The sequence below is a fragment of the Prochlorococcus marinus CUG1416 genome (assembly GCF_017695965.1).
Taxonomy (GTDB): domain Bacteria; phylum Cyanobacteriota; class Cyanobacteriia; order PCC-6307; family Cyanobiaceae; genus Prochlorococcus_A.
This window is the reverse complement of sequence record NZ_JAAORM010000002.1, coordinates 113,731-344,416: the sequence shown is the minus strand read 5'-3', so window position 1 is coordinate 344,416 and position 230,686 is coordinate 113,731. Positions and strand designations below refer to the sequence as shown.

The following is a 230,686-nucleotide window of genomic DNA, read 5'->3' as shown; positions in this document are numbered from 1 at the left end:
CCAATCGCTTTTAATGCATTAGCAGCTTTGCAAACCTCTTTTAATAGTTCTTCATAAGTATATTGTTTGCTATCTCCGGGCTCACCTTCCCAGATCAATGCAGTTTTCCCTCCAAGTCCCCTTTTAATGTGTCTATCTAAACAATTATAAGTAATATTTAGTTTACCTTCTTTAAACCACTTAAAAAAAGGAGCATTATCACTATCTAATACAGTTTGAAATAGCTCAAACCAATCTAGTTCAGATTTTGCGAAAGACTCCCAAAATTGTATTGGATTATCCAATGCTTGTTTTTTTAGACTAAGTAATTCTTCTTGAGATCTAATATTTGAGTTTTCTGCAAATTCTTTTGAAGGGGGGAAAATTCTTGTTTCTTCAAGTATGTTATTGATTGAATTTTTTTTATCTAGTGACATTAAATAAATATATGCTTAATAAAGCTAGTCGAAAAAATAATGGTTTTCAAAAATATTAATATAAATTTAGCTGGAAAATTTATTTTTAATAAATCTAGAAGATACGGCTGAGAACAAATTCAGGAAGAGCCACTAACGCCCTTTTATACTCTGAATCAGGAAGCCAAACTATGGCTTCTTTAGAAAGCATTGCAAAATCCTCAGCTAGTTTTCTGGAACTGTCTATGGCTTTAGAATTCATAATAATACTAAGAGCATTATCCAAATCATCTTTTTCAACAAGTTCTCTGTTTATAAGAACAGACAATTTCTTATTTTCCTCTAAGGCATATAAAACTGGTGCAGTAAGGTAACCACTCGCGAGATCACTTACAGCAGGTTTTCCAAGTTGTTTATCGTTTCCAGTAAAGTCAAGTATGTCATCTACAACTTGGAAAGCCAAACCAATATTTTTACCAAAATCATATAACGAGGTTAATTCTTCATTTTTAAGATCACTCAAAACCCCAGCCGCTTTACAACTATTTGCTATTAATGATGCCGTTTTACAGTAGCTTTTATTAATGTATTTTGTAAAAGATTGAGCAGAATCAAATCTATTTAAATTTTGTTTAATTTCACCTTCAGCTAAATCCATTATTACTCTACTTAGTAATTTAACTACATTTACATTATCCAGATTCGCCAAGTGCCAACTTGATTGAGCGAATAAAAAGTCACCTGCCAAAACAGCAACTCTAGTATTAAATCTACTGTGTACTGTATCTACACCCCTTCTTGTGGATGCCTCATCAACAACATCATCGTGAACTAATGATGCTGTATGAATCATTTCAGTAATTTCAGCAAGCCTTTTATGTTTGTCGGTAAGACTGAATCCAGGGGATATTGCTTTTGAAATTAATAAAACAATACCTGGTCTAAGCCTTTTCCCCCCAGCACTAAAAAGATGTTCTGCTGCAGCTTGAAGAATTGGATGACCTGCTCCTATTAGATTTTTCAGTTCAAGAATAAGATCATCAAGATCATTTTCAACTGGTTGTAGTAGTTCTGTTACTGTGTTCATGATAGGCCTCTTATATATATTAAAGAATCAAACATTGCTTCGGAGGTTAACCAACGTAATTTCTTTATTAATTTCAAGCCAAAATTTTACTTTTTTGGCAAATTTATCTTTTTCTGAAGTAACAAAGAATCTTACATTTTTGTTAGAAAGACTATCATAGTGGTCAGTTTTTGGAATTTCAAAAGATTCATTAAATTTTTTTATCAATGCTTCAGATGGATCAATAATTTTTATATTTGAGTTTACTTTTTTTCTTAAAAAATTATAAATCAAAGGATAATGACTACATCCAAGTATTAATTCTTCAATATTCCTATTTAATAGTGGTCTTATATACAAATCCGAAAGATAATTTAACTTATTAAAATTCAGCTTTTCTTTTTCAATTTCTGATACAAATTCTGGACATTCTTGTTGAAATATTTTCAAATTCTCTTTTTTAGAACTAATAGCTTTTTTATAATATGATGATTTAACCGTTGTTTGTGTTGCCAAGACACCAATTATTTGTTTATTAACTATTTCTGATACTGAGTTTATAAGGTCAAAACAAGGGATCCTTAAGCTATTTTCTAAAATATCAAGTGCACAGGCATTTGTAGTGTTACAAGCTATTAAAAGTGCATCTAAATTCTTATCTTTAAAAAAAGTGCAAATATCTTTTGCAATAATTCTTATTTCTTTAAAATTTTTATTTCCAAAAGGGATTCTTTTTGTATCAGCCAAATAAAAAACCTCGACATCATTACGTGTTTTTAGTAAAGAATTAAGGATAGTGAAACCGCCTATACCACTATCAAATATACCTATTTTAAGTTTCACCCTAATTTAGAAAAATATTCAAGGATACCTTTTGCAATTGCATAAGCTATTCTTTTACGATGCACAGTTTTTTGTAATCTTCTTGCATCTAATCTTCCTGTTAAAAATCCAATCTCCACAAGAACTGCAGGCATCCTAGTATTTTTAATTACGTAAAATCTACCTTGTTTAACTCCTCGATCAGGACTCCCAGGGGAAACTCTTAGAATTTGTTTTTGAATTTTTTTAGCGAGTAATCTACCTCTCCACCCTCTAAAGTAAAAAGTTTCTAACCCATTAATATCCCTTCTTTTCCCTCTTGAGGCATTTGCATGAATACTTACAAAAATATCCGCATCCGTATTATTGGCAAAGGAAACTCTAGGAGGTAAATCCAAATCCACTTCATTTCTTCTAGTTAACCTTACATTGACACCTTTATCGGACAGTAACTCTTTAACTATTTTAGAAACCTCCAGTACAACATCTGTTTCCCTTATCCCACCAATCCCTATTGCACCTGGATCAGGTCCTCCATGCCCTGGATCGATAACAACCAAAAATTTATTTTGTTTTACGTTTGGCAATTGCAAGTATTCATGAACCCTTTTCTTTACATAACTTGAGTTTTTGTTTGATTTGATATTTCCTATTCTCTTCACAACTAAACCTTCACCAATCTTCTTAAATGGATATTTTGGGGTAAATAGTTTAATTCTCCACCTGTTTTGATCTAAGCCAACCATTCGCCAAGTCAAAGGTTTCAGATAAGTTTCTTCATTAAATTCAATTACTAATCTTGTTTTACCATTATTTGGTTTACCTAATCTAATTTCTTTTATTGGGCCATTACCTTTTATTATTCTGGGATTTTTTAATTCTCCTGGGAAATCCACCCAGAATCTATCGCCAGATATTTGGTTAGCCTTCTGAAAGTATGCTTTTAAATTTGTATTTGATTTAGTTCTTAATTCTAAAACCCCATTAGTTTTTATCGCCCATGCCGCAAGAGCACTTGAAGATTTAACTGGGAGGATTGCAGAATTTAAAAATAAAAAAACGGATAAACAACGAAAAAGTTTATTATCCAAAAACTTTATCATTAATTTGAAAATAATTTGTTTTTTCTATGTTTAAGGCTTGGCATCTGCTCCCTAATTTTCTTAACTCTTTCTTTATCAGCAGGAGCTATTGCAGCTCCCTGAGTTTTTCCAGCATCAGACAAAACTGTGCCCCATGGGTCAATTACCATTGCATGGCCATGACTTTGCCTTCTCCCATAATGAATCCCCGTTTGAGCGGGAGCAACTACATATGCTGTATTCTCAATTGCTCTAGCTTGTAATAGGATTTGCCAATGATCTTTTCCAGTAAATGCTGTAAAAGCTGCGGGGATCATAATTAGCTCTGCACCATTCGAAGACAAATATCTATAAAGTTCAGGAAATCTAACGTCATAACAAATCGATAACCCTATTTTGCATAAACCTGGAACATCTACAACAGGTGGATACTCCTCACCAGATAAAATAGTAGCTGATTCCTTATATAAATTTCCATCTGGCAAATCAACATCAAATAAATGAATCTTGTCGTATTTTGCCAAAATTTGTCCATCCTTCCCAAACAGTGCTGACCTATTAAAAGTATGACTGTCATCACCAGCAGGAACGGGATACCCTCCCCCCAAAAGAAATACTTGATATCTTTGTGACATAGTTTTGAGAAAATTTGCACACTTCACTGACAATTCAGAAGCTAATCTAAGTTTTTCATCATCTCCTCCTAAAAAAGCAAAATTCTCAGGCAATCCTATTAACTCAGCTCCCCTTCTAGCAGCTAATTCAATCTGTTCTTCTGCTTCAACAAAATTTGCTTCAACATTTGAAGTACTCGTAATTTGCAATGCAGCTACCAAAAAATCAGTCAAGACTTTACTCCTATTGAACCAATTCGTAAATTATTAGGCACGAATCACACCTCTTTCAACTTGAGCCGGAACAATATCTAAGCAATCAAGTTCAGAGCAACATTTAAAATCATCCTCATAATCTCCAAGACTTGTCAATCTTTTGCCATGGGTTGCTGTTTTTAAACATTTCAAAATGTCATTTTTCCAAAAATTCCAGAGTGACAAAGCAGCCTGTAATTCGTCATTCAAAATATTAATTTCAAAATCACAGTTCTTTTCCAAGTATGAGGCCAAAGCACCAGCAGCTAAAGAATCCTCAAGTGAATATGAGCCTTCCCACCCACTACCAAGGATTAAAACATTTTCACTTTTTAATGAAATGATTTTTTCGGCAACGGCTTTCCTATTTGGCAGTGCCATAGCAAATAAATGCTTTGCATGTTGAACTTTTTGCAATGATTTAGTCCCATTTGTTGTACTCATAAATAGTCTTTTACCATTAACAACTTTTTTTGTAACAGATAAAGGAGAATTCCCTAAATCAAAGCCCTCAAGCTTCTTCCCGCCTCTCTCTCCAAGCATTAGTCTCTCATCAGCTTGCCAATTCATTGCAGATTCTTTCAATAAATCTAAATCTGCAAAAACTTGAATTGAGTCAGCTCCATTTTTTAAAGCCCAAGAAATTGTGGTTGTAGCTCTCAAAACATCAATAACCACTGCAATATCGGGATTTATTTCTGGGACATCCTTTGCAACGTGATAATAAGTAAGATTAATGATCAAATCCTTTTCTAATTTTTATTATAGAAAACAGTTACTTAATTTGATTATTTTTTTTTAAAAACAAATTTATTGATAATATATATCTAATTTGTATTTATAAAAATTTTATCAAGTATTAATTTGAAAATGAATAATTTCCGCACAATAAAAGGTGGAGGTGATTTAAAAGGAGAAATAAAAGTACCTGGAGATAAATCTATATCTCATAGAGCTTTAATAATAGGAAGTATTGCTAAGGGTGAAACAACTATTGAAGGGTTTTTACATTCTGAAGATCCACTTTCAACTGCTGATTGTCTAAGAAAATTAGGTGTAAATATACCAGAGATAAAAGAAGATGAGCCTTTTACGATTTCGGGCTTGGGTCTTGATGGAATAAAAGAGCCTAAAGAAATTCTTAATTGTGGTAATTCGGGAACCACTATGAGATTATTAATGGGGTTACTAGCCGGTCAAGAAGGTAGGAACTTTATCTTAACAGGTGACACTTCTCTTAATGAGAGGCCAATGGGTAGAGTGGGCAAACCATTATCTTTAATGGGTGGCAAAATTTTTGGGAGAGAAAGAGGGAACAAAGCCCCAATCTCAATTCATGGGAATAAACTTAAAGGATGTGTTGTTGGAACGCCTGTAGCGAGTGCTCAAGTGAAATCAGCAATACTATTGGCAGGCCTCAAAGCTTCTGGGACCACTTCTGTTATTGAGCCAGCATCTTCAAGAGATCATACCGAAAGAATGTTAAAAGCATTTGGAGCAGACATAAGTATAAGAGGAGAATTAGGAAGGAATATAGTTATAAAGTCAGGGAGCAACTTAATTGGTCAGAGAATCTTAATCCCTGGAGACATAAGCTCTGCTTCCTTTTGGATGATTGCTGCATCTATTGTTCCAAATTCGGAGGTTTTAATTAAAAATGTTGGATTAAATCCTACTAGAACAGGGATATTAAATGTAATGGATTCAATGGGGTGCACTTATGAGATTTTAGATAAATCGATTATTGCAGGAGAACCTATTGGATCTATTAAAGTAAAGACTGCAAATAATTTAAGATCATTCACTATTGAAGGAGATATTCTCCCAAAACTTATAGATGAAATTCCCATCCTTACTGTAGCAGCCTGTTTTTGTAATGGGGTTTCTGAAATTAAGGATGCAAAAGAATTAAGAGTTAAGGAAACAGATCGATTAAAAGTCATGGCAAGACAATTGCACAAATTCGGTGCTGAAATAACAGAAAAAGAGGATGGGTTAATAATTAATGGTCAATCAAAATTTCATTCTGCAGAGGTAGACAGTGAGACGGATCATCGAGTAGCAATGAGTCTTGCTATTGCTTCACTTCTCGCCAAAGGTACCTCAAAAATAATGAGAGCAGATGCAGCTAGCGTCTCTTATCCCAGTTTTTGGGAAGACCTTGCCAAACTAACTAACTAACTAACTTAAAAAGTTTTTGTCTGAATTCATTGAAGTTTTAACAAAAGATGGGAGTTATTCCTTAAGAAGTGTCTTTTATCAAGAGAATTTCCATAGCTTATTGGGAGCATTGGAGGAAACAAAATTAAAGTTTACAGCGCCTTCTAATTTGCAAAGATTTAAGGGCAAATCTCTTAATGTTTTGGATATATGTTTTGGTTTAGGATACAATTCCGCTTCTTTATTAAATGAATTAATTAAACAAAAAACATATTTAAATTTATATGCTTTGGAGATTAATAAAAAGCCTCTTGAATATTCGCTTAGAAATAAATCTTTCTTGGAATTATGGGCTCCAAAAGTCAAGAAAATATTTGAATCATTGTATCGCAAAGATTACTTTGAGAATCAATTTTTTAAATGTAGTCTTTTGTGGGGTGATGCTAGAGAAAAAATCAACATTATTCCTTCAGCTATTAAATTCGATCTGATTTATTTAGATGGTTTTTCTCCTCAAAAATGCCCACAAGTATGGACAATTGAATTTTTATCTAAAGTCACAGAAAAGCTTAATTCTGAGGGTTATTTAATAACTTATTCTTCTTCAGCGGCAGTAAGAAAGACATTAAGAAATCTTGGATTAGAGATTTTTACTATTAAACCAAGTTTTAATAAAGGAACTTTATGGAGTCAGGGAACTGTCGCAATATCAAAATTTGATAAGAATAAATTGAAACCCAATTTCAATTTTGAAAAGTTATCTGTAATGGAAGAGGAACATCTCTTAACTAAAGCTAGCATTCCATATAGAGATCAAGATTTAAACTCAAGTAAAGACGATATAATTAAAAAAAGATTAGATGAGCAATTATTCTCAGATCTAGTATCTACAAATAAATGGAGAAAGAAGTGGGGAATGACGAAGTCATCCTTTAAGAGTTAGATTTAAATAAATATTTCAGAAAAACATGTTAAGTGTTGCGATATTGGCGGCAGGCAAGGGTACCAGGATGAAAAGCTCATTGCCAAAGGTTTTACATAAAATCTCTGACAAAAGTCTGTTGCAGAGAGTAATTGATTCATGTGCTGAATTAAAACCTGATCAAATTTTCGTAATTACTGGACACAAATCAAAAGAGGTGCAAAAGTCAATCCCAAACGATAAAAAAATCCATTTTGTTATTCAAGATCCTCAATTAGGAACCGGTCATGCTATCCAGGTACTTTGTAGAGAAGTAAAAAAACATCAAGGAAAGCTTTTGGTACTGAACGGCGATGTACCTCTCATCAAGCCTAGGACTCTAAAAAAACTTTTATATTTACACGATTCAAAAAATGCTGATGTTTCTTTAATTACTACAAAGAAAAAAAATCCTCATGGGTATGGCAGAGTTTTTTTGAAGGGGGATTTAATAGAGAGAATTGTTGAAGAAAAAGATTGCAATGATCAAGAAAGAGAAAATCTATTAATAAATGCAGGTGTTTACTGTTTTAACTGGGATAATTTGTCAAAAATAATTAATACCTTGCAAAGCAATAATAATCAAAAAGAAATTTACTTAACAGATACAGTATCTTTGATAAAGAATTCCTTAAGCTTAGAGGTAGAGGATAATGGAGAGCTTGAAGGAATTAATAACAGAATTCAACTATCAAAGTGCGAGGAAAATATTCAGAATTCAATTAAAGAAAAGCATATGCTTAATGGTGTAACTTTTATAAATAAAGCAAGTTGTTCAATTAGTGAAGAAGCCGAAATTGGTAAGGATGTGATTATAGAGGCTAATACACATATAAGAGGAAGTACCAAAATAAATAGTAATTCCATCATAGGACCAAATACTTTTATTGAGAATTCTATTGTGGGATTAAATTGTGAGATCTCAAACTCCACTGTTTATGCTTCTCAGATAATGGATCATATAAAAATTGGCCCCTACAGTCATATAAGACCTAACTCCAAAATATCTTCCCATAGCAAAATAGGTAATTTTGTTGAAATCAAAAATAGTCAACTAGAAGAAGATTCTAAAGTAAACCATCTAAGTTATATTGGCGATTCTATTATTGGAAGATCTACAAATATTGGCGCAGGTACTATTACTGCAAATTTTGATGGTCAGAAAAAACATCAAACAAAAATTGGTAAAAATTCCAGTATTGGTGCAAATACAGTTTTTGTTGCGCCAATAACTCTCGGGGAATCAGTAACAACAGGAGCTGGTTCAGTGATCACAAAAGACTCCAAAGATAATTCATTAGCGATCTCAAGAACCAAGCAACTAAATATAGAGAATTGGAAAAGAAAGAAATCTTGATCTAATTAATTAATTCAATAATTTTTTCAAGATGCCAACATCTACTCCCTTTTATAAGGATAGAATCACCTTTTTTTGTAGATTTGTTTATCTCTTGAGGTACATCTTTAATATTATTTAAGACTAAAAATTTTTTCTTATCTTTTAGATAATTAGAGTAAATTTTTTCTTTTTTTTTATCGCAAATAAATAAACATTTTTCTATATCTGAATTATTTATTAAGTTGAATATTTCTTTATGATATTTTTCAGATTCTTCTCCCAATTCTTGCATACTTCCAAATATGAAAAATTGATTTCTGGGTTTTTCAAGCAGGTTTTTAATACATGCTTTTACTGACTCTGGCGAGGCATTATATGATTCATCATATATTGTTGTTTTAACTGATTTAAGGATTTTATTCCTTCCGCCTAAACTTGCAAAATTAAACTTATTAAAACTTGAAAACTGAATTCCTAGCTCTTTAGCAACTGCATAAGCATATAGGAAATTTGAAGCATTGTGAAATCCCTCAAATAAAATCTCAAATGTATTTTCTTCAATTAAAATTGTTTTATTCGCAGGATTATAAAATCCTCGCAAATTATCATCTTTCTTAAAACTCTCCTTTTGATTTTCTATATTTAATAGTTCTACTTTTATTACTCTACCTTTCCAGAATTCTTTTAAAGTTTCCTCTAGGAATGAATCATTTGATGGAATTATTACAACTCCTTTGGGATTTAAGAACTTACTAATTTCACACTTTGCATAAGTAATATTCTTTTTCGAGCCTAACAATCCAATATGAGCTGTCCCAATGTTAGTAATAACAGCAATATCGGGTTCACTATATTTAGATAAATTCTCGATCTGTCCAAGACCTCTCATTCCCATCTCAATAACTAAAACTTTATCTTCAATATCTGTAGCAAGAATAGTAAGACCAACTCCAATCTCATTATTGAAATTTGCATGGGATAGTTTAATTCTTCCAAGTTTCTTTAAAACTTCACCAATCATTTCTTTTGTTGTTGTTTTACCCACTGAACCAGTTATTGCAACCATAGGGATATTTAATTTTTTTCTTTTTAGTAATGCTAATTTCTGAAATGCATTTAATGTGTCATTCACAACCCAACAAGGGAAATTTCTAGGAAGTAATTTCTGCATCCCTTTTTTTATTACTACTGATTTAACTCCTTTATTTAAAACCTCTGGAAGAAAACTATGTCCGTCAAAATTTTTACCCTTTATAGCTATAAAAAGATCATTTTTTAATAAAGTCCTACTATCAATACTTATATTTTTAAAATTTAAAAGATCCTTTTTACCCTCGCTCAGATTTTTAATATCCCCCAAAACATTATTTAATTCTGATAAAGAGAATTCCATTAAAATATTAAGTCATACTTTTTTTAAAGATGGATCAGCGGATTGTCCGTAAGAGAACTTTTCAACTTCAGCAAAGTCTGGTGATGGTTCCTTTATTCCGCAAACATCTTTATACATAATTTCGTATTCGAGTGCTGATCTTTCCCAACTGAACTCTTGGCTCATAGCTCTTTTTTGTAATAATTCCCAACTATTTTTATGCCTGAAGGCCTCCCAAGACCTAACCAAAGATGTATAGAAATCTATAGGCTCAAAGCGATCAAAGCAAAAACCTGTCCCACTATTATTTTCTGGATCATGAGGTAAAACAGTATCAACCAAACCTCCAACTCGCCTTACTATTGGCACAGAGCCATACCTCATAGCAAGAAGTTGACTAATCCCACAAGGTTCGAATCTACTTGGCATTAAGAATGCATCAGACCCCCCATATATAAGTCTTGATAAAGAATCATCATAGGTAAGGAATACTGAAAATCTTCCTGGGTAATCTAATGCCAGTTGCCATAATCCTGACTCTAAAGACCTATCTCCAGTCCCTAAAACAGCAATTTGCGAATCTGTATATGATAAAAGTCTTCTTGAGACTTGTAAAAGCAAGTCAACTCCTTTTTGATCAACTAACCTACTAACCATACCTAAAAGATATTTTTTTGGATTAACTTCAAGACCCATTTCTCTCTGAAGAATATTCTTATTTTCTTTCCTATTTTCTAGATTCTTGATACTAAAGTTTGAAGGCAAAACTGGATCTTTGGCTGGATTCCATTCATCAAGATCTATGCCATTAAGAATACCCCTTAATTTACCTGATATGTAATTAAGTAATCCTTCAAGGCTTTCCCCGTATTCATGGGTTTTAATTTCATCAGCATAAGTGGGTGAAACAGCATTTACTCTATCTGCATACAACATAGCCGCAGCCATTGTGTGGTCTCCATGCATATACCAAGGACACCAAGTCATTTTTTCTAGTTTCCATCTCCAAGGGCCTTGGTATTTTAAATTATGAATCGTGAAAACAGTGCTAATTTCAGGGTCCTGATGCATCCATACTGGAATCATTCCAGTGTGCCAATCATGGCAATGAAGGACTTGAGGTTTCCAACAATTCCAAGCAAATTCGGCTGTAGCACTAGCAAAAAATGTAAAACGCCAATCCTCATTCTCACCTCCATATATTTGGTCAGAGTCAAATGTTGGATGACCAACTAGGTAAATCACATAATTATGTATTGGATGTTTTGATTCATAGACAGAAAAATCAGTCCCCATAGTATTGGCGCTGAAAACAGGTTCATGCGATACCTCTAAATGACTCCACAACTTACCATAGCCTGGAATTATTACCCTTACATCGTGACCAAGTTTTATCAAAGATGGAGGTAAAGAACCCACTACATCTCCCATACCTCCAACTTTGATCATTGGAGCACATTCAGCAGCGGCAAGAAGAATTTTCATTAATAGTTATAAAAAAGTTCTTTTGAGAAAATCAACTAGGGAGTCCACTTATAGTCTGAAAAATCAGGTGGACGTTTTTCAAGGAAGGAATCTTTACCTTCTTGAGCTTCTTTAGTCGAGTAAAATAATTGAGTTGTGTATCCAGATAATTCCTGAATACCAGCAATTCCGTCATTTTCTGCATTAAATGAAGCTTTAAGAATACGAATAGCAGTTGGACTATTTCGTAAAATCTCTCTTGCCCAGATTACACCCTCAGCTTCTAATTCTTCAATCTTTGTAATCGCATTTATCAAGCCCATCTTTAGTGCCTCCTTGGAATTATATTTTCTACATAAAAACCAAATTTCCTTTGCTTTTCTTTGACCAACAACTCTAGCCAAATAACTAGAACCAAATCCGGCATCAAAGCTACCAACTCTTGGACCTGTTTGACCAAAAATTGCATTTTCTGAGGCAATGCTAAGATCACAAATTAAATGAAGAACCTGGCCTCCTCCAATTGCATAACCTGGAACTAATGCGATAACCACTTTGGGCAAACTTCTAATTAATCTTTGTAATTCCAGAACATTTAATCTTTGCTTACCTTCATCATTTTTATATCCATTTTCACCTCTAACACTCTGATCACCTCCAGAGCAAAAAGAATAAATACCTTTCTTATCAGGGCCCGCCCCAGTAAAAAGAACTACACCAATACTTTCATCATTTCTCACAATATTAAATGCCTCAATAAGCTCATCTACAGTTTGAGGTCTGAATGCATTTCTTTTTTCAGGCCGATTAATTGCGATTCGCGCAATTCCCTGATCTGATTTATGAAACAATATATCCTCATAAGACTTATATTGTGACCATTTTAAGGTAGTTTTTCCAGGTAAGACTTTCATGAATCCTAATTATTTTAAAATAGAAAATAATAAAATTTAACTGCCAATTATTTTTTCTAGAAGAGCATTTTTTTCATTAATTTCATTTTCCGGATCAATATCAACTTTAATTATGACAGATTTCTGAATACAAATGCTCCATTCGAGTGACTCTCGTAATTTTTTAAAATTTGTCACACTTTTAAAGTTTACTTGATATGCTCCTGCAAGTTTTTCCCAGTTTATTTTTTTAGGCATAAGAAATAGTTTTTTTAATTCATCTTCTTTTAGATTTTTCTTATAAAGACGGTTAAATATATTTCCTCCATTATTATTTATCAATAGAATTGTTAAATTTAAGTCGATTGAATTTTCAATAAGCCAGCCATTTATATCATGAACAAAAGCCAAGTCGCCAGTAACAAGAAGTAGAGGATTTTTAATTCTAGATATTCCTAATGCAAGGGATAAAGTACCGTCTATTCCAGAAGCGCCTCTAAAGCTGAAACAATTTCTTGTTAAAGTACAATTCTCAGAAAATGTAAGCCAATCTCTAATTGGGCTACTCGCTGAAAGCATAATAGGATTTTCAGCTGGCCAAATTTTTGGTACAAGATTGGCAAGCTTATACTCAGTTATTTGATTATTCTTTGTAATTTTCTCTTTTAGAATTTTCTTAATTTTTTCACCTTCCTCTATTAGATCTAGGGCTAAAGAATTTAGAGACTTTTTGTTTTTTTGATTAATTGATAAATCTGCTAATAATTGATTAACGAACTTTGTCAATCCAAACTCATATTCAAAGGATTTTTTTATGGGATCTAATTTTCTTAAGTTTTTTTCTTTAATAAGAATTTGATTACCTTCGAATCTTGTTAAAAACTTCTCCAAATCAATTGAGGATGACATTGGACCAAGCCTCAAAATTTGTTGACAATTGATGAAATTCTTATTTTTTCTTAAGACTAATTCCCAATTCACAACTAACCCTCTCAAGTCAGAATAAACTCCTGAAACAGGATCAGCGAATACTGGCCAACCAGTAATTTCTTGTAATTGTTCTAAAGATTTATTAAAAGAAGATAACTCATTTATGGAACCTTGATATGGACCCACCAAAATAATCCCTGATTCATCTAAATTTAAACTTTTTGAAATTTCAAAGAGTTTGTTTTTATTAGACATTATTTCATTTTTTTGAAAGACATATTTTTTCTTTAAATAAATTCTCTCAAATACCGCTAAAACACTTTTTTTATTAACAAAAGTGATGTCTAGAGGCTTATCGATAGGAATATTTAAATGAATAGGACCAGGGAAGGTTGATATTTCTTCCTCAATGATTTGCACTAAATTTAAAATTTCATTATCTTCTGTTTCATGAAGTCCATTGAGATTTGTATTTAAAACTCTTCTGCAAACAGAACTCAAGAAATCTTCTTGATTTACTGTTTGATTAGCCCCACAATCTTTTAACCTTAAAGGCCTATCAGCTGTAAGAAAAATAATACCTTTACAAGATCGGTCTGCCTCAACTGCTGCTGGCAATAAATTACTTACGGCAGTTCCAGAAGTGGTAATAACTAAAGAAAGATTACCTGATGCAGCAGAAATCCCAAGAGAGTGAAATCCGGCAGATCTCTCATCAATTGAATTAAAAATATTTACCAGTCCTAATTTATTTAATTCTCCTGCAGCTATTGCTAAAGGTGCTGATCTACTACCAGGACATAGTATTAAATTTTGAACTCCTATTTTTATAAGTAGATTTAAAAGTTGTAAACTTCTAAGAAAATTTTTGCTTTCAATAGATGATGTCATAATTTATATAAATGCTTTGGGATTTTTCCTTATAACTGAATTAAATAAAACATGTCTGCAACTGAAGAAAAAAAAAATTCAATAATTAAGGATTTTAAAAATCTTTTAATTTGGATATCTATTGCTTTAATTATACGATGGCAGGTTATAGAGCCAAGATGGATACCATCAGGTTCAATGCTTCCAACTCTGCAAATACAAGATAAAATTCTTGTTGAGAAAGTAACCCCTAAAATCACATCCAAATCAAATCTTTCAAAATTAAAAAATAAAATAGTTGTTTTTAATGTCCCCGAGCAATTAATTAATGCTGGTTATGGGAAAGATACTGCATTAATAAAAAGAGTAATTGGAATACCTGGAGACAAGGTAGAAGTAAGAGACGGTAACCTTTACTTAAATGATATTGCTCAAGAAAATTACGTTTTTGACAAAAATATAAATTATTCTATAGGGCCTTTAATTATTCCAGAAGAATCATTATGGGTTATGGGAGATAATAGAAACAATAGTATGGACTCACATATTTGGGGATTTTTACCCTATGAAAAGATTATTGGTAAAGCTATTTTCAGATATTGGCCGTTCAATAAAATTGGACCTATTCGGTTCCCTGCCCTTAATAATTTAGATTAATGGGTACGTGATGTTGTAGGGTTTTTATATCTTGAAGTTGTAGAAATGTTTAATCCAGAATTTCTTGCTACTGAAAATAATGATCCAAATGATGAGAATGATTTAATCCAATATTTACAAAAACAATCTCCGGAAGTTTTGCAAAGAATAGCAAAATCAGCTAGTGAAGATATTCAAGAAATTATTAGACATAATGTTCAAGGTCTTCTTGGAATGCTTCCTTCAGACCAATTTGATGTAAAAATAACATCTTCAAAAGACAACATTGCCAATTTATTATCTTCGGCAATGATGACAGGATATTTCTTAAGACAAATGGAGCAGAGAAAAGAGCTGGAACAAACTCTTAAAAATGATGAAAACATGTCTATAGAAGAATAATAGTTTTTAAAGATTAACTTCTTCAGGAATTATTCCTAATTCAAACAACTTTTTATATAAACCCATCAAGAATTTATTATCCTCTGGTAATTTATCCCATTTTTGGGAACTAATTTCATTAATTAACTTTTGACAGTCCTCTTTTGTAAATTTTATAGGTGCCGTAAAATGAGCTGGAATTAAATATTCCATATCTTTAAAACTCTTGATATTTTCTAACCATTTAATTAAGACCTCTTTTGAACGCGGAAAAATTAATTTTTTTAAAACTGGTGCTATCTGAATCTTTGGAATATCGTTTCCCATAATTTCAACTAGAGATGATTCCCAATCTGTATCCCATACAAAGGGATAAATACCGAAATGTGATCTCCAATTTCGGAGATCTTTTTTGAATGAATACTGAAAGATTTCTTTTAAAGTAGGAATATTTAATTTCCCTGGTTTCAAAAAAGATGAAAATAAGACTAACCTTTTCCAACCTTTTTTTCTTTGTTCAATGTTGTCAATTAAAGGTTCATCTCCTCTCTCTCTGGAATGAAAAAGAAGTGGAGTTGGATCAAAATCAAATATCTCAGGAGGATTGGAGTCAATTCCAACTATTGCATCCGTTACGTGAAGAGTTTTCGTTGAATAATGAAAACAGCTTATCTCCTGATATCTTCCAAGTCCTAAGTTAAGAGGACCCAATGAAGTCCATTGAAAGGAATCTGTATGTGGAGTACCTTCCTCAAAAAGTATTCTTGTTCTTTTTGATGGAATGCCTAAAAAATCTATAGGTAGATTTATAGGGAAACTCCACTGTCCTGGACAAAGCCAAATTTCTGCATCTTTAAAAATTCTTGAAAGAGCTGGAAGTCCGATTTTATGTTCTAGTCCAGAAGCACTTGGGAGAATTATTGTTTTTACTTTGCCGTGAATCTTAATTAATGTTTCTAACTCATTTATTAATTCTTTTGTAGGAGGCAATGGATTTATTAGCATCAACCCATTATCAACCTTTATTACCGTCATTCTTATTGGAACCGCGACATAATAAAGTCCCTGTATTTGTTCCAGAGACCATATTTGATCAGGAATTAATTCTCTTAAAATAGTTTTCTTTTTTCCATAAGGATATAAAGGAAATAATGGCCACCAATACCACTTATTATTTGAAATTTCTTCTACCATTATCATTTATACCCAGCAAATAATTTTTTAAACTTGAAAATTCCATATCTTGGAGCGAATAAAAAAGCGAATAAAAATATAAATGTTTGTGCCAAGACAATTGATCCACCTGTTTCAAGGTCAAACCAAAAGCTAACGTAGATTCCTATTACGCTTGAGATAATTGCACTTAATACTGAAATAATGGTCATATTATCAAACTGATCAGTAAGTAAATATGCTGTGGCTCCTGGTGTAATCAACATTGCGACCACTAAAATAATGCCAACAGACTGCAAGCCCACAACTGCTGCTAATGATAAGCATGTAAGGAGTAAATAATGAAGAAAAAATACGTTAATTCCAACTGTTTTTGCATGCCTAGGATCAAAACAATAAAGCATTAAATCTTTTCTAAAAATTGATAAGAGTATTACTACCAATAAAGAAATGAATAGGGTTTGCTTTACATCTGAAAGTGATATTCCTAATGGACTACCAAAAAGAATAGAGTGCAGGTCAATATTACTTTTAATCTTAGAAACCAATACGATTCCAAGCGCAAAAAATCCAGTAAATACGAGCCCAATAACAGTATCTTCCTTAACTCTGGATTTCTGCTTTATAAACCCTATCAATGCTACAGAACCAACTCCGAAAATAAATGCACCCAATGAAAAAGGGAGACCTAAAGCATAGGCGACAACAACACCAGGCATTACTGAATGTGAAACTGCATCTCCCATTAAAGCCCATCCTTTAAGAGTCAAATAACTAGATAAGAAGCCACAAACAGCTGCTACTAGTGAACTCATAAAAAGTGCTTTTCTCATAAAGTCATGAGTTAAAGGACCTGTTATGAATTTATCTACAGTTAAAAAAGAACAGAGCTCCATAATATAAATTTAGGACTCAGGTCCAAACAAGAAATCAGGTGAAATACCTCCAAAAGTGGTTGTTATGTTCTCAGGGGTAAACACTTCAGAAGTTTCTCCATAAGCTACAACAGTCTTATTTATTAAAAGAACTAAATCACAAAATTCACGGACATGAATCATATCATGAGTCGATAGCAAGATAGTTTTTCCCTCATTTTTAAATTGAATAAATAATTCTGAGATAAGTTTCTCAGTTCTTATATCAACACCTGAAAAAGGCTCATCAAGAAGCAGAATTGATGCTCTTTGCGCAATTGCTCTAGCTAAAAAAGTTCTTTTTCTCTGGCCTCCAGATAAATTTCCAATAGGTGTAGATAAATGCTCATTAAGATCAACTCTCTCAATAGCATCTTTAACCGCCTGAACATCAGACTCTCTAGGACACCTAAGAATATTCATCGAGCCATATCTTCCCATCATTACTACATCCCAAACATTTACTGGAAATTGACTATCAATTCCCTCATTTTGAGGAACATAAGCAATTGTCTGATCTTTTTGAGCAGCTCTTACAGACTCTCCATTTATTCTAATTTTTCCCTTCGAAATATTTACAAAACCGGTCAAAGCATTAAAAAAAGTTGTTTTACCTGCTCCGTTCATTCCTACTAATCCACAAATCTGGCCAGGTTTTAATCTTAAATTTGCATCATATAAGGCAACTTTGCCATTGTAATCTACGCAAATATTCTCTGCATCAATCCTAAAGTTTTGAAAATTGGTTGTTTCCATCATTTATAAAAGCCCTTTTTTAATAAGATTCAAATTATGCTTAAGCATTTTTATATAAGAACTAGCAGGGCCACTATCTTCAGATAATGAATCAACAAAAAGATCACCTCCAAAACTAGCGCCAGTTTCATTTACGACAACCATTTGAGATTCGTTACTTACAGTACTTTCGCAAAATACAGCTTGAACATTTTTGTCTTTAACTATTGAGATTGTTCTTGCCATTCTTTTTGGAGTAATTTGACTCTCAGCATTAACTGGCCACAAATAAACTTCTTCTAATCCATAATCATTTGTTAGATATGAAAAAGCTCCTTCACAACTTACTAGATACCTCTTCTCTTTATTTAAGTTATTAATAAAAAGTGAGAATTCTTTATCTATTGTAGAGAGTTTATCCTTATAGATTCTTCCATTTTCTTCAAATAATTCTCTTTTAGATGGCCTCAATTCTGATAAAGATTCCACAATAATATCTACGTAAAGCATCCCTCTTTTTGGAGAAATCCAGGCATGTGGGTTTGGTTTACCTTCATAAGAATCTTCACTAATAAAAATAGGATCTAGCCCTTCCGAAACAGTAATTCTTTTTACTTTTAAATTTGAAATAAATTTTTCTGCCCATAATTCAAATCCAAATCCATTATCAACAAAAACAAAAGCACTAGATGCTTTTACCAAATCGCTTGGAGTAGGTTGGTAACCATGAACTTCAACTCCAGGTTTTACTATTGATCTAACAATGAAATCATCTTTAGAAACATTTTTTATTATGTCTGCCAAGACAGTAAAACTTGCCAGTATTACTTCTTCATTTTGATTTTTATTTGATATTCTCTTACAGGAGCCTGCAGCCAAAGAAAGTAAAAGTATCGCAGTAAAAAAAATTATATTTTTTCTCATATTTTTTAATCATCCTCTGATTATGAATCAAAGGAAAGTTTCATAAGTGGTTTTCTAAGATCAGAAATAAATCCTTTCCAATTTATTTTTTCTTTTTCAAAAGCTTTTTCAACAATTTTCTCAGAATTTTTCTTTATAAAATCCAAATCAGGTTCTTCTACTCCTTTTGTTATTGCCATAAAATCGGCCAAAGAACTTGATACTACTCTTGTTAAATACGCAGCGCTAACAGCCTGAAATGTTCCAGAAACAAGCCAATTTGGGCCATGAAGTTTTGTTATTCCAATAAGAGTCTGTCCACTCCATTCAATAACTCCCTGAGCAATTGCTGTTTTTAAAACCTCTTTAGATACTTTATCTAAAATTTCGGGAGACCAATTACAGCCCCATATAGACTTGATTTCTTTAATCATTAAAGAATTTAATACTGTCATTGCCATAACATCAATTGACGGGATAGGCGATAAGAAAACAGTAGTGGCTACAAGAATTTGATTTTTTCTTTGTATGCCTTTTAAATGCATTCTTCTTATTCCCTCAATTTCAGATTGCCAAGTAGTATGTAGTTCTTTCAAGAGTCTTTTTTTTGTATTTTCAACATTTTTAGTAGAACTTATAAAAAACTTCCTTAAAGAAAAAGGTATATTTGCTATTTCATTTTTATTTAAATCAAAAGTAATTATTTTATTTATAAATTCACTTGAAATTTGAGATTTCAGGTCTTCTATCTGATTTTTGCCCTCTATTTCATTGGAAGTTAAAGCTACTAACCAAATTGGCATATTCTTAGGAAACTTTTCAAGCCACAAAAAATCATTTGCCGACAAAGGTAAATTTATAAAAAATAAGATTGCATCGCTATTCAAAGCCTCTTTTGGAATAAATTCAGAAGAATTATATTTAGGAAGTTTTTCGTACAAATCAAAGTCAAACTTTTCTGCTTTAAAATGACTTTTCAAAACAGATTGACAACTTTGATAATCTTTTTGTCCAATGCAACTTATTGTTTCTTTATCACATCTATTAAGAATCGATTTAAGTATTTTTTGTCTTTCTGAATTTTGTTTATCTAATTCATTTGTTGCTTCAAGTTCCTCAAAAAAATTTAAATCTTCATTACATAGATCTATCCAACCATCTAAATTATTTGGCTCATTAAATTTAGGCTTATCATTCTTCAAGTAAAAATATCCCCCTAAACACAAGGCAAAGAATCCTATTGAGCCCCCTGCAAAATTAATTAAATCACTGACAAACCATTCCCCAAAACCTAACAATAATAAAATAATAAGAAAATTTTTTTTAGGAAACTTTATGAAATCCTTTAAAAGGTTGTCTTTACTAATATCAAACACAATACTTTATTTCTCTAATTTTATTTTAATGCAAGTTGTGAATCAGAAAAGCAAAATTACATAAGTCGTTAATCAAAAGATAAATTTTTAAGGCTTTTAAAAAGACTTATTGCATAACTAGATGCTAAGTTAATAAACTATTTAAATAACTTAAGTAAAATCAAGATGTCTAATTCAAATTTCAGCAATAATCCTGGACAAGAAAATTACAGAGGTCGTTCTAATAATGAAAGATCTAATTTCAGAGATAGATCTGGAGGCAGAAGAGATGGAGGAGGATTCCGCATAAGATTGAGTGATAACGAAATGAAAGCCGTTAAATCAATACAAGAGACCTTTCAACTAAGATCTCCAGTAGCAGTTCTGGGTTTCTCTGTTAGAACTCTTAGCGAAATGATCAAAGACGAAAAATTGATTGAATCAATCAAAGAATATGCAAAAAATAACAAAAACTCTTCTCCGAATAGACAATCACAAAATCCTTATGAAGAAAAGACAAAAACAGCTCCTGATCCCTTTGCAAGACCTGTAAAAAATACATCAACTGAAGAAATCCAATCTAGCGAAGTAGAAGAGGATGGCAAATAAAAAAAGAATTCTTTCGGGAGTTCAACCAACTGGTGATTTACATATTGGGAATTGGCTTGGGGCTATAAATAATTGGGTTACGCTTCAAGAGCAATATGAAACATTTCTATGTGTAGTTGATTTGCACGCAATCACAGCTGCATATAATCCTAAAGAATTATCCAAGAATACTCTTTCTACTGCGGCTTTATATGTTGCTTGTGGAATAGATCCAAAGATATGTTCGATTTTTGTACAAAGTCAAATTTCTGCCCATTCAGAACTTTGTTGGATATTAAATTGCATGACCCCAATAAATTGGATGGAAAGAATGATTCAATTCAAAGAAAAATCCATACAACAGGGGAATAATGTATCTATTGGATTATTTGACTATCCAATCCTGATGGCTGCAGATATCCTTCTTTACGACGCTGACTTCGTACCAGTAGGCGAAGATCAAAAACAACATCTCGAACTTGCCAGAGATATTGCACAACAAAGAATTAATGCCAAATTTAGTAAAGATAAAAATATTCTGAAAATACCTCAGCCAATAATTATGAAGAATGGATCAAAAATAATGAGCTTAATTGATGGTTCAAAAAAGATGAGTAAAAGTGATCCTAACGAAGGAAGTAGGATCAATTTGTTAGATACTCCTGAAATAATCACAAAGAAAATAAAAAGAGCAAAAAGTGATAGCTCTATTGGAATAGAATTCAATAATCCTGAGAGAGCCGAATCTAAAAATCTTCTAATGATTTATTCAATATTATCTGGCAAAGAAATTTCTCAATGTGAAAATGAATTTTCCGAGACTGGATGGGGGACATTTAAAAAATTAATTACGGAACAACTTATAGAATCTCTAGAACCTATTCAAGAAAAATATAAGGTCTTAATTAATGATCCATATCAATTAAATAATATTCTCAAAGAAGGGAAAGAAAAGGCTGAAGATTTAGCAAATAAAACTCTAAAAAGAGTTAAATCTAAACTTGGATTCTTTGAGATGGATAAATAAATTATGCCAATAATTACCTTACCTGATGGTTCAAAAAAGGTTTTCGAAAAATCTGTAACTATTCTAGAAATTGCCAAAAGTATAGGCTCTGGATTAGCTAAAGCAACAATTGCTGGGAAAGTAGATGATGTTCTTCTTGATGCAACTCTTCCTATAAAAAAAGATTCCAAAGTTGTAATCATCACATCTAAAGATAAAGAAGGAATTGAAATAATAAGGCATTCTTTTGCTCATTTAATTGGTCATGCAGTTAAACAAATTTACCCTAATATTAAAATGGCAATTGGGCCTGTAATTGAAGATGGTTTTTATTACGATATTTTTTCCGAATACAGATTTACTCCAGAAGATTTAATAAAAATTGAAGAGCGAATTAACAAATTAATTGAGACAAATTATGACGTCAAAATTTTACAAGTTTCCAAAGAAGAAGCAATTAAAACTTTTAAAGAAAGAGATGAGACTTTTAAATTACGAATAATTGAAGAAATTCCTGAAGAAGATCTCATCAATTTATACAAGCATGAGGAATATATCGACATGTGTAGAGGGCCTCACGTACCCAACACAAGACATTTGAGACATTTTAAGTTACTTAAATTATCAGGTTCATACTGGAGAGGTAATAGTGAGAATGAATCATTACAGAGAATATATGGAACTGCATGGGCTAAAGAAAAAGAACTCAATGACTACTTAACAAGAATTGAAGAGGCAGAAAAACGGGATCATAGAAAACTTGGAAAAAAACATTCACTATTTCACATACAAGAAGAATCTCCAGGTATGATTTTTTGGCATCCAAATGGATGGACGATCTATCAGGTACTGGAAAAATACATAAGAGAAATACTTAAAAAAAATAATTATTTAGAAATTAAAACCCCACAAGCTGTTGATAAATCTCTTTGGGAAAAATCAGGACATTGGGAAAAATTTAGAGAAGATATGTTCACTACCGCATCAGAAAATAGAACTTATGCTATTAAACCAATGAATTGTCCATGCCATATTCAAGTATTTAATCAAGGTTTAAAAAGTTATAAGGATTTACCTATTCGTCTTGCTGAATTTGGTTCTTGTCACAGAAATGAGCCCTCTGGCGCACTACATGGATTAATGAGAGTAAGAAACTTTACTCAAGATGATGCACACATTTTCTGCACAGAAGAGCAAATTCAAGCAGAGGTATCTACTTTTATTGATCTTGTTTTCGAAGTTTATAAAACTTTTGGTTTTGATGAAATCATTATCAAATTATCAACTCGTCCTGAAAAAAGGGTAGGTAGTGAAGAGATTTGGGATAAATCAGAAGAGGCTCTCACCAAAGCTCTCGATAATAAGAATCTAATATGGGAACTCCAACCTGGGGAAGGTGCTTTTTACGGTCCAAAAATAGAATTCTCTTTAAAAGATTGTCTCAATAGGGTCTGGCAATGCGGAACTATTCAGGTTGATTTCTCAATGCCTATTAGATTGGATGCAACTTATGTAGATATTGATAATGAAAAAAGAAATCCAGTTATGCTTCATAGAGCTATTTTAGGATCCTTTGAAAGATTTATCGGAATCTTAATTGAACAATATGAGGCAAAATTCCCAATTTGGCTTGCTCCTTATCAAATAATTTTATTGAGCATTACCGATAGAAATAATAAAAAGTGTTTAAAGTTCAATGAATTAATAAATAATAAGGGTTACCGATCAAAAGTTGATATAAGGAATGAAAAAATAGGATATAAGATAAGGGAAGCAACTCTTGGGAGAGTTCCTTTAATTGCAGTTATTGGAGACAAAGAAGAGGAAATTGATTCAGTCGCCTTAAGAGCTTTGGATGGAAGAAATTTAGGAATTTTCAATTTACCTAATCTTTACAAATTAATGGACCAATTAATACAAAAGAAAGGGAGAACAGAATAATTTCAAATATATGAATTTTCTCGCTTGTGATCTAGGAGGTACAAAAGTTTTATTAGGAATCTTCTCTGAGGGTAATTATGATACTACTAAATTACTTGTTAAAAAAAAGTATATTTCTTCGCAATGGACTTCATTTGATTTGATTTTGGAGGATTTCCTCAAAAATGAATGCCGAAATTTTGCTCATCCATCTTCTCTTTGTTTAGCCGTAGCGGGTCCTATATCTAAAAACAACGCAAAGATTATTAATTTATCATGGAATATTTCTGTAAAAGCATTAAAAAACAAATTTAATTTTAAAAGTTGCGAGCTTATAAATGATTTCGCAGTGCAAATTTATGGAATACCTTTCTTAAAAAAGCATCAATATTCTACTATCCAAAATGGAGTAAATTCTGAAGGTGCCAATAAAGATTTGCATGCCATTGTTGGAGCCGGGACTGGTTTGGGTATGGCAAGAGGCATAATATCTGGAAGTAAAGTAAAAGTTTTAGCTAGCGAAGGGGGTCATATTGAATACTCGCCAAAGTCAGAATTAGAATGGGAATTAAAGATTTGGCTTAAGAATTATCTAGAAGTTGAGAGGATATCTTGTGAAAGAATTGTTAGTGGTACTGGTTTATCAAGAATAGCCGAATGGAGACTTAGCAAATCTGATGCCGAAAACCACCCTCTACAAAAATATTTTAAAGAAATTAAAATTTCTGATGCTTCGAGAAAAGAACTACCTGAAAAAATTTGCAAACTTTCAAAAGAAGGGGATCAGCTAATGATTGAAGTTGAGAAAATATGGTTAGGTGCTTATGCCTCCTTATTGGGAGATGTTGCTCTTCAAGAATTATGCTTTGGCGGGTTATGGATTTCTGGAGGGACCGCACCAAAACATTTCAAAAACTTTAAATCAGATTTATTTATAAAACAATATTTTGATAAGGGAAGATTAAAAGATATTGTTAAAGCAATACCTCTGAGAGTAATTTTAGATGAAGAGTTTGGATTTTTTAGTGCGGCCTGTAGAGCAAAAATGCTTTTAAAAACTACTTAACAAAATAATGTCTATTCCTGAAGTAGGTAAAAAAATAAGAGTTACAGTGCCTTCCACAACTGCTAATTTGGGACCTGGATTCGACTGCCTTGGCGCAGCATTAGATTTATATAATGAATTCATTTTCACAAGAATAGAAGGTGGTGGAGATAGATTTGATCTAATAATGGAAAGTACAGATGGTAATCACTTAAGAGGGGGGCCTGAAAACTTGGTTTTTAGAGCAGCTCAGAAAGTATGGGAAAGTGCGAACATGACTCCTTTTGCTCTTGAAGCAAGAGTTAAGCTTGCCGTACCTCCTGCACGAGGGCTTGGAAGTAGTGCCACAGCAATAGTTGCTGGACTAATTGGAGCAAATGCAATAATGGACTCCCCCCTTTCCAAAGAAAAACTCCTAGAACTTGCTATTGATATTGAAGGTCATCCTGATAATGTAGTGCCCTCTCTTTTGGGTGGGCTTTGTTTAACAGCCCGGTCATCTTCTCAAAGATGGAGAATTATAAGATGTGATTGGCACGAATCCATTAAAACTGTTGTAGCAATACCTGCTATTCGATTAAGCACAAGTGAAGCAAGGAAAGTAATGCCTAAGAATGTCCCCATAGCTGATGCAGTGACAAATATGGGGGCACTTACTTTATTACTAAATGGCTTAAAAACAGGGAATGATGAATTAATAAAAGAGGGAATGTTTGACAGGCTACATGAACCATACCGCTGGAAGCTTATTAAAGGCGGGCTAGAAGTCAAAGATGCAGCACTACAAGCAGGTGCTTTAGGATGTGCAATTAGTGGGGCTGGGCCAAGTATCTTAGCTTTGTGTAAAAAGGAAAATGGTAAAAGTGTAAGTCAAGCAATGGTAAAAGCTTGGGAGAAGTTAGGAGTAGCAAGTAGAGCTCCATTCTTAAACGTTCAAACATCAGGCAGTCAATTTAGCACTATCCCTGGTAAGTAGTTTTACTTAGGCATTTTTAATGTTATAGTCTCAAGCTAGTACAACTTCAACTAGAATAAAAAAATTATTCATTCAATAAATGAATTTAGAATCTTTTCCTTGGCTATCCTGTATTGTTTTACTGCCTTTAATTGGGGCATTAATAATGCCTTTCTTGAGTTCGAAGGAAGGAGAAGATAATACACTCCCTAGAAATATTTCATTAACTTTTTTATTTATAGATTTTTTATTAATAATTGTAGTCCTTTTACAAAAATTTAATACTGCAGATAGCTCCTTGCAACTTGTAGAAAGAGCTGCTTGGTTGCCTTCAATAGGTTTAGAGTGGTCTCTTGGTGTAGATGGATTATCTGCTCCTTTAGTCGCTTTGAGTGGATTAATTACATTTTTATCAGCCGCCGCAAGTTGGAAAATAAAGAAAAAATCTAATTTATATTTTGCTCTTTTATTAATTCAAGCATCAGCTCAAGCACTAGTTTTCCTCTCTCAAGATTTCCTATTATTTTTCTTAGCTTGGGAACTTGAGTTAGTTCCGGTATATCTTCTTATTGCTATTTGGGGAGGTAAAAAGAAATTATATGCAGCGACTAAATTTATTCTTTATACAGCTTTAGCATCTTTATTAATACTCATAAGTGGTTTAGCAATTGCCTTGAGTGGTGATACTTTTACTTTAAATATTACTGACTTAACCAATAAACATGTAACAGGAAGCCTAGCATTATTATCTTATCTGGGATTTCTAATTGGTTTTGGAGTAAAACTACCTATCTTTCCGCTACATACTTGGTTGCCTGATGCACATGGAGAGGCTAATGCACCAGTATCAATGTTGCTCGCGGGAATACTTTTAAAAATGGGAGGCTACGCTCTCTTAAGATTCAATGTTCAAATATTACCTGAAGTACATCTGCAATTAGCGCCTGCATTAATTATTCTAGGGATCATTAATATTATTTACGGAGCACTAAATGCATTCGCACAGGATAATGTAAAAAGAAGAATTGCTTGTAGCTCAGTAAGTCATATGGGTTTCGTTCTATTGGGGATTGGAGCAGTGGATGCATTAGGAATAAGCGGAGCAATGCTTCAAATGATTAGTCACGGACTTATTGCAGCAGCTATGTTTTTTGTTACAGGTTCATTCTATGAAAGAACAAATACTCTTTCGATTCCAAATATGGGAGGTCTAGCAAAGGTTTTACCAATAACTTTTGCTTTTTTCTTAGCAAGCTCTCTAGCTTCTCTAGCATTACCTGGCATGAGCGGTTTTATTAGCGAAATAACTGTATTTTTAGGCATTACTAGTCAAGAGGGGTTCAGCTCTCTCTTTAGATCAATCACAATTCTAATTGCAGCTATCGGTCTAGTTCTTACACCAATATATCTACTCTCGATGTGTAGGAGAGTATTTTTTGGGCCTAGAATTCCTGCACTAGCAACAGTTAAAGAAATGAATGGTAGAGAATTGACAATTGGTTTCAGTTTATTGTTGCCTACTTTAGTAATAGGTTTTTGGCCGAAAATCGCCATAAATTTATATGAATCTTCAACCAATGCTCTCAGTCAGCAGCTAACTTTAGCTAAGTTAATAGGCGTAATTTCAACATTAGTTAATTAAATTATTTTTAACAAATGGATACTTCAATCTTTAAATATGGAGAGTTACCAGAATTTAAAAAATTCACTCCCGAAACCATCAGTAAACAATTTCCAGTAGTACTAGAAAAGATAGCAGAAGATTTTAAAAACATAGAAAAAAATTTATCTAATTATTTGATTCAAAATGATTTGAACTGGGATAAAGTAATAAATCCTTTAAATGAAGTCAATGAAATTCTTAGGTGGAGTTGGGGAGTAATAAGCCACCTAAATGCTGTAAATAATTCTGAAAGTCTTAGAGATATTTATTCAAAATTTCTTCCAGAGATTATTAGCTTGAGTAACAAATTTGGACAAAGTAAAATAATTTACAATTCTTTAGTCAAGCTTAAAGAGACAAATAGCTTTGATCAAATCAAAAGCAGAATTTTAGATAAAGAAATTCTTGAGATGCAACATAGAGGAATTTCACTCCAAAAAAATGATCAAGAAAAATTCAACAACATTTCAGAAAAACTTGGAAAGCTGTCAACAGACTTCAGCAACAATATTCTTGATGCCACTAACAAATGGTTTTTAATTTTAAATAAAAAATCTGAAGTCGATGGTCTTCCCGAACGAGTACTCGAATTGATGGCAATTTCTGCACACAATCACTTAAAAAAAGATGGCGAATTTGATATTCAAAATGGGCCCTGGAAATTAAGTCTAGATATTCCAACCTATACATCGTTTCTGACATATGCCACCGACCGTAACCTCAGAGAAAAAATGTATAAGGCATTTGTAGGTAGGGCGTCTCAAGGAGAAAAAAATAATTCTCCAATCATTGAAGAGATATTATCTCTCAGAACTAAACAGGCTAATCTTCTCGGTTATAAAAGTTGGGCAGAACTAAGTTTGTCAACGAAAATGGCGAAAGAAATTAAAAATGTTGAAAACCTTTTAGAAGAATTGAGAGAACCAGCATATAAGACTGCAAAAATTGAATTAGAAAAGCTCAATAATTTTTCTAAAGCCAATGGGTTCCCAGAATCACAGAATATTGAGCCATGGGATATTAGTTATTGGTCTGAACTTCTTAGAAAGGAGAAACTCAATTTAGATCAAGAGTCTTTGAGACCTTGGTTCCCACTAAATGATGTCTTAAAAGGTTTATTTAAATTAAGCGAAAAGCTTTTTGAAATTAAAGTTGTCGAAGCAACTGATGAAGCACCTCTATGGAATGATGATGTTTTGTTTTTTAATATTTTTAATAAAGAAGATAACAAAATAGCATCTTTTTACCTCGATCCATATTCTCGTCCAGAATCTAAGAGAGGAGGTGCTTGGATGGATGAATGCTTGAATAAAAATAATGTTGGCAAAAAGACCCTACCGGTAGCTTATCTTGTTTGTAATCAGACACCACCATCAAAAGACAAACCTAGTTTGATGAGTTTTGAAGAAGTTCAGACACTATTCCATGAATTTGGCCATGGTCTTCAACACATGCTTACCACTGTAAATTTTCCTCAAGCAGCTGGCATCAATAATGTTGAATGGGATGCAGTCGAACTTCCAAGTCAATTTATGGAAAACTGGTGTTTTCATAAAAATACACTCTTGAATATTGCTAAGCACTATAAAACAGGAGAAAAACTGTCCAATGAGAATTTTGAAAAGCTTCTAAGAAATAGAACTTTTAATTGTGGTATGGCTACCCTTAGACAACTCCATTTTGCGATTACAGACCTCAGATTACACAGTAGTATTGACAAAAACGAAGGTAAAACAGCTGATGAAGTAAGAAGAGAAATTGCAAAACAAACTACTGTTATTGCTCCAATTCCAGAAGATCAATTTCTTTGTTGTTTTAGCCATATATTTGCGGGCGGATATTCTGCAGGATATTACTCATATAAATGGGCTGAGGTTCTAAGTGCTGATGCTTTTTCTATGTTCGAAGAAGCTGATCTAGAAAACACTGAAAATTTAAAGTTAATAGGAAAGAAATTTAAAGATACAATACTTAGCTTAGGTGGAAGCTTACCTCCATTAGATATATTCAAACTATTCAGGGGAAGAGAGCCACAAACAGCTTCCTTAGTAAGACATTTGGGTCTATCTGGAGCTAAATAATAATTTCACCGATTATTTTCTCAATCACAGATTTATTCCTTACTAGATTTCTATGTTTATAGACTTTTACTGATATTTTTTTCCCTAAATTTAAATTAGTCCACCAACCAGGGAAAACCATTAGATCCCAATGAGTAAAGAAATTTATACACTCGATATCATCAAGAAAAAAATCACTCTTTGCCAGTTCTATCAAAAACTTACTATTTATTTTCATTTCTGATATTCCTCTAAAAGGGTATTTAGGTACTAATTGAGCCATTAATGTTCCTTTGTGAGGAGAACCTATAGATATAAATCTTCTTGTTCTTTTATAACCATTAAATTTTTGAATCCAATACCTACCAATTATCCCTCCCATGGAGAATCCCAAAATATCTAATTCTTTTGCTAAACCATATTTCTCTAAAATTAATTCATTTAATGTATTAGTCAAATCAAAAATTGAAGTCATTCCATATGAATGCTTAAGAGTTGGGGCAAAATATTCAATTCCAATATCATCAAGTTTTGAGGTAATAGAAGAAAAAATACTTGAAGTATTCCAAAGACCATGAATCAATATAATAGGATTTCTTTTTTCCAAAACTTTTACTTATTTTCAAGAATTCTTACTATTGACACCTTCCCATCAAATCCAGTTATTGGTGGATTGCATTTTGTCAGAATGATTTTAATTTTAGAAAGATTAAACTCCGCATCAATAATTTCTAAAATTGAGCTTGAGTATTTTTCGATTGTAAAACAATATATTTTCTTTGATTGATCTTTTAAAATTTCAACTAATTTTGAATAATCAACTGTTTTTTTAATGTCATCATTTAAAGTACATTTTTCAAAATCAGTCCACAAAAATATATCTAAACTAAAAAGTTGTCCTAAATTCCTTTCTTCATCAAGAACGCCAACTCTCGCCCAAAGTTCAATTTTCTCAATTTTTATAAATGTTTCCATCTTCAAAAATCTTAAAGATCCTTATGAGTATAGATAGCTTTGCCAGATGAAAAATCATCAACTATATTCCCATTTCCTTTTAGGAAATATTTATATGTAACTAGACCCTCTAGGCCTACAGGTCCTCTTGGGGGCAAAGTTTGAGTAGATATCCCAACTTCAGCTCCGAATCCATATCTAAACCCATCTGCAAACCTAGTAGAACAATTATGAAAAACACCTGCACTATCAACTACATTCATAAATTTATTAGCAGTACTTAAATTTTCAGTGATTATTCCATCTGTATGTTTTGAACTAAATTTTTGAATATGAGAGATTGCCTCATCAAGATTCTCAACAATTTTTATTGATAAAATTAAATCTAAATATTCAGTTTGCCAATCTTCTAGACTAGCCTCATAACTTAGCCCTAATTCAACAGATCTTTTATCTCCAATTAATTTAACATCATTAGCATTAAACAAAGGTATGGCCTTTTCTAGAAAAACTGGTGCAATATCTTTATGCACTAATAAAGTTTCAATAGCATTACATGCTGCAGGATATTGAATTTTACTGTCCAAAGAGACTGATAGAGCCATCTCCAGATTTGCCTCATTATCTATAAACAAATGACAAATTCCATCCGCATGACCTAGCACAGGAATTCTTGTATTCTCTTGAATAAATTTAACTAATTCATTACTTCCTCTTGGAATTATTAAATTAATATATTTCTCAAGACTTAACATCGACATACTATCTTTTCTGTTTGTAAGTAAGCATATTGCATTTTTATCAAGACCTGATTTATCTAACCCCTGCTGTAATGCCTTGACTATTGCAGTATTTGTTAAATTAGCTTCACTACCGCCCTTTAGCATTACTCCATTCCCTGATCTTATTGCTAAAGAACTAATCTGCATAACAGCGTCCGGTCTAGATTCAAAAATAACCCCTAAAACGCCAATAGGCACTGTTTTTCTTTCTAGGATCAATCCATTGGAAAGCTCTCTTTTGATTTGAACTTGATTTACAGGATCCGCCAAGTCTCCAACTTTTCTTACTCCTTCAATACCTGTATTTAATTTTTCTTTTGATAACTTTAATCTAGAAAGTAAAGCCTTAGAAATTCCTTTCTTTTCTGCTATTTTATAATCATCAATATTAGCCTCCAAAATTTCTTTAGTATTTTTTTCTAGATAATCAGCCATAAAATTTAAGGCTTTAATTCTAATTTGATTTTCAGCCTGACTTATTTTTAATGATGCCAAACGAACTTGATCAGCTTTTTCTAAAAGATCATTACCTGGTTTAGGAACTTCAAAGATATTGGTCATAATTTTTTCTAGTTAATTTAATAATAATTCAAATTAACGATTCTTTAAACTAACTTTCTTTCTGAATTAATATCTAAAAAATAATTGAACTTGACTTTTCCAATCCCCATTAGCATCATAAGAACCTAATAATTCTAAGTTTGGATTAGCCTGAAAGGTCAAAATTCCTGTAGGTGAAAGGTCATCTCTACCTGGAACGGTTTGAAAGGCAAAATTTATCGCATCCGTAATATCAAGTCCTAGTTCAGCTACCCAAGCTTGAGAAGAAAATTCCTCATTAGAAGATGATTGTCCATCATCTTCTATATCTAAACTTTCATTAGAAAAAATGTTATTAAGAGAATCATTATTTTCTATTAAAGCTGGATATAAAGATAACTGAAATCTTTCACTAAAAGCATCCGCATTATTAAGTTGAGAAATAAATGCTCTATTTATTAAATTTGCGGAGTTACCTCCAATTAAGCCTATTATTTGTGACCTGTTATAACTTGGAGTGCTCCTTAGTTGGATTCTTTTATTTTCATCTTCAAAAGATAATTGATCTAGAAATCCTTCGTAGGAAGCTTCAATTTTGATAAGCCTTGTATTGCCAATTCCAAACGCTCCAAAACCACTTGAAGTCTCATCTGCATCAAGATCAGCTGATATAATATTCGAATCCTGATTATTTTCACGTATAGGTATTATGGAATCTGGAACTTTACTAACTAAAGAAAAGTTAATAAATGGAACTACACCACTTCTTGATGCAAATAATATATAATTATCTTTATTTTTATCAAGTTTAAACGGGGTAGTATATAGATTCGCTCTACCTTTTTTAAGATAAATAAGCCCCCTAGCATTTAAATCTTTTCCTACAGTTCCATTTATATTAAGGTCTAATTTGGTATCTAAATAAGCTTGAACTATATCTGAATATTGAAGTTTAAATTCTGGTCCAAGCTTTAATTTAAGATTATTAAAACTCAAATCATTCAAATAATTAGGCAAATTTTCTCCTAAAAGAACGGAATTTAAAATTGTTTCATTTGAAATTATTTCAATATTTTTATTGTTATTCCAATAAAGTTCTGGCCAATCTTTTTTTTCCTCTTTTCGTTTAATATTGACTTCTTTTTTATTATTTTGATTGGTGCTATTAAAATTAATAAATCCATTATTAAAAGATAGATATCCACCCAAAACAGGACTTTCAAATGATCCACTTAAATCGATATTTGAATCTATTAAAAAATTAAAATTATCTTTCTTTAAAGTGAATTTGTTCGTTTTCAAATTAATCTCAGCCTTCTCTAAATCATTTTGACTATAAAAAGGCAAAGACCCTCTTATAAAAATATTTCCAGAATCTTCAACCTGTGCTGTTAGATTCTTGATCTCTAAAGTATCAAAATCAAAAATTATCAGGCTATTAATGTCTTTTATTATATTGTTATAAAAATCAATTTCAGAATCTTTAATTGCGACAAATCCATTTAAGATAGGCTTATCTAGGGTTCCTTTTATTATCATTCTAAGATTCACATCACCTTCTTTAAAGGTAAAGTATTCATCAGCGAAAATATCTATTAACTCAATAAATTTCCCATTCCCAATCAATCTTAGATCTAAGTTATCTGATTTATTTATAGGTATTGAGCCTTTAATATCAATTGGTACATCAGAGTCATTTATTAGCAAGGAAAAATCAATATCAAAAAAAGAATTATTAAATTCAATTAGTCCTCTATTAAATAATATTTTGTTATTTTTTATTGATGAATTATTGGAAGAAATTTCACTAGAGAAAGATTTTTTATCAAGATCATAAAGTAAATTCATATCCAAACCACCAAGAAAATCTCTTGGTTTTTTCAAAAAGATATTTGCAGCACTTAGTGGTAGTTTTTCGATGTTTAAGGAACCTTTACCTGTTAACAATCCTCCTTTCAAATCAATAGAAAATTCCTCTTTATTATTTTTGTAATCATCTCCAGAGACATCAAGATAGCCATTTAATTTTGCATTTAATTTGTAATTGAGTGGACTATCGCCCTGAATAGTTATTTTTCCATTGTATCTACTTCTGAATTTACTTAAATATTTCTGCAAATTAAATTTTTCCTCTAGCGCATTACTATTTTCAAGAAAGTTTTTTATAAAATCGATCTTCTCTTTAAAGGAATTATTGACTTTATTTATTTCCAAATCATCCAAAATATTCGATTTACTTATTGGAATACCTTTTTTATTATCAAAGTTAAAAATATCAACCGCTGTGAGGATAGTCCAACTGGTACTTATATTGGTGAATTCTGAATTGATTAAATTATTTTTATTTGAATCATATTCGACTTCAATTATGCCTCCATCGATTGGATACAATGAAGAACTTACATAATAAGAATTATTTTTGAAGCTGAAATCAAATAATGAATTCGCTAACTTAATATTTCTATATTTACCTAAACTCCATGCGAGTCGCCCATCAAGATAAGTCCCATAAGAAGATATTGATCCAGCACCATTAATAATTCCATTAATTCTACCAAATTGATTTTTGCTTATAGACAATTCAAGTTCATCAAGAGGAAAATTATCAGCTCTCCAATTGTAACTATCATCCTCTTTGACTATCGCTATAGTCCCTTTATTAGAGTTAAAAACTCTTACAAAATTTGCGTTATCTAATTTAAGCTCAGAATCAAACTTAACTGAAAGAAACGAAGGGATTGGAGAATATCTATTTTTCATATTTAGCAGAAATTCATTATTATCATTTTTTATATCTCCCTCCCATATTTCTCTAATGCGGATACCTTTATAGTGAGGATAATCAAGATTAAAGTTTATCGAAATATCAGGATCACTAATTTTTCCTTTTAATTTTCCTTTAGCAGTAATGAAACCCCTGATATCATTATTTCGGAAAATATTTAGATTAGATAACTGAGTTCTATTTATTCTAAAACTAGAATCTATATCACCAAAATTAATACCTCTTCTATCAAACCAATAAGGAATATTACCAGATAATTTTATATCTGGATTCAAACTATCAATGTATCCAATACTTCCTTTAAGATCAATATTATTAGAACTTTTATTTAATGGAACATTAAGACTAAAATTTGAAGTTAAAGTTCCATAATTAAGTTTTTTTGAATATCCAATTAAATTATTATCTTTACAAAAAAAAGTAGTTGTATCTGAATTTATATTCTCTGAGAAAGCTTCGGGTGTAATTTTTAAATTAGTAAAAGAAAATCTTCCTTTGCAAAATGTTTCAGTTGATAATTTATTAAATTTAAAGTTAGATTTAAAATTTCCTTTTTTAAAACTAATTTTTCTATTCCCAATAACATATTCAGAATTCTCAAGATTTAAGCCCCTAGAAAATAAATCCAGCCTTAAAAAGTCTTGATTTAACTTTGTATTCAATTTAAATTTTAAAGACCCATTATCATCAAAATTTGATTTTACATTTGCAATGATTTGCCTATTACTTGACTTATAAATAACATTACCACTGACTTTTGTTTTTAATCCTGCATTTTTAAGCTTCAGAGTTGAATATTTATTAAATTTAAAATTCAATTCATACTTTGATTTTGATATTTTTTTAATTCGAGCATTTTCATAAGATTTTTCCCTTTTAAAAAAATCTCTATCTATATTAATTTCAGCTTGCTCAGGCCTTATTTTTACTACCCATTTTTGTTTAAAAAAAGATCTTAAAGGCATAATACCTACATATAAATTTTTAGTTTTAATGCCAGAATCTATATTTTTTTTATCAATAATTTTTGAATTCCCCAAAGAAAAGCCTAGAAATCTAATACCGGAATAATTACCTAAAGTAACCTTTTTATTTATAAAATTCTCAATACTATCTTCAAGTTCTGATTTCCTAGAATTATAATTATCTCTTATAAAATTATTTAATAAAAAGGTGCCTAAAAATCCTAAGGACAAAATAATTCCTCCTAATAGAATTTTTGTATTTAAATTTAGAGATCTAATTTTTTTCAAGTTAGAACCCAAAAATAGAGTAGGCTTACAAAATATAAGAAATTAATTAGGTCAAGGCCACTAAATGTCTTTTTTTGAACTATTGGAGAATACACCCAAAATCTTTGGATTCTTTGGAATATTCCTTTTTATTTGCACAGTAGCAGCTTTTATATTTAATTTTGGTTTTAAATTTCGAATAATAGGAGCAACCATTTTCTCATTATTACTTTCTTTAAGTAGTTGGGCATTTATACAAAGTTATACCGATAAAGTAGTGATAGAAGATGCAAAATATGTCCCAATTGTTTATGATAACGGGTTTGATTTGATTATTGCTAAAGCAGAAGATGACTTCCCAGAAGAGTCTATTGAACCCACTTTAGAACAATTATCGAAAAACCTCAGGAAAGGTAGCAGGTCTGGTGCGAACGTAAAAATAAAGATAAGGAAACTTGAAAAAATTTCAGATGGTGTAAGTAAGCCAGTGGTAATTGGAGAGGTTCAAAAAAATGTCAAAATGAATTAGTTTCGAAAACAATGAACAGCAGCACTTTTTTAGATTTTTTGCCAACTAATTTTAGACATGAGAAAGCTTTTTTTATTCAAAATAATCTAACTAACTTTGATAAACTAAGTAATCTTTCAGACTTAGATATAAATGAGGTTCAACGAAAATCCGCACTATGTACATTAAATAATTTAAAGAAAATTAGAGCTATAGCTATTTTTAAAAAAGAAATTGACATTTCTCCACCTGAAGCATATCTACTTTTACATTGCGGTATTGCTTCTATTAAATCATTATCACTAACTACACCTTACGAATTAGAACGCAAAATCGGGAGATTAGAGAGAAGTCTTAGAGTGAAAACTGAGACACAAATAACTTTTGCTGTCCTAAAAAAATGGGTTAAAAGAGCCAATCAAATCTACAAATCTATTTGAAATCTTGGTTAAAAAAATTATTTAATGTAGAATTTAGAAAAAGTCAGTGAAAATGAAATCTTTTTTATTTTTTTTATTTTTGTTTTCAAACTCTTTATACCCTGTCTTTAGTCAATCGAACTTATTAGAAAGTGTAAAAAAAAATCCAGACGAAGCTATAAATATATGTAATAAGTTTAGAGAGTTTAATTCAAAAGGTATTTCCGCTAATTCAGATAAAGCTATACAGTATGTATCCAAAAAAAATAAGTTAACTCCTGTTAATGCAGAGATTTATTCTATTTACGTCATCGGACTGCACTGTCCAGATATTATCTAAAGCTTAAATGTATGATTCAAGATGGTTTGACAAGTCTCTAGTACTTAGAGATGGAGTCAGACTTACATCAAGGATTTGGTTACCTAATGGTAATGGGCCATGGCCTGCATTATTAATGAGACAACCTTATGGGAGGGAAATAGCGTCGACGATTACCTATTCTCACCCTACATGGTGGGCTTCCAAAGGATATATGGTAATAATTCAGGATGTTAGGGGGATGGGCTCTTCTGAGGGAGTTTTTAATGGTTTCAAGCAAGAAGCTAGCGATACTTCAGAAACACACGATTGGGTAAGGGCTCTCAAAGAATGCAATGGGAAACTTGGCTTATATGGTTTTTCATATCAAGGATTTACTCAACTAATCGGCGAATCAAATTCAATGCCACCCGATTGTTTATCTCCAGCAATGACTGGGATGAATATTAAAGATCATTGGTGCTCAGATGGGGGGGCATATTGGTGGCATAACAATATTGCATGGGGACTTCAAATCGCTGCATTAAAAATGAAAAGAGAAAATAATTTATCTGAGTGGGGGAAGATAAGATTAGCGTTAGAAAATAAAAGTTATCTAATCGAGGGAATTGATATTTTAAAAAAATATGATCCTAATAGCTTTGTTTTGCTATGGCTTAATAATTTAAGTAATGCTAGCTCGTTTGAAGAATTTAAGCCAATTTCATCATGGATTAAACAACCAATGTTAATTATTGGAGGACTTTGGGATCCACATTTAAAAGGTGCCTTTGATCTTTATAAAAAATCTAAAGAAGCTGGCGGTAATCCAGAGATAATTATTGGGAATGCGACGCATCTAAATTGGTGGGAGGGATCACAAGAATCTTTATTAAAATTTTTTGATAAACATCTAAAATCAGATGAAATTTTTAATTTTATGGATATTAAAACTGAGAAGAAAATATGGAATATTTCATTAAATAAATGGGAAGAATTAAATAATAAATCTCAACCTGAATTTATTTTTGGGCTCAAAAGCGATGGTAAAGCAAATATAGATATTGAAGATGAAAGTCTGACCATAAAATCAAAAGGATCAGGATGGTTCACAATTGTTAATGACCCATGGAGACCTACTCCATCTGACGGTGGTCATTTAGGTCCAAATCCTGGAAAGTTTAATAGAAATATTATTGATAAACGCCTTGATGTAGGTGTTTTTCAAACCAATTCTTTTGAAGAAGATCAATATTTCAAAGGAGTTCCAACATTAGAAATCCCTGTAAAAAGTGATCAGCCCAATTTTGATATCTGCCTTGCTTTATCTCTAGTTGAAGAAAGTGATGAGAAGGCGAATCAATTCTCAACTGGATTCTTAAGGGTTAAAAACTCCAAAATAAGTGAAGAATGCATTTATCAAATATCAATGCAGCCAACAAATATTTGTTTAATTAAAGGCAGCAAGCTTCGCTTATCAATATCTGCTGCTGCTTATCCCGCTATTGGAGTTAATCCTGGATTTGGGGATGGAAATATTGGAGCACCTTCAGCAAATCATAGAATTATTACTCTAAGTTTTAACCTTAATAAAACATTTATGAAAATGAACCCTTTTTTTTAAGAAAAAATTATTTTTTAGGTTAATCATTTGATATTATTAATCCTTAACATGTACCAGTCATGATAGAGACAAATCAAGCAGACTGGATTAATTCAGAAGCTATCAACCTAGAAAATTGTTGCAATGAAAATCCATTAAACATATTAGGTCCTCATTTTTATGAAGAACAATGGGTCATAAGGGTATGGATGCCTGAAGCGGACGAAGTTAAAATAAATTTTAAAAATAAAACTTACAAGGCCGAAAGCATAAACCATAAATGGCTTTTTGAAGCAATCCTGCCTGAAAATCCAAATTCTAATTATAGAATAAGTATTTCACGAGGAGGGATCACACATACACAACATGACCCTTGGTCATATAGAGAAGAGTGGATGGGAGAAGTTGATAGGCATCTTTTTGCAGAAGGTAATCATCATCATATTTGGAAAAAAATGGGAGCACATCTCATTGAAAATAAGAATCAAAAAGGAGTCATGTTCTGCATTTGGGCTCCAAATGCAAAATCAATATCGATAATTGGAGATATAAATTCTTGGGATGGAAGACATCATCCAATGCAAAAAAGATTAGGGGGAATTTGGGAACTATTCATGCCAACAATGAAAGAAGGAGACGTATATAAATATGAAATAAGAACACAACAAGGTCATATTTATGAGAAAGCTGATCCATATGGTTTCCTTCATGAAATCAGACCTCAAAATGGTTCAATAGTTTCAAAATTGAAAAACTTTAATTGGAATGATAGTTCTTGGATTACAAATAGAGATTCCTCTAGTCAAATTAACAAGCCAATTTCAGTTTATGAGATGCATTTAGGAAGTTGGCTCCATGAATCAACAGATAATAAATATCTTGAAGACAATGGGAATCCTAGAGACCCAGTTCCTGCTGCAGATTTAAAACCCGGGACAAGATTATTAACTTATCCAGAATTAAGCGAAAAACTCATCCCTTATGTAAAGGAGAGAGGATTTACTCATATTGAACTAATGCCAATATCTGAACATCCTTTCGATGGTTCTTGGGGATACCAAGTTACAGGCTGGTATGCACCAACAAGTAGATTTGGCACTCCTAATGAATTTAGAGCATTTGTAAATAAATGTCATGAAGAGGGCATAGGTGTAATTCTTGATTGGGTACCTGGGCATTTCCCTAAAGACAAGCATGGTTTGGCATTTTTTGATGGTTGTCATCTTTATGAACATGGGGATTCACGCATTGGTGAACACAAAGAATGGGGAACTTTAATCTTTAATTACAGCAGAAACGAAGTAAGAAATTTCCTAGTAGCCAATCTCGTTTATTGGTTTGAAGAATTTCATATTGATGGCATACGAGTAGATGCTGTTGCTTCAATGCTTTACAGAGACTATCTAAGACCAGATGGAGAATGGATACCTAATGAGAATGGTGGGAATGAAAATACAGAAGCCGTTAAATTTCTTCAACAGGCCAATCATGTACTCTTCCAACATTTCCCAGGGGCACTTTCTATTGCTGAAGAATCAACAACTTGGCCAATGGTAACCCAACCAACGGACATGGGAGGATTAGGGTTTAATTTAAAATGGAATATGGGCTGGATGCACGATATGCTCGATTATTTTGAGATAGATCCTTGGTTCAGACAATTCCATCAAAATAGTGTGACTTTCTCAATAACATATAACTATACAGAGAACTTTATGCTTGCTCTCAGTCATGATGAGGTTGTCCATGGGAAAAGTCATCTTTTACATAAAATGCCTGGTGATGACTGGAAGAAATATGCAAATACTCGAGCTTTACTAACTTATATGTGGACCCATCCGGGTAAAAAAACAATATTTATGGGAATGGAATTTGGACAAAGACAAGAATGGAATGTTTGGGATGATCTTCAATGGGATTTACTAGAATTTGAACCTCATAAAGGTATTAGAAACTTGATTGATGACCTAAACTCACTTTATAAAAATGAAGCTGCGTTATGGAAAAATGACTTTGATCCTTATGGATTCCAATGGATTGATTGTAATGACACATCTAATTCGGTTATAAGTTTCATGAGAAGAGAAAACGATACCAATGAGTGGCTTGTTGTTGTTGCTAACTTTACACCTAATACTCATGGTTCATACAAAGTAGGTGTTCCTGTAGAAGGATTCTATAAAGAAATATTTAATTCAGATGGCTCTAGATATGGGGGCAGTAACAAAGGAAATATGGGGGGTAAAGAAACTATAAATTACAATATCCATGATTATCAAAATGCTCTAGAACTTGCTTTGCCCCCATTAAGCGTGAGTATCTTCAAGCATCAATCAAAAAAATAAGAAGGCTCATTTAACTTAGTGCTTCATATAAATGTTCATATACCACTTTTGCTCTGCTTTGCATTGTAAGATTTTTAAGTTGGAATTTTAATTTTTCTTTAAAACATATCGAATTGAAAAATGGGTCATGATTTACCACTACTACTTTCTGCCGCATTAGGTCAAAAAGTAAATAGGCCTCCAGTATGGATGATGAGGCAAGCAGGACGATATATGAAAATCTATAGAGATTTAAGGGAGCGTTACCCAAGCTTTAGAGAGAGGTCTGAGAATCCAGAACTATCATATGAGATTTCAATGCAGCCTTTTCATGCTTTCAAACCGGATGGTGTTATCCTTTTTTCAGATATTCTCACACCTCTGCCAGGGATGGGCATAAATTTTGAAATAATAGAAAGTAAAGGTCCAATAATTGAGGACCCAATAAGAAATCTTAACCAGATAGAAAATTTAAAAGAATTAAATCCAAGTGAGAGTTTAAGTTTTGTTGGGCAAGTTCTTTCTTCACTAAAAAAAGATGTGAATAATGAGGCAACAGTTTTAGGTTTTGTTGGCGCACCTTGGACTCTTGCTGCATATGTAGTTGAAGGTAAAAGCAGTAAAAATTATTCTTTAATAAAATCAATGGCTTTTAAAGAACCAGATTTACTTCATAAACTTCTTGATCATTTTGCAAAATCTATTGGTGAATATCTTAAATATCAAATAAAATCTGGAGCGCAAGTAGTACAAATTTTTGATTCATGGGCAGGCCAACTAAGCCCACAAGATTACGATATTTTTGCTGGGCCTTATCAAAAAAAAGTTGTTGACATTGTAAAAGCGGAATACCCTGAAACACCAGTAATTCTTTACATTTCAGGAAGTGCTGGAGTAATAGAAAGAATGGCAAAAACTGGCGTAGATATAATTTCATTAGACTGGACAGTAGATATTGAAGAGGCTTCTAAAAGAATCCCTAGTGGGATAGGAATTCAAGGTAATGTTGACCCTGGCATTTTATTCGGAAACAAAGAATCAATAAAAGAAAGGATAGATAATACTTTCAATAAAATTAAAGACAGGAAATATATTCTTAATTTGGGTCATGGGATTTTACCTGGGACTCCAGAAGAAAATGCTCAAACATTTTTTGAATATGGAAAAAAACTCACTTACTAGTCAAAGTCTTGGCATATAAAAACTTATTAATCACAGGTGCGAATGGATGTGTTGGCCAATATTTAGTTAATTGGTTTTTAAAAAACACAAAATTCAGGCTTTATCTCATGGTAAGAGACAAAAGTAAGTTGCCAATTTCTGTTCAAGAAAATAAAAAAGTCAAGTTAATGGTCTGTGATATCAGGGAATCAAATAAGTATAAAAAGGAAATTAGTCAAATTAATTACCTAATACATACTGCTACAGCTTGGGGAGATCCAAGAAGAGCCTATGAAGTAAACATTAAAGCTTTTGAAGAATTACTTGAAATGCTTGATATTGACAAGTTAGAAAAGATTATTTATTTTTCAACAGCTAGCATTCTTGATACTCAAACAGAATTAATGAGGGAATCATTGATTTATGGAACAGAGTACATTCAAACAAAATATGAATGTTTCCAGAGACTTAGAGAAAGCTCATTTGCAGAAAAAACTTTCGCTGTTTTCCCTACCTTGGTTTTTGGAGGAAATCTTGGGGGGAAAAGTAAATATCCTGTGAGTTATTTAACTAGTGGATTGAAAGAAATTGGAAAATGGCTTTGGTTAGCAAGATTTTTAAAACTCGATTCTAAATTTCACTTTATACACGCAAATGATATCGCTCAAATTTGTGGGTTTCTAATTAAAAATCATAAAGAAGAGCAATACAAAGGCTTTAGAAAATTTGTCCTAGGTCAGAAATTCATCTCAATTGATCATGCCATAATTACACTTTTAAAAAGAAATAATATGAGGAGATATTTTGCGATACCCCTTACAAAAAAAATTCTAAAAATATTATTAAGAATTCTTCCCATCCAAACCACCCCTTGGGATATCTTCAGTATCAAGAAATATGACTTTAATCATGTCCCCATCACTAATCCTGAGACTTTCAACCTTAAAAGTTATGCGAAGTCACTGAATGATATTTTAAGGTTATCAAAGTTACCAAGCTGTAATAACAATTAAAATTCTCACAGTTAGGCTGCCAAAGCCTTGTAAGATATATAAATAAGTAAATTTTAATTATGTTACGTTCAATCTTTACAGGGTTATTCGCAATAGTTTTAACTCTAGGTCTAGGAATTTCATCAGTTTCAGCTAAGACTGTTGAAGTAAAACTCGGAACGGATGCTGGAATGCTTGCATTCGAACCAAGTACAGTAACCATTAGTGCCGGTGATTCAGTTAAATTCGTCAATAATAAATTAGCTCCTCACAATGCTGTTTTTGATGGCCATGAGGAATTAAGTCATGCAGACCTAGCTTTCGCTCCAGGAGAGTCTTGGGAAGAAACATTTGATACTGCAGGAACATATGATTACTATTGCGAGCCACACAGAGGAGCTGGAATGGTAGGTAAAGTTATTGTTCAATAAATTTTTAATACTTAAGTATTTTTATACTTAATACTTACTACAGTCATAATTATATTTTGATTGATGAAAATAGTTCCAAGCGAATTTTCAAATTCTGCTTGGAACTGTTTTATTTTGGCCAAAGAAACTGCATATAAAAATCATCAACAAAACGTTGACTCTGACAATTTATTTTTAGCTCTTATAAAACAAGACAACCTTACAAAAAAAATCTTAAAAAAAAATAATGTAAATATCAAAGAGATTGAGAAAGAAATAATGTCTTCGTTAAATTTGAAGGCAAAAATGAAAAATAAACAAGATAATTTATATATTGGTGATACTCTTCACAAAATATTTTTGAAAGCGAATGAGATTAAAAATACTTTAAATGATGTAGTGATATCAACAGAACACTTAATTTACGGTTTCACTTATGATATTAAATATGGATTTCAAATTTTAAATCAAAAAGGTATTCCAGAATTTCTTGAAACTATAAAGAAAATGAAGTCAGATCCAGCATTAAAAAACGAATTTGATACTTCTAATGAGTCTTTGGAAAAATATGGTATTGATCTAACTCAATCAGCACGTGATGGAATTTTAGACCCAGTTGTTGGTAGGGATGAAGAAATTAGAAGAACAATTCAAATATTGAGTAGAAGAACAAAAAATAATCCGGTTCTTATTGGAGAACCTGGGGTTGGTAAAACGGCCATTGTTGAAGGGTTAGCTCAAAGAATTATTAATGGCGATGTACCTTCTGCGCTACAAGATAGGCAACTAATTGCATTAGATATGGGTTCACTTATAGCTGGGGCAAAATATCGTGGAGAATTTGAAGAAAGAATTAAAAATGTCCTTAAGAAAGTTAAGGAGTCAGACGGTAAGATCATTCTTTTTATTGATGAAATTCATACAGTTGTTGGAGCTGGTGCTAGCGGAGGTTCTTTAGATGCAAGCAACCTATTAAAACCAATGCTAGCAAGAGGAGAACTTAGATGTATTGGTGCTACAACCATTAATGAACATAAACAAAATATAGAAAAAGATCCTGCGCTAGAACGAAGATTTCAGAAAATAAAAATTGATGCTCCTTCAATAGATGATACTGTATCAATATTAAGAGGATTGAGAGAAAGATACGAAGTTCATCATAGTGTGAGAATTTCTGATAATGCTTTAGTTGCCGCTGCAACCCTTAGCGAAAGATATATTAACGATAGATTTCTTCCTGACAAAGCAATAGATTTAATCGATGAAGCAGCCTCAAGATTAAATATAGTCATAACTTCCAAACCTGAAGAAATTGATGAAATTGATCGAAAAGTTCTGCAGTTTGAGATGGAAAAATTATCTTTAAAAAGAGAAACGGATGTTTTTTCTGTAGAAAGATTAAAAAAAATCAATATTGAACTTATATCCCTTAAAGATAAACAGGCAGAATTAGGCGCTAAATGGAAAAAAGAAAAAGATGAAATTGATGAGATTAGCACCATAAAAGAAGAAATTGAATCTGTTCAATTGCAAATAGATCAAGCCAAAAGGAGTTTTGACCTCAATAAAGCAGCAGAATTAGAATTTGGCACTTTAAATTCTTTACAAAAAAAATTGAAAGAAAAAAATGAGTGTCTAGTTAATTCTCACAAAAACGGAGAGGCTAGTCTTTTAAGGCAAGAGGTTACTTTTGATGATATTGCAGAAGTTGTCTCAAAGTGGACCTCTATTCCAGTACAGAACTTAAATCAGTCAGAAAAGGATAAGCTTTTAAGCCTCGAGTCGGTCCTTAAAGAAAAAATTATTGGCCAAAATAGTGCAATTAGGGCAGTTGCAGATTCCATTAAAAGATCGAGAACTGGTCTAAATGATCCAAGCAAACCATTAGCAAGTTTCCTTTTTTTAGGTCCAACTGGTGTTGGGAAAACAGAGCTTAGTAAAGTAACAGCAAAAATTATATTCGATTCAAATTCTTCAATCACAAGACTTGATATGTCTGAATATATGGAAAAACATTCAGTTAGCAAAATCATAGGTGCACCTCCTGGATATTTAGGTTTCGAATCAGGCGGTCAACTAACTGAAGCTGTACGCAAAAATCCTTATTCATTGATACTTCTTGATGAAATAGAGAAAGCTCATAAAGATATATTAGATATTCTCTTACAGGTTCTTGATGATGGAATCATTACTGATGGTCAAGGTCGTACAATCAATTTCAAAAATTCAATTATTGTTCTCACAAGTAATTTAGGAAGTCAATCAATAACTGATTTATCAGTTAGAAAAGAAGATACACATGAAATTAAAAAAGTTTTAGATAATGAACTTAAGAAATTTTTCAAGCCTGAGTTTTTAAATCGACTTGATGAAATAGTTATTTTTAATAATTTAGAATTAAATGACATAAAAGAAATTGCAAAAATCCAGATTCAAAATTTAGAAAGAAGACTTAACAAAAAAAACTTAAAATTCAAAATTACGGATGAGGTAATTAACCAACTTGTCGAAAATAGTTTCGATCATGTTTATGGTGCAAGGCCTTTAAAAAGAATTATTCAAAAACAAATCGAGACAAAAATTTCAAATAATATATTGAATAATCATTACCTTAATAAAGACGAGATTAATATTTATCTGGTTAATGGAGAGATAATTGTTGATTAAAGATCTAAATTAAAGAATTCTATATGACTTGAAATTTAACAACTTTAATCTAAGATTTGAACCAATCAGGAATTTTCTCATAACTTGCTTTATTAGATTTATTTTCTTTTGATTCTGTTTTCCAACAACATGTTCTGCCCTTGTCCTTGTCCTGCAAATATTCATTAGCCCATCTCCAAGTCAATTCAGAAGTGAACTCCATTCCTACATTATCCATAATTCTCAGATCTAAAGCATCTAAGTCATGTAATTTTTCCCAGTAATTCAACAAAGGGTCATCTTTATTTACTAAAAATGTATGGTCAAATTGCTCCTTTAGTCTATTTTCTAGGGGCTTTAGACTTGAAAAATCCACAACAAAACCATTTAGGTCTAATTTTTTTGCAGTGAACCAAAAGGTGAATGATCTTGAATATCCATGCACAAATCTGCAGTGGCCTTCATGGCGCCATTGCCTATGTGAACAGGGAAAATCCTCGTAACTTTTGCTGCATGAAAATTTCACAGAATGAATATACATCAATTAACTGTTAGGATAATTTTTAATAAAACACCTTGAGTAGGATTTAACATAACGAACATAATGACTTATTCAACTAATTTTTCGATAGAAGATCTACGCTTTGATAATTATGGATTAATCCCTGCAATAGCACAAGATTGGCTTGACGGATCAATTCTTATGCTTGCTTGGATGAACAAAGAATCATTGACAATGACACTTGAAACCAAAAACGTGCATTACTGGAGTAGATCAAGATCAGAAATCTGGAGAAAAGGAGCTACAAGTGGAAGTACCCAAATACTTAAGGAGATAAGATTCGACTGCGATAATGATGCACTAATCCTTTTGATTGAACAAAATGGATCAGGAGCATGTCACACTGGGGAAAAAAGTTGTTTTTTCAACGAAATCCAAATTAATCAAAATGATAAAAAAGAGAAAAAGACAACTCCATTCTCAAATATTTGCTCTGAATTATTCAATACAATTAACGAAAGATCAATAAATCCTTCAGAAAAAAGTTACACAAATTATTTATTAACAAAAGGTAGTAATACTATCTTAAAAAAAATAGGGGAGGAATCCGCTGAATTTATAATGGCATGCAAAGATGATGACAAAAATTCAATCTCAAACGAGGCTGCTGATTTAATTTATCATCTGCAAGTAGCCCTTATGCACAAAGGGGTTGAGTGGAGAGATATTCTTGCTGTTCTTGAATCAAGAAGAAAAAATTAAATAATAAAAATCAATAATTTACAAATAAAAAATTTAAAAATGGAATAAATAATATAAATAAAACTAATTAATAATTATTAATTAAATATTAATTAATTATTACATGTATGGCTTATTAATGAATTAACTATAAGTTGAATATATTAATCAAAGAGGTAAATCGTGAGTTCATTAAGCGATTTTCTGGGTGAAATAGGGCGTCATCAACTTTTGACTCCCGAGAGGGAACTCACTATGGGAAGAAAAGTCCAAGAGATGGTCGTGCTTGTTAATAGATGTCAAGAGGCAGGTGGCAAAGGTTCCGCTTGTGAATATTCCGAAGCTGAAAGAAAAAAAATAAAAATTGGTGAAAAAGCCAAAAATGAGATGATAACAGCGAACCTAAGATTAGTTGTGAATCTTGCTAAAAGATATCAAGGGAAAGGACTAGACTTGCTCGACTTAATTCAGGAGGGAACATTAGGCCTTACAAGGGCTGTAGAAAAATATGATCCCTCTAGAGGGCATAGATTCTCGACCTATGCTTATTGGTGGATTAGACAAGGATTAAATAGAGCATTATCAACTCAAAGTAGAACTATTAGGATACCAGTAAATATAAATGAAAAACTTACAAAATTAAGATCAGCCAAATCAAAGCTTATGCAACTTAAGGGTATTCCCCCTACTAGCAATGAGCTGGCCGAAGAACTGAAAATAACCAAGGAGGAAATTGACGAATTACTCTCTTGTGAATTGAGAAGTATTACTGTTAGTCTTCAGGGCACTGTTAAATCAAAATCAGATCCCTCTGAGTTAGTTGACATTCTTCCAAGTGATCAAACTCCTCCAATGGAGTTAGCTGAATTAGCCGAAAGAACAGCCTCTGCTTGGAAGTTGTTAGATAAGGCAAATTTAACTGAAAAAGAAAGAAAGATAGTAAGCCTTAGATTTGGCTTAGACGGTTCAAATGAATGGAGAACTTTAGCTGAAGTTGCAAGACACATGAGTTGTAGTAGGGAATATTGCAGACAAGTCGTTCAACGTGCCTTAAGAAAACTAAGAAAGGCGGGAATACAAAATGGATTAGTTGATAGTATTAGCTAAAAGCTCTATTAAAAAATCTAAAATTTGAATTATAAAAATGAAGGATAATTATTACAATAACCAAGAAAAAATTTATGAAGCTGAAGTTTTAGAAAGTTCAACGATTAATGAGAATATAATCATCAAAATTCTTATTAAATCTGGAAGAACAATAGCAAAGCCTGCCTTAGAAGTTTTGGAGATGGCTATAGATCCCTATACTCCAGCACAAGTAAGAGTTTCCTTAATGGCTGCTTTAGCCTATTTAATTATGCCCTTTGACCTTTTCCCTGACTTTATGCCTTTAGTTGGTTTTAGTGATGATTTTGTAGCCCTCACGGCAGTACTAAGTATATGGAGTAAGTATATGACTCCTTCAATAAGAGCAAGAGCAGAAAGAAAGCTTAATAAATTATTTCCTTTTTATTGAATGAGTAGGCTATCTCAACAGGAAGAAAAAGAACTAATCTCCTTCATTAAGGATTGGTTGAAATCCCATGGATTTAATCAAAAAGATTTGGCCCATGAATTAAATATTAAATCAAGTAGAACTTCTGAAATCATTTTAAAATTTAAAGAATTATATAAAAAAGGCGGTATGTTCAACATTGCAAAAAATCTTATAAAAATTGAACACAATTGGTTGAATAATATAAAAAATGATTATCGAGAGACAAACCAAACACCTCCATACAATCAATTAGATATCGACTCTTTAGTAAACCAGATACATCAAGATACTAGTAAATAAATATTATTTATATATATTATTTTTACCTAGAAATGATATCCTCTCTTAACGAAGAGATTCTAAAAGAATATATTCATATTCCTCTTAAAAAACTAACCTTTTATTATATTAATAGCTGATCAATTCGTAAATATAATCAATAATTAAATCATTAATGAAAAATATTTTTATTTATTTTATTCTTAATTAATTTTATTTTTAATTAATAGTAAATAATTCCTGAAATATATTTGTAAATCATAGTTAAAAGGCTTGTACCCAATTATAAATATCATAATTAATCCATATACCTTTTTTCCAATATATATCTTCCTCAATAAGATCTCTCATTTGACTTTCGTCATTAGCATTAAAAATTCCAAACAAATATTTAGTACATTTCGTTGGTCCTAAAGTAACTAAAATATTCCGATCTTTTAATTTTTTTAGTCTATTAAGATGTTGATCACGAAATGGTTCCCTTTTAATGATTGCATCTTCACAGTATTTCCCAAAGACTACAAACTTTTCCATTTATAAAAATAACTATTAAAATATATATATAATTAATAATTGCATATATTACACACAAATTGCTATCTTATTTAAGAATAACTTTCTTTTAATTTATTATGCTCAGTGGTAGCGATCTTCTTGCAAAAGTTAAAGAACTTGGGGATGTTAGCAAGTCGGACCTGGTGCGGGCCTGTGGATATGTTTCCACGAAGAAAAATGGTAGTGAACGCTTAAATTTCACTGCATTTTACGAAGCACTTTTAGAAGCGAAAGGGGTAAATCTTGGAGATAGTGGGGTTGCAGGGATTGGTAAAGGCGGAAGAAAACTAAGTTATATTGCCACAGTTCAAGGGAACGGAAATCTTTTGATTGGTAAAGCATATACAGCACTTCTAGATTTAAAAGCGGGTGATGAATTCGAAATTAAGCTTGGAAGAAAACAAATCAGATTATTACCCACTGAAGAATCTCAAAGATAACAAAACTAAATTTGATACTTAATTTATAAAATCCCTAATAATTAATTTTCTTATCAATATGTTTTCTGTTTATTTTTTTTGATCCGCAGCTAAACGCATATCTTTACAAAAATTACCAACATGATCAACAAGATCTTGTTTACTGGAACTAGAAATTCGTTTGACAAATGCACTTCCAATAATTACTCCATCTGCGCCCCATTCGCGAACTTTATTAACATGTTCAGGAGTGGAGATTCCAAACCCAACAGCAATAGGATTAGTTGTTATTTCTTTTAATTTAGCAATAAGATTTTCTACTCTATTTTCCATTGTATTTCTCTCACCCGTGACGCCTGTAACACTTACTAAATAAGTAAACCCTTTTGTATTATTGGATATTTTTTTCATTCTTTCAAAAGGAGTCGTTGGAGCAACCAATAAAATCAAGTCCATAGAATGTTTGCTAACTATTTTAGAAAATTTATAAGCCTCCTCCAAAGGGAGATCAGGAATTATTAGTCCAGAAACCCCAGCATTGGATGCCATCTCACAAAATTGTTCAAAGCCAAAACACAGCAGAGGATTTAAGTAAGTAAAAAGTATAATGGGAATATTTAATTTACCTTTTAAAGACTCTAAAAGTGTAAGTACTTTTCTTGGGGTAGTGCCTGACTTTAAGGCGCGTGAGGCCGAGAGTTGAATTATAGGTCCGTCTGCAAGTGGATCACTGTATGGGATGCCTAATTCAATAAGATCAGCCCCATTTTCTTGTAACTTTAATAAGATCTCAGAGGTTATTTCAATATTTGGGTCACCAGCCATTATGAAAGGCATCAAAGCTAACTTTTTATTATTTTTTAACTCATAAAACTTCTCATCTACCTTTGATAAAGATTCATTTTTAGTAATTTGCATTTTGTTTTTTTTCATGAATTTTAGATTTTTTTCTATGAAAATTTATGGATTTTTTTCTAAATCTTCTATTAGTCTCTCCTGTTCTTCTTGTGACAATGAATTGAACTTAGTTTCTAGTTTATCATTAACAACTTTTTCATACTCCTTTCTATAACGCTTCCTTTGTTCAATAAACGTCATTTTCCCATTTACAACTCTATAAACATAAGATGTTACCCAAGTAATAACAATCAGAATTAAGATACAACTTGAGATAGTACTGGCTGTAAAATCATCTATACCAATTTGCGGTGCAAATTTATAACTAATTAATCCTATTAATGAGACAAATATACCTATTTGTACAACTTTACCTTTAGTCAATTATTCACCCTTTACCACTTCCTTTTAATCTGAGGTTTAAAAATGGAGAAAATAAAATTAAACCTGGAAAGAAAAGAAATACTAGTCCATAAATTCCTAACCTTTCAAATTTGCCCATTACATTCCATCTATTATTCATCCAATAAAATAGGAATAATGGAATAACCAATAAATAGAGAGAAATAACTCCAACATAAGCAATTAAGGAAACAAATGAATTATTGAAAATATTCTCCATTTTGAGTTATGGTTTCTTAGTTAAAACATAACAATAATTGGAAGTTATTGTAAGAACTAAAAATAAAAAATTAAATAATGGGAGTGGGGGGACTTGAACCCCCACGAGCTAAATCGCTCGACGGATTTTAAGTCCGGCGCGTCTACCAATTCCGCCACACTCCCGGAGGGATTTGCGCTATTCAATCGTAGCCGAAAGCAACCCATTTAACCAAGAAAAATTGGAATATTTACACTTTTAATGAATGATCAGATTAAATCTAATTTTTTAATTTACTATCCCTTCCACTAGCCATTGTAAAGTTTCACCTGCATGAAATGGTTTTATTTGTCCGACAATATTTTTTTCTTCAACAACATCAATAAATTCTCTAATTTTATTAGGTCTAGACACTACTTTTAATTTTTCTTTATTAGGGGGCATATTATAAAAGTTAGATCCATTCAAACTTGCAAACTTCTCAAAATTATGTAGAGCATTTTCCTCTTCAAATACTGTTAAATAACTTTCTATTGCTACTGGCGAATTAAAAATACCTGCACAACCACAAAAAGCCTTCCACTTTCTAAGGTGTGGAGCAGAATCAGTTCCCAAGAAAAAACATTCTTTCCCACTTGTTGCAGCTTTCCTTAAAGCCAGTCTATTATTTTCCCTCTTAGCCACTGGTAAGCAGTAAAAATCACTATTTAAGCCTCCAAAAAACATTGCATTTCTATTTATATGCAAATGATGCGGAGTGATAGTAGCTCCAATATTATTTTCTTGAACAAAATCAACGGCATAAGATGTGGTTATATGTTCTAAAACGATTTTTAATTTTGGAAATCTTTTAGTTATTTGGGAAAGTTCTCTATCTATAAAAACTTCTTCTCTATCAAATAAATCTACTTCAGAATCAGTAACTTCCCCATGAATTAAAAGAGGCATCCCAGAATCTTGCATTGATTCAAAGATCTTATATAGATTTTCTATTTTCTTAACTCCATGACTGGAATTTGTTGTAGCATTAGCAGGATATAATTTTGCTGCGAAAAAGACATTATTTTTAAAACCATTTATTAGTTCTCCTTTATCTGTCTCATCTGTAAGATACATCGTCATTAATGGTTCAAACTTAGAACTTTCTGGTAACGCCTCGAAAATAGATTTTTTATAAGAAATAGCCCTATCAATGGATGTTATGGGAGTTTTAGTATTTGGCATTACGATAGCTCTTCCAAAAAATCCTGAAGTAAAATGAATGATATTTTTTAATACAAGACCTTCTCTTAAATGTAAATGCCAATCATCAGGTTTTATTATGGTTAATGTCTTCAAAATTTTTACTATTTAATCAATTTTAACAGCAAATTAAAATTGACAATAAATTATAGATATTCGAGGATAGTGATTAATCAATTATTAAATTTTTAATTATCTAAATAAAAGCTTAAATATGAGTGATTTTTTGTTTCCAATAATAGAAATAATTTTAGGAGTAGTTTTACTTTTTGCAGGAGGAGAGTTCTTTATTCAAGGAGCCATATATTTATCTTTAATTTTAGGCATCCCTCAGATAGTAATTGGATTAACAGTTATTTCTCTGGGTACAAGCTCTCCTGAGTTGTTAGTAAGTTTAAGTTCAATTGTAAAAGGCAGCGATTCGCTTGCGGCTAGCAATGTAATAGGAAGCAATATTTTCAATGTTCTTGTAGTTTTAGGTATAAGCTCATTGATAACACCTCTAAAGGTAAAAAGCAGAATAGTCAGAAGGGATGTTCCTCTATTAATGGCTATTTCTTGTGCGGTTTGGGCAATGTCATCAACAGGCTTATTAACATTGCAAGCAGGGATATTTCTAATATTTTGTTTAGTCTTAAATACAATATGGGAAATTAATACCATCAATGAGAAAGAAGAGGATACAAAAGATGCCGAACCAGAGGTAGAAGAATTCAAAGATAACTATAAAGGTAAGCTAAATATTTTACTAAAGTTGATATTTGGAATATTTCTTTTAAGCTTTGGTTCAAATATTTTAGTAAACGGTGCGCAAACTCTTGCTACTCTTTTAGGTGTAAATGAAATTGTTATTGGTTTAACTATTGTAGCCACCGGAACATCTTTGCCAGAGTTAGTAACCTCAATAATTGCAGCATTTAAAGGCAAAACTGATCTTGCGATTGGTAATGTAATAGGAAGCAATTTACTCAATCAACTTCTAATTCTTGGAAGTTGTAGTATTTTTTCAGGATTTAAAGGTTTAGTTATTGAACAAAGCCTAATAAAAGTTGACTTGCCTTTTATGGTTTTAACTACCTTTGCATGCTTACCAATTTTTTGGAGCAAAGGAAAAATTACCAGAATTGAAGGATTTATTTTGCTTAATCTTTATATTTTTTATCTTCTAGATAAGATACTCTTTTTGAATGGATTTAATTATCTTTCTGAATTAAGGATAGGTTTAATTATTTACTTTTCATTGCTTATAGTAATTCTATTTGCTCAAGAAAAATTAAATTTTTCTGAATCATAATATTATCCATACATTGTCACAAATTCTTCCGAGATAGTTGGGTGCAAAGCCATAGTAATATCAAAGTCTTTCTTTGTTATGCCTGCGTTTAATGCAATTGATACCATTTGAATAATCTCTGATGATGTTTCTCCAAACATATGGCATCCCAGTACTTTGTCAGTTAGTGTATTAACTACAATCTTTAACATACATTTTGATTTTTTCTCTTTAAAAGTATTAGACATTGGCGTAAATTTACATTTAAAAATTTTTATATTTTCCTCGGAGTAAATCTCTTTAGCTTTTTTCTCACTTAAACCAACTGTTGAAATTTCAGGAATAGTAAAAACGGCCTTAGGGATATTTTCATAATTTACTTTTCTTTTTTGGTCATTAAAAAAATTATCCGAAAAGACTCTGCCTTGTTCAATCGCTACTGGAGTTAAGTTTGGTCTGTTTATGATATCGCCAACCGCAAAAATATTAGCTTTACTTGTTTGATTAAGTTCATCAACATCTAAATATTGGCCATCCATCTTTAGATTTAAAAAATCTAAATTTAAAGGCAAAAGATTTGGTTCTCTACCTGTAGCAATAAGGATATTATTTGTTAAGAGTTTATCGCACGAGTCCAAAGTAGATTCCAGATCTCCATTTACTCTCTTGATAGACAGTAATTGAGTATTGGAGATTATATTTATTCCAGTGTAAGTAGGTGATTCCTCTAAGCATGAAGACAGATCCTCATCAAAACCATTAAGTAAATGTTGACCTCTAATTAATTGAGTTACTTCAGTACCTAAATTCCTGAAAATAGAAGCAAATTCACAAGCAATATATCCTCCTCCAACTATTAATATTGATTTAGGAAACTTTTCCAATTTAAAAATATCATCACTAGTCCATGCCAAATCTATTCCAGGAATATTCAATTTATTGGGTATACCTCCAACTGAAATAAGAATCTTCTTTGAGCTTATTTTATTTTTAATTTTCTTTGTTTTTGGACAAATTATTTCTAATTCATTTTGAGTTATGAATCTTCCTAAACCCTCAAAAACAGTTACATTCAATTTATCTAAAGAATTTCTATGTAAATTACTTAATCTGGAAACCTCCTCTCTAACATTCTTCAATAAAATACTTGATTCAAAATTAATACCTTCACTTTTCAATCCATATCCTTTAGAAGAATCCATATTTTTTTTACTTTTAGCGGCATAAACCATCAATTTTTTAGGGACACATCCCCTTATGACACAAGTTCCTCCTATTTTATTTACTTCTATGATTGCAACTTTTGCTCCATAGCTGGCCGCACGTTTAGCCGCCGCAAGTCCCCCAGATCCAGCGCCAACAACAATTAAATCAAATTCAAATTCCAAGACTTTTTTTAATCAATTATTATAACGTTAGTTTATAACTTTAATTCAAATAATGAATGGGATTTTGACATGGGATGATTTAAATAAGTTTGAAATTGAAGATCTTGATAGAGTCAATGGTATCAATAATTCCTACGCAAATTTAAGATTATTTGGGCATACTGAGAATGATGTAACAGTTACCCTCTATAGGGATAGGCATTCTTGGTGTCCTTACTGTCAAAAAATATGGTTATGGCTTGAATATAAGAGAATTCCATACAGAGTCAAAAAAATAAATATGTTTTGCTATGGTCAAAAAGAAAGTTGGTTCCTTGATAAAGTTAGATCGGGTAAATTACCTGCAATTGAATTTAAAGGGCAAGTCATAACTGAAAGCGATTATATAATAGCTTTTTTAGAAAATGAATTTGGAGCACTTGGGTCTTTAATAACATCCAGTCAGCTTATTAAAATTAGAGAATTAGAAAGAGAAATTTTCAGATCTTGGTGTAATTGGCTTTGCCGAGAAAGCTTCAATTTAATAGATAACTCTTTTAGAAAAAAAAGATTTCAAGAATCCATTTCTAAACTTGATAAAATCTTAAGTAGATCAAAATCAGGATTTATTGATCCATTAGTATCTAATACGGGTGAGATAGAGCCTGGTGTTGGAGATATAATTTTTATTCCTTATATGGAAAGAATGAATGCTTCATTGAATTACTATAAAGGGTTTAATTTAAGATCTAATTACCGTTATGTAGATAAGTGGCTTACCCTTTTTGAAGGGACAAGTGCTTATAGAGGAACTCAAGGAGATTTTCATACTCACTCTCATGATTTACCACCACAAATGGGTGGATGTTATAAAGAAAGAAATGAACAACAGATTACCTTCTCTGAGTTAATAGATAATGGAAAGGGTCTTGGTAATTATGAATTAAATAAAAATTATGATTCAAAAAATTTCGCTAAAATTGCTCTTAAGAGAGTAATAAATCATAAAGAAAATTTACTAAAAGTAAACCCATACAATAAAGAATCCTTTGATGAATCATTGAGATCAGCATTGACGCATATGATCACAGGTGAAGTGCGAATCCCTGAGAAACTTTCAGGAATCTCTCTAAAATACTTAAAAAATAGAATCTCTGTTCCTAGAGACATGCCAATTATTTCAGCAAGGTTATTAAGACAATCATTAAATAAAATTGAATCGCTAAGTGATCACAATGAGATAGATAAGATACCTTTCAAGCATAGATATGATCAAGATCCTATAAATTTCATTTCTATTTAACTGTAAAACTATAAATTTTTTCTTGAATCTATTTGAAGTAAATCTCTTATTTTTTGTACTTGACTTGCAATATTAGGATCAATAGACAATTTTTTTTCAACTTGTTCGATAGCATACATAACTGTTGTATGGTCTTTTCCCCCAAATTCATCTCCAATTCTTGGTAGGCTTAGATCAGTTCCATGTCGCATAAGATACATGCCTATTTGCCTAGCTTGACTTACTGGTTTTCTCCTACTTGAACTAATCAATTCATCAGTAGAAACTTTAAAGAAATCTGAAACTTTTTTAATAACTTGTTTTGGAGTCACAACTACTCCAACACTATTTGGATCAAGCATTGGAGCAATTGATTGTACTGTCATTGGTAATCCTGTTATTGAAGCAAATGCAACAGCTCTAGTAAATGCTCCTTCTAGTTCTCGAATATTCGAAGTGAATCTTCCTGCTATAAATTGAATTAAATCTCTTGGAAGACTCATCCTCTCTTGTTCTGCCTTTTTTTGAAGAATGGCTGTCCTAGTCTCAAGGTCAGGGGGTTGAATATCTGCAGTCATACCCATTGAGAACCTAGAAATTAATCTCTCTTGAATTCCGGACAATTGATTTGGAGGTCTATCACTTGCAATAACTATTTGACTACCTGATTCGTGAAGAGCGTTAAAAGTATGAAAGAATTCTTCCTGCGTATACTCTTTACCTTCTAAGAACTGTATATCGTCTATTAAAATCAAATCTACATTTCTATATTTATCTCGAATAGCTGTCATTCCATCTCTTCTGATGCCACTAATTACATCGTTAGTAAAAGTCTCTGTAGATACATATTTAACTTTAGCTTCTGGATCTATTTCTACTCTATAATGACCTATTGCTTGCATTAAATGAGTTTTACCAAGACCTACTCCACCACAAATAAATAATGGATTAAATTCTCTCCCAGGAGATTCAGCAACTGCTAAGGATGCTGCATGAGCCAATCTACTATTTGGACCTACAACAAATCTTTTAAAGACGTAGCGTAAATTTAAACCGTTAGGATTTTTGAATTGATTTTTTGAAGAAGTATCTTGGCTATGATTAGAAAAAGATTTTGTTTTATGATTAATGTTCTGTTCTTTGAGGTTATCTTTATTTGTTAAATCGCTGCTGTTATTTGTTTCGGATTTAAAAACAACTTTCACATCATGACCGCAAATTTCTTTTGCAGCTTTTTCGATAGTTTCAAGATAATTCTTTCTTAACCAATCACTAGAAAATGTATTTGGAGCGATTAAGGTCAACAAGCCATTCTCAAAGCAATTAAATCTAGCAGGCCTTATCCATGTCTCAAATGAAGGCTTACTTAAAGTTTTTTGGAGTAATTGTTGAACTTCCGTCCAAATAGGATTAGTTGCTTGCAAAATTTTATTCTCTAGATTATTAATCTAGTTGGAATTTAATAATTGGCCATTATCAAATCACAAGATCACAACAAATTTAAAATTTTTTAACAAAGCATGATCTAAATTTATAAGAATAAATTTTATATTTTTATCGACTTATAATTATTAGTAAGTCTCACTGAAGTATTGGATAAGGCATTACTTATTATCATGGCAAAATGGCATGGTTTTGGAAGATGCAAAACAAGATTATCGAGAGATATAGGTAAAAGTAATTCTGCAAAAGTACAAAGTGTGATGACCAAACACACTATTTCCGTCGCCAAATCTCTCCAAAAAATTAACCCAATTGATATTTCTATAGCTATATCTGGTTTAGGGGAAAAAAGTTGTAGAAGATTCTCTAAAGAATTAGGCGTTAAAATGTTTAATTTACAGGGGAAAGGCTGCTTGGGAGAAAAAATGAAAAGGCAAATAATTATCAACAAAAAATTTTGTACTCAAAATAAAATAAAAAATATTATTGTTATTGGTACTGACCTACCAGATTTATGCCATCTAGATTTATTGAATACTATCAGAGAGTTAAAACAAAATGATCTTATTTTAGGACCATCAAATGATGGAGGTTATTGGCTTATTGGTTTATCAGAAAAAATAATATCTAAACATCTACATTTACCTTTTATAAATATTAAGTGGAGTAAAGAGAATGTTCTTCAAAAAACAATTGATAATTTTGCCTCCATAAAATTGCAATATAAGTTATTAGATAAAAAAATAGATATAGATACAATAATTGATATTGAAAATAGAAAGTAATCAACTTGTCTAAAATCTCAATTATCATTCCAACTATCAATGAAGCAAGTAATTTGCCATTATTGCTTTCAGACTTATCGATTATTCAGAAACAGGGCGAAATTATTATTGTTGACGGCGGTAGTAAAGATAAAACTATTGATGTAGCTAATATTTATGGGGCAAAAGTATATAAATCCAAAGAAAGAAATCGAGGTTTACAATTAGATATGGGTGCTAAAGAAGCAAAAGGAGACTGGTTCATATTTTTGCATGCAGATATAAGATTAACTCATGATTGGTTTAGAAAAATAAATTCAGTTTTAAAGGGAGATAAAAATTATATTTACTATTTTAAATTTAAAATTAATAATAAAAAGATAATTTTTAGAGTCCTTGAGTTTCTTGTAAATCTTAGAAGTCAATTTTTGAGACAACCATATGGTGATCAAGGTTTAATGATCCATAGGACTACCTATTTTAAGAATAATGGTTTTAGAAAGATACCTTTAATGGAAGATGTAGATTTTTTAAGGAGATTAAAAAACAAAAAATATTTAAAACAATTAAATTTACCAATTTTTATAAGTTCAAGAAAATGGGAAAGAACTAATATTTTTCTCCAAGCACTTAAAAACTGGAACTTTAGAAGAAGATGGTTAAAAGGCGAATCGACAGAATCTATATATTCTGACTACTACAAAAAATAATTAATTTGCATACCAAAAAGCACATTTAGAACCTCTTGGTTCTAATATCCAACCTTGTCTTTTGTAAAACGTTACGACTTCCGCATCAGCAAAAAGGGTAACTTTGGAAATACCAATATTTTTTAATTCTTTCAGAATATATTTCATTAATTCTTTCCCCAATCCTAGGCCTTGATAAACAGGGTTAATAGCTACATCCCATACTGTTGCTTCGAGAATTCCATCGCCAGTGCATCTCGCAAATCCTACTAGCCTAGGAAATTTATCATCATGACGCCATAACCCAACTACCAAAATACTAAAATCCAAAGCTCTTTTAACTCTCCTTATAGGCCTTCTACTCCAGCCAACAGTTTGCAAAAGTTGATCTAGTTCTATGAGATCTAAATCTTTACTTTTACTACATATAAATATTTCTTCTTTATTTTTTTGAGTGAATTCATAAGAATTTAACCCATATAAATCTATCAGCTGTTCTCTCGATAAACTGTTCGATTTCTTTATTGATGAGCCTTGGTTTCTAAAAATCATTAAAAATTCGCAAATCCTTTTTGTTGAAGTTCAGAGAGCTGAAAATATAAACCTTTTTTCAGTCTTAATTCACTATGTGTTCCCTCCTCAACTAATGATCCCCCTTTTAAAACTAAAATCTTATCAGAACTTTCAATAGTTGCGAGTCTGTGAGCTATTACTAATGCTGTTCTTTTTGACAGAATTCTCTCAAGATCCTTCTGCAAAGTAGCCTCTGTAGAGGGATCCATAAATGCTGTGGCTTCGTCCATTATTAAAATAATCGGATTTCTAATCGCTACTCTTGCTACTGAAAGAAGTTGTCTTTCGCCGGAAGAGAGATTTCCACCTCTTTCTCTTAGAAAAGTGTTCAAACCATCTGGTAATTTTTTTAACAAATTTTCCAAACCTAGTTCTTTACAAAGATTTTCTAATTCAAGGTTGTCTATATTGGCATTTAGTTTCAAATTATCAGCAACATTTCCACTAAAGATAAAAGTATCTTGTAGAACTACTCCCAACATATTTCTAAGGGTTGCTAAAGGAATATCTTTTATATTTATGTCATCAATTAAAATTTGACCTGATTGAGGTTCATACAATCTACATAACAATCTAATTATTGTTGTTTTACCAGAACCAGTTGGTCCTACAAAAGCTACATGCTCTCCAGGATTGATCAAAAAAGATAGATTCTTTAGAATATGTTCTCCCTCTTTGTAGAAGAAATTAACATTCTTGAATTCAATCTTACCCTTAAATTGCTTATTTGTAGTTTGAACATCTTTTGAAAAATTCTTTGCAGAAATTGAGTCTTTAATTTGAATTTCTTCATCTAATAATTCATTTATTCTCTCAACAGCTGTAAGACCTCCTTGAATCTGAGTAAATCTCTCTGCAAGCTGCCTTAAGGGTTCAAAAAGTCTTTGAGAATATAAAATGAAAGTTGTTAATGTCCCTAAACCAATATTTCCAGAGGTAACAAGATAACCTCCAACTGCTAAAACCAAGGAAACTGCGGCAAGCGAAATCCACTCTATAAATGCTGAAATGCTGCTGTCATAAAATATAGTTCCATTTACTGCTTTTTTGTAAGCAACTCCAGTATTAGAAAATTTCTTACTATTAAAAGCTTCTCTTCTAAACATCTGAACAACTTCTAGACCTTGAAGATTTTCTTGAAAATCAGAGTTGAGTTGAGACAACTCTTCTCTCACTTGATAATTGGCCTTTCTATAGCGTTTTTGAAGCCAAATAATGAAATATGAAACTGGAATCTGAGTCAATAACAATAAGATGGCAAGCCCCCGATCAATTGAAAGCATTGTCAAAGAAATTACTATGAGACTTACAAAGTCAGCAATCACTCCAACTGCTCCACTACCAAAAACCTCGGCTAAAGCATCAACATCATTTGTTAATCTCGTTAATAATTTACCTACAGGCATTTTATCGTGATACTTAAGAGATAAAGATATTGAATGATCAAAAAGTTCTCTTCTTATCCTTGCTGTCAAACGTTGACCCACAGCTTGGATATTGTAAGTTTGGTATCCTTGCAAAACCAACCTAAATAGAACAGTTATAAATAAAGTTAGGATTATGGCATTTATTGACTGCCCAAAAAAAGTTTTACTTAGCCAAACATCTGTAGTTTCGTTCTTGAGAATGGTAATTGCTTGACCAACTAATAATGGTTGAATAGCTCCAGAGAAAGAAACAGGTAACAAAACTATCAAGATTAGATAGATTGTTTTTTTATCTTTAGTTAAATATTTACCTAACTTTTTAATCCTTCTAAAATCTTTAAAAAACATTTAGCTAATCTTCTATAAAGCATTAGTTGATTCTATTGATAAAATAGTATCTCTGAGATGATTATCATCTAACCTCATAGATAAAGGATTTCCAATTAGTCTTGCAGTCGAATAGTAAAGATCATCTATTTTAATTAAACCATTCTCTTTAAGAGTCTTTCCAGTTGCCACCAAATCAACTATTGCCTCTGCCATACCTGTAATAGGACCAAGCTCGACTGACCCTGTCAAATGAACTATTTCTACAGGAATATTTAATTCTTCAAAATAAGATCTTGCTGTTTTCATAAATTTACTTGCTACTTTACAATTCGCTGGAAGATCAGTTGGTTTTGAATAATTGCTATTTTTCTTAACCGCCAACGACATATGACAACCACCAAACCCTAAATCTAATAACTTTGCGACTTTTAATTCAGATTCTCGTAAAACGTCATACCCAACAATACCCAAATCAGCCTGACCATAACTTACATAAACAGGCACATCTCCATTTCTTACTAATAAAGCTTTTGCCCGTTTGCAATTAGATTCAAAGGTTAATGATCTATTATTTTCGTCCAACGCATCAGAGAAATCTAACCCAGCTCTTTTAAAAGTTGAAATTGAATCTTTTAACAAAGCTCCTTTTGGTAAAGCTATAGTAAACATAGATCAATTTCTTCCAAGGATTCTTCATTCTAAGTTAATAATGGAATTTAATAAAGCTCGAAATATAATCGGACTTAGAGTTTTAAGTGATAACGTCATTTGGTTGTTGGTAAAAGATAAATCCGTTGTGGTTGTAGATCCATCTGTTCACGAGCCAGTTATTAGATATATAAATGAAAACAATTTTCACTTAGAAGCTATTTTGCAAACTCATCATCATTCAGACCATATTGGAGGGACCAAGTCTCTTATTGAAAAATGGCCAAATGTAAAGGTGATTGCTTCCTCCAAAGAAAAAAAGCGAATACCTTTTCAAAATATATCTGTAGAAGATGGAGAAACTTTGAATATTTTAGGTCAAGAAGTAAAAATAATTGAAGTATTAGGACATACAAGCTCACACATTGCCTTCTTTTTGAATGGGGAAAATCCTGTTCTTTTTATTGGTGACACATTATTTTCTGGAGGCTGTGGAAGAATTTTTGAGGGAACTTATCAACAAATGTATTCTTCACTAGAAAGAATCAAATCTTTACCAAAAAATACTCTCATATATTGTGCACATGAATATACAAAGGCAAATATATTGTGGGCCTTGAATCTCAAGCCAAAAGATCAAGATATAAAAAATAAACTTTCGGAAGTTGAAAAAAAGCTTTCTCTTAATGAATTGACAATTCCATTTTTACTTGATGAAGAGATGAAAATAAACCTTTTCTTAAGAGCGAAAAATCTAGAAGAATTTACTTTTTTAAGAGCAAATAAAGATTTATGGGTTTAAATAGATAGGTATCTTCTTAAACAAATGTCCCCCAAACAAGTAATTAAAACATCAAATGCTCCAAATCCAGTAGGACCTTATAATCAAGCAATAAAAGCTGGGGATTTTATCTATTGTTCTGGTCAAATTGCTATAGACCCAGCTTTAAATGAAATAACATGTTTAGGTGATATAGAGAAGGAAACTATTCAAGTTTTGAAAAATCTCGCAGCAGTTCTTAAAGCTGGTGGAGCAAAAATAGAGGATGTAATAAAAACAAATATTTACTTAACCGACCTAAGTAATTTTCAAATTGTCAATAAAATATATAGTGATTTTTTCAATGTAGAGCATCCTCCAGCAAGGGCCTGTGTGGAAGTTTCATCTCTACCTAAAGGAGTTTTAGTTGAGATAGATTGCGTTGCATTTCTAGATTAATTTCTAATTATTGAGAAATTTGAAATATGATCCAAATCTGCACCATATTTGTATAGATTATTAATTGGTTATTCCTCTTTAGTCTATGTCAGCAGCAAAGCTTAATATAGATGAATTAGAAGCAGGCTATCCCTTATTTTGTAAAGCTCTAAGACTATTAATATTAAAAGGTAACTCAGTTAAAGATATAGAAAAGACAGTATGCTGGGGGCATCTCGAAACTTTAAATAGATGTCTGCCAGGAAGATATAAAGCCCCTACATATTTAATGGCTTTAATCAAAAGAGATATTGCTAAGCCCAATAATTATTAAAGGATTAATCTTCTAAATAAAATTTATCTATATCCTTTGAAAAGTCTTTTTCCTTAGTAGATATTTCTTTACTATCTAAAAATATTGAAAGACTAACAAAGTTTTTACCAAAACTGATATTTGGATAGATATCCTTTTCTTTACATAATTTCTCAATTTTCCCGATGAATTTACTTATTTTTGAGTATTCCTCAAATTCAAATCTTTTTTCAATTCTCAAAGGTGATTCTCTTTCATTCCACATTAAATTCTTTATTCAGTATTAATTACACTATACATTTAATAAAGTTCATCAATAACATTTTTTAGTTGAAGTATTTAATCATTCTCCCAATAATCAATAATACCGCCAATAGTTAAATCGGTTTGAACTTCTGGATTAGGGCAAGCAAATCTCGCAGCAGAGCCACTAGCAGTAAAAACCCAGTTACCTTCTCTAGCGCCAACAGGATCAACAGCAACTAATTTCTTTCCCTTATTATTTTCCAAAATTCGTAAATTCATATGACCTAAGCCAGGGACTCTTTGAGTACATACCATTCTTCCTAATACCTTCATTATTTCCATAATTTCTATCCTCCTAGTTTTTTGAATTATCAGGATCCCAATGATCTATTATTCCAACAATCGTTAAATCACTTGGATAAGATTTGCTTCCTGCAGCTTCTCTAGCAGCAGAACTTCCAACACAAATTACCCAGTCTCCTGGCTTACAGCCAACAGCATCTACTGCAACTTTATTAGAAGAACCATCTAATACAACCTGCAGATGCTTATGTTCAAAACCAGGAATCCTATTGGTAGAAACAAGTGGTTTTACAACCTTACAAATCAACATAACTAGTGAGCCTCCTCTGTTTTTTTATCTAAAGACATTCCAATAATTTGGGCGGAATGAATTTTGTCCCTATCTCTAATAGTAGAGCAAGTATGCAACAAACCTTGATCAACTAAATTTTTATATCTAATTGATATCGCATTGTTCACTCTTTCACAATCTTTTATTGCCCTCTCTTTTGCTCCGGGTACTTTGCCAGAGTAATCAAATCTTATTACTACTGGAATAGGTAGATCTTTTGAAACATTTAATCCAGTAAAAATCTTCACTCCTACATCTAAATCTGGCGCCCCTTCTTCGACAGTATCTAAATGAGAAAAATAAGTTAAATTTCTGAGATGTACTTCTTTGAAACCTATACCAACTCCAATAAACCTCTCTGCATGACCAATATCTTCATATGAACCATTATAAAAATTCTTCACATAGTCAATTTGAGAAATATTATTGACTACTAATCTATAGATAAATTTTTCTATTCCTTGGAGTTTATCTTTGGAAGATTGCTTAGAAATTGTCTGACAGATTTCTCTCTCTGCATCCTCATTTGAAAAGTTTATTGTTGAATTATAAATTTCTAAAGTAGAAATAGTTTTTTTTAAATCTATACCTCCATCGCTAGTTGACAAATGTATTTTCAATGAATCAGTGTCTGTATCAAGTCCAATCAACATTAGATCCACAGAAGCTCCGCAGCAAAAGCTGTTCTCTACAGACTCTTTGAAAGCATATAGTTTATTTCTACCTTCTTCTGCAGCTAATTCGTCATTACTCCCATGAGCGGCGCATCCCTGATGAAAAGGATCCACAGAGCTAAAATGATAAGTCACAACTTTTAAGTATCTAGTATCTTTATGAGCTTCATTAGGTATATTCTCTCTATATCTTTTATGTTCAGTTTTTACCCATCGATTAACAGTATTTTCAATATCAAACAGTGCCCCAGCATGAGATCTTCTTCTTACTGAACTAAATGGTATTCTCATAACATAGGCTACTGAATGTGCTAATCGCCCATCAGAACAAGGAGTTATATCAAGTAAATGTATCCCACAATCTAAAAGAAATTTTTCAAACTCTTCCGCACTTCTACTCCCAGCAGCACCTTCAAGAGGATCATTTTTAAAAAAATTGTCACTTAGTTTCTCATGTTGTTTGAAAGCACACCATGCATATAGAGCTCTCATATCAATAGGTTTAACCCAAGATTTATCTAATACATGAAGGGGTAAATCTATTCCCAAATTTTTTCTTGATATTTTCTGAGCCGTATTTATAAAATCTTCATGATGTTGTATTCGGGCAATTTCCTTTAGAGTTGGAACAATTTCGTCAAAGTCACTTTTTATTTTGCTTTCATACCTATATAAATTTTCATTTTGAATATTATTAGTTAATGTATGAGACTTTTCAGGATTTCTTATGTCATTTGATTCTTTAGTTTGTATATGAATATTTTCAGTAAAAGTTTTCATTGGAGCTGTTGGCCCCAATGTGAAGTTCTTGGCTTTAGCCAGTCCTCTTAAAGGCATTATTTACTTAACCTCTGGCACCACCTGAAAAGGTAACAAGTTGTCCATCACGAGTATTACCACTAGATCCTGTTATCAAGAAATCTGGTTTTTCTGTTTCCTCATTTCTTTTAACTTCTAAAGGGGGCATTGCACTCATGTTTCCTGCTCTTGATGGATTTCTCTTTCTAGAAGAAACACCCTCTGTTCCTGTCACCTTATCACCACGATCCCAATCATCGCCAGTTACGTTTCCCACTGATTGACCTTCACCAGTAACCCTAGATGCAACTCTTTTTTCTGGTGTCTTTGCAGCACGATCTGCCTCTTCAATTTGCATTTTTTGTTTATAAGTAATATTTTTATTCGGTTCGAATCTGAATTTTTCAGTTCCAGTGACTTTATCTACAGCCATATCAAAAGGTCCTGTTATCTTTGAACCATTTTCATATTCATTACCTGTAACGCCTTGAGTATGTTTTTCTGAATATTTTTCTCTTGATGGTGACTTAACAGAAAATTCGTTCCAAGAATTACCTGGTGACTTTTCCGGATTCGCATACTCAGTATCATGTGGAGGATTATCACAAGCTGTTGAGAACTGATCTCCACCAATATAGGGAGTTCCTGTTAGATTCTTACAAGCGCCTTTCTTAGCACCTGTCATTACTCCGCCAATTCCTGGTTGCTGTCCTGTAAGTCTGGCATTTGAATTATTTCCAGAATTAACTATTGCCCGGGATTTAACATCTTCAGAAGTTTCAGTACTACAATTTTCATTTATCTGATCTAAGCCTGCGTATGGTGTTCCTGTTAACACTTTGCAAGAACCTGGTTCATCTCCAGTTACTGTTTTTGATCTTCCTGTCATAGTCCCACTTATCAAATTAGACTTTGAAGAAAGACTTAAACCTACTTTCCTAGCTTCTGGTTTTGGTTTTGAACCGCAAAACTTCTCATATTGCTGAGATCCTATGTATTCATCACCAGTTACATTCTTGCAACTCCCATGTTCATTACCTGTCATAAGGTCTGATCTTCCTATCCCTGTACCAGTTACGTTATTCCCATTAAGAGTGTTGTAAGTGCCTACTTTTTCAAATGCTTTACCTTTTGGATTTGGTTCAGAGCCAAGATATTGATCTCCAGTTAATTGATGTCCAGAACCTGATTCATCTCCAGTAACTAGGGTTGATCTACCAGGAAGCGATCCAGAGACTTTTAATCCATCAGTTGTAGTACTATGTTTAACCTTTGAAGGATTTTTTGGAACATCACCACAATACTTCTGCGATTGATTAGCAGATACATATTCAGTACCTGTTAGGTTTTTACAAGTTCCTGGCTCATCACCTGTGACCCTCTCAGATCTACCAACTTCATTTCCCGTTACTTTATTACCTGATGTTGTTGAGGTAACAGTAGATCTTAGTGGTTGTTTATAACTTGGTCTATCTTGACAAAATTGATCAATCACATCTGCTCCCATATATTGGGTACCAGTAACTGTTCTACATGTACTTGCTTCATTACCTGTAGTTTTTAGAGATCTATTGGCTTGTGTTCCAGTAACTATTTGACCTGAATCAGTTTCACTTTTGCCAACTTTCCAGCTTGCATCAGCAATATTTTGTTTGGCTCCATTTTTATTTGGACCACATGGTCTACATTTCCCATTACCTTTATTACTACCAGTAGCACCGGTTTTACTTCGTAGCTCTCTTACTCTCTGAGAAATTTCTCTACTGCTTAAATCTGGATCTCCCCTTCTAGCTAAAGAAGCTGCACTTGTATTTTGTTTAGATGCTGATTTACCATGCTTAGATTGAGCTTCTCTTCTTGCTAAAACAATATCTCTACTTGTATTAGCAATAGGTTTTCTCTTCTGATTAATTCTTCTTTTGACGTTTGGTTTTAGTGTTTTAGTTTCTGTATTATTTGAGTCGTGAATTTCTTGATTTTTAAAAGCAGTTGATTTAACTTCTTTTACAGGAATTTCTTTTTTAACATCAGTACGAGTTCTATCAGATGAAGCTACAGCTGATTTCCCATGAGTAGACATTGCTTTTCTTCTCTCTATAACTAACTCTTTACTAGATAAAGTTGTTGAAGCTGACTTTCTATTTATCTGAGTTTTTGGAATATGTTTTTTAGCGGATTTAATAATACTTTGATTTTTAGAAGAAGACTGAGTACCAAAAATCTGTATATCTTGAGAAGATCGAACTCTATCTTGAGTAGTGGAAGAATAAGCAGCAGCTTTTTTTCCGCTATCACTCATGGCCTTTCTTCTTTCTAGTGCAATCTCTCTACTGGTTTTTTTTGACATAATCTTCAAATTTAAAACTCTTTAAAAAACTCTTAAAAAAAACTTTCTCCAATTTTTTTTTGGAGAAAGATATTTACTACATAAAGTAGATTTAGCGTCCTTGGAAAACTACAAAAGCTGTTCCTTGGCTTTGAGTGTAAGCATCGTAGCCGATGATTCTCACATGATGATCAGGGTATGCTCTATGACATGCCTCTAATTCACTTACAACCAAGTTAAGATCTTTTTCCCCAAAGAATGGGAGTTTCCAATAAGACCAATAAGTTTGCATACTTCCACTAGGGTGAACATGCTCAATTACAGGACTCCAACCTTGAGCAATTATGTATGCAATTTGATCATATATTTCTTCCTGGGTCATCGGTGGTAAGAAACCGAATGTTTCCAGGGTTGCAACTGTTTGATAGTCGCCTACTGTGCTCTGGAAAGGCATAATTAATCTAAATGTGAATGAAAATTACTCGTAATAGTACGAGATTTGTAGAAGTTTGAGGAGAAAAAGAATCTCCTCAATTTTGAAATTTGGTTTAACCTTGAACGTCAAGCTTGTCGACGGTATCAAACTCAAACTTGATTTCCTTCCAAGTCTCAAGAGCAATAGCTAATTCAGGACTATGCTTAGCAGCTTCCATAAGAATGTCTCTACTCTCTTTTTCGATTTCGCGACCTGCATTACGTGCTTTAACACAAGCTTCTAAAGCGACTCTGTTCGCTGCAGCTCCAGCAGCTGAACCCCATGGATGACCATGTGTTCCTCCACCAAACTGAAGACAAGAATCATCTCCAAAAATCGCTAAAAGTGCAGGCATATGCCAAACGTGGATACCACCTGATGCGACGGCAAATACTCCAGGCATTGAACCCCAATCTTGATCAAAGAAGTTACCTCTTGATCTATCTTCAGGAACAAATGACTCTCTTAAGTTATCGATGTAACCAAGAGTTGTTTGACGATCACCTTCTAGTTTTCCAACAACAGTTCCAGTATGTAATTGATCTCCTCCGGAGAGTCTTAAACATTTTGCTAGAACTCTGAAATGGATACCATGCTTTGGATGTCTATCTATAACAGCATGCATAGCTCTGTGAATATGCAGAAGCATGCCATTTTTACGACACCAGTTTGCTAATCCAGTATTTGCAGTAAAACCACCAGTTATATAATCATGCATGATGATTGGCATATCTAGTTCTTTTGCAAATTCGGCTCTTTCATAGAGTTCTTCAGGAGTGTTAGCAGTACAGTTTAAATAGTGACCTTTAACTTCTCCAGTTTCTTGCTGGGCAAGTTTTACCGCCTCTGCAACAAACTCAAATCTTTCTCTCCAACGCTGGAATGGTTGAGAATTAATATTCTCATCATCCTTCGTTAAATCAAGACCGCCTCTAAGACACTCATATACAACTCGACCATAGTTTTTACCAGATAATCCTAATTTAGGTTTAATGGTACAACCAAGAAGAGGTCTTCCGTATTTGTTTAAACGATCTCTTTCAACTACGATTCCATTTGGTGGACCACCGCAAGTTTTAATGAAAGCGATTGGGAATCTAATATCTTCTAGACGTAAATGTCTTAAAGCTTTAAATCCAAAAACGTTTCCTACTAGAGATGTTAATACGTTTGTGATAGAACCTTCTTCAAAAAGATCTAAAGGATATGCAATAAAAGCATAAAAAGCTTCAGGATCTCCAGGAACGTCTTCTATTCGATAACAACGTCCTTTATAAAATTCTAAGTCTGTAAGTAACTCGGACCAAACTGTTGACCAAGTACCTGTTGAAGATTCAGCTGCAACAGCTGCTGCAACTTCTTCTCTTGGAACACCTTCTTGACCTGTACATTTGAAACAGGCTAATAAATCGGTGTCTAGGGGTACATATTCAGGAGTCCAGTAGGTATCTCTGTACTCCTTTACCCCTGCATCATACTTCTTACTCATAAGGATAAATTTAGGTCTGTGTAGGGAAAATAATTATTGTGCAAAATTTATAAATCTTGCTTTACTTAATTAGTCCTTTTGACCAAGAAATTCACCATTGCCAAGAGCAGGTTCAACTTCTCTATGAGGACGAGCGATAATGTGAGCTGCAACTAATCCGTCACCAACTCTTTCACAAGCATCAGCACCAGCTCTAACAGCTGCGTTAACTGCGCCTGTTTCGCCTCTTACTAATACTGTGACATAACCGCCACCAACGAATTCACGACCAATAAGACGAACTTCTGCTGCCTTGGTCATTGCGTCTGCTGCTTCAATTGCAGGTACAAGTCCGCGAGTCTCGATCATGCCGAGAGCGATACCCATTGTTTCTGTAGCCATTGCCTACTAAATTACTAAATGTGGAATGTTCGTTTGCAAGAATGGTCCATTGAGTACTTATAAGTCAAGTGTTTTTACCTAAAAACTCTATTAATCTTTTTTCTATCATTCATAAGATAAACTTATCACCCTTGGTATTATTGATATATTAATCCTTATGATAATTAGTTAGAGCATCAAAACATACTGTTGTGTTAATTAAAAATTTACATTAAGTTATCTCAATACGAGGCAGGCCCTGTCTACACAGGTGTGGAATGTTCAACCTTTCCTGTCTCCGTATAACATCAATCTTTGAAGTAAGATAATATTCTCAAATTAAATAAATTAACTGTTTTGACTATTCCAGTACTTACTATTGCTAGTGGTAATCCGAGAAAGGTATCTGAAATTTCAGAAATGTTAGATGTTTTGTCTTTAAAAGTAGAGAAACAACCGGAATATTTAAATGTAGAAGAGACTGGCTCTAATTACTTTGAGAACGCCTTATTAAAAGCTAAAGCAGCTTCTTTAGAGACAAAAACATGGGCATTAGCTGATGATTCGGGTCTTGAGGTGGATTATTTAGATGGTCGGCCAGGTATATATTCTGCGAGATATGCCAAAACAAATAATGAAAAAGTTAAAAAATTAATTAATGAACTTAGTGACAGCCCATATAGAAGTGCAAGATTTATAAGTTGTATGGTTTTATGTGATCCTTTGGGAAACTTAGTTAAAGAGACCACAGGAATATGTTGGGGAGAAATTCTTAAGAACCCAAAATACCCAAATGGAGAATTCGAATCTATTTTTTGGGTTAAAGAAGCAAACTGTGTTTACGGAGAGCTATCTCAATCTCAACTTAGTAAATTAGGAAGCAGGGGTAAAGCAGCAAAAATTATGTCTCCTTTTTTAAAAAATGAAATTGGCTTGAAATAAAAAATTTTCAATAATTTGAAATTTCTTCAATTGCTCTTATGGCCGCAGCTGCCGCTTCTTCTACATCCCCTTCTTTCCCGGCAAGAGTTAATCTACCAAAAGCTCCAACTGCCTTAACATCAACAACGGTTATATTAGATGCTTTTTCAGCTTCATTTGCTGCTTTCAAAACATAACCAGCTGGTTCGGTTTCTAATATGAACATGCTCATTCCAGATTGAATCATTGATCCACTTCTGTTTTGTCTATTTATCAAAACGGCATGATCTGGAGTAATAGCTCGAATAACTTCAGTCCAACTTGTTGAAGGTTTTGTTCTTTTTCTAACTTCACTTCCAATAGCATCTAGAACGACATCACCAGAATGTAAAACTGTGCTTTGATCTTTATGGTAAAGAGCTAGAGATCCAAATGCTCTTTCAACAATCATTTGACCAAGTCTTACATTACTTGCTTTTAATGCAATATCAGTAACTCTATGAACGGCCATCCCAGGAGAAACTTCCATCCAAAGACATGAATCCCCAGGAATAGGTAAAAAACCTCTACTCACCGTTCCCATATATGCCGCTAATTGAGGTTGCAGAGAATCTAAAAAAACATATGTTCTCAACTCAATTTGCTCAACTTGACTTGCTTGTCTGGATACCAAAGATTTTTCTGAATCAGTCGTAATAAAACAGCTAGCTCCACTGGCCTGAGATTGCACCTCAGATCCTGTGACAAGAGAACTTCCTTTTTTTCGTTCCCCTCTGTTAAAGCTAGAAGTTGGTTCCATTCACGAGACTATAACGGATAATGGTTCCTTTTTTCTATTAAATTTACTTGCATGCTGCCCACAAAACGATAACTTCAAATAAAAGATATGGATTTTCATGGGATCATCTCAAAAAAAAGAACCAAATGTTTCTTTTACTGAAAAAGAATTAACTCCTGATCAAACTCTTGGATTAGTAAGCTTAAGCTTGATGCAAAAACTATCTCAGAAAGATCCATCTTTTAGTTGGTTAGAAGAAGATAATATAGAGAAAGTAAATCTTAAGAAACTTAGAGATAGACTGGAGTTAACGCAATTAGCTATTAATACCGGAGCACCTTTAAGTACATCAGAAGTGACAGCCTTAATTGGAGCAAAGCCAGGGAAATCTAAGTTAGAAAGAGCAGGATTATTAGCTACGAAAATAGCTAGAAATGTATGGAGGATTTCAAAAACGAGTCAAGGAAATTCCTTCTACAGAAATTAAAAACACCCATAAAAAGTTTATTGAATAATTCTCATTTAAGTATTTAAACATTCATATAAGTTTTTTAAATGTGTGCATTTTGTAAGAGAACTTATTAATTACTTTCTTAAATTTAAAAGTTTATGCAAGCTTAAAGGATAAGCTCTAAATATTTTTAATGAGTAAAGTAGAACTTAATAAAGAAACAGGGCCAAGAGAAGTCTTTTGTGGACTAACTTCAATAGTTTGGTTACACAGAAGAATGCCAGATGCATTTTTTCTGGTTGTTGGATCAAGAACATGCGCACATTTAATCCAAAGTGCTGCAGGGGTAATGATTTTTGCTGAACCAAGATTTGGTACAGCTATTCTTGAAGAGAAAGATCTTGCTGGTCTTGCCGATGCTCACGAAGAACTCGATAGAGTAGTAAATGATCTTATTTCTAGGAGACCTGAAATAAAGACTCTTTTCCTAGTTGGTTCTTGCCCTAGCGAAGTTATTAAACTTGATCTTGCAACTGTTGCTGACAAATTAAATAAACGATTTTTAGGTCAAGTAAGGTTTGTGAACTACTCAGGTAGTGGGATCGAAACTACATTTACACAAGGAGAAGATGGCGCATTAAAAGCTCTAGTACCCTTAATGGAATCGACAGATGATGAGAAATTATTATTAGTTGGGACATTAGCTAATAATGTCGAAGATAGATTCAAGAAGATTTTCAATCAAATTGGGATAAATAATGTTGAAAGTTTTCCTCCAAGGCAATCAACTGAATTACCAAAAATCGGAAAGAACACAAAGGTTTTATTAACTCAACCATATTTAAGTGATACTATCAGGGATCTTAAGCATCGTGGTTGTAAGATAATTTATGCTCCATTTCCATTAGGTGTAGAGGGCAGCACTAAATGGTTTTTAGCTGGAGCAGATGCTTTTAAAATTAATGAACTAAAAGTTCATGAGGTAATTGCTCCTTTAGCTAATAGAGCAAGGCAGGCACTAGAAAAACATACTGAAATATTAAGAGGGAAAAAATTATTCCTTTTACCTGAATCACAACTTGAGATTTCATTAGCAAGATTTTTACATAACGAATGTGGAATGGAGCTAATTGAAGTTGGAACTCCCTATTTAAATAAAGATTTGATGGATGAGGAGCTTAATTTATTACCGGATAACACAAAAATAGTTGAAGGTCAGCATGTAGAGAAACAACTTGATCGTGTTAGAGCTTCAAGTCCTGACTTGGTAGTTTGTGGGATGGGTTTAGCCAACCCACTGGAAGCAGAGGGTATTAGTACAAAATGGTCTATAGAAATGGTATTTAGCCCAATACACGGAATTGATCAAGCAGCTGACTTGGCTGGACTTTTCTCAAGGCCTTTAAAAAGGAATCAAATACTTACATCCAAAACATTAGCGACTCATTAAATTATGGAATTAACACTTTGGACATATGAAGGGCCTCCTCATGTAGGTGCAATGAGAGTGGCTTCATCAATGAAAGATATTCATTACGTACTACATGCTCCTCAAGGAGATACTTATGCAGATCTCCTTTTTACAATGATTGAGAGAAGAGGTCAGAGACCTCCTGTAACTTATACAACGTTTCAAGCTAGAGATTTAGGAGGAGATACAGCCGAATTAGTTAAAAGGAATATTACTGAGGCAGTTGAAAGATTTAAACCAAAAACCCTTTTAGTAGGAGAAAGTTGTACTGCTGAACTAATACAAGATCAGCCTGGAGCTCTTGCTAAGGGTATGGGTTTTGATATTCCAATTGTTAACCTTGAACTTCCTGCTTACAGCAAAAAAGAAAACTGGGGAGCGTCAGAAACCTTTTATCAAATAATTAGAACTCTTTTAAAAGATAAGGTAAATCAAATTGATAAAATCAACCCTCAAAGATGGAAGTCATTAGGTCGAAGACCTAAAGTTAATATATTAGGCCCTACATTGTTAGGATTTAGATGCAGAGATGATGTAATCGAAATTCAACGTATACTTTCAGAGCAAGGTATTGATACTAATGTAGTTGCACCACTCGGTTCAAGTCCAAAAGATATTGAGAGATTAACTGATGCTGATATTAATGTTTGTCTATATCAAGAGATTGCTGAGATTTCTTGTGAATGGCTTAAGCGTAATTGCGGAATGGAATATACCACTACTATTCCAATTGGTATAAAAAATACTATTAATTTTATTCATGAAGTTCATGAAAAGCTTGACCTCCCTTTAACGAATAAAGGAGAACTAGAGCACAAGTCAAAACTTCCATGGTATTCAAAGTCAGTTGATTCTAATTATTTGACAGGGAAAAGGGTTTTTATCTTTGGTGACGGTACTCATGCTATCGCAGCAGCCAAAATTGCCAAAGATGAATTAGGGTTTGAAGTCGTAGGTCTAGGAACCTACAGCAGAGAAATGGCAAGACAAGTAAGATCTGCTGCTAAGGATTTAAATATAGAAGCACTAATCACTAATAGCTACCTAGAAGTGGAAGATGCGATGAAAAAAGCTGCGCCTGAATTAGTTCTAGGTACACAGATGGAAAGACATAGTGCAAAAAGGCTTGGCATACCTTGCTCAGTAATAAGTACTCCAATGCATGTTCAAGATGTTCCTGCTAGATACAGCCCTCAAATGGGATGGGAAGGGGCAAATGTAATTTTTGATGACTGGGTACATCCACTAATGATGGGTTTAGAAGAACATCTTATTGATATGTTTAAACATGATTTTGAATTTGTTGACGGCCATCAAAGTCATTTGGGTCATACTGCTACTAAAGTTAAGGATCATATAAATTCGAAAGGTAAAGAAGGAAATAAAAATAAAGAGGTAATTATGTGGACTGAATCTGGTAGAGCTGAATTAACAAAGGTTCCATTTTTTGTAAGAGGTAAAGTCAAAACAAATACAGAGAAATACGCTATTTCTAAAGGTATCCCAGAAATTAGCGATGAAACCCTTTACGACGCAAAAGCATTTTACAGCTAAGCTTTACTAAAAAAATATAATTTAGGCATGAGTATTTCGACTCATAGGATAAAAGAATAGTGGCTAAAGATGCTGCTATTACAACATTTCTTGTATATTTAATTTAAATAGATAAACATTTGTTTAGAAATAGATTCCATATGGTATTTGCGCTGCAAGAATATAAATAACAATGTGTATTTTTGCTATTTAAATGACAAGTACTATAAACAAACCTCTTGACGGAGAAGGGAGTGTTCAAGTAAAGCAAGACCCCAAAATAAATATCGAAGAAGGAGCTTTGGTTATTGCTGTATATGGCAAGGGAGGTATCGGCAAATCAACTACATCTTCAAACCTTTCTGCAGCATTCTCAAAATTAGGGAAAAAAGTTTTACAAATAGGCTGCGATCCGAAGCACGATAGCACTTTCACTTTAACCCACAAAATGGTTCCTACCGTTATCGATATTCTTGAAGAGGTAGATTTTCATAGCGAAGAATTGAGACCAACCGACTTCATGTTTGAAGGTTTTAATGGCGTAATGTGTGTCGAGAGTGGAGGCCCTCCTGCGGGCACAGGATGCGGGGGGTATGTAACTGGTCAGACAGTTAAGCTTTTAAAAGAACATCACTTATTAGAGGATACTGATGTTGTCATTTTTGATGTCCTTGGAGATGTCGTTTGTGGTGGATTTGCAGCTCCATTGCAGCACGCAAATTACTGCCTAATTGTTACTGCTAATGACTTCGATTCAATATTCGCCATGAATAGAATAGTCTCTGCAATTAAAGCAAAAGCAAAAAATTATAAAGTCAGATTAGGTGGGGTAGTAGCAAATAGATCAAAAGATACAGACCAAATTGATAAGTTCAATGAAAGAACAGGTTTAAAAACCATGGCTCATTTTAAAGATGTAGACGCCATAAGAAGATCAAGACTGAAAAAATGTACTATCTTTGAAATGGAGCCAACTGAAGACGTCGTTGAAGTTCAAAATGAATATTTATCACTTGCTAAAAATATGATTGAAAACGTAGAACCTTTAGAAGGAAATCCACTTAAAGATAGAGAAATTTTTGATTTATTGGGATTTGATTAGTCTTATATTAATTTAATCCAACCAATCTTTTTGTTAAATCATAAGTTTGTTTAGAGGTATTAGTATCAATTATTCTTTTTGACAACTTCTGAGAAAAAGCTTTTCTGCCCTTTTTTTGACGATTTCCCCAACTCCAATGAACTGATGGTTTGGCATATTCTTTATAAGTTGCCACTTGAGCGACCCTCTCTCCTGCCAATCTTTGTGACACATATCCTCTTGTTATGAATTTTTGAAATATTGGGAAAAGAAATCTAAATAACCAAGGTGTATCTCTAAAAAGTTTAGTTTCAGCAACACATCCAGGATATAGAGAATTAACAATAATTTTTTCTGCAGGATATCTTTTTGATAATTCCTGAACGGTCACCATATTGCAAAGTTTACTATCCTTATAAGCCTTACCAGGTTTAAATTTCTTTCCATTCGCCATACTTATTGGAGATAAAAAACCATTTTTAAATCCAGATAAATCTCCAAGGTCAGCTGGGGCAGGAATGGGTATCCTACCTCCAAGTTCTGAATAATTAGCTGTGACAGTTCCTAATACTGTAATCCTTGGCTTGAATAAAGTAGATTTACCATTTAAAACAATTTCACTTTCTGAAGATAAAATATTTTCTAAAAGCAGGTTTATCATAAGAAAATGCCCAAAATGATTTACTGCCATAGAGTTTTCAAAACCCTGAGGAGATCTTTCAGGTCTCTTTAGTCTAGGTTTATAAACTGCTGCATTACAAATCAGAGAATTTATAGGGTTTCTAAATTTTTCCAATATCTCATCGCAACCTTTTCTTACATTATCCAAGTTAGAAAGATCTATTTCTATAAAGTGAACATTTTTAATTTCCTCTTTTGTCAATAATTCCTCAGCTATTGTTATCGCTCTTTTGTTTGATCGATTAACAGCTATAACTTCCCATCCAAATCTTAAAAGAGGTTTTAGAGTATTTAATCCAACCCCTGAAGTTGTTCCTGTTATTAGGACTAAACCCTTCATGTTCTTACTCACTAGCAAAAAAGTTAATAGAAAAATGATAAGTAAAATGATTCTAGATCATCCTTATCATCGCCATATTACTCTGATAATGTCCCTAGAAATTATTTGATCCTGATCCTTCATAAATCTTTGCTCACCTTCAGAAGAAAATAAATCATCAAACCTACTTGTAAAAACATTAAATCGATATTTTTCGTGTGAAAATGAGTCTTGAATTTCCCTTAATCTGGTTAATCTAACTTTGGAACTATAGCCAAGCTTAATCAAGCTTATTATTGCTATTAGGGAAAAGCAAATTTTTATAATTAAAAACACTAAAGATACAAAATTTTCCTGTTTCTGTTGCTTTCTTTTAAATGCAGGTCCTAGATATTTTTTGTAAAAAATACTATTTTTATAAAAAGATTTTGACAAATTTAGTACTTGGTATTTTCACTGAATAAGTCTATTCAGTCTTAATTTTATTATTACCTTAAAAATATATATTTTCTAATAGATTTTAGTTTCTACCTAAACTAATTCCTAGCCTTAGTGCTAAAACTCCTGCATGCATAACTACTATGAGGCTTAGTGCAATTAAATTTATTGTTTGAGTTGGCTCCATGGTTAAAAAAAACATTTCTTATATTCTCCACCTAAAAGAGGAGATTTACACACTATTACAAAATGATGTTACGTAATTAATAAATTGAAAGAAAAAATTAATTGAAAATTATTATAAATAGACCTACAAATTTAATTTTGGGAATAGAAAATCAAGCTTTAATTTTTTCGACAAATAATTTACCTGGAATTGATCAAATGGCTTTAGATTTAAATTCTCTAGATCAGACAATTTCAAATCCTGAAATAATTTTCACATTGAGGTTCTACTATTGGACTGGCGATTGGCTTTCAATTGGCTATCACCAAAAGAAAATTCCTCCTCACTGGGAACAATTATTATTTAATCAAGAAATTAACATCATAAGACGTCCCTCTGGAGGGGGAGCTGTTTTGCATTCAGGGGGCATAACATATGCATTAACATTTAAAAAAACCTACTATAAAATACTAAGTTATGAAATGGTTAATAATTGGTTAGTTAAAAGTTTTAGAGAATTAGGTCTAAACTTGCAAAATGGCAATTTACGAAAATCACCCATAAAAACTAATTGTTTTGGGACTTCATTGATTTCTGATTTAGTTGATCAGGATGGTTTTAAGAGGATAGGAAGTGCCCAATATCGAAAAAAAAGTGCATTTCTTCAACATGGAGAGATTCAAACAAATCCTTCAAAAGATTTGTGGTTCAAGTTATTTAAAGAAGAAGCTCCACCCAAAATAAATCTAGACCTCACAAATGATGAAATAGTTCATCATTTAAGAAATTCATTCCTAGAGGATAAATCAAATATAAGGTTCAAAAATGTTGCCATAGATAATAAAAATATTGGAAAACTTTCATGACACGAATTCTTAAAGATCTCCTTTCTGCTTCATTGAATTAATTATTCTTGGCAATTCAATGCCTAAAGGATAATTATTTTTATAATTTAATTTGTTTACGATCTCTGAAGGTAAATTAAAACCCAATTTATTCAATACAAAGTGTCCAATCTTAGACCTATCAATTATCCCCAAAGGTAAATCAGCAGCATTGAGTACCAAGATAAAACCTTCACTCGTTTCTTCAAGTCTTTCTATAGTTTTCCATAATTTGTCATTAGCGTATACACTTACAAAACTATTGATTGGTTTCTTGAAATCTCCCACAAATTTCCGTTCCCATTTTTTTATGGAGACAGTTTTTAAAATATTCTCATCAACAAAACCAGTCCATCTACCATTATTGGTAACAAAAAAATATTTATCTGCTGAATCCTTATTGTTTTTTATTAATTTATTAAATGCTGAGAAATTAGAATCGAATTCAATTTTTCTCAACGGCTTTAATTTAAGCTCAGAAACTTTACTAAATTTAAGTATGTTTTCAATCTTAAAAAATTGACTTTCTGATTTTGAAGAATTAACTCCAAACAAACCTAAAAAAGCAAGAATAAAACCATAGTAAAAGTTAAACCTAAAAAAAAGAATTATCCCAAATATTAGAACTAAAAAAGATAAAGATAAATTTACTTTATTTAGGAAATTTCTTCCTTTATTTTTACTCCCTGAGAAATGCCAAATAATACTTTTTAATAAATTCCCTCCATCTAAAGAACCAATTGGAATCAAATTTAAAAAGCCTAAAAATAAATTTAATATACCTACTCTAGAAATTATATTGATAGCTATTATTTCTTGAGATGCACTGTAATTACTAATTAAAAGGAGGACAGATGCTGTAGCAAAACATAATAAAGGTCTAACAATTGCGATTTTTATATTACCTAAAGCAGTTTGACAATACTTATCTATTTGTAAAATTGCCCCGAGGAAATAAAAAGTAATTGTTTTTATTTTTACACCCTGATTTAGGGAAACAAAAGTATGTAAGACCTCATAAGAAATAATTGAAGATAATAAGAGAAAAGAAGTTAAAAATCCTATGATCCAAGCTTCTTTAGTATTGTAAATATCACCCGAGGTTATATTAACCTGATTACTTATAGTCCATGAGAATAAAAAGAGAATCGCAAACCAATAAGGATGAATTTTGAAGGGAATTCCCCATATTTTAAAGATTTGCCAACTTCTCAAAAATAATCTCCGCTATATTTAGCAATAATATTAATTTTACATAAAGGATAATGATATGCCCAAGACTAATACTTTAGTTAAAATTTGTGGACTAACTTCCGAAGAACAAGCTCTTCAAATCGCTAAATTAGGAGTGAATGCTATCGGCATTATTTCTGTTGAACAGTCGCCTAGGTACATATCCGCTGATATTAAGAAAAAGATTTTTCAAACCTTAGAAAGGGTTTATCCGAAAATCGAAAGGATATCTGTTGTACAAAATTGTCCTATAGATTTAATTATTAAAAATTTCTTGGGCAGCCCAAGTGAAACTATTATTCAGTTACATGGAGATGAAGATATTGATTACTGCAAAAAAATAAGGAAGAAAATTCCAACTATTGGACTATGGAAGGCTTTTAGAATAAGAACGGAAAAGGACTTGGATAAAATAAAACCTTTTGAAGATTTTGTAGATGCGATACTACTTGATTCTTGGAATAAAGAAACTTATGGAGGTTCAGGAAAAAAAATAAAATCTTTTTATCTAAAGAATCTACAATTTAGTAAACCTTGGTGGTTAGCAGGTGGAATATCAATTGAATGGATTGATGAAATTTTAACTGAAATCAAACCAGATGGACTAGACATTTCGAGCAGTATTGAAATATCTCCAGGTTTAAAAGATCTAAAAAAAACAGAGAGCTTAATTAATTATTTAAAATTGAATTAGTAATTATTAGAAGCGGATTGCTGTTTGACAAGCTCAAAAAATTCTTGTTTTAAACTTAAATCATGTCTAAAGTCTCCTCTTACTACAGAATTAATCATACTTGTATTTGGTTCTTTAACTCCCCTCCATTTCATACAATAATGTTGAGCCTTTACAATAATGCCTAAACCTTTAGGCTCACACAATCTTTCAATTTCATCTGCAAGTATCATTACAGCTTCTTCTTGAATATGAGGTCTTGAAAAAACCCAATCAGCAACTCTCGCAAATTTTGAAAGTCCTATGACCTTATTCCCAGGTTTAATACCTATCCAACACTCTCCTAGAATTGGTACTAAATGATGTGAACATGCAGATCTAACAGAAATAGGTCCTACAGTATAAATCTCATCAAGATTCTTATCATTTGGGAAACTTGTAACTTTAGGTTGCTCATGATATCTCCCTTTAAAAACTTCATTTAAATACATCTTTGAGACTCTTTCTGCAGTCTCTTGAGTATTATGATCATTTTCAACGTCTATTACTAGAGACTTAAGTAAGTCTTTAACTCTTGATGCAACTTCTTTTTCTAGAATTTCTAGTTCTCCAGGATTTATAAAATCTGCGATGTTATCATTAGCACTAAATCTTGTGCCAGCATTTTTAATTCTGTCTCTTATAATTTCTGAGATTAGCTTATTAGTAATCTGGTCATCAAAGTTTCTAATATTATCGTTGGGTAATGTAGAGGTCATAAAATTTTAAACAAAAATTGTATTCAACTTAATTAACTGTATCTTCAAAAGCGTAATTGCTCATACACTATATCACATTCTCTTGTTAAATCGGGTTCAAATAGTTCCAAAAAAATTACCTTTTAAAGATTCAAAAAAGAAACAGAATTTTTAAAAAGCCCCTCCAGAAGGCATCAAAGTTAAGTCTTCAATCAATTGAGATTCAGGTTGTTGTGCCATATAAAGAATAGTATCTGATACCTCGCTTGAGGCGAGCATAGAAGTTCTATCAAAATTAGAGTTTATTGATTCTGAGTCCCAAAGAGGTGTATTTACTGAACCTAAAGTTATTGTGCATGCTCTGATTTTATTGGATCTCTCTTCCTCCCTCAAGCATTTAGTAAACATAGTTAGGGCAGATTTTGAAATACAATACGCCCCCCATTGCGGGAATGGATTATAAGACGCATGGCTACTAACATTAATGATTAAACCACCATTTTTTCTCATTTGAGGAATAACCGAGCTGCAAATTTGAAAAACGCTTGTGAGGTTAATTTGAATAGTTTGTTCCCATTGCCCAAAATCCATTTCAACTAAGGGCCCATTAAATGCGCAACCGGCATTATTTATTAAAACTGAAGGGCATCCATATTTCTTAATTGCTCTTTTAACACAATGCTCTATTTCTAGAGGCTTAGATAAATCACATTTAACAAGGTTAATTTTTGATTTAGTAGCCAATAGTTCACTCTTTAGTTTCTCCATTAAATCCATATTCCTGGAAAGTAAAATTAAATCCCAGCCAGCATTGGCAAAAGCAATTGCGGTAGATCTTCCAATACCTTTCGAAGCACCTGTTATAAAAGCGAGTTTCAATTTATTCAGTTTTTTGGGGAATTTCACTATAAATCTCTTCAATATTATTTGCTTCGATAAATTTACCTAAAACTCTAAATTTTTTGTATCTTTCCTCAATGAGTTCATCTTTAGTCATTTGAAGTAAAGCATTAAGGTGTTTCTCAATAGCCTCCTTTAGTGTCTTGCCAGCATCTAAAGGAGCCCAATTGTTTCCACCAGAAGGCTCTGGTAATACTTCATCTATTATCCCCAACCTAAGTAAATCTTTACCTGTAATTTTAAGTGCTGATGCAGCTTCTGGTGCCTTTGCAGCATCTCTCCATAAAATTGATGCACATGCTTCTGGACTAGCAACTGTATAAACACTGTGTTCAAACATTAGTAATCTATCAGCAACACCTATTCCAAGTGCACCTCCAGAACCACCTTCTCCGATGACAGTAGCTACTATAGGAACTTTCAAGCCAAACATCTCCCTTAAGTTTCTTGCTATCGCTTCTCCTTGTCCCTGTTCTTCAGCAGTCAATCCTGCATAGGCTCCAGGAGTATCAATAAATGTAAGGATTGGCAAGGAAAATCTATCAGCATGCTGCATTAATCTAAGAGCTTTTCTATAACCTCCTGGCTTAGCCATTCCAAAGTTTCTTACTACATTTTCTTTTGTATCTCTTCCTTTCTGATGCCCTAGAATCAAGACTGGTCGATTATTTATCGAACCTATCCCTCCAATTAGTGCCATATCATCGCCTCCATTTCTATCTCCATGTAATTCGATCCAGTCATCGCAAAACATTTGAACAAAGTCCAGGGTACTAGGTCTTTGAGGATGTCTAGCTACCTGAATCTTTTGTGCAGGCGTGAGTGATTTAAATATCTCTTCTCTTCTCCTGGCAGCTAAAGTTTCAAGCTGCAGAAGCTGTTGACTAACATCCACTTCTGAATCTCGAGCTAATTCTTTAATTTGCTCTATCTGTTTCTCAAGTTCAACAAGAGGCTTTTCAAAATCTAGGAGGTAACGTTTAGCCATAATTTAGACTGTTAATACTTTAGGGTGCTTATCAAGTCCAATCGCAGAAAAACCATGTTTTAAAGAAGCTGCTCCAATGAATTCCATTTTTTCAAGAGAAATGTTATTTCTTCCCCAACTAAAGTTGGTATGACATTTTTCAAATTCTAAAATCATAGCTTCTGCAAAGCAAGCGAACATCTCTCTCTGAGGGTTCTGCATTTCTGCAAGTTCCATCATATTCCAACCAATATCATTGAAAAACTCTACTATACCTCCTTTTAAAACATGAATATTTTCACCCTGAAATTTCTCATCAAGATTTTTAGGGTATCCACCGTCAATCATTAAACATGGTTTTTTTAAGTTATCAACTTCAATTTCAATAGTTTTAGGCATACTTGCAACCCATACAACAATATCCGCTTGAGGCAATGCTTCATCTAAACTTTTTATAGTGCCACCATCTAATTCTTTTTGTAATAGATTTAAGGGCTCTTGTTGTCTAGCTACCATAAGTAGTTCTGAAATCCCAGTTTTATTGATAAGCCACCTACAAACAGCGCTACCAATATCCCCTGTAGCACCAATTACAGCAACAGTTGCCTTTTTCAGGTCTATCCCGATGCGAGGAGCATTTATTTCTAATTGCTTACAAATAACCCAAGCTGTATGAGTATTACCAGTAGTAAACCTTTCCCACTCTAATGAAGTATTTCTGATTTGTTTATGCTGAAGAAGATTAAAATTCTCAAAGATAATAGAAGTAAATCCCCCTAAGGCCGTAATGTTAATACCTTTTTTCTGAGCTAGTTCCATAGCATTTAATACTTTTCTTCTAGCCGTTTTAAACCTAGAAAGCATTTCAGGAACAAAGCAAGAATCTATGTAAGAACCTTCAATAGATATTCCAGTCGCACTTTTAACTTCTACATTCTCAACCAATTGAGGAGGAGCTGTACACCAAACATCCAGGTCGCCATCTGCAATATGATCAAATCCTAGTAAAGAAGCTTTTCTTTTTGCATCTTCAAAACTAGTTGAGTGGCCTATTAACCCAAACATTTAAAATTTATAAATGGTTTCTATACGATGTAATGAAGAATAGCACAGAGGTAACTACTTAAATAGAAAGATTAATTATTAAAATGCTTAATTGAGTAGAAGTATAATTAAACGATAGCTGCCATAGCCATTCTTGCAATTTCTCTATTATCTAGACCTATTTCCATAAGGGTATCTTGGTAAGCAATCATAAATTCTTCCATTAATTCTTCTCTATCCATAGCCAAAACTGATGCATCATCTGCTACTTCATCTAACATCTTTTTAATTAAGGGAAGGTTAACCTTATTAGCTTCCATTAATTCCTCTTTACATGTAGACAGATTCTCTTTAAGCCACTCTTGACCATAATTCAAATGAAGATATTCATCTTTAACCACTCCCTCTGTTATTTTTTTTGCAAAAGGATCTGCAACTCTTATGTAGACGTTATAGGCAGAAATTGCAAATGCTTCGATTAAAATAGCCTGAATTAAAAGACATGTTGTTATATTCCCTTTTTCTAGAGCAATTTGAAAATTACCATGTAATTTAGAAAAGAATTTTTTAGCAAATTCCATATCAGCTTCTACTCCTAAATTCCTCCCACATGCAGTAAAGCCTTTTTTATGTTTCATTTCCATTCTCGCCAATTTAGTTAACTCTTCTAACTCATTTGGTATTAAAGTTGCTATTGAAATGTAATTATCATGAGCCTCTTGCTCTCCCTCTATAACAATTGCATTTATTCTGCTATATGCATCCTTATAAGAATCTGTAGTAAAGTCGGGCAAATTTAAAGAAATCGTATTAGTGGATTCTTCAGTAGTTTTTTTATTTGATTCTAGAGTTTGCATGTCAGTAATCTTTAGCTCATTATGCATGAATATTACATGATTATAGTGAGTTTATTTAAATATCATGAAAATAGTTTCAATTGTTAAGTACCATTTTTACTTAAACTTATTTAAGAATTGTTTGGCCAATCAGATTGCATCAGATTCATTATCAATTTAAACCAATGATTAATCAATAATTCCTTTAAATTTTTTCCTAAAGACTCATTTGCTCCTCTGCTATCCCCTATAACGCCTGATTTACTAAAGTCATCAGTAAGCCAAGCAGTAGGCGCATTCCCCTCTAAACTCCATCCTTCTGGGATCTGTCCTTTAATACCCTCATTAGGACGATCATCACCTACTAATTCTGGTTTTAAAGCGAGCATCAAACTTGTTTCAGCTAAAGAAGCATGAAGCCCATCCTCGATCTCAGTTTTTGTTAACAATTCACTTAATCCATTAACACCACTCCATAAGAAACAAGGGAATACTGCCATCCCAGGTGCAAAACTTCTTAGCTCTCTTGCAGCTGTATTTAGTAGTGAGATTTGACCTCCATGTCCATTAATCAATATCAATCTTTTAAAACCCATTTCAGATAATTGACCTCCGACTTCCTTAATCATTGAGGTTATTAAATTTGAGGAAAGTGAAATTGTCCCAGCAAAACCCTTATGTTCTGGAGAAAACCCAATATATTGTGTTGGAAGTTTTTTTAATGGAATATCGGAAGAGAATAATTTAAAAACTTCGCTAATGATTTCATCAACAAAAATACTATCTGTAGCAAGGGGCAAATGCGGTCCATGTTGCTCAACAGCGCCGAATGGCCAAATCACTGTTGATCTTTTGTCTTTTGCAATACTCTCAATTTCTTGCCAATTTAAATATTCAAATTTATTAGGTATTGGTTTAAAGTTCATTAATTTTAATTTTGAGTACTAACATTTAGAGTATGTTATTAATTAATTATTCTTATTTTACCTACGATGGGAGTCAGTAATAAAAATGCCCAAGATAATATCCAACCAAAGGGCAATAAAAAAGATTTTAAAAAACCTCTTCAGGTACTTCACATAAGCAAGAAGGATACTCAAAAAAAATCTCAAGAAATACAGAATGAGCAAAACAATTCGCAAGAAGAAATTCAAAAAGAAAATATCGCAATCAAACCTCAAATAATTAAAGATGAATCAGTAAAAGAAATTGAGGACAGAAATGAAGACACTAAAGCTTTTGATAGTTCTCAACAAGACTTAAATAGACCTCTTAATTTTTCTGAGCAAAACACCGATTTTCAATTAGAAAGAACAGTTGATGAATTCGATTTTGATGAAAGTGCTTTTTTGGAGGCTTTAAATGAAAATGAGCCAATTGGTGCTACGGGAGAAACAATTTCAGGGAAGGTTATAGCAATCGAAAGTGATGGCCTATATGTTGATATTGGTGGGAAAGCACCTGGTTATATGCCAAAAAAAGAATGTGGGTTGGGCGTCATAACTAACTTTAAAGAAAAATTCTCTATAGGCCTTGAATTGGAAGTTTTGGTTATAAAAGAACAAAATGCTGATGGGATGGTAACAGTGAGCGCTCGGGCATTAATTCTCAGGCAAAGTTGGGATAAAGTTTCAAATTCCGCTAAAAATGGAGAATTAATTGACGTTTTAATTAATGGATTTAATAGAGGTGGACTTACGTGTGATGTAGATGGATTGAGAGGATTCATCCCAAGATCCCAACTTGAAGATGGTCAAGATTATCAATCTTTTGTTGGCAAAACTCTAAAAGTAGCGTTTCTTGAGGTGAATCCAGAATCCAGAAAATTAGTTCTCTCTGAAAAGAAAGCATCATTAGTCTCTAAACTTACAAGTCTAGAATTGGGTCAATTAATTGAAGGAGAAGTTTTAGCAGTAAAACCATATGGCTTCTTTATTGATTTAGGTGGAGCTAGTGGACTTCTTCATCAATCCTCACTAACAAACGGATCGATTCGTTCTTTACGAGAAATTTTTAGAGAAGGGGAAATTATAAAAGCTTTAATATCTGAAATTGATCTTAAAAAAGGGCGAATTGGTCTTAATACAGCACTCTTAGAGAACTCAGCGGGAGAATTAATTATTGATAAACAAAAAGTTATGCAAGAAGCCAATGAGAGAGCACTAAAAACTAAAGCACTCTTCGATAAAAAAGAACAAGATAAATGAAAATAAATAAAGAAACAGAACAAAGTCTTGAATTAAAAATTTCAGATTGGGAATTAGACTTTTACTCAAGACCAATTATTGAATCAAATGGAAAAAAAAGGTGGGAGTTAATTATTTGCTCCAAAAGAAATTATAAGACAGAAGATATTTTTCTTTGGAATAAAAAATGCCCTGCCAATGAAGTTAATTCGGTATGGCTTACAAAGGCACTAAAAGAAGCAATTAATGATGCAAAAAAAGAAGGGTGGGCAAAGCCCGCAATAGTTAGATTCTGGAGGACGTCAATGAAATCGATCATTAAGAAATCTCTGGAGGCCAATAGCATTGAGGCTCTCGTCAGTAGAAGAACTTACGATTTGTTCGATAGAATCGAATTTCTTGAAAAAGAGATTTATCCAAATGAAAATGGCTATGTAAGAGGTGTGCTAGCGCCAACTTTCACGTCTAAATTGGAAAACTCACCTAAACCTTTACCAGAAGCAGTGAGGGGTGATGCTTTAACTATCGCTGAAATATCAATTGGCGAATTAAAATCAGCGGAAAATTGGCCTATGGAATTTGGAGATATTTTCCCAATTCACCAAAAATTTGATGATAATAATTTAGTACCTGGATTAAGACTTTTTAGCAAAGATAGATCATTAGCACTTTCTGCATGGTTCAGTTGTTTAGAACCTATTAAACTAAACATAATTAAGAACCAACTCATTCTTGAAGCTTCAGAAGATGATAAGTGGCTAGTCACAGATTTGCCTGAAAAAGATGCAAACATTTTAAGTACAAAGTTTTTAGATAATAAAAAAAATTCTTTTGGCTATCAATTTATTTCCATACAGTCAACGCCATTCATCGAAAAATTTGCAGGGTTCTGGATCTTAAGAGATATTGAATTAATTTAATTTAGGAGGGAGCTATTCCTTACAAAGAAGTATATTTCTCAAAAACTAAAATTTTCATTCAAAACAAAAAATTTGAGTACTATTCATCACCAATTCTTAGTCAATATAATTTTCAACATGCATACTTTACAAAGTCTAGCTCTGAGAAATTTCTTCAATTATTAGGAAATCACTTTAATGAAAATTCCGTAAATTGTGTATCTAATCAAATTCACAGTAATATATTAGCTTTTGGATCAAATTCGCAAAAAGGGAGTAAGACTGATGCAGATGGTCTTATTGGTAATAAATGCAATCAAAACTTATGGATTTACACAGCTGATTGCATGCCAATATTTTTTGCAGATAAAAGAACAAGAAATGTAGCCGCCTTGCATTGTGGAAGAAAAGGCTTAGAAAAAAAAATAATAAAAAATCTAGTTAAAATTTTCGATAATTTTGGGACTTCTAGAGATGACTTACTTGTAGCAATAGGGCCAGCGATATCGAAGGAACATTATCTAGTTGATAAAAAGACATTGAAAGAATTTTATAAAAAGGCCGAAAATAAAAAAATAACAGTTAATTTGACTGAAACTAAAAAAAATTTTTCTTTTAATGATTCAAATAACTTAAAAGAGCAAAACTTAAATCAACTTGATCTTAGGATGTTTGCTTATAGGCAACTTTTGAATGAAAAAATTCCTAATACAAATATCGATATCTCAAATTTATGTACATACGAATCAAAAAATGAATTTAATTCCTGGAGAAGGAACAAGACAATCTCGAGACAATGGAATTTTATTCATTCATAGAGATATTTAATTTGGACAATTTTTTCTGGTTAAGTCTTTATCAACTAATAATTTAGCCATCTCCTTAGTACCTTTAATATTAAAAACTTTGGCTAACAAAACATTCTCTTTAAAACCAAAAGGTTTTATTTTCACTTTGCTTCCCCTTGGAAATTCACTTTTAAGTAAATTAATTGCTTCAAGCTCATCATTTTTATCTACATCTACACAAAATAATCCAATTGTTAAGTTCCTATTTTGATCTCCTACCAAAATAGTATTTGAACTTTTAATTTGGAGTATTTCAGCCGAGTCTACTACTAGAGGATTAATAATAATCAAGAAGATTATTATTAAATATTTTGATAATTTTTTCAATTCAGAAAAATTTAAGTTTTTGATTCATCTTAATAGTTAATTAAAAAAAAAAGGTACTTAAAGAATTAGTCTTCACTATTAACATATCCAACCATTTGAGCGTTACTTTTCCCAGGAGGAACCATTGGATAGCAATTTTCACCTCTTCTGACAAGAATATTAATTAAAGCAGGTCCATCATGATCAAGCGCATTTTTAAATTCATTCTGTAGTTGTTTTCTATCAGAAATTAAGTATCCTTTAACTCCAAAAGACTCAGCAAGTTTTACAAAGTCAGGTTCACCACAACTCATATCAGATGAGGAATACCTTTCATCGTAGAAACTTTCCTGCCATTGTCTTACCATCCCTTGCCAGCGATTATTTATGATGATCAATTTCACCTTCAAACCATATTGAGATAAAGTCCCTAATTCTTGAATATTCATTAAGACACTTGCATCTCCTGCAATACAAATTACATCTGAATTAGGTAAGGCTGCTTTCACTCCAATTGCCGCTGGCAATCCAAAACCCATAGTTCCTAAGCCTGCACTACTAATCCATTTTCTTGGAGAATTCCTAAGATATTGAGCAGCCCACATCTGATGTTGTCCTACATCTGTAGTTACATAAGATTCAGGTGAAAGTTCCCTAACTTTTAAAAGAACTTCCTGAGGATAAATTTCGCCTTCTTTAGGCGGGTCATATAAAGGGTGTTTATTTTTCCAAAAATCAATTTTTTCTAACCAGTTCTTCGTCTGACAAGTGAATTTGTTATCAAGAGATTTTTCATTAATTTTGAGAACAGCTTTTGAAACGTCAGAGACAATTGCTACATCTACTCGTCTATTTTTATTAACTTCTGCTGGATCAATATCTATATGAATTACCTTTGCATTGGGTGCAAAAGTATCTAATTTTCCTGTAACCCTATCATCGAATCTAGCTCCAATAGCAATTAAAAGATCACATTCTGTAACTGCAAAGTTTGCGTAAGCAGTTCCGTGCATTCCTAACATCCCAACTGATAAATTGTCTTTTTCATCAAAAGCACCTTTACCCATTAAGGTTGTTGTAACTGGAATTTGATAATTCTTTGCCAAAGTTCTTATTTCAGCATGAGCCCCTGAAGATATTGCCCCACCACCAACATATAGAAGAGGTCTTTCAGAATCTTCTATTAATTTAATTGCTTTTTTGATATCGCAGTCATTAATATCTCCATTCCTCTTAAATCCTTTTGGAATAATCTCACCAGGCAAAACTCTTTTGTAATTAAAGAATTCTTGACCTACATCTTTTGGTATATCAATTAAAACAGGGCCAGGTCTTCCAGAAGAGGCTATAAAAAAAGCTTCAGAAACTACTTTCGCGATATCTGAAGGATCTCTTATTACCCATGAATGTTTCACTATTGGAAGAGTTATGCCAAAAATATCAGTTTCTTGAAAAGCATCTGTCCCTATAGCAGGTCTTGGAACTTGACCTGTAACTACTACTAAAGGAACAGAATCCATTTGAGCTGTGGCAATTCCAGTCACTAAATTTGTTGCCCCTGGACCTGAGGTTCCAAAACATACCCCTACTTCACCAGTAGATCTTGCATATCCATCAGCCGCATGAGAACCTCCTTGTTCATGCCTTACCATATAGTGTTTTAGCCAACCATCATGTTCTGCTTTATGAACAGCATCATATATTGGTAGTATAGCTCCTCCAGGATAACCAAATATTACCTTAACCCCATGAATTTTCAAAGAATCCATTAGTGCATCTGCACCAGTTATCCAAACGGGATTTTCATTTTTTGAACTACCCTTTGACAAGGATCTCGAAGTAAGAGTCACTAAAGAAATTCAATATTTAATATAAATTTTAAACTTAATTAAATACTTTTGCCTCATTTAGAAATGTAATGTCAGAATACTATTCAAAAAATTAATTAATAAATTTAAATTTTATAAGTAAATACAAATTGATCTTTATAGAATTCCTAGCCTATGTAATGGTCCAGAACCTGAAATTAGTTCAATAAAAAGTACTAAAAAAACAATCATAGCAACCCTTCCATTCCACACCTCTGAGCTATTATTCCAACCCCATTGCCATTTCTCTTGGGGGTAAAGTTTAACTTTTTCAGGCAACTGAGAAGCTTCCTCAATATCAATTAAAGGTCCTTCCAAACAAGAAACTACTAGATCACTAAGACCCTCAATAAAAGTAGGATGAGTATTTAGAGCCTTTACTCTTCGAAAGTTTTTGATACCAGCTTTTTCGGCAATTTCTTTATACTCAATGTCAATTTCTTGCAATGTTTCAATATGCTCTCCAACAAAACTTATTGGAACGACAATAAGATCATTAACATTTGACCTCCCAAGATCAGCTAACACTTCTTCTGTATAAGGCTTCAACCATTCAACCGGGCCAACTCTACTTTGATAAGAGAGTGTATGCGGATTACTATGCCCTAAATATTTTTCCAACTCATTTATTATCAATAATGAACAATCTTCAATTTGTTGTTTATAAGGGTCTCCAGCTTCCTCTACATAACTCTTAGGAACTCCATGAGCAGTAAAAAATATATGCGCATTTGAAGGTGATTCACAAAGTGAGACTTGTTCGGAAATCAATTCAACCATTGACTTTAAATATCCTGATTGACTGAACCAACTTCTTACACATCTCATTGGGATTTTCTTAAAGTCATTATCTGAATCTCGCAATTTTTTTAATTCCCTAAAGCTTGAACCACTTGTACTTATTGAAAAATGAGGATATAAAGGTAGTACAACAATTTGATCTACATCATCTGCTTTCATATCTGCAATTGCTGATTCAGTAAAAGGATGCCAATACCTCATAGCTATATAAGTAGTAGCATTTACACCATTATCCCTTAATTTAGATTGCAATTCTCTTGCTTGTTGTTCAGTTATCCTTCTGATGGGTGATCCTCCACCTATAGAAAGATAAGCCTGCTGTGAAGTAGTACTCCGAAGCGTACTAATTAGCCAAGCTAAAGGTTTTTGAACAGCGGGGAAAGGTGTCCTGATTATCTCTGGATCAGAAAAAAGATTATATAAGAATGGGCCTACATCGGCAATGCGTTCAGGCCCTCCTAAATTCATTAATAAGACGCCTATTTTAGCCATTTAAGATTTATGGAGATTGAAAATCAACATTAAAAACGTCATTATTAGGACAATTATATAAGTAAATGAACGTAATTCAGGAAATTAATAATGTCAATGATAAATTTGCTACTCAAGGCAGCAAGCTTAGAATTGAGAAAAGGGGCGAGAAATTAAATATTAGAGGTTCACTACCTTCTAAAGAAGATAAAAACAACTTTAAAGTTCAAAGAATATCTCTTGGTATAAAGGCTGATATTTCTGGATTAGAAGAGGCTAAAAAGAAATTACAATTAATCAATTTGCAACTGGAATTAAATCAATTTGACTGGATTAATTGGATAAGTAAATCTAATAAAAAGGAAATAAAAAATGACTTTGAATTCCCAAATAGATTAAATCAATTTGAGGAATCTTTTTTTAAAGAAAGAAAAAATGAATATCTAAGCAGCACTAGAAAAACTACTTGGAGAAGCTCTTATAAGCCCTATCTGAAAAGAATCCTTAATATTTATAATCACGATGAAAATGAAGATTTAGAAAATATATTTCAAAAAACTCTTGAAAGTTATAAGGAGGGAAGTAGAAGTAGGAAACAATGCGCCACTTCACTTAGTGTTTTGGCTAAGTTTTTGGACATTAAACTTCCAGTAAATTGGAAATTAAATTCTAAAGGATATGGCCTAAATAAAGCAGGGTTTAGAGATCTCCCTACAGATGAGGTAATAGAGAAACTTTGGGAGCAAATACCAAACAAATCTTGGAAATTTGTTTTTGGTCTGATGGCGACATATGGCTTAAGAAATCATGAAGTGTTTTTTTGTGATTTAAATTCTCTAACAAATTTCGGGGACAAAATTATTAGAGTTTTACCTACGACGAAAACAGGGGAACATCAAGTTTGGCCGTTCCATCCCGAATGGGTAGAAAAGTTCGAGTTATCAAAACTTGGTGAAAATCCACAACTACTTCCAAATATTAATAGAGATCTTAAAATTACAACCTTACAAAATATTGGAAAAAAAATAACAGATCAGTTTAAGCGTTACTCTTTAAAAATAAAACCTTATGATCTTCGGCATGCTTGGGCTGTAAGAACAATTTTTTATGATTTACCTGATACTGTGGCTGCCAGAATGATGGGACATTCAGTTAGCCTACATACTCAAACTTATCACCACTGGATTACTAAAAGAGATCAACAACAGGCAGTTAATAATGCAATTTTAAAAGTTAACAGAGCCAAAATTAATTAAAGATTTATAATCACTACATAAAATTAGAGTTATATGAAAGAAGAAGATTTATCCTCCGAAAAAATATTCAACCTTGATAATCAAGCTAAAGAAGTTGGGATAGGAGGCAAACTATCCCCAGAGAGCGATGAGAGCTCATATAAAAAAAGAATGCAGCAAAGAAAAGATATCCAAGCTGAAAGACTACAAATTAGAAATAGCAAAAAAGGATTATTAATTGTTTTTACAGGGAATGGCAAGGGTAAAACAACTGCATCTTTAGGGATGGCCTTGAGGACAATAGGGCACGGTTATAAAGTCGCAATCATTCAATTTATTAAAGGTGGTTGGACCACTGGGGAAGAAAAAGCACTTAAAAACTTGTCTTCAAACATATCTTGGCATTCATTAGGAGAAGGATTTACTTGGGAAACACAAGATAGAATTAGAGATGAGAAATTAGTTCAAGAAGCATGGCAACTAGCCAAGAAATATATAAAAAATGAATCTTATAAACTTATAATCCTTGATGAAATAAATATAGCTACAAAACTTGGCTATCTTGCTTCAGAAGAAATAATCACTTTTTTAAAAAGCTTAAAAAATAGAAAAAATCATATTGTTTTAACTGGAAGGGGGGCATCTGATTCAATTATTAATTTCGCTGATCTAGTTACAGAAATGAAACTAATAAGACATCCTTTCAAAGAACAAGGAATAAAAGCACAAAAGTGTGTTGAGTTCTAGCTAAAACAAATGTTTATTTAATTTTCTTTAGGAAGGTCTAGAAATGTTTAAAGACGCAAGCAATATCTGAATAAAAAATAAATTCGGTACATTTACTTGCTAAGGTCTTAAAAGTATAATTATTGAATGACTTACAAAAGAGTTCTCTTAAAACTTAGTGGTGAAGCACTAATGGGTGAAAAGCCTTATGGTATTGATCCTGCTATAGTTCAGTCAATTGCAGAAGACGTTTCAAAAGTAGTAGAAAATAATGTACAACTTGCAATAGTTGTTGGGGGTGGGAACATCTTTAGGGGGCTTAAAGGTTCTGCAGATGGGATGGATAGAGCTACGGCTGATTATGTAGGGATGCTTGCAACAGTAATGAATGCGATCTCACTTCAAGATGGCCTTGAAAGAGTAGGAGTAGCAACCAGAGTTCAAACTGCAATAGAAATGCAGGAAATTGCAGAACCTTATATAAGAAGAAGAGCTATGAGGCACCTAGAAAAAGGTAGAGTTGTAGTTTTTGGAGGTGGATGTGGGAATCCATTTTTTACAACTGACACTACAGCAGCTCTGAGGGCAGCAGAGATAAACGCTGAAGTTGTCATGAAGGCAACTAAAGTTGATGGAGTATACGATTGTGATCCTAATAAATTTCAAGACGCAAAAAAATATTCGTCTCTTAGTTATCAACAAGTTCTAAGTGATGAAATTGCAGTAATGGACAGTACTGCAATAGCGCTTTGCAAAGATAATAATATCCCAATTATGGTATTTGATATATTCAAAAAAGGGAACGTCTCTAGAGCTGTTTCTGGGGAGTCTATAGGCTCTTTAATTAGTTAAAGCTTATTTAAATTTTTTAATTATGAAAGAACAAGAAATTCAAGAAAATATGAAAAAAAGTATTGAAGCCACGCAAAGAAACTTTAATACTATAAGAACTGGTAGAGCCAATGCTTCATTGCTAGACAGAATAAGTGTTGAGTACTATGGAGCAGAAACACCAATCAAATCACTTGCGACAATTAGTACTATTGATTCACAAACAATTTCAATACAACCGTTCGATATTTCATGTTTACAAGCGATAGAAAAATCTATCTCGATGAGCGACTTAGGTATTACTCCAAATAATGATGGGAAAGTAATAAGAATAAATGTTCCTCCTTTAACAGAGGAAAGAAGAAAAGAATTTTGTAAATTAGCCTCCAAGTATGCTGAGGAAGGAAAAGTAGCTTTGAGGAATATTAGAAGGGATGCTGTTGATAAAGAAAAAAAAGACGAAAAAGATAGTCTTATTTCCATGGACGAATCCAGAGATAATCAATCTGAAATTCAAAAAATTACTGATAAATTTATTGCTTTAATAGAAACTAAATTGTCTGAGAAAGAGAAGGAAATTCTAAAAGTTTGAAAGGATTTGATGTCGTAATAATTGGCGGAGGCTTATCAGGATCTTCCACCGCTCTTAACCTATCAACAAAAGGTTATTCAGTTCTAATTATTGAAAAAGAAAAATCCCAAGATTTCAAACCATGTGCTGGGGGAATAGCATCTTCAATGCAAAAATTTCTCCCTTTAGACATTACAGATTCCATAGAATCAAAAATTAAAAATGTTGAATTCAGATGGAAAGCTTCAGATAATGTGATTGCTGATCTTACTGGTGAATCCCCTTTTTGGATTATTAAAAGAGAGACACTTGATCAATTATTACTTGATGAGTCCTTGAGTAATGGAGTTCAAATAATAAGACCAGTATTAGTAAAAAAAATCATAAAAAAAAATGATAGATGGGAAATTACTTGTGATAATAAATGTATATATGTATCTGAATTTCTTGTTATTGCAGACGGTTCACAGTCTAAATGGGCAGGATATTTCAATTTAGGGCCAAGAAAACCAAAATTTGCGAACACAATCTCACTAAGATTAAAAGGTTTAGGCACAATTCCTAGAGATTCAGTTAGATTTGAGTTTGGATTTATTAAATATGGCTTTGCATGGGCATTCCCCTTAAGAGAAAGCTTAAATATTGGTTTAGGTACTTTTATAAATAATGGTCTTTTAGAAAATCAGGCTATAAATAAACAAGTTATCAGAAGCTTCGGTTTTAATGATTTTCCTCATAAAACAATTAGTAAGAAACTGAGAATATGGAATGGCTTCCACTCAATTAATGGTGACAAAGTTTTAGCCGTTGGAGATGCAGCATCTCTATGTGATCCATTTTTAGCTGAAGGAATTAGACCATCTTTAATTAGCAGTTTTTATGCTGCAGAATTCATAGATCAGTGCCTATCAGGAAAAGTAGATGATTTAAATCTTTATACGAAAAAAATTAACCACATTTGGGGGAAATCAATGGCTTGGGGGCGGAGAATAGCACAGGTGTTTTATAGATTCCCTAGAACTGGATACCAATTAGGTATCAAAAGGAAAACAGCTCCTAAACGTATTGCTCAAATATTATCAGGAGAAATGAGTTATGAAGATATTGCAAAAAGAGTTATCAGAAGGCTCTTAACACAAAGTAAGGCTTAATTCTTTTTAAATTCAAACTTAAATTTAGTTAGCAGAAATCAATTTATGATTTTTGATTTCTGAATATCTCTTAAGTAGCAGCTCTTCCAATTCTTCTATAGCCTTACTGAATCCAGTAATACCTTCACTAAGCTTTTCACTTGCCATTTGATCTTCTAACATACTTAATCTGAAATCTTTTTCTTCAAATGCGTAGTCAACAGAATTATTTATTTGGGTACTTACATCTAATTTTCTAACTAACTCTCCTTTTTCTTTTTTCAGTTCCTCAAGAAATTTTGGTGCGATTGTTAAAAGATCGCAACCTGCTAATTCTTTTATTTCATCAAGATTTCTAAAACTAGCTCCCATTACTTCTGTCTTGAATCCCTTTTCTTTAAAGTACGTGTATATTTGTGTAACCGAAATAACACCAGGGTCTTCAGCACCAACAAAACTAGTTTTACCAGTTTTTGCTTTATGCCAATCCAATATACGGCCAACGAACGGAGAAATTAGAGTTATCTTTGCATTAGCACAAGTTACCGCTTGGCAGAAGTTAAAAAGTAAAGTTAAGTTGCACTTAATACCCTCTTTTTCCAAAATTTCAGCCGCCTTAATTCCTTCCCAAGTTGCAGCAATCTTAATCAAAATTCTTTCCTTTTCAATTCCAAAATCTTTGTAAAGATTGATCAATTTTCTCGCTTTTTCTACGGTAGCTTCGGTGTCAAAACTCAATCTTGCATCAACTTCTGTAGATACGCGCCCTGAAATAATTTTCAATATTTCTTTTCCAAAAAATACTGAAACTTGGTCAACAGTTTCTTTAATTAATTCAATTTCGGAGAATCCTTGAGCCAATGAATTTTCTGAACTTTCTAAAGCTTTATCAATTAATTTCACATAATCAGGATTCTTGGCAGCAGAAAGTATTAGCGATGGATTGGTGGTGGCGTCTCTTGGTTGAAACTTTTTTATCGAATCTAAATCTCCAGTATCAGCAACAACAACGGTCATTGAGGACAATTGTTCTAAAATTGATTTCATATCTAGAAAATCATGTATATATATAAACTAGCTTTTATTCCTGATGAAATCATCAAATAATGAACTAAATATTTATAAAATTGGAAAATTTTAGGGTTTTTTAACAATCATTCCATGATCTTTAATCTTGGGAGGTATTTTTTCAATTACTATCAAACTCTCGATAATTTCTTTCGCTACTGGTACCGCGACGGTTGAACCATATGCATATGATTTAGATGGCTCATCAATGACTACAAGGACAGCATATTTTGGATCATTAACTGGTAAGGTCGCGACAAAACTACAAACTTTTTTGCTTGTATACGAACCATTTAAGGCTTTTTGAGAAGTGCCCGTTTTCCCAGCTATCCTATAACCCTCGATTTTTACTCCAGATCCACTACCTTTATCAACTACGCTCTCCATCCATGCAAGAACAGTTTTAGAAACCTCCTGTGAAAAAAACTGTTTTTTTGGATTTTTATTAAATCTTTCTTTGAAAGTTGAGGTCACATGAGGATTTACTTCAAAGCCCCCATTTGCTAGAGCCGCATGAAGTTGAAGCAATTTAAGTGGCGAGATTGAGAAACCTTTACCAAAAGAAGCTACCGCGGGCTCAATTGATTGATTTACAAATAAATCTTTTCTCTTTAGTTGGCCAGCAGTTGATTCAAATAAGTCAGTCTCTAAATTTTTATTTATACCTAAATTTTTTAGCCAATCCCAATAAATTGTTGGGTCTAAATTTTGCATTATTTTTACCATCCCAACATTACTTGAAACCTGCAAAACTTTTGGATAGTCAATGTATCCATTACCTTTTTTATCCCAATTAGAAAGTGTCCATCCTCCAACATTAATTTTCCCAATATCTTCAACTACTCCATCTTTCTGGATTACTTTTTCTTCTAAAGCTAAGGCAAGATTAATAGGTTTAAAAGTTGAACCAGGCTCAAATAAATCTTGAGAATACCAACCCCTAAAGAGTCCAGAATCATACTGCCAAAATTTATTTGGATCGTACGTCGGGACTGTAACCAAGGAGAGAATACTACCATTATTAACATCCATAACTATGGCAAATCCCTTCTTTGCTTTCCATTTGCTTACTTGCTTTGATAATGCATTGAATGACGCTTTCTGTAATTTAGAATCTATAGTTAGGCCTAAACTTTTGTAATCAGAAATAAAATCACCTGGGGCCGAATTATCCGGGAGAGGAGTCCCATCTCCTCCTCTTTTTACTGAATTACTTTTATTAAAAACTTTAATTTGATTATCTAAATAAAGCTCTAAACCTGCTGAAGCTATATTCTCATCATTAACAAAACCGACAAGATTAGAGTAAAGCTCCCTTTGTGGATAATATCTCTGCGAATATTTAAACAAATCCAGTCCGCTTATTTGAAGGTTCTTAATCTTTTCTGCCTTTTCTTCGGAAATTTTATCCAAAATCTTGATACCACTCATTTTATTATTAAATTTACTCAAGAGTATTTCACCATTTATATCCAATATGGGTGACAATTTTTCTGTAACTTCTTCAATACTGCGAACTCTATTAATTGAATCACCAGGAAAATTAAAATATTTTGGATGGGCCCATAATTTATAGAGCGGTTTATCGTAAGCAATTAGTCTATTATTTCTATCAACAATTGCTCTCCTTTTTTTTAAGGCGTTAGTTTTAGAAGACTGTATTAATCTAGCTTTCCTCTGCAAATCAGAGGCATTAAAGACTTGCAATTTAACTAACCTACCAAACAAACAAAATATTAATAGTAAGCTAAAAATATAGAGGAATTTAAATCTTCTTTGATCAAGTGGTGTTAGACGAACAATGTTTTTGTATTTTTTCATCAATATCCCCTTTGATATTTGCTATCGCTAAAACCTTCAATGAAACTACTTAAATTTTTCTTAAATAAACTTTCCTTTTTTTCTGGAAGTTTATCTAGATAGATTAAATCTTCAGGCTTAGTATTTCTATAAATATTGAGAGACTCAAGTTCACTAATATAAAATTCCTCAATTTTAGAAATATAATCAATGAGATTGTTATTGATAGCTCTTGTTTTAGATAAGTTTGTATATGTATTTGACCATTTTCTTTGACTATTAAAAGATAAGAAAAATAAGGTGAAAATTAATACCAAAAGAGAGATATTAATGGTGTCGAAAATTTTATGTATTAATTTGATATTAATTATTAATATTTTTTCAGAATTTTTTTTACTTTCATATGAAACTTTTTTTTTTAAATTAAGTTGATTCCCATAAGGTTTCATCTATGATTTATTTGTAAATAAAAGAAGTGTTATTAATTAAATAAACATCTTTTTGTTTGATTCGCAAGTAAAAAATTTAATTCTTTATGTCCTCAATAAGAACAAATTAAAGAAAGTCAAACCATTCCATAAAGAGTGCATAATTACAGAAGAAAGCAAGCTTCCTGAAGCAATTCTTGTAATTCCTAGTCCTATTCCTAGAACAAATAATGGAGGCATTTCTCCCAAACTTAAATGGGCTAATGCAAAGATAAAAGCTGAAACTATGATGCCCGAAATTACTCCAAAATCTCTTGAAAGAGTTGGTAATAAAATACCGCGAAATATAATCTCCTCAAATAGAGGAGCTAATAGAGTTGTTGTTACAAATAATAGAAAAAATGATAAGTAATTATTATTATTAAGAACAATTTCCAGCAAAGGGTTACTACCATTCTGATTGTCTATCAGACTATTCATAATTAGAGAAATCAATAAAACAAAAGGAACGATTGTTAACCAACCTTTAATTCCCTGAATAGTTGCATATTTTATTGGGAAGAAATTGAACTGTAAATAATCCTTTTTAAAAGTAAATTCGCCATTCAAAGATTTAATTTGGAAATAAACTATCCCTAATGGCGGAATAGCCATAAAAAGATATCCAAAGAATATTTTTAAAGATTGAGACAATTCATTAGAGATATTTTTAGAAAAAAGTTCAACCAAACTGATAGAAAACAAAGGTGATATAACTTCTCCTAAAACAACAAATCCACCTGCAATTAATAAAACCATATCTATTAACTCTAGATCTAAGGATTTAATTTCTTGCCAACCAAACTTTTTCAAAGATATAGAAGTCCATAATATTTTTAAAGCCAGAATAGAGCCAATAAGTATTGTTAAAAGTGGTATTAGTCTGATGGCTAATATTTTTAAAAACATTTTGCTTGAAAATGATTTTGTTATTAATGAACTATCGTCAAAATCAAATTTCCGGCTTAAAAGGTGATATAAAAATCTATCACTTTTAAAAAAATCAAATTTATCAGGATTTGGTTTATATGAATGATTATTGGATCTTTTTTCTATCTCATCAATCAGAGATTTATAGTTTCTATTTTCAAAATCTTTAGAAATATTTTTATAGATTATAGGATCATTTGATTCTGAAGTAATTATTCGAATTAATTTATTTCTTTCTGTTAGTTCTTCAAATGAGACCTCAGATAGTGATTTATTTATTTGATCAACAGGATCATTAATGATAAAAAATTTTTTAAGGTTTACAGGTATTGATTGGTCCGATAATTCAGCAATTTCTTGCTCTTTTTGACTAATATCAAATGAGACAGATGGTCTATTTAAACTATCTCTTAATCCTTGCTGCCATACAAAGAAAGTTATGACTATAGAAATAAAAGCTAAAGTAATTTTTGACTTAGAAATATTTTTAAAGATCATAATTCATTATAAAGTTAAAAATTATAGTTAGTTATCGTTGAAATTTCTTATTATTGATATACCTATTTTTATCACGCCGTGAGATGATTAAATTATTATTATTTTCAAATTTATATAATGACTATAAGATTAGTTTTAGTTAGACATGGGCTAAGTAGTTTCAATGCAAAAGGATTAATTCAAGGTAGGACAGATGATTCATTATTAACACAGGAAGGATACGAACAAGCACTCAAAGCAGGAAAAGCATTATCAAAAATAAACTTCGATAAAATTTATTCATCCCCTCTTGTGAGAGCTGCAGAGACTGCAAAAACTATTAAAAAGAGCTTCAATAAAGAACAAGAAATTATCTTTGATAATAATTTGTTAGAGGTAGACCTTAGTGAATGGTCTGGTCTGAAAATTGATGAAATAAAAAACAAATTTCCAGAAATTTATCCAATATGGAAAAATGATCCAGAAAATCTAATTTTAAAAAGAAATGACAATAAAACTTATAAACCAATTAAAGAGTTATTTGATCAAGCAAATAATTTTGTAGAAGATATTTTGAGAATTTATTTAGACAAAGATGATGCAAACATTTTAATAGTTGGACATAATGCGATTCTAAGATGTTTAATCCTTTTGTTATTGGGCAAGCCTAACCAAGGGTTTAGAAAAATAAGACTAGAAAATGCTTCTTTCTCAATTCTCAATATTTCAAGGAAAGAAAACTCGTTTAAGACGCAACTTGAATGTTTAAATCAAACATCTCATCTTAATAAAAATATTCCTAATCAAATTGGAGATTCAAGAATATTTCTAATAAGGCATGGTGAAACAAATTGGAACAAAGAAGGTAGATTCCAAGGCCAAATTGATATACCTTTAAACGAAAACGGTAAAGATCAAGCGAGTAAGACTTCTGAATATTTGAGAAATATTTCTTTCAATAAGGCATTTTCAAGTTCAATGCATAGGCCATACGAGACCGCACAAATAATTCTTCAAAATAACAAAGATTTAAAAATAGAAAAAATAGATTCACTTTTAGAAATTAATCACGGATTATGGGAGGGTAAACTGGAGGAAGAAATTAGAGAAAAGTGGCCTGTTTTACTAAAAAATTGGCATGACAATCCTCAAGAAGTAATAATGCCTGAAGGCGAATCTATAAAAGATGTATCAGAAAGGTCGATAGAAGCTTTTGACAAAATTTGTTTATCTCAAAAAGATAATGATCTATGCCTTCTAGTTGCACATGATGCAGTCAATAAAACACTCATCTGCAATATCCTTGGGATTAATTATTCAAATATTTGGATGATAAAACAAGGTAATGGAGGAATAACTATAATTGACCTTTTTAAGGATCCCAGTAAACCCCCAGTGATTAGTGCTCTAAACATCACAACACATCTTGGAGGGATAATTGATTCAACTGCTTCTGGAGCACTTTAATTTAAAACGATTTTTAAAAAATTATTTTCATAAAGTCAGAATCAAGAAAAGGCTTTATTTATTGAAAAAGCCAGCTTGACTAAGAGGCCAAAATCTTAAATAAGCTCTCCCAATAATCTCCTTTTTGTGAAGAAATTTACTTCCAGGCCAATATCTTCCATCCCAGCTATTTGACCTATTATCTCCTAAAACTAAAAAATGATCTTTGGGAACTTTTATATTCTCAAATTCACCACATTTATATAAAAAGGATAATGAGCACTTATAAGAGACATAAGGTTCAGGAATTAATTTATTATTTATTATCACTTCACCTTTCTTATTTACACTCACAATTTCTCCAGGGAGTGCGACTACTCTCTTAATATAAGCATCGCAAGCTTGATCCCTCAAACCAGGAATAAAAGACATTGGAGGGAAACTCATAAAAAAACAATATCTTTTTTTTGGTAAGGGATGAGATCTCGATGAAATCAGTTTTTCATCAAATGAGTAGGGAGATTTAAAAACAATAATATCTCCTCTTTTTGGTAAAGAGTTCCTCAAAGAGAATTTTTCAATAATTAACCTATCGTTTATTTGTAATTCTGGGAGCATAGAACCGGATGGAATATAACGAGGTTCTGCTAAATATGATCTACAAGAAGAAACAAAAAAAGTTAACAGAATTAGTAGACCCCATTCTTTTAAAAAACTTTTACCAAAAGCAGTCATAAAGTTATTAAAGGCTTAATTTTTTAACCTTACATAAATTGTTTGGCATATTCAATTTCATTAAATCCTAATATTACTTTTTTTTCTTCGTAAACCAAAAATGGTCTTTTAATTAATTTGCCATCACTTAAAAGAAGTTGAATAATTTCTTCCCTAGATAAAGAGTAAATATCAAGATTAATTGATTTAAAGGCTTTGCCTCTAATATTAAAAACCCTTTTTTTATCAGAAGAGTATTGCTCTAAAGCTATATTGAGATACTTGAATAATGGAGGTTCTTTTACAATATCAATTAATTGGTATTCGAAATCTTGCTTATCAAGCCACTTTGCCGCTTTTCGGCAAGTAGAGCATTTTAAATAACTATAAAAATTTATTTTTTTCAATTGACTTTATTAAAAGTTGATTTCTTAAGCACTTTAAAGTTTTTCTTTTTTAGGGGTGTACAATTTTTCAATAAATTTTCAACAACATCAAAATCCCTCCAGCCATCAATTTGAACTGTTCTTCCATCCAATCCTTTACTTGTTCTAAAAAATTCAGCAACATCCTCAAGCTGATTCGGAGCAATTTGCTTAATACTTACTATGTTGGCCTGTCTAGGATTAGCCATCGGCACACATAAAAGTTTTCCGTCATATGCACCACAATCATGCATGTCCAAAACACCAATAGGTCTAGCTTTTATTAGACAACCAGCAAAAGTAGGCTCATCCATTATCACCATGGCATCAAGAGGGGCTCCATCATCAGCGAGTGTATTTGGGATAAAACCATAATCAAAAGGATACCTAACTGAAGAATGTAAAACTCTATCTAATGCCATTATTCCGGCTTCAGAACAATATTCATATTTATTCCTGCTGCCTGCAGGTATTTCAACAACTATATTTACTATTCCCTTCATTGGAGATGGAGGTATCGAACTAAGATCCATCTTTTTTAAAATCGTGATTAAAAATTACCTCTTTTCCTTGAGATAAAGGTCTTCCAATTAAAACGCTGATTGAAGGTAATAAAAATGTCAAAAAGGCAAAAATAATACCTAAAGATGTTATTGATAAACTCCTTATACTTAAGGGGTCATCATCATCTCTTTCAAAATCACTTTTAGCAGAAATAAGTGAAGATTCTTCGCTTAATTGACTTTTTCTAAAGTGCTTTGATTTCGTATAACTCAAGAACTCTTAATTGGTAAAGGTTAAGGAGATAATTGAACATCATTATCCTACATTCTAAATGTCAATAAATCAAAATATTCTTTAGTAACTTTTTAATTATTCTTTATTAAGTAACGACCTAATAGATTTTAATTCGTCTAATATTTGTCCCAGTATGTTTTGAGCCGCTGAGGAAGGTGTATTAAATACCTCCACAGTAACTTCTTTAATTCTTAAGATATCTTTTGCAAATCTTGCTACTTCATTAGGATGAAATTTTAAAGGTTCCTTTTGATCAGTTCTAAATTCGGGATTTAATTTTCTTGGATTAAAGCTAGGGTTTAGATTTCTTAAATCAGTATTTGTATACCTATAAACAGAAGCTCTTGATCTATTTAGGAATTTTTGAACTTCATCAATACCTACTAATTCCTCTTCGCTAGAGATATTGGAATCTATATTTTCCATAACTTTAAGAAAATGTTTTAGGAATAATGAACTTTGTTAAAAGTTTAAACTTCATTACTGAAGAAGCTAGCAGAAAGAATATTTCTAGACTAGCTGCGTTGAGGGACTCAAGACACTTTAAATTTTTTTTTCAACTTAATTGATAAAATTAATTATTATTAAGGATTTTTTGTATGCGCGTGACCACCTCATTTCCTCTGGGGACACTTCGTGACACACCTTCTGAAGCTGAGATTATTTCACATCAATTACTTTTAAAAGCTGGTTACATTCGTAGAGTTAACAGTGGTATTTATGCATACATGCCAATAATGCTTAGAGTTATTGAAAAAATATCCGCAATAATAGAAAAAGAACTTAATTGTATTGGTTGCACTAAATTACTCTTACCCCAACTTCATCCGGCAGATTTATGGAAAAAGAGTGAAAGGTGGGAAGGATACACTGCAGGGGAAGGAATAATGTTTAATCTAAAAGATAGACAAGGTAAAGAATTTGGTTTAGCTCCAACCCACGAAGAAGTGATCACTAGTATTGCATCAGAGACCATTAACTCCTATAAGCAATTACCTCAATGTTTTTACCAAATTCAGACAAAATTCAGAGATGAAATAAGGCCAAGGTTTGGATTAATGAGAAGTAGAGAATTTATAATGAAAGATGGTTATTCTTTCCATTCTTCAGGAAAAGATTTAGCTTCATTTTATGAAAAGGTGGGCAATGCTTATGAAAATATTTTTAAATCTTGTGGACTCCAAACAGTAGGGGTTGAAGCAGATAGTGGAGCTATTGGCGGTGCCTCCTCCAAAGAATATATGGTCACTGCAGATTCCGGGGAAGATTCCATCTTGTTTACTCAGAGCGGTTCTTATGCTGCGAATATTGAAAAAGCTATTTCTATACCCTCTCAACCTATTCCATTAGGAGATGATATTTCAGGGTGGATAGAAACACCTCAACAAAAAACAATCCTCGAAGTTTGTAAAAATAATAATTTAGACCCTAGTCAGATTATTAAAGTCGTAGTATTCCTTGCAAAGTTCGAAGGTAAATCAGAGGTTCCAGTTCTTGCATGTATAAGAGGGGATCAACATATTAATGAAGTAAAGCTTTTTAACTTAATAAATAAACTTCATAGTTCCAACCTTCTTAATCTTCAGAAAATTGAAGACAGAAACATTATTGAAAAAAACCTAGTTAATTTTCCTTTAGGTTTTATTGGGCCAGACTTAGATAATGAAACTATTAAAGCGAGTTCTAATTGGAATAAAACTTGGACTAAAATAATTGATCATTCCGCAAGTAGACTCTCAAAGTTTATAAGTGGTGGGAATAAAGTTAATTTTCACAAAGTTTTTCAGGAATTTTCTTTTGCTTCAAAAGATTATCTAATTGAGGATATTAGAAATGCTAAGAAAGGAGATAAAATAAAAATTGATGATAATGAAGTACTTCAAGAAAAAAAAGGTATAGAGATTGGACATATTTTCCAACTAGGGCAAAAATACAGCGAGAAATTAAATGCTAAGTTTTCTGATAAGGATGGTCAGTTAAAAAATTTATGGATGGGTTGTTATGGAATTGGAGTAACAAGAATAGCCCAAGCTGCAATAGAACAGAATCATGATCAAAAGGGAATTTGTTGGCCAATCCAGATTTCTCCTTTCGAAGTTATTATTATTCCAACTAACCTAAAAGAAACATTTCAGAGAAACCTTACTGAGCAAATATATAACAATTTCACAAATAATAAAATTGACGTCCTTCTTGATGATAGGGACGATAGAGCAGGTGTGAAATTTAAAGATGCAGAATTAATTGGTATTCCTTTTCAGATAATTATTGGTAGAGATTCTATTAACAACGAAGTAGAACTTATATGCAGAACAAATAATACTAAATTTAAAATTAGTGTGGATAAATTATTGGAAACATTTATTTCCGAATCAGAAATAATGTACAATAAAAATTCTTAAGGCTAAATTATTTTGGAGCTGACTTATGTTATTGAGATGGACATCGGAATTATTTTTTAAAAATCTTACCAAAGCTATATCTTTTTCACTTTCCTTGATTGTTGTTTTTACATTATTTAATTCCCCTTCTATAGCTGCAAAAACCTCAATGACAGGTGACTACACAAAAGATACAATTTCAGTTGTTAAAACATTACAAACAGCTGTTGATACTCCAAAAGATTCTCCAAATAAAGATGAAGTAAGAAGTGAAGCTCTTAACCTTATAACTGACTATATTTCTAGATATAGAAATAGAGGGATGGTTAATAAAACTCAGTCATTTACCACTATGCAAACAGCATTAAATGCTATGGCAGGCCATTACAAAAACTTTGCAAGTAGACCTTTACCGGATAAACTTAAAGAGCGTTTAACCAAAGAATTTTCTCTTGCTGAAAAAATGGCTCTCAGAGAAAGTTGATACAATTCATTTACTTTTTAAAAGTAAACCAAGATTTTTGAATATATTAAATATTCGCACAAAAATAATGATCTTCTAAAATTGGCCAATGTTGTTGTAATCGGAGCCCAATGGGGTGACGAAGGAAAAGGTAAGATAACCGATTTACTAAGTCGCTCGGCCGATGTAGTCGTACGCTATCAAGGTGGAGTAAATGCAGGACATACTATAGTTGTAGAGGATAAAGTCCTAAAATTACATTTAATTCCTTCGGGGATACTTTATAAAAATACCACTTGTTTAATAGGGTCAGGAACAGTTGTAGATCCAAAAATCTTGCTAAAAGAAATTGATATGTTAATTGATAATGGAATTGATATATCAGGATTAAAAATTTCATCAACATCACATGTAACAATGCCATACCACCGAATATTAGATGAAGTTATGGAAGCTGATAGAGGTTCAAATAAGATTGGAACAACAGGTCGGGGGATTGGTCCAACTTATGCGGATAAGTCTCAAAGGAATGGGATCAGAGTAAGAGATTTACTTAACAAGGAAAGGTTAAGGGATGTAATCGAAATTCCATTAAGAGAAAAAAATGGTCTATTAGAGAAAATCTATGGTATTGAACCACTCAAAGTAGAAGACATTGTTGAAGAATATCTTGACTATGGAGAAAGATTATCAAAGCATGTGGTTGACTGTACTAGAACTATCCATGCAGCCTCAAAAAACAAGAAGAATATTCTGTTTGAAGGTGCTCAAGGTACTCTGCTTGACTTAGATCATGGGACGTATCCTTTTGTCACATCATCAAACCCTATATCAGGTGGGGCATGCATTGGAGCTGGAGTTGGCCCCACGTTAATTGATAGAGTTATAGGAGTCGCAAAAGCATACACCACAAGAGTAGGTGAGGGTCCATTCCCAACGGAATTACAGGGGAGTATTAATGATCAACTCTGTGATAGAGGCAGTGAATTTGGAACCACTACTGGGAGGAGGAGGAGATGTGGATGGTTTGATGGAGTTATTGGTAAATATGCTGTATCTGTAAATGGCCTTGATTGTTTAGCAGTTACAAAACTAGATGTATTAGATGAATTAGATGAGATTCAAGTTTGCATTGCATATGATCTGGATGGAGAGGAAATAGACTACTTTCCTACAAATTCAGATGATTTAAAAAAATGCAAGCCAATCTTCAAGAAATTAAAAGGTTGGCAATGTTCAACTGCAAACTGCAGAAAGCTATCTGATCTCCCTCAAAATGCCATGAACTATCTCAGATTTTTAGCTGAATTAATGGAGGTTCCAATTGCTATTGTCTCATTGGGAGCGAATAGAGATCAAACCATAGTAATTGAAGACCCAATTCATGGACCTAAAAGAGCACTTTTAAGGTAATTTTCATAGAAATCAATGAAGGAATCCTTTAGACATTTTGATCAAAATAAAATATTTGATCTCATTGGTCTGGGCAACGCAATAGTAGATATTATTGTCAATATTGAAGATGAGTTTCTTAAGATAAATAATCTAGAGAAAGGATCGATGAATCTCATTAATTCTGATGAATCTCAGAAATTGTTAAGGAATTGCAAAGTAATCAAACAAATATCAGGTGGGTCATCAGCAAATACTGTTGTATGCTTAGCAGAATTAGGTAATAATGTTCAATTTATAGGAAGGGTGAAAAATGATCAATTTGGAAATTTCTTTTCTTCTGATATAAAAAAAAGTAAAACTATATTTAATACTCCACCAACTATTGAAGGTGCTTCAACAGCTCATTCAATTATTTTGATTACACCTGATGCACAAAGAACTATGTGCACTTACCTAGGAGCATCTATAGAGTTTGAACCAGAAGACATTGACTTTACTGTAATTAAGGAAAGTAAATACTTATATTTAGAAGGGTATTTATGGGACAGCGAATTAGCTAAAAAAGCTTTTATTAAAGCCGCCCAAATTGCAAAACAATCTAATACAAAAATAATCCTTTCATTGTCTGATTCATTTTGTGTAGATAGACATCGTGAGAGTTTCTTGGAATTAATTGATGAATATGTAGATATTGTTTTTTGTAATGAATCCGAGGTGTTAAGTCTATTTAAAAATGATAAATTAGCAAGCTGCCAAGAAGGCCTATCTTCCTTATGTGAATTAGTCATAGTAACTCTTGGAAGCAATGGTTCTCTAATAGTTAACAAAAATAATGTTGAAATAATTGAGTCAATAACGAAAAGCAAGATTATTGATACTACAGGAGCGGGAGATATCTATGCGGGAGGATTTATACATGGATTAATAAACAATTGTTCCCTCAAAAAATGTGGAAAGATAGCTTCAATTTGTGCGGGACAAATAATTACGCAATTAGGATCTAGATCAGATATTGATCTTAAAGAGTTAATAAAATAAATTTAATCAAATAGTCTTATTCAACCAATCATAATATTTCATCTCAGAATCGTATTTTTTGTAAATAATTTGAGGGGTATCATATGTGGAATTTTTATTTAAGAATTCAATTAAATAATCTTTAAATTCTAGTTTACTTTTTATTGTGATTTCAAACTCTTTAGTTTCTTCAATATCATCATCCCACTCATAAACTGAAAAAATTTGCTTTATCGAGACACAAGCTGCAAGTTTATTTTGTATTAGTAATTTAGCCATTCGCAAAGCATTTGCTTTACTTGATTCAGTTGTAATCATAACTAATACTTCCATAATGAATTAAACATCAATATTTTTTAATTATGTGATTTATCAAATTGTGATATTGATCAAAAGAGTAAGAATAATCATTTTTAAATTTCGGCCTTTTAACCAAAAATAACTTCATTTTACTTCCAGAAACTATACTCTCCCAGTTTTTCTGAGAATAACTTCCAGATTCTCTGCATAGGACATAATCTATCTCCCAAAAATCACAAAGTTTTTTTTCTAAAATACTTTTATTATTTTTACTCGGTTCAAGTATCGCTATGTTTGATTTTTTAATACATGATCCAAAAGCTTTAGTAATACTTTCATAAGTTGGAAGTACCCTTGTAAATACATTTGCTTTACAATTCATGTAATAATTAGCTGTATCATTAAGGAATCTTGATCCTATTGCCAGAAGAATATTCTTATTTTCTATATCAACGTTATTTATATCCTTTAAACCATCAATATAAAAAATATTTTTATTGTTATTTATTAGATATTTCCTCTCAAATAGTAAGAGAGGCATATTAATCTCTTTACATGCATTATTAAGATTTTTAGAAATTATTAGGGCAAAAGGATGAGTAGCATCGACAACGCATGTGATTTTATTTTTATTTATGAAATTAATTATTTGATCTTTATTTTTTAATTTACCCGTAATGATATGTAACTTTGGATTTTCAATATAAGCTTGCCCTGCTTTATAAGTTAAAACACTTGCAAAGACTGAATAATTAAGTTCAAGAAGCCTATTAGCTATTACAGGGCCATCAGAAGTTCCTGATAGGATCCAAACATTTTTATAGCAATTTCCTTGATTCTGCATCAGTATGTCTTTAATTAAATAGTAAGTAATGAATCATTGTTTAATTCAGGCGGTCATTAATAGCGCTCCCCAAATGAGGTATACCAAAGAAAACCAAACTCCAATTGCAGAAATGATTGTTAATTTTAAAGGATTACGTAGTGAAGATCCAACCAGAGATCTCAAGATCATAGGATGGGGAAATATTGCCCAAGAAATGGTAGATGAACTAAAAGAGGGGCAAAATATTGTTATTGAGGGACGTCTAAAGATGAATTCTGTCACTAGAAAAGACGGAACGAAAGAAAAGCAACCAGAACTAACAGCTTCAAAGATTCATCAAATATCGCCAGTTGACGTTATTAAGTCTAATCAAAAAGAAAATAATGAGTCATTTGAAAAAAAAGAAAACACCAAAAATTCCAATTGGGATAGTTCACCTTTAGTACCTGAAGTTGACGAAATACCTTTTTAAATCAAATATCAACATTATTTTCTTGAACACTTATAATTAACTTGCTTATTTTTCTTTCAAGCGCGGCAAGTTCGCTTCTAATTTCTGGCCATTTACCCTTATCAAGATTTTCTAATAGCCAAGCTCTTTCTTGATCAAGTTTAAAAATTAAATCTCCTTGATTTGCAGTATTAGGATCTTGCATAATACTTGTTAGACCATTTAAAACTCATTCTACTAGATCAAAATGAAGAAATACTTATCACCTGGAAACTTAATCGTAACCACTGGAGGTATATTAGCTTTTGTTGGAATGACTGCTTATTTTACAGACTCAGTAAACTTAAGCGTACCTACTTTTTTTTATGGAGTACCTATATTGCTAATTGGATTAGGTTTAAAGACTTCCGAAATACCTCCGGCAGAATTGTTTGACAAGACAAATTTCGAGACAAATAGATTTAATAGACCAAAAGAATTAACGGCACTAGTTAAAGATGTCACAAGATGGAGGTATGGTATAAAAGCTCATCTTGAATCGTCATTAGAAGCTTTAAATTTGTGGAACGAGGATAATCCTCCACAACTCAAAGAAATTGAAGAAATTACAAAGGAAGATAAAAATGGTCTCAGAATGCGTTTTGAATTAAATGCTGTTCCTCTAGAAAAATGGATTGAGAAACAAGAAAGATTAAACAGGTTTTTCGTAAAGGGTCTTGAATCAGAATTTATTATCGACGATAATAAAAAAGAATTTGATTTTATTCTCTTTTATTAAATATAGAGATATATTTGTAAAAACCTAATTTCTTAATTCAATAAAGTTTTAATGTTTTTTAAGAATGAATGATTCTCAAAGAGTATCAATATTAAGTGAAGCACTACCATATATACAAAGTTTCTCAGGTAGAAAAATTGTTATCAAGTATGGTGGTTCTGTTATGGAAAATGATAATTTAAAAAATGCTTTTTTTAGAGACATAGCACTTTTATCAACAGTTGGTGTGTGTCCGATAGTAATTCATGGAGGTGGACCCGAGATTAACAATTGGTTAAAGAAATTAGAAATATCTCCTAAATTCAAAAATGGATTAAGAATTACTGATCAAAAAACAATGGAAATTGTCGAGATGGTTCTAATGGGTAGAATTAATAAACAAATTGTAAAAGGCATTAATAAAACTGGATCCTTAGCTGTGGGAATATCAGGTCTTGATGGCAACTTAATTCAATCCAGAGAATTAGGAGATGGGAGCCATGGTTTAGTGGGAGAGGTTACAAAAATCAATCCTGAAATATTAGATCCTCTTATTTCTAAAGGATATATCCCAATTATTTCTAGTATTGGATCAACCTTGGAGGGTATTTCCCATAACATCAATGCAGATTTTGTTGCTGGAGAAATTGCTGCTGCAATAAATGCAGAAAAACTTATTCTTCTTACTGATACTCAAGGGATTTTAAAAGAAAATGATAACAAAAATAGTCTTGTTGAAAAAACTAATCTCAAAGAGGCGAGAGATTTTATTGATAAAAAAATTGTGACTGAAGGTATGATTCCAAAGACAGAATGCTGTATAAGAGCTTTAGCACAAGGTGTCAAGGCAGCTCACATAATTGACGGAAGAATAGAACATTCATTACTTCTTGAGATTTTTACGAATTCCGGAATAGGTACAATGATAGTCGCCTAACCTATGAAAACTTATGAGCAAGTTTTAGAAACAGTAGAACTTGCTTTAGCTAGGGGTGAATATCATTATTGTATTGAATTTCTTTTGCCTTTAGTCGAATCATTTCCTTTGTCAAGTAAAGAGGGAGTGAATTTAAGAACAATCTTAATTACTGCTCTTTGTGGTATCAATAAAAAGGAGGAGGCTAAAAGGTTTTGTAAAGAACTTCTAAAATCTTACGATAATAAGACGAGAGAAAATGCAAAATATTTAATGGAAGTTATAGACTCTCCTGAAATTAAAAAGCCAGAAAATTGGAACGTACAGTTTGAAAGCGACCCATCACTAAATAAAAAATCTCTTAACTCACTCCACAAAAAAAGAGAAGTATTGGAGAAAAAGAAATTTATTAATATTACTGAAACTCCAACTGGTGAAACAAAACCATTTCAGAAAGGCTTTTCACTGATAATTTTTTTAATACTATTATTATTAATCCCACTATTAAGTGGCTGCGTTAAAGTTGAGGAAACCCTTGATCTTAGTGAACTTGATTCAATAACCAATAATTTAGTAATAGAGAGTAAATACATAAAGAAATTTCCTTGGCAATTAAAATTCGAAGAGAAAATGAAAGATATTTTTCCTGACGCAGAAATTGAACAAGACAAATCAACCTTTTCTTTAAAACACAAAAATCTCAATCTAGAAGATGCAAAGCGAGTCATTAAAATCACCCAAAATACCGCTGGAGAGTTGGCTGGAGGATCAACAAATATAGAAATCAATACTACTCAAAAAAACTACATTTTTTTTAAAAAATACTTTTACAGGGTAGATTTAGATCTAAATTATATTCAAGGCGTTGATAATTTAGAACTCATTTTCAAAATTATTCAACCTAATAAAGCCACCCTTACTGGTATAAATAATTCCAATTTAGAAATCACAAAAAATCTAATAATTTGGAATTTAAATCAAGGGCAGATAAATAGTCTTGAATTTTCTTTCTGGAGCCTAAACAAACTTTGGATTGGGGTATCAACTATTTCTTTAATTATAATATTAGCTTATTTATTAAGATTCTATAGATTTAAATTAGGTACAGATTTACCTCAACTTCCATCAAAGTAATTACAACTCTGCTGGATTAACATCAATTGTTAAAAAAACATTTTTTGGAATAAGTTTCCATAATAATGATCTTTCTGGTAGAGGAATATTTGAACCTTCAGGACCATGTATTAATATTTGCCATCTAAATTTTTTACCGATTTTAGTAATTAAACTAGGAGCAGGGCCAATTAATTTCCAGTTCTTTTTCTCACAAAAATTAAGTAGATATTTTGCTAATTTTATTGCAATTGATTCAGTTAATTCATAATTTTCACCTGATAATTTAAGAAGGCAAATCTTGCAAAATGGAAATAAATTAGCATCTTTTCTCAATCTCGAGTTTTCAATTAAGAATCTTTCATAATCTCTTTTCTGAAGATACGAAATTACCGGATGGTTAGGTTTATATGTTTGAAAAATTACTTTTCCTTTTTTTTGAGCCCTGCCTGACCTACCAGCTAATTGTAAAAACAACTGTAATGATTTTTCTTCTGCCGAAATATCTGGGCGATGAAGCAACCCATCTGCTGCAATAACTACTGAAAGAGTAATATTGGGAATGTCAATCCCTTTTGCCAACATTTGAGTCCCCACAAGAATATCAGCATCACCTTTTGAAAACTTTGAAAGAATATCTCTATGACCATCCTTTCCTGAGGTTGTATCTCGATCAAAGCGAAGTACTCTTAAATCAGGAAATTCTTCATTTAAAAACTCTATTACCCTTTGTGTCCCTATTCCAAAAGGTTTAAAGGCATTTGAATGACAATCTGGGCAACGATTAATCAATCTCGATTTATGATCACACCAATGGCAGCTTAACCATTTTTTTCCTTGTGAACCGAGATGCACTGATAAAGGGACGTCACAGTTAGGGCAATTTATTAAATATCCGCAATTTCTACAACTCAAAAACCCACTATGTCCTCTCCTAGGGATCAAAATTATTGCCTGCTCATTTTTTAAGCGTAATTGAGGAAGCAATTGTAGTAGTTCATTGGAAAAAATTTTCATATTTCCCTTCTTGAACTCATCCCGCATATCAATAATTCTTATTTCAGGAATCTCATTACTAGATATCCTTTGGATCATTCTTACCATTTTAAAATTCTTTTCAAGAAAACATTTTTTCCAAGTCTGCATTGATGGGGTTGCACTCCCAAAAATTAATTTTGCAGAATTCCTTTTTACTATGTCTATAGCAATCTCTCTTGCGTCATAACAAGGCATAGGACTATCTTGTTTATATGAAACATCATGTTCTTCATCCATTATTATTAAACCTAGATTTTTAATTGGAAGAAAAACTGCGGACCTTGTTCCTATTACTATTAGAGGTTCATTAGCATTAATAATTTTCTTCCAAACTAGAGTTCTATGACTGGAAGAACAGTTACTATGATATTCGTAAACAACATTATTAAATCTCCGACTAAACCTATCAATAAGTTGAGGAATCAGTCCAATTTCTGGGGCGAGTATCAAACAACTTTTTTTCTTAATAAATTGATCTTCAGCAATTCTCATATAAACTTCTGTTTTACCTGAACCTGTTTCACCCCAAAGAAGTAACGCATCTCCTGGTTTCATTGTTTGAAATTCTTGAAATGCAATTTTTTGCTCATTTGTAAGATTTGTTTTTTTCGTTGCAATATGATCATTCAAAAAGGAATTTAATTTAGTATTTATATTTTTTTTTCTTTTAGATTTAACAAGGTAATTTTTATTAACCATTGAGTTAATCAGAGTGTAATTAAAACCAGACTTTATTAATTCACTTTGCCAATTACCTTTTTCGGGCAAAGTATTCATTAAAAATAATTCTTTTTTGGTTAATCCATTTTTCTTAATATCAAATTCTTTTTTAGTTTCAATCCATATTTGATCTTTTAAACCTTGAGAAATTTTCTTATATTTACCAATCCAACCGGGAGGGAATGCCGTTTTAAACATTTTTAAATTACTTACCATATAAAAAGAAGCTAGGGACTCTATCCATTCTCTCCAACAATCATCAATTATTTTTTTCTGCAAAATACCTTCAACAAACAAATATTTTATACTCCCTCTTCCATTAATATTTGCTTCATCTTTATTAATTTTGGGAAAGTATTCTTTGGAGATCACTAACCCATTCAATAATCTCCCTCTAAGTTTCACAATTACAATGTCCCCAACTTCTACTCCAAGATTATTTCCATCTAAATAGTAAAAGCCATCACTGCTACTACCTATATCAAGCAAAACCTCAAATTTAAAAGAGATATTTAATAACTGATTACTTGCCGGCTTCAAAACTTTTTCTTAGTATTGGATTGTTGAACATTCCACAAAGTGTTTTTTGCACATTGTAAGTATCCTGCTCTTAAGGGAGACATGAAGCTTGGATCATTGAGTGAAAATTCAAAAACTGATCTGCCTGTCTGAGAAATCCCAAGACTATTTACTTTAGGTAATCTATAGCACTATTTCAATTTTTCAACAATTTAGAAAAACTTTTTTATTCAGATTTGGTGGGAAAAGTTCTTTTACAAATTAGGGTAATTTTTACTACTAAATGTACAAATCAGTCCTAAATAAAATTTTATCTAGTTAAATTCACCATAGAAAGGAGTCAATCATGTGTCCAGTCGCAGCAGAATCAAAGAATTCTAAGCCCAGTGCTAAAAAAAAGATTAATAAAACAATCAATACTAATGTAGAAACACTAGTTGAAGAAGATAAAAATAAAAATAGTCAAAAATTAAAGGCATCTTCTGATTTAAACGAAAGCAAAATAGAAAATAATAATAATGAGTTTAGTGATTCTGAGGAAGAAGATAAAGGGCTTGGGAATATAAAACTTGGTCCAAAAGGTATATACACTGAAGATTCAATAAGAGTTTACCTACAAGAAATTGGAAGAATTAGACTTTTAAGACCAGATGAAGAGATTGAACTTGCAAGAAAAATTGCTGATTTACTTCAATTAGAAGAACTAGCAACTCAATATGAGTCAGAGAAAGGTCATTTCCCATCTGTTAGAGAATGGGCCGAATTAATAGATATGCCTCTTCCAAAATTCAGAAGAAGACTTCTTTTAGGAAGAAGAGCTAAAGAAAAAATGGTTCAATCAAATTTAAGATTAGTTGTTTCCATTGCTAAAAAATATATGAATAGAGGTTTGTCTTTTCAAGACTTAATACAAGAAGGAAGTTTGGGTCTTATTAGGGCCGCTGAGAAATTTGACCATGAAAAAGGTTACAAATTCTCAACTTATGCTACTTGGTGGATTCGCCAAGCCATTACTAGAGCAATCGCAGACCAAAGTAGAACTATAAGATTGCCAGTTCATTTATACGAGACGATATCAAGAATCAAAAAAACTACAAAAGTTCTTAGCCAAGAATTCGGAAGGAAACCGAGTGAAGAAGAAATAGCTGAAAGTATGGAAATGACAATTGAGAAATTAAGATTTATAGCTAAAAGTGCTCAGCTTCCTATTTCATTAGAAACTCCAATAGGTAAAGAAGAAGACTCAAGACTTGGAGACTTTATAGAGGCTGACATAGAAAATCCAGAGCAAGATGTTTCTAAAACTTTATTAAGAGAAGATTTAGAAGGAGTCTTAGCAACTCTAAGTCCAAGGGAAAGAGATGTTCTTAGGTTGAGATATGGAATTGATGATGGAAGAATGAAAACTCTTGAAGAAATTGGACAGATTTTTGATGTAACAAGAGAAAGAATTAGACAAATTGAAGCAAAAGCTCTCAGAAAGCTAAGGCATCCAAATAGAAATGGGGTTTTAAAAGAATATATAAAATAAAAAAAGTTAAATATAATTTTTAGCTTTGGAAAGTTGCAAAGGAATAGCTTAAAATAAATTCGACTTAATTTTAATCCAAACTCAAAATAATATTTAATGACTAATTTTAAACTGAAAATAGCTAGTAGAAGAAGTAAACTAGCCATGGTTCAAACTTTATGGGTTAAAGATCAACTAGAAAAAAATATTCCCAATTTAGAGGTATCTATAGAAGCCATGGCAACTCAAGGTGACAAAATTCTTGATGTAGCCTTAGCAAAAATAGGGGACAAAGGCTTATTTACAAAAGAACTTGAAGCACAAATGCTCGTAGGTCATGCAGATATAGCAGTACATTCTCTAAAAGATTTACCAACCAATTTACCTAGCGGACTTCAATTAGGATGTATAACAAAAAGAGAGGACCCTGCTGATGCTTTAGTAGTAAACAAAAAAAATGATTGTTATAAATTAGAAACCTTACCTGAAGGTGCGATTGTGGGCACAAGCTCCCTTAGAAGGCTTGCACAATTAAGAAATAAGTATCCACATCTTATTTTCAAAGATATCAGAGGGAATGTTATTACAAGAATAGAAAAGTTGGATTCAGGAGAATTTGATTGCATAATTCTTGCTGCGGCTGGTTTAAAGAGGTTGGGATTTGAATCAAGAATTCACCAGATTATTCCAAAAGAAATTTCGCTTCATGCTGTTGGTCAAGGAGCACTCGGCATTGAATGTAAATCTAATGATGAAAAGGTTTTAGAAATTATAAATGTTTTGGAAGATAAACCAACTAGTCAAAGATGTCTTGCAGAAAGGGCTTTTTTAAGAGAACTTGAAGGTGGATGCCAAGTTCCTATAGGTGTGAATAGTAAAATCCAAAATGAACAACTTTGCCTTACTGGTATGGTTGCCTCTCTAGATGGAGAAAGGCTTATTAAAGATCAATTTATTGGCCATATTAATGATCCTGAAGAAGTAGGCAAAGAACTAGCTAAAAAACTAAAGCTCCAAGGTGCCGACATAATACTAAGCGAAATATTTGAACAATTTAGAGAAAACTAAAATTAGTTAATTTACTAATTTAGGATCAATTTCTTTTTTATATCTATTTTCACAATCTTTAATCACGTTAACAGCTTCTTCTATCCCAAAAAAACCATTTACATTGCATGTTCCTGGTTTTTTTAGATCTTTATAGTGTTCCCAATAATACGTTGTTTCTTTTAGCCAATGCTCTCCAAGGTCTTCAAAACTTGAGATGTGATCCATTCTTTTATCATCTGCAAGAACTGCTATGACCTTATCATCAACCTCTCCACCATCATCAAATTTCATCACCCCAATAATCCTAGCCTCAACTATTGATCCAGGTATCAATGGCTCAGTTACTCCAACAATTTCTATATCAAGTGGATCTCCATCTTCATCCCAAGTCCTCGGAATACATCCGTAAGCGAAGGGGTAAGAAAGTGAGGAATAACCCACCCTATCAAGTTTAAGATGACCCGTTTCTGTAATTAATTCATATTTATTTATCGTATTAGAATTCAATTCAACAATAGTGTTAACTATTGAATTTGAGCTATCAGTGAAAGCATTTAGTATATGCAATAAATTTGGTGTAACCCTACTTGGGGATTGATTAAGATTTGCCATCAAGAAATTATTTTTATTTATCTTACATCCTCACACTCAACCAAATTCTTTAATAGTAATGTTTCAGCAGAAATTACGTACTTTAGACCTTAAATGATTAATAAAATAGTTTGGGGATAGTTCTTCATTAGTTACAGTTCTTACCAACTCCATAGAATTAACTGATCTGCCATATTTATGTATATTATTTTTTAACCATAAGATGATTTTTTGATATTCACCATTTTCAATTAAATTATCAATCAAACCAATGTCTCTTTCCATTTGACTAGATATTTGAGCACTTATAAGATGTCCTAACAAATATGATGGGAAATATCCAAATGCGCCTTCACTCCAATGAACATCTTGTAGACAACCTTCTGAATCATTAGAAGGTTTTATCCCTAGGAGTTCATCATATCTTTTATTCCATTCTGCTGGGATATCTTCAGCAGGTAAACCTCCTTCAATTAAATCTATTTCAAGTTCGGTTCTTATTAAAATGTGTAAACCATAGGTCAATTCATCTGCCTCAACCCTATTTAAGCCTACTTCCATATGATTAATAGATTTCCAGAGTTCTAAGTAATTATTTAGCGAACATCCAGCTGAAACAAATTTCTTAAAAAATCTTTTTGCAAAAGATTTGCATTTAACTATTCTATTTTCCCAAAATAAAGATTGACTTTCATGAATCCCCATAGAAGTTGCTTGACCTAAAGGCCAAGCAAACCATTGATGACTTTGAGATGGCAGACCCTGCTCATAAATTGAATGACCCCATTCATGCGCAGTTGCCAAAAAACTTGATAATGGTTCACCTTCAACTATTCTTGTCGTCATCCTATAATCATCAGGCCCTAATGTAATCGAAAAAGGATGGGGAGATTTACTAATAATCACGAGATCTTTATCTCTCCCAAAATCATCAAGTAATTCAGAACACAAATTTTGTTGAGATTCTGGACTTAAATCCCAATGTTTTTTTTTGGACTGGTTAATTCCTCTAATCAAATCTGGGATAGTTTCTTTCAATGGTTGGAACATTTTTTTCAACCACTTCAAAGTTAATTCAGGCTCAAAGGGTTGGGCTAGTGTCTCCCATGGTGAATATTGATCAGATATTTGTTTTGTCTCTTCAATACGCAATTTGACTAACTCTTCAAAAAATGGAAGAAAAATTTTAAAATCTGATTTTTTTTTAGCTTCTTGCCAACTTTCATAGCCTTTAGATTTTGCCTTTGCTAAAGACTCAACTAATTTAGGATCTAAATCTTTTTCTCTATTAAATTCCTTAATTAAAAGATTAATATTTCTTTCTTTCTCTTTAATCAAAAGTTGATTATCAGAATTTTGTTCCGTATCTAATAATTCATTATTAGCAGATTGTATTAAATTTAAAAATTCTTCAGAAGAATTTCTTTTATGTAATACTTTTGCAATGTAGGTAAGTTGTTCAGATCTCCAAGAAGCCCCTTTCTTTGGCATTCCAGTATTCTGATCCCAATAAAGTGTATTTTGGATTGAACCTAATATTTGAGTTTCTTTAAGATAAGCCCCCAGCTTATTCCATTGAATTTCAGCCAAAAATTTAGAATTTAATTAGATTTATTTTAAGATAAAATTTTTTAATGTCTGCAGAAAATCATACATTCTTTATCCATAATAGAATATTAATTAATTGAGTTTTGAGTTATATGGAACAAATATTTTCAAAATTAGAAATTTTAACCCATGGAGAGGGTTTTATTGACATCACAAATGATTTAAATTTATTTATCAAAAAACATAATTTTAATTCTGGGATTTTCAATTTAACTGTACTTCATACCAGTTGCAGCTTAACTATTAATGAGAATGCAGATCCAAATGTACTAAGAGACTTAAAAAAGTATATGCAATCTATAGTTCCATATGATTCCTACCTAACCTTATCAAAAAATAGAGAGGAGATTTACTATAAACATTATCAAGAAGGAGCTGACGATATGCCAGCACATATTAAAACATCCTTATCTAACACTTGTTTATCTTTGAGTTTTCAAGAGGGCAAAATTATGCTTGGCACATGGCAAGCAGTTTATTTATGGGAACATCGATTTGATCAAAAAGAAAGAATTATAAATGTACATATAATTGGTGAGAAAAATCAAAATATTTATAATGTAATAAAGTCAGATTAGTTATTTATGGAACCTTACCTTTTACAAGATGGTGAATTGAAGGAATTAGTTTTCAAAATACCTGGATGGGAAATTAAGTCTGAACAAATCCAAAGAGAATTTAACTTCGCTAATTTTATTGAAGCCTTCTCTTTTATGACTAAAATTGCTTTAATCTGTGAGAAATACAACCATCATCCTAACTGGGAAAATGTTTATTCAAAAGTAATAATTAGATTAAATACACATGATTTGGGAGGCATTACAAATCTGGATCAAACACTAGCTTCAGAAATCAATAAAATTTTCGGTCAATAAAATTACAAATCTAAATAAATTCATTTGAAGGAATTTCGTCAAAATGTCTAAAAAATTATTACCAGTTACGATTATTAGTGGATTTTTAGGTTCTGGCAAGACAACACTTCTAAATCATATTTTAAAAAATCAAATTGGTATTAAAACAGCTGTTCTAGTTAATGAATTTGGAGAAATCGGAATAGATAATGACCTAATAATAGAAGGCTCAGAAGATATGATCGAATTAAATAATGGCTGTATATGTTGCTCTATCAATGGCGAATTATTAAATACAGTATCCAAAGTTTTAGACAGATCTGAAAAAATAGACTATTTAATTGTTGAGACAACTGGGCTAGCAGATCCATTACCAGTAGCTATGACTTTTGCGGCTGGTGATCTTAGAGAACAAGTAAGATTAGACTCAATAATCACTGTTATTGATGGAGAAAATTTTGATTTTGAAATTAATAATACAAGTGTCGCCTACTCTCAAATTTTATACGGAGATATCCTCCTTCTTAATAAATGTGATTTAGTGAATGAAGAACAATTACAGAAAGTAGAATTTTTTATAAATAAAATAAAAAAAGAACCAAGGATCTTGAGATCAACCAATAGTGAAGTTGGATTACAAACAATAATGAGCGTAGGTCTATTTGAAACAGATACTTATCAATTCGAGAATGATAAAAAAAATATAGAAGACAATTCACACGAACACTCTTCTCATTCACACGAACACTCTTCTCATTCACACGAACACTCTTCTCATTCACACGAACACTCTTCTCATTCACACAAACACTCTTCTCATTCACACGAACACTCTTCTCATTCACACGATTTGATCAATAATATCGAGGGTTTCACCTCAGTTTCTTATGAGACATTTGAACCATTTTCCTTAAGGAAGTTTCAATATTTCTTAGATAATCAAATATCACAAAATGTATTTAGAGCAAAAGGGATATTATGGTTTATGGAAAGTGAAAGAAAACACATTTTTCACCTGTCTGGGAAACGGTTCTCTCTAGATGATGAAGAATGGACAAAAGAAAAATCTAACAAGATAGTATTAATTGGGAAAAAGTTAGATCATCAAACTATTAAGAATCAACTTTCATCATGTAGATTTAATTCAGATTAGAGTACAAAGTAGGATTTAATTAATTTTTGAAAATACTTATTAAAGAATTAAAAAAAGCAGTAACCGAATTAAAACTTCTTTATATCACTTCGTTTATTGTTGCACTCTTAGTAATCATTCCAATTTCGAATTTTCTTCTAGAAGGAATTGATTACGTTATTAGTGGAAATTTTTCATTAGGTATTGCAGGTGAAGAAGAAGTACTAGGCACTTTAAAAATTTTAGCGCTGACAAGTTTATTTGGAGGAGGCTTAGGAACCTTAAATGGATGGTTACTTTCAAATTGTGATTTTAAGTTCAGAAAAGTTCTCCGTATTTGTCAGCTAGTTCCACTAGCTGCCCCAGCATATTTAATAACCGCTGTTTTGCAGGATTTAGGAAGTATTTTTGGGTATCAAGTAACTGGTTTATGGTGGGGGGTTTTAATACTTTCGATTTCTACTTATCCATATGTATTCATTCTTGCTAACGAAAGTTTTAATAAATTTGGAGTTAATCAAATCAATGCTAGTAGAGGATTAGGAGTTGGACCATGGAAGAGCTTCTTTAAAATCGCTTTACCAATGGCGTTACCAGCACTAATAACAGGAATAAGTTTAATGTGCATGGAAGTAATGAATGAGTTAGGTACATTTGCATTATTAAATATTCCAAGTATTTCTACAGGTATAGCCGAAAATTGGATAATTGAGGGTAATCCAAAAAGTGCTATTGGATTATCATTGGTAGCCTTGTTAATAATTTTCACTTTAATTATTTTTGAAAAATTCTCGAGAAGAAAATCAAAGAGGTGGAGTGAGAATCCTGCATCACAAGATTCTCAAGGATGGAAATTAAAAAAAACTAGAGCTCTTTTGGCAATAACCCTATCCTTATTTCCTCCAATTTTCTCTTTTGGAATCCCATGTTTTTGGATTCTGCTAAATATCGATCAAATTCAAAAAGGGTTATCTATAGAATTACTGACCCTATCAATAAGGACTATTAGTCTAGGGCTTTTTACTGCATTCATAACAATGCTATTCTCCTTAATAATTTCCTTAGCTAGACGTCCAAATAAAAGTTTATTACTAGGACTAATAACAAACCTTGCGGGAATAGGTTACGCAATTCCTGGCACGGTATTAGCTTTATCTTTAATAAGCATTTCTTCTTCAAAATTCAATTTCATTGCTATTTGCTTACTAATATGGGGTTATCTTGTCCGATTTCTGACTATTTCTAAGGGTTCTATTGATTCAAGCCTTGAGAGAATTTCTCCTAGTCTTGATGAAGCGGCACTTGGACTAGGAGAGAATTGGCTGGGAATCATCAAAAGAATTCATCTACCTCTACTCCAAGGACCAATATTTGTAGGATCACTTTTGGTTTTTGTAGACACGATAAAAGAATTACCCATAACGTTTATTTTAAGACCATTCGATTTCGATACATTATCTGTGAGAATATATCAATATGCTGGAGATGAAAGAATGGTAGAGGCAATATTACCAACAATTCTTATCATAACTTTAGGACTTATTGCATCAATTACATTGATACCAAGTTTAGAGAAAAAAAACTAAATTCTTTTAAACAGTTTTCTAATTAAAAAAGGTAAGCTTAACAATAAATCTGCCGAGGTAGATATAACCCTAAAATAAATTAAGCTAACAAGAATTATATTTTGTGGAATATTTCTGCCAACAAAAAAAAGGAGGCAGGCTTCAAAAACGCCAACTCCCCCTGGAGCTGTTGGGACTACCAAACCTAGAGACCATGACAAAGAAAAGATCACTAATAAAAATATGATGTTGAGAGTATTATTTGTATAAAAAGTATTTAGGCAAATATAAAACCCAATAAATTTAGATAAAACAAAACCAATTTCAAGTAATAACGCTCTGGCAGGGAAAAAAGAAATTATATTTATTCTCTTTTCAAATGGATCCTTTGAATTTGTAAGTCTCAAAACCTCAAACATCTTCCCCTTAAGAGACTCTAATCTTTTTAATACAATATAAATTAATTTCCTATTTAAAAATACTAAAGGCAAAATTAAAAAAAAGTATATTGGTGAAGAAAGTACTCCCAGCGATGCCAACAAGAAAGCTCCACTCAACATAAAGTAAGGTTCTATAAGTGTCGAATACAAAGCAATCTGAGGATTACTTATTTTTTTTATGAAATTAAATCTTTCAACAAAATGCCAAATCCCTCCTGGAACGTATTTAAGAATATTGGTTAAAACATAAAAAGAAACTAGATTATTACTTTTAAATTCTTTCCCGAACCATTTAACTATATATTTCCAAGCATAAGCGTTAAGGTAAATACTTAAAACACAAAATAAAAATGATAAAGATAAGTTACTTCCATTTTTTTCTAAATTAATATTAAAAGAAATTTGATCAATATTATTAAAGAAATAGATGCAAAAATAGAACAAACTTGAAATAAAGAAAATACTCTTTAACCCACCAAAATTAATTTTTTTAATAAATTTCCAATATGGTTTATAACTTATATTAAATCTCATTTCCAGTTTTCAAATGGTTTAAATTTTTTACTTGACTCTTTTATTATTTTTCTTATTTCGTCAGTTGATATTTTATGCTCTAGTTTTAATCTCAAAACTTCGTCATTTTCTGGTTTCATAGTTATTGATCCATCTGGTTTCAAAGTCTGTTTAACTTTTATATTTCCAAAAGTCGTTGAACATTCTCCTCTCCTTCTAAGTAATATCCACCTTGATTGGGTCCTTTCACGGACTCCAATAGTATTGGAGTAATTAAACCATAATCGCCTAAAAAATTCTCTTTTCTCTAGTGGCAAGATTGCCTGAATAGAAAATCCAATTCTATTTTTTTTCATATTAATAGCTTGATAAGAAACGTCGTAAGCTCCTTCAATTCTCAGTTTCTCTACAAAATTAGAAATATCTTCAGGTGTTTGGTCATCAATCCATGCCTCTTGAACAGATATCTCTTCACATTTTGGATTAATTTTTTCATTAATATAAGAATCCTCAAATGAAGTAATTTTATAAACTCTTACCAAATTAGGGAATGGGAATTTTAGTTCACCAATGCCTACCCCATAAGAGTTAATAGAATATTTTGAAGGAGGTTGCAGATAGTCGACTAAATTAGTGAGTAAAGCAATACCAGTTGGTGTAGATAGTTCACCCTCTATTGAATCAAAGCTTGATAAAAACTTAATGTTTTTTTGTCTTACTAGCTCTATTACAGCAGGAGGAGGTACAGATAATTTTCCATGTTCAGTTTGAACAAAACCTTTACCTAACATTGGTTCATTACAATAAACCTTCTTTGGATTTAAGTAATTCAATGCAGCACATACTCCTATAATATCCACTAATGAGTCAATAGCTCCAATTTCATGAAAATGAACATCCTCAGATTTGATGCCATGAACTTTTCCTTCCGCACATGCTAAAGATTCAAACACTTCATAAATTATTTGCTTTAATTTATCTTCTAAATGCCCATTTGAAACAAGTTCTCTAATACTTCTCCAAGTTCTTTTTATAGGAATACAATCAATATTCTCAACCTTTGCCTTGATCCCTCGGATTGAATAACTTTTCGATTCTTTAAACTCTAGATGATATAGATCCTTTAATCCAAGATCAATAAGTGGCTTTTCAATGACTGTTTTAGGCACACCTAAATCATAAAAAGCTCCTAACAACATATCCCCAGAGATGCCTGGAGAACATTCAATTAAAAGATCTTCCATAAATCAAAGATTTCTTGATTGGTAAAATTACGATAAAAATCAACCTTTCATTCTAGTTATTTTCAGAAAGATCTTTTTCAATAACTTTGTACCTGATTAATTTCAAAGTCTTTCCATCTCTATTGACATCTAAACTTACAAAACTATTAAGAAGGTCAAGAGAAAGCTCACCTTTTATGACTAATTTAAAATTTTTATTTTTTAAATTCTTTAACTTTGAAGCAGAGCAAATTTTAATAACAATTTCTTGTTTTTTAGTGTTTACATAAACTAATTCTCCTCTAACAGAAAAATAATTATCTTTTAAATCTAATTCCTCCAATAATATTTCAAATTTTGTTTTTGAAGAATTATTTGGGAAATCATTCAGTTGGTAAGGATCCCATATTCCTGCAATCTGTAAATGCAAGTTTTGAGTATTTTTATTCTTTGGATAAACAACCCAATAATAACTTTTCTTTAAATCAATATGCTTTTTTAACAGTGATAATGCTTTACCTAGTACTACTGTTTCAATTTTTTCGCCTTCATTATCAGTTAAAAAGCCTCTATTTAATTGCTCACTGTCATGGGGAGTAAATTTACCATTAATAATACCGATTGCTCTGTACTGCAATTGATTAGTAACTTGTGGGATAGGGTTTTTTAACATATTAAGATTTTGAAATGACAATTTATCGTATTAAATTTCTTATTTTTCCTCCAAACTATTAAAAGACTTTAACGCATCGTCAATAGCATCAGAAGGACTAGTCGCATCATTCATACTATTTTGTCTCCTAATCATTTCCACAATTTCAAATGGATTGGTGGGGAAAACTGAACCATCCTCTTCTGCTTTTGTTGAGTTATCGATTTCTAATTCTTCAAATAAATATTCAGCCTTTAAGAAATCACCTTTTAAGGAAATTAAGGAAATAAAAAAAATCATTAAATATGTTGACTTAGGTAGGCTTTTGCAAAAATAATTTTTCATTTTATTTAATTTCAAAGTTCTTTAATGCCCAAAATTTCTGCTAACTTAATTTTACATAATTTGGTAGAAATTTGTTAATAGCAACTTGGAATGTTAACTCTATAAGAACCAGACTTTCACAAATAATAGATTGGATGAATCAAGTCAATCCAGATATTCTATGTTTGCAGGAAACAAAAGTTATAGATGATAGTTTCCCAATTGAACCTTTTGAAAAATTAGGATACTCAGTGGAGGTCTACGGACAAAAATCATACAACGGTGTTGCTATTATTTCAAAAATAAAAGCGGAAAATGTTAAAAAAGGATTCTACGGTAGTCCCGACTCTGATCAAAATATAGACATTTTCTTAGATCAAAAAAGATTAATTTCTGCTGATATTAATGGTATTAAGATAATAAATGTCTATGTACCAAATGGATCTTCTCTAGAATCTAGTAAGTTCGGATACAAAATTAATTGGTTAAGTTGTTTAGCTTCATTTTTGGATGAGCAAGAAAAAAAAGGAGAATTAATTTGTCTTATGGGTGATTTTAATGTTGCTCCATCTAACTTAGATATTCATGATCCAAAGAAATATGAAGGAGGAATAATGGCATCTGAGATTGAGAGAAATGCCCTAAATAATGTTCTGAAAGAAAGATTAATAGATTCTTTCAGGATTTTTGAAAAAAATACTGGCCATTGGAGTTGGTGGGATTACCGTAATAACGCATATGAATTAAATAAAGGTTGGAGAATAGACCATATATACATCAGCAAAGAACTGTCATCAAAACTTAAAAGTTGTGTCATAGACAGCTCACCTAGAGGGAATTCACGTCCAAGTGATCATGCCCCAGTAATGATAGATCTTAACTTAAACGACACAAATGAAGATTTTTTTGAGGATGAGGATAATTTTTTCGAAATATAAATAAAATAATTTAATTTTCTTTAATACCTGAAAACGCTTATTAATAAAGAGTTATCTGGGATAATATTGATTTCTATCGTGATTTCCTAAAAATTAATAATTTACAATCCAAATTATCGCAATAAAAATATCATAATGTAGAATTTCAATCTGATTGACAAAATTTTCACTTATTTCTAATTTAGAACATGACAAATTTTTTCTCAAAGCATCATTTAGTTAAATTGTGACTGAAATATTAAATTGCACCAAATCAGAAGAAATTTTTTCTGCCGCCCAAGAATTAATGCCCGGAGGAGTTAGCTCTCCAGTAAGAGCTTTTAAGTCTGTAGGAGGTCAGCCCATTGTTTTTGATAGAGTCAAAGGTCCTTTTGCTTGGGATATTGATGGAAATAGATATATTGATTATATAGGAAGTTGGGGGCCAGCTATATGTGGACATGCTCACCCTGAAGTTACAACGGCATTACAGGAAGCAATTGAAAAAGGCACTAGCTTTGGTGCTCCATGCGTTTTAGAGAACAAACTTGCTGAAATGGTAATAGATGCAGTCCCATCTGTAGAAATGGTTAGATTTGTTAATAGCGGAACTGAAGCCTGTATGGCTGTTTTGAGGCTTATGCGAGCATTTACTGGAAGAGATAAAGTTATTAAATTTGATGGTTGCTATCACGGCCATGCAGATATGTTTTTAGTGAAAGCAGGATCAGGTGTTGCCACTCTAGGTTTACCAGATTCTCCAGGGGTTCCACGAACAACAACTGCTAACACACTTACTGCTCCCTACAATGATCTTGAAGCAGTAAAAAAATTATTTTCTGAAAATCCTGATGCCATTTCAGGAGTGATTCTTGAGCCTATTGTTGGTAATGCTGGATTTATTACTCCAGAGCCTGGATTCTTGGAAGGATTAAGAGAATTAACAACTGAGAATGGATCCCTATTAGTTTTTGACGAAGTAATGACTGGATTCAGAATAAGTTATGGAGGCGCTCAAGAAAAATTTGGTGTTACTCCTGATTTAACCACACTTGGGAAAGTAATTGGTGGAGGCCTACCTGTTGGAGCTTATGGAGGCAAGAAAGAAATAATGTCAATGGTAGCGCCTTCTGGACCGGTATACCAGGCAGGCACTTTGAGCGGAAACCCACTCGCAATGACTGCTGGAATAAAAACTCTTGAACTACTTAAACAAGAAGGTACATACGATAAACTAGATTCAACAACTTCTAGATTAATTGAAGGGATAATTCAGTCTGCAGAGAATAATGGAATAGCTATTAACGGTGGAAGTGTAAGCGCTATGTTTGGATTTTTCTTATGTGATGGTCCAGTTAGGAACTTTGAAGAAGCTAAAACAAATGATGCTGAACTTTTTAGGAAGTTGCATAGGCAGATGCTTCAACGAGGAATTTACTTGGCGCCAAGTCCTTTTGAAGCTGGTTTCACATCACTAGCTCATAGCGAAGAAGAAATTGATAAAACTATCGAGGCTTTTGATCAATCTTTTAATGAGATAAAAAAATAATCATTTACTTAAAGAAAAATAAGTAAATGATTAACTGATAAAGAAAAATTAATTTTAAAAAATTATCTTTTGCCACCAACTATTACTGGGGGAGTTCTTCCTTCTGAACCTGGAAGGCCAGGAACAACTTGTGTACTTCCATCCCATTTATCAAGAAATAATTTGAAAAGTACTTGATCGTCGAGACTTTTATTTAATGTCTCATATCTAAGTGCTTCTTGTTCAGCAATTTCCACTTCTGTCTTTGCTCTTAGTAATTGCTGACCAGCTATTTGCTTTTGTTCAATAGCAGCTCTGTATTCTTCAGCAATCTCTAATCCGGTAAGATCTAAACTTTTAACATCTACATAATCGAATGAATTTAGTTCTTGAGCCACAGTATCTCCTACTTTTTCAGAAATCACTGCAAATTCAGTAGCAATTGTTTCTAGCTCATATTGAGAAAAAACTGATTTTAGAGCTTTGAGTAAAGATGGCTGGACAATTTTTTGATAAACATCGCTATTTCTGCTTGCAATGGTTGCAAAAATTCTTCCTGCTTCATTAGGTTTTACTGAATACTTAACAGTAGCTGTAGCCCTAATAACCTGAAGATCTTTAGTTAAAGTTTCAAATTTTTCTGGTTGAACTTGAGTTTTAATATCAAATGGAAATACAGACTGAATAAATGGAAGTTTAAAGTTTAAACCAGCTCTCCGAGAGGGGCCACTTACTTTCCCTAATGTTGTAACTACTGCAACTTGTCCAGACGGAACAACAAATAGGGATTGGGTGAGCAAAAGGAAACCAGTGAAAGATAATACAATCAGTAATGTTGCTGTCCCACCAGGACCTGTTGGTGTGACATTTTTAAAGGATGTTGACATTAAATTTATTCTTTTAATTAATCATATTTAAATAGACTAATTAGTGCATTAATAACGCATTTAATTAAAATATTTTTTTAATAATTGTAAAAAGAGATATAAATATTATTTTATTAAATGTTTAATTTAAATTCATGCAAAAGTTGTAAATAAAGGTCCTCATCTATCTCCCTAATGTCATATTCAGAGGGCAAAACACCATGCTTATGTTCATGAACTGCCATCCAACAAAATTTTTCTATTTCTCCATCTGAAAAACGAGGATATTCTTTTACCTTAATAAACAATTTTTTAATAAGAGATTCTGGATAATATGCCATTTTGTTAAATAGTCTTATTAAATATTTTATCTAAAGTTAGCAGCCTTTAGAGGAATGTTTAAAGACTCTTCCAAGTCACTAACAAGTTTAATTGCTAATTGAAGATCATTTTTGCTCTTGCTCGAGACTCTGAGTGTTTCTCCATTGATGCTGACATTAATCTTTTTTATTTGATCTCTAATATTTTTACTAATTTTTTTTGCTATTTCTTGTTTAATGCCCTGTTTTAACAGAATTGTCTGTTTCACTCTATTACCACTCACTATTTCAATTTCACCGTAGTCGAAAATCTTTAAAGATAAGTTTCTTTTTATTGCCTTTTGTCTAATTATGTCATTTACAGCATTTAAGGTTAGTTCACTATTAGTTGTTATAAAAATATTTTCTTTATCTAAATCAACTGAAGTATCAGTTCCTTTCAGATCGTAACGCTGAGAAATCTCTCTTTTTACTTGATCCAAAGTATTAACTAATTCCTGTCTCTCAAAATCAGAAACCACATCAAATGAAAAACTTTCTGCCATCGTAATTTTTTAAACGCAAGATTATTATTCAGCATAAATCAGATTTAATAAAGGGGAAATGTATTAATCTAATCAAAAAATAACAAACTAACCACTTTTCCCATTTCTTCAGCGCATCTACAACTATTTAGTAAGGTTTCACTATCGTGAAAGGCAAAACATATTAGTTGATCACACCTAGTAATAATTTCTTGATTACAAAGGCTACTGGCTAATGGCAAAGGTAATTCATCATTTTCACTTTTCTCAACCAAATGCATAACCCGTTCAAGTTGATCCTTGATTTCGGGTATTTGTCTATCAAGGCTTTGTGGTAATAAAACAGTCAATAATGATGGATTAATATCTAACACAGCTCGAATAACAGCAGCATTAACCCCTTGAGATCCAGATGTAAGAATATTATGTCCCTCCTCTGCTAAGGACCTTGCTATTAACTCAATTAAGTGGATATCGACAACTGGTACATGTCTACTGCCCAAGAAAGCAATCCTCCTCTTCCCATTATCTTGGAGTTTTGCAAGTTCTTGAGCTAAGGCATCAACGCCTTCAGTTGCTGGTAGATCTAAAGAGCGACTCAAAATAAAATTGTACCTATATTTGAAATTAGCATTTATCTGAAAAATTGCAGGGAAAATCTATCTTTTCTAGAATTCTTTTTAGATTTACATGCTCCTGAACTAATTGAACAGCATAAGAAGCTTTAATTGATTCATGTATTCTGACATGACCAAAAGCTTGTTCAATAATTTCTACGGCAGCAAGAGTGTCTAATTCGACTTTTAAAATTGGCACTTCCAATTCCTCTGCTCTATGAATCATTTGTGACAAAGGTTCTCCCAAACCGGTTAAAATGAGGCATTGCGTCGAAGCTTCCAAGGCCGCAAGTTGAATATCAGTTCTGTCAGCTCCAGTAACTACAGCCATATTTCGTCTCCGTCTGAAAAATTCCATTGCAGAATTAACACCCATTGCACCAATGCTTAATGTTTCAACAAGTAATTGATCTTTTTCAGGGCAACAAAGTACTTCGGCATTTAATCTTCTTACAAGTTCACCGACAGTGACACTTCTTAGGAGAGGTGATTTAGGCATCACTCCAAACACTTCAATATTCATGTCATCAAGAGAAGATATTATCTGATTCTTAACTGTTTCAACTTCTTGAGGTAAAACTGCATTCAATACAACTCCTGCCAAATGATCTCCTAATTGTTTTTTTGCATCAAGTAATGCATCTACGCTTTTACAATCTTCCCATAAATTCACAATTAAAACTTTCGCGTCTAAACTCTCAGCTAGTTGTGGGAGGCTTAAACCATAAATCATTCCTTCATGCAGACTTCCAGCCGCTTCAAGAATATTTAATCCTTCAAAATCATCATTAACCAATTCCAAAATTTGATCAAAACCTTTTCCAGGAAGCAAGTCTTTATTAGAGATTCGTTTTTCAGCTGATATATTATCCAATAATCCTACAGAAGAAATTAAATTCTCCTCTTCAATATTTAATGTAGATCCAATAAACTTAACATCATCATCTATTAATCCTTCGTAAGACATTGAAGGTAGATTAGTAAGTTCTATACATGTTGCTAGAGGTTTACCAATACGTACTTTTTTTTTCTCCTGTAAGAGTCTCTTTGCTATCCCAAGAACCAATGCAGACTTCCCGCTAAATGGTTCACATGAACCAATTAATAATATATTGCTCATAATTTTTTTAAATTATCTATCAATAGGTTCAAGATAATATTTTTTTTTGAACTAAACAAATATTTATTTATGAGTTTTAATCAAATAAGTAAAAAAATATTTTTTTCAGTAAATTTATTTTAGTAATTTGATTATTCATCAAAATCAAAAAAAAAATGACAAATACAATGGAAAACGAAAAAACTATTGGAATTACTGGGGCTTCGGGAGCACTAGGGCAAGAACTAATAAAGTTGTTTCGTCAGAAAGGACATAAAGTGATTGGATTCACTCATAGTAAAACCAATCCTGAAAAAAATTTTGCATCTCCTAACGAATGGATTAAATGGGAATGCGGGAAAGAATCAACATTAAAAAAGCATCTAAGAAAGATAGATATTTTAATTTTGAATCACGGCATTTATAATTTGAGTAGAGAAAATTTAAATTATGAAAACTCAATCGAAATAAATGCATTAAGCAAATTCAGATTTTTAAATTTATTTGAAGATATTGCCTTAACAAATAAGTCATTAATAAAAAAAGAGATTTGGATTAACACATCTGAAGCAGAAATATTACCAGCCCTAAATCCATCATATGAGATAAGTAAATCCCTAATTGGCAAATTAGTTTCTTTCAAGAAAAATCTTCTTAACAAAGATACTAAGAAAAAATTAATTATAAAGAAAATCATCTTAGGACCTTTCAAATCAGAACTAAATCCTATTGGGATTATGAGTCCCAAATTTGTTTCCAAGAGGATTTATGATTTAGCCAATTCGAAAAGTCATTTAATAATAATTAGTCCAAATCCATTAACTTACCTACTTTTCCCCTTGAAAGAGTTATTTATTTTTTTGTATTGCCAACTTATCTATAAGTACAAATCTTAGTGGCTAGAAATCTCTATCTGTCAATATTTCAATACCATCTTTTAAAACAACTATTGTATGCTCCCACTGAGCCGATAATTTTCCATCTTTTGTTATAACCGTCCATCTATCATTTAATGTTTTACAAAATTTACTCCCTTCATTAACTATAGGTTCCACAGCTAATGTCATTCCTTCACGAAGAACTATATTTGGCAATTCGTTGGTTCGAAAATTGAATACTGAAGGTTCTTCGTGAAGATTTCTTCCAACTCCATGACCTGTATAATCTTCGACAACACTAAATCCATTTTTTATAACAATATCTTCAATTTCACCAGCCACATCAAGAAGTGTATTCCCTGCCTTGATTTTTGAAAGCCCCGCATATAAAGCTTTAAATGCTACTTCACTAAGGTTTTGAGCCTTTGAACTAACTTCTCCTACACATATTGATATACAACTATCGCCATGAAAGCCATCTAAAAATGCCCCTGTATCAATTTTAACTAAGTCACCATTCTTAATTATTTTATTTTTACTTGGTATTCCATGAACGACCTCATTATTAATACTAGAACAAATACTAGAAGGGAAACCATGATAACCTTTAAAACTTGGCACAGCTCCAAAACTTTTTATCCTCTTTTCTGCGAAATCATCTAAATCTTTTGTGCTCATTCCCGGTTTAATTAAGTCATTAATTTCCCTTAGAACTGTTGCTACTATTCTGCTAGATTTTTTCATCAAATTTATTTCTCGTGCAGACTTTATTTCAATTCCTCTACTCCTCTGAATGAATGGAACTTGATCATTAGTTTTGGAATTATTTTTATTTAATAAAAGATCTGCAAAATGTTTCATTGGAATAAATAATGGTAATAGGTAAATATCATCAAAATAGCCATTATGGACTTGGCTATCTTAAATCTATCAATAACAATGGGAAACAGGAATGAATTTTTTAAATAATTCTAGGCAATTTCATAAAGCTTTGGCTCCTTGGGTTTTTCTTCCATTATTTTTATCTGCAATTACTGGGCTTATTTATAGGATTTCAAAAGATTTATTAGGTTACTCTAGAGACCAAGTTCATTGGTTAATGTCGCTCCATGAGGGGGAATGGCTTGGAAATAATGGAGAATTAATATATGTATTTTTAAATTCTCTTGGAGTTTTATGGATGCTCATAACAGGATTCCAAATGTTTTCAAAAACAATTTCATTTACCAAAAAGGTTACTAAAGGCGAGTCAAAGGGTTAAGATATTAAACTTGTAGGACAAAAAAGACTAAAATGGCTAAAGAGAAACAAGAAAATGAGTTAGAAAACAGCATCAAAACTGACGGATCAATTGATGTGGCAGTTGAAGAGAAAGGAAAAAACATAGTTTCTGAAACTACAAAGAAAATAAATTATTACAACCTTATTGAGGAATTTGAAAATGAACAATTAAAAAAAGAATTACCCGAAATTTATGTTGGAGACACTGTTAAAGTTGGTGTGAGAATTACAGAAGGTAACAAAGAGAGAGTTCAACCTTATGAAGGTGTTGTCATAGCAAAAAGGCATGGGGGTCTTAACCAAACAATTACAGTTAGAAGAATTTTCCAAGGAATAGGTGTTGAAAGAGTATTTATGCTACATAGTCCACAAGTTGCCTCTCTAAAAGTTGAACGTAGAGGTAAAGTAAGGAGAGCTAAGTTATTCTATTTAAGAGATAGAGTAGGAAAAGCTACTCGCGTAAAACAACGCTTTGATCGATAAACTTGTAACTTAACAAGCTTATTGGTCACAAAGACGCTTATAATCTTTAAATGCGTCGTTAGTTCAGTTGGTAGAACGCAGGTCTCCAAAACCTGATGTCGGGGGTTCAAGTCCTCCACGACGCGTTTAATCAACATTATGTAAATCATTTTTTCATAAGATGGAGTTAGATCTTCAACCTGGGGACGTAGTTAAAGTCCTCGAATCAGCAGCTTTAGGATGGGTTCGTGCAAGAGTCATCAGAGTTAAATCTGGTGGAAGAGTTGTTGTACAAAGTGACCAAGGCAGAGAATTTACCGCCAGAGGTAATCAAGTTAGATTGATAGAACCTGCTGGCTTTAGACCTCAAAAATAAATAGTTTTTCATTTTTAGATAGCCCTAAAACTAACTATTTCTTTAAATTCCTCAAATTAATAAATTTTTTTTATTACAACAACATTAATTCAGTATTATCATCTGATAATTTTAAGAATGAAGTTCTAATTAAATTTAGAACTAAAAGCACTGGGACCGTAGTTCAACTGGTTAGAGCACCGCCCTGTCACGGCGGAAGTTGCGGGTTCGAATCCCGTCGGTCCCGTTTTTTTCTAAAAAAATTTGGAAAAACGTTTAAGATTAGCTCCAAGTCCAACAGGTTTATTTCATATTGGTACAGCTCGAACAGCATTATTCAACTGGTTGTATGCGCAAAAAATAGGAGGTAAATTCCTCATCAGAATAGAAGATACAGATTTTCTCCGATCTAAATCTGAATACACAGCAAATATATTAGAAGGTTTGAAATGGCTTGGACTTAAATGGGATGAAGAGCCTGTGAATCAAAGTGAACGAATTTCTATTCACAAAAACTACATCAAAAAGCTGTTGGAATGTGGAGCTGCATATAGATGCTTTACTACAGAAGATGAGATTTCTGAGCTAAGAGAAGAACAAAAAAAGAAAGGATTACCCCCTAAGCATGACAATAGGCACAGAAATCTTTCAAAAGAAGAAATAGAAACATTCATATCCAAAGGAAGGACTTCCGTAATTAGGTTTAAGATTGACGAAAAAATAAAAATCACATGGGTAGATCAGATAAGGGGCGAGATTAAATGGCAAGGCAAGGACTTGGGGGGAGATTTAGTCTTATCAAGAAGGGCTTTGGAATATGAGATTGGAGATCCTTTGTATAATCTTGCAGTTGTAATTGATGATAATTTCATGAATATCACTCATGTAGTTAGGGGGGAAGACCATATCTCAAATACTGCTAAACAAATATTGATCTATAAAGCATTAGATTTTAAATTACCAACGTTTTCACATACTCCTCTAATACTAAATGAAGAAGGGAAAAAATTATCTAAGAGAGATTGCGTTACTTCAATCGACGAATTTAAAGATATGGGATATTTACCTGAAGCGTTAGCAAACTATATGGCCTTTCTAGGTTGGTCCCCAAAATCTGTTGAGGGTGAAATACTCTCACTTGACGAGATATCTAAAATTTTTGACTTATCAGATATAAATAAAGCTGGAGCAAAATTCAATTGGGAAAAACTAAACTGGATTAATTCTCAATATATAAAGAATATGGATTCAATCAAGTTAAGTAAGATCATTCAGAGATACTGGGATGATTTAGGTTGGGAACCTCCATCTAAAGAATGGGCTATAAAATTAGTAACTTTGATTAGAGACTCGATGATCCTTTTAAAAGATGCTATTGATCAATCAAAACCATTTTTCTTATTACCGCCAATTCAAAAAGAGGGTCAAAATTTTCTCGAAAACATTGATAGCAAAGCTTCTCTAAAACTTATATTAAATTATTTAATAGAACAAAAGACCGTAAAACTAGATAAAGAGAAAGCCAAGGAAATAATAAACGAAATCTCAAAAAGGCATAATGTAAAAAAAGGGATTTTAATGAAATCATTAAGAGTGGCCTTTTTTGGTTGTCTAAGTGGGCCAGATTTAATTCAAAGTTGGGAACTCTTCTCAGAGAGTCAAAGTGATCTATTGAGAATTGAAAGATGTCTTATTACTATCTAGTATTTTTTTGTGCTAAATCAAGTCGATTCGCCAAAGGTTTAGCCGTAAGTCCTTGAATTCCTACTGTCATTAATATAGTAAGAAAAACTAAGCCTTGTAGACGTCCAGCCCCAAGGATACCAGCCTGCTCTAATCTGATAGAAAAAAGAGAGGCTACTGCTGCAGTAACAATACCTCTTGGAGCTAACCAGGCTAAAAATACTTTTTCCTTTAAGTTTAATTCTCTGCCCATTGTTGCTAAAAAGATAGCAATAGGACGAACAATTATCATTATCATAAAAACGCAAACCACCCCTCCCCAACCCAGCGGACTTAATTCACCCCAAGAAACATCCGCTGCCAAAAGAGGGAAAAGAACTGTTATTGCTAATTGAGCCAATTCACCTATTAGATTATCCAATCTATCCTTATCAATTATTTCTCTTTTACCCACAATAAATCCTGAAGCGACAGATGCAGGCAATCCTGATTCTGGTAAAAAATATTCACAAATTCCATACACAAGGAAAATAAAACCAAGGGTAACCTGGAGTTCTATACCAAATGAGGCTTCATTTTTTATTTTTTTTAAAATTTCTGATAGTAACCATCCTGAACTTAAACCTATTAGAACTCCGCCCCCTAATCTTTGCATTAATGCAATAAATACATCGTTAATCCCACGTAGGTCCCCTAAAGTCAGTTCTAAAAGTAACAAAGCTAGGACTGCACCAATTGGTTCAAGTAACAACCCCTCAGCTTTTAAAACTTCCGAAAGAGGGGAAGTTAATTTTATTTGTTCAACTAATGGAGAGACTACTGTTGGTCCAGTAGCTAGAACTATGGCACTATATATTCCTGCAACTTGCCATGAAAGACCAGCCAGCCAATGAGCAATAAAGATTCCAGCTGATAATGAAATAAATAGTCTTAATAATGAAATTTTCAAAACAGTATTTCTTATATTCCCTTCAGGCAATTTTAAATTCAGTCCCCCTTCAAATAGAACTAAGCAGACTAAAAGTCCAACAATAGTTTCAAGCCCTTGTCCAAGATCTAAAGGCTCAACTAATCCTAAGCCTGATCTTCCGATGAATAATCCAGAAAGTAATAAAATAACAACACTTGGGAATCCTGTAAAAGAAGAGAATAGTCGAGCACAAGCACCTGCGAATACAGTTATTCCCCAAAGTAATCCAAGCCTTTCAGGCGTCATATAAACTTATAAATAATAAAAACTATTAATTATTTTGATTAAATCAATAATCTCATCACAAGTCCATTAAATAGAATACTTTTTAATTTAATTAATCAGCTGAACAAAGCTCAAATCCATTAAATCTCTCAAAACCACTTATAAGTCAAACAATTTTTCTCTACTAGGAAAATTGGCTTATTAAAGCAATAACAATAAGAATTATTCCTATACCAATAGTTGCCATCCTTCCATTCCATATTTCAGCTTGCGGGGTAAACCCTCTTTTCCATAAATTCAGTTCCTGCTTATCAACAAGGTTTTTTGTTTCTTTAATCTCGATTTTAGGTTGTTTGTTCATTGAAGTTAGAAAGGAGGGTTTTCTTCATAAAGGGTATTGGCTTGTTCAATTGATAGTCTTCCTGATACACCTAATTTAAGGGAACTTAAATGATCCTTAAATTTGATCCTGAACAACGCTGCTGCTCCAATCATCGCCGCATTATCTGTACAAAGATTAAGGGGAGCTAAATGAACTTTAATAGATTTTTTACTAGCTTCATTAATCATCATTTTTCTTAATGTATTATTAGCAGCCACTCCTCCAACAACAACAATATTATCCAAGCTATGATCTATTGCACATCTTATAGTTCTCTCTACCAAGACCTCTGCCACTACCCTCTCAAAACTTGCAGCAATATCAGGAACTGGGACAGTCTTACCGTCTAAATTTATTTTCTCAACTAATCTTAAAACAGCAGTTTTTAGACCACTAAAAGAGAAATCATATTTAAGAAATCCGCCCTTTTTATCAGAAATCCTACATTTTGGTAAATTGAATTTCATAGGATCCCCATTTTTAGCAATCTTTTCAATTGCCGGTCCTCCGGGATAACTAAGACCTAATAATCTTCCAACTTTATCAAAGGCTTCTCCAGCTGCATCATCAAAACTTTTTCCAAGTCTTTGCATTCCCCTTCTATTATCAACCTTTATCAATTCTGTATGTCCGCCACTCACAAGTAATGTAAGAAAAGATTTCTTTGGATAGTTTTCTGAAAATAGAATTGAAGATAAATGCCCCTCTAAATGATGAATTCCCAAGAATGGCTTTGAATGTAACATGCAAAGTGATCTTGCAGTTATGGATCCAACTCGCAAACATCCAACTAATCCAGGAGCTACAGTTGATGCAATATAATCAACTTCCTCAATTTTCATTTTTGATACTGTTAAAGCCTTTTCTAAAACAAAAGGTAATGACTCTAGATGCTTTCTAGCTGCAAGTTCAGGAACAACTCCTCCCCATTTTGAATGATCCTCAATTTGAGATGCAATGATATTTGAATGAATAATGAAAGTATCGCCAATATTAGAAACTATTGAGACAGATGTCTCATCACAACTTGTTTCAATAGCTAAAACTTTACGCATATTTGGTTCAACTTGTTCTATTTTAATATTAATTTCTTACTTAACACACTATAAAGGAATTAAAGATTGCAACTTATGAAATTCTTTTTTTCAATCATAACCTCGTTTTTTCTGTTCCTAGGAATTACTCCAATTGCCTTAGCTGCTAATGGGCCTGCCTTAAACGCAGACAGAGCAAGCACAGAATTTACTGCATCAGCACTCAATAAATGCTCTGAAAATCCTAGGTTCATTGAGAGAGCAAGTTCTGCTACTACTCAAAAAGACATAGCAAGATTTGAAAGATATGGCAAAGCATCTTGCGGTGATGATGGCTTACCTCATTTAATTTTGGGAGCCCCATTAGAACCATGGGGAGCACTTTTAAACAGAGGCCATGAAGGAGACCTTCTTATTCCAGGCACAATATTTATATATATTGCTGGCATAATTGGTTGGTCAGGGAGAGAGTATCTAATTGAATCTAAAAAGACTAAAAATCCTGCTGACATGGAAATCTTTATAGACTTCGGGCTAGCCCAGAAATGTCTTATAAAAGGAGCCCAGTGGCCATTACTTGCAAACAAGCAAGGAAGAAGTGGAGAACTTAGAGAATCAGATAAAAACATCACTCTAAATGGTCCACGCTAAACCTTAACTTAAATATTAATCAAAAAAATGTTCAAACTATTTAGTACAAAATACATGAGATCAGCTCCTGTCGTAGCAGCAGCTTGGATTACTATGACCGCAGGAATCATTATTGAATTTAATAGATTTTTCCCAGACTTATTATTCCACCCAATGAGCTGATTAGAGAGAGAATAGTCAAGTTTGTATTAACTTGATTATTCTTTTAGCTGTTTCATCAACATTGTGATTTGTTAATTGAAAATCAAATTGATTTGATACTGAAATCTCATAACTAGCCCTTAAGAGTCTTTTTTTAATTGCCTCTTCTTTTTCTGTGCCCCTATTTCTTATTCTTCTCTCTAGCTCTGCTTTGTCCGGAGGGAGTAAAAATATTGAAAGTGATTCAGGAAACTTTTCCTTTATTTGCTTAGCACCTTCCACTTCAATTTCAAGTAAAACGTTAAATCCCTTTTTAATTTTCTCATTGACAGAAGATAAAGGAGTTCCATAATAGTTCCCAGCAAATTGAGCCCATTCAAGAAAAAGGTTTTTTTTAATCATTTCTTTAAACTTTTCTTGATTCAAAAAGTAATAGTTTTCTCCCTCCTTCTCTCCCTCTCTAGGTTCTCTAGTGGTTGCAGATATTGAAAGCCAAATATTTTTATCTTTACCTAATATTTCTTTAACAACAGTTCCTTTACCCACCCCGCTAGGTCCGGTAAGGATAATGAGTTTTTTTTGATTTTTCATATAAAAAAGTTTTACAGTAAAATGAACATCTTGTGAATTAAAAAGAAATAATGCAAAAAAGTGTGCCGCAGATAATGGATATTACATCGATTAGATCTGTCTTGCATTATTTAACAAAGAACATTTTACCTACAAAGTTCGAAACTGCCCAACAACCACAGCCTAATACTATTCAATTATGTTTCAGAGGCGTTGATTCTCAAACTTGGTTAGAAGTTTCATGGAATGGTGACTCTCCCAGAATACTAAAGATAAATAAGCCAGAAAAGATTGGAAGAGAAAGCACACTTTCTAAACAAATCAGATACGGATTAAAATATATGGCTTTAATTTCGATTAATCAAGATGATTTCGAGAGAGTTATAAAATTTGGTTTTGCAAAAAAACCTGGAGATGATATTAGCAAGTATTTAATTTTTGAGTTAATGGGAAAACATAGTAATATTTTTTATTTGGATAATAAATATAAAATAATTGCAGTAGGTAAGCAAATCAATTCAAGTCAATCTAGTTTTAGAACAATTTCAACAGGGTCAATTTATTCTGACCCTCCAGTCAATCTCAAAAAACGACCTAGAGAAGATGAGTCTTTTCAATCATGGAAAGACTCAATTTCAACAGTACCTGAATCTTTAAAATACTGTTTAATAAATACCTACCAAGGAGTAAGCCCTATCCTCACAAAACAATTAGAGGTAGTTAGTAACACTAGCTATTCGGAAATAATGGAAAAAAATATTGATTTCATTAGCGATGCGAACTTAAAGGAGATATTTAAAAGTTGGAAGATATGGATAAATAGGTTTAACAACAATAACTTTAATTTTTCAATATTTAATAAATGTTTTTATTGCGTTTGGTTTTTAGATAAAGAAATTAACTGTGAAAATAAAATAGATTTATGCACTGGTTTAGAGAATTATTATGATTATCATTTAAAACAAAAAAAACTTGAATTCTTAGTAAAAAAAATTGAAGGGATAATTTTCAAACAAACTAATAATGAAAAAAAGAATTTAAATGCTCAATATGATCTTCTATCAAAGTCAGAAAACTACAAAGTATATAAAGAAAAAGCTGACAAGATATTCACAACAAATGAGATCAAAAAACAAGATATTATTAGAGGACAAAAACTCTATAAAAAATCAAAAAAACTAAAAAGATCTAGAGAATTGATAAAAGAAAGACTCAATATTTACAAAACTAATCTGGATAGATTAGATGAATTCACTACACTTTTAGAAAATCTAAATTCTTTAAATCATGAAGATCTGATTGTAAAAATTAAACTATTAGAAGAAATTATTGAAGAAATTTGTAACGAGTTTAATATTCATCTAAAGAGGCAAAGAGAAGATAAGAAAAGTTCATCTGAGATACAATCTTCACCAATGCAAGTTGATACTCCTACAGGATTGAAGCTTCAAGTTGGGAGAAATATGAGGCAAAATGATTTAATAAGCTTTAAGTTTTCAAAAAAGGGCGATCTATGGTTTCATGCACAGGAATCTCCAGGAAGTCATGTGGTTTTAAAGTCTTCATCTCAAGCAGCATCTGAACAAGATCTTCAAATTGCTGCAGATCTAGCTGCTTTATTTAGTAAGGCAAAAAGAAACATTAAAGTTCCAATTAATTTAGTAAAGATTAAAGATTTGCAAAAAATAAAAAAAGGAGGACCTGGATGCGTTTCCTTTAAAAATGTAGAAATTATTTGGGGAAATCCTACAAGAGGAGAAGATTACATTAAAAAAAATCTTAAAACTGTAATTTAGTTTATAATAAAAAAAAATTTATAAATCTAAATGTTTGATTTTCTTTTGGGTACTCATGAATTTTTAGGAAATCATAGTTTTCCAGAATTTATTGTTGGATATCTATTTGGCGCTGCATTAATAATTGGAGCTCCTACTGTTTTCTTATTACTTGCCTTCGTAAGTGCTCTAATGAAAACAAATGGAAAAATGGGTGGGTATAGAGAGTATGAAACTTATGGAGAATCATCTTTAAATGATGCCCCTCCTTTCTTATTACCAGATCCAACCAATCCTAAATGAAGCAAATAACTAAATTGATCAAAAATAAAATTTGACTTTGGCGAGAGTAATTTTAAACCTTTTTCTTACAAAATCTTTATCAAACAATAATGAAAGGTACAGGTCAGGGTGAAAATAAATCTTCAGATAGAATGACTTTTAGTGATCATTTAGAAGAGCTTCGTCAACGAATACTAAACTCAATTTACTCAATACTTATTTCAATATTCTTTAGTTTTCTAATTATAAAGCCATTAATATCTTTTTTAGAAATTCCAGCTGGCGATATTCATTTATTACAACTTGCTCCAGGAGAGTTTTTATTTGTCGCTATTAAAGTTGCAGGTTACAGCGGGTTAATAGTTTCTATGCCTTATATTTTTTATCAAATAATATTGTTCATCTCACCTGGATTAACAAAACAAGAAAAAAGCCTTATCTTGCCCGCAGTTTTTGGTTCAGGTCTTCTATTTTTTTTAGGATTAATTTTTTCATGGTGGATATTAGTTCCTGCCGCCATTAATTTCTTTATTACTTTTGGTGCTGACATTGTTGAACCAACATGGTCGATAGAGAGATATTTTGATTTCGTTCTTTTATTAATGTCTAGCACTGCATTAGCTTTTCAATTACCAGTATTACAATTTATTCTTGGTTCTCTTGGAATAATTACTACAGAGAAAATGATTTCGAATTGGAAAATAGTTGTAATCTCCTCCGCAATCTTATCTGCAGTGATTACCCCTTCAACAGACCCATTGACAATGTCATTGCTATCTATATCGATTGTATTTTTATTTTTTGTGGGTACTGGATTAACTTACTTATCAGAAAATCTCAAGTCAAAAACTCTTTCATCTTCTCATTAATATTTAATTTCAAGCTGACAGCTCTACCTAACCTTGGCCTAGCATTGACTTTCTTTAGCCATTCCCTTACTTCCTCTGAGTATCCACCTCTATTTAAAATCTCAATTTTATCTGCTATCGATTTTTTATATTCAACTTCACTTAGAGGAAATGATTCCTGTCCAAGGAATCCCCACATCATTTGAAAATAGACAAATTTTCCTCTTCTAAAGAGTCTAAAGTCATATTTTTTTCCCCAGCGATGAATCAAATAATGAATAACTTCATCAACTAGTAATGGTTTCATTTGAATCAAATAATTAAGACTTCCAAAACTTTTACTTTAAATTATTAAAAGTCCTATCTATTTGCAACAGAAATTGAGCAATTTGATCCATAATAAATATTAAATAACAGAACCAAGTAGCGAATGACTCAATTAAGTTCCAATGATGTCCCTTCAATGGGTCGAAGGCAATTTATGAATCTTCTTACATTTGGTACTGCGACTGGTGTAGCTTTAGGAGCCCTCTATCCCGTAGCTAATTATTTCATGCCTTTAAGAGCAGGTGGTGGTGGTGGTGGAACTTCTGCTAAAGATGAATTAGGGAATCCAGTAACTAAGACAGGATGGTTAGCCAACCATCAAGCAGGTGACAGAAGCCTAGTACAGGGTCTCAAAGGAGATCCAACTTATTTAATAGTTAATGAGGGTGGGGAAATAGGAGAATTTGGTTTAAATGCAATTTGTACTCATTTAGGTTGCGTTGTCCCATGGGATAGTGGCGCTAATAAATTTATATGTCCTTGTCATGGTAGTCAGTACGATACAAATGGGAAGGTAGTCAGAGGTCCTGCTCCTTTATCTTTAGCACTGGCTCATGTAGATATTGAAGATGATGCCGTACTTGTAAAACAATGGTCAGAAACAGACTTTAGAACTAATGAAAATCCTTGGTGGGCATAAAAAAATGAAAGATCTTAAAAATCAAATCATGAGAAAAACAACTTTATTCATCTTCACTCTGCTCTTCATTTCGAGCATTGTATTTTATCCTAAGACCACTTTTGCTTATCCATTTTGGGCTCAGCAAAACTACGAATCCCCAAGAGAAGCTACAGGAAAGATAGTCTGTGCGAATTGTCATCTAGCTCAAATGCCTACTATTGCAGAGGTTCCGCAATCTGTTGGTGCTGATAGTGTTTTTAAAGCTGTTGTCAAAATACCTTACAAAAATGACTTGAAAGAGATCGGAGCTGATGGTTCTGAAGTTCCATTACAAGTTGGTGCCGTTGTAATGCTGCCTGATGGCTTTAAACTTGCTCCACAAGAAAGATGGACCGAAGAAATCAAAGAGGAGACAGAAGGGGTTTATTTCACTAATTACAGTGAAGAGAAAGATAATATCATCATCGTTGGTCCTTTGCCCGGCGATACCAATAAAGAAATCGTTTTCCCTGTACTTTCCCCTGATCCATCAACTAATAAAGAATATCACTATGGGAAATACTCGTTACATATAGGAGGCAATAGAGGTAGAGGTCAGGTATACCCAACTGGAGACAAAAGCAATAATGTAGTTTTCACCTCTTCCAGTTCAGGAACTATTAATTCAATAGACACAATTGAAGATGGTAGCTATAAGATCAATATAGAAAACGATAATGGTGAGATAACTACTGAATCAGTACCTGTTGGTCCTCAAATTATCGTAAAAGCACAAGACAAAATTAATGCAGGTGATCCACTTACTAATGATCCCAACGTTGGCGGCTTTGGGCAATTAGATGCTGAAGTTGTACTTCAAAGCCCCTACAGAGTAATTGGATTAATTGCATTCTTTATTGGTGTAGGTCTAACACAAATACTTTTAGTATTAAAGAAAAAACAAGTAGAAAAAGTGCAAGCAGCAGAGGGTATCTAACTTTCTTTCTAAATGCTTATATTTCAAGCTTTTATACAATCTCCAGGTGAAACATTTTTAAATTTAGGATTTCTTACAATTCGATGGTATGGATTACTAATTTCGGTTTCAGTTTTAATAGGCCTATTTGTCTCTAAAAAACTTGCAAAGGCAAGGAATATTAACCCACAATACATTAGTGAAATACTTCCATCATTAATAATCTTTGCAATAATTGGAGCTAGAGCTTATTACGTAATATTTGAGTGGAGGCAATATAGCGGAGAGAACTTTTTTACTTCTTTAGAACTATTCAATAACACCATTCAAATACCTTCTTTTCTGGCAGTTTGGGAAGGAGGCATAGCAATCCATGGAGGTCTAATTGGAGGATTATTATCTATTATTTATTTCTGTAAATCGAAAAACATTCATTTAAAAACTTTTATAGATATATTAATACCCTCGATTATTCTTGGACAATCTATAGGAAGGTGGGGGAATTTTTTCAATAACGAAGCCTTTGGAGTGCCTACAAATTTGCCTTGGAAATTATTTATACCTATCCAAAATAGGCCTTTAGAATTTATTAATTACGAATTTTTTCATCCTACTTTTCTCTATGAGTCATTGTGGAATTTTTTAATATTCATCCTCCTTATTTTTATCTTTAATAAACAGAATAAAACAGATTTTTTTAGGCCTGGCTTTATTAGCTGTCTTTATTTAATAAGTTATAGCTTTGGAAGATTCTGGATTGAAGGCTTAAGAACTGATCCACTATGTATTGGTGGGCTTCCGCCTTTCTGTAGTGGCGGTATAAGAATGGCTCAATTTATAAGTATTTTTCTATTTTCTTCTGGATTAATTGGAATATTTTTTTTAAGATTAAGAACATATAGTGGTAAAAACAGAAAGAATGGATAAAAAAATATCCTTTATTGGCGTTGGTCCGGGCGATCCCGATTTATTAACACTAAAAGCTTTAAAAAAGATAAAAATTGCAGATGTCATTATTTGGACTGATTCTCTAATTCCTGAAAAGATTTTAGATTTTTCTAAAGAAGGTTCTGAAAATATAAAAACGAGTTCGCTCAACTTAGAGCAAATCACCTCAATTATGATAAAAAAATTTCAGGAAGGGAAAACTGTTATAAGATTGCATGATGGAGACCCTTGTCTTTTTGGCGCGATTAGAGAACAAATAGAAATTTTAAAAAAAGAAAAAATTGAAATCGAAGTTATTCCAGGTGTAAGTGCTTTTCAAGTCGCAGCAGCATATCATGAAGCTGAGTTAACTATCCCTGACGTAACGCAAACAATAATTTTAACAAGAGCAGGAGGAAGAACTGGTATGCCCGCGAAAGAATCTCTGAAAGATCTTGCGAAACATAATTCCTCTTTATGCCTTTATCTAAGTGCTAGGCATGTAAAAAGGTCTCAAGAAACTTTACTAGAGTTTTATCCCCCAGAGACTAAAGTTATTGTTGGATTCAGAGTATCTTGGGATGATGGTTGGACATCATTAATAGAATTAAAAGATATGGAAAATTTTTCTATTGAAAAAAAATTAATTAGAACAACTATTTACATAATTAGCCCAGCAATTAATAATTCTGAAAACAGGTCAAATCTATACAATCCATCATATAGACATCTCTTTAGAAATAAATAATCGTAAAGTTGATAGAAAAATTTTAATCACTATAATTAGTAAAAATTTGTTTGCTTTGAAAGAAATAAAATCTAATCCAGAAGACAATAACAAAAAAGAACAATCCTCTTTAAAGAGAATTGGAAATTTTATTAAAGAGGCAAGGTTAAGTAGAGATCAGTCTGTTGAAGAATTGGCTTCTGATTTAAAAATTGGATCTCATCAACTTAAAGCCATTGAAGAAGGCAATCAAGAAGCGCTCCCTGAAAAAGTATTTGTCAAAGCAATGGTTCGTAGAATTTCACAGAAGCTGAAACTCGATACAGAATTTATAATGAATGAATTCATAACGGAGAGGCAAGAGATAAAAATAGAACAAATAGTTGAAGAAGTGGCTAAAAAAACTAATAAAACTAGACAATCTAAGGATATAAGTCCACTAGGTTTCTGGATATTTATTTTAATCTCAGGCTTTCTCGGACTAATCGCCTCATCCTTAATTTTTAATTTATTTTCAGAGTCTTTTCAGAATCAAACTCCAAAACAAGAACTTATTAAAAAAACTAAATAACTTTTAAATCCAAATTCTTTAGTTCTTTTATTACATTACGGCATAATCCCAAGTTCCATTTTTCAAGTAGAAGATCATTGTTTCTATTTAAAGGTAAAAGTTCAAATGTAAGAATATTCTCCTTCAATTTTATTTGAACTGAGGAGATTACCTTATCAGGTCTTTGATCAAGAGATGCTGCTAGTCTCAAAATTAACGACATTTCAAGAACTAATGTTTTATCTTCTTTGGATGTTAAATTTTGCCAAGACTCATGTCTTTTCTTAGGTAGAGTCTTTCTATGGTATCTAGCTATCGAAGCAATAATATTTGTTTCTGCTTCAGAATATCCCAACAACTCACAATTTTTTATTAAGTACCAAGAGTGTTTGTGATATGAACCAACATTTACGTATTTCCCACAACTATAAAGATTAGAAGCTGCCCAAAGAAATTCTTTAGCTTTAGAGTCATTATCGCTATGAAAGATATTTTTAGTCTGATCATAGATTTGAAAGGCAATATCGATAACTTTCTCAGCCCTTTTGTTATCTACTCCAAACTTTCTGGCCTGATGAACTATAGTTGTTTTTCTAATATTGCTTTGAATATTTAACTCGTTTTTTATTATCCCTTTACGAAGCATCCAATCAACAACTAAACCCTCTCTAAGCGCTCTCTCACTTATAGCTAATTCATTAAAGTTCAACATATCCATTGCGGTATTTAATATCAATGCGCCTGGAATAATTATTTCTGCTCTTCTCTCACTTAATGAAGGTATTTTCTTGATTTCCGAAACTGGCATTTTAATTAGTTTTTCCAATACATTCTGTAAATTTTCTCTTTTAAATTTATAACCATGCAACTTTTGTTTAGATTCTCCTAAATCATCTGAAATCAAATTTCCTAATGATGTTGCAGTGCCACTTGTTGCAATCATAGATAAAGGCTTATCTCCCTTAGATCTACTCTTTATTTTTCGAACGGATGGTTCTAAAGAACCTTGAATAAAAGTTTTTAGAAACTTCGATCTTTCTGAATTTAAAGGCTCTTTATTTAAAAAATCATTCTTAAGTCTTACCGCACCAACTCTCGAACTGGTAAGAGCTATTGCATCTTTTTTATCTGCAAGTATTAATTCTGTAGATCCTCCTCCAATATCTATGATTACATAAGATTGGTCTTCAAAAGCCATCCCAGAAAGAACACCAAGGTAAATTAATCTAGCTTCCTCAGAACCACTTATCAATTCTATTTGGATCTCAGTTTCATCAAGAACTCTTCGAATAAAATCTTGACCGTTTGGCGCTTCCCTAACTGCACTTGTTGCTGCTGTTACTATTTGATTTACTCCATTACTTTTACAATATTCCTTAAATCGCTTAAGAGTAACTAATGCTCTTTGGATTGATTCTTCAGTAAGATTACCCTCCTCATCTCTTTCTCCAAGACGAGTGGTTGATTTATCAGTGAATTTTATTGAAAATGATTTTAATTCTAGATTAATTTCTGCTACCAAGAGATGTGTAGAGTTAGTTCCAATATCTATCGAAGCTACTAAAATTTGCTTTTCTTGAAAATATCTTAAATCTTGTTTCTGTATCATTTCTTTTTATAAGATGCAGATATCTTTAATCCATTAATAAATATACTCAAGATTGATTGTTAAATAATAGAAATCACTTAATCCTAGTAAGATTATTTAAAGTTATGAAATATACAATAGTTTATATGCAAAATAAAAAACCAGAAATTAAATTAAGTACTTTTTTTGAATTATTAAGGTGGAATAAGCCGACTGGAAGAATAATCTTACTTATTCCTGCTGGATGGAGTTTATATTTAACACCAGATGCTAATCCAACATTTTTAATGTTGTTAAGAATAATCCTGGGAGGACTATTAGTAAGTGGATTAGGCTGCGTGGTTAATGATATTTGGGATAAAAAAATTGATCAAAGAGTTTTTAGGACAAAAAATAGACCTCTAGCTGCAAATACAATCGGTCTTAAAGCTGCTTATTCAATTCTTTTCTTTTTAATTTTATTTAGTTTCTTTTTAACCTTGTCACTACCTCAACCTGGAAGGCTGCTTTCCATTTCACTTGCTTTTTTAGCATTACCTATTATTTTAATTTATCCTTCTGCCAAAAGATGGTTTAAATATCCTCAATTAATATTATCAATATGCTGGGGTTTTGCTGTCTTAATTCCCTGGGCAGCCAATGAAGGAAATTTGAATAGTATTGTTTTATTGTTTTGCTGGCTAGCTACCATTTTTTGGACTTTTGGCTTTGACACGATTTATGCTTTAGCAGATAAAAAATATGATCTCAAAATTGGAATAAATAGTTCCGCTGTTAACCTCCAGAACAATACAAGAATAACTATTCAAATTTGTTATTTTTTAACTTCTAGTTTTCTCGCATTATGCGGATTTATTAATCAAATGGATTTTATTTTTTGGCCAATTTGGATTACAACGTCAATCTTAATGCAGAGAGATATACTAAAGGTATTTCCTGAGGAAAAGCAATCAATAAAAAATATTGGGAATCACTTCAAAAATCAATCAATTTATGGAGGATTCCTTTTATTAGGAATCATTATTGCCTCATAAATTCTAAATATGGATTTTAGATTAAAAAAAGGTGATCTAATCGATATTGTAACTCCAGGCTCCTTTATTGATAAAGAAGAAAATTTTCAAAAAGGCATAGAAATATTAAGAAAATGGGGCTTGGAAATTAATGAAAATAATTCTCTATCAAAAAAATTTGGTTATTTTGCAGGTGATGATCTAACTAGATTTGAAGAACTAGAAAAAGCACAAAATAGTAAGCTAATCATTTTTGCGAAAGGAGGCTGGGGTTCAGCAAGACTATTAGAAAAAGAACCTTCTTGGCAGCATGGTTTAATGCTTGGATTCTCAGATACATCTTCTTTATTACTATCTAAATATTCTCAAGGGTTTAATGGTTCTATTCATGGGCCCATGGTTACAAACCTTTTCAATGAGCCAGAGTGGAGTCTAGAGAGATTAAGAAATTTACTTTTTGAGGAATATGTTGAGGACATTAGAGGAATTCCTTTAAGAGGTGGAAAAGCGAAAGGAGATATTATAGTTTCTAACTTAACTATTGCTACTTTTTTAATTGGTACTAATCACTTTCCAGATTGCAGAGGAAAAATAATAATTTTTGAAGATATTAATGAAGATATTTATAAAATTGATCGCATGTTGACTTACCTCAGGATGACTAAAACACTTACTGAAATTGCGGGTATTGGATTCGGAAGTTTTTCAAATAATTCCTTCGACCTTGAATGGAAAGATTTACTAAAAAACTGCATTATCGAAAGACTCCAAGAGTTTGATTTTCCTATTCTTTTTGACCTCCCCATAGGCCACATATCAGGGAATGCATGCATCCCGTTAGGGTATGAAGCAACCTTAAATGGTGATAAAGGCATTCTTAGTATCAATAAACCTTTTTAACTAGGAGTTATTCAAAAAAAGTTTTGCTATTTTCAAATCTATTGGGGATGTAATTTTTATATTTGAATAAGTTCCTTCAATAATCTTTACCTTCCAATTAAGCATTTCGAATAGTGAGGCATCATCTGTGACTTTCCAGTTTTTATCAATTGCCATAGTATGAGCTTTTTTTAATCTATCTACTAAAAAGCCCTGAGGAGTTTGCGCTGCCCATAAGTAATTTCTATCTGGTGTTTCTTTAATAAAACCTTCATTATCCACAATCTTTATTGTGTCAGTTACCTTAGTAGCCAAAATAACAGCTTCATTCTCATCTAATTGGTTTGCGCATTGGTCTATCAATTCAGGATTAATTAGACATCGAGCACCATCATGAATTAAAACTTTTTCAGCATCTTTTGGCAGTGCATTTAAACCATTAAAAACTGACTTTTGTCTGGTATCTCCACCATTAATCCAATGAACTTTGTGGGCAAAGTTCTTTGCTGAATTTAATAATATTTCTTTATCTTTTGGTTGCCCAATTATTCCAACCCAGTTTGTTGAGCTTGCAGAAAATACAGATTTAAGTGTCCAATAAATCAAGGACTCTCCCTCTAAATCAATAAGTAATTTATTTTTTCCAGCTTTCATTCTGCTACCACTACCTGCAGCTGGTATTAAAAAGTGCACGATAAAAGGTCTTAATATTTTCTAGACAATTATAAATAAAAACAATATCTTTACACAAATAGTACTACGATTGACAATTATAAAATCTCATAATGTCCAATACAGATTCATTATCAGGAAAAGTTGCTTTAATCACTGGAGCTAGCAGAGGAATTGGTAAAGAAATTGCTTTAGAAATAAGTCGCTTAGGCGCAGAAGTTTTTATTAATTACTCTTCATCTGATGAAAAAGCTGAAGAAGTTGTAAATTCAATAAAAAATTCGGGAGGTAAAGCTCATAAATTAAAATTCGATGTATCAAAAGAGGATTCTGTAAGTTCAGCTTTTGAAGAAATCATAAAAATTAATGGCACCATTGATATCCTTATTAACAATGCTGGTATTACTAGAGATGGACTATTGATGAGAATGAAATCGGAACAATGGGATGACGTATTAAATACAAACTTAAAAGGAGTTTTTCTTTGTACAAAATATGCTTCAAAATTTATGATGAAAAAAAGAAGTGGTAGTATCGTAAATATTTCATCTGTTGTTGGATTAATTGGTAATCCTGGTCAAGCAAATTATTCTGCAGCCAAAGCTGGAGTTATTGGATTCACCAAAACTTGCGCTAAAGAATTTGCTTCAAGAGGTATAAACGTAAATGCAATAGCTCCAGGCTTTATAGAAACAGAGATGACTGAAAAACTTAATACTGAAGAGATTCTTAAAGTAATTCCTTTAGGGAAATTAGGAAGTTGTTCTCAAATTGCAAACTTAGTATCATTCCTTGTTTCGAGTAATGCTGGAAGTTACATTACAGGACAAACAATTAGTATTGACGGTGGTATGAGTATTTAATTATGTACTTTCGTAAGGTTGGCCCAATTCATCTCTCAACCTTCTAATTTTTTGTAAGAGTTTTAGTCTTCGACTTCTAGCAGTTAAAGTCAAGAAAAACCTTAGAGGAAAATATATTAGCGTCATAGCAATCGCTAGGATCGCAGTGAGAGTAAAAATAAGATTATTTGTTTCATCCATATCTTAAAGATACTCTTATTTAAATTAATTTGTATGCCTCATTAAAAGAAATTCGGCTTTCCCCACTTAATTAAATATCCCTTAAAAATGATTCTGTGGGAGATTAGAATAAGATAAAAGATCCAGTAAACATGGCAAAACAGTTAAGTTTTTCTAATGAATCAAGAGAAGCGCTAGAAAAAGGTGTAAATTTCGTAGCTAATGCAGTAAAGGTTACTATTGGGCCGAAGGCAAAAAACGTAGTAATAGAAAGAAAATTTGGTTCGCCAGATATAGTAAGAGATGGATCCACTGTCGCTAAAGAAATTGAGATTGAAAACCCTATTTCTAATTTAGGTGCGAAATTAATAGAACAAGTTGCATCCAAGACAAAAGAGACTGCTGGTGATGGAACAACAACAGCAACTATTTTGACTCAGAAGATGGTTCAGGAGGGATTAAAAAATATTGCTTCTGGTGCCAGTCCAATGGAGTTAAAAAAAGGTATGGAGTTAGGCCTAGCTTTTGTTTTAGAAAAATTAAGTTCCAAAAGTATTTCATTAAGTGGTTCTGATATCCAAAAAGTTGCAACAGTTAGTGCTGGAGGTGATGAAGAGATTGGATCTATAATTTCGAAAGCAATGGATATTGTTACTTCTGATGGCGTAATAACTGTTGAAGAATCTCAATCACTAGAAACAGAATTAGATATAACTGAAGGAATGTCTTTTGATAGAGGTTATAGTTCTCCATATTTTGTGACAGACCAAGAAAGACAAGTTTGTGAACTTGAAAACCCTAAAATATTAATAACTGATCAAAAAATCTCAACTTTAGTTGATCTGGTTCCAATACTTGAAGAAATTCAGAAGTCAGGCTCACCTTTTCTAATTCTTGCTGAAGATATCGAAGGAGAAGCTTTAACTACTCTGGTATTGAATAAGAATAGTGGAGTGTTAAATGTAGCTTCCGTAAGAGCTCCATTATTTGGTGAAAGAAGAAAAGCTGCCCTTGAAGATATTGCTATTCTTACTGGAGCTAAGTTAATTAGTGAAGATAAATCAATGAAACTAGATAAAGTATCGATTAATGATTTAGGCAAAGCAAAAAAAATAACTATCACAAAGGATAAAACTACAATTATTGCCTTCGAAGACACTAAAGATTTAGTTAAAGCGAGAGTTGAGAAATTAAAGAGAGAAGTTGATATAACTGAATCAGAATATGATCAGGATAAAATCAATGAAAGGATAGCCAAACTAGCTGGAGGAGTAGCTCTTATCAAAGTAGGAGCTGCAACAGAAACAGAGATGAAGTACAAAAAGTTGAGAATAGAAGATTCCCTTAATGCTACAAAAGCTGCTATTGAAGAGGGTGTTGTCTCTGGAGGGGGACAAACTTTAATTGAAATATCAGAGGATCTTTTAAATTTAAGTCAAACATCTTCCGATGATTTGAGAACAGGGCTAAATATATTAAAAGAAGCCCTTTTGGAACCTACTAAACAAATAGCAAAAAATGCTGGTTTTAATGGTGATGTAGTTGTAGCTGAAGTCAAAAGGCTTAACAAAGGCTTTAATGCTGATTCAGGAAAATATGAGGATTTAAAGGATTCAGGCATATTAGACCCAACCAAAGTAATAAGATTAGCTCTTCAAGATTCAGTATCTATTGCAGCTATGCTTCTCACAACAGAAGTTGCGATTGCTGACATTCCAGAACCTGAAGCCGTAGCCCCTGGAGGCCCAGGTGGGGATCCCATGGGAGGAATGGGTGGCATGGGCATGCCAGGAATGGGTGGTATGGGCATGCCAGGAATGGGTGGCATGGGTATGCCAGGAATGGGTGGTATGGGTATGCCAGGAATGGGTGGCATGGGTATGCCAGGAATGATGTAGAAATCTAACTAGCTTTTTTATCGTTATTAATCCACTTTCTTAAATTTTTAATATTAGGCAGTGGTAATTTCTGGGTATCAGTAAGTTGTTTTATATTATTAGAATTTTGAACTTTGCTAAATATTCCATTACTGCTAGAAGTTTCTAGACGATTTAATTCCCATTTTGTTTCTTCTATGTTTTCAAAAGTTTTTGATAATTCAAGTTTAATTTGTTCTTGATTTTCTTCTTCATCTACTTCATCCATTAAAGTGGTATGTTCTTGATTTTCTTCTTCAAGCTGATATTCCCTTAGAGCTGGGGTATGGATTAATAAATCATTTAAAGAATTAATCCCAAATCTATGCACCCACTTAAGAACAATATTTTCTTTAAGCAAAATATTATCTTCTGAAGAGGCTTTTTTAAAAACTTCTATTAGATGATTTTTTAAAAGCATAAATTTATTAATTTAACTTTCTATTTAACAGAGGCCTTATGATAATCAAGGAAAAAACTGTTAAAGAAAATAAAATTGATATACAACTCTTACAAGTTAAATCACCATATGGGGCATGTAAAGCCACTAATTCTAAATTCATAGTTTCTGTATAAGCAGTCCTAATAGGTTCAATCGCAAAAGTTAATGGATTTAATGAAGCTAACCACCCAAGCCAATTTGGCATGAAAGATATTGGAGCTAAAGCAGTGCTTGCAAAAAGAAGAGGTAAGTTTATTACAAATATAAGAGCGATTAATTCAATATGTCCCGGCAAAACAAACGCTAAACATAAACTTATTGATGTCACAAAAAGAACTAATAGAATAAGTGTTGAAAACACAATTACTAAACCATATAAGTTGGGCCATCCATAACCCAAAATATACGAAACAACCATTATTACAATACTCTGAACAAAGCTCAATATTGTTATGTAAAAAAAAGAAGATAAAACTATGGATAATCTACTGGTTAAAGGAGCCACAAGTAACCTATTAAGAAATCCAAACTCTCTATCAAACATTAAAGGAAGACCAGAGTTTAGGGCTCCGCTAAAAGCAGTAAAAACAATAAGTCCTGCTCCTAAAAAATTCCCATAAGAATCAACTCCTGGGAAAAAACCTTCAGGAGCTTTAGAGAATAATGCCCCAAACAAAAAAAGCCAAATTATGGGTTGTAATATTCCAGCTAAAAGAGTTGATGGTCTTCTTTTTAATTGGATAAATAATCTCTTTGTTAAGGCAAATGTTTCTTGATATAAAAAAAATAAATTATACTGTTTTAATTCCATAATTAGCAGTAATTAATATTCATTATAGTTAGTTACATAAAAGTTTTTTATCGCATTGATTGCTTTGATTCTTTTTTAAGATCTCTTTTCCCTGCCATAGAAATTTCGGCATCTAATAATGTTTTCCCAGTTGCCTGAAGATATACATCATCCAAGCTGGGCTGACTTTGGGTAAGAGAAAAAATTTCAAACTTTGAAAAGGCTAATTCCACTTTGAGCTTCGTAAGTAAATCTTTTTCCTTATCTGCTACAAAATTAATTGAGAAACCTTGGGCTTCATTAATGATAATCTGACTAATTCCATCTATTGAAGATAAAATCTGGCATATATTTTTTGCTTCTTCCTCATTACTAAATTCTTTAACTTTCAAAGTTACTCTATCTCCTCCTAATTTTTTTTTAAGTTCTGCAGGAGTCCCTTGGGCTATAACTCTTCCATCATCAATTATCACCAAACTATCTGCTAATTTATCTATTTCATCGAGATAGTGACTGCTTAAAATAATAGTCATTCCATCATTTCTCAAATCTTTCAAAAGTTGCCATATTATATTCCTACTTTCGATATCTAAACCAACAGTAGGTTCATCCAATATTAATACTTGGGGCAAGTGTAAAAGTCCAGCTGCAAGATCTATTCTTCTTTTCATTCCCCCTGAATAAGTTCCGCACTTACGATCTATCCAATCATTCATTTCTAATTGATCTATTAATTTTTTTATCCTTTCAAATTTTTTGTTTTTGTTGATGTGATAAAGGTCTGATTGAAAATCCAAAAGCTCTCTTCCAGTTAATATTTTATCAAGCGCAATATCCTGAGCAACATAACCAATTAATTCTCTAATTTTCCTTGAGTTTTTTATCAGATTAATATTATTTATAAAAACTTCGCCACTATCAGGCTCAATTAAAGTAGCAAGAATTTTTATCAGCGTTGATTTGCCAGCACCATTTGGACCTAGTATTCCGAATAATGTGCCAGCTTCAATGTCCATCGATAAATTTTTTAATGCCTCTATCTCTGAATATGATTTTGAGAGCTCTTTAACTTTTATATAATTCATCAAACTTACTAATTACTTAAAAAACATTTTACATCTAATTTAATTACTAATGATGGAAACTAACGAGAAAAATATTTGCATAGATTGCTGCTCAAATTCTACAGATAGTTGGGTTCTGGAAATTAATAACAAAAGACAAATACCAAACATATATAGAATAGACCACCTAAAAAGAGACTTTGCTCTTGAAAGATCGTCAGGGGATTTATTTAATTTATTTATTAATTGCAAAAGTCTGCCATTAAAAGGCAACAACATAATTCCGTATAGAAGACCACCTTCAGGTAAAGCAAAAACTCCCATAATACTCATAACAACTGTTGCCCATCCGTAACGAGAAATAGCTTTAGCGGTAAAAACAGATCCTTTAACAGTAGGAAGCATAGGAATACCAACAGATGCATAATCATCCTTTAATAAAATTGCAAGTGCCCAAAAATGAGCTGGAGTCCATAACATTACTAAACCAAACAACCACCATCCACTAAGACCTACATGTCCTGTAGCAGCAGATGCTCCGACCAATGGTGGTATCGCACCAGCAACTCCTCCAAAAACAATATTTTTAGTTGTACGTGGCTTCAAAATAACGGTATATAAAATCACGTAGCTAAATAAACCAAGAAGTGTAAGGCCCGCAGCTAAATAATTTACACCACTTATTAGTAGCATCGAAGCCGCCAAAGTACATGATACGGCGGCCAAAAAAACAGTCTCAGATGACAACTTACCTGCTGGCAAAGCTCTTTTGCTAGTCCTTATCATCCTTTTATCTAATTCCATTTCCCACAAGCAATTAAGAGCCCCAGCAGCTGCTGCTGCCAAAGCTCCTCCACCTAAAGTACAGATAAGTTTCGGGGAAGATAAAGGCCATTCCTCAGTTAAAGCCATTCCTCCCAAAGTTGTTGCCAGTAAAAGTGGTATTAGTCTGGGTTTGGCCACTTCAAGCCAAGGTGGCAATGTTAATCTTTTTCTTGAAGGTACAACTTCCTCCCTAATTGAAGATTTGTGGTTTAAAGTTTCAAAGTTACTACTGTTCATGAATTAATACCAACCATTTGTGAATTTAGGGAGTGATTTAGGTCCTTTTTGGCAAAAGGATTTCTAAAAATTAATGTTGTTAATATTGCAATAAATAAAGATGCGTTAAGTTGATGACCGATTATAAAAATAGGTTCATTCAAATTTGTTTTAAGACTTAAAACACCCAGTAGAATTTGGGAAATCAAAAGAAAAATAAGTGCAGAGAGATATTTCCAATTTTTATTAAACAAACTTCTCTTATAAATTGAAGTTGCAATAATCAACAAAATAGAAAAGGCAATTGGAAAAGCAAATAATTTATGTGTATCTAGAATTAGGCATTGTTTATTGAAAGATAAACAAATATGTGATGACCAGGTCGATGAAAGCCTTACTCCAATAAAAGATTGAATCAAAGTAAGTACTAGAGGAACAATTAACAATAATCTCCACCAAATTAATGGCTCTTCAATTTCGTCATTTTCTAAATTTTGATTTATTGAAATCGTTGTAATAAGAAGTAGAAACGCTATTAAAAGATGGCCCGTTACAGTATATGAATCGAGCAGGTTTATTACTGTTAAAGCTCCAAAAGATCCTTGGACAATAACAAGAAAAAGTAATAATGAATAAGTTTTAGGTAACCAATTTGGAATTTCTTTTTTCCATATAATTGAAAGTACAAATTGAAAAAGAATTAATATTCCAACCAGAAAAGCATCTAGACGATGAAACCACTCTAGAAATACTCTCAGATTCATATGACTAAAAGGCAAAAAAGATCCATAACATAATGGCCAATCTGGACAGGCAAGTCCCGCCTCCATGACTCTCGTAGCACCTCCAATTACGATTAGTGCGATAAGTGCAAGTACACTATGACTTCCCAACCTTTTTAAAATTGTCAGATATTTTGATTTATATAATTGGTTATTAATCAAATGGCTAAAACCTATATATTTTGCATAATAAATTAGATTCAAAAACTAAACATTAATTAAAAATTAATATGTTTAATTTAAAAAATAATTTACTAATTTAATCTTTTTTCCCTGACAATTAAATCTAAAAAGTTATTAATAATACGCCTTTTATTTCATAAATCTTAAGAAGTTGTGAATTTAAATGATTTTCTTTTAACAAAGGATGCAGGATTAAAAAAATTGAATATCTTGATAATATAAATATAAATTTTTAGAAATCAATTGTTAAATAAAAACATTTATTTAATACTAATTATTTCCCTCGTTTTTGCTATATCTTTCTGGATTGGTTTTAATGTAAATTTGCTCCCAGCGGAAGCAAGTATTAATGCACCAATTTACGATGAACTTTTTAAAATTCTTTTCATCATTGGATTAATTATTTTTATAGGAATGACAATAGCTGTTATTTACAGCTTATTTAAGTTTAGGAAAAGAAATGATCAGATAGGCGATGGTATAGCCTTAGAGGGAAATTTAAGCTTAGAAATTGTATGGACAATTATCCCTTCAATAATTGTTTTATTAATAGGTTTATATAGCTACAACATCTACGACCGAATGGGAGGGATGAAAGAACTAAATCATAACCACGAAATGATGAGTTCTAATCCTGAAAAAATATGGGCTGGAATAAGTCAAACTTCTGATAATGAAATAGCAATAAATAATTTATCAATTGAAGTTTCAGCTATGCAATTTGCATTTCTATTCAATTATCCCAAGGGCAATTTCATATCCGGAGAACTACACGTTCCTGTTGATCAAAAAGTATCAATGAAAATGGAATCCAAAGATGTCATTCATGCTTTTTGGGTACCAGAGTTCAGAATTAAACAGGATATTATTCCTGGACAACCGACTATTCTAAATTTCACTCCTACAAAAGTAGGAAAATATCCGATAATTTGCGCAGAATTATGTGGTCCATACCATGGAGGAATGAGAGCATCCATAATTGTTGAAGATGAATCTGATTACAACGATTGGTTTAACAAAAATAAAAAAACAGAGGTTAATTTATGACAATATCAATTGATCCACAAAAAACTAATAATGAAAGTCTTCAACCTAAAGGCTGGCTTAGATACTTTAGTTTTAGTCTTGATCATAAAGTAATTGGAATACAATACTTGGTTTGCGGTTTTCTTTTCTATTTAATTGGAGGAACTTTAGCGAGCGCTATAAGAATTGAACTAGCTAGTCCAATGTCTGACTTTATGCCAAGAGATGTATATAACCAAGTTTTAACCTTACACGGAACAATAATGATATTCCTTTGGATAGTGCCTGTAGTTAACGGTGCTTTTGGAAATTATTTAATTCCATTTTATGTTGGTGCAAGAGATATGGCATTTCCAAGATTAAATGCCGTAGCTTTTTGGCTAATTCCTCCTTCGGGTTTGATGCTGGTGGCAAGTTATTTTGTTGAAGGTGCTGCTCAGGCTGGATGGACGGCTTATCCACCCTTGAGCATAACTACTCCTCAATCGGGACAAATAATTTGGATTATGAGCGTTCTATTACTTGGAGGTAGTTCTATCTTTGGTGGAATAAACTTTATTGCCACTATTATCAAATTAAGAAGGCCTGGATTAAAACTTATGCAATTGCCAATGTATTGTTGGGCGATGCTTGGGACAAGTATATTAGTTGTTTTGTCAACTCCCGTTTTGGCAGGCACTTTAATTCTACTTAGCTTTGATATCATTGCTAATACTGGTTTTTTCAATCCTGTTTTAGGAGGCAATGTAGTAGTTTATCAGCATTTATTTTGGTTTTATTCTCATCCAGCTGTTTACATTATGGTACTTCCCGCTTTTGGTTTAGTTAGTGAAATACTTCCTGTACATGCTAGAAAACCACTTTTTGGATATACAACAATGGTTTTTTCAATAATGGGAATAGTTGTTCTAGGTTTAGTTGTTTGGGCTCATCACATGTTTACTAGTGGAACACCTCCCTGGATGAGATTGTTCTTTACTATCGCAACTGCATTTATTGCTGTTCCAACAGGGATAAAATTTTTCAATTGGGTTGCAACATTATGGGGAGGTAAAATATCCATCAATAGTGCAATCTTATTCTCTTGTGGATTTATTATAAATTTTGTTTTTGGAGGTATTACAGGAGTTGCTTTGGCACAGGTTCCTTTCGATATTCACGTACATGATACCTATTTCGTGGTAGCCCATTTTCATTACATAGTTTATGGAGGTACTGTTTTTATTATTTTCTCATCCATTTATCATTGGTTTCCCAAAGTAACTGGGAAAATGCTCAATGAAAAATTGGGAATTTTACATTTTATCATTACCTTTATTGGATTCAACTTGTGCTTTGCTCCTCAACATTGGCTCGGTTTAAATGGAATGCCTAGAAGAGTTGCAGAATATGATCCGCAATTCCAGTTCGTTAATCAAATAAGTAGTTTAGGGGCTCTCTTGATGGCTATAAGTACTATTCCTTTTTTAATTAACATATTCTTTAGTTTGAGAAACGGTAACGATTCTGGAGATAATCCTTGGAATGCTTTAACACCTGAATGGTTAACATCATCTCCTCCTCCAGTGGAAAATTGGGAAGGAGAAGCTCCATTAGTGGAAGAACCTTATGGCTATGGTAAACAATTTTCTGAACAAAAATAAAAACACATGACAACTCTAGATAGCTCAAAAGAAATTCAAAAAAGTAATTCAGAAGTTAATGAAAAACATGAAGACTTCAGAATGTTTGGTCTTGTAACTTTCTTAATTGCCGACGGGATGACCTTTGCTGGATTCTTCGCTGCTTATCTCACTTATAAAGCAGTAAATCCATTACCTGATGGTGCTATCTATGAATTAGAGCTTCCAATACCAACACTAAATACAATTTTATTACTTGTTAGTAGTGCAACTTTCCATAAGGCAGGTAAAGCACTTTTGAAAGATAAAAACGGTGATTCCCAAAAATGGTTATTTTTTACTGCTTCTCTTGGAATAATTTTTCTAATATGTCAATTATTTGAATATTTTCATTTACCTTTTGGATTAACCGATAATTTATTTGCAAGTACTTTTTATGCTCTTACAGGTTTTCATGGATTGCATGTCACATTAGGAACTTTAATGATTTTAATTATTGCTTGGCAATCAAGAGTAAATGGCGGAAGAGTAACAAGTCAAAATATGTTTCCTCTAGAAGCTGTTGAATTGTACTGGCATTTTGTAGATGGAATATGGGTAGTATTATTTATAATTTTGTATCTTTTATAAGAAAAAAAATTTAAAAATTAAGTATATTTTTTATTAATTTATATTGCCACAGTTCTCCTTTTTAGTAAGAATGTATAATTAGAAATCAGTTATATAATGCTCGAAGGAAAAGAACTACTTGAAAAAGCAAAATTACTTAGTCAGCATTCTGAAGATGAGATAGCAAGAGGTTGTGGGTATGTTGGTCCTAGCGGTAGGATCTTAAGAAAAAGTTTTTACAGGGCACTTATCGAAGCCAAAGGTTATAAACTAGGAAATGGTAAGGGAAAATCTGGGAATCGAGCTTCAAGAGGCAGGCAGGTAGAATTTAAAACTAAGGTTCACGGTAATGGGAACCTATTAATAGGTCACGCATACACCAAGAAATTAGGTCTTGAGCCTGGTCAGGAATTTAAAATTGATATAAAAAAAGAATCAAAGACGATTTATCTAATTCCATTAATTTAGAAACTATATATTACCAACCGTTTTCTTTAAGCCACTTTGAAGAGATATCATTTGTAGAAAAATCTTTTTTATTTTTCCTATTAAAAAAAAGTAATTTCTCTACATATTTAATTATTGCATCTGCCTCAAGGTTTACATTATCGCCAATATTTAAATTTTTCAGATTTGTGTTATGCCAAGTATGAGGAATGATGGCAATAGTAAATATGTCTCCATCCTTCTCATATTTTGCAATTGTAAGACTGATACCATTTACACAAATACTGCCTTTATTAACTATATATTTTGAAAAGTTATTATTTTTCCACTTTATTGATAAGAGCCAAGATTTCTCTAATTTTTCTATATTCTCAATTATTCCAAGGCCATCAACATGTCCACTGACTATATGCCCTCCTAGACGGTCAGATATCCTAAGAGCAGGCTCCAAATTAACAATTTGATTCAGGTTGGACTTTAATCCTAAAGTTGTTTTTTTTAATGTTTCCTCACTAACGTCAACAGTAAATTTATTTTGAAAGATTTCTTTAACTGTCAAACAAATTCCATCAACTGCTATGCTGTCACCGATTGCCATATCAAAAAAGTTATCTAGAATTTCAATTTCTAAAATATTTCTTTCCTGTTTTAGTTTTCCAATTGATTGAATTATTCCTGTGAACATAGATTAAAGAAAAATATTTTTACAAAATTTTGTATTTAATACATTTTACTTTAAATCATTTTCAACTATAAATAAATTAACGAATAAAAAAATGATCAAATTTATTAGATGATTATTCATTCACAAAAAAGATCATTTGGTAAAGGGGCAAAAGTGAGCTTATTCACTTTAGGTACAATGCGTGCAACTGAAAGTATCGAAAAAATGTATGGCATAATAAAAAATGCATATTATGCAGGAATTAACCATATAGAAACTGCACCTTCTTATGGTGATGCTGAATTACTTATTGGAAATGCAATAAAAAAACTAGCAATAGAAGAGAACATATCCGAAAAAAATTGGGTGATTACTACCAAAGTTTTACCAAAGGGTAATTTTGATTTTCTAAAAAATAATTTTAAAAATTCTCTTAAAAATTTAAATCGCGAGAAAATTAATAATCTTGCCATTCATGGACTTAACTTAAAACAACATCTAGATTGGGTTTTAGCTGGTGAAGGTAAAAAATTCATATCATGGATACTTGAGAAGGAACTAGTTGATCAAGTTGGTTTTAGTTCACACGGAAGTTATTCACTTATTAAAGAAGCAATTAACTGTGAAGTTTTTAGTTTTTGTAGTCTTCATTTACATTATTTAGATCAATCTAAAATTACTTTGGCAGAACAAGCTATAAAAAAAGGTATGGGAGTATTAGCAATATCGCCTGCTGATAAAGGTGGAAGATTATATTCTCCAAGTGATATTTTGTTAGAGGCATCTAAGCCTTTTCATCCATTAGAATTAGCGTATAGATTTCTTTTGGCAAAAGGGATTACAACTTTGTCATTGGGAGCTACAAACAAAGAAGATTTTGAATTTGCAAATAAACTTAGAAACTCTTTCGATAATCTTACAATTCTTGAAAAAAAGGCTCTCAATAAAATTGAGAACGTAGCTGATGAAAGATTAAATTCAACAAAATGTGAGCAATGCAGATCTTGTCTTCCATGCCCAAATGAAATACCTATTCCAGAAATACTTCGTTTAAGGAATATATATATTGGTTATGGCCAATTAGAATTTTCAAAAGAAAGATACAATTTAATAGGAAAAGCTGGCCACTGGTGGGAAGATAAAAATTCCTCCTTTTGTCAAGAGTGTAATAAATGTGTCCCTAGATGTCCTAGTAAATTAGATATACCAAATTTATTAAAGCAAACCCATAATTTATTAATTGAAAATCCCACAAAACGATTATGGGGTTAAAGATTCATTCCATAAATTTGTAAGATTTATTTTTTGTTCATTCGTTAAGACAGGGAAAGACCAACTATTGTCCCAACATTTCTGAGAAGGGCCTGAGATAGGAAACATCTGTGATTTATATTTACTTTGTAAATAATCACTTTTAAATGGTAGATACCAACCTTGACTTGCTAATTTATCTACTATTGATTTATTTTCCAAAGATTTAATCCATTCAATTAATAATGAAGTATTTAGATTGGATCGACTAAGTACAAAATGCCACATTAACGGCACTCCTTCGCTTGGGAAAACTAAAGAAAGCCTTGGATCTATTTTTAAATATTTTGAGCAGAAAATATAGGGAACTATCGCAACACAGGCATCAGAATTAATTAACCAATTGAGCATATTTTTATCATCAAATAACATTGCTTGGCTTTTGAGTTTATTTAAAGAATTAGATGAATTAATTTTTTCAGCAATTGACAATATTATTCTGGGACTTTGCGGAAAAATAATTTTTCCAGTTAATTTCTTACTTAAAAGAAAGTCCCAAGAAGTACTTGCTGAATTTATTAGTTCTTTATTATTTTTAATAATAATTGTGTAAGGTACAACTCCAATAGGAAATAATTTACGCCTTTGATTTTCAATAAAACTTCCTAAAAAATCTCGAGATCTCTTATCCAATTTTTCGATTAATGGATATTCATTTATTTTTTCAAATTCCTCAAAGTTTATACTATTAATCCATCCATCATTTATTAATGTAAAGTCAGAATTGAAAATTGTGTTTCTATTTTTTTGTAGCTGGATACTTTCAAAATTAATTTTTTCCTGCTTCCAATCTTTTGGAATCGTATCTTTAAAAGATTGTGGATAAAATGAATTTTGTAGTGCAATCTTTACTTTATTTGGAAGATTGCTGCAGGAGTTTAAGAGAAATATAAGCGAAAGTTTACCGCAATTTAAAAATTCTCTTCTGGTTGCAAATTTTGATAACATTCAACAATCCTTCTCTAAAGAAATTTGACCTAGACTCTTCATCATTTCCAAATTTTGTTGACAAAGTGAAACTATTTCATTATTTTTGAATCCCTTTAAGAAAGCAAGTATTGATATTCCACCAGCTCCTACTCCTTCTTTTACATGACCTAATTCATAATCCTTCAATTCTTTGTATTTTGAAGCTTTAAAATTCAAAGGACTTGCTAAACCTACTAAGTCGACATCATATTTCTCATTAATTAATTTTATTAAATCATTTAGAGAATTATCTTTTACTAGCCACCCAGTTGTTGCAATAAAAACATTTTCTATAAATTCATCTTTATTTTTTACATCTAAAAATTCTAAGACAAGAACAATAACAGCTAACATTTGACTTCCACCAGATAATATAACGGGTTGGTTAGCTAACCTAGCACCAATTAATAAACCTACTGAGAAAGCTTGGAAAGGATCTCCAACGGATGCAACGACATCAAAAGAGTTAAAATCATTCGTGAGATTTGCATTCAAAAGTCCTCTTTGAACTACTTTTCTTCTCAGTTCTCTTGGAGCTTTAAATAAACTACTACCTACCAAATTAGATACTCGTAAACCAAAAGCTTCCATTACTGCATGAGCAGTGGTGGTGCCGCCTGGTACAGATTCCGAAATCAAAATAGGTTGTTTTGAAGATTTCCCTATCGAAAGACCTCTTTCATAGAGATTTAAAACTCTCTCTTTAGTCATTGATTTACCAGTAGTAAGACACTTTGATGGTCCCAAATCCCTATCTTCTACAACCAAATGATTAAAGTAAGGCTTTACTCCTATTCCCAAAGGAACAACAACTGGATAAACATTAATAAGCTTTAAACAAACATAACTTATTAGAGCAGGAGTTACTCCTGCATTGAGTAGAGGTAATTTATATTTATGATATTTTGAAGCACCTTTAAGCAAAAATTCGGCATCTGCAAGAGCAGTTATTCTTCTAGATTTTGCATTAATACCTGCTGCTGAGATACCTGGAATTTGAGAGGTATTAGTTCCTGCAATTACAAGAAATATTTTGAAATTATTTATATTCTTTTTCAGTATTTCTATCCTATTAATTTTTCTTTTTTTCTTGCATTCATTACCAAAAAAATTTATACCTAATTCTGAACTATACATACTTATTTTTTTAATTATTTAAATCAACTAAGCTATTTAATAATCTTGGAGGATCTGGGATAGTTAATTTAAATCTTGGGAAAAGAGAATATGCAACTAAATGTACCGTTAAAACATAAACTATTTCTTGAAAAATTATTAATAAAATTGCACCTAATTGGATACTTAAAATTGAGGGAGAAAAAGGTAAATTTAATAATCCAATGACTTTTTCTATTAGACCATAACTTGCTCTGGTAATTAACACCCAAAGATTCTCTCCAACCAAGGTAGATAATGCTATTACTCGTAGGAAGAAACCAAGGGATCCAATAATAACTCCTATAGTTAAACTTAGTTTCCAACTCTTTTCTTTAAACCAACACCAGCCCAACCAAAAAGCCAGGATCCCATAAGGAAATAAAAATAAAGTTCCTCTAACGGGACCCATAATTATGAATAAAAGTAGAAATTGTATTAGGAGTCCTTCCAATACAGTTTTTGTACCTCTTCTCAAGTGCAGCAGGATCATTGGGAGAGGTAAAATCAACCTTAATAAAGCACCCCCAATTGGCAAATAATATAGGGCAACCCATAACAAAGATGAAAGAGATGCTAGATATGAGGTCTCTACAATATTTAATGCTTCAGTTTTTGTTGTGATTTTCATTTTTTTTTATTGAATATTTTTAATTAATTTTTATTCATACTTTTATTTTTTGAATCTAAAATACGTTGAATCTTTTCTATTTCAAAATTTAACTCAGAATTCCTTAATATGGTATTTAACTCTTCAGTAGGATCTTTAGGATCTACATCTTTCAAGATAAAAATTATTTTGTAAGATTGAAGCTCAATTTTTCTTTTTTTTGAAGAATTCTTAATTTCGTTATTTTGCTGTTTTTGTATTTTTTCGTTATTTATATCTTTTTTATTTCCTAGGTTAGATTTTGGCTTTTCTACTTTTTTTCTTTTTTCATTACTTTTATCATTAATCTTTTTATTTCCTAGGTTAGATTTTGGCTTTTCTACTTTTTTTCTTTTTTCATTACTTTTATCATTAATCTTTTTATTTCCTAGGTTAGATTTTGGCTTTTCTAAGGTTAGATTTTGGCTTTTCTACTTTTTTTCTTTTTTCATTACTTTTATCATTAATCTTTTTATTTCCTAGGTTAGATTTTGGCTTTTCTAAATTCTTTTGAGAATCTTCATCTTGGCTTATTTTTTCTAAATCATTAAAACTACTTTCAAGAAAATTTCCAATTCTTCCTCCAGAGCATGATTGCAATAAAATTAAAAAAATTAATAAAAAAAATTCTTTTTTTTTAAAGATCATATTTTTTTCTAACTTTTCTTTTTCCTTGTAGTTATTTTATTACTTATTTTTGTTTTTTTTGAAATAGATCCTTTTTTATCTTTTAGTTTTTCTTCTAGAAGGAATACGGCATCATCTATGGAGAATTTTTCTAAATCAGTATCTTTGGCAAGCGAAACATTAGTTTTGCCACATTTTAAATAAACCCCATATCTTCCATTTAATATTTGGATTTTTTCTTTAAATTCTTTTAGTTTTCCAAAGTCTTTAAGTACCTCTTGACCACCTCTACCCATCTTTGGCATTGCAAGAATTTCTAATGCTCGATTTAGATCAACTGTAAAAACATCATCCTCTTTTTTTAATGATCTATTTTCAGACTCATTTTCATTTTTAATCCATTTTATATAAGGTCCAAATCTTCCTCTATCAGCCTCAACAACACCCCCTTCAGGATGAACTCCTAACAATCTAGGCAAACTTAAAAGTACTAGAGCCTCATCTAAAGTTAGATCATCAGTTTTCAACTCTTTGGGTAATGAAGCTCTTCTTGGTTTGGCTTTATCCTGATCATTATTTCCCAATTGGACGTAAGGTCCATAGGGGCCGAATCTTAAAAAGACTTTTTCACCAGTTTTTGGATCAGTTCCAAGATCTGATGGACCACTTAGAATTTGATCAACTTGCTTTTTGTCCAAATCTCCCGGAGTAATATCCATTGGGAGATTACCTTTTGCCTGAATTTCATTACCAGATTCATCAATTTTTATACCCTCTAACCAAGGTCCGTTAGAGCCTATTCTGACTACGCAAGGGAGGTCGTCGAAATCAACTTGTCTATATGCTTTGCCATCAATATCTCCCTCTGTTTTTTGTACTTTCACCTCCAGACCATTTTTACCTTTATAGAAAGTCTCGAGGTATGGTAGCCACTCTAGATTACCTGAAGATATTTCATCCAAGGAAGATTCCATTTTTGCAGTAAACGTCGTATCTACTAGATCAGGAAAATGTTCTTCTAATAGAGCAGTAACAGCAAAAGCTGTAAATGTTGGGGCCAAAGTGTTGGAAGATATATTTGCATAGCCTCTATCCACAATTGTCCCAATAATGCTTGCATAGGTAGAAGGTCTTCCAATTCCCTCTTTTTCAAGGACTTTAACTAATGCAGCCTCTGTATATCTTGCAGGTGGTTTAGTTTCATGAAAAGTAGATTCCTTATCAGTAACTTCAAGGCATATTCCAGTTGTTAAGTTTGGGAGAATTATTTCTTGTTGTTCAAGTGATGAGCTCGGATCATCACTACCCTCGACATAAGCTCTGAAGAATCCTGCGAAATCAATACTTTTCCCGCTCGATTTAAATAATCCATCCCCTACACTAATTTCAGCATTGATCATAGTTAGTCTTGCTTCCGCCATTTGACTAGCTACAGTTCTTTTCCAAATCAAATCGTAAAGAGATAAGTCTCTACCAGTTAGGTTAGTTTCCTTTGGTGTTTTAAAAGCCTCACCAGCTGGCCTAATAGCTTCGTGTGCCTCTTGAGCATTTCTTGCAGTTGAATTAAATTGTCTTGGTGAATTAGATAAATATTCTTTTCCATACTTAGAACTAACACATTCTCTAGCAGCTCTTATGGCTTGGTCGGAAAGATGAACTGAATCAGTTCTCATATATGTTATGAAACCTCTCTCATATAGACCTTGTGCGCATCTCATGGTTTCTCTCGCAGATAAACGAAGTTTTCTATTTGCTTCTTGTTGCAATGTACTAGTTGTAAATGGAGCTACTGGCTTACGGGTGGATGGTTTTTTTTCAATTTTTGAGACTAACCAATCCTCAGAAGAAAAAGCCTTCAACAAATCATTTACTTTTTCTTCCCCAATTATCAACGATTTATTTCCTTGTTTTAATTTACCAGTCTGTTCATCAAAATCGGAACCATTGGAAATTCTTTGACCGTTTAAACTAAATAATTTTGTTTCGAAAGTAATATTATCCTTTACTAAAGAAGCTTTAATCCCCCAGTAACTAGCTTTTTTAAATGATCTTCTTTCTCTCTCTCTTCGTACAAGGAGTCTTACAGATACTGATTGAACTCGTCCAGCAGATAATCGGGGAGCTACTTTCTTCCAAAGTAGTGGAGATAATTCATATCCAAAAAGTCTGTCCAAGATTCTTCTGGTTTCTTGAGCTTGAACAAGTTCCATATCAATTTCTCTAGTTTGATCTAAAGCTTTGTTAATTGCCTTTTTTGTGATTTCGTGAAAAACCATTCTCTTAGTTGGTATTTTCGGCTTCAATATTTGCAGAAGATGCCAGCTAATACTCTCTCCCTCTCTATCTTCATCAGTTGCCAGTAATAGTTGGGTCGCACCTTTTAATGCATCTTTCAACTCTTTAACAACCTTTTTCTTGTCTTTTGGAACTATATAAAGTGGTTCAAAATCATCTGTTGTATTAACTCCTATCCTTGACCATTTTTCCTTTTTAACTGCAGCAGGGATTTCGGCAGCCCCTTTAGGAAGATCTCTTACGTGTCCCATTGAAGCAAGAACTTCATAATTAGAAGGCAAAAACTTTCTAATAGTTTTTGCTTTGGTGGGACTTTCAACAATAACAAGTGTGTGATCCAAGGTTTATTTCAAAAATTGGTGTTTTTGTTCAGTTAGGGCATATTATGATTATTTGAAGTTTTTTCAAGTAATTTCTTCAGAAAATTTCAAAAATCATACCCACAAATTATAATCAAGTTAAGATTAACTCTTAGACTCTTACAATCAAACATCTAATTTAATCCTATTTAATAAAGTGCCCAACGAAATCTTTACAATTAATTTAAATGCTCAAGCCATTATTCCCGAGGCTTTTATTTTACTGGGTATTGTTGGGACTCTTCTTGTAGATCTAGCAGGTGAAAAAACTGCATCAAAATGGGCACCAATAATTTGCTATTTGTCAATTGGCAGCTCTCTTTTTAGTTTGGCCTTGCAATGGAGTAATCCAGTAAATAGTGCATTTCTTGGTTCCTTTAATTCAGATAATTTGGCAATCGCATTTAGAGCAATAATATCTTTATCAACTTTAGTTTCTTTACTTATCAGTTGGCGTTATACAGAACAAAGTGGTAGCCCTATTGGGGAGTTCGCAGCGATAATCCTTTCGGCGACTCTAGGAGCAATGCTTTTGTGTGGATCTACTGACCTTATTAGTGTTTTTATATCTCTTGAGACTTTATCTGTAGCAAGCTATTTACTCTCTGGTTATCTCAAAAGAGATCCGAGGAGCTCAGAAGCAGCTTTAAAATATCTTCTCGTTGGATCAGCTGCTGCAGCAGTTTATTTGTATGGATCCTCATTTCTTTATGGATTAAGTGGTTCAACAAACTTAGTAACAATAGGTTTAGAGATTATCAACAAGCCATCATTCATTACTTCTTTAGCTCTTGTATTTGTCTTGTCAACAGTTGCATTTAAAATCGCTGCAGTTCCCTTTCATCAATGGACTCCAGATGTATATGAAGGATCACCTACTCCTGTAGTAGCTTTTTTATCTGTTGGTTCAAAGACAGCAGGGTTTGCATTTGCAATAAGAATATTGAGTACTTCTTTTTCTTCTTTCGATGAAGAATGGAAACTTCTGTTTACTATATTAGCCATATTGAGCATGGCTCTAGGAAATGTTGTAGCTCTTGCTCAAACCTCAATGAAAAGGATGTTAGCTTATAGTTCTATTGGACAAGCAGGATTTGTAATGATTGGAATAGTATCTGGGACTCAAGATGGTTTATCAGCTGCTGTTTTATATTTAGCTGCATATTTATTTATGAATTTAGGTGCTTTTTCGTGTGTAATCCTTTTCTCTCTCAGAACAGGTTCTGACAGAATTTCAGATTACTCAGGACTTTACCAAAAAGATCCTCTCATTACATTAGGCTTAAGCCTTTGTCTTCTTTCTCTTGGAGGATTACCTCCAATGTTGGGATTTTTTGGAAAGATATATTTGTTCTTTGCAGGTTGGGCTAATCATCAATATCTATTAGTAATCGTTGGTCTAGTAACTTCAGTCATCTCTATTTATTACTACATTTCAGTAATAAAAATGATGGTAGTTAAAGAACCTCAGGAAGCTTCTGAAATAGTTAAATCATATCCTGAAATAAATTGGGCAATTGTAGGATTACCTCCCTTAAGAATTGCACTTTATACTTGTGTGGCGGTAACAGCTCTAGGAGGAATACTATCCAACCCTCTTTTTAAATTGGCCAACACAGCAGTTTCAGAGACTCCTTTTTTACACGATATTATTGCTATAACAAACAACATTTCCTAGAAGAATTTTTCAAACAATGTCTAAGAAAGTCGCAAGTTTAGAAAGAATATCTAAAACATATGGGAAAGATGATCTAACTGTTAAAGCCTTAGATAGCATAAACTTAGAAATATATAAAGGTGACTATTTAGCTGTAATGGGAGCAAGCGGCTCAGGTAAAAGTACAGCTATGAATATTATTGGATGTCTAGATAGACCATCTGAAGGTATTTATAAATTAAATGGTATACCTGTTGAGAATTTATCTGATGATCAGCTAGCGGAGATACGTAACCAAAAATTAGGCTTCGTTTTTCAACAATTTCATCTACTTTCAGACGCAACTGCACTTGAGAATGTAATTTTACCGATGATTTATGCTGGAATTGACTCTGAGCAAAGATTAGAGCGAGGTAAGAATGCCTTAAAAAAAGTTGGTCTTTCTGAAAGAATGAATAATCGCCCTAACCAATTATCAGGAGGTCAACAACAAAGAGTGGCTATTGCTAGGGCTATTATCAATAACCCTGCAATACTATTAGCAGACGAACCCACTGGAGCACTAGATTCAAAAACAACTGCAGATGTGCTAGATCTGTTTGACAAACTTCATGAATCTGGAATAACAATAGTTTTAGTTACGCACGAAGATGAAGTTGCAAATCGTGCAAAAAAAATAGCCAAATTTAAAGATGGAAGAATAGTTGAATTAAAAGTTAATTAAATTCAGAACCTTCTCAGTACCTTCTCTTGAGTATCATTTTGAATTCTTAAATTCCCATTCGAATCAATATCTTTAATTTTCCATGTTTGAGGACAGAAACCACTAGGTAAAAATCTTTTAGTGAGGAACTTATTTGCCGATTTGATTACATATTCTTTTTTGTTATTACATTCAATTGAATCATGAAAAGCTTTAATAACTTTTGCTGTCCAATAATCTTGATTAATATTCTTAGTTTTAAGTACTTTTGATAATGAAATACCTTCTGATGGAGTTTGATTTAAAACATTCATTCCAAGACCTATTCTTACATAGATAGTTTCCTTGCCTCTTGTTATCACCCTCGGTAAAAATCCAATTAACTTTTTTGAACCAACAAAAATATCATTTGGCCATTTCAAACAAACATTTATATTATCTTGTCTAAGCATTTCACATATCTTAATTCCTAAAGACAAATTAAATATTTGGCTTGTAAATTCTTTTGAAAATATTGGGTAAGCTGCACTTAACCAAATCCCTCCTTTTTTGGAAACCCAAATTTTTGAGTTTTGGCCAAAACCTGAGAACTGTTCTCTTGCTATTATCGCAACTGGCTGGTTTCTCTTGATTTCAGAATATCTAAGCCAGTTAGATAGCTCATGTTCAGTACTTTTGCATTTTATTTTGTAATGAAGTCTCCAACTTGGATATTGACCCTGAATTTTTTTTAAATAAAAGACTGTCTTAGCTGCAGATCCAATAACTTTCACAAATTCTTTATTAAAACAACGAGCATCTTTTTAAAGATTAGATTAACTTTAGTCTTAATAAGTAAATTTTACAAATTGGACAAAAAGTATTTGCCAATAGTGAATAGAAGAAATCCACATCAATTAAAAAATTGTCTTGATAATTTCAAAAAATCATGGGGGGACTTAGATAAACTTTCTAAAATCAATGAACACTGGAAGGACTTAATCGGTTCGGAATTATTTCAAGAATGCAAACCATTAAATATTGAAAAAAAAATATTTACAATTGCAGTAAATCATCCACAGTGGCGGCAAGCATTAATCTATAACAAGCATAAATTAAAAGAGAGAATCGAAAAAATTGGCATAACTTTGAATGAAATAAAAATAATACAAAATTATGAACTTAAAAATAAAAATATTAAAGCTACTAATGCAAAGATAGTTTGGGCTAAGCATCCAAGTAGAATCGATCAAAATAACATGATAATTTGTAGGCTATGTAATTCCCCAACTCCCCAGGGTGAAATTAAACGATGGGGAAAGTGTTCTTTTTGTTGGAGAAGACATAAATAAGTAAATTTTTTATTTAGCTAAAATTAATATTCCCATTTGACCCCAAAAAATAGTTCTATATTCAGCTTTTTGAAATCCAACTTCCTTAGCAATTTTTATAAGCTCATTTTTCTTTGGAAAATGTCTAATACTATTTTCAATATATGCATACTCTTTACTTAAATTAAAAATCCGCGAAATGGTTACTACAATAAGCCTCAAATATATTTTCTGAAAAATATTAGATAAAGAATTTTTTGTTGAGTGATTAAAATCTAGGAATCCTGCCCTTCCTTTATCCTTCAAAAGATAAAAAACTTTTTTTATTCCTTCTTCAACATTATTCAAGTTTCTTAATCCATAGGACATGCAAATCCCATCAAAATTTTTCGAACAATCATCAATTTCTAAAACATCTTTAATTTCCCACTTAATAAATTTATTTTTTTTTAGCTCTGATTTTTTCTTTGCAATATTTAAGATGCCCTTTGCACTATCAAACCCAGTAATTGAGCCCCTTGGACTTACTCTCTTAGAAATTAAGAATGCTAAATCTCCAGTGCCACAGCATAAATCAGCCCAATCTTCACCATTTAAAGGATCTAATAAATTAACTAATTTCCTTTTCCATAATTTGTGTAGTCCAAAACTTAATAGATTATTTAAAAAGTCATATTTATAGGAAATTTTATTAAATATATTTTTGACTTCGATAGTTTTTGTGAATTTCATTTTTAAATTTTAAAATACTTTCTTTTTGGAATAAATTTAAATTTTTATTCATATGGTCTAATTTGAAGTTTCTTTTCTCGGAGGAAAGTTTTTATTTCTTGTAAAGTAAGTTTCTTATCATGCAGTAATGATGCTAAAAGTGCTGCAGATGCCCTACCTTCTTTGAAAACATCATAGATATCTTCTAGACAGCCTGCTCCTCCAGAAGCAATTACTGGGATGTTAACAATATTCGCAACAGATGAAGTCAAATGTAAATCATATCCATTCTGTGTGCCATCACCATCCATTGAAGTTAGCAAAATTTCCCCTGCACCTAATTCTTCAACTTTCTTTGCCCAACTTAATACATCGATTCCAGTATTTTCTCTCCCTCCTTTTATATATACCTCCCATTGATCAACCTTATTAAGTTTTCTTCTAGCATCAATTGCTATCACAATGCATTGATTACCAAATTCTTTAGAACTTTTAGAAATTAAATCAGGATTTCTAACAGCCGAAGAATTTAAACTAACTTTATCGGCTCCTGCTCTTAAAAGATCATTAATAGAAGAAACAGAATCTATACCGCCACCTACTGTAAAAGGGATTTTTACTGATTTTGCAGTCCTAGATACAAGGTCAACTAATGTATTTCTATTTTCAACACTTGCTCTAATATCCAGAAATACTAATTCATCTGCACCTTCATCAGAATACCTACAAGCCAATTCAACAGGATCTCCTGAGTCTCGCAAGTTAACAAAGTTTACACCTTTTACGACTCTGCCATTGGCGACATCTAAACAAGGAATTAAACGAAGAGCTACCATTTTAGTAAAAATTGTCCAAATGCTGTTAATCTTGCATAATAGCTTCCATTTTACCTCTTATGGCTGAAACAAAATTTTTACCCAAAATCGGTAGTAAAATCAAAATTAACATTGACAAAGTAAAAGATAGACTACCAGCGAAATTAATTGATCAAATATCTTCTAATCCTAAAGTCGTAATAACAGGCTATAAAATGGCTGACGGCGGGAGTATTGGAATCACTGCAAAATTTCAGGATGGTCAGCAAAACTGGTTTTTCCCAGAAGAAATTGAGAAGGGTTAAAGATTAAAGTGAATGATCCAAAACAACTATTAGGTATTAAGGGGGCCTCTGAAACTTCAAGTATATGGAAACTCCGTATACAGTTAATGAAACCAATAACATGGATCCCTTTGATATGGGGAGTTATTTGTGGGGCAGCTGCGAGTGGAAATTTTGAATGGACATTTAGTAATGTTTTAGCTTCACTAGCCTGCATGTTAATGAGTGGGCCGCTTCTGGCAGGTTATACACAAACCATAAATGATTTTTTTGATAAAGAAATTGACGCAATTAACGAACCAAATAGACCAATTCCTTCTGGAAAAATTTCAATTAAAGATGTCAAAATTCAAATCTGGGTATTACTTATTGCAGGCCTAATAGTTGCTTTTCTATTAGATTTATATGCTAAACATAACTTTCCCTCCGTCTTACTTTTAGCATTAGGAGGATCTTTTGTTAGTTATATATATTCTGCTCCACCTCTTAAATTAAAACAAAATGGTTGGCTTGGAAATTATGCATTAGGCGCATCATATATAGCTCTACCTTGGTGGGCAGGACAAGCATTGTTTGGGAAATTAACTATTGTGACGGCATTACTAACACTTGCTTATAGCCTATCTGGACTTGGTATTGCTGTTATTAATGATTTCAAAAGCGTTGAAGGAGATTCAAAGCTAGGCCTGAATTCATTACCAGTAGTATTTGGAATTAAAAATGCAAGTAGAATAAGTGCAGGACTGATTGACATTTTTCAATTAGCAATGGTAGTGGTATTAGTAATTATTGGTCAACACTTAGCCTCTGTAATTTTGGTTTTATTGGTAATTCCACAAATCACCTTTCAAGATATGTGGTTACTAAGAGATCCTTTAAAGTTTGATGTCAAATATCAAGCAAGCGCTCAACCATTTCTTATAACTGGAATGTTAGTTACAGCTTTAGCGATAGGACATAGTTTTTTAGTTGCTTAAGGTGCAAAAGATTAAATTCAAATCTTTTGTTTTAATAATTCCAATATTAATTTTTTCTGGAATATCTTTTTATATTTATAGTCTAATATTTACTACATTAAAATTTGACATATCTAAAAACAAAAGGTCTCGCGCGACCAAATATTCTTATGTAATTTCATCTTCTGATAATAGGATACTAAGCAAATTAAGCCGCAAATTTGAAATAGATAATAGTAAACATAAAATTCCATTTTTTCTTAAAAATTCTTTTATATCTTCGGAGGATAAAATATTTTATAAACATAATGGAATAGATTTAAAAAGTATTTCACGTGCCCTTTTTCAAAATATTAGAAGTGGTTATGTTAAAGAGGGAGGAAGTACTATTACACAACAAGTTGCTAGATTACTTTTTCTAAATAATGATTTAAGTTTTCAAAGAAAGATTAAAGAAATATTTATATCACTCATACTTGAATTTAAATATGACAAAAATCAAATTTTAAAATTATATTTAAATAATATTTATTTAGGATCAGGAGCATACGGGGTTAACGAGGCTTCTCAAGTTTATTTTGGAAAACTTATAGAAGAATTAACATTATCAGAAATCGCATTAATTGCAGGATTAGCTCCAGCTCCATCAATTTATTCACCTTATCAAAATATAGAACTAGCTATTAAAAATAGAAATAAAGTTCTTGAATCAATGTATATTGATGGATATATTTCTCTTGAAAAAAAGAATAAGGCTATTAAAGAGAAAATAAACTTAAATTATCAAACAGCTTATAATCTTTTAGATGATAAATTACTAATAAATTTTATTCTTGAGGAAGCAGATAAAAGAATTGAAAATAAAAATGATTATAAGTTTTTAAGGATTAAATCTTCTATCAATAAAGATTGGCAAGAAAAAGCCCAAAAAATTTCAAGATATGTTGGGCCTAAAGAACTTGAGTTTGCTCTGTTATCAATCGAATCAAACACAGGACTAATCAGGACAATGGTAACCAGCAAAAATCCATCAATTAATGAATATAATAGAGTGATTTCATCAGTAAGACCTTTAGGTTCTACTTTTAAAATAATTCCTTATGCTGCTGCATTAATAGAAGGGATAAAATTAAGCGATAAATTTGAAGACTTACCAAGATGCTGGGAAAGTTATTGCCCAAAAAATTTTTCAGAAGAGTATAGAGGATCAGTATCTTTGATTGAATCATTTAAAAGTTCATCCAATATCGTTCCAATATCAATAACAAAAAGAATCGGCTTAAAAAATATTATTAATCTAGCGAATTCATTTGGTCTAGGTTTTAAGCAAGAGTTTAAGGAATTCCCATCATTAGCTATTGGTTCCTATGGAGAAAATCTTTTAAACATTACAAATGTATATTCTGCAATAAATAATAGTGGGAAAATTCAAAGCCCTAGCATCTTAGAAAAAATAGAATCATTTAATAATCAATCTATTTGGAAAACCAAATTTATTTCCAAGAAAATATTAGATTTAAAAGTAAACAAAAAAATAAATAAACTTCTTGAAAAATCTGTAAAAGAAGGCACTTCGAAAGCAGCCTCTATAAAAGGCAAGAAAATTTATGGAAAAACAGGAACATCAGATGGTAATAAAGATCTTTGGTTTATTGGTTCACTTGATAACCTAACAACAGGTATCTGGATAGGTTATGACGATAACAAAGAATCTGAATTATCTAGTGGAAATGCAGCTTATTTATGGAAGAAATATATAGCTGAAATTTATAAAATCCCAATTAAGAAATAAATTTTATTTTTTAAGATTTATAAGAAATTATTGCAGAATAAAATCCATCACCAGGATAGTCTAAGCTAGGTAAAATTTGCTTTTGGCCAACCAATTTTAAAGCTTTGTTTTTTTCAATAAATCGTTCAATTAATAGATTATTTTCATCAGGACAGATAGTACAAGTTGAATAAACTAAAGTTCCATCTTTTTTCAAAAGGGGAAGCATACTCTCTAATAGTTTTTCCTGCAATAAAGTTAAGGATTTTATTTTTTCTTTACTTAAAGACCATCTAGAATCTGGATTCCTGGATAGAGTTCCAATCCCAGAACAGGGAGCATCTAACAAAATTTTATCAAAATAAGATATAAACTCAGGATTCAATTCAATCAAACTCGTTGCATCAGCTTTAAGGGTATTTACAGATTTTAAATTTAACCTGTCTAAATTTGATTGAAGTATTTTCAATCTTTTTGCTGATCTATCTACAGCCAGGATTTCAGCACTATCATTTGCTAATTCGGCTAAGTGGGTAGACTTACTCCCTGGCGCTGCACAAGCATCTAAAATCTTTTCACCTTCTTTTGGGTTTAAAAGAGGTGCTACCCACTGAGAAGATCTATCTTGAATTGTCCAAAGTCCATCACTATATCCTGGTAAGTTTTTAATAGATCTTGGATTAGATTTTAAACTAATTCCATTATTTAAATCTTTAATAATTTCAGCATCAATTTTATTTGCATGAAGAACTTTCAAAAATTCATCTAAATCAGTTTTTAGTTGGTTGATTCTCAAATCAATTGAAGGTTTTTTATTAAATGCCTTAACGATATTTTCACCCTCCCTATTTCCTACCCATTTATAAAGATCATTCACAAGCCATAATGGCAATGATTCAAGGTATGAAATTCTTTCTTTTTTATCAGAAGATATTTTTGGAAAAATTTCTTGTTCTAATTTTCTTGATGCATTTCTCAAGATCGCATTTACAGTTCCTGCCAAACCATTTAAATCTGTTTTTTTAGCTACTTCTACAGTAGTAGAAATAGCTGCAGGAAATGGAACTTTATCCATTTTCAATAGCTGATACAAACCTATATGTAAAAGCCACCTTAATTTTGGAGGCTGCTTTATATGAGTAATTTTTGATGTATGATCCGTCCAAAGATCAAGAAATTTTCTATACCTGATACATCCAAAAGACAATTCTGTAATAAAAGCTATATCAAGAGGATTAAATTGATAATTTCTTAAAACTTTTTCAAGGGCTTGATCAGAAAAATCACCATAACTAACTTTTAATAAAATTTCCCAAGCTGCTTTTCTTTGTAAATATCCTATGCTCAAAATATAATTTATTTTTGAAGATAACTTTAATATACAAAAAATTTATAAGTTTAAAAATTTAAACTACTTTTTCGAGTGAAGAATTGAACCAAATAAAACCTAAGATAGAGATGAGTGTCAGATTAAATCCTAAAAAAAGAAAGATATTTAAAGAATGAATTCTTTCTCGAAAAAATAATTTTTTATCTTCTTGATACTTCATAAATAAAATAAAAAATTAATCAGGAACTTAAACGGCAACCTATATTGACAGATCCTGCATCAAGCATTCTTCCTAACTTAATGGCTATAGATTCCTCCAACCTTGTAAAATTAGATTGATGGGTAGTTATCCAATCCAATTCAGAAAAAGTTAAAATACCAGTCAAATTACTTTTTAAAAAAAGGATCCCAATATTCATTGTTAGAATTAATTTTGTATAATTTAACATCCGTCTGTAATATTCCGTAATAATATAATATTCTTTTAATTTTTCAAAAGTATCTATAGATTATTAGGCTTAATTTATTGAATATCTCTTAAAAATTTATCGGCTGTTCTTAAGTGATTGTTTAATTTTTCCTCTGACATTTTGTCAAGATTTCTCGTCAACATAGCCAGTCGATATTGCTTTCTAAAAAAGCTTTCATTATCTTTAATAAATTTCCAAAATAAGCCATCCCATATTGAACACCAGGGTCCACTTTTAAAATTTGACATTTTTTTTACATAATTAGAGCTTGATATATATGGTTTAGTTGAGAAAATACCCCCGTCACTAAACTGACTCATTCCATAAACATTAGGAACCATTACCCAATCATAAGAATCAATAAACATTTCCATAAACCATTTATAAACTTGATTGGGGTGAATTCTACATAGAAGCATAAAGTTACCAATAATCATTAGCCTCTCAATATGGTGACAATAACCAAATTTAATAATATTTTTTATAACAATGTCTACTGGTTCAATTCCTGTATTCCCTTTATAAAAAGACTCTGGAATTGGTTTATTTTCAAAATTCCAAAAATTACTGTTTCGCATCTTTGTTCCATACTTCCTATAAACAAGGCAAATAAATTCTCTCCATCCAATAATTTGACGAATGAAACCCTCTAAAGAGTTAATTGAAACATTATTATTTTTAGCATAAAGTAATGCTTTATTTACTACTAAATCTGGTGTTAATAAGCCGCTATTTAAAAGAGGAGAGAGTAAACTATGCCATAAAAAAGAATTTTCTTTAGAAATCGCATCTTCATAATCTCCAAACAATAAAAATTTATGTTTAAAAAAATCATTTAACCATTCATCTGCCTCATCAAAATTAGTTGGATATAAAAAGTTATTACTTTCTCCAATAAACTGAATATCAGAATTAGCTAATGACTTTTCGGCATACATTACAAAGTTATTTTTTAGTAATTTGGGTGTATCAGGTATGCTTATTTTTTTTGGTAATTTTTTTCTATTCATTTCATCAAAACTCCACTTACCTCCTTTAGGTGTATCATCCGAATTAATTAATATCTTTTGGCTCTTTCTTTGATTCACATAAAATCTTCCCATAAGAGGTTTTTTTGTATTTGATTCAAATAACTCTTTTAAATCTTCACTGCTCATAAACATTGGAGAGGACAGAACATTTAAAGCTAAATTATTACTTTCAACAAAATTATTGATCCTCTTCATTATTAAGAAATCATGAGGGTCTATAAGATTGATTTTCTGATATTTATCTATAATAAATTCTGATAAATAGTCAATTGTAGAAATATTTTTCTTGTTATCGATGTATAAAACTTTAAAGCCAGATATTTCTAAATATTTTTTATAAGCGAGCATAGATGCTCTATGAAAAACTAACTTATTTTTATGATTAATTAATTTATGAAATTTATCATTACCGAAAAATAATGAGTCTTCCAAAATTAAAATTTCACAATTTATTTTTAAGATTGGGCTTTTTCTAAAAAGTTGATTAGGGAAAATAATTGATACTTGTTTCATCTTTGTGACTTCCTGTTACTGCATCTTTTTGAACAGTAGATAACATCATTCCAACAGTTTTTCCATTTTTTACGCCACTCGAATGACCTATTGCAAACACAACAAGTTTTAGTAGAAAGATTTTTCAAAATTTATAATTTTCTCTTATGAGTAGATTTAAATCTAGTTGAATCTTTAAGCGCCATATGTTTAGTATGTCTTCCCGAAACTCTCTCTCGCCAGACTTTGAAGGATTTAGGTTTAAGATTTTGACGCATAATTTTTATTGCATCTTCCTCTTTTAAACCAAATTGATACTCAATAGCTTCAAAGGGTGTTCTATCTTCCCAACACATTTCTATTATTCTGTCTATGTCGATATTTTCCATATTTATTGTTCACATTGGGAGGCACAAAGTTTTTCAATATTCGGCCTACCTGTAATTCGAAGTCTATATTTTGCCCAATATCGGTAAACCAGTCTTAATCCTGGAGACAAGAATTTAACCTTCAAAGGAGAATAAACCCAGCCTAAACCAATCAATTCATAAGAATATGCAAGCACATCTAATCCTCTTATGATTTCTCCATTTTCAATAATCCCATGCAGGTTTGACATGGCTTCTGAATATGAGATGTTAGCAAAAAGAGTTTGATCATAATCTTTACTATTAATATCTACAAATTTAATTTGATTTAAGATATCTCTTTTTTTTAGAAAGTTTGTTTCTCTCAAGCAAAGTGGACAGCCACCATCGAATAAAAAAGTTAATTTATTTTTCATATTTTTATACAAATATAGAATTTAAATAACTTTTTTGTGGGAGATAAAAATTAATTTTTTTTTTCACAGTACAAGCTTTATAAAGCCTTAATAATTACCGGTTCTAATTTTAGTGAAATTATATTAGCTTATTAATTAATAAACCATTGATTAAGGGATACGTCAGTGGTTTTAAACTATTAATGATCTTCATCTAAAAGATGTAAACCTTCACCTACATCAGCCGTAAATTTACAATATTTCTCAAAAACAATTCCAACACCTCTCATTTTTTCGCCTAATTCATCGTTAAATCTCTTCCATTCTTCAGATTCTCGTTCAGGTAAATTCCATCCTTGTTTTTCTACCATGCTTGTAATTAATGTATAGTCCCATTCTATGAATGCCATTTAGTTAATTCAAAACTACTCAAACATTATAAACGAATAGATTTCATAGTTAATCAATATTTTTTGAATATAATTTTGAAAATAAATTTATTATCGAATTTTATTTTAATATAATTTTAAAAGTGTGAAAAAATTATAAATGTCAATTTTGCCAAGAAGATTTGAGCGAATCAAAAGTGTTTTAGATTGCAGAATGAAAAACTTGACTGTTTTAGTTGAGGATGTCAATAAACCTCATAATTTATCAGCAATACTAAGGACTTGTGATGCAGCTGGAGTTTTCGAAGCAAATTTTATTAGCAAAATGAATGCCGTTAAGACTTTTAATAGTACTGCTCAAGGTAGTCAGAAATGGGTCAAACTAAATAATCATGAAAACATTATCACGGCAATATCTAATTTAAAGAATAAGGGTTTTAGATTATATGGAACAACTCTCAATAGTAAATCAGTCGATTATAGGAATTTTGATTATTCTCAAAATACATGTTTTGTTTTGGGAGCAGAAAAATGGGGATTAAGTGATGAACTCATATCAATGGTTGATCAATCAATTTTCATACCTATGAGAGGTATGGTTCAATCCTTGAATGTTTCAGTTGCTGCTTCCATATTATTATTTGAAGCTATTCGCCAGAGAAAAAACAAAGGTATATTGCCTACTAATGGAGAGGGTTTGAATATAGATGAATATCAAAAGACCTTGTTTGAGTGGTGTTACCCAGAATTAGCTGCGGTTTATAAAAAATCAGCTAAAGAATATCCAAAGTTGAATAGTCAAGGACAATTTGATCTTATTCAAGATAACTAAATTTATTCAGAATTTTGACTATCAAAAATTTCTTCAAGATCCTCACCTATAAAAGAAAGACCTAACACTAAAAAAAACATTGCCAAACCAGGAAACAAAGCCGTCCACCATATACCTGTAGGTAAAGCTGCAAGAGCAAGATTTAAATCACTGCCCCATTCTGGAACATCAGCAGGAACTCCAAGACCTAAAAATCCTAAACTTCCCAAAACCAAAACAGCATCAGCAGCATTTAAGGTAAGCAGAATAGGCAAAGGAGTTATTACATTTGGGAGAATATATTTAAAAATAATTGTTTTAACATTAGCTCCTGAAACTTGAGCTGCCTCCACGTAAGTTTCGGATTTAACCAATATTGTCTGATTTCTAATTAATCTGAAATATTGAGGCGAGTAAACAATACACAATGCCAAAGCTGCGTTAAGAATACCCTTACCCAATACAAAAGCAATAACTACTGAAAGCAAAATTACAGGTATTGAAAAAATAGTATCCATTATTAGTGATAAGCATTTATCAAAAATCCCACCAAAATATCCACTTAATAATCCCAATGGTAACCCTAAACTTAATGAAAAAAGAATCGCTAAGAATACAACCTCTATCGCTAAGGATGATCCTTGCAAAGTTCTTAAGCAAACATCTCTTCCTAATCTATCTGTACCACAGAAATGATTAAGCGAAGGAGGGGCAAAGATATCATTGCTTAATATTGAAAAAGAATAACCAAAAAAATTATTGGCCTCTAAAAATTTCATTATTAAAACAACAATAAGATAAAAAAGTACAATTAGAAATCCAGCTTTTCTTATATTTGCGCCTACACGATTAAATGAGTTAATATCCAAAATTTTTTTTACAGATATGACTGAAATATACACAATTCTGAAAGAAAAAATAGCTATTAATTTTAAATCTAAAAAAATTACTGGTTTAATTTCAAGACAGCCATAAAAGCTTCTTGGGGGACTTCAACTTTACCCATTGCCTTCATCCTCTTTTTGCCTTTGGCTTGTTTCTTTAAAAGTTTCTTTTTCCTAGAAATATCTCCTCCATAACATTTAGATAAAACATCTTTTCGCAAAGCACTGATACTTTCGCTTGCAATAATCCGGCTACCGATTGATGCTTGAATAGGTATTTTAAATTGTTGTTTTGGAATAAGTTCTTTTAATTTCTCAACTAAACTTCTGCCAATTCCATAAGCCTTATCTTTATGAACAATAGTAGTTAATGGATCTGCTCTTTCTGAATTTATTAGAACATCTAATCTTACAAGATCATTCTTTCTATAGCCAATTAAATGATATTCCATTGATGCATAACCTTGAGTCCTACTTTTCATTTGATCAAAGAAATCTGTAACTACCTCTGCTAATGGAATCTCATAAATCAAGGTAACTCTATCTGTAGTTATGTATTTCATATCTATAAATACTCCTCTTCTTTCTTGGCACAAACCCATTAATGTTCCATTAAATTCATTAGGGGCATAAATTTCCATTTTCACATAAGGCTCTTCGATTGACTCTCTAAGTTGTGGATCAGGAATTGTAGAAGGATTATCAATAAAAATATGTTCCTGCTGATTTAAATTAACCTTATAAATAACTGATGGTGCCGTTACGATTAGATCCAAATCATATTCTCTTTCTAATCTTTCTTGAACAATCTCCATGTGAAGAAGGCCCAGGAATCCGCATCTAAATCCGAAGCCCATTGCACTACTTGTTTCGGGCTCATATTTTAAAGCTGCATCAGATAATTGTAATTTTTCAAGAGATACTCTTAAGTCTGGGAATTGATCAGCATCAGTAGGGAATAATCCACAAAAAACCATAGGATTTGCTGTCTTATAACCAGGCAAAGGATCATTTGCAGGTGAATTTAAAAGGGTAATGGTATCTCCAACTCTCGCATCAGCAACTGATTTTATAGAAGCAGCTAAATAACCAACTTCTCCTGCATGTAATTCTTCAACTTGCTGCTGATCGGGTGCCATTATTCCGATTTCATCAAGTTCATAATTTTTTTTACTCGCCATTAATAATATTTTTTCTCTCTTATTAAGAGACCCAGATATTACCCTGAAATAAACAATAACTCCTCTGTAGGGATCATAATAAGAATCGAAAATGAGTGCCTTAGTTGGCAATTTTATTTCATCTTCAGGCGGAGGTATTCTTCTAACAATTGCTTCCAAAATATCTTTAATGCCAATTCCAGTTTTTGCTGAACAATTTATTGCATTAGTTGTATCAAGTCCAATAATTTCTTCTATTTCTTGTTTTATTTTTTCAGCATCAGCTCCTGGTAAATCGACTTTATTTAACACAGGAATTATTTCAAGATTATTTTCAAGGGCAAGATAAACATTAGCTAGAGTTTGAGCTTCTACTCCTTGACTAGCATCAACAACAAGTAAAGCACCTTCACAAGCCTGCAAAGATCTACTAACCTCATAAGAAAAATCAACATGTCCAGGTGTATCTATTAAGTTCAAAACATATTCTTGAGAATCTTCAGCTTTATATTTCATCCTAGCTGCCTGCAACTTGATAGTAATTCCTCTCTCTCTTTCAAGATCCATACTATCTAAAAATTGTTCTTGCATATCCCTTTGCTGCACAGTGCCAGTATCTTGGAGCAACCTGTCGGCAAGAGTAGATTTACCATGGTCAATATGAGCGATTATGCAGAAATTTCTTATTTTTGAAACAGATATATCAGTCATTTAAAAAGAAAAATTCTCCCCTTATTACATCTTGATTAATATTAGCTAATTAGAATTATGGATGGAAACCTAAAATTGAATTATTTCTTTTTTTGATATCTTTTATGAAGTTACTGTCATTTAAAGAGGTCGATAGTTTTGGATAAATTACGTCATATATTTTTTTTCGGAGATTATTCTTATCATTTAAAAATAAAACAGATTTTTCTAGAACCTCAACCATAATTGAAACTGCAGTACTTGCACCTGGAGAAGCTCCTAACAGTGCGGATAATGAACCATCAGATGAATTCACAATCTCCGTTCCGAATTTCAAAGAGCCACCAAAATTAGTTTTTTTAATTATTTGGACCCTTTGACCAGCATTCTTTAAATACCAATTAGAGGGGTTAGCTGATGGCATCATATTCTTTAAATTATCAACTCTCGAGTTATGGTTCTTTAGTGATTGTGATATGAGGTAATTAATTAAATCATTATTTTTAACCCCGACGTCTAACATAGAAATAATATTATTTTTTTTAATTGAACTAAATAAATCAAAGTATGAACTCTGCTTTAAAAATTTTGTTGTAAATCCAGCAAAAGGTCCATATAAAAGAAGTTTTTTACCATCAATCCATCTAGTATCCAAATGAGGAACAGACATTGGTGGCGAGCCAATATCAGCCATCCCATAAACTTTGGAATTGTGTTTTTCTGTTAAATATTTTTCCTCGCAAATAAGCCATTTCCCACTAACTGGAAATCCCCCATAATTCTTTGCTTCTGGAATTTTTGATTTTTGCAAATAGTTTAAAGTTTTTCCACCAGCGCCAAGAAAAACGTATCCTGTTCTAACAGAATTTTTTCTTCCTTCTGAACTAATGTCTAATTCCCATTTTTTGTTATCAATTTTCTTTAAATCTACTAATTCTGTTTTATATCTAATTTCAACATTTTTGTTTCGAGAAACTAATGACAAATACTCTTTAGTAAGAGCCTCAAAATTAATATCTGTCCCTCTAAGTACTCTGGTAGCAGCAATTTCAGTCAATGGACTCCTATCTTTCGTTATTAAGGGAGCCCATGATGAAATTTCATCAAAAGATGCAGAAAATTCCATATCGATAAATTCAGGATTTTCAGTCATTTTCTGGAATCTTTTTTTTAAAAAAGAAATATTATCCTGACCAGAGACAAAGCTAATATGTGGAATAAATTTTAAAAACTTTTTAATGTCAATTTTCCCTGCTTCATACAATGACGCCCATAATGACATGGATTTTTCAAAAGAACGATTTATTGAGATCGCTTTATCTATTTGTATATTTCCTTTTTCATCTAAAGGGGTATAGTTTAATTCACAATTAGCAGCATGTCCTGTACCTGCATTATTAAAAGCGCCAGTACTTTCGCTTCCCGGAGCATTTAATTTTTCTATAATAAGTATCTTTATATCAGGTAAAACTTCTGAAATAAGTAGGGCTAAAGTACCGCTCATTATTCCTGCGCCAATTAAGACTGCATCAAAGTAGCTATTTTCATTAGTGGGATTTTTAAATGAAGTCACAACAGAAAATTATCTTTTTTGCAATTAATCAAATTTCTTTCTAGGCTTATTATAAAGTTAACCCAAAATTATGAGTACTGAAACACTCTCACTGACAAATGAAAATGTAGAAAAAGTCCTTGACGAGCTCAGACCTTTTTTGATATCTGATGGAGGTAATGTAGAAATCGCAGAAATAGATGGTCCAATTGTCAAAGTCAGACTTCAAGGCGCATGTGGTAGTTGCCCAAGTAGTACCATGACTCTAAAAATGGGGATTGAAAGAAAGTTAAAAGAAATGATTCCTGAAATAAGCGAAGTTGTCCAGGTTTTATAAAAATTATTGATTGCAAATATATTACTTAGTTTCTAATTCCTTCAACAAAGATGATTCCATATCAAGGCAATCTATTGGGAGTCCTTGTCCAATAGCGATTAAAAGAGGTGCAAGAATTCCTAAAGTAAAAACTAAATTTGATTGACTTACATCATATTTACTCAAAGTAAAAGTTATCAAATAAATAATTGAAAAATACGCATGTAAGGAAAAGAATTCTTTTGGCTTTAAAACTGGCCATCTTAAAGTATTTCCCAAGAAATATAAAAAACCGGTCATAAAAAAATAACTATATGAAGATTAAACCAAATATAAACATAATCCTTTTTAAAGACTATTCATAAAAAAATTTACCTAAAATAATAATTAAGAAAACATAAAAATTTCGTTTCTATTTGTAAAAGCTAGACATCTACTGAGAAATACGCTTATAATAATTTTGGTAGCAATTGCTACTTTTTCGTTCACTCTCTCTTGAGAGCGCAGTTCGAGTCATACCATGGAACGGGGGATGGCCGTGTTGTCACATCGAAACATGACTACTTTAACTTACAGAGGTAAAAACTACGTTCAAAACAAAGAAGCTTCTAAAAAGCAAATTGTTGAACTTACCTACAGAAGAAACGTATACACCAACAGAATGGATGACGCTTCTTCAAGTAATGAAAAAGCAGAATTAAATTACAGAGGTGTAAATTACACTAAATAATTTAATTTAACAAATTAGAAGCCTCTTATTCAGGGGCTTTTTTTTTGGCTATATTTTATCGAGAGCCCTTTAAATATATGTCCGAAAATTGCTGTAATACAAATCCATCGAATAAAGAACCTAATGAATTCGATCATAAAGATGCAATTCAAGAAAGATATGGATCAGCCGCATTAGAAAAAGAGAGTTGTCTTTGTACACCAGTTGGATTTAATCCCGTTTTACTTGAAGCAATACCTCAAGAAGTTATAGAAAGAGACTACGGATGTGGTGATCCAACAAAATATGTACAAAAAAATGATATTGTCTTAGATCTCGGAAGTGGTAGCGGCAAAAATGCTTTTATTTGTGCCCAAATTGTTGGGAAAGAAGGAAAAGTTATCGGAGTTGATCAAAATGCTGACATGCTTTCTTTATCTAGATCAGCATCTAACGAATTTACAGAGAAGATAGGTTTCAACAATACAGAATTTCTAGAAGGATTAATTGAAAAACTCGATGAATTAGATAAAGATTCAAATCCATTAATCGCCGACAAATCAATAGATATCATTTTAAGTAATTGTGTTTTAAATTTGGTAAGTCCTGAATCTAGAAATAACCTTCTAAGAAATATAAAAAGAGTTTTAAAAGATAATGGAAGAATTGCAATTAGCGATATTGTATCCAACAAAAAAGTCCCTTTAAGATTGCAAAATGATCATGATCTATGGACAGGATGCATTAGTGGAGCATGGTATGAACCTGAATTTATAAATGATTTTAAAGAATTAGGTTTTAAAAATTTAGAATTTGCAGAAAGAAGTGAAGAACCTTGGAAAGTTATTGAAGATATTGAATTTAGATCAGTAACTTTATTAGGAAATATTTAAAAAATCAAGAGTTAACTAATTTAAATTTTCCATGAGAAATAATCTAAGAGGTCAAATTCCAGCATTAAGAAATAAATATTATTTCAACTATGGAGGTCAAGGACCTTTACCAAAATCTTCGCTAGAAGCAATAGTTAAAACTTGGGAAATAATTCAAGATTTAGGACCATTTACAAATGATATGTGGCCTTTTATCTATAAAGAAATATTGACTACGAAAAGAATTATTGCGCAAAAATTAGGTGTTAATTCAAAAAATGTAGCTTTAACCGAGAATATCTCTTCTGGTATGATTTTGCCTTTTTGGGGTATAAAAGTAGAAGAGGGAGAAGAATTGTTAATAAGTGACTGCGAACATCCTGGGGTAGTAGCTGCAAGTCGAGAATTTTGTAGAAGAAATAAATTAATATTCAAAATTTTGCCAATCCAAAAAATCAAAAATCTCAACGACGAAAGTATACTTTTAGAGATTTCAAAAAATCTAACTAGTAAAACTAAGCTCCTAATTATTTCTCATATATTGTGGAACTTTGGATATAAAATTCCTTTAAAAGAAATTTCTATCGAATTAAAAAATAATCGAGAAAATTCTTATCTACTTGTTGATGGTGCTCAAACCTTTGGTCATATAAAAATTGAAGAACAAGTTTTTTATTCGGATTTATATTCAATAACTTCTCATAAATGGGCATGTGGTCCAGAAGGACTTGGAGCTATCTATGTCTCAGATAGATTTATTCATGAAACAGATCCAACAATAATTGGTTGGAAGTCATTAAAAAAAGAACAAGGGATTTATGAACCTTCAGATAATCTTTTTCATGATGATGCAAGGAAATTTGAAATAGCTACCTCTTGTATTCCTTTACTTGCTGGGCTCCGGAATTCTTTAGATCTTTTGGATAAAGACTGCAATGAAAAAGAAAAAAACAAAAATATCAGAAAATTAAGTGGGAAACTTTGGGATGAATTAAATCAATTAAAGGGTGTTGAATTAGTTTTAGAAAAAAAATATTTAAATGGGATTCTTAGTTTTAATATTCAAAATATTAAAGATAAGGATGAATTTGTAAAGAAACTTGGAGAAAAGAAAATTTGGATTAGAGTTTTAGAAGATCCAAAATGGTTTAGAGCATGCGTACATCAAATGACTACAGAAGCTGAGATTGATTTACTTGCTAAAGAAATAAAAAAAATCTTGACTTAAAGATCTATTAATATAAATAAAAATTTAGTTTACCAAGGTATCTCCGATTTATCCCATGCAATAAATTTTCCTGTAGATTCTGGAGTTTGATTTTTAATAATATTGATCAAGAATTGGGAGGATTTTTCTTTACTAAATAATTTATGTTCTGGAACAAATTTATGAAAAGGTCTAGATAAATCAGTATCTACTGTTCCTGGATGAAGCAATGTGATAGTAGCCTTTGGGAAACGTCTAGCCCATTCAATACTTAAAGATTTAAAAAACTGATTTTGCGCAGATTTTGCAGCTCTATATGAATACCAGCCTCCAGTTTGATTATCTCCAATGCTACCCACTCTTGCACTTATACTTGCAAAATTAAAATCAAAATCTTTTGGTATAAATTCTTCAATCGCTTTAGCTAATAAAATAGGAGAAAAGGCATTTATTGAAAAACTTTCCATCATATTTTTTTTATCAAGATGTTGTAATCTTTTTTCTGGTTGAAGAGAATCACTATGAAGTCTACCTGTAGCATTAACAACTAGCCTTAATTTTGAAGGATGATTTGATATTTTATTTTTCAACTGCAAAAGGGATTGAGAATCCTCTATATCTAATTCCCAAAAGGAATTAAATTCACTTTTTCTTCCACACAAAACAACATCTAAATCTTTTTCACCATCATTCAGATCTTTAGCTAGTTGTGTTCCAATTCCACCTGAGCCTACAACTAAGGCTAAGCCTTTCATTTTGTTTAAAAAAACTTCATTGATTCTAAGAAACTTCTCTTGTGATTTGCGTAAAGATCTTTCTTATTTAATTAAGAAATTTTATTGAGATTTATTTTTTTCTTTTAATAATTTATAAGCTATTTTTCTATCATCAAAATTAATAACTTTATTATTGAGAATTTGGTAGTCTTCATGTCCTTTTCCTGCAATTAAAACAATATCTTCTTTATTAGCAAATTTAATAGATTCATTTATTGCTTTAAATCTATCAATCTCAATTTTTATTTTTTCTCTTTTTTTTATACCCATCAAAATATCATTTACTATCTTTTGGGGTTCTTCTGATCTTGGATTATCTGAAGTTATAAAAAGTTGATCAGAAAACTCTTCAGCTATTGATCCCATCAAAGGCCTTTTACTACGGTCTCGATCTCCGCCACAGCCAAAAACAGTTATAATTTTTCCCTCACAAAGTTTTTTAATTGATTGCAAAACTTTTTTTAATCCATCAGGAGTGTGGGCATAATCAACAATTACTGTTGGGAGTGATCTTAAAACGATGTCATTATCAATTTGTATTTTCTCCATTCTCCCAGGAGCACCAGGGAAAGATTGTATTAACTTTGATAGATCTTTTAAAGAAAAATTAAGTTTATACAAAATTGTTATTGCTTGAATCGCATTCATTAAATTAAATTCACCAAGAAGTGGAACAAAAAGTTGAATTTTTTCCCTCGGTGTATGAAAAATACAGGTGGAACCACTTTCAGTAAATTTTTTATCTGTTACGAAAAAAAAATCATCATTTTCAAATGCACTTTCAGTAATCTTTGTAGAAACTAATGAAGATCTTTTTTCAAGATCAGATGATAATTTAGATATCCAATGGTCATCATGATTTAATACACAAATTCCATCGTTTTCTTTTAAGTAAGGTGGGAAAAATAATTTTCTTTTTGTTTGAAAATATGATTCCATATCTGAGTGATAATCAAGATGATCTTGAGTTAAATTAGTAAAAATAGCCGCCTCGAATTCGCATCCTGATATCCTGTTTTGAGCAATAGAATGAGAACTTACCTCTAATATCGCGAATTCAGATTCAACCTCAACAGCAGCATTTAATTTCTTTTGAAGTTTATCGGCGAAATCAGTTGTATGAGAAGCCGCTTCTGAGAAGCCAGGCCATCTATTGAGCAAGGTCCCAAATAATGCAGTCTTTTTCCCTAATTTTTTTAAAAGATATTCCAATAAAAAAGTAATTGTAGTTTTTCCATTTGTACCAGTAACACCAATAAGTTTAAGTTTCCTTGAGGGCCTATTCCAAAACTCAGCGACTATTTGACCAAAAATATAATCTAAATTATCCTCTATAACCAAAATCCTTTCTCGATCAATAGATCCAATTTTCTCTTTTGCAGCAGACCCAATAATGGCGGCCTCTGCACCATTTTCAATTGCCTCAATACAATATCTTCCTCCATCAACACTTAAACCAGGCATACCTAAAAACAAAGTTCCTTTTTGTACTTCTTTAGAGTTAAAGGAAATATTATTGATTTCATGATCGATTAAATCTAATGAAGGAATAATTCCTACCAAATCTAAAAGTTTATGTAATTTTATAGATCTCATATAAAAAAATTATTTCTTCAGAATGGTATTAATATTTTTTTGAAACCAATTCTTTAATTGATCATCTTTTAATCTTGGAGAAATACGAGGCAATTCTATAATTTCCTTGGACCTAATCCCTTCAACAGCAATAACAGGTACTTCATAATCATATTTTTTATATTTATCTTGATATAGATCAAACCTATCAATATCAATTTCTTTAAGCTCCTCAAGATTAGGGAATAGCTCATTAAGATTTATTTTTGCCAGTTTGTTTTTTAATGAATCACAAAGGCAACATCCCTGCCTAACAAAAATAAATATTTTCATTCATTTAATCAGGCACAGGGTCGCATCCGCATGGAGTTAGAGGATGACATTTACTTAATCTTCTTAAAGTCAACCATCCACCCTTCCAAGGGCCATGTCTAGTAATAGCCTCATATCCATAAGAACTGCAACTTGGAATAAATCTACATCTTGGTCCGAAAAAAGGAGAAAACCACTTTTGATAAAAAGAAATCATCAAAAGAAGTAAGTATCTAATTGATTTATTAATAGTTTTGAACACTTTAATGATGTAAAATAATACTTCAGTAGTAATTTAGTTTAGTTGAATTTCATCAATTATCCAATTTATTGCAAATTTCTATTTAATTTAAAATTATGTCAAGATACCGCGGCCCAAGATTAAGGGTTACGCGTCGCTTGGGAGAACTACCAGGTCTCACTAGGAAAGCTTCAAAGAAGTCTAATCCTCCAGGTCAGCACGGCCAAGCCCGTCGCAAGCGATCAGAATATGCTATTCGTCTAGAAGAAAAGCAGAAACTAAGGTTCAATTACGGTGTTTCTGAAAAACAGCTCGTTCGTTATATAAAAAAAGCTAGAGCTCAAGAAGGATCAACAGGAACAAACCTACTAAGACTTTTAGAAAACAGACTAGATAATGTTTGTTTTAGATTAGGTTTTGGAGGTACTATTCCAGGATCAAGACAATTAGTAAATCATGGCCATGTAAATGTTAACGGAAAGGTTCTTGACATTGCTGGCTATCAATGCAAATCAGGTGATGTAATCTCAATTAAAGAAAACAAAGCAAGTAAAAAACTTGTTGAAGGAAATATAGAATTCCCTGGTTTAGCAAATGTCCCCCCACATATTGAGTTAGACAAAGCTAAATTAACAGGAAAAATAAATGGGAAATGTGATAGAGAGTGGGTGGCTCTTGAAATAAACGAACTACTAGTTGTTGAATATTATTCAAGAAAAGTTTAATACTACTTTTCTTTGGATTATTAAATCTCTCTTTTAAAAAATGAGAGATTTAATTTAATTCTTATTTTTAAAAATAATGGGAAATAAGGAAAATAATATAAAAAAGCCAGGTTTTAAGACCTTATCTATTCACCATGGGGAAACATTTGCAAAAGAAACTGGATGCGTTATGCCTCCTATTTTTTCTACATCTACTTTCAAACATGGAAATAAAGATAATTTCGACTACACAAGATCAGGCAATCCAAACTTTAGAATTCTAGAAAGCGTCCTTAAATCAATAGAAGATTCTAAATACTGTACCGTTTTTGGATCTGGAATTAGCGCGGTAACTGCAATATCATCAACACTAAAATCAGGTGACAAGATACTCTGCGAGTCAAATCTCTATGGTTGTACAGTGAGGATGTTCGAAAAAGTTTTCAAGAAATTTGGACTAGAAGTTTTATACACAGATTTTACAAACGAAAATAATATCGAAAAGATTTCATACTTCGAGCCAACCTTGATATGGCTAGAAAGTCCAACTAATCCACTTTTGAAGGTACTTGATATTAAGGCGATTTGTGATGAAGCAAATAAATTACAAATCCCAGTAGTTGTGGACAACACCTTTTCTACGGCACTTATTCAAAAACCATTAGACCTTGGAGCAACACTATCACTCGTAAGCACAACAAAATTCATTAATGGACATAGTGATGCACTTGGTGGAGCAGTACTAACAAATAATGAGGTATGGAATAGTAAGATGCTTTTCTCTCAAAAAGCTCTAGGGCTTCAACCATCTCCTTTTGATAGTTGGCTCATTACGAGAGGAGTAAAAACTCTTCCTTTAAGAATCGAACAACAAACGCAAAGTGCAAAATTAATTTCTGAAGAATTAGAGAATCATAAAATAATTAGTAAAGTAATTTATCCTTTTAATCAAAAACATCCGCAATTTAATTTAGCAAAATCGCAAATGAGATCTGGAGGTTCGATGATCACCATAAAATTAAATCTTAAAAAAGAGGATACTTTTAAATTTTGCAAATCTCTCAAATATTTCTCTCTAGCAGAGAGCCTTGGAGGAGTTGAAAGTTTAATTTGTCACCCCGCAACAATGACTCATGCTTCTGTTGATGATGAAACAAAAAATCTTTTAGGCATAGATGATTCTCTTGTCAGATTATCGATTGGATGTGAAGAAACAAAAGATTTAATCTCAGACATATTATTTGCTTTAAATAAATTCTGAAAATTGAGAGATTTACTTAAAAACCCTATATGGAAAAATTTAGAGTTAGGATATTCTATTCCTGATAGTATTCATGCTGTTTCTGTAGCATTACCAACTTGGAACGATGTAATAAATTACGAGGAAAAAAATCAAGAATGCATAAATTTATTGAAGTCCATTTACCCAAGATTCGGGCTAAACCCCATAGTGAAAAGATTATGTGAAAAAGTAAAAAAGGAAAATTACTACAACAATAAAAGTATCTGGCCATATCCGAATGAAAGCATAGCTTTTAAAGCCAAAAAATACATTGATAGAAATACTTCTGAACAATTCTCATTAATAGAAAAAAGAGATAATTTAGCTCTCTTAATAACTGAAAAAAAAGGAAGTATTTATGCAAAATCTTTTTGGCAACATACTGGTCTTGGCATATCTTCAAGGGCTGCTGCTATAGAACTAGGTCTTGAAGATCGCCCTCCAAAATCTTACGTAAATGAATGTTCTCAAAGAATAAAAAATAGAATTTCTAAATCTACAAAAATTAGCTCTAATGATATTCACTTAACTTCATCTGGAATGTCTGCATTGCATACATCATTAGAAATCATATATAAATTATTTCCAGCTAAACCAACACTCCAAATTGGTTTTCCATATGTAGATGTACTTAAATTACCAATGAATATCTTTCATGGAGCCAAGTTAATTACAGAAGAAAATTGCGAGGATATTGAATTAGAAATCAAAAGAATAAATCCATCTGCATTAATTATTGAACTACCGAGTAATCCAATGCTCAAATGTGTAAACATTAAAAAAATTTCAAAAATAGGAAAAAAGTTAAATATTCCCTTAATTGTTGACGATACCATTGGTTCAAATTTAAATATAAATTCCTTAGAACATGCAGATATAGTTTTTACTTCACTTACAAAAATTTTTTCAGGTAGTGGTGATATTCTTGCCGGATCATTCATACTAAATCCAAAAAGCAAATGGATTGATCAATTTAGAAATGCATTAAACGAGATTAATCTTCCAACACTTTCCGATGGAGATACAGTTTATCTAGAGAAAGTTAGTAGAGATGTAAATCAAAGAGTTTTTGAACAAAATAAAGCATGTTTAGAATTAAAAAAAAGATTAGAGACCCATAGCGAGATTAAAAATATTTTCCATCCTGAAAATTGTCCAAATTTTAATTCTTTGCTCACTTCTGATGGAGGATATGGCTGCTTATTATCATTTGAATTAAATGGAGGATTGAACAAAGCTAAGAAATTTTATGATTCTCTACAAGTATCCAAAGGACCTAGTTTAGGTACAAAATTTACTCTAGTTTGTCCTTATGTTTTACTAGCTCATTATGACGAGTTGGATTGGGCTGAAAGTTTTGGTATACCTTCGCACCTAATTAGAGTATCAGTTGGATTAGAAGACCAAGATCAATTATGGAAAAGCTTTTCTGAAGCACTAAATAATTTCTAAATTCCTAGTATTTACCGTATAGAAACTTATATACTCTTTTTCTGAATAATAGTTAGTATTAAAATATATTTTCTCAATATATAAATGGCAAAAATTTATGAGGACAACAGTTTTGCTATTGGAAACACTCCATTAGTAAAATTAAAATCAGTTACTAAAAACGCGAAAGCTACAGTACTTGCAAAAATTGAAGGTAGAAACCCAGCTTATAGTGTCAAATGTAGGATTGGCGCCAACATGATCTGGGATGCAGAGAAAAGTGGGAAACTTACAAAAGACAAAACAATTGTTGAGCCAACTTCTGGAAATACAGGAATTGCTCTAGCTTTTACTGCTTCAGCAAGAGGTTATAAACTCATCCTTACAATGCCAGAATCCATGTCAATTGAAAGAAGAAGGGTTATGGCAGTGTTGGGGGCTGAAATTGTTTTAACAGAGGCCTCTAAAGGTATGCCTGGAGCAATAGCTAAGGCTAAAGAGATTGCAGAAAGTAATCCTTCTCAATATTTCATGCCAGGTCAATTTGATAATCCAGCAAACCCTGAAATTCATTTCAAAACTACTGGACCAGAAATCTGGGATGATTGCGATGGTGAAATTGATGTTTTAGTTGCAGGGGTTGGAACTGGCGGCACAATTACAGGAGTTTCAAGATACATTAAGCAAGAGAAGGGCAAAAATATTACTTCTGTAGCTGTAGAACCCTCACATAGTCCTGTTATTACACAGACAATGAATGGAGAAGAGGTTAAATCTGGACCACATAAAATTCAAGGAATTGGTGCAGGATTTATTCCTAAGAACCTTGACTTATCAATTGTTGATAAGGTTGAACAGGTAACAAATGACGAGTCAATCGAGATGGCTCTTAGATTAGCAAAAGAAGAAGGGCTATTAGTAGGAATATCTTGTGGAGCTGCGGCGGCGGCGGCTGTTAGATTAGCTGAACAAGATGAATATGCGGGGAAAACCATCGTAGTTGTTCTACCTGATTTAGCAGAGAGATATTTATCATCAATTATGTTTACTGAAGTTCCAAGCGGAATCATTCAAGAACCAGTCAAAGCCTAAATCTATTTTTCTCCAGTAATGAATCTGGTGAAATATACATAGCATCGCCATAAGAGAAAAATCTAAATTTTTCTTTTATGGCTTTTTTATACAAATCTAATAATCTTTCTCTACCAATCATTGCACTTACTAGTAGTAATAATGAACTTTTAGGAAGATGAAAATTAGTTAATAATCCATCAACTACCTTAAATTTATAACCTGGCTTAATTACTAAATCCACGTACTTCGCTATAGGAATAAAGTCATTAATTTCGTTAGAATAACAACTTTCAAGAGCTCTTACGCTAGTTGTTCCAATAGCAATTATTCTTCTATCTGTTTTCTTTATTCTTTTTATTTCCTCCACTACTTCCTTATTAACACTTACCCATTCTTTATGAAGTTTTAAGTTACTTAAATCTTCTTGATCAATTGGTTTGAATGTTCCATAACCCACGTGCAAAGTTATCGGTAAGATTATTACTCCTTTTTTTTTTAGATTGGAAATAAGACTTTTGCTTAAGTGTAAACCAGCTGTTGGTGCAGCAACTGCCCCCGGATTAGTTGCATACTCAGTTTGATAACTTTTCTCATGAAAAGATTCTTCTTCAGAATTTTTTATATAAGGAGGGAGAGGGATTTCCCCGTATTTATCAAGAAGGTCATTCATTGAATTAAGACCAGTTATATTTTCAGGAAATTTAATAAATCTCCCTCCAGTTTCTTCATCAACCCCATCAACCATCAAATTAATATCTTGTGCCAAAAGAGATTTTAATTTTATTTTTCTATTTATTTTTAACTTTTTCGCTGGCTTTGCCAAACATAACCAAACACATTCATGTGACCTTTCTAAAACTAATAATTCGACTAATGTCTTATTTTCTAATTCAACCTTTAACCTAGCTTTCATTACTTTAGTATTGTTTACAACTACAAGATCGCCTTCTCTAAATTCATCTAAAAGATTCTTGGTAAATTTATTAGTTAAGCAGTCTTCTTCTAAAACACTATTTCTAACTATCATCAATCTTGATTCATGCCTAATTGCAGAAGGTTTACTAGCAATTAATGAAGGATCAAGAAAGTAATTATAAGCTTCAAGCTTATGATCACTTTCTTGATTATTCATTTGAGAAATCAATTAAATTTAAGATACAAGTGTCTCTGACTCATTTTCAATCAGGTAAGCCAAGTCTTTTAAGAACAAAGCACCATCAGCTCCATAGATCACTCTGTGATCAGCTGTTAGATTTACTTGCATTATTTTTTTAACAGATATTGAACCATCACTATTTCCTACAACAGTTGGTTTCGATGATGCTATCGCTAAGATCGCACCGGTCCCTGGTGGTAGTATTGCGTCAAATCTATCAACTCCAAACATACCAAGGTTAGATAAGGTAAATGTTCCCGTTGAGTATTCATCAGGTTCTAATTGTTTTGATCTTGATCTTTTTACGAGATCTTTCCATTCCCTAGATAATTCAAATAAATCAGTATTGCATGGTTCTTTTAATACTGGAGTTATTAGTCCACCATCTTCCATCGCGACAGCAACAGCAATATTTATGTTTTCTGGATAAGAAATTCCATTTTCTGAAAAACTTGAGTTAACTTGAGGATGTTTCTTAAGTGTCTTTGCAACTGCCTTTACTAGTAAAGCAGTCATAGTTACTCCATTCTGTTTTACCTTTTTGTAGAAATTATCTAATTTATCTGTATTGATAGAGTATCCAACCCTAAAACATGGAACATCTAAACTAGATTCCATATTTTTATTTACCGCTTTTTGAAGAGTATTAAATTGAACTGTTTCTCCAGGATTACCAAAACTATTTCCTGAAGTTTCTGGTTTACTTTCAACTCCCAAATTTGAAACAGGTATACTTGCAGGAGAAGCACCTTCTCCTATCCATGGTATAGAGACAGATTGGCCATTAGCTTTTAAAATATCATCGGCTTGAATCCTTCCGTGAGGGCCAGATCCATGAACCTTTGCTAAATCAACACCCATTTGAGAGGCTAGTTTTTTAGCTCTTGGAGATGCAATTATCCTCGAAGAAACATTACTTGTAGCGGCATTAATTTGATCGCTATTAAAAGATGGTACAGGCTTTTCACTCTTTAAGACGACTTCCTGTGCTTCTTTTTTGATATTTTCAGTCTGGACTAATGGTTTTTCTTCAGTTTTATTGCTTACCAATTCCAGTTGGTCTGAAGTAGAGACTTCGGGTTGATTTCCTTTATTTTGTTCTTGAACAGAAGCTATTTCATCCTCATTTTCTACAATGAGACCAATAGTTTCTCCAACAGGAGCAGTGCTGCCGGCAGGCATTAAAACTGCTGCAAGATATCCATCTTGGAAAGATTCAACATCCATATCTGCCTTATCAGATTCAACAACCAAGACAGATTCGCCTCTTTCAACCTTATCTCCCGGATTTTTCAACCATTCCACAATCTTGCCCTCCGTCATAGTAGAACTCAAGGCAGGCATGAATATTTCGTGAGACATAAGAAAATCGTTATTGCATAAGTTTCAAGGGATTTTTACCAAACTTTCAAAAGTTTTTATAATTAAGGACCCTTTTAACTCTTGGTCTAATTATACGAAATCATGTTCACAGTGGGAACTCTTAAAACTTAAGAAAGTAATAATTTAGATTGATTAGAATTCAAAACTTTTCGCAATTAAGATTTACTTATTTTTATCAAGAATACTAAATCTTTTCTTTAATTATTATCTATAGATTGAATAACTCCATCTTTAACCGTAATCGAGACCTGCATTTTTTCAATAAGATTGTCGCCCACAGTGACATCACAGAAACTATCCACTTGCCCTTGATCAACAATTTCGTCCATTTTTAATTCGCGAACTTGACCCTGTTGTTGCAGTAGATTTCTTTTTTGTTCTTCAATTTCATTTCGTTTTGCGGCGACTTGTTGTTGCACCTGACTAACCTGTTCTTGAACTCTTGGATCTAGAGGATTAACCGATTGGGATCTAATATTATTTACTATTTGCTGCCCCTCTTGCTCAAGTTGAGATAATTGCTGATCAATGTTTGAAATTGCTTTGCTTAATTCTTTTTCAGCATCTTCCTTCCAAGTTGGTGTAACTACAGCTTTAATAGCTATTGAGCGCTTTATAGATATTGAGTTTTTTGTTTCCATAAAAAATTAAATTACCTTTTCAATATAGATAGAACAAATCAAATTTTCTTACTAAATTTGTTTTCATACATATTTTCTATTTGTAATGAATACTTTTTTTCTATTTCTTTTCTTTTTTGTTTAAGAGTTTGTGTTAACAAACCATTTTCTAAAGTAAAGGCATCCACAAAATAACAATCTAATATTTGTTCTTCTAATCTTGCTCCTAATCGACTTTTAAGCAAATTATTAATTTGTGATTTAAAAAATGTACCAATATTCTTATTCAGGTTTAATTTTGAAAGGTCTTCTTCCAAAAACTTGTTTTTAACCAATTCAAAATTAGGCACTACAAGGGCTGTCAAACATTTCTTATCTTGACCTACTAGTTGAATCTGATTAATAAATTCAGAACTAAGGATTTCGGTCTCTAGCGGATTCGGTTCTATATTTTCACCACTTGATAGCACTATTGTATCCTTGGCTCTTCCTGTTATAAAGAGAGAACCATTTGGTATTAGAAAACCTAAATCACCAGTATCAAACCAACCATCCTTGGACAAAACATCTTTTGTAGCCAATTCATTTTTAAGATAACCTTTCATGACTTGTGGTCCCTTAACAAGAATTTTTCCGACTTCTCTGAACTTCAGAATCTTTTTTTTATCATCATTCACTATTTTGATTTCAGTAAATGCTAGAGGCTGACCGGATGATCCTCTAACATTTAATTCTCTTCTCCTACAAGTTAATACTGGACTAGTTTCTGTTAGTCCATATCCCACCAAAACATCTACACCTAAAGATTCAAAAAAAAGATCCACATGTTCTGGCAATGCACCTCCGCCGTTAATGGGAAATTTTAGTTTTTCCCCGCATAGTTGTCTAAGAATATTCGGCCATAAAAAAATAGTAGACAACTTATGTAAAGGATATCGGCCAATAACAGAAACCAGTAAGGGGATTTTTGACTTAAAAGCTATTTGATTGATATCTAAATTTCTTATCTTTCTTATACTTCTTTTAAAAACTGAACTATTACTTATCAAAAACTTAATAAGTTTTTGCTTTTTGGAAGGCATTTTTTTCAACGCCTGAAAAAACCCATCATGTATTGCCTCCCATAGTCTTGGTACAGTAGCCATGACAACAGGTTTTATTTGTGTAATATCATCTTTCAAAAATTTAGGAATTGTATAGTATTGAGAACAACCACATGAAAAAAAGAAGTATTCAGCACTCCTCTCATAAGAATGCCAGATAGGCAACACGCTTAATACAGAGGTCCCAGATTCTGGATCAGCGATATAGGCTAAATTGATGATTTGATGTAAAAAATTTGCATGAGTCAAGGGGACGCCTTTAGGTTGTCCTGTTGTCCCAGAAGTGTAAAGGATAGTAGCAACATCATCAATTTTTGGATTATCTTTTTCAAGATTATTATTTTGTGAATTTTCTTTTTTTGCTGCTCTTAAAAATTGATTCCAACTTATTAAACTTTCAAATTGTTCATCTTCTAAATTGATTATAAATTTCAGTCTTTTTTTTAATACTTCTTTGTTGTTTAACTTTAGCCAAATCTCCTTAGATTGAACTATTAGACCTACTGAATTAGAGTGCTTAATAATATAGTCTAATTCTACTGAAGGAGAATTAATACCTCTCACTGCATTTATTGCTCCTAAACGCATTAAGCCTTGATCAACTACTAGCCATCTTGGAGAATTTTCAGATATTACAGTAACTACATCCCCCTTTACTAAACCATAATTTTTAAAAGAAAAAGAGACTTTTGTTATTAAATCAGCCAGCTCAGAATAAGAAAATTTTTCTTTATATTTCCCTCTTAAATCGCAAACAGCTAAAGTATCACCACATTTAAATTTTAATTTTTCCCAAATTTGATCTATATGATGAAGGTTCTTAATAAAATCTCTATTTTTAGCAAATTTATCTTTTTCAGAAAGAGGTTTAGCTGAAGGCCAGTAGGCTAAATCACCCATATTAAATTGATTTTGAAATTTTAATTTCTATTTTGATACAAAATCAAAATTAAATTCTTCCTGAATGATTTTTTTAACAATTCTTTTGACTTCTTGAATATTTAAATTTTTGTTGTAATCAATCATATTTGCCATAAGACAATTTTCTATCCCGCAAGGAACAATTTTATTAAAGTTTTCTAATTCACAGTCAATATTGATTGAAAATCCATTTATTGTAATCCATCTTTTACAACCAATTCCAATTGAAGCAATTTTCTTATTTCCTATCCAAACACCAGTGAGCCCCTCTCTTGAATGACAATCTATATTAAAAGTTCCAAGAATTTTTATAATAATTTCTTCAATTTTTCTTAAATACCAATTTAAATCTTTATTAAAATTTTTCAAATTTAACACCAAGTAAGTTACTAATTGTCCTGGCATATGACAAGTAACCTCACCACCTCTATCAATCTTAAAAACATCATAATTATTATCATTCAAAGAAAATAATAAATTATCGTAATTAGATCCTCTCCCCAACGTATAACAGAGTTGATGCTCACCTATCCAAATAAAATCAGGGTTAGAGTTATCTAAAATCAATGCCTCCTGATATTCTTTTTGTAATTTATAAACATCATTGAAAAAAGAAATATTATCAGGTTGTTTAATTATTGCTGTTCTATTAACCATATTTAAGTAGATTTAGAAAGTAAGTAAATATTTTTAGATTTGTTATGAAAATTTTAATCCATGGGAAAAATCTTGAGCTCACTGGAGCATTAAAAGAATATACTGAGGCAAAGATAGAAAAAGCAACACATCACTATAAGGATATCGTTAAAGAAGCCGACATACACCTTTCAATAGAAAAAAATCCAAGAGTCTCCTTCCAGACTGCAGAAGTTACTATCTTTGCAAATGGGACCGTAATTAGAGCCGAAGAAAAAACTGAAAATCTATACTCAAGCATTGATTTAGTTTCAAATAAACTTTGTAGAAAATTACGTAAATACAAAGAAAGAAACAATAAAACAATTCATAATAATCAATTTAAAAATAAAGAGTCTTTCCCAATTGAAAATACAGAATCAAGATTTTTAGATGAAGCTTTACTTAAAGAAGGAATAGAAGCAAGTCTGCCTGAGCCATCTATAAAAAATAAATACTTTGAAATGAATCCAATTTCATCAGAAGAAGCAAGAAAACAATTAGATCTAATTGATCATGATTTTTATGTTTTTCGAAATAAAAAAAATAATGAACTTCAAGTTATATACAAGAGGAAACATGGAGGTTATGGACTGATTCAATCCAAATAACTTTTAAATGCCCAATATTGAATATGAATTAAACGAAAAAATTCATGCCATTATTATTAACCCTTATTTAACCTGGGAAGATTTCTGCGCGAATTGCGATTTAATAAAAAAATATAATATCAAGAATATTTCTACTTCAATTAATTATTTAGATGATTTTAAAAACCGTTTGAGCAATTACAGTGCAAACATAAACGCACTCATTTCTTACCCTTTAGCGGATTTACCCGTTACATTTATTGAAGAATTAGTTAATTTTGCAAAAGATAAAGGTGCAAACGGAATTGAATATATCCCAAACTTTATCAATTTATCCAAAAGAAACTTAGAAACTTTCGCTGCTGAAATTGAGCAAGTGAAGTTATCTGGATTACCAGTTTCAATAATCATAAATAAATCAAAACTACAAAAAGAAGTTTTATACAATGCGATAGAAATATCTTTGGAATTAGGAATAAAAAATTTTCAATTCGGGGACGGGTTTGGGCCGCCTATTACATTAAATGATGTAGCGGAAATATTAAAAATAACGGGCTCCCAAAATCACATCAAAGTTGTTGGTGGTATAAAAAAACTGACACAAGTTATTGATTTGTTTGATAATGGAATTAGTTGCGTTGGAACTTCTAATTTTTGTGAGATTTTTCAAGAAGTAAAGGTTATTTAAATGTCTGGTTCTGGTGAGTGCAGACTAGAAGGTCTCTGTATTAAAGCTTCTCCATTAGGCGAGAATGATAGATTAATTACTATTCTTACTGATGAGCAAGGGATTGTTCGATTAGCGGTACCTGGTGCTAGACGTCCTAAAAGTAGTCTTGCCGCAGCTACTCCATTAACATATTTAAGTCTGCAAATTTTTGGGAAAAGAAATCTTAAATCTGTACGTCAAATTAAAATATTAAAAAGCTATTCTGGTCTAGGAAAAAATATTGAATGCCTTGCAGCCGCGCAAGCGATAACTGAATTAACTTTTTTATTAGTAGGTAATAATGATAAGCAACAAAACTATTTATCTTGCGTTCTTGCGCATCTAGATAGGATTTATTTGTATGAAGAATCAAAAGAAGAAGATATTAAAATGCTCGCAATCAGTATTCAATCTTTAATCCATCTATTAGCCATTGGAGGTATAAATTTACCAATTCATCATTGCTGTAAAACTGGAGAACCTATTATTCCGCCTTTAGGAAATTGGGAATGGAGTTGTTATTATTTGCCAATTGAAGGGTTTTCGTCCATGGAAGATCCTCAAAGTAATCTTAAAATAAATGCATCTGAAGTTGCTCTATTACAGAGACTTCTTTTCCCCGAATTGCCAATAAAATCTGATGGAGAGTTATTAGGACCTAAAAAAGTCTGGCTTAAAATATTATTTATTATTGAAACTTGGATCTCTACTCAACTAGAGAAAGATCTATCTTCACTAAAAATGTTGAGAGAAATATATAGTTAACATTTTCATAAACTATCAATAAATTTTAAAATTATGATCTTGGGTGCTCTGACTGTTAATTTAGTAAATAGTTAATTCAATCAATGTGGTTCATGTTGCCTGGTTGGGTAAGAAATCTCCTTTTTGTGGAAATGTAACTTATGGCAATTCAACTACTGAGAAATTAAAGGCCAGAGGTCATAAAATTAGTTTTATTCATTTCGACAATCCTTCTAGTTCAAATTCATCAAAACCATTATTTCTGGCAAATGATCCTGATGTAAGTCTTCCATATTTAATTAAGTCCCAAGTTTATACAATACCCTCACCAAGAGCAGAAAAGAAGCTAAGGCTATCATTGGAAAGATTAAAGCCTGATTTAGTACATGCAAGCTTAACTTTATCTCCTTTAGACTTTAGACTTCCAGAGATTTGTGATGAAATTAATCTTCCACTCATAGGAACATTTCACCCACCATTTGATGCAAAAAATAGAAATTTAACTGCTAGCACTCAACAATTAACATATCAACTTTATGCTCCCTCTTTATCAAAGTTCGATAAAATAATCATTTTTTCCGAACTTCAAAAAAATGTTCTTTATAAATTAGGCGTACCTAAAGAAAAACAAATAATTATTCCAAACGGTGTTGATGAGAATATTTGGAAACCTTTTTTCGAAAAAAATAAAAAATATGATCAGGTAAAAAACAAACTTGGAAATGAAAGAATCTTTTTATATATGGGTAGGATTGCCAATGAGAAAAATATCGAGGCACTTTTACGTTCTTGGCGCCAAACAAAAACTCAAAATTGCAAATTAGTTATTGTTGGAGATGGACCAATGAAGCCAACACTTGAAAATAGTTTTTCTAACCTTGGTAATGAGAAATTAATTTGGTGGGGAGCCGAATTAGATTTAGAAACTAGGGTAGCAATAATGCAAATAGCAGAAGTATTTTTCTTACCAAGCTTAGTAGAAGGTTTATCATTATCACTTTTAGAGGCAATGTCTGCTGGTACTGCTTGTGTAGCTACAGATGCCGGCGCTGATGGTGAAGTTTTAGATAACGGAGCAGGCATAGTAATTTCAACTGATAATGTGGCTGCACAATTAAAAACTATAATCCCAATTCTTGTAGAACATCCTTCATTTACAAAAGATCTTGGAGAAAAAGCTAGAGAACGTATACTTGAGAGATACACAATTACTAAAAATATAAATTCACTTGAAAAAGTTTATATGAATTTAAAAGATAATTTAAAAAACTAACGAAACTCTTTACTTCGATTACTAGCTGAAACTATTGATTCAATTAATGCTGACCTTACACTCTTTTTTTCTAAAACCCTTAAAGCAGAAATAGTTGTTCCACCTGGAGAAGTTACTAAATTTTTAAGCTCAGAAGTAGTTAGTTTATTTTCTTTTATTAGACTAGTAGTCCCTACTATCATTTCCATAACGAGTTCCTCTGAAAGTATTTTTGGTAATCCACCGCTCAATCCTCCATCACTTAATGCCTCTATAATTAAAGCAATAATTGCAGGCCCTGATGAAGTTAAGGCTAAAAATATATCAAGGTAATCTTCACTAAATTCATAAATTTTACTAGTATTTTCAAATAATTGTTTTGTAAATATTTTCTGATCTTCTGTAATTTCTTCTCCCCAAGAAATTCCTGTTAAACCTTTTCCAATAATTATTGGAATATTTGTAACCACCCTCACACATTTATGATTAGGGAACTTTTTAGTAAGTCTATTTAATGAAACCCCCGCAAGAATTGAAACTATTAAATTATCCTTGTTTTTTATATGATGAGTCTCACTTATATCATTAAATTGTTGGGGTTTTATCGAAAGAAGTTTATATTGACAATCCCAAATTATTTTGGACTCTTTAGAACCGGATTTATAAACGTTTATATTATATTTATAATTTTTTTTTATATTTACTAAACTTTTTTCTGAATTTACAACACAATAAACATTCTCAGGCTGAATTAATTTTTTATCTAATAGAGGAGTTACTATAGCCTTTGCAATATTTCCAAAACCAATAATCGCAATTTTATCAGTCACAGATTAATCATGAATAAGCACTTAATTTAGAATTACCCCATGCTGGTTCAGGAGTAGTGTTTTTTCCTAAACTATATTGTGGTGTATTTTCTATAGGCACATTAGAAGGAGAAGCTTCTTCTGAAGAAGAGCTAGTTACATTGACACAACTTGGTGCAAAAAGAAAAATACTTTCACCCACTCTCTCTTGATGGCCATCAATCGCATATGTACCTCCAGCAATAAAATCAACCGCTCTTTGCGCTTGATCAGGATCCATCATAGTTAAATTAAGAATTACAGTTTTCCTCTCTCTTAATGCTTGTATAGCTTGAGGCATCTCATCGAAACTTCTTGGTTCCATTAAGCTTACTTCTGAGGATGAATTTGAAATCCCAGGCATTCCAACAACTTTTGATGATCTATTGTTATTCATAAAATCGAATGGATTTGAATTTGCAAGAGCATTTGAGTTTCTTTGATTTTGTTTGAAATCATTAATATCACTTAATTCATCCTCTGATGCGTAATCCAACTCATCAAAATCATCATCGAGATACTCATCACCTGCAACAACTGCCTTTAATCTAGAAATTAGTGACACCTTTTAAATCCTCTTAAAATTGATTACTAAGGTATGGGAACCTTAAGTAATAGATTCATTTTTAAATGAATAAACTACCTATACTTAAATAACGTTACTTGTACTTTACTGCAAGTTTATAGATAAGAATTTTATAAAAAATAACTAATTAGGATCTATCTCCAAAAATCAATGAGCCTAATCTTACCCAAGTTGATCCAGCTTCAATAGCCTCCTCCCAATCTCCTGACATTCCCATTGAACAATCTGGAAGTTGAAGAGAATCAGCAAGGGTGCGACATTTTTTAAACAATTCTAAATTTTTCTTGGAGCTTAGTCCTCTAGGATTAATAGTCATCAAACCGGTTAATGTGATATTTTTCAATTCCTTAATGTCTCCCCATTTCTTTATTAAGAGTTCAGGATTAAAACCTCCTTTAGTAGGGTCATCACTCAACTTAACCTGCAACATTAATAATGGATTCTTCTTCTCTTCACATGAAATATTAGAAATCTTTTGCAACTGTTCAAATGAATCTATTGAATGAATGTAGTTAAAATTTTGCACTATTTTTCTTATTTTATTACTTTGTATTCGTCCAATAAAGTGCCATTTTATTTGTTTAAGGTCTTTTAATGTCAATTGCTTTTCAAAAGCCTCTTGCAACTTGCTCTCTCCAAAATCATTCTGACCTATATTTTGAATAGTCTTGATTTCTTGACTTTTAAATCCTTTACTTACGGCAAGAATATTTACATTTGATGGAATTTTATTTTTAATTTTTAAAAAATTTGAAGGATTCACCTGTTATAAGAACGTTTGAGTGAACAAATTCTCCCATTTAGATAGTTCTTCAGATCCTTTTCTTCTAGCTTTTTGAAGGTTTAATTCGGCCTGATTACGGGCATCTAAATAAGGTATAACTTCAAAAAATACTTCTCTTTGTTTTACTTCTACCATGAAAAACATTTTTTGGGCATATAAAGTCGCATAAATATCTCTTCCATCATTCCCAGGAGAGACTTGGTACAACATACCAAATGTTGGATGGTTTAAATAACGCTCGGAACTCAAACTTAAATATCGTGTTATTTATAATGCACCATACAGTTTTCTGAGAAAAATTGCTATGCAAATAAAACATATCGATAATGTATTAACAATTACATTGAGAGGGCCCGAAGAATAAAAAGTTCTAAATCTATTAGTTTTTATAATAATTTCTTTCTTAGAGAGCAATGATTCTGCTCCTTGATCAATTCTCAGAAATATATTTTGAAATAACCTTTCCACTAAAATCAACAAAATATTAAAGGATTTCTTAATTCCTAAGTTTCGAAAATTTATTGATCTAACTGATAATGATTTAATTATATTTTGAAATTCTTCCTGTACTAAAGGAATAAAACGCAATGCAATTAATAACTGAAAAAGCCACTTACTAATTGGTAATCCAATTTTTCTTAATGGATACAGAAACCAACTTAATCCCCATACAATGTCTTCTTGTAATGTAGTTAAAAGCATCAAATTAACACTATGAATAACAGTAAATATCAAAGTGGAGGTTTTTATTCCTAATTCAAAAGCTTGTCTTGATAAGTTATAAGGACCAAAATTTATAAACCATATCTTCTGTGAAGGGATTTCCAGAATATTCCACTTTTTATAGTTTTCCACTACTACTTGCAACTCGTTGGGATTTCTTAAATAGCTATCAAGGGATTGAATATCAGAAGAAGCAAGTATTGAAATACATCCAATAATTAATGATAAGAAGGAGAGCAAACATAATGATCGCCACCATACTCTAGATGGCAATAAACTGAAAAAAGTAATTAATAGTAAACAACCCACTAAACTCAATCTCCATATAGGACCTGCCCAAATTGGAGTGATTAAAAATATCATTACTATAATTAATTTCAATCTACTATCTATAATTCTTAGCCAACTTCTATTGCCATAAACATATTGACCAACAGAAAATTTGGTAAGTATATTCATTAATCTTTTTGAATTAACTCAATATTTTCCCTTTCCACTTCTTTATTTAAAGCTCTTTGCTGTTTTCCTCTCCAAAGTAAAATAAGAGGTGTTCCTTCAAAGCCTAAATTTAATCTAATTTGTTTTTCAATATATCTTCTATAAGTTATTCCAAATAATTTAGGGTCATTTACAAAAAGTGTGAAGGTGGGAGGTTTATTTTTTACTTGAGTACCATAATAAAGCCTTCCTTGCTTACCACTTCTTTTAGTTGGAGGACTTTTCCAACTAATCGACTCTTTAAGCACTTCGTTAACCACTGATGTTGTAACTCTTCTTCTATGTTGATTAACAGCATTAAGAGCATGCTCAAAAATATTTTCAACTCTTTGTCCCGTTAGGGCCGATATAAAAATCATTTTTGACCAGTGCAAAAAATAAAGTTTAGATCTAAGTTCTTTTTCTACTTGATAGATTGTTGAACTATTTTTTTCAACAAGATCCCATTTATTAACAACAATTATGCAAGCTCTTCCTTGTTCTTCTATTCGCCCTGCTAATTTCTGGTCTTGATCAGTTACTCCATCTAAAGCATCTATAACCAATACACAAACATCACTTCTATCTATAGATTTAAAAGACCTATTAATACCAAAGAATTCAGTACCATATTTCACATTTTTCTTTCTTCTAATCCCAGCAGTATCAACAATTTTCCATTGATTATCACCTCTTTTAATAAGTGTATCTATTGAATCAGTTGTCGTTCCACTAATATCACTAACAATTGCTCTTGTTTCTCCTGAGATCGAATTTAACAAACTAGATTTACCAACATTTGGCCTACCAATAATTGACATCATTATCTTTTCTTCTTCATCCTGAATATTATTTTCAGGAAGTTCGCCAATCACGAGATCTAAAAGATCGCCAGTACCTGAACCATGAATAGCAGAAACTGGGTAAGGCTCGCCTAATCCTAGTTTCCAGAATTCAGAAGCTAAAGAGATTCCAAGAGTAGTAGATTCACATTTATTTACAGCAACAATTGTTTTACAGCTCGAGTTCCTTAACCATTTTGCTATTGATAAATCACCATCAGTAACACCCTGGTTTCCATCAACCACAAGTAAAGCGAGTGAAGCCTCTTCAAGAGCTAAATAAACTTGAGTTCGTATCTCTGGCAGGAATTCACTATCATCATCAAAAACCAACCCTCCAGTATCAACTATTTGGAATTCCTTACCTCCCCATGAAGCATTTTGATAAGTTCTATCTCTTGTAACGCCAGGCTTATCAAATACTATTGCATCATTACTTTGGCAAAGACGATTCACCAAAGTTGATTTCCCAACGTTAGGTCTTCCTATAATTGCTATTGTTGGAAGAATCAATTCTTATCTCCAAAGAAAGTACTCTCTAATACAACTATACCTTTAATAGAATCAATTACCTTACTAAAGAATTTTATTTGATTTCTGGATCGCCAAAATGTCCTTTTACTGGATTCGCAGGCGGTGAACTAGGACTTGGAATAACATTATTATCATTTGAAAAACAATCATTTTCAAATGCCCAATAAATCAACCAATTTACAGCGGTCGCTCTTCTAGTTCTTCTTGGATAGAGTTCATTAATTTTATAACCTTTAAAATTAAGAAAATTTTTCAATCCCTGTTTATGTTCCTTTGGAATTGTTCGCGTCAAATGTACTGATGCTATTCGCTCTGAAATGAATTGAGGAGCCTCTACAAATTTTTCTGACCAATAAGTAGGAGTTAATGCACTAGGAAACCAAACATTAGAAGTTATTTCTCTCTTATAAAAAAGTCTTTCCCAAACTAATTCACAAACAAAAACATCACTCACTTTATCTTCAAGAACTAGAAATAATAGTTCCTTACATATTGGCCATGTAAATTGATTCCCTACGAAATTTTCCAATTTATTCATTAATCAAACCTTATCAAAATCAAAGAGAAATAAGGCATAATATCATTCTTATATTGAGATGCATATTGAATAATTTGATCAGACATCCCAACATTTAAAGCTATTAATGATGTATTAATAATATCTTCTTTTTTTAATATTTCCCTTACTAAATTCCATCTTTTCCCAACCTTCATGATTGCTAAGACCGTTTTATTTACTCTACTTTCCCTGATAAGGGATGTTAATTCTGAGTTAGAAGAAGGGCATTCTTTAATTATCAAAGTTTCACCTTTTTTAACTAAATCAAAATCATTCAAAGCTGCTGCTGCTGAAAGCGAAGATATACCAGGTATGGTATTGGTAATGATTTCGGGATGATTATTTTTGATTATCCTCAAAATATTAGAAGAGCTTGCAAATATTGAAGTATCTCCAAGACAAAGTAAAACTACTGATTCGCCATTTTGTATAAATTTCACAATTTTTTCTACTGCAATAGACCATATTTCATCAGGATTAAAATCCCTCCTAGCCATTGGGAAAATGATAGGTATATTTTTTTTAAATTTGGTATATTTCTTGACTATTTCAGCAGCAAAACTCTTTTTTTGATCATCTGATACTGGAAAAACTATAACGTTCGCTTTTTTAATTGCATCTACTGCAGCAATTGTTAAAAGTGATGGGTCTCCAGGGCCAACACCAACGATGGTCAATGATACCAAATCATTTTTATAACTCGTAAATGCTCTTATAAATTTTCTTAAAATTTTTTTTATTATCATTATTAATTTAACTAAATGATTTTTAGCTATGAACCCTTGGCATAAAAAAAGTTTCAGCCAGTATTTCTGATTCAATCTTAGACAATTCCTCTAACCTTTTGAAAGTTTGATTTTTAGAGAATTTAGTTTGCGCGAGTTTCCAATAAATACCAAAGTGTCTTGCCTCACTCTCAAGCAAAGAATCATAAAGGACTTTGAAAGATTCTTCTTCAGAATTCAGAGCAAGTAAACCTAATCTTTCATGACTTCTTGCTTCAATAAGTCCTGCAATTAAGAAACTATCCAACATCCTATTGGGTTCCTCCTTTCTAATATTCTTAGCTAATTCAGCACCATATGGTGGCGGTTTTAAAGCCTTAAGAGAATGTCCAAGATCCTTTAAAAAATATAGTATTTTTTCAAAATGCTCTAATTCCTCTCTCGCAATTGGACTTAAAACTTCAGCCAGATTTGGTTCTGATGGATATCTAAACATTAATTGAATCGCAACACCTGCTGCTTTTCTTTCACAATGAGCATGATCAATAAGAATATCGATTGGATTAGATAATGCGAGTTTGATCCAATCATCTGAGGTAAATGACGATAAATATTTAATACTGGAAAGCGGCCTTTTAAAATCAACTAGCATTTAATTTTTACTACTTAAATATCCAATTATTCCTTCGAGAGCGAGGGAATAACTAGATATACCGAACCCACTAATTATTCCTATAGCTTTATCAGTAAGAAAAGATTCTTTACGAAAGTCTTCTCTACTAAAAATATTTGAAATATGCAACTCTACAAATGGAATTTTTGATCCAATTAAAGCATCTCTAATGGAAATCGAGGTATGAGTGAAAGCGCCAGCATTTATTAGAATCCCTTGAATACTTTTTACAGAATCCTGAATTTTATCTACTATTTCTCCTTCATGATTACTTTGAAAACATTCAAGATTAATACTCTTTTCTTGAGCAAGTTTAGTTAAGTCTTTCTCAATATCATTTAATGTTTTATTGCCATATATTTCAGGTTCTCTAGTTCCTAATAAATTTAAATTTGGGCCATTTATCAATAAAATATTCATTTACAATAAATTCTTTTCTATTAAATGCTATCTAGAAATAAACAAAAAAACCAAAACATTTTCACACAAAGTGACCATTAACTGATAAGTTCAAATAGTGGGGGTCGGTGCCCGAGTGGTTAAAGGGGGCGGACTGTAAATCCGCTGGCTCTGCCTACGTTGGTTCAAATCCAACCCGGCCCACTTTAATATTGCCCTTGTAGCTCAGCGGTAGAGCACTCCCTTGGTAAGGGAGAGGTCTCGGGTTCAAGTCCCGACGAGGGCATGAACAAGAAGTATCTACATAACTGAGTTTATAAGAATTTGAAAAATATGATTCCTGGAAACCAAGCAATATCCAAGATAGAACTCTAAAGTTAACTAATTGGGCACTATCTAGATGGATATACTGAATTTAAGTTAAAACTAATTAGTCTTAAATAAGATTTACATATTTTAGACTTTTAACGAACAATGTATTGAGAGATGCCACTATCGTCATATCGGATGCACAGAATTTATCTTGCAGCGACCATGAATTATGGTCTGGGTTCTGATGATCCTGAAGAGTTAGCGTACTACAATAAAATCAGAAAAGAGATGGATGATATGAAAAAAGAACCAGTTAAAAAAGGGATACCCCTTAATTGGGATACCCCTAAAGGAATGGATAAATGAATCTAAATAATTTTTTATTAATTGATGGGAGTCTGATGCTAATTGGCCTGCCTTTGCTGATGATTCTTAAAGGCAAAAAGAAAACTCCTTAAGTCATCACTTAACCGCAAAAGTTACTCCCATAATGGCATTGATATCTTTCTTGATAGTAGTAGTGTCATTGGAATTTCTAAAACACAAAAAGAAATTTATCAGAAGTGGACTTCCGATTACGGGTCCACTTTTCTGCTACAAAGGTAGATATCTGAAGGTGTTGAATGTAAAACTTAGTATTTCTTTAAAATCATAAAAATCTATTATGAAGTTATAAATTATGAAAAAATGGAACTAGCACAAAAACAAGAGACTTCCTTAGGTTTGGATTCCTACGAAGTTTTAGGTTTTAATTCCCAAGAGGAACTCGAATTAGAAATTTCAAAACTTACTAAATTTAGACCTGAATTTGAAATTAATCTCCAGTAATTTGATAGAGGTTATAAAAGTAAAGGTTTAATATAATATTCTCAATCTTTTAATTACTGGTTTTAATTTAAAAACCCCAAAGTAGCGGTGAAATAACCATTAAAAAAGTCAGCCTGTATGCCTACTAGCTGACTTCAACGAATATGTAAGCTTTAAAAACTATACGAATGTATTTGTAGTTGTGATGCTTAAAACAACTGCAACAAAGAATATGTAAGGAACCACCTTTAGGGGTACATATCCTTGCCTCTTAGATATAAAATCCATTTATACAAAACCTGGGATAATTTGTCCAGTTGTTAGATATGCGCCAATAAGAGCAATAAAGCCAATCATCGCAAATCTACCATTGAGCTTCTCAGCTACGACTTTTTCCTTCTCTAGTATTTTTGATTCGTTCATTTGTTTGTTTGGTTGTTTAGCTAAGACGCTTCCTAATGCAATCTTGAAATAAATCTAATAGCAGAAAATCATAAGCGTGAGTATAATTACTTAATCTCATATCCTCTATAAGCTGAGCTTATAGCAATAGGTCTTTAAAAAAATAGAACAAAACTTCTAGATTTTAATATGGATTAATGAAAAGATAATCCTTGATTTTGTATCGCATGTAGCTTTTAAATGTTTTTTTGGAAGCTACTAATTAGGTATGAGTTATTTTGCTGAACCTAAACATATTGAATATGATGCATGGTTCGATGAAAATATCGACCCCCTAGATCTTGTGGATTACTCAGATGAAAAGGAGTTCAGTGATTCGGTACATGATAAGTTCCATAAGATTTCCATGAGAAATTTAACAATTGGTTCTTCTGAAAATTTTCACTGGTAATTAAAAGATTTTCATTTCACAGATATTTATAAATCTTATGCAGAATATGTTCCATCACTTTCTCTTCTTGACTTAGCTAATACAATTTCATCTAAAACTTTTTCTATCATGTAAGCACTTTTTTTACCAAAGCATTTTTCTTTGCGAATGTTCTCAAAATCATTTTGAATAAAATCAATATATTCACAACAATCACATTTAATATCAATTTTCATTCCTCTGTAAATCTCCATAGCCCTAGAAAAAATCCATTGCTGCGCTGAAATACTTTGCCAACTATCAAAATTAGACCAATCGTCAAAGTCCCTATTAAGGATAACTTTTAATCCATCTGCCTTATTTACAGATACTAAGTATGAATTTTTTCTTGATTCATCTTTAATACCAATTGTTTTGACAGAATTTTGATTCATTCCTTATAAATAGATGAACTAACTTTATAAATATAAATCAAAATTTTATAAACTATAAACGAAAAAATTTCTTAAATAAGATCATTTATTGCTTTATCTAATCTAGAAGTATGATTAGTATTTCTGAGCAATTCAAAATCCTTAAAATCAAACCCAGGGCCAACGCAACAACTTACCAAAGTAAATTCTCCTATACTTTTTGCCGCTTGCCAATATCCGGCTGGAATCATTTCTACTGGATTATTAGAATCTAAAATTAAATTTCTTATTAACTTATTATCATTATCTAGACACCATAAATTAAGAGGATCACCCCTAAGATAAATCCAAATTTCATCTGCATTTTTTACTCTATGCCACGCACTTTTTGCATCTCTCTCCAAAAGATAATAAATTCCCGTAATGAAGTTTCTTATTTGACCATCTTCTCTCGTTACAAAACTATTACTCCTTACGATCTCACTAAACCATCCACCTTCAGGATGAGGAGATAAATTAAATTGTTTAATTATTTCTAAACTTTTTTGATTAGGGTTCACTTTACAAAAATATTTTAAAAATCACTATTACGAGGAGGAGTAAATTGAAAATTAATTAACTTTAAATTAAGTTTTTAAAACTTAAGCGCAAATAACTGACAAGTCTACAAAATTCTTATTTTCATCTGCCAGTTCATTAATAATTCTATTGAGCCATTCAGAATTAGTTTCACAATAGCCCACATTTAAAATAGTTTTTTGCTTTGCTGTTTCTTCTTTATGCATAGTTAAAGTATTTATATATAAAATAGTCTTTAATTAAATCTATGTGAATAAGTCTTAATTACTATCTAATTTAAAAAGTTGTATTTAATACATATTTAAGAACTTATCGTAAACAAACAAAATTAAATCCTTGACAAGAAAATATATACAAGTTTGAGTAGAAAGAATTTACTATTTAACCCATGAATAACATCAAAATCGAGGAATTGATGAAAGTCAGGTTCGATGGTATAGCTAACAGAATTGGTCAATTAAGCAAAAGGGAAAGTGAATCTTTATTGCTTGAACATCTTGAGTGGTTAGAAGGTGGTTGGGAGACAGAAGAAATCTTATTTTTAAAAAAGCCCTATAGGAAATGGTGGTTCTAAATCCACTTCTATAAATACTTAATGATGACCTAAGGGACCAGGGCCAGATCCTATTTTGTAAGAATTTTCCAATGATTTCTCAACAAATAATTTTGCTTTTTGTATGGATTCAAGTATTTCAAGGCCTAAAGCTTTGTAGCCACAAATAGCAGCACTTAAAGTACAACCACTACCATGGGTATTTTTTGTATTTATAAAATCATTAAACAACCACTCCTTTCTACCATTTAAATCAAGAAAAAAATCTTTACCTTTCATATCTTTTAAACCGCCACCTTTTATAAGTACTGCTTTAGCTCCAAGGTCAATAATACTTCTTGCGGAATTTTCAATATCCTCTTTACTTCTAATTTCTAAACCAGAAAGTAGATTTGCTTCATAAATATTTGGAGTAACTAAATCCGCAATTGGTAATAATAGTTTTTTGTAAGCATTAATGGCAGAATCTTCCAGTAATTTAGACCCAGTCCTTGTAACCATTACTGGGTCTATAATTTTTGTTATTTTATATGTATTTAATTTTGACGCAGTATCATTAATTATCCTTTCATTAAGTAACATTCCAGTTTTTAAAGCATCAATACGAAAATCAGAAAATAAAGTATCTAACTGACTGAATAAAGTATTCTTCTCTACAGCTTCAACGCATTTAACCTCAATACTATTTTGTGCGGTAATACATGTAACCACGGAGCATCCATGAACTTTAAGTGCCATAAAAGTTCTAAGGTCAGCCTGGATTCCTGCTCCACCTCCTGAATCACTACCCCCTATTGAAAGTGCTATTTTAGAATACATAATTTAATTTAATCAACTTTATAAAAACCATAAAATTATTCTAAATTGAAATTAGAAATCTGAATATGCATTAAAAAAATCTAACTCTAATTCCATAGCTCTTTTGTATAAATATTTTGCCTGATTAATATCATATAATTCTTTGTTAGTCTCAATAAGATTTTCGAGTGAATTTGCTAAATTTTCAAATTCCTCATTAGAGTAAGTAATTATCCATTCTTTATATTTATCATCAAAATCGTCTTCATATAAACTTTTTCCTATCCAAGAATAAAGTCGCATGCATGGAGTCATTGCAAACATTATTTCAACAGCGCTAAGTCTCTTAGCAGTATCATCAAGAAAATCTGTATAATTTTTAGTAGCTTTTTTTATATAGTTATTAGATAAATCAATATTCCATTCTTTTGCATAAGTTTCATGAAGTATTAACTCTTCTGAAACACCCATTAGAAGTTCACTTAACTTCCTTATTGAATATTTATCGTTTGATTTAGAAACGGCAAGACCATATGCCCTAGCAAAAGTCTCTAGAAAGAAATAATCTTGAGCTAAATATTCTTGAAATATATTTTTAGGAAGACTTCCAGTTTTTATACCTTGAACAAATTTTGTATTTAAATTTAGTAGAGCGATTTCATAATTATCCTCCCAAAGTTTTTTTGTTATTTTCATTTTTTTTTGATTTTTAGTTATTCTAAAATTGTTTCTAAGGAAAAGGAAATACAATAAGAACTAAAATTAGATATCTAAATTTGAATGTCAATTATTTTCAGATTCCTTTTATTGAATAAGAAAGATTTTTTTAATTTTGAAATTATGTATATAAATCCACGATGCAGTAATGCAAGCTTTAATGTATTGATCAGGTTTAACAAATTATGTCTGAAAGATTTGAATGGGATGACACCAATAGCTCAGGTATATGGTGGAGTACTAACGTAAGTATTAGAGACGAGTGTATTTTGCTTAAGGAAGACACTAATTGCGAAGATTCTGATATCGTAGAACTCCTTAGGAGTATTGCCCAAAATATTGAAGATAATGGCCTTTGATTTTTTTTAAAAAGTATTTTTTCAATTAGTAATTTTCAATTCCTTTTACAGCTTTTATTAATTCGATACTGATACCTCTTTCACTCATTGAATGACCAGCATCATTAACAATAATTAATTCAGAATTCTTTAATTTCTTATTTAGATCCCAAGCACTCCTAACAGGACAAACGACGTCATATCTCCCTTGAATTATTGTTGTTGGAATCGATTCTATTATTTTTATATTTTTCAAAATAAAATCATCTTCTAAGAAAATATTATTAATAAAATAATGACATTCGATCCTTGCAAAGGCATCTGAAAAAGAATTAACTTGGGACTTACCAAAATCGAATTTTTTATTTATTAAATGACTAGTTGAGAGTTCCCATTTTGTCCAAGCTGCTGCTGCTCTTGATCTAAGCTTCACATCTGAAGATGTTAGATATTTATAAAAAGAACTTATTAAGTCATTTCTTTCTTCTTTTGGTATTACAGAAATATATTCTTCAAATTCATGAGGGAATATCTCACTTGCACCATATTGATAGAACCATAATAATTCAAACTTTCTACATAAAAATATTCCTCGCAAAGTCAAGCTCAACACTCTTGATGGATTTTTTATTGCATATACAAGTGAAAGTGTTGAGCCCCAAGATCCACCAAACAAATGCCAACTATCTATTTTTAATAGAACCCTTAATTTCTCAATATCATCAACTAAATGATTTGTCGTATTTTCTTTTAATTCGGAGAAAGGAGTAGAGGAACCGCAACCTCTTTGGTCAAATTGAATAATATCGAATTTATCTGGATCAAAGTACCTTCTATATCTTGGTTGACTTCCTCCTCCTGGACCTCCGTGAATAACAAGTATTCTTTTGCCATTTGGATTACCAGATCTTTCCCAATAAATAGTATGAATATCACTAACTTGTAAAAAACCCTTTTCTCGTACTTCAATTTTCGGAAACAAGACTTGATCTTTCATTTTGAAATATTTTTAATTTCTTTATAAATCCATAGTATCCAAAAAGAAGTCTAGTTTAGAAGCAATTTGTTAAATAAAAAAAAGGACTGCTTGTACAGTCCTTTTTGATATTTGATTTCCTTCTTTCAGGATATAAAATTACATATTTTAAAGTCTATTTACTCATAAACCTAGAATACGTGAATTCGGGGATTCATCTCGATAATTTCAGTTCCTATTGTCGCTAGTAATTATAAAGCGAAGTCTTATCAGACTAATTGATTGAACTTTAATTTTCGAATAATCCCATTCTCAGGAATACGCTTCCTATATTTTGGAATTTGCTAAATTTCAGGCGGACTATCAATCATTTAGATTGCCTCCGAACTCAATATTTATAAATTACTCCTTTTTATATTTTCAGTAAATCCGTAAATATGCTGATTTACTTTTTTCTTAAAATGTAAGAGGATTTTAATGATCCTTTGTTTCTTAAAGATACATATAAAAATTAAAGTCTATAATTCTTCCTTATTCTGATTAATAGAGCAAACATAGCTTCTATTATTCTTTTATCACTATCAGAAAGTTTATAATCTTCCAATTTTCACTGAACAAAGTTTACAAAATCATCAATATTAGGATTCTTATCCCTGCTCTTTCACAACTCACTAATCCAATCTGCTACGGCAAAAGTTATTTTTGTAGTATGCATGTTTACCAATCAGCGTACTTAAAATCTCCGCCAAGAGGTTCTTCATAAAAGAAGCCTTCTTTTATACCTTTTTCGTATTTTTCAATAACCTTTTTATAAGAAGCTATTGAGGGACCTAAATCTCCTAAATAAATAGGTTCCATCAGAATTGTTATAATATTTTTAATTATTTATTACTTTATATGAGAATTTAATAAATACATTATTAATATGCATTATGGATTTCATCAAAAAAAACAAGATTTTAACTCTAATGGCGATAATTGCAGTTTTATCATTTGCATTAGAAAAAGCAGGCATAATACACCCTTAAATTAGTTAAATTATTTGACAAATACTTCTTAATGAAATAAGTACACAGAAACTATTACTGCAAAAATAAGCAATGGAGATATTAACGTAAAAATTAAAGTGGAAAGATTAATAAGCATAAATTTTAAATAAATATACAATTTTAATAAACATCACTTTTAAGCATTTGCAATAAGTAAAATTTAAATTATTAAGATATAAAAAAATTTGAATAAAGAAAGATATAAAGAAGAATATGAAGAGAGCTCAGGCTTACTTTGGCCTAGTGATAAAGAAGAGAAAATAACTCGGCAATTTTATAAAGATTTATCTCATTTCTCAAAAAACATAAATTACAGTAAAAAGAAAAAATTAAATCTTTTTGGACAAGTAGTTAGAATAATAAAAGGCAAAGTCTGTGATTAATTAATATTCAAACTAAAATGAAAAATGTAATGATATTAATTAAAAGTTTTCTTCTTTTAAGACCAAGATTTTTATCCACTATATTTTTTATTCCAATTCTTTATGGCATTGGCTGGGCTTTATCTCAGCCATTTTTATTGTTTAATTTTGAAAAAGAAGATTTATCGTTAATTGGTACTATTATTACTTTCTTACTTTTTATTTTTTTACTCCCATATTGGTTTTATATCAAACGAAACAAATCAAGTGCTTGGGTACTTCTTGGGATAAATAAAGACAGATTCTTAAAAAACCTTGTCAGATTTTCTCAAGGTATTTTATTTGCTTTAGTTTTAATAATTATAATTCTGGTACCACTATTGCAAAAAAATTATATTTCTTGGATAGGTGAATTCTCGCCAATAATATTGTTAAATTCTATTTTACTGGGATTAGGTGTTGGATTCGCAGAGGAAATAATTTTTAGAGGCTGGTTACTAGAAGAATTAAAATTTGAATATGGTACAGAAATATCAATAGCTTTACAAGCTATAGTTTTTAGCTTTGTTCATAATTTATCAAATGAGATCTTTTGGAACATATTAGGATTACGTTTAGGATTTATTTTACTTGGGATATTTCTATCATTAGTAAGAATTAGAGATAAAGGTTCTCTATGGAATTGCATAGGAATTCATGGAGGACTTGTGGGTATTTGGTTTTTTATAAATAACGGATTAATAGAATTCAAAGAGAATACACCTTCTTTTTTAGCAGGGCCTTTTACACAAAATATTCCAAACCCAATCGGTAGCTTTAGTGCAATTTTAATATTACTTTTGTTATGTATTTTTTATGCAGTAAAATCAAAAAAGATTTTTCCTAGACGTTTTAATTAGATATAAATACCGATTGATTTTTAATTAGTAATTGTCAGATTAAAATAAAGCTTAATACTCATATGAACTTTGAGTCAGGAATAAGATTTATTTTCTTTTTAGTAATTTTTGGAGTTACAAACTATCTAATGATGTTGAGAAGATATGAAAACGATATCAAAAAAAAGAAATTTTTACAACATAAAAAAATTTCCAAGCTATATCCTAAAGGTTCATTTATTGTCTGAAATTAAAATTTTTTATTTTTGAATTTCCTCACCATTTTTTACTAGTTTTTTGCCAACCTTCATTTAACAATTTTTGCCATAATAATCTTGCTTCTTCAATAACAATTTTTTTTCTAGTTTTCATTAATGGAGGATTTTCCCCATGAATTCCCATAATGATCCCTTCTTCAATAAACATGTAAGCAATAGATTTATCAGAATTCTCTTTATCTTTATAAAAACGCATAACCCCTACAAAATTGGAGTCCATTAACCAAAAATCATTATTTGAATTCAATAAACCAAAATGAAATTAAATTAATCATATGCTTTCATTACAATTTGCGAGGGAAATATTTATGTTTCTCATAATTGATAAATTTTTTCTTTTTTCCTACTTTTTTTCAATTCGCCACGTTTTTTCTTAAACTCAACTCTTTTCTTTTGCGATGCTTTAGTAGGTTTTGTAGATTTTCTCAATTTAAATGGATTATTTAAAGCATTTTTAATGATTGAACTAAATTTCATTAAGGCTAGCTGCCTATTTAGTAATTGATTTCTATGTTCTTGAACCGCTAAACGTAGGCTATTATTCACTAATTTGTTTTTCAAGTTAATCTTGAGAATTTCTTTCTGATAATCATTTAGTACTTTTGAATCTTCTAAATTAAAAATAATCTCTACTCTGCTTTCAATTTTATTTACATTCTGCCCTCCAGGACCTGAAGATCTGGAAAATCGCCATTTAAGTTCGTTAGATGGTATTACTAATCTTTTAGTAATTTTTAAATCCATTTTTAGTTCTTCTTAATTTAGATTTTTAGAATTATCTCTCTAATATTTTAAAACATATCTTAAAATTTGATCGGTAAATACTGTGCGGTTATGTTAGGTAAACCGAAATTCGGTGTATTTGCCGTATCAATATCTTCGGTATTTATCCTTTCATATTTAAAAAAATTATTAGATATTGGATTTGTACTAATTCAAAGGTCACTTATGTATTCAATGTTTGATCTTCTTTTTGAAACACCTTCATATCGCCCAGTATATGTTATTTCTGATAGTGACATGAAGGAGTTAAAGAAAAACCAACATCAAGAAGAGCTTGATGAAATTACAACACAAAAAGTAAGACTTGAAGATGCTTTTAAAGCTCAACTAAAACATCTTGAAGAAAGAGAAAAAGAAGTAAAGAAAGAACTTAAAGTACTCTCAGCCTCAAAAAATAAATAATTTATTTTTAGAGAAATTACTTTTTAAAAAGACGGTTTTTAACCGTCTTTTTTAATTCCTCTAGTTTTAAGGTATCCATTAAATCCACAGATTTTAAAAATATTTTCCATAATTAAAAATATGAATAATAATAAAGAAAAAATAAGAATGTTCTTACCCTTTAGTTGGGTAATTTGTGCAGCAATATCGTTTGCTTATATAAATTCACATTTAATAAATACCTAACATAAATGTCTTATCCCTCAACAGACGAAATACTTGCATCTTCAAAAGGCTGGGTAGCCTCATTTTTAAATTTTATTCCTGGTTTAGGATCCGGTTACTTATACCAAAGAAGGTGGAAACCATATTTTTTAACAATAGCTGCTACTACTTCATGGTTCGCTTTAGGATTGTTTTTACAAGGAGATTCAGAACCTTCTAAAGTTGAACAAATAATTGGAATTTCTGGTCTTTTTTTTATATCAACAGTTACTGTTATAGAAGCCAACTTGGCTTTCAAACAAGCAATTAAAAAAATAAATACTGAAAAAGAAAAAATAAAGCCCTCTAAAAAAAAAGGATGGTTTAAATAATTAAAAATTAGATCTAAGAAAAAATATAATTAGTTCTCATTTTTTAATTTAATTAAAAAATGACCCTAAATAATTTTTAAATTAGACATTAAGGTTTCTTTTGTTTTTTTAGTTATAAAAAAATAAAATTTCCTTTTCTTTGAGACCTTCCCATCCTGAGTCAATCAATAATTGATTCAATGTTTCTTTATCAAAATGCTTAGAACCAGTTTTGACGCATCTATTTCTCATTGATTTTTTAACGCCACTTCTTTGTCTTTTATTTTCCTCATCCATTATTCTGTTATATAGATCTAGCATTTTTGGAGGGATTGGGGTACCGTCAAGATCAACTCCATTTTGAATAGCCAAATCAACAGCTTGCATTCCCATTTTTTTCATAGATTAAATAAATCCTAAAACCATATTAAAACAAAAAATAAACATCTAGAATTCTTTAAATTAAATTTATTTATTTTGAATTTCTTTTAGTACTCTAATGGCCTCTTTGATATGCTCCGGACCATTCAATAAATCTCTAAAGATATGCCTAACTATTCCATTTCGATCGATAACATAAGTTACTCTGCCATCCATAAAACCTAATACATTAGGAACTTTAAAAGTTTTCCTAAGAGAGTTATTGGTATCGCAAAGTAGAGGGTACTGTAACTTGTTTTTATTGGCAAATGCCAAGTGACTCGAGGTACTTCCATTACTTACTCCCCAAACTTGGGCTCCTAATACTTTAAATAAGTCATACTTATCTCTAAATCCGCAAACTTCTATAGTGCATCCTGGGGTATCATCTTTTGGATAAAAAAATAAAACGAGAGGATTTTTTAATCCCTTATTTGATCTTTTAATTCCATTTTGATCCAGTAAAGAAAACTCTGGAATTTTATCTCCAATCTGCAAAATATTAATTATAAAATTATATATTAAGTGTAAATTTGATTCTTTTGTGGCCTTCAAAGAAATAACTAATGTAAAAGTCACTTTTTTTGTTTTAAAAGATACTAAAAAATTATTGAAATACACTAAGGTGAATTTATTAATTCAATATGATGGA

259 protein-coding genes and 5 tRNA genes (1 of these 264 cut by a window edge) are annotated in these 230,686 nt (G+C 31.8%); 121 read left to right on the top strand and 143 right to left on the bottom strand.

Features of this window, described 5'->3' with window-relative positions:
* From acs to HA146_RS03165, 6 genes are all read right to left on the bottom strand, one after another.
* Positions 1 to 416 carry the 5' portion of an acetate--CoA ligase gene (gene acs / locus HA146_RS03190; RefSeq protein ID WP_209108121.1) on the bottom strand. The gene continues 1,567 nt to the left of window position 1, outside the view, so 416 of the gene's 1,983 nt are visible here — the first part of the coding sequence; it begins with the start codon at positions 414 to 416; the stop codon falls past the left edge of the window.
* Between the two features lie 94 nt (positions 417 to 510).
* Positions 511 to 1,482: a solanesyl diphosphate synthase gene (gene sds / locus HA146_RS03185; RefSeq protein ID WP_209108120.1), complete on the bottom strand. Its 972-nt coding sequence runs from the start codon at positions 1,480 to 1,482 to the stop codon at positions 511 to 513.
* A gap of 27 nt (positions 1,483 to 1,509) precedes the next feature.
* Complete coding sequence (gene murI, locus HA146_RS03180; protein WP_209108119.1) at positions 1,510 to 2,304, bottom strand: glutamate racemase; 795 nt, start codon at positions 2,302 to 2,304, stop codon at positions 1,510 to 1,512.
* Entirely contained in the window at positions 2,301 to 3,386 is a 1,086-nt protein-coding gene (locus HA146_RS03175; protein ID WP_209108118.1) for an N-acetylmuramoyl-L-alanine amidase, read from the bottom strand. The genes murI and HA146_RS03175 overlap by 4 nt, the downstream gene beginning before the upstream one ends.
* Positions 3,386 to 4,213: a carbon-nitrogen hydrolase family protein gene (locus HA146_RS03170; protein WP_209108117.1), complete on the bottom strand. Its 828-nt coding sequence runs from the start codon at positions 4,211 to 4,213 to the stop codon at positions 3,386 to 3,388. Before HA146_RS03170 ends, HA146_RS03175 begins: the two co-directional genes overlap by 1 nt.
* A gap of 33 nt (positions 4,214 to 4,246) precedes the next feature.
* On the bottom strand, positions 4,247 to 4,972 hold the full coding sequence (locus tag HA146_RS03165) for a 2-phosphosulfolactate phosphatase family protein (RefSeq protein ID WP_209108474.1): 726 nt from the start codon (positions 4,970 to 4,972) through the stop codon (positions 4,247 to 4,249).
* A 132-nt stretch (positions 4,973 to 5,104) separates the two neighbouring features.
* On the opposite strand from HA146_RS03165, the gene aroA reads away from it, so the two are divergent.
* From aroA to glmU, 3 genes are read left to right on the top strand one after another with little or no spacing between them, the layout of a single operon-like run.
* Complete coding sequence (aroA, locus tag HA146_RS03160) at positions 5,105 to 6,415, top strand: 3-phosphoshikimate 1-carboxyvinyltransferase (protein ID WP_374027173.1); 1,311 nt, start codon at positions 5,105 to 5,107, stop codon at positions 6,413 to 6,415.
* Between the two features lie 16 nt (positions 6,416 to 6,431).
* Positions 6,432 to 7,337: a tRNA (5-methylaminomethyl-2-thiouridine)(34)-methyltransferase MnmD gene (locus HA146_RS03155; RefSeq protein WP_209108115.1), complete on the top strand. Its 906-nt coding sequence runs from the start codon at positions 6,432 to 6,434 to the stop codon at positions 7,335 to 7,337.
* Between the two features lie 25 nt (positions 7,338 to 7,362).
* Positions 7,363 to 8,712 (top strand): bifunctional UDP-N-acetylglucosamine diphosphorylase/glucosamine-1-phosphate N-acetyltransferase GlmU, encoded by a 1,350-nt coding sequence (glmU, locus tag HA146_RS03150; RefSeq protein ID WP_209108114.1) that lies wholly within the window; start codon positions 7,363 to 7,365, stop codon positions 8,710 to 8,712.
* A gap of 1 nt (position 8,713) precedes the next feature.
* Here glmU and HA146_RS03145 read toward each other — a convergent pair whose 3' ends face one another.
* From HA146_RS03145 to menD, 4 genes are read right to left on the bottom strand one after another with little or no spacing between them, the layout of a single operon-like run.
* Positions 8,714 to 10,087 (bottom strand): UDP-N-acetylmuramoyl-tripeptide--D-alanyl-D-alanine ligase, encoded by a 1,374-nt coding sequence (locus HA146_RS03145; protein ID WP_209108113.1) that lies wholly within the window; start codon positions 10,085 to 10,087, stop codon positions 8,714 to 8,716.
* 12 nt (positions 10,088 to 10,099) lie between these two features.
* Complete coding sequence (gene glgA / locus HA146_RS03140) at positions 10,100 to 11,551, bottom strand: glycogen synthase GlgA (RefSeq protein ID WP_209108112.1); 1,452 nt, start codon at positions 11,549 to 11,551, stop codon at positions 10,100 to 10,102.
* Positions 11,552 to 11,586: 35 nt separating this feature from the next.
* Complete coding sequence (gene menB, locus HA146_RS03135) at positions 11,587 to 12,444, bottom strand: 1,4-dihydroxy-2-naphthoyl-CoA synthase (RefSeq protein WP_209108111.1); 858 nt, start codon at positions 12,442 to 12,444, stop codon at positions 11,587 to 11,589.
* A gap of 36 nt (positions 12,445 to 12,480) precedes the next feature.
* The gene (gene menD / locus HA146_RS03130; protein WP_209108110.1) at positions 12,481 to 14,244 is read right to left on the bottom strand and encodes a 2-succinyl-5-enolpyruvyl-6-hydroxy-3-cyclohexene-1-carboxylic-acid synthase; all 1,764 of its coding nucleotides are present in this window, start codon (positions 14,242 to 14,244) and stop codon (positions 12,481 to 12,483) included.
* Between the two features lie 51 nt (positions 14,245 to 14,295).
* Here menD and lepB (HA146_RS03125) point away from each other — a divergent pair, with 51 nt between their 5' ends.
* Both lepB (HA146_RS03125) and HA146_RS03120 read left to right on the top strand, forming a co-directional pair.
* On the top strand, positions 14,296 to 14,880 hold the full coding sequence (lepB, locus tag HA146_RS03125; protein ID WP_209108109.1) for a signal peptidase I: 585 nt from the start codon (positions 14,296 to 14,298) through the stop codon (positions 14,878 to 14,880).
* Positions 14,881 to 14,925: 45 nt separating this feature from the next.
* Positions 14,926 to 15,261 (top strand): DUF760 domain-containing protein, encoded by a 336-nt coding sequence (locus HA146_RS03120; RefSeq protein ID WP_011376161.1) that lies wholly within the window; start codon positions 14,926 to 14,928, stop codon positions 15,259 to 15,261.
* A 6-nt stretch (positions 15,262 to 15,267) separates the two neighbouring features.
* Here the strand turns inward: HA146_RS03120 and HA146_RS03115 are convergent, their stop codons facing one another.
* Genes HA146_RS03115 through HA146_RS03095 form a run of 5 tightly spaced genes read right to left on the bottom strand, consistent with a single transcriptional unit; the run spans position 15,268 to position 20,341 of the window.
* Positions 15,268 to 16,440: a DUF4336 domain-containing protein gene (locus HA146_RS03115; protein ID WP_209108108.1), complete on the bottom strand. Its 1,173-nt coding sequence runs from the start codon at positions 16,438 to 16,440 to the stop codon at positions 15,268 to 15,270.
* The gene (locus HA146_RS03110; RefSeq protein ID WP_209108107.1) at positions 16,437 to 17,309 is read right to left on the bottom strand and encodes a metal ABC transporter permease; all 873 of its coding nucleotides are present in this window, start codon (positions 17,307 to 17,309) and stop codon (positions 16,437 to 16,439) included. Before HA146_RS03110 ends, HA146_RS03115 begins: the two co-directional genes overlap by 4 nt.
* 9 nt (positions 17,310 to 17,318) lie before the next feature.
* Positions 17,319 to 18,083 carry a metal ABC transporter ATP-binding protein gene (locus HA146_RS03105; RefSeq protein ID WP_209108473.1) on the bottom strand — a complete coding sequence of 255 codons (765 nt, stop codon included), beginning with the start codon at positions 18,081 to 18,083 and terminating at the stop codon, positions 17,319 to 17,321.
* A gap of 3 nt (positions 18,084 to 18,086) precedes the next feature.
* Entirely contained in the window at positions 18,087 to 18,986 is a 900-nt protein-coding gene (locus tag HA146_RS03100; protein WP_209108106.1) for a metal ABC transporter substrate-binding protein, read from the bottom strand.
* A 20-nt stretch (positions 18,987 to 19,006) separates the two neighbouring features.
* Positions 19,007 to 20,341 (bottom strand): DUF697 domain-containing protein, encoded by a 1,335-nt coding sequence (locus HA146_RS03095; RefSeq protein WP_209108105.1) that lies wholly within the window; start codon positions 20,339 to 20,341, stop codon positions 19,007 to 19,009.
* A 165-nt stretch (positions 20,342 to 20,506) separates the two neighbouring features.
* Here HA146_RS03095 and HA146_RS03090 point away from each other — a divergent pair, with 165 nt between their 5' ends.
* The 7 genes from HA146_RS03090 to HA146_RS03060 all read left to right on the top strand — a co-directional run bounded on the left by HA146_RS03090 (position 20,507) and on the right by HA146_RS03060 (position 29,578).
* Positions 20,507 to 20,929: a hypothetical protein gene (locus HA146_RS03090; RefSeq protein ID WP_209108104.1), complete on the top strand. Its 423-nt coding sequence runs from the start codon at positions 20,507 to 20,509 to the stop codon at positions 20,927 to 20,929.
* Positions 20,919 to 21,935 (top strand): tryptophan--tRNA ligase, encoded by a 1,017-nt coding sequence (gene trpS / locus HA146_RS03085; RefSeq protein WP_209108103.1) that lies wholly within the window; start codon positions 20,919 to 20,921, stop codon positions 21,933 to 21,935. The genes HA146_RS03090 and trpS overlap by 11 nt, the downstream gene beginning before the upstream one ends.
* Positions 21,936 to 21,938: 3 nt before the next feature.
* On the top strand, positions 21,939 to 23,855 hold the full coding sequence (gene thrS, locus HA146_RS03080; protein ID WP_209108102.1) for a threonine--tRNA ligase: 1,917 nt from the start codon (positions 21,939 to 21,941) through the stop codon (positions 23,853 to 23,855).
* A gap of 10 nt (positions 23,856 to 23,865) precedes the next feature.
* A complete protein-coding gene (locus tag HA146_RS03075) occupies positions 23,866 to 24,900 on the top strand; it encodes a glucokinase (RefSeq protein WP_209108101.1) in 1,035 nt (344 codons plus the stop codon).
* Between the two features lie 7 nt (positions 24,901 to 24,907).
* On the top strand, positions 24,908 to 25,855 hold the full coding sequence (thrB, locus tag HA146_RS03070) for a homoserine kinase (RefSeq protein WP_209108100.1): 948 nt from the start codon (positions 24,908 to 24,910) through the stop codon (positions 25,853 to 25,855).
* 79 nt (positions 25,856 to 25,934) lie between these two features.
* A complete protein-coding gene (locus HA146_RS03065; RefSeq protein WP_209108099.1) occupies positions 25,935 to 27,476 on the top strand; it encodes an NAD(P)H-quinone oxidoreductase subunit 4 in 1,542 nt (513 codons plus the stop codon).
* Between the two features lie 14 nt (positions 27,477 to 27,490).
* Positions 27,491 to 29,578 carry a M3 family metallopeptidase gene (locus HA146_RS03060; protein WP_209108098.1) on the top strand — a complete coding sequence of 696 codons (2,088 nt, stop codon included), beginning with the start codon at positions 27,491 to 27,493 and terminating at the stop codon, positions 29,576 to 29,578.
* Here the strand turns inward: HA146_RS03060 and HA146_RS03055 are convergent.
* The 4 genes from HA146_RS03055 to HA146_RS03040 form a co-directional block, all read right to left on the bottom strand.
* Positions 29,571 to 30,164 (bottom strand): esterase/lipase family protein, encoded by a 594-nt coding sequence (locus tag HA146_RS03055; protein WP_209108097.1) that lies wholly within the window; start codon positions 30,162 to 30,164, stop codon positions 29,571 to 29,573. The two genes, HA146_RS03060 and HA146_RS03055, sit on opposite strands and share 8 nt — an antisense overlap.
* A gap of 5 nt (positions 30,165 to 30,169) precedes the next feature.
* Positions 30,170 to 30,532: a dihydroneopterin aldolase gene (locus tag HA146_RS03050; RefSeq protein ID WP_209108096.1), complete on the bottom strand. Its 363-nt coding sequence runs from the start codon at positions 30,530 to 30,532 to the stop codon at positions 30,170 to 30,172.
* A gap of 11 nt (positions 30,533 to 30,543) precedes the next feature.
* Entirely contained in the window at positions 30,544 to 31,854 is a 1,311-nt protein-coding gene (locus tag HA146_RS03045; protein ID WP_209108095.1) for a glutamate-5-semialdehyde dehydrogenase, read from the bottom strand.
* 66 nt (positions 31,855 to 31,920) lie between these two features.
* Positions 31,921 to 35,871 (bottom strand): translocation/assembly module TamB domain-containing protein, encoded by a 3,951-nt coding sequence (locus HA146_RS03040; RefSeq protein ID WP_245157404.1) that lies wholly within the window; start codon positions 35,869 to 35,871, stop codon positions 31,921 to 31,923.
* 64 nt (positions 35,872 to 35,935) lie between these two features.
* Between HA146_RS03040 and HA146_RS03035 the strand changes: the two genes are divergently transcribed.
* The 9 genes from HA146_RS03035 (at position 35,936) to HA146_RS03000 (ending at position 46,232) form a co-directional block, all read left to right on the top strand.
* Positions 35,936 to 36,379 carry a DUF2518 family protein gene (locus tag HA146_RS03035; protein WP_209108094.1) on the top strand — a complete coding sequence of 148 codons (444 nt, stop codon included), beginning with the start codon at positions 35,936 to 35,938 and terminating at the stop codon, positions 36,377 to 36,379.
* A gap of 11 nt (positions 36,380 to 36,390) precedes the next feature.
* Complete coding sequence (locus HA146_RS03030) at positions 36,391 to 36,798, top strand: DUF4332 domain-containing protein (protein ID WP_209108093.1); 408 nt, start codon at positions 36,391 to 36,393, stop codon at positions 36,796 to 36,798.
* Positions 36,799 to 36,850: 52 nt separating this feature from the next.
* Positions 36,851 to 37,117 (top strand): hypothetical protein, encoded by a 267-nt coding sequence (locus HA146_RS09530; protein ID WP_245157427.1) that lies wholly within the window; start codon positions 36,851 to 36,853, stop codon positions 37,115 to 37,117.
* A 7-nt stretch (positions 37,118 to 37,124) separates the two neighbouring features.
* The gene (locus HA146_RS03025; protein WP_209108092.1) at positions 37,125 to 38,699 is read left to right on the top strand and encodes a CocE/NonD family hydrolase; all 1,575 of its coding nucleotides are present in this window, start codon (positions 37,125 to 37,127) and stop codon (positions 38,697 to 38,699) included.
* Between the two features lie 59 nt (positions 38,700 to 38,758).
* Positions 38,759 to 41,023 (top strand): 1,4-alpha-glucan branching protein GlgB, encoded by a 2,265-nt coding sequence (gene glgB, locus HA146_RS03020; protein WP_209108091.1) that lies wholly within the window; start codon positions 38,759 to 38,761, stop codon positions 41,021 to 41,023.
* 120 nt (positions 41,024 to 41,143) lie between these two features.
* Positions 41,144 to 42,184, top strand: a complete 1,041-nt coding sequence (hemE, locus tag HA146_RS03015; RefSeq protein ID WP_209108090.1) for a uroporphyrinogen decarboxylase — start codon at positions 41,144 to 41,146, stop codon at positions 42,182 to 42,184.
* A gap of 8 nt (positions 42,185 to 42,192) precedes the next feature.
* Positions 42,193 to 43,176: an NAD-dependent epimerase/dehydratase family protein gene (locus HA146_RS03010; RefSeq protein WP_209108089.1), complete on the top strand. Its 984-nt coding sequence runs from the start codon at positions 42,193 to 42,195 to the stop codon at positions 43,174 to 43,176.
* Between the two features lie 59 nt (positions 43,177 to 43,235).
* Entirely contained in the window at positions 43,236 to 43,586 is a 351-nt protein-coding gene (petE, locus tag HA146_RS03005) for a plastocyanin (RefSeq protein WP_209108088.1), read from the top strand.
* A 63-nt stretch (positions 43,587 to 43,649) separates the two neighbouring features.
* Complete coding sequence (locus HA146_RS03000) at positions 43,650 to 46,232, top strand: ATP-dependent Clp protease ATP-binding subunit (RefSeq protein ID WP_209108087.1); 2,583 nt, start codon at positions 43,650 to 43,652, stop codon at positions 46,230 to 46,232.
* Positions 46,233 to 46,281: 49 nt separating this feature from the next.
* On the opposite strand, the gene HA146_RS02995 is transcribed toward HA146_RS03000, so the two are convergent.
* Positions 46,282 to 46,752, bottom strand: coding sequence for a 6-carboxytetrahydropterin synthase (locus tag HA146_RS02995; RefSeq protein WP_209108086.1), 471 nt, complete (start codon positions 46,750 to 46,752; stop codon positions 46,282 to 46,284).
* A gap of 63 nt (positions 46,753 to 46,815) precedes the next feature.
* Between HA146_RS02995 and hisIE the strand changes: the two genes are divergently transcribed.
* The 4 genes from hisIE (at position 46,816) to HA146_RS02975 (ending at position 49,291) form a co-directional block, all read left to right on the top strand.
* Entirely contained in the window at positions 46,816 to 47,475 is a 660-nt protein-coding gene (hisIE, locus tag HA146_RS02990; protein WP_209108085.1) for a bifunctional phosphoribosyl-AMP cyclohydrolase/phosphoribosyl-ATP diphosphatase HisIE, read from the top strand.
* Positions 47,476 to 47,637: 162 nt separating this feature from the next.
* A complete protein-coding gene (locus HA146_RS02985) occupies positions 47,638 to 48,561 on the top strand; it encodes a sigma-70 family RNA polymerase sigma factor (RefSeq protein WP_209108084.1) in 924 nt (307 codons plus the stop codon).
* A 37-nt stretch (positions 48,562 to 48,598) separates the two neighbouring features.
* Positions 48,599 to 48,970, top strand: a complete 372-nt coding sequence (locus HA146_RS02980) for a YkvA family protein (protein WP_209108083.1) — start codon at positions 48,599 to 48,601, stop codon at positions 48,968 to 48,970.
* Positions 48,971 to 49,291: a hypothetical protein gene (locus HA146_RS02975; protein WP_209108082.1), complete on the top strand. Its 321-nt coding sequence runs from the start codon at positions 48,971 to 48,973 to the stop codon at positions 49,289 to 49,291.
* Positions 49,292 to 49,534: 243 nt separating this feature from the next.
* On the opposite strand, the gene HA146_RS02970 is transcribed toward HA146_RS02975, so the two are convergent.
* Positions 49,535 to 49,804, bottom strand: a complete 270-nt coding sequence (locus tag HA146_RS02970; RefSeq protein ID WP_209108081.1) for a YciI family protein — start codon at positions 49,802 to 49,804, stop codon at positions 49,535 to 49,537.
* 98 nt (positions 49,805 to 49,902) lie between these two features.
* Between HA146_RS02970 and HA146_RS02965 the strand changes: the two genes are divergently transcribed.
* Positions 49,903 to 50,265 (top strand): AbrB family transcriptional regulator, encoded by a 363-nt coding sequence (locus tag HA146_RS02965; RefSeq protein WP_209108080.1) that lies wholly within the window; start codon positions 49,903 to 49,905, stop codon positions 50,263 to 50,265.
* 69 nt (positions 50,266 to 50,334) lie between these two features.
* Here the strand turns inward: HA146_RS02965 and trpA are convergent, their stop codons facing one another.
* From trpA to pyrC, 5 genes are all read right to left on the bottom strand, one after another.
* On the bottom strand, positions 50,335 to 51,177 hold the full coding sequence (gene trpA / locus HA146_RS02960) for a tryptophan synthase subunit alpha (protein ID WP_209108079.1): 843 nt from the start codon (positions 51,175 to 51,177) through the stop codon (positions 50,335 to 50,337).
* A gap of 27 nt (positions 51,178 to 51,204) precedes the next feature.
* The gene (locus tag HA146_RS02955) at positions 51,205 to 51,525 is read right to left on the bottom strand and encodes a DUF3007 family protein (protein WP_209108078.1); all 321 of its coding nucleotides are present in this window, start codon (positions 51,523 to 51,525) and stop codon (positions 51,205 to 51,207) included.
* Positions 51,526 to 51,529: 4 nt separating this feature from the next.
* Complete coding sequence (locus HA146_RS02950; protein ID WP_209108077.1) at positions 51,530 to 51,763, bottom strand: NAD(P)H-quinone oxidoreductase subunit L; 234 nt, start codon at positions 51,761 to 51,763, stop codon at positions 51,530 to 51,532.
* Between the two features lie 78 nt (positions 51,764 to 51,841).
* Positions 51,842 to 51,927: transfer RNA gene (locus HA146_RS02945), tRNA-Leu, on the bottom strand.
* A 103-nt stretch (positions 51,928 to 52,030) separates the two neighbouring features.
* The gene (pyrC, locus tag HA146_RS02940; RefSeq protein ID WP_209108076.1) at positions 52,031 to 53,080 is read right to left on the bottom strand and encodes a dihydroorotase; all 1,050 of its coding nucleotides are present in this window, start codon (positions 53,078 to 53,080) and stop codon (positions 52,031 to 52,033) included.
* 118 nt (positions 53,081 to 53,198) lie between these two features.
* Here pyrC and HA146_RS02935 point away from each other — a divergent pair, with 118 nt between their 5' ends.
* Complete coding sequence (locus HA146_RS02935; protein WP_209108075.1) at positions 53,199 to 54,278, top strand: calcium/sodium antiporter; 1,080 nt, start codon at positions 53,199 to 53,201, stop codon at positions 54,276 to 54,278.
* A gap of 2 nt (positions 54,279 to 54,280) precedes the next feature.
* Here the strand turns inward: HA146_RS02935 and gorA are convergent, their stop codons facing one another.
* Complete coding sequence (gene gorA / locus HA146_RS02930) at positions 54,281 to 55,645, bottom strand: glutathione-disulfide reductase (protein WP_209108074.1); 1,365 nt, start codon at positions 55,643 to 55,645, stop codon at positions 54,281 to 54,283.
* A 52-nt stretch (positions 55,646 to 55,697) separates the two neighbouring features.
* Here gorA and HA146_RS02925 point away from each other — a divergent pair, with 52 nt between their 5' ends.
* Positions 55,698 to 56,927 carry a glutathione S-transferase gene (locus tag HA146_RS02925; protein ID WP_209108073.1) on the top strand — a complete coding sequence of 410 codons (1,230 nt, stop codon included), beginning with the start codon at positions 55,698 to 55,700 and terminating at the stop codon, positions 56,925 to 56,927.
* Between the two features lie 8 nt (positions 56,928 to 56,935).
* Here the strand turns inward: HA146_RS02925 and dnaA are convergent, their stop codons facing one another.
* The gene (gene dnaA, locus HA146_RS02920) at positions 56,936 to 58,330 is read right to left on the bottom strand and encodes a chromosomal replication initiator protein DnaA (protein WP_209108072.1); all 1,395 of its coding nucleotides are present in this window, start codon (positions 58,328 to 58,330) and stop codon (positions 56,936 to 56,938) included.
* A 192-nt stretch (positions 58,331 to 58,522) separates the two neighbouring features.
* On the opposite strand from dnaA, the gene HA146_RS02915 reads away from it, so the two are divergent.
* Together HA146_RS02915 and HA146_RS02910 are read left to right on the top strand one after the other, a co-directional pair.
* Positions 58,523 to 59,134: a TIGR04282 family arsenosugar biosynthesis glycosyltransferase gene (locus tag HA146_RS02915; RefSeq protein WP_209108471.1), complete on the top strand. Its 612-nt coding sequence runs from the start codon at positions 58,523 to 58,525 to the stop codon at positions 59,132 to 59,134.
* 5 nt (positions 59,135 to 59,139) lie between these two features.
* On the top strand, positions 59,140 to 59,823 hold the full coding sequence (locus tag HA146_RS02910) for a TIGR04283 family arsenosugar biosynthesis glycosyltransferase (protein WP_209108071.1): 684 nt from the start codon (positions 59,140 to 59,142) through the stop codon (positions 59,821 to 59,823).
* On the opposite strand, the gene HA146_RS02905 is transcribed toward HA146_RS02910, so the two are convergent.
* The 3 genes from HA146_RS02905 to hisG are packed head-to-tail and all read right to left on the bottom strand — an operon-like array spanning position 59,824 to position 62,801.
* Positions 59,824 to 60,354: a GNAT family N-acetyltransferase gene (locus tag HA146_RS02905; RefSeq protein ID WP_209108070.1), complete on the bottom strand. Its 531-nt coding sequence runs from the start codon at positions 60,352 to 60,354 to the stop codon at positions 59,824 to 59,826. It abuts the gene before it with no gap.
* A complete protein-coding gene (locus HA146_RS02900) occupies positions 60,354 to 62,150 on the bottom strand; it encodes an ABC transporter ATP-binding protein (RefSeq protein ID WP_209108069.1) in 1,797 nt (598 codons plus the stop codon). The genes HA146_RS02905 and HA146_RS02900 overlap by 1 nt, the downstream gene beginning before the upstream one ends.
* A 12-nt stretch (positions 62,151 to 62,162) precedes the next feature.
* Positions 62,163 to 62,801, bottom strand: a complete 639-nt coding sequence (gene hisG / locus HA146_RS02895; RefSeq protein WP_209108068.1) for an ATP phosphoribosyltransferase — start codon at positions 62,799 to 62,801, stop codon at positions 62,163 to 62,165.
* Positions 62,802 to 62,841: 40 nt separating this feature from the next.
* On the opposite strand from hisG, the gene gloB reads away from it, so the two are divergent.
* The 3 genes from gloB to HA146_RS02880 all read left to right on the top strand — a co-directional run bounded on the left by gloB (position 62,842) and on the right by HA146_RS02880 (position 64,312).
* Positions 62,842 to 63,582 carry a hydroxyacylglutathione hydrolase gene (gene gloB, locus HA146_RS02890; protein WP_209108067.1) on the top strand — a complete coding sequence of 247 codons (741 nt, stop codon included), beginning with the start codon at positions 62,842 to 62,844 and terminating at the stop codon, positions 63,580 to 63,582.
* Positions 63,583 to 63,606: 24 nt separating this feature from the next.
* On the top strand, positions 63,607 to 63,999 hold the full coding sequence (locus HA146_RS02885) for a Rid family detoxifying hydrolase (RefSeq protein WP_209108066.1): 393 nt from the start codon (positions 63,607 to 63,609) through the stop codon (positions 63,997 to 63,999).
* 85 nt (positions 64,000 to 64,084) lie between these two features.
* Positions 64,085 to 64,312, top strand: a complete 228-nt coding sequence (locus tag HA146_RS02880) for a DUF3136 domain-containing protein (protein WP_002806681.1) — start codon at positions 64,085 to 64,087, stop codon at positions 64,310 to 64,312.
* A 4-nt stretch (positions 64,313 to 64,316) separates the two neighbouring features.
* Here the strand turns inward: HA146_RS02880 and HA146_RS02875 are convergent, their stop codons facing one another.
* The 8 genes from HA146_RS02875 to HA146_RS02840 form a co-directional block, all read right to left on the bottom strand.
* Positions 64,317 to 64,556: a 4a-hydroxytetrahydrobiopterin dehydratase gene (locus HA146_RS02875; protein WP_209108065.1), complete on the bottom strand. Its 240-nt coding sequence runs from the start codon at positions 64,554 to 64,556 to the stop codon at positions 64,317 to 64,319.
* 74 nt (positions 64,557 to 64,630) lie between these two features.
* Positions 64,631 to 64,879: a carboxysome peptide B gene (locus tag HA146_RS02870; protein ID WP_209108064.1), complete on the bottom strand. Its 249-nt coding sequence runs from the start codon at positions 64,877 to 64,879 to the stop codon at positions 64,631 to 64,633.
* A gap of 13 nt (positions 64,880 to 64,892) precedes the next feature.
* Positions 64,893 to 65,150, bottom strand: a complete 258-nt coding sequence (locus HA146_RS02865) for a carboxysome peptide A (RefSeq protein ID WP_209108063.1) — start codon at positions 65,148 to 65,150, stop codon at positions 64,893 to 64,895.
* A gap of 2 nt (positions 65,151 to 65,152) precedes the next feature.
* The gene (locus HA146_RS02860) at positions 65,153 to 66,682 is read right to left on the bottom strand and encodes a carboxysome shell carbonic anhydrase (protein WP_209108062.1); all 1,530 of its coding nucleotides are present in this window, start codon (positions 66,680 to 66,682) and stop codon (positions 65,153 to 65,155) included.
* A 7-nt stretch (positions 66,683 to 66,689) separates the two neighbouring features.
* Entirely contained in the window at positions 66,690 to 68,990 is a 2,301-nt protein-coding gene (gene csoS2 / locus HA146_RS02855; protein WP_209108061.1) for a carboxysome assembly protein CsoS2, read from the bottom strand.
* A gap of 91 nt (positions 68,991 to 69,081) precedes the next feature.
* The gene (locus tag HA146_RS02850; RefSeq protein ID WP_011376108.1) at positions 69,082 to 69,423 is read right to left on the bottom strand and encodes a ribulose bisphosphate carboxylase small subunit; all 342 of its coding nucleotides are present in this window, start codon (positions 69,421 to 69,423) and stop codon (positions 69,082 to 69,084) included.
* A gap of 94 nt (positions 69,424 to 69,517) precedes the next feature.
* Positions 69,518 to 70,933 carry a form I ribulose bisphosphate carboxylase large subunit gene (locus HA146_RS02845; RefSeq protein ID WP_002805854.1) on the bottom strand — a complete coding sequence of 472 codons (1,416 nt, stop codon included), beginning with the start codon at positions 70,931 to 70,933 and terminating at the stop codon, positions 69,518 to 69,520.
* A gap of 69 nt (positions 70,934 to 71,002) precedes the next feature.
* Positions 71,003 to 71,314, bottom strand: a complete 312-nt coding sequence (locus HA146_RS02840; protein WP_002807869.1) for a BMC domain-containing protein — start codon at positions 71,312 to 71,314, stop codon at positions 71,003 to 71,005.
* 336 nt (positions 71,315 to 71,650) lie between these two features.
* On the opposite strand from HA146_RS02840, the gene HA146_RS02835 reads away from it, so the two are divergent.
* Entirely contained in the window at positions 71,651 to 72,235 is a 585-nt protein-coding gene (locus tag HA146_RS02835; RefSeq protein ID WP_209108060.1) for a non-canonical purine NTP pyrophosphatase, read from the top strand.
* A 7-nt stretch (positions 72,236 to 72,242) separates the two neighbouring features.
* Here the strand turns inward: HA146_RS02835 and HA146_RS02830 are convergent, their stop codons facing one another.
* Positions 72,243 to 73,013 (bottom strand): BMC domain-containing protein, encoded by a 771-nt coding sequence (locus tag HA146_RS02830; RefSeq protein WP_209108059.1) that lies wholly within the window; start codon positions 73,011 to 73,013, stop codon positions 72,243 to 72,245.
* 97 nt (positions 73,014 to 73,110) lie between these two features.
* Here HA146_RS02830 and HA146_RS02825 point away from each other — a divergent pair, with 97 nt between their 5' ends.
* From HA146_RS02825 to bchL, 4 genes are all read left to right on the top strand, one after another.
* Positions 73,111 to 73,479: a hypothetical protein gene (locus HA146_RS02825; protein WP_209108058.1), complete on the top strand. Its 369-nt coding sequence runs from the start codon at positions 73,111 to 73,113 to the stop codon at positions 73,477 to 73,479.
* Positions 73,480 to 73,636: 157 nt separating this feature from the next.
* Positions 73,637 to 74,893 (top strand): ferredoxin:protochlorophyllide reductase (ATP-dependent) subunit N, encoded by a 1,257-nt coding sequence (locus HA146_RS02820; protein WP_209108057.1) that lies wholly within the window; start codon positions 73,637 to 73,639, stop codon positions 74,891 to 74,893.
* 3 nt (positions 74,894 to 74,896) lie between these two features.
* Positions 74,897 to 76,468: a ferredoxin:protochlorophyllide reductase (ATP-dependent) subunit B gene (locus HA146_RS02815; protein ID WP_209108056.1), complete on the top strand. Its 1,572-nt coding sequence runs from the start codon at positions 74,897 to 74,899 to the stop codon at positions 76,466 to 76,468.
* A gap of 193 nt (positions 76,469 to 76,661) precedes the next feature.
* Positions 76,662 to 77,549 carry a ferredoxin:protochlorophyllide reductase (ATP-dependent) iron-sulfur ATP-binding protein gene (bchL, locus tag HA146_RS02810; RefSeq protein ID WP_209108055.1) on the top strand — a complete coding sequence of 296 codons (888 nt, stop codon included), beginning with the start codon at positions 76,662 to 76,664 and terminating at the stop codon, positions 77,547 to 77,549.
* 7 nt (positions 77,550 to 77,556) lie between these two features.
* Here the strand turns inward: bchL and HA146_RS02805 are convergent, their stop codons facing one another.
* The 3 genes from HA146_RS02805 to psaM all read right to left on the bottom strand — a co-directional run bounded on the left by HA146_RS02805 (position 77,557) and on the right by psaM (position 79,153).
* A complete protein-coding gene (locus HA146_RS02805; RefSeq protein WP_209108054.1) occupies positions 77,557 to 78,561 on the bottom strand; it encodes a protochlorophyllide reductase in 1,005 nt (334 codons plus the stop codon).
* 54 nt (positions 78,562 to 78,615) lie between these two features.
* Positions 78,616 to 78,963, bottom strand: a complete 348-nt coding sequence (locus HA146_RS02800) for a hypothetical protein (protein WP_209108053.1) — start codon at positions 78,961 to 78,963, stop codon at positions 78,616 to 78,618.
* An 85-nt stretch (positions 78,964 to 79,048) separates the two neighbouring features.
* The gene (gene psaM, locus HA146_RS02795) at positions 79,049 to 79,153 is read right to left on the bottom strand and encodes a photosystem I reaction center subunit XII (RefSeq protein ID WP_025887817.1); all 105 of its coding nucleotides are present in this window, start codon (positions 79,151 to 79,153) and stop codon (positions 79,049 to 79,051) included.
* A 101-nt stretch (positions 79,154 to 79,254) separates the two neighbouring features.
* Between psaM and HA146_RS02790 the strand changes: the two genes are divergently transcribed.
* The gene (locus tag HA146_RS02790; RefSeq protein WP_209108052.1) at positions 79,255 to 79,998 is read left to right on the top strand and encodes a lipoyl protein ligase domain-containing protein; all 744 of its coding nucleotides are present in this window, start codon (positions 79,255 to 79,257) and stop codon (positions 79,996 to 79,998) included.
* Positions 79,999 to 80,007: 9 nt separating this feature from the next.
* On the opposite strand, the gene HA146_RS02785 is transcribed toward HA146_RS02790, so the two are convergent.
* Entirely contained in the window at positions 80,008 to 81,231 is a 1,224-nt protein-coding gene (locus HA146_RS02785; RefSeq protein ID WP_209108051.1) for a site-2 protease family protein, read from the bottom strand.
* 55 nt (positions 81,232 to 81,286) lie between these two features.
* On the opposite strand from HA146_RS02785, the gene HA146_RS02780 reads away from it, so the two are divergent.
* Entirely contained in the window at positions 81,287 to 81,943 is a 657-nt protein-coding gene (locus HA146_RS02780) for a phosphoribosylanthranilate isomerase (RefSeq protein ID WP_209108050.1), read from the top strand.
* On the opposite strand, the gene folE is transcribed toward HA146_RS02780, so the two are convergent.
* From folE to HA146_RS02750, 6 genes are all read right to left on the bottom strand, one after another.
* Complete coding sequence (folE, locus tag HA146_RS02775; RefSeq protein ID WP_209108049.1) at positions 81,940 to 82,680, bottom strand: GTP cyclohydrolase I; 741 nt, start codon at positions 82,678 to 82,680, stop codon at positions 81,940 to 81,942. The genes HA146_RS02780 and folE overlap by 4 nt on opposite strands.
* A 150-nt stretch (positions 82,681 to 82,830) precedes the next feature.
* Complete coding sequence (locus tag HA146_RS02770) at positions 82,831 to 83,565, bottom strand: SDR family oxidoreductase (protein ID WP_209108048.1); 735 nt, start codon at positions 83,563 to 83,565, stop codon at positions 82,831 to 82,833.
* Positions 83,540 to 84,547, bottom strand: a complete 1,008-nt coding sequence (locus HA146_RS02765; RefSeq protein ID WP_209108047.1) for an acetyl-CoA carboxylase carboxyltransferase subunit alpha — start codon at positions 84,545 to 84,547, stop codon at positions 83,540 to 83,542. Before HA146_RS02765 ends, HA146_RS02770 begins: the two co-directional genes overlap by 26 nt.
* 3 nt (positions 84,548 to 84,550) lie before the next feature.
* Complete coding sequence (locus HA146_RS02760) at positions 84,551 to 85,591, bottom strand: long-chain acyl-[acyl-carrier-protein] reductase (protein WP_209108046.1); 1,041 nt, start codon at positions 85,589 to 85,591, stop codon at positions 84,551 to 84,553.
* A gap of 107 nt (positions 85,592 to 85,698) precedes the next feature.
* Positions 85,699 to 86,427 (bottom strand): aldehyde oxygenase (deformylating), encoded by a 729-nt coding sequence (locus HA146_RS02755; protein WP_209108045.1) that lies wholly within the window; start codon positions 86,425 to 86,427, stop codon positions 85,699 to 85,701.
* 110 nt (positions 86,428 to 86,537) lie between these two features.
* Entirely contained in the window at positions 86,538 to 87,332 is a 795-nt protein-coding gene (locus HA146_RS02750) for a creatininase family protein (protein WP_209108044.1), read from the bottom strand.
* Between the two features lie 66 nt (positions 87,333 to 87,398).
* Between HA146_RS02750 and HA146_RS02745 the strand changes: the two genes are divergently transcribed.
* The 3 genes from HA146_RS02745 to pgeF are packed head-to-tail and all read left to right on the top strand — an operon-like array spanning position 87,399 to position 90,309.
* Positions 87,399 to 88,613 (top strand): S1 RNA-binding domain-containing protein, encoded by a 1,215-nt coding sequence (locus HA146_RS02745; RefSeq protein ID WP_209108043.1) that lies wholly within the window; start codon positions 87,399 to 87,401, stop codon positions 88,611 to 88,613.
* Positions 88,610 to 89,512, top strand: a complete 903-nt coding sequence (locus HA146_RS02740; RefSeq protein WP_209108042.1) for a Tab2 family RNA-binding protein — start codon at positions 88,610 to 88,612, stop codon at positions 89,510 to 89,512. The genes HA146_RS02745 and HA146_RS02740 overlap by 4 nt, the downstream gene beginning before the upstream one ends.
* A gap of 14 nt (positions 89,513 to 89,526) precedes the next feature.
* Positions 89,527 to 90,309 (top strand): peptidoglycan editing factor PgeF, encoded by a 783-nt coding sequence (pgeF, locus tag HA146_RS02735; protein WP_348535276.1) that lies wholly within the window; start codon positions 89,527 to 89,529, stop codon positions 90,307 to 90,309.
* A 6-nt stretch (positions 90,310 to 90,315) separates the two neighbouring features.
* Here the strand turns inward: pgeF and HA146_RS02730 are convergent, their stop codons facing one another.
* The 3 genes from HA146_RS02730 to hemH form a co-directional block, all read right to left on the bottom strand.
* Complete coding sequence (locus HA146_RS02730) at positions 90,316 to 90,666, bottom strand: hypothetical protein (protein WP_209108041.1); 351 nt, start codon at positions 90,664 to 90,666, stop codon at positions 90,316 to 90,318.
* 65 nt (positions 90,667 to 90,731) lie between these two features.
* On the bottom strand, positions 90,732 to 92,495 hold the full coding sequence (gene ilvB, locus HA146_RS02725) for a biosynthetic-type acetolactate synthase large subunit (RefSeq protein ID WP_209108040.1): 1,764 nt from the start codon (positions 92,493 to 92,495) through the stop codon (positions 90,732 to 90,734).
* Between the two features lie 135 nt (positions 92,496 to 92,630).
* Positions 92,631 to 93,806, bottom strand: coding sequence for a ferrochelatase (gene hemH, locus HA146_RS02720; protein ID WP_209108039.1), 1,176 nt, complete (start codon positions 93,804 to 93,806; stop codon positions 92,631 to 92,633).
* A gap of 65 nt (positions 93,807 to 93,871) precedes the next feature.
* Here hemH and HA146_RS02715 point away from each other — a divergent pair, with 65 nt between their 5' ends.
* The 5 genes from HA146_RS02715 (at position 93,872) to HA146_RS02695 (ending at position 98,299) form a co-directional block, all read left to right on the top strand.
* A complete protein-coding gene (locus HA146_RS02715; RefSeq protein WP_209108038.1) occupies positions 93,872 to 95,041 on the top strand; it encodes a site-specific integrase in 1,170 nt (389 codons plus the stop codon).
* Positions 95,042 to 95,074: 33 nt separating this feature from the next.
* Complete coding sequence (gene cobO, locus HA146_RS02710; RefSeq protein WP_209108037.1) at positions 95,075 to 95,767, top strand: cob(I)yrinic acid a,c-diamide adenosyltransferase; 693 nt, start codon at positions 95,075 to 95,077, stop codon at positions 95,765 to 95,767.
* A gap of 126 nt (positions 95,768 to 95,893) precedes the next feature.
* Entirely contained in the window at positions 95,894 to 96,598 is a 705-nt protein-coding gene (gene pyrH, locus HA146_RS02705) for a UMP kinase (RefSeq protein ID WP_209108036.1), read from the top strand.
* A gap of 22 nt (positions 96,599 to 96,620) precedes the next feature.
* Entirely contained in the window at positions 96,621 to 97,169 is a 549-nt protein-coding gene (gene frr / locus HA146_RS02700; RefSeq protein ID WP_209108035.1) for a ribosome recycling factor, read from the top strand.
* Complete coding sequence (locus HA146_RS02695; protein ID WP_209108034.1) at positions 97,166 to 98,299, top strand: NAD(P)/FAD-dependent oxidoreductase; 1,134 nt, start codon at positions 97,166 to 97,168, stop codon at positions 98,297 to 98,299. Before frr ends, HA146_RS02695 begins: the two co-directional genes overlap by 4 nt.
* Positions 98,300 to 98,323: 24 nt before the next feature.
* Here the strand turns inward: HA146_RS02695 and tal are convergent, their stop codons facing one another.
* The 4 genes from tal to HA146_RS02675 form a co-directional block, all read right to left on the bottom strand.
* The gene (tal, locus tag HA146_RS02690; protein WP_209108033.1) at positions 98,324 to 99,325 is read right to left on the bottom strand and encodes a transaldolase; all 1,002 of its coding nucleotides are present in this window, start codon (positions 99,323 to 99,325) and stop codon (positions 98,324 to 98,326) included.
* Between the two features lie 90 nt (positions 99,326 to 99,415).
* Complete coding sequence (locus tag HA146_RS02685) at positions 99,416 to 101,167, bottom strand: peptidoglycan D,D-transpeptidase FtsI family protein (RefSeq protein WP_209108032.1); 1,752 nt, start codon at positions 101,165 to 101,167, stop codon at positions 99,416 to 99,418.
* Positions 101,167 to 101,595: a hypothetical protein gene (locus HA146_RS02680; protein ID WP_209108031.1), complete on the bottom strand. Its 429-nt coding sequence runs from the start codon at positions 101,593 to 101,595 to the stop codon at positions 101,167 to 101,169. The genes HA146_RS02685 and HA146_RS02680 overlap by 1 nt, the downstream gene beginning before the upstream one ends.
* A gap of 84 nt (positions 101,596 to 101,679) precedes the next feature.
* A complete protein-coding gene (locus HA146_RS02675) occupies positions 101,680 to 103,041 on the bottom strand; it encodes a CPBP family intramembrane glutamic endopeptidase (RefSeq protein WP_209108030.1) in 1,362 nt (453 codons plus the stop codon).
* A gap of 117 nt (positions 103,042 to 103,158) precedes the next feature.
* Here HA146_RS02675 and HA146_RS02670 point away from each other — a divergent pair, with 117 nt between their 5' ends.
* Positions 103,159 to 104,487: a histidine phosphatase family protein gene (locus tag HA146_RS02670; RefSeq protein WP_209108029.1), complete on the top strand. Its 1,329-nt coding sequence runs from the start codon at positions 103,159 to 103,161 to the stop codon at positions 104,485 to 104,487.
* A gap of 54 nt (positions 104,488 to 104,541) precedes the next feature.
* Here the strand turns inward: HA146_RS02670 and lepB (HA146_RS02665) are convergent, their stop codons facing one another.
* The 5 genes from lepB (HA146_RS02665) to HA146_RS02645 all read right to left on the bottom strand — a co-directional run bounded on the left by lepB (HA146_RS02665) (position 104,542) and on the right by HA146_RS02645 (position 106,829).
* Positions 104,542 to 105,201 carry a signal peptidase I gene (lepB, locus tag HA146_RS02665; protein ID WP_209108028.1) on the bottom strand — a complete coding sequence of 220 codons (660 nt, stop codon included), beginning with the start codon at positions 105,199 to 105,201 and terminating at the stop codon, positions 104,542 to 104,544.
* 29 nt (positions 105,202 to 105,230) lie between these two features.
* Positions 105,231 to 105,587, bottom strand: coding sequence for a Spx/MgsR family RNA polymerase-binding regulatory protein (locus HA146_RS02660; protein WP_209108027.1), 357 nt, complete (start codon positions 105,585 to 105,587; stop codon positions 105,231 to 105,233).
* Positions 105,584 to 106,138 (bottom strand): inorganic diphosphatase, encoded by a 555-nt coding sequence (locus tag HA146_RS02655; RefSeq protein WP_209108026.1) that lies wholly within the window; start codon positions 106,136 to 106,138, stop codon positions 105,584 to 105,586. Before HA146_RS02655 ends, HA146_RS02660 begins: the two co-directional genes overlap by 4 nt.
* The gene (locus HA146_RS02650; protein WP_209108025.1) at positions 106,128 to 106,382 is read right to left on the bottom strand and encodes a hypothetical protein; all 255 of its coding nucleotides are present in this window, start codon (positions 106,380 to 106,382) and stop codon (positions 106,128 to 106,130) included. The genes HA146_RS02655 and HA146_RS02650 overlap by 11 nt, the downstream gene beginning before the upstream one ends.
* A gap of 96 nt (positions 106,383 to 106,478) precedes the next feature.
* The gene (locus tag HA146_RS02645; protein ID WP_209108024.1) at positions 106,479 to 106,829 is read right to left on the bottom strand and encodes a resolvase; all 351 of its coding nucleotides are present in this window, start codon (positions 106,827 to 106,829) and stop codon (positions 106,479 to 106,481) included.
* A 173-nt stretch (positions 106,830 to 107,002) separates the two neighbouring features.
* On the opposite strand from HA146_RS02645, the gene HA146_RS02640 reads away from it, so the two are divergent.
* From HA146_RS02640 to HA146_RS02625, 4 genes are all read left to right on the top strand, one after another.
* A complete protein-coding gene (locus HA146_RS02640; RefSeq protein WP_209108023.1) occupies positions 107,003 to 108,805 on the top strand; it encodes a proline--tRNA ligase in 1,803 nt (600 codons plus the stop codon).
* A 25-nt stretch (positions 108,806 to 108,830) separates the two neighbouring features.
* A complete protein-coding gene (gene psb27 / locus HA146_RS02635; RefSeq protein WP_209108022.1) occupies positions 108,831 to 109,268 on the top strand; it encodes a photosystem II protein Psb27 in 438 nt (145 codons plus the stop codon).
* A gap of 81 nt (positions 109,269 to 109,349) precedes the next feature.
* Positions 109,350 to 110,660 carry an adenylosuccinate synthase gene (locus tag HA146_RS02630; RefSeq protein WP_209108021.1) on the top strand — a complete coding sequence of 437 codons (1,311 nt, stop codon included), beginning with the start codon at positions 109,350 to 109,352 and terminating at the stop codon, positions 110,658 to 110,660.
* 15 nt (positions 110,661 to 110,675) lie between these two features.
* Complete coding sequence (locus tag HA146_RS02625; RefSeq protein ID WP_209108020.1) at positions 110,676 to 111,680, top strand: adenosine kinase; 1,005 nt, start codon at positions 110,676 to 110,678, stop codon at positions 111,678 to 111,680.
* Positions 111,681 to 111,686: 6 nt separating this feature from the next.
* Here the strand turns inward: HA146_RS02625 and cutA are convergent, their stop codons facing one another.
* Positions 111,687 to 111,992 carry a divalent-cation tolerance protein CutA gene (gene cutA / locus HA146_RS02620; RefSeq protein WP_209108019.1) on the bottom strand — a complete coding sequence of 102 codons (306 nt, stop codon included), beginning with the start codon at positions 111,990 to 111,992 and terminating at the stop codon, positions 111,687 to 111,689.
* A gap of 13 nt (positions 111,993 to 112,005) precedes the next feature.
* Complete coding sequence (locus HA146_RS02615; protein ID WP_209108018.1) at positions 112,006 to 112,803, bottom strand: precorrin-6A/cobalt-precorrin-6A reductase; 798 nt, start codon at positions 112,801 to 112,803, stop codon at positions 112,006 to 112,008.
* A 28-nt stretch (positions 112,804 to 112,831) separates the two neighbouring features.
* Between HA146_RS02615 and HA146_RS02610 the strand changes: the two genes are divergently transcribed.
* Positions 112,832 to 113,257 (top strand): single-stranded DNA-binding protein, encoded by a 426-nt coding sequence (locus HA146_RS02610; protein WP_209108017.1) that lies wholly within the window; start codon positions 112,832 to 112,834, stop codon positions 113,255 to 113,257.
* 1 nt (position 113,258) lies between these two features.
* Here the strand turns inward: HA146_RS02610 and HA146_RS02605 are convergent, their stop codons facing one another.
* The gene (locus HA146_RS02605) at positions 113,259 to 113,441 is read right to left on the bottom strand and encodes a hypothetical protein (RefSeq protein WP_025975743.1); all 183 of its coding nucleotides are present in this window, start codon (positions 113,439 to 113,441) and stop codon (positions 113,259 to 113,261) included.
* Positions 113,442 to 113,483: 42 nt separating this feature from the next.
* Here HA146_RS02605 and HA146_RS02600 point away from each other — a divergent pair, with 42 nt between their 5' ends.
* From HA146_RS02600 to HA146_RS02590, 3 genes are all read left to right on the top strand, one after another.
* Positions 113,484 to 114,014 carry a DUF2854 domain-containing protein gene (locus HA146_RS02600; protein WP_209108016.1) on the top strand — a complete coding sequence of 177 codons (531 nt, stop codon included), beginning with the start codon at positions 113,484 to 113,486 and terminating at the stop codon, positions 114,012 to 114,014.
* A gap of 64 nt (positions 114,015 to 114,078) precedes the next feature.
* Complete coding sequence (gene argB, locus HA146_RS02595; RefSeq protein ID WP_209108015.1) at positions 114,079 to 114,930, top strand: acetylglutamate kinase; 852 nt, start codon at positions 114,079 to 114,081, stop codon at positions 114,928 to 114,930.
* A gap of 3 nt (positions 114,931 to 114,933) precedes the next feature.
* Positions 114,934 to 116,043: a DUF3153 domain-containing protein gene (locus HA146_RS02590; protein WP_209108014.1), complete on the top strand. Its 1,110-nt coding sequence runs from the start codon at positions 114,934 to 114,936 to the stop codon at positions 116,041 to 116,043.
* On the opposite strand, the gene priA is transcribed toward HA146_RS02590, so the two are convergent.
* Entirely contained in the window at positions 116,044 to 118,320 is a 2,277-nt protein-coding gene (priA, locus tag HA146_RS02585) for a replication restart helicase PriA (RefSeq protein WP_209108013.1), read from the bottom strand.
* A 325-nt stretch (positions 118,321 to 118,645) separates the two neighbouring features.
* On the opposite strand from priA, the gene rpoD reads away from it, so the two are divergent.
* Together rpoD and hemC are read left to right on the top strand one after the other, a co-directional pair.
* Positions 118,646 to 119,830: an RNA polymerase sigma factor RpoD gene (gene rpoD / locus HA146_RS02580; protein WP_209108012.1), complete on the top strand. Its 1,185-nt coding sequence runs from the start codon at positions 118,646 to 118,648 to the stop codon at positions 119,828 to 119,830.
* A 96-nt stretch (positions 119,831 to 119,926) separates the two neighbouring features.
* A complete protein-coding gene (gene hemC / locus HA146_RS02575) occupies positions 119,927 to 120,877 on the top strand; it encodes a hydroxymethylbilane synthase (RefSeq protein ID WP_209108011.1) in 951 nt (316 codons plus the stop codon).
* Positions 120,878 to 120,883: 6 nt separating this feature from the next.
* Here hemC and HA146_RS02570 read toward each other — a convergent pair whose 3' ends face one another.
* The gene (locus HA146_RS02570; protein WP_209108010.1) at positions 120,884 to 121,471 is read right to left on the bottom strand and encodes an inorganic diphosphatase; all 588 of its coding nucleotides are present in this window, start codon (positions 121,469 to 121,471) and stop codon (positions 120,884 to 120,886) included.
* A 63-nt stretch (positions 121,472 to 121,534) separates the two neighbouring features.
* Positions 121,535 to 123,040 (bottom strand): carboxypeptidase M32, encoded by a 1,506-nt coding sequence (locus HA146_RS02565; RefSeq protein WP_209108009.1) that lies wholly within the window; start codon positions 123,038 to 123,040, stop codon positions 121,535 to 121,537.
* A 110-nt stretch (positions 123,041 to 123,150) separates the two neighbouring features.
* On the opposite strand from HA146_RS02565, the gene HA146_RS02560 reads away from it, so the two are divergent.
* From HA146_RS02560 to HA146_RS02545, 4 genes are read left to right on the top strand one after another with little or no spacing between them, the layout of a single operon-like run.
* Positions 123,151 to 123,636, top strand: a complete 486-nt coding sequence (locus HA146_RS02560; RefSeq protein WP_209108008.1) for a secondary thiamine-phosphate synthase enzyme YjbQ — start codon at positions 123,151 to 123,153, stop codon at positions 123,634 to 123,636.
* Between the two features lie 6 nt (positions 123,637 to 123,642).
* Positions 123,643 to 123,933: a 4a-hydroxytetrahydrobiopterin dehydratase gene (locus HA146_RS02555; RefSeq protein ID WP_209108007.1), complete on the top strand. Its 291-nt coding sequence runs from the start codon at positions 123,643 to 123,645 to the stop codon at positions 123,931 to 123,933.
* A gap of 43 nt (positions 123,934 to 123,976) precedes the next feature.
* Positions 123,977 to 125,065 carry a CobW family GTP-binding protein gene (locus tag HA146_RS02550; protein WP_209108006.1) on the top strand — a complete coding sequence of 363 codons (1,089 nt, stop codon included), beginning with the start codon at positions 123,977 to 123,979 and terminating at the stop codon, positions 125,063 to 125,065.
* Between the two features lie 26 nt (positions 125,066 to 125,091).
* Positions 125,092 to 126,630 (top strand): ABC transporter permease, encoded by a 1,539-nt coding sequence (locus HA146_RS02545; RefSeq protein WP_209108005.1) that lies wholly within the window; start codon positions 125,092 to 125,094, stop codon positions 126,628 to 126,630.
* On the opposite strand, the gene HA146_RS02540 is transcribed toward HA146_RS02545, so the two are convergent.
* The 4 genes from HA146_RS02540 to HA146_RS02525 are packed head-to-tail and all read right to left on the bottom strand — an operon-like array spanning position 126,627 to position 129,782.
* Entirely contained in the window at positions 126,627 to 127,583 is a 957-nt protein-coding gene (locus HA146_RS02540) for a lysylphosphatidylglycerol synthase domain-containing protein (protein WP_209108004.1), read from the bottom strand. The two genes, HA146_RS02545 and HA146_RS02540, sit on opposite strands and share 4 nt — an antisense overlap.
* Entirely contained in the window at positions 127,580 to 128,806 is a 1,227-nt protein-coding gene (gene larC / locus HA146_RS02535) for a nickel pincer cofactor biosynthesis protein LarC (protein ID WP_209108003.1), read from the bottom strand. Before larC ends, HA146_RS02540 begins: the two co-directional genes overlap by 4 nt.
* A 52-nt stretch (positions 128,807 to 128,858) precedes the next feature.
* On the bottom strand, positions 128,859 to 129,458 hold the full coding sequence (locus HA146_RS02530; RefSeq protein WP_209108469.1) for a hypothetical protein: 600 nt from the start codon (positions 129,456 to 129,458) through the stop codon (positions 128,859 to 128,861).
* Positions 129,459 to 129,497: 39 nt separating this feature from the next.
* Positions 129,498 to 129,782, bottom strand: a complete 285-nt coding sequence (locus tag HA146_RS02525) for a hypothetical protein (protein WP_209108002.1) — start codon at positions 129,780 to 129,782, stop codon at positions 129,498 to 129,500.
* A gap of 71 nt (positions 129,783 to 129,853) precedes the next feature.
* On the opposite strand from HA146_RS02525, the gene xth reads away from it, so the two are divergent.
* Together xth and hemL are read left to right on the top strand one after the other, a co-directional pair.
* On the top strand, positions 129,854 to 130,699 hold the full coding sequence (gene xth, locus HA146_RS02520; RefSeq protein WP_209108001.1) for an exodeoxyribonuclease III: 846 nt from the start codon (positions 129,854 to 129,856) through the stop codon (positions 130,697 to 130,699).
* Between the two features lie 226 nt (positions 130,700 to 130,925).
* Positions 130,926 to 132,227 carry a glutamate-1-semialdehyde 2,1-aminomutase gene (gene hemL / locus HA146_RS02515; RefSeq protein ID WP_209108000.1) on the top strand — a complete coding sequence of 434 codons (1,302 nt, stop codon included), beginning with the start codon at positions 130,926 to 130,928 and terminating at the stop codon, positions 132,225 to 132,227.
* A 62-nt stretch (positions 132,228 to 132,289) separates the two neighbouring features.
* Here hemL and HA146_RS02510 read toward each other — a convergent pair whose 3' ends face one another.
* The 5 genes from HA146_RS02510 to HA146_RS02490 form a co-directional block, all read right to left on the bottom strand.
* On the bottom strand, positions 132,290 to 133,093 hold the full coding sequence (locus HA146_RS02510) for a prohibitin family protein (RefSeq protein WP_209107999.1): 804 nt from the start codon (positions 133,091 to 133,093) through the stop codon (positions 132,290 to 132,292).
* Between the two features lie 113 nt (positions 133,094 to 133,206).
* A complete protein-coding gene (locus HA146_RS02505) occupies positions 133,207 to 133,413 on the bottom strand; it encodes a hypothetical protein (protein WP_209107998.1) in 207 nt (68 codons plus the stop codon).
* A gap of 26 nt (positions 133,414 to 133,439) precedes the next feature.
* Positions 133,440 to 133,937: a YajQ family cyclic di-GMP-binding protein gene (locus HA146_RS02500; RefSeq protein WP_209107997.1), complete on the bottom strand. Its 498-nt coding sequence runs from the start codon at positions 133,935 to 133,937 to the stop codon at positions 133,440 to 133,442.
* Positions 133,938 to 134,005: 68 nt separating this feature from the next.
* On the bottom strand, positions 134,006 to 134,518 hold the full coding sequence (locus HA146_RS02495) for a hypothetical protein (RefSeq protein ID WP_011817989.1): 513 nt from the start codon (positions 134,516 to 134,518) through the stop codon (positions 134,006 to 134,008).
* 25 nt (positions 134,519 to 134,543) lie between these two features.
* Complete coding sequence (locus HA146_RS02490; RefSeq protein WP_209107996.1) at positions 134,544 to 135,653, bottom strand: phosphotransacetylase family protein; 1,110 nt, start codon at positions 135,651 to 135,653, stop codon at positions 134,544 to 134,546.
* A 155-nt stretch (positions 135,654 to 135,808) separates the two neighbouring features.
* Here HA146_RS02490 and HA146_RS02485 point away from each other — a divergent pair, with 155 nt between their 5' ends.
* The gene (locus HA146_RS02485) at positions 135,809 to 136,528 is read left to right on the top strand and encodes an SDR family oxidoreductase (RefSeq protein WP_209107995.1); all 720 of its coding nucleotides are present in this window, start codon (positions 135,809 to 135,811) and stop codon (positions 136,526 to 136,528) included.
* Positions 136,529 to 136,531: 3 nt separating this feature from the next.
* Here the strand turns inward: HA146_RS02485 and map are convergent, their stop codons facing one another.
* Positions 136,532 to 137,371 carry a type I methionyl aminopeptidase gene (map, locus tag HA146_RS02480; protein ID WP_209107994.1) on the bottom strand — a complete coding sequence of 280 codons (840 nt, stop codon included), beginning with the start codon at positions 137,369 to 137,371 and terminating at the stop codon, positions 136,532 to 136,534.
* A 91-nt stretch (positions 137,372 to 137,462) separates the two neighbouring features.
* Here map and HA146_RS02475 point away from each other — a divergent pair, with 91 nt between their 5' ends.
* From HA146_RS02475 to gltX, 6 genes are all read left to right on the top strand, one after another.
* A complete protein-coding gene (locus HA146_RS02475) occupies positions 137,463 to 137,771 on the top strand; it encodes a PepSY domain-containing protein (RefSeq protein WP_209107993.1) in 309 nt (102 codons plus the stop codon).
* A 32-nt stretch (positions 137,772 to 137,803) separates the two neighbouring features.
* The gene (rplS, locus tag HA146_RS02470; protein ID WP_245157401.1) at positions 137,804 to 138,274 is read left to right on the top strand and encodes a 50S ribosomal protein L19; all 471 of its coding nucleotides are present in this window, start codon (positions 137,804 to 137,806) and stop codon (positions 138,272 to 138,274) included.
* 52 nt (positions 138,275 to 138,326) lie between these two features.
* Positions 138,327 to 138,399 (top strand) — tRNA-Trp (locus tag HA146_RS02465).
* A 35-nt stretch (positions 138,400 to 138,434) separates the two neighbouring features.
* Positions 138,435 to 138,629: a hypothetical protein gene (locus HA146_RS02460; RefSeq protein ID WP_002807701.1), complete on the top strand. Its 195-nt coding sequence runs from the start codon at positions 138,435 to 138,437 to the stop codon at positions 138,627 to 138,629.
* Between the two features lie 152 nt (positions 138,630 to 138,781).
* A tRNA-Asp gene (locus tag HA146_RS02455) sits at positions 138,782 to 138,855 on the top strand.
* Between the two features lie 17 nt (positions 138,856 to 138,872).
* Entirely contained in the window at positions 138,873 to 140,312 is a 1,440-nt protein-coding gene (gene gltX / locus HA146_RS02450; RefSeq protein WP_209107992.1) for a glutamate--tRNA ligase, read from the top strand.
* Here the strand turns inward: gltX and HA146_RS02445 are convergent.
* From HA146_RS02445 to tsaD, 3 genes are all read right to left on the bottom strand, one after another.
* Positions 140,305 to 141,507, bottom strand: coding sequence for a cation:proton antiporter (locus HA146_RS02445; RefSeq protein WP_209107991.1), 1,203 nt, complete (start codon positions 141,505 to 141,507; stop codon positions 140,305 to 140,307). The genes gltX and HA146_RS02445 overlap by 8 nt on opposite strands.
* Positions 141,508 to 141,670: 163 nt before the next feature.
* A complete protein-coding gene (locus HA146_RS02440; protein WP_209107990.1) occupies positions 141,671 to 141,847 on the bottom strand; it encodes a high light inducible protein in 177 nt (58 codons plus the stop codon).
* A 5-nt stretch (positions 141,848 to 141,852) separates the two neighbouring features.
* Complete coding sequence (gene tsaD, locus HA146_RS02435) at positions 141,853 to 142,923, bottom strand: tRNA (adenosine(37)-N6)-threonylcarbamoyltransferase complex transferase subunit TsaD (RefSeq protein ID WP_209107989.1); 1,071 nt, start codon at positions 142,921 to 142,923, stop codon at positions 141,853 to 141,855.
* 75 nt (positions 142,924 to 142,998) lie between these two features.
* Here tsaD and HA146_RS02430 point away from each other — a divergent pair, with 75 nt between their 5' ends.
* Both HA146_RS02430 and psaJ read left to right on the top strand, forming a co-directional pair.
* Complete coding sequence (locus tag HA146_RS02430; RefSeq protein ID WP_209107988.1) at positions 142,999 to 143,553, top strand: Photosystem I reaction center subunit III; 555 nt, start codon at positions 142,999 to 143,001, stop codon at positions 143,551 to 143,553.
* A 27-nt stretch (positions 143,554 to 143,580) separates the two neighbouring features.
* Positions 143,581 to 143,715 (top strand): photosystem I reaction center subunit IX, encoded by a 135-nt coding sequence (psaJ, locus tag HA146_RS02425; protein ID WP_011376028.1) that lies wholly within the window; start codon positions 143,581 to 143,583, stop codon positions 143,713 to 143,715.
* A 15-nt stretch (positions 143,716 to 143,730) separates the two neighbouring features.
* Here psaJ and gmk read toward each other — a convergent pair whose 3' ends face one another.
* Complete coding sequence (gene gmk / locus HA146_RS02420; protein ID WP_209107987.1) at positions 143,731 to 144,285, bottom strand: guanylate kinase; 555 nt, start codon at positions 144,283 to 144,285, stop codon at positions 143,731 to 143,733.
* 74 nt (positions 144,286 to 144,359) lie between these two features.
* Between gmk and HA146_RS02415 the strand changes: the two genes are divergently transcribed.
* The 3 genes from HA146_RS02415 (at position 144,360) to tatC (ending at position 147,190) form a co-directional block, all read left to right on the top strand.
* Positions 144,360 to 146,060: an NFACT RNA binding domain-containing protein gene (locus HA146_RS02415; protein WP_209108467.1), complete on the top strand. Its 1,701-nt coding sequence runs from the start codon at positions 144,360 to 144,362 to the stop codon at positions 146,058 to 146,060.
* A 30-nt stretch (positions 146,061 to 146,090) separates the two neighbouring features.
* Positions 146,091 to 146,342 carry a hypothetical protein gene (locus tag HA146_RS02410; protein WP_025929890.1) on the top strand — a complete coding sequence of 84 codons (252 nt, stop codon included), beginning with the start codon at positions 146,091 to 146,093 and terminating at the stop codon, positions 146,340 to 146,342.
* Positions 146,343 to 146,431: 89 nt separating this feature from the next.
* On the top strand, positions 146,432 to 147,190 hold the full coding sequence (gene tatC, locus HA146_RS02405) for a twin-arginine translocase subunit TatC (protein ID WP_209107986.1): 759 nt from the start codon (positions 146,432 to 146,434) through the stop codon (positions 147,188 to 147,190).
* Here tatC and HA146_RS02400 read toward each other — a convergent pair.
* Positions 147,159 to 147,476: a DUF3067 family protein gene (locus HA146_RS02400; protein WP_209107985.1), complete on the bottom strand. Its 318-nt coding sequence runs from the start codon at positions 147,474 to 147,476 to the stop codon at positions 147,159 to 147,161. The genes tatC and HA146_RS02400 overlap by 32 nt on opposite strands.
* 123 nt (positions 147,477 to 147,599) lie before the next feature.
* Between HA146_RS02400 and petC the strand changes: the two genes are divergently transcribed.
* The 5 genes from petC to HA146_RS02375 are packed head-to-tail and all read left to right on the top strand — an operon-like array spanning position 147,600 to position 151,298.
* Positions 147,600 to 148,136 (top strand): cytochrome b6-f complex iron-sulfur subunit, encoded by a 537-nt coding sequence (gene petC / locus HA146_RS02395; protein WP_209083075.1) that lies wholly within the window; start codon positions 147,600 to 147,602, stop codon positions 148,134 to 148,136.
* Positions 148,137 to 148,140: 4 nt separating this feature from the next.
* Complete coding sequence (petA, locus tag HA146_RS02390) at positions 148,141 to 149,094, top strand: cytochrome f (RefSeq protein WP_209107984.1); 954 nt, start codon at positions 148,141 to 148,143, stop codon at positions 149,092 to 149,094.
* 12 nt (positions 149,095 to 149,106) lie between these two features.
* Positions 149,107 to 150,000, top strand: coding sequence for a prolipoprotein diacylglyceryl transferase (gene lgt / locus HA146_RS02385; protein ID WP_209107983.1), 894 nt, complete (start codon positions 149,107 to 149,109; stop codon positions 149,998 to 150,000).
* A complete protein-coding gene (gene cobM / locus HA146_RS02380) occupies positions 149,993 to 150,748 on the top strand; it encodes a precorrin-4 C(11)-methyltransferase (protein ID WP_209108466.1) in 756 nt (251 codons plus the stop codon). Before lgt ends, cobM begins: the two co-directional genes overlap by 8 nt.
* Before the next feature lie 55 nt (positions 150,749 to 150,803).
* Positions 150,804 to 151,298 carry a helix-turn-helix domain-containing protein gene (locus HA146_RS02375; RefSeq protein WP_209107982.1) on the top strand — a complete coding sequence of 165 codons (495 nt, stop codon included), beginning with the start codon at positions 150,804 to 150,806 and terminating at the stop codon, positions 151,296 to 151,298.
* Here HA146_RS02375 and HA146_RS02370 read toward each other — a convergent pair.
* Positions 151,291 to 152,886 carry a Ppx/GppA phosphatase family protein gene (locus tag HA146_RS02370; RefSeq protein WP_209107981.1) on the bottom strand — a complete coding sequence of 532 codons (1,596 nt, stop codon included), beginning with the start codon at positions 152,884 to 152,886 and terminating at the stop codon, positions 151,291 to 151,293. The two genes, HA146_RS02375 and HA146_RS02370, sit on opposite strands and share 8 nt — an antisense overlap.
* Positions 152,887 to 152,990: 104 nt before the next feature.
* On the opposite strand from HA146_RS02370, the gene HA146_RS02365 reads away from it, so the two are divergent.
* Positions 152,991 to 153,899 (top strand): 4-hydroxybenzoate polyprenyltransferase, encoded by a 909-nt coding sequence (locus HA146_RS02365; protein ID WP_374027172.1) that lies wholly within the window; start codon positions 152,991 to 152,993, stop codon positions 153,897 to 153,899.
* A 9-nt stretch (positions 153,900 to 153,908) separates the two neighbouring features.
* Positions 153,909 to 154,778, top strand: coding sequence for a S66 peptidase family protein (locus HA146_RS02360; protein WP_209107980.1), 870 nt, complete (start codon positions 153,909 to 153,911; stop codon positions 154,776 to 154,778).
* Here the strand turns inward: HA146_RS02360 and ispD are convergent, their stop codons facing one another.
* Complete coding sequence (gene ispD, locus HA146_RS02355) at positions 154,779 to 155,450, bottom strand: 2-C-methyl-D-erythritol 4-phosphate cytidylyltransferase (protein ID WP_209107979.1); 672 nt, start codon at positions 155,448 to 155,450, stop codon at positions 154,779 to 154,781.
* A 92-nt stretch (positions 155,451 to 155,542) separates the two neighbouring features.
* Here ispD and fabG point away from each other — a divergent pair, with 92 nt between their 5' ends.
* Positions 155,543 to 156,292, top strand: coding sequence for a 3-oxoacyl-[acyl-carrier-protein] reductase (gene fabG, locus HA146_RS02350; protein WP_209107978.1), 750 nt, complete (start codon positions 155,543 to 155,545; stop codon positions 156,290 to 156,292).
* Here the strand turns inward: fabG and HA146_RS02345 are convergent, their stop codons facing one another.
* Positions 156,293 to 156,472, bottom strand: coding sequence for a hypothetical protein (locus HA146_RS02345; RefSeq protein WP_011376012.1), 180 nt, complete (start codon positions 156,470 to 156,472; stop codon positions 156,293 to 156,295).
* A 131-nt stretch (positions 156,473 to 156,603) separates the two neighbouring features.
* Between HA146_RS02345 and groL the strand changes: the two genes are divergently transcribed.
* Entirely contained in the window at positions 156,604 to 158,349 is a 1,746-nt protein-coding gene (gene groL, locus HA146_RS02340) for a chaperonin GroEL (protein WP_209107977.1), read from the top strand.
* 4 nt (positions 158,350 to 158,353) lie between these two features.
* Here groL and HA146_RS02335 read toward each other — a convergent pair whose 3' ends face one another.
* Genes HA146_RS02335 through HA146_RS02315 form a run of 5 tightly spaced genes read right to left on the bottom strand, consistent with a single transcriptional unit; the run spans position 158,354 to position 162,648 of the window.
* Complete coding sequence (locus HA146_RS02335) at positions 158,354 to 158,788, bottom strand: hypothetical protein (RefSeq protein WP_209107976.1); 435 nt, start codon at positions 158,786 to 158,788, stop codon at positions 158,354 to 158,356.
* A 7-nt stretch (positions 158,789 to 158,795) separates the two neighbouring features.
* Positions 158,796 to 159,620, bottom strand: coding sequence for an ABC transporter permease (locus HA146_RS02330; protein WP_209107975.1), 825 nt, complete (start codon positions 159,618 to 159,620; stop codon positions 158,796 to 158,798).
* Positions 159,621 to 159,667: 47 nt separating this feature from the next.
* Positions 159,668 to 160,684, bottom strand: coding sequence for an ABC transporter ATP-binding protein (locus HA146_RS02325; protein ID WP_209107974.1), 1,017 nt, complete (start codon positions 160,682 to 160,684; stop codon positions 159,668 to 159,670).
* 39 nt (positions 160,685 to 160,723) lie between these two features.
* Positions 160,724 to 161,725, bottom strand: coding sequence for a heme o synthase (locus HA146_RS02320; RefSeq protein WP_209107973.1), 1,002 nt, complete (start codon positions 161,723 to 161,725; stop codon positions 160,724 to 160,726).
* On the bottom strand, positions 161,722 to 162,648 hold the full coding sequence (locus HA146_RS02315) for a COX15/CtaA family protein (RefSeq protein ID WP_209108464.1): 927 nt from the start codon (positions 162,646 to 162,648) through the stop codon (positions 161,722 to 161,724). Before HA146_RS02315 ends, HA146_RS02320 begins: the two co-directional genes overlap by 4 nt.
* Positions 162,649 to 162,912: 264 nt before the next feature.
* On the opposite strand from HA146_RS02315, the gene coxB reads away from it, so the two are divergent.
* From coxB to HA146_RS02295, 4 genes are all read left to right on the top strand, one after another.
* Positions 162,913 to 163,716: a cytochrome c oxidase subunit II gene (gene coxB / locus HA146_RS02310; RefSeq protein ID WP_209107972.1), complete on the top strand. Its 804-nt coding sequence runs from the start codon at positions 162,913 to 162,915 to the stop codon at positions 163,714 to 163,716.
* Positions 163,713 to 165,338 (top strand): cytochrome c oxidase subunit I, encoded by a 1,626-nt coding sequence (gene ctaD / locus HA146_RS02305; protein WP_209107971.1) that lies wholly within the window; start codon positions 163,713 to 163,715, stop codon positions 165,336 to 165,338. The genes coxB and ctaD overlap by 4 nt, the downstream gene beginning before the upstream one ends.
* 6 nt (positions 165,339 to 165,344) lie before the next feature.
* The gene (locus tag HA146_RS02300; protein ID WP_209107970.1) at positions 165,345 to 165,947 is read left to right on the top strand and encodes a cytochrome c oxidase subunit 3; all 603 of its coding nucleotides are present in this window, start codon (positions 165,345 to 165,347) and stop codon (positions 165,945 to 165,947) included.
* A gap of 96 nt (positions 165,948 to 166,043) precedes the next feature.
* A complete protein-coding gene (locus HA146_RS02295) occupies positions 166,044 to 166,394 on the top strand; it encodes an AbrB family transcriptional regulator (protein ID WP_209107969.1) in 351 nt (116 codons plus the stop codon).
* Positions 166,395 to 166,404: 10 nt separating this feature from the next.
* Here the strand turns inward: HA146_RS02295 and HA146_RS02290 are convergent, their stop codons facing one another.
* Positions 166,405 to 167,058 (bottom strand): riboflavin synthase, encoded by a 654-nt coding sequence (locus tag HA146_RS02290; protein WP_209107968.1) that lies wholly within the window; start codon positions 167,056 to 167,058, stop codon positions 166,405 to 166,407.
* 108 nt (positions 167,059 to 167,166) lie between these two features.
* Here HA146_RS02290 and HA146_RS02285 point away from each other — a divergent pair, with 108 nt between their 5' ends.
* Positions 167,167 to 168,309, top strand: coding sequence for an aldo/keto reductase (locus tag HA146_RS02285; protein WP_209107967.1), 1,143 nt, complete (start codon positions 167,167 to 167,169; stop codon positions 168,307 to 168,309).
* Here HA146_RS02285 and HA146_RS02280 read toward each other — a convergent pair.
* From HA146_RS02280 to topA, 6 genes are all read right to left on the bottom strand, one after another.
* Positions 168,298 to 169,296, bottom strand: a complete 999-nt coding sequence (locus HA146_RS02280; protein WP_209107966.1) for a hypothetical protein — start codon at positions 169,294 to 169,296, stop codon at positions 168,298 to 168,300. The two genes, HA146_RS02285 and HA146_RS02280, sit on opposite strands and share 12 nt — an antisense overlap.
* The gene (gene cobT, locus HA146_RS02275; protein ID WP_209107965.1) at positions 169,297 to 170,454 is read right to left on the bottom strand and encodes a nicotinate mononucleotide-dependent phosphoribosyltransferase CobT; all 1,158 of its coding nucleotides are present in this window, start codon (positions 170,452 to 170,454) and stop codon (positions 169,297 to 169,299) included. It abuts the gene before it with no gap.
* A gap of 10 nt (positions 170,455 to 170,464) precedes the next feature.
* Positions 170,465 to 171,103 carry a DUF2232 domain-containing protein gene (locus HA146_RS02270; protein WP_209107964.1) on the bottom strand — a complete coding sequence of 213 codons (639 nt, stop codon included), beginning with the start codon at positions 171,101 to 171,103 and terminating at the stop codon, positions 170,465 to 170,467.
* 23 nt (positions 171,104 to 171,126) lie between these two features.
* On the bottom strand, positions 171,127 to 171,258 hold the full coding sequence (locus HA146_RS09610) for a hypothetical protein (protein WP_280634032.1): 132 nt from the start codon (positions 171,256 to 171,258) through the stop codon (positions 171,127 to 171,129).
* Positions 171,259 to 171,514: 256 nt separating this feature from the next.
* Complete coding sequence (locus tag HA146_RS09525; RefSeq protein WP_245157399.1) at positions 171,515 to 171,721, bottom strand: hypothetical protein; 207 nt, start codon at positions 171,719 to 171,721, stop codon at positions 171,515 to 171,517.
* A 56-nt stretch (positions 171,722 to 171,777) separates the two neighbouring features.
* Positions 171,778 to 174,384 carry a type I DNA topoisomerase gene (gene topA / locus HA146_RS02260; protein WP_209107963.1) on the bottom strand — a complete coding sequence of 869 codons (2,607 nt, stop codon included), beginning with the start codon at positions 174,382 to 174,384 and terminating at the stop codon, positions 171,778 to 171,780.
* Positions 174,385 to 174,559: 175 nt separating this feature from the next.
* Between topA and HA146_RS02255 the strand changes: the two genes are divergently transcribed.
* Both HA146_RS02255 and HA146_RS02250 read left to right on the top strand, forming a co-directional pair.
* Positions 174,560 to 176,080 carry an NAD(P)H-quinone oxidoreductase subunit N gene (locus tag HA146_RS02255; RefSeq protein ID WP_209107962.1) on the top strand — a complete coding sequence of 507 codons (1,521 nt, stop codon included), beginning with the start codon at positions 174,560 to 174,562 and terminating at the stop codon, positions 176,078 to 176,080.
* A gap of 16 nt (positions 176,081 to 176,096) precedes the next feature.
* A complete protein-coding gene (locus tag HA146_RS02250) occupies positions 176,097 to 176,783 on the top strand; it encodes an ABC transporter ATP-binding protein (RefSeq protein ID WP_209107961.1) in 687 nt (228 codons plus the stop codon).
* A gap of 2 nt (positions 176,784 to 176,785) precedes the next feature.
* Here the strand turns inward: HA146_RS02250 and HA146_RS02245 are convergent, their stop codons facing one another.
* Complete coding sequence (locus tag HA146_RS02245) at positions 176,786 to 177,535, bottom strand: biotin--[acetyl-CoA-carboxylase] ligase (protein WP_209107960.1); 750 nt, start codon at positions 177,533 to 177,535, stop codon at positions 176,786 to 176,788.
* Positions 177,536 to 177,610: 75 nt separating this feature from the next.
* Between HA146_RS02245 and HA146_RS02240 the strand changes: the two genes are divergently transcribed.
* A complete protein-coding gene (locus HA146_RS02240; protein WP_245157398.1) occupies positions 177,611 to 178,093 on the top strand; it encodes a DUF721 domain-containing protein in 483 nt (160 codons plus the stop codon).
* Positions 178,094 to 178,102: 9 nt separating this feature from the next.
* Here HA146_RS02240 and ubiE read toward each other — a convergent pair whose 3' ends face one another.
* Together ubiE and hisF are read right to left on the bottom strand one after the other, a co-directional pair.
* Positions 178,103 to 178,804, bottom strand: a complete 702-nt coding sequence (gene ubiE / locus HA146_RS02235) for a bifunctional demethylmenaquinone methyltransferase/2-methoxy-6-polyprenyl-1,4-benzoquinol methylase UbiE (RefSeq protein ID WP_209107959.1) — start codon at positions 178,802 to 178,804, stop codon at positions 178,103 to 178,105.
* Positions 178,805 to 178,848: 44 nt separating this feature from the next.
* Complete coding sequence (gene hisF / locus HA146_RS02230; protein WP_209107958.1) at positions 178,849 to 179,619, bottom strand: imidazole glycerol phosphate synthase subunit HisF; 771 nt, start codon at positions 179,617 to 179,619, stop codon at positions 178,849 to 178,851.
* Between the two features lie 59 nt (positions 179,620 to 179,678).
* Here hisF and petP point away from each other — a divergent pair, with 59 nt between their 5' ends.
* Genes petP through HA146_RS02215 form a run of 3 tightly spaced genes read left to right on the top strand, consistent with a single transcriptional unit; the run spans position 179,679 to position 182,630 of the window.
* Complete coding sequence (gene petP, locus HA146_RS02225; protein WP_209107957.1) at positions 179,679 to 179,903, top strand: cytochrome b6f subunit PetP; 225 nt, start codon at positions 179,679 to 179,681, stop codon at positions 179,901 to 179,903.
* Between the two features lie 8 nt (positions 179,904 to 179,911).
* A complete protein-coding gene (gene chlG, locus HA146_RS02220) occupies positions 179,912 to 180,859 on the top strand; it encodes a chlorophyll synthase ChlG (RefSeq protein WP_025880719.1) in 948 nt (315 codons plus the stop codon).
* A 1-nt stretch (position 180,860) separates the two neighbouring features.
* Positions 180,861 to 182,630: a transglycosylase domain-containing protein gene (locus tag HA146_RS02215; protein WP_209107956.1), complete on the top strand. Its 1,770-nt coding sequence runs from the start codon at positions 180,861 to 180,863 to the stop codon at positions 182,628 to 182,630.
* 10 nt (positions 182,631 to 182,640) lie between these two features.
* Here the strand turns inward: HA146_RS02215 and HA146_RS02210 are convergent, their stop codons facing one another.
* From HA146_RS02210 to HA146_RS02180, 7 genes are all read right to left on the bottom strand, one after another.
* The gene (locus tag HA146_RS02210; protein ID WP_209107955.1) at positions 182,641 to 183,957 is read right to left on the bottom strand and encodes a 16S rRNA (cytosine(967)-C(5))-methyltransferase; all 1,317 of its coding nucleotides are present in this window, start codon (positions 183,955 to 183,957) and stop codon (positions 182,641 to 182,643) included.
* Between the two features lie 221 nt (positions 183,958 to 184,178).
* Positions 184,179 to 184,358, bottom strand: coding sequence for a hypothetical protein (locus HA146_RS02205; RefSeq protein ID WP_209107954.1), 180 nt, complete (start codon positions 184,356 to 184,358; stop codon positions 184,179 to 184,181).
* Positions 184,359 to 184,462: 104 nt separating this feature from the next.
* Complete coding sequence (locus HA146_RS02200; protein WP_209107953.1) at positions 184,463 to 185,953, bottom strand: cryptochrome/photolyase family protein; 1,491 nt, start codon at positions 185,951 to 185,953, stop codon at positions 184,463 to 184,465.
* The gene (locus tag HA146_RS02195; RefSeq protein WP_209107952.1) at positions 185,950 to 186,081 is read right to left on the bottom strand and encodes a DUF2256 domain-containing protein; all 132 of its coding nucleotides are present in this window, start codon (positions 186,079 to 186,081) and stop codon (positions 185,950 to 185,952) included. Before HA146_RS02195 ends, HA146_RS02200 begins: the two co-directional genes overlap by 4 nt.
* Before the next feature lie 3 nt (positions 186,082 to 186,084).
* A complete protein-coding gene (locus tag HA146_RS02190; protein WP_209107951.1) occupies positions 186,085 to 186,321 on the bottom strand; it encodes a TIGR03643 family protein in 237 nt (78 codons plus the stop codon).
* Between the two features lie 2 nt (positions 186,322 to 186,323).
* A complete protein-coding gene (locus HA146_RS02185; RefSeq protein WP_209107950.1) occupies positions 186,324 to 186,716 on the bottom strand; it encodes a thiol-disulfide oxidoreductase DCC family protein in 393 nt (130 codons plus the stop codon).
* Between the two features lie 179 nt (positions 186,717 to 186,895).
* Entirely contained in the window at positions 186,896 to 187,105 is a 210-nt protein-coding gene (locus HA146_RS02180) for a hypothetical protein (RefSeq protein ID WP_209107949.1), read from the bottom strand.
* Positions 187,106 to 187,244: 139 nt separating this feature from the next.
* Here HA146_RS02180 and trmH point away from each other — a divergent pair, with 139 nt between their 5' ends.
* Entirely contained in the window at positions 187,245 to 187,916 is a 672-nt protein-coding gene (gene trmH, locus HA146_RS02175; RefSeq protein ID WP_209107948.1) for a tRNA (guanosine(18)-2'-O)-methyltransferase TrmH, read from the top strand.
* Positions 187,917 to 187,918: 2 nt separating this feature from the next.
* On the opposite strand, the gene HA146_RS02170 is transcribed toward trmH, so the two are convergent.
* The 3 genes from HA146_RS02170 to HA146_RS02160 form a co-directional block, all read right to left on the bottom strand.
* Positions 187,919 to 188,674 carry an ABC transporter permease gene (locus HA146_RS02170; RefSeq protein WP_209108462.1) on the bottom strand — a complete coding sequence of 252 codons (756 nt, stop codon included), beginning with the start codon at positions 188,672 to 188,674 and terminating at the stop codon, positions 187,919 to 187,921.
* A gap of 167 nt (positions 188,675 to 188,841) precedes the next feature.
* Positions 188,842 to 190,650 (bottom strand): translation elongation factor 4, encoded by a 1,809-nt coding sequence (gene lepA / locus HA146_RS02165; RefSeq protein WP_209107947.1) that lies wholly within the window; start codon positions 190,648 to 190,650, stop codon positions 188,842 to 188,844.
* Positions 190,651 to 190,705: 55 nt separating this feature from the next.
* Positions 190,706 to 192,202, bottom strand: a complete 1,497-nt coding sequence (locus HA146_RS02160; protein WP_209107946.1) for a malate:quinone oxidoreductase — start codon at positions 192,200 to 192,202, stop codon at positions 190,706 to 190,708.
* A 70-nt stretch (positions 192,203 to 192,272) separates the two neighbouring features.
* Between HA146_RS02160 and HA146_RS02155 the strand changes: the two genes are divergently transcribed.
* Positions 192,273 to 192,518 carry a NifU family protein gene (locus HA146_RS02155; RefSeq protein ID WP_002805305.1) on the top strand — a complete coding sequence of 82 codons (246 nt, stop codon included), beginning with the start codon at positions 192,273 to 192,275 and terminating at the stop codon, positions 192,516 to 192,518.
* Between the two features lie 21 nt (positions 192,519 to 192,539).
* Here HA146_RS02155 and HA146_RS02150 read toward each other — a convergent pair whose 3' ends face one another.
* Complete coding sequence (locus HA146_RS02150) at positions 192,540 to 192,797, bottom strand: hypothetical protein (protein ID WP_209107945.1); 258 nt, start codon at positions 192,795 to 192,797, stop codon at positions 192,540 to 192,542.
* 256 nt (positions 192,798 to 193,053) lie between these two features.
* Between HA146_RS02150 and HA146_RS02145 the strand changes: the two genes are divergently transcribed.
* From HA146_RS02145 to HA146_RS02135, 3 genes are all read left to right on the top strand, one after another.
* Positions 193,054 to 193,227, top strand: coding sequence for a DUF4278 domain-containing protein (locus HA146_RS02145; protein WP_209107944.1), 174 nt, complete (start codon positions 193,054 to 193,056; stop codon positions 193,225 to 193,227).
* A gap of 77 nt (positions 193,228 to 193,304) precedes the next feature.
* Positions 193,305 to 194,099: a methyltransferase domain-containing protein gene (locus HA146_RS02140; RefSeq protein ID WP_209107943.1), complete on the top strand. Its 795-nt coding sequence runs from the start codon at positions 193,305 to 193,307 to the stop codon at positions 194,097 to 194,099.
* 31 nt (positions 194,100 to 194,130) lie between these two features.
* The gene (locus tag HA146_RS02135) at positions 194,131 to 195,306 is read left to right on the top strand and encodes an aminotransferase class V-fold PLP-dependent enzyme (protein ID WP_209107942.1); all 1,176 of its coding nucleotides are present in this window, start codon (positions 194,131 to 194,133) and stop codon (positions 195,304 to 195,306) included.
* Between the two features lie 29 nt (positions 195,307 to 195,335).
* Here HA146_RS02135 and HA146_RS02130 read toward each other — a convergent pair whose 3' ends face one another.
* The 4 genes from HA146_RS02130 to yidD all read right to left on the bottom strand — a co-directional run bounded on the left by HA146_RS02130 (position 195,336) and on the right by yidD (position 198,210).
* On the bottom strand, positions 195,336 to 196,040 hold the full coding sequence (locus HA146_RS02130; protein WP_209107941.1) for an SDR family NAD(P)-dependent oxidoreductase: 705 nt from the start codon (positions 196,038 to 196,040) through the stop codon (positions 195,336 to 195,338).
* Positions 196,041 to 196,121: 81 nt separating this feature from the next.
* Entirely contained in the window at positions 196,122 to 197,657 is a 1,536-nt protein-coding gene (locus HA146_RS02125) for a UDP-N-acetylmuramoyl-L-alanyl-D-glutamate--2,6-diaminopimelate ligase (RefSeq protein WP_209107940.1), read from the bottom strand.
* 9 nt (positions 197,658 to 197,666) lie between these two features.
* Positions 197,667 to 197,969 (bottom strand): glutaredoxin family protein, encoded by a 303-nt coding sequence (locus HA146_RS02120; RefSeq protein WP_209107939.1) that lies wholly within the window; start codon positions 197,967 to 197,969, stop codon positions 197,667 to 197,669.
* Between the two features lie 4 nt (positions 197,970 to 197,973).
* On the bottom strand, positions 197,974 to 198,210 hold the full coding sequence (gene yidD / locus HA146_RS02115; protein WP_209107938.1) for a membrane protein insertion efficiency factor YidD: 237 nt from the start codon (positions 198,208 to 198,210) through the stop codon (positions 197,974 to 197,976).
* Between the two features lie 95 nt (positions 198,211 to 198,305).
* On the opposite strand from yidD, the gene rpsD reads away from it, so the two are divergent.
* The 4 genes from rpsD to cysK all read left to right on the top strand — a co-directional run bounded on the left by rpsD (position 198,306) and on the right by cysK (position 202,698).
* Positions 198,306 to 198,914, top strand: a complete 609-nt coding sequence (rpsD, locus tag HA146_RS02110) for a 30S ribosomal protein S4 (RefSeq protein ID WP_209107937.1) — start codon at positions 198,306 to 198,308, stop codon at positions 198,912 to 198,914.
* 76 nt (positions 198,915 to 198,990) lie between these two features.
* Positions 198,991 to 200,154, top strand: coding sequence for a trans-sulfuration enzyme family protein (locus HA146_RS02105; protein WP_209107936.1), 1,164 nt, complete (start codon positions 198,991 to 198,993; stop codon positions 200,152 to 200,154).
* 3 nt (positions 200,155 to 200,157) lie between these two features.
* On the top strand, positions 200,158 to 201,627 hold the full coding sequence (locus tag HA146_RS02100; RefSeq protein WP_209107935.1) for a PLP-dependent transferase: 1,470 nt from the start codon (positions 200,158 to 200,160) through the stop codon (positions 201,625 to 201,627).
* Between the two features lie 84 nt (positions 201,628 to 201,711).
* On the top strand, positions 201,712 to 202,698 hold the full coding sequence (gene cysK, locus HA146_RS02095) for a cysteine synthase A (protein ID WP_002805805.1): 987 nt from the start codon (positions 201,712 to 201,714) through the stop codon (positions 202,696 to 202,698).
* On the opposite strand, the gene queA is transcribed toward cysK, so the two are convergent.
* The 5 genes from queA to lipB form a co-directional block, all read right to left on the bottom strand.
* On the bottom strand, positions 202,688 to 203,824 hold the full coding sequence (gene queA / locus HA146_RS02090; protein ID WP_209107934.1) for a tRNA preQ1(34) S-adenosylmethionine ribosyltransferase-isomerase QueA: 1,137 nt from the start codon (positions 203,822 to 203,824) through the stop codon (positions 202,688 to 202,690). The two genes, cysK and queA, sit on opposite strands and share 11 nt — an antisense overlap.
* Positions 203,825 to 203,830: 6 nt before the next feature.
* Positions 203,831 to 205,198 (bottom strand): dihydrolipoamide acetyltransferase family protein, encoded by a 1,368-nt coding sequence (locus tag HA146_RS02085; protein ID WP_209107933.1) that lies wholly within the window; start codon positions 205,196 to 205,198, stop codon positions 203,831 to 203,833.
* A gap of 218 nt (positions 205,199 to 205,416) precedes the next feature.
* Positions 205,417 to 205,860, bottom strand: a complete 444-nt coding sequence (locus tag HA146_RS02080; protein WP_209107932.1) for a YlqD family protein — start codon at positions 205,858 to 205,860, stop codon at positions 205,417 to 205,419.
* A 38-nt stretch (positions 205,861 to 205,898) separates the two neighbouring features.
* Positions 205,899 to 207,842: an AMP-binding protein gene (locus HA146_RS02075; RefSeq protein WP_209107931.1), complete on the bottom strand. Its 1,944-nt coding sequence runs from the start codon at positions 207,840 to 207,842 to the stop codon at positions 205,899 to 205,901.
* Positions 207,843 to 207,869: 27 nt separating this feature from the next.
* Positions 207,870 to 208,520, bottom strand: coding sequence for a lipoyl(octanoyl) transferase LipB (gene lipB / locus HA146_RS02070; protein WP_209107930.1), 651 nt, complete (start codon positions 208,518 to 208,520; stop codon positions 207,870 to 207,872).
* 44 nt (positions 208,521 to 208,564) lie between these two features.
* On the opposite strand from lipB, the gene hpf reads away from it, so the two are divergent.
* The 4 genes from hpf to HA146_RS02050 all read left to right on the top strand — a co-directional run bounded on the left by hpf (position 208,565) and on the right by HA146_RS02050 (position 211,854).
* A complete protein-coding gene (gene hpf, locus HA146_RS02065) occupies positions 208,565 to 209,149 on the top strand; it encodes a ribosome hibernation-promoting factor, HPF/YfiA family (RefSeq protein ID WP_209107929.1) in 585 nt (194 codons plus the stop codon).
* Positions 209,150 to 209,156: 7 nt separating this feature from the next.
* On the top strand, positions 209,157 to 209,816 hold the full coding sequence (locus HA146_RS02060) for a 2-deoxyribose-5-phosphate aldolase (RefSeq protein WP_209107928.1): 660 nt from the start codon (positions 209,157 to 209,159) through the stop codon (positions 209,814 to 209,816).
* Complete coding sequence (gene recO / locus HA146_RS02055) at positions 209,817 to 210,602, top strand: DNA repair protein RecO (protein WP_209107927.1); 786 nt, start codon at positions 209,817 to 209,819, stop codon at positions 210,600 to 210,602. It begins immediately after the preceding gene.
* 85 nt (positions 210,603 to 210,687) lie between these two features.
* Positions 210,688 to 211,854: a glycosyltransferase family 4 protein gene (locus HA146_RS02050; RefSeq protein WP_209107926.1), complete on the top strand. Its 1,167-nt coding sequence runs from the start codon at positions 210,688 to 210,690 to the stop codon at positions 211,852 to 211,854.
* Here HA146_RS02050 and proC read toward each other — a convergent pair.
* From proC to aroQ, 10 genes are all read right to left on the bottom strand, one after another.
* Positions 211,851 to 212,663, bottom strand: a complete 813-nt coding sequence (proC, locus tag HA146_RS02045; protein ID WP_209107925.1) for a pyrroline-5-carboxylate reductase — start codon at positions 212,661 to 212,663, stop codon at positions 211,851 to 211,853. The two genes, HA146_RS02050 and proC, sit on opposite strands and share 4 nt — an antisense overlap.
* A 7-nt stretch (positions 212,664 to 212,670) precedes the next feature.
* Positions 212,671 to 213,246 (bottom strand): cell division protein SepF, encoded by a 576-nt coding sequence (locus HA146_RS02040; protein ID WP_209107924.1) that lies wholly within the window; start codon positions 213,244 to 213,246, stop codon positions 212,671 to 212,673.
* 148 nt (positions 213,247 to 213,394) lie between these two features.
* Complete coding sequence (locus tag HA146_RS02035) at positions 213,395 to 214,030, bottom strand: YggS family pyridoxal phosphate-dependent enzyme (protein ID WP_209107923.1); 636 nt, start codon at positions 214,028 to 214,030, stop codon at positions 213,395 to 213,397.
* Positions 214,031 to 214,033: 3 nt separating this feature from the next.
* Positions 214,034 to 214,300 (bottom strand): PII-interacting protein PipX family protein, encoded by a 267-nt coding sequence (locus tag HA146_RS02030; protein WP_209107922.1) that lies wholly within the window; start codon positions 214,298 to 214,300, stop codon positions 214,034 to 214,036.
* Positions 214,301 to 214,318: 18 nt separating this feature from the next.
* Positions 214,319 to 215,233, bottom strand: coding sequence for an energy-coupling factor transporter transmembrane component T family protein (locus tag HA146_RS02025; protein WP_209107921.1), 915 nt, complete (start codon positions 215,231 to 215,233; stop codon positions 214,319 to 214,321).
* Positions 215,233 to 216,606, bottom strand: coding sequence for a ribosome biogenesis GTPase Der (gene der / locus HA146_RS02020; RefSeq protein ID WP_209107920.1), 1,374 nt, complete (start codon positions 216,604 to 216,606; stop codon positions 215,233 to 215,235). The genes HA146_RS02025 and der overlap by 1 nt, the downstream gene beginning before the upstream one ends.
* 73 nt (positions 216,607 to 216,679) lie before the next feature.
* The gene (locus HA146_RS02015; protein ID WP_209107919.1) at positions 216,680 to 217,165 is read right to left on the bottom strand and encodes a DUF1823 family protein; all 486 of its coding nucleotides are present in this window, start codon (positions 217,163 to 217,165) and stop codon (positions 216,680 to 216,682) included.
* A complete protein-coding gene (gene cobI, locus HA146_RS02010) occupies positions 217,165 to 217,932 on the bottom strand; it encodes a precorrin-2 C(20)-methyltransferase (protein ID WP_209107918.1) in 768 nt (255 codons plus the stop codon). Before cobI ends, HA146_RS02015 begins: the two co-directional genes overlap by 1 nt.
* 22 nt (positions 217,933 to 217,954) lie before the next feature.
* A complete protein-coding gene (locus tag HA146_RS02005; protein ID WP_209107917.1) occupies positions 217,955 to 218,563 on the bottom strand; it encodes a tRNA-(ms[2]io[6]A)-hydroxylase in 609 nt (202 codons plus the stop codon).
* Complete coding sequence (gene aroQ / locus HA146_RS02000) at positions 218,564 to 219,004, bottom strand: type II 3-dehydroquinate dehydratase (RefSeq protein ID WP_209107916.1); 441 nt, start codon at positions 219,002 to 219,004, stop codon at positions 218,564 to 218,566.
* 101 nt (positions 219,005 to 219,105) lie between these two features.
* Between aroQ and HA146_RS01995 the strand changes: the two genes are divergently transcribed.
* The 4 genes from HA146_RS01995 to HA146_RS01980 all read left to right on the top strand — a co-directional run bounded on the left by HA146_RS01995 (position 219,106) and on the right by HA146_RS01980 (position 220,123).
* Positions 219,106 to 219,187: transfer RNA gene (locus HA146_RS01995), tRNA-Tyr, on the top strand.
* Between the two features lie 10 nt (positions 219,188 to 219,197).
* Positions 219,198 to 219,269: transfer RNA gene (locus tag HA146_RS01990), tRNA-Thr, on the top strand.
* A 200-nt stretch (positions 219,270 to 219,469) separates the two neighbouring features.
* Positions 219,470 to 219,661, top strand: a complete 192-nt coding sequence (locus HA146_RS01985; RefSeq protein WP_209107915.1) for a hypothetical protein — start codon at positions 219,470 to 219,472, stop codon at positions 219,659 to 219,661.
* Between the two features lie 321 nt (positions 219,662 to 219,982).
* Positions 219,983 to 220,123: a hypothetical protein gene (locus HA146_RS01980; protein ID WP_209107914.1), complete on the top strand. Its 141-nt coding sequence runs from the start codon at positions 219,983 to 219,985 to the stop codon at positions 220,121 to 220,123.
* 267 nt (positions 220,124 to 220,390) lie between these two features.
* Here HA146_RS01980 and HA146_RS01975 read toward each other — a convergent pair whose 3' ends face one another.
* Complete coding sequence (locus tag HA146_RS01975; RefSeq protein ID WP_209107913.1) at positions 220,391 to 220,525, bottom strand: high light inducible protein; 135 nt, start codon at positions 220,523 to 220,525, stop codon at positions 220,391 to 220,393.
* Positions 220,526 to 220,772: 247 nt separating this feature from the next.
* Between HA146_RS01975 and HA146_RS01970 the strand changes: the two genes are divergently transcribed.
* The gene (locus HA146_RS01970) at positions 220,773 to 220,955 is read left to right on the top strand and encodes a hypothetical protein (RefSeq protein ID WP_209107912.1); all 183 of its coding nucleotides are present in this window, start codon (positions 220,773 to 220,775) and stop codon (positions 220,953 to 220,955) included.
* Between the two features lie 35 nt (positions 220,956 to 220,990).
* Here the strand turns inward: HA146_RS01970 and HA146_RS01965 are convergent, their stop codons facing one another.
* The 3 genes from HA146_RS01965 to HA146_RS01955 form a co-directional block, all read right to left on the bottom strand.
* Positions 220,991 to 221,368: a phosphoenolpyruvate carboxykinase gene (locus tag HA146_RS01965; RefSeq protein ID WP_209107911.1), complete on the bottom strand. Its 378-nt coding sequence runs from the start codon at positions 221,366 to 221,368 to the stop codon at positions 220,991 to 220,993.
* A gap of 71 nt (positions 221,369 to 221,439) precedes the next feature.
* Positions 221,440 to 221,907, bottom strand: coding sequence for a cupin domain-containing protein (locus tag HA146_RS01960; RefSeq protein ID WP_209107910.1), 468 nt, complete (start codon positions 221,905 to 221,907; stop codon positions 221,440 to 221,442).
* A gap of 81 nt (positions 221,908 to 221,988) precedes the next feature.
* Positions 221,989 to 222,132, bottom strand: coding sequence for a hypothetical protein (locus HA146_RS01955; RefSeq protein WP_209107909.1), 144 nt, complete (start codon positions 222,130 to 222,132; stop codon positions 221,989 to 221,991).
* Between the two features lie 182 nt (positions 222,133 to 222,314).
* Between HA146_RS01955 and HA146_RS01950 the strand changes: the two genes are divergently transcribed.
* Positions 222,315 to 222,500, top strand: a complete 186-nt coding sequence (locus HA146_RS01950; RefSeq protein ID WP_032515599.1) for a hypothetical protein — start codon at positions 222,315 to 222,317, stop codon at positions 222,498 to 222,500.
* Positions 222,501 to 222,518: 18 nt separating this feature from the next.
* On the opposite strand, the gene thiD is transcribed toward HA146_RS01950, so the two are convergent.
* Together thiD and HA146_RS01940 are read right to left on the bottom strand one after the other, a co-directional pair.
* The gene (thiD, locus tag HA146_RS01945) at positions 222,519 to 223,298 is read right to left on the bottom strand and encodes a bifunctional hydroxymethylpyrimidine kinase/phosphomethylpyrimidine kinase (protein WP_209107908.1); all 780 of its coding nucleotides are present in this window, start codon (positions 223,296 to 223,298) and stop codon (positions 222,519 to 222,521) included.
* Positions 223,299 to 223,349: 51 nt separating this feature from the next.
* Positions 223,350 to 223,973 carry a TenA family protein gene (locus tag HA146_RS01940; RefSeq protein WP_209107907.1) on the bottom strand — a complete coding sequence of 208 codons (624 nt, stop codon included), beginning with the start codon at positions 223,971 to 223,973 and terminating at the stop codon, positions 223,350 to 223,352.
* A gap of 206 nt (positions 223,974 to 224,179) precedes the next feature.
* On the opposite strand from HA146_RS01940, the gene HA146_RS01935 reads away from it, so the two are divergent.
* Positions 224,180 to 224,353, top strand: coding sequence for a hypothetical protein (locus HA146_RS01935; RefSeq protein ID WP_209107906.1), 174 nt, complete (start codon positions 224,180 to 224,182; stop codon positions 224,351 to 224,353).
* A 25-nt stretch (positions 224,354 to 224,378) separates the two neighbouring features.
* Here HA146_RS01935 and pip read toward each other — a convergent pair whose 3' ends face one another.
* Both pip and HA146_RS01925 read right to left on the bottom strand, forming a co-directional pair.
* The gene (gene pip / locus HA146_RS01930) at positions 224,379 to 225,329 is read right to left on the bottom strand and encodes a prolyl aminopeptidase (protein WP_209107905.1); all 951 of its coding nucleotides are present in this window, start codon (positions 225,327 to 225,329) and stop codon (positions 224,379 to 224,381) included.
* A gap of 696 nt (positions 225,330 to 226,025) precedes the next feature.
* Positions 226,026 to 226,166, bottom strand: a complete 141-nt coding sequence (locus tag HA146_RS01925) for a hypothetical protein (protein ID WP_209107904.1) — start codon at positions 226,164 to 226,166, stop codon at positions 226,026 to 226,028.
* Positions 226,167 to 226,542: 376 nt separating this feature from the next.
* Between HA146_RS01925 and HA146_RS01920 the strand changes: the two genes are divergently transcribed.
* Positions 226,543 to 226,740, top strand: a complete 198-nt coding sequence (locus HA146_RS01920; protein WP_209107903.1) for a hypothetical protein — start codon at positions 226,543 to 226,545, stop codon at positions 226,738 to 226,740.
* Between the two features lie 17 nt (positions 226,741 to 226,757).
* Positions 226,758 to 227,618 (top strand): CPBP family intramembrane glutamic endopeptidase, encoded by an 861-nt coding sequence (locus HA146_RS01915; protein WP_209107902.1) that lies wholly within the window; start codon positions 226,758 to 226,760, stop codon positions 227,616 to 227,618.
* Between the two features lie 255 nt (positions 227,619 to 227,873).
* Here the strand turns inward: HA146_RS01915 and HA146_RS01910 are convergent, their stop codons facing one another.
* Both HA146_RS01910 and arfB read right to left on the bottom strand, forming a co-directional pair.
* Positions 227,874 to 228,122, bottom strand: coding sequence for a DUF1651 domain-containing protein (locus HA146_RS01910; protein ID WP_209107901.1), 249 nt, complete (start codon positions 228,120 to 228,122; stop codon positions 227,874 to 227,876).
* Positions 228,123 to 228,190: 68 nt separating this feature from the next.
* Positions 228,191 to 228,619, bottom strand: coding sequence for an alternative ribosome rescue aminoacyl-tRNA hydrolase ArfB (gene arfB, locus HA146_RS01905; RefSeq protein ID WP_209107900.1), 429 nt, complete (start codon positions 228,617 to 228,619; stop codon positions 228,191 to 228,193).
* 66 nt (positions 228,620 to 228,685) lie between these two features.
* Between arfB and HA146_RS09520 the strand changes: the two genes are divergently transcribed.
* Positions 228,686 to 229,060, top strand: a complete 375-nt coding sequence (locus tag HA146_RS09520) for a hypothetical protein (RefSeq protein ID WP_245157396.1) — start codon at positions 228,686 to 228,688, stop codon at positions 229,058 to 229,060.
* Between the two features lie 230 nt (positions 229,061 to 229,290).
* Positions 229,291 to 229,635: a hypothetical protein gene (locus HA146_RS01895; RefSeq protein ID WP_209107899.1), complete on the top strand. Its 345-nt coding sequence runs from the start codon at positions 229,291 to 229,293 to the stop codon at positions 229,633 to 229,635.
* Positions 229,636 to 229,743: 108 nt separating this feature from the next.
* Here the strand turns inward: HA146_RS01895 and HA146_RS01890 are convergent, their stop codons facing one another.
* A complete protein-coding gene (locus tag HA146_RS01890) occupies positions 229,744 to 230,016 on the bottom strand; it encodes a small RNA NsiR4-regulated ssr1528 family protein (protein ID WP_209082968.1) in 273 nt (90 codons plus the stop codon).
* A gap of 66 nt (positions 230,017 to 230,082) precedes the next feature.
* On the bottom strand, positions 230,083 to 230,532 hold the full coding sequence (locus HA146_RS01885) for a peroxiredoxin (RefSeq protein ID WP_209108460.1): 450 nt from the start codon (positions 230,530 to 230,532) through the stop codon (positions 230,083 to 230,085).
* Between the last annotated feature and the right edge of the window lie 154 nt (positions 230,533 to 230,686).

Coding starts and splice junctions, on each gene's coding strand:
- sds (WP_209108120.1), bottom strand. CDS start 1,482: ATGAACACAGTAACAGAACTACTACAACCAGTTGAAAATGATCTTGAT.
- HA146_RS03175 (WP_209108118.1), bottom strand. CDS start 3,386: ATGATAAAGTTTTTGGATAATAAACTTTTTCGTTGTTTATCCGTTTTT.
- aroA (WP_374027173.1), top strand. CDS start 5,105: ATGAATAATTTCCGCACAATAAAAGGTGGAGGTGATTTAAAAGGAGAA.
- glmU (WP_209108114.1), top strand. CDS start 7,363: ATGTTAAGTGTTGCGATATTGGCGGCAGGCAAGGGTACCAGGATGAAA.
- HA146_RS03145 (WP_209108113.1), bottom strand. CDS start 10,087: ATGGAATTCTCTTTATCAGAATTAAATAATGTTTTGGGGGATATTAAA.
- glgA (WP_209108112.1), bottom strand. CDS start 11,551: ATGAAAATTCTTCTTGCCGCTGCTGAATGTGCTCCAATGATCAAAGTT.
- menB (WP_209108111.1), bottom strand. CDS start 12,444: ATGAAAGTCTTACCTGGAAAAACTACCTTAAAATGGTCACAATATAAG.
- menD (WP_209108110.1), bottom strand. CDS start 14,244: ATGACATCATCTATTGAAAGCAAAAATTTTCTTAGAAGTTTACAACTT.
- lepB (WP_209108109.1), top strand. CDS start 14,296: ATGTCTGCAACTGAAGAAAAAAAAAATTCAATAATTAAGGATTTTAAA.
- HA146_RS03120 (WP_011376161.1), top strand. CDS start 14,926: ATGTTTAATCCAGAATTTCTTGCTACTGAAAATAATGATCCAAATGAT.
- HA146_RS03115 (WP_209108108.1), bottom strand. CDS start 16,440: ATGATAATGGTAGAAGAAATTTCAAATAATAAGTGGTATTGGTGGCCA.
- HA146_RS03110 (WP_209108107.1), bottom strand. CDS start 17,309: ATGGAGCTCTGTTCTTTTTTAACTGTAGATAAATTCATAACAGGTCCT.
- HA146_RS03105 (WP_209108473.1), bottom strand. CDS start 18,083: ATGGAAACAACCAATTTTCAAAACTTTAGGATTGATGCAGAGAATATT.
- HA146_RS03100 (WP_209108106.1), bottom strand. CDS start 18,986: ATGAGAAAAAATATAATTTTTTTTACTGCGATACTTTTACTTTCTTTG.
- HA146_RS03090 (WP_209108104.1), top strand. CDS start 20,507: ATGTCTAATTCAAATTTCAGCAATAATCCTGGACAAGAAAATTACAGA.
- trpS (WP_209108103.1), top strand. CDS start 20,919: ATGGCAAATAAAAAAAGAATTCTTTCGGGAGTTCAACCAACTGGTGAT.
- thrS (WP_209108102.1), top strand. CDS start 21,939: ATGCCAATAATTACCTTACCTGATGGTTCAAAAAAGGTTTTCGAAAAA.
- HA146_RS03075 (WP_209108101.1), top strand. CDS start 23,866: ATGAATTTTCTCGCTTGTGATCTAGGAGGTACAAAAGTTTTATTAGGA.
- thrB (WP_209108100.1), top strand. CDS start 24,908: ATGTCTATTCCTGAAGTAGGTAAAAAAATAAGAGTTACAGTGCCTTCC.
- HA146_RS03065 (WP_209108099.1), top strand. CDS start 25,935: ATGAATTTAGAATCTTTTCCTTGGCTATCCTGTATTGTTTTACTGCCT.
- HA146_RS03060 (WP_209108098.1), top strand. CDS start 27,491: ATGGATACTTCAATCTTTAAATATGGAGAGTTACCAGAATTTAAAAAA.
- HA146_RS03050 (WP_209108096.1), bottom strand. CDS start 30,532: ATGGAAACATTTATAAAAATTGAGAAAATTGAACTTTGGGCGAGAGTT.
- HA146_RS03045 (WP_209108095.1), bottom strand. CDS start 31,854: ATGACCAATATCTTTGAAGTTCCTAAACCAGGTAATGATCTTTTAGAA.
- HA146_RS03035 (WP_209108094.1), top strand. CDS start 35,936: ATGTCTTTTTTTGAACTATTGGAGAATACACCCAAAATCTTTGGATTC.
- HA146_RS03030 (WP_209108093.1), top strand. CDS start 36,391: ATGAACAGCAGCACTTTTTTAGATTTTTTGCCAACTAATTTTAGACAT.
- HA146_RS09530 (WP_245157427.1), top strand. CDS start 36,851: ATGAAATCTTTTTTATTTTTTTTATTTTTGTTTTCAAACTCTTTATAC.
- HA146_RS03025 (WP_209108092.1), top strand. CDS start 37,125: ATGTATGATTCAAGATGGTTTGACAAGTCTCTAGTACTTAGAGATGGA.
- glgB (WP_209108091.1), top strand. CDS start 38,759: ATGATAGAGACAAATCAAGCAGACTGGATTAATTCAGAAGCTATCAAC.
- hemE (WP_209108090.1), top strand. CDS start 41,144: ATGGGTCATGATTTACCACTACTACTTTCTGCCGCATTAGGTCAAAAA.
- petE (WP_209108088.1), top strand. CDS start 43,236: ATGTTACGTTCAATCTTTACAGGGTTATTCGCAATAGTTTTAACTCTA.
- HA146_RS03000 (WP_209108087.1), top strand. CDS start 43,650: ATGAAAATAGTTCCAAGCGAATTTTCAAATTCTGCTTGGAACTGTTTT.
- HA146_RS02995 (WP_209108086.1), bottom strand. CDS start 46,752: ATGTATATTCATTCTGTGAAATTTTCATGCAGCAAAAGTTACGAGGAT.
- hisIE (WP_209108085.1), top strand. CDS start 46,816: ATGACTTATTCAACTAATTTTTCGATAGAAGATCTACGCTTTGATAAT.
- HA146_RS02980 (WP_209108083.1), top strand. CDS start 48,599: ATGAAGGATAATTATTACAATAACCAAGAAAAAATTTATGAAGCTGAA.
- HA146_RS02975 (WP_209108082.1), top strand. CDS start 48,971: ATGAGTAGGCTATCTCAACAGGAAGAAAAAGAACTAATCTCCTTCATT.
- HA146_RS02970 (WP_209108081.1), bottom strand. CDS start 49,804: ATGGAAAAGTTTGTAGTCTTTGGGAAATACTGTGAAGATGCAATCATT.
- HA146_RS02965 (WP_209108080.1), top strand. CDS start 49,903: ATGCTCAGTGGTAGCGATCTTCTTGCAAAAGTTAAAGAACTTGGGGAT.
- trpA (WP_209108079.1), bottom strand. CDS start 51,177: ATGAAAAAAAACAAAATGCAAATTACTAAAAATGAATCTTTATCAAAG.
- HA146_RS02950 (WP_209108077.1), bottom strand. CDS start 51,763: ATGGAGAATATTTTCAATAATTCATTTGTTTCCTTAATTGCTTATGTT.
- HA146_RS02935 (WP_209108075.1), top strand. CDS start 53,199: ATGAGTGATTTTTTGTTTCCAATAATAGAAATAATTTTAGGAGTAGTT.
- HA146_RS02925 (WP_209108073.1), top strand. CDS start 55,698: ATGAATGGGATTTTGACATGGGATGATTTAAATAAGTTTGAAATTGAA.
- HA146_RS02915 (WP_209108471.1), top strand. CDS start 58,523: ATGGCAAAATGGCATGGTTTTGGAAGATGCAAAACAAGATTATCGAGA.
- HA146_RS02905 (WP_209108070.1), bottom strand. CDS start 60,354: ATGATTTTTAGAAACCAAGGCTCATCAATAAAGAAATCGAACAGTTTA.
- HA146_RS02900 (WP_209108069.1), bottom strand. CDS start 62,150: ATGTTTTTTAAAGATTTTAGAAGGATTAAAAAGTTAGGTAAATATTTA.
- hisG (WP_209108068.1), bottom strand. CDS start 62,801: ATGTTTACTATAGCTTTACCAAAAGGAGCTTTGTTAAAAGATTCAATT.
- gloB (WP_209108067.1), top strand. CDS start 62,842: ATGGAATTTAATAAAGCTCGAAATATAATCGGACTTAGAGTTTTAAGT.
- HA146_RS02885 (WP_209108066.1), top strand. CDS start 63,607: ATGTCCCCCAAACAAGTAATTAAAACATCAAATGCTCCAAATCCAGTA.
- HA146_RS02880 (WP_002806681.1), top strand. CDS start 64,085: ATGTCAGCAGCAAAGCTTAATATAGATGAATTAGAAGCAGGCTATCCC.
- HA146_RS02875 (WP_209108065.1), bottom strand. CDS start 64,556: ATGTGGAATGAAAGAGAATCACCTTTGAGAATTGAAAAAAGATTTGAA.
- HA146_RS02870 (WP_209108064.1), bottom strand. CDS start 64,879: ATGGAAATAATGAAGGTATTAGGAAGAATGGTATGTACTCAAAGAGTC.
- HA146_RS02865 (WP_209108063.1), bottom strand. CDS start 65,150: ATGTTGATTTGTAAGGTTGTAAAACCACTTGTTTCTACCAATAGGATT.
- HA146_RS02860 (WP_209108062.1), bottom strand. CDS start 66,682: ATGCCTTTAAGAGGACTGGCTAAAGCCAAGAACTTCACATTGGGGCCA.
- csoS2 (WP_209108061.1), bottom strand. CDS start 68,990: ATGTCAAAAAAAACCAGTAGAGAGATTGCACTAGAAAGAAGAAAGGCC.
- HA146_RS02850 (WP_011376108.1), bottom strand. CDS start 69,423: ATGCCTTTCCAGAGCACAGTAGGCGACTATCAAACAGTTGCAACCCTG.
- HA146_RS02845 (WP_002805854.1), bottom strand. CDS start 70,933: ATGAGTAAGAAGTATGATGCAGGGGTAAAGGAGTACAGAGATACCTAC.
- HA146_RS02840 (WP_002807869.1), bottom strand. CDS start 71,314: ATGGCTACAGAAACAATGGGTATCGCTCTCGGCATGATCGAGACTCGC.
- HA146_RS02830 (WP_209108059.1), bottom strand. CDS start 73,013: ATGGAACCAACTTCTAGCTTTAACAGAGGGGAACGAAAAAAAGGAAGT.
- HA146_RS02825 (WP_209108058.1), top strand. CDS start 73,111: ATGGGATCATCTCAAAAAAAAGAACCAAATGTTTCTTTTACTGAAAAA.
- HA146_RS02820 (WP_209108057.1), top strand. CDS start 73,637: ATGAGTAAAGTAGAACTTAATAAAGAAACAGGGCCAAGAGAAGTCTTT.
- HA146_RS02815 (WP_209108056.1), top strand. CDS start 74,897: ATGGAATTAACACTTTGGACATATGAAGGGCCTCCTCATGTAGGTGCA.
- bchL (WP_209108055.1), top strand. CDS start 76,662: ATGACAAGTACTATAAACAAACCTCTTGACGGAGAAGGGAGTGTTCAA.
- psaM (WP_025887817.1), bottom strand. CDS start 79,153: ATGGAGCCAACTCAAACAATAAATTTAATTGCACTAAGCCTCATAGTA.
- HA146_RS02780 (WP_209108050.1), top strand. CDS start 81,287: ATGCCCAAGACTAATACTTTAGTTAAAATTTGTGGACTAACTTCCGAA.
- folE (WP_209108049.1), bottom strand. CDS start 82,680: ATGACCTCTACATTACCCAACGATAATATTAGAAACTTTGATGACCAG.
- HA146_RS02765 (WP_209108047.1), bottom strand. CDS start 84,547: ATGGCTAAACGTTACCTCCTAGATTTTGAAAAGCCTCTTGTTGAACTT.
- HA146_RS02760 (WP_209108046.1), bottom strand. CDS start 85,591: ATGTTTGGGTTAATAGGCCACTCAACTAGTTTTGAAGATGCAAAAAGA.
- HA146_RS02755 (WP_209108045.1), bottom strand. CDS start 86,427: ATGCAAACTCTAGAATCAAATAAAAAAACTACTGAAGAATCCACTAAT.
- HA146_RS02750 (WP_209108044.1), bottom strand. CDS start 87,332: ATGAACTTTAAACCAATACCTAATAAATTTGAATATTTAAATTGGCAA.
- HA146_RS02745 (WP_209108043.1), top strand. CDS start 87,399: ATGGGAGTCAGTAATAAAAATGCCCAAGATAATATCCAACCAAAGGGC.
- HA146_RS02740 (WP_209108042.1), top strand. CDS start 88,610: ATGAAAATAAATAAAGAAACAGAACAAAGTCTTGAATTAAAAATTTCA.
- hemH (WP_209108039.1), bottom strand. CDS start 93,806: ATGGCTAAAATAGGCGTCTTATTAATGAATTTAGGAGGGCCTGAACGC.
- HA146_RS02715 (WP_209108038.1), top strand. CDS start 93,872: ATGAACGTAATTCAGGAAATTAATAATGTCAATGATAAATTTGCTACT.
- cobO (WP_209108037.1), top strand. CDS start 95,075: ATGAAAGAAGAAGATTTATCCTCCGAAAAAATATTCAACCTTGATAAT.
- pyrH (WP_209108036.1), top strand. CDS start 95,894: ATGACTTACAAAAGAGTTCTCTTAAAACTTAGTGGTGAAGCACTAATG.
- frr (WP_209108035.1), top strand. CDS start 96,621: ATGAAAGAACAAGAAATTCAAGAAAATATGAAAAAAAGTATTGAAGCC.
- tal (WP_209108033.1), bottom strand. CDS start 99,325: ATGAAATCAATTTTAGAACAATTGTCCTCAATGACCGTTGTTGTTGCT.
- HA146_RS02685 (WP_209108032.1), bottom strand. CDS start 101,167: ATGAAAAAATACAAAAACATTGTTCGTCTAACACCACTTGATCAAAGA.
- HA146_RS02680 (WP_209108031.1), bottom strand. CDS start 101,595: ATGAAACCTTATGGGAATCAACTTAATTTAAAAAAAAAAGTTTCATAT.
- HA146_RS02675 (WP_209108030.1), bottom strand. CDS start 103,041: ATGATCTTTAAAAATATTTCTAAGTCAAAAATTACTTTAGCTTTTATT.
- HA146_RS02670 (WP_209108029.1), top strand. CDS start 103,159: ATGACTATAAGATTAGTTTTAGTTAGACATGGGCTAAGTAGTTTCAAT.
- lepB (WP_209108028.1), bottom strand. CDS start 105,201: ATGACTGCTTTTGGTAAAAGTTTTTTAAAAGAATGGGGTCTACTAATT.
- HA146_RS02655 (WP_209108026.1), bottom strand. CDS start 106,138: ATGGATCTTAGTTCGATACCTCCATCTCCAATGAAGGGAATAGTAAAT.
- HA146_RS02645 (WP_209108024.1), bottom strand. CDS start 106,829: ATGGAAAATATAGATTCCAATATCTCTAGCGAAGAGGAATTAGTAGGT.
- HA146_RS02640 (WP_209108023.1), top strand. CDS start 107,003: ATGCGCGTGACCACCTCATTTCCTCTGGGGACACTTCGTGACACACCT.
- psb27 (WP_209108022.1), top strand. CDS start 108,831: ATGTTATTGAGATGGACATCGGAATTATTTTTTAAAAATCTTACCAAA.
- HA146_RS02625 (WP_209108020.1), top strand. CDS start 110,676: ATGAAGGAATCCTTTAGACATTTTGATCAAAATAAAATATTTGATCTC.
- cutA (WP_209108019.1), bottom strand. CDS start 111,992: ATGGAAGTATTAGTTATGATTACAACTGAATCAAGTAAAGCAAATGCT.
- HA146_RS02615 (WP_209108018.1), bottom strand. CDS start 112,803: ATGCAGAATCAAGGAAATTGCTATAAAAATGTTTGGATCCTATCAGGA.
- HA146_RS02610 (WP_209108017.1), top strand. CDS start 112,832: ATGAATCATTGTTTAATTCAGGCGGTCATTAATAGCGCTCCCCAAATG.
- HA146_RS02605 (WP_025975743.1), bottom strand. CDS start 113,441: ATGCAAGATCCTAATACTGCAAATCAAGGAGATTTAATTTTTAAACTT.
- HA146_RS02600 (WP_209108016.1), top strand. CDS start 113,484: ATGAAGAAATACTTATCACCTGGAAACTTAATCGTAACCACTGGAGGT.
- argB (WP_209108015.1), top strand. CDS start 114,079: ATGAATGATTCTCAAAGAGTATCAATATTAAGTGAAGCACTACCATAT.
- HA146_RS02590 (WP_209108014.1), top strand. CDS start 114,934: ATGAAAACTTATGAGCAAGTTTTAGAAACAGTAGAACTTGCTTTAGCT.
- rpoD (WP_209108012.1), top strand. CDS start 118,646: ATGTGTCCAGTCGCAGCAGAATCAAAGAATTCTAAGCCCAGTGCTAAA.
- hemC (WP_209108011.1), top strand. CDS start 119,927: ATGACTAATTTTAAACTGAAAATAGCTAGTAGAAGAAGTAAACTAGCC.
- HA146_RS02570 (WP_209108010.1), bottom strand. CDS start 121,471: ATGGCAAATCTTAATCAATCCCCAAGTAGGGTTACACCAAATTTATTG.
- HA146_RS02560 (WP_209108008.1), top strand. CDS start 123,151: ATGGAACAAATATTTTCAAAATTAGAAATTTTAACCCATGGAGAGGGT.
- HA146_RS02555 (WP_209108007.1), top strand. CDS start 123,643: ATGGAACCTTACCTTTTACAAGATGGTGAATTGAAGGAATTAGTTTTC.
- HA146_RS02550 (WP_209108006.1), top strand. CDS start 123,977: ATGTCTAAAAAATTATTACCAGTTACGATTATTAGTGGATTTTTAGGT.
- HA146_RS02540 (WP_209108004.1), bottom strand. CDS start 127,583: ATGAGATTTAATATAAGTTATAAACCATATTGGAAATTTATTAAAAAA.
- larC (WP_209108003.1), bottom strand. CDS start 128,806: ATGGAAGATCTTTTAATTGAATGTTCTCCAGGCATCTCTGGGGATATG.
- HA146_RS02530 (WP_209108469.1), bottom strand. CDS start 129,458: ATGTTAAAAAACCCTATCCCACAAGTTACTAATCAATTGCAGTACAGA.
- HA146_RS02525 (WP_209108002.1), bottom strand. CDS start 129,782: ATGAAAAATTATTTTTGCAAAAGCCTACCTAAGTCAACATATTTAATG.
- HA146_RS02510 (WP_209107999.1), bottom strand. CDS start 133,093: ATGTCAACATCCTTTAAAAATGTCACACCAACAGGTCCTGGTGGGACA.
- HA146_RS02505 (WP_209107998.1), bottom strand. CDS start 133,413: ATGGCATATTATCCAGAATCTCTTATTAAAAAATTGTTTATTAAGGTA.
- HA146_RS02500 (WP_209107997.1), bottom strand. CDS start 133,937: ATGGCAGAAAGTTTTTCATTTGATGTGGTTTCTGATTTTGAGAGACAG.
- HA146_RS02490 (WP_209107996.1), bottom strand. CDS start 135,653: ATGAGCAATATATTATTAATTGGTTCATGTGAACCATTTAGCGGGAAG.
- HA146_RS02485 (WP_209107995.1), top strand. CDS start 135,809: ATGACAAATACAATGGAAAACGAAAAAACTATTGGAATTACTGGGGCT.
- map (WP_209107994.1), bottom strand. CDS start 137,371: ATGAAACATTTTGCAGATCTTTTATTAAATAAAAATAATTCCAAAACT.
- HA146_RS02475 (WP_209107993.1), top strand. CDS start 137,463: ATGAATTTTTTAAATAATTCTAGGCAATTTCATAAAGCTTTGGCTCCT.
- rplS (WP_245157401.1), top strand. CDS start 137,804: ATGGCTAAAGAGAAACAAGAAAATGAGTTAGAAAACAGCATCAAAACT.
- HA146_RS02460 (WP_002807701.1), top strand. CDS start 138,435: ATGGAGTTAGATCTTCAACCTGGGGACGTAGTTAAAGTCCTCGAATCA.
- HA146_RS02445 (WP_209107991.1), bottom strand. CDS start 141,507: ATGACGCCTGAAAGGCTTGGATTACTTTGGGGAATAACTGTATTCGCA.
- HA146_RS02440 (WP_209107990.1), bottom strand. CDS start 141,847: ATGAACAAACAACCTAAAATCGAGATTAAAGAAACAAAAAACCTTGTT.
- tsaD (WP_209107989.1), bottom strand. CDS start 142,923: ATGCGTAAAGTTTTAGCTATTGAAACAAGTTGTGATGAGACATCTGTC.
- HA146_RS02430 (WP_209107988.1), top strand. CDS start 142,999: ATGAAATTCTTTTTTTCAATCATAACCTCGTTTTTTCTGTTCCTAGGA.
- psaJ (WP_011376028.1), top strand. CDS start 143,581: ATGTTCAAACTATTTAGTACAAAATACATGAGATCAGCTCCTGTCGTA.
- gmk (WP_209107987.1), bottom strand. CDS start 144,285: ATGAAAAATCAAAAAAAACTCATTATCCTTACCGGACCTAGCGGGGTG.
- HA146_RS02415 (WP_209108467.1), top strand. CDS start 144,360: ATGGATATTACATCGATTAGATCTGTCTTGCATTATTTAACAAAGAAC.
- HA146_RS02410 (WP_025929890.1), top strand. CDS start 146,091: ATGTTTGATTTTCTTTTGGGTACTCATGAATTTTTAGGAAATCATAGT.
- tatC (WP_209107986.1), top strand. CDS start 146,432: ATGAAAGGTACAGGTCAGGGTGAAAATAAATCTTCAGATAGAATGACT.
- HA146_RS02400 (WP_209107985.1), bottom strand. CDS start 147,476: ATGAAACCATTACTAGTTGATGAAGTTATTCATTATTTGATTCATCGC.
- petC (WP_209083075.1), top strand. CDS start 147,600: ATGACTCAATTAAGTTCCAATGATGTCCCTTCAATGGGTCGAAGGCAA.
- petA (WP_209107984.1), top strand. CDS start 148,141: ATGAAAGATCTTAAAAATCAAATCATGAGAAAAACAACTTTATTCATC.
- lgt (WP_209107983.1), top strand. CDS start 149,107: ATGCTTATATTTCAAGCTTTTATACAATCTCCAGGTGAAACATTTTTA.
- cobM (WP_209108466.1), top strand. CDS start 149,993: ATGGATAAAAAAATATCCTTTATTGGCGTTGGTCCGGGCGATCCCGAT.
- HA146_RS02370 (WP_209107981.1), bottom strand. CDS start 152,886: ATGATACAGAAACAAGATTTAAGATATTTTCAAGAAAAGCAAATTTTA.
- HA146_RS02365 (WP_374027172.1), top strand. CDS start 152,991: ATGAAATATACAATAGTTTATATGCAAAATAAAAAACCAGAAATTAAA.
- HA146_RS02360 (WP_209107980.1), top strand. CDS start 153,909: ATGGATTTTAGATTAAAAAAAGGTGATCTAATCGATATTGTAACTCCA.
- fabG (WP_209107978.1), top strand. CDS start 155,543: ATGTCCAATACAGATTCATTATCAGGAAAAGTTGCTTTAATCACTGGA.
- HA146_RS02345 (WP_011376012.1), bottom strand. CDS start 156,472: ATGGATGAAACAAATAATCTTATTTTTACTCTCACTGCGATCCTAGCG.
- groL (WP_209107977.1), top strand. CDS start 156,604: ATGGCAAAACAGTTAAGTTTTTCTAATGAATCAAGAGAAGCGCTAGAA.
- HA146_RS02335 (WP_209107976.1), bottom strand. CDS start 158,788: ATGCTTTTAAAAAATCATCTAATAGAAGTTTTTAAAAAAGCCTCTTCA.
- HA146_RS02330 (WP_209107975.1), bottom strand. CDS start 159,620: ATGGAATTAAAACAGTATAATTTATTTTTTTTATATCAAGAAACATTT.
- HA146_RS02325 (WP_209107974.1), bottom strand. CDS start 160,684: ATGAATTATATAAAAGTTAAAGAGCTCTCAAAATCATATTCAGAGATA.
- HA146_RS02320 (WP_209107973.1), bottom strand. CDS start 161,725: ATGAACAGTAGTAACTTTGAAACTTTAAACCACAAATCTTCAATTAGG.
- ctaD (WP_209107971.1), top strand. CDS start 163,713: ATGACAATATCAATTGATCCACAAAAAACTAATAATGAAAGTCTTCAA.
- HA146_RS02300 (WP_209107970.1), top strand. CDS start 165,345: ATGACAACTCTAGATAGCTCAAAAGAAATTCAAAAAAGTAATTCAGAA.
- HA146_RS02295 (WP_209107969.1), top strand. CDS start 166,044: ATGCTCGAAGGAAAAGAACTACTTGAAAAAGCAAAATTACTTAGTCAG.
- HA146_RS02290 (WP_209107968.1), bottom strand. CDS start 167,058: ATGTTCACAGGAATAATTCAATCAATTGGAAAACTAAAACAGGAAAGA.
- HA146_RS02285 (WP_209107967.1), top strand. CDS start 167,167: ATGATTATTCATTCACAAAAAAGATCATTTGGTAAAGGGGCAAAAGTG.
- HA146_RS02280 (WP_209107966.1), bottom strand. CDS start 169,296: ATGTTATCAAAATTTGCAACCAGAAGAGAATTTTTAAATTGCGGTAAA.
- cobT (WP_209107965.1), bottom strand. CDS start 170,454: ATGTATAGTTCAGAATTAGGTATAAATTTTTTTGGTAATGAATGCAAG.
- HA146_RS02270 (WP_209107964.1), bottom strand. CDS start 171,103: ATGAAAATCACAACAAAAACTGAAGCATTAAATATTGTAGAGACCTCA.
- HA146_RS02250 (WP_209107961.1), top strand. CDS start 176,097: ATGTCTAAGAAAGTCGCAAGTTTAGAAAGAATATCTAAAACATATGGG.
- ubiE (WP_209107959.1), bottom strand. CDS start 178,804: ATGAAATTCACAAAAACTATCGAAGTCAAAAATATATTTAATAAAATT.
- hisF (WP_209107958.1), bottom strand. CDS start 179,619: ATGGTAGCTCTTCGTTTAATTCCTTGTTTAGATGTCGCCAATGGCAGA.
- petP (WP_209107957.1), top strand. CDS start 179,679: ATGGCTGAAACAAAATTTTTACCCAAAATCGGTAGTAAAATCAAAATT.
- HA146_RS02205 (WP_209107954.1), bottom strand. CDS start 184,358: ATGAATATTGGGATCCTTTTTTTAAAAAGTAATTTGACTGGTATTTTA.
- HA146_RS02200 (WP_209107953.1), bottom strand. CDS start 185,953: ATGAAACAAGTATCAATTATTTTCCCTAATCAACTTTTTAGAAAAAGC.
- HA146_RS02190 (WP_209107951.1), bottom strand. CDS start 186,321: ATGGAAAATATCGACATAGACAGAATAATAGAAATGTGTTGGGAAGAT.
- HA146_RS02185 (WP_209107950.1), bottom strand. CDS start 186,716: ATGAAAAATAAATTAACTTTTTTATTCGATGGTGGCTGTCCACTTTGC.
- HA146_RS02180 (WP_209107949.1), bottom strand. CDS start 187,105: ATGGCATTCATAGAATGGGACTATACATTAATTACAAGCATGGTAGAA.
- trmH (WP_209107948.1), top strand. CDS start 187,245: ATGTCAATTTTGCCAAGAAGATTTGAGCGAATCAAAAGTGTTTTAGAT.
- HA146_RS02170 (WP_209108462.1), bottom strand. CDS start 188,674: ATGAAATTTTTAGAGGCCAATAATTTTTTTGGTTATTCTTTTTCAATA.
- lepA (WP_209107947.1), bottom strand. CDS start 190,650: ATGACTGATATATCTGTTTCAAAAATAAGAAATTTCTGCATAATCGCT.
- HA146_RS02155 (WP_002805305.1), top strand. CDS start 192,273: ATGAGTACTGAAACACTCTCACTGACAAATGAAAATGTAGAAAAAGTC.
- HA146_RS02150 (WP_209107945.1), bottom strand. CDS start 192,797: ATGACCGGTTTTTTATATTTCTTGGGAAATACTTTAAGATGGCCAGTT.
- HA146_RS02145 (WP_209107944.1), top strand. CDS start 193,054: ATGACTACTTTAACTTACAGAGGTAAAAACTACGTTCAAAACAAAGAA.
- HA146_RS02140 (WP_209107943.1), top strand. CDS start 193,305: ATGTCCGAAAATTGCTGTAATACAAATCCATCGAATAAAGAACCTAAT.
- HA146_RS02135 (WP_209107942.1), top strand. CDS start 194,131: ATGAGAAATAATCTAAGAGGTCAAATTCCAGCATTAAGAAATAAATAT.
- HA146_RS02130 (WP_209107941.1), bottom strand. CDS start 196,040: ATGAAAGGCTTAGCCTTAGTTGTAGGCTCAGGTGGAATTGGAACACAA.
- HA146_RS02125 (WP_209107940.1), bottom strand. CDS start 197,657: ATGAGATCTATAAAATTACATAAACTTTTAGATTTGGTAGGAATTATT.
- HA146_RS02120 (WP_209107939.1), bottom strand. CDS start 197,969: ATGAAAATATTTATTTTTGTTAGGCAGGGATGTTGCCTTTGTGATTCA.
- rpsD (WP_209107937.1), top strand. CDS start 198,306: ATGTCAAGATACCGCGGCCCAAGATTAAGGGTTACGCGTCGCTTGGGA.
- HA146_RS02105 (WP_209107936.1), top strand. CDS start 198,991: ATGGGAAATAAGGAAAATAATATAAAAAAGCCAGGTTTTAAGACCTTA.
- cysK (WP_002805805.1), top strand. CDS start 201,712: ATGGCAAAAATTTATGAGGACAACAGTTTTGCTATTGGAAACACTCCA.
- HA146_RS02085 (WP_209107933.1), bottom strand. CDS start 205,198: ATGTCTCACGAAATATTCATGCCTGCCTTGAGTTCTACTATGACGGAG.
- HA146_RS02080 (WP_209107932.1), bottom strand. CDS start 205,860: ATGGAAACAAAAAACTCAATATCTATAAAGCGCTCAATAGCTATTAAA.
- HA146_RS02075 (WP_209107931.1), bottom strand. CDS start 207,842: ATGGGTGATTTAGCCTACTGGCCTTCAGCTAAACCTCTTTCTGAAAAA.
- lipB (WP_209107930.1), bottom strand. CDS start 208,520: ATGGTTAATAGAACAGCAATAATTAAACAACCTGATAATATTTCTTTT.
- hpf (WP_209107929.1), top strand. CDS start 208,565: ATGAAAATTTTAATCCATGGGAAAAATCTTGAGCTCACTGGAGCATTA.
- HA146_RS02060 (WP_209107928.1), top strand. CDS start 209,157: ATGCCCAATATTGAATATGAATTAAACGAAAAAATTCATGCCATTATT.
- recO (WP_209107927.1), top strand. CDS start 209,817: ATGTCTGGTTCTGGTGAGTGCAGACTAGAAGGTCTCTGTATTAAAGCT.
- HA146_RS02025 (WP_209107921.1), bottom strand. CDS start 215,233: ATGAATATACTTACCAAATTTTCTGTTGGTCAATATGTTTATGGCAAT.
- HA146_RS02015 (WP_209107919.1), bottom strand. CDS start 217,165: ATGAATAAATTGGAAAATTTCGTAGGGAATCAATTTACATGGCCAATA.
- cobI (WP_209107918.1), bottom strand. CDS start 217,932: ATGATAATAAAAAAAATTTTAAGAAAATTTATAAGAGCATTTACGAGT.
- HA146_RS02005 (WP_209107917.1), bottom strand. CDS start 218,563: ATGCTAGTTGATTTTAAAAGGCCGCTTTCCAGTATTAAATATTTATCG.
- aroQ (WP_209107916.1), bottom strand. CDS start 219,004: ATGAATATTTTATTGATAAATGGCCCAAATTTAAATTTATTAGGAACT.
- HA146_RS01985 (WP_209107915.1), top strand. CDS start 219,470: ATGCCACTATCGTCATATCGGATGCACAGAATTTATCTTGCAGCGACC.
- HA146_RS01980 (WP_209107914.1), top strand. CDS start 219,983: ATGGAACTAGCACAAAAACAAGAGACTTCCTTAGGTTTGGATTCCTAC.
- HA146_RS01975 (WP_209107913.1), bottom strand. CDS start 220,525: ATGAACGAATCAAAAATACTAGAGAAGGAAAAAGTCGTAGCTGAGAAG.
- HA146_RS01970 (WP_209107912.1), top strand. CDS start 220,773: ATGAGTTATTTTGCTGAACCTAAACATATTGAATATGATGCATGGTTC.
- HA146_RS01965 (WP_209107911.1), bottom strand. CDS start 221,368: ATGAATCAAAATTCTGTCAAAACAATTGGTATTAAAGATGAATCAAGA.
- HA146_RS01955 (WP_209107909.1), bottom strand. CDS start 222,132: ATGCATAAAGAAGAAACAGCAAAGCAAAAAACTATTTTAAATGTGGGC.
- HA146_RS01950 (WP_032515599.1), top strand. CDS start 222,315: ATGAATAACATCAAAATCGAGGAATTGATGAAAGTCAGGTTCGATGGT.
- thiD (WP_209107908.1), bottom strand. CDS start 223,298: ATGTATTCTAAAATAGCACTTTCAATAGGGGGTAGTGATTCAGGAGGT.
- HA146_RS01940 (WP_209107907.1), bottom strand. CDS start 223,973: ATGAAAATAACAAAAAAACTTTGGGAGGATAATTATGAAATCGCTCTA.
- HA146_RS01935 (WP_209107906.1), top strand. CDS start 224,180: ATGTCTGAAAGATTTGAATGGGATGACACCAATAGCTCAGGTATATGG.
- pip (WP_209107905.1), bottom strand. CDS start 225,329: ATGAAAGATCAAGTCTTGTTTCCGAAAATTGAAGTACGAGAAAAGGGT.
- HA146_RS01925 (WP_209107904.1), bottom strand. CDS start 226,166: ATGGAACCTATTTATTTAGGAGATTTAGGTCCCTCAATAGCTTCTTAT.
- HA146_RS01915 (WP_209107902.1), top strand. CDS start 226,758: ATGAAAAATGTAATGATATTAATTAAAAGTTTTCTTCTTTTAAGACCA.
- arfB (WP_209107900.1), bottom strand. CDS start 228,619: ATGGATTTAAAAATTACTAAAAGATTAGTAATACCATCTAACGAACTT.
- HA146_RS01895 (WP_209107899.1), top strand. CDS start 229,291: ATGTCTTATCCCTCAACAGACGAAATACTTGCATCTTCAAAAGGCTGG.
- HA146_RS01890 (WP_209082968.1), bottom strand. CDS start 230,016: ATGAAAAAAATGGGAATGCAAGCTGTTGATTTGGCTATTCAAAATGGA.